196 protein-coding genes and 1 tRNA gene (2 of these 197 running past the window's edge) are annotated in these 230,686 nt (G+C 40.3%); 85 read left to right on the top strand and 112 right to left on the bottom strand.

Annotation, left to right across the window (positions count from 1 at the left end):
* The 3 genes in view from recJ to ACO6S2_RS00610 are tightly spaced (at most 59 nt apart) and all read left to right on the top strand, a layout consistent with a single transcriptional unit that may run on beyond the window.
* On the top strand, positions 1–1,405 hold the 3' portion of the coding sequence (recJ, locus tag ACO6S2_RS00600) for a single-stranded-DNA-specific exonuclease RecJ (RefSeq protein WP_422360573.1). Its footprint begins 284 nt before the window's first position; only the last 1,405 of its 1,689 coding nucleotides appear in the window; the start codon falls outside the window, past its left edge; it ends in the stop codon at positions 1,403–1,405.
* Between the two features lie 59 nt (positions 1,406–1,464).
* Positions 1,465–2,196: an LPS export ABC transporter ATP-binding protein gene (gene lptB / locus ACO6S2_RS00605; protein WP_422360574.1), complete on the top strand. Its 732-nt coding sequence runs from the start codon at positions 1,465–1,467 to the stop codon at positions 2,194–2,196.
* A 39-nt stretch (positions 2,197–2,235) separates the two neighbouring features.
* Positions 2,236–3,720, top strand: a complete 1,485-nt coding sequence (locus ACO6S2_RS00610; RefSeq protein WP_422360575.1) for a GH3 auxin-responsive promoter family protein — start codon at positions 2,236–2,238, stop codon at positions 3,718–3,720.
* Here the strand turns inward: ACO6S2_RS00610 and ACO6S2_RS00615 are convergent.
* The 16 genes from ACO6S2_RS00615 to ACO6S2_RS00690 all read right to left on the bottom strand — a co-directional run bounded on the left by ACO6S2_RS00615 (position 3,717) and on the right by ACO6S2_RS00690 (position 15,625).
* Positions 3,717–4,370: a hypothetical protein gene (locus ACO6S2_RS00615; RefSeq protein ID WP_422360576.1), complete on the bottom strand. Its 654-nt coding sequence runs from the start codon at positions 4,368–4,370 to the stop codon at positions 3,717–3,719. The two genes, ACO6S2_RS00610 and ACO6S2_RS00615, sit on opposite strands and share 4 nt — an antisense overlap.
* 10 nt (positions 4,371–4,380) lie before the next feature.
* Complete coding sequence (locus ACO6S2_RS00620; RefSeq protein ID WP_422360577.1) at positions 4,381–4,875, bottom strand: hypothetical protein; 495 nt, start codon at positions 4,873–4,875, stop codon at positions 4,381–4,383.
* A 48-nt stretch (positions 4,876–4,923) separates the two neighbouring features.
* Positions 4,924–6,075, bottom strand: coding sequence for a hypothetical protein (locus tag ACO6S2_RS00625; protein ID WP_422360578.1), 1,152 nt, complete (start codon positions 6,073–6,075; stop codon positions 4,924–4,926).
* Positions 6,072–6,584: a hypothetical protein gene (locus tag ACO6S2_RS00630; RefSeq protein ID WP_422360579.1), complete on the bottom strand. Its 513-nt coding sequence runs from the start codon at positions 6,582–6,584 to the stop codon at positions 6,072–6,074. The genes ACO6S2_RS00625 and ACO6S2_RS00630 overlap by 4 nt, the downstream gene beginning before the upstream one ends.
* Positions 6,571–7,167: an RNA polymerase sigma factor gene (locus tag ACO6S2_RS00635; protein ID WP_422360580.1), complete on the bottom strand. Its 597-nt coding sequence runs from the start codon at positions 7,165–7,167 to the stop codon at positions 6,571–6,573. The genes ACO6S2_RS00630 and ACO6S2_RS00635 overlap by 14 nt, the downstream gene beginning before the upstream one ends.
* Positions 7,168–7,190: 23 nt before the next feature.
* On the bottom strand, positions 7,191–7,820 hold the full coding sequence (locus tag ACO6S2_RS00640) for a methyltransferase (RefSeq protein ID WP_422360581.1): 630 nt from the start codon (positions 7,818–7,820) through the stop codon (positions 7,191–7,193).
* Positions 7,817–8,617, bottom strand: a complete 801-nt coding sequence (locus ACO6S2_RS00645) for a hypothetical protein (RefSeq protein ID WP_422360582.1) — start codon at positions 8,615–8,617, stop codon at positions 7,817–7,819. The genes ACO6S2_RS00640 and ACO6S2_RS00645 overlap by 4 nt, the downstream gene beginning before the upstream one ends.
* Positions 8,618–8,717: 100 nt before the next feature.
* Positions 8,718–9,617, bottom strand: a complete 900-nt coding sequence (gene atpG / locus ACO6S2_RS00650) for an ATP synthase F1 subunit gamma (protein WP_422360583.1) — start codon at positions 9,615–9,617, stop codon at positions 8,718–8,720.
* Between the two features lie 9 nt (positions 9,618–9,626).
* Complete coding sequence (gene atpA, locus ACO6S2_RS00655; RefSeq protein ID WP_422360584.1) at positions 9,627–11,207, bottom strand: F0F1 ATP synthase subunit alpha; 1,581 nt, start codon at positions 11,205–11,207, stop codon at positions 9,627–9,629.
* A 56-nt stretch (positions 11,208–11,263) separates the two neighbouring features.
* A complete protein-coding gene (atpH, locus tag ACO6S2_RS00660) occupies positions 11,264–11,821 on the bottom strand; it encodes an ATP synthase F1 subunit delta (protein ID WP_422360585.1) in 558 nt (185 codons plus the stop codon).
* A gap of 1 nt (position 11,822) precedes the next feature.
* Positions 11,823–12,317: a F0F1 ATP synthase subunit B gene (gene atpF / locus ACO6S2_RS00665; protein WP_422360586.1), complete on the bottom strand. Its 495-nt coding sequence runs from the start codon at positions 12,315–12,317 to the stop codon at positions 11,823–11,825.
* 67 nt (positions 12,318–12,384) lie between these two features.
* On the bottom strand, positions 12,385–12,591 hold the full coding sequence (gene atpE, locus ACO6S2_RS00670) for an ATP synthase F0 subunit C (RefSeq protein ID WP_084373165.1): 207 nt from the start codon (positions 12,589–12,591) through the stop codon (positions 12,385–12,387).
* A gap of 36 nt (positions 12,592–12,627) precedes the next feature.
* Positions 12,628–13,713: a F0F1 ATP synthase subunit A gene (gene atpB, locus ACO6S2_RS00675; protein WP_422360587.1), complete on the bottom strand. Its 1,086-nt coding sequence runs from the start codon at positions 13,711–13,713 to the stop codon at positions 12,628–12,630.
* Between the two features lie 407 nt (positions 13,714–14,120).
* Positions 14,121–14,366 carry an AtpZ/AtpI family protein gene (locus ACO6S2_RS00680; RefSeq protein WP_422360588.1) on the bottom strand — a complete coding sequence of 82 codons (246 nt, stop codon included), beginning with the start codon at positions 14,364–14,366 and terminating at the stop codon, positions 14,121–14,123.
* Positions 14,320–14,742, bottom strand: a complete 423-nt coding sequence (locus ACO6S2_RS00685) for a bactofilin family protein (protein WP_422360589.1) — start codon at positions 14,740–14,742, stop codon at positions 14,320–14,322. The genes ACO6S2_RS00680 and ACO6S2_RS00685 overlap by 47 nt, the downstream gene beginning before the upstream one ends.
* Positions 14,743–14,758: 16 nt before the next feature.
* Positions 14,759–15,625 (bottom strand): M23 family metallopeptidase, encoded by an 867-nt coding sequence (locus tag ACO6S2_RS00690; RefSeq protein WP_422360590.1) that lies wholly within the window; start codon positions 15,623–15,625, stop codon positions 14,759–14,761.
* A 183-nt stretch (positions 15,626–15,808) separates the two neighbouring features.
* Between ACO6S2_RS00690 and ACO6S2_RS00695 the strand changes: the two genes are divergently transcribed.
* From ACO6S2_RS00695 to uvrC, 3 genes are read left to right on the top strand one after another with little or no spacing between them, the layout of a single operon-like run.
* Positions 15,809–18,319 (top strand): tetratricopeptide repeat protein, encoded by a 2,511-nt coding sequence (locus tag ACO6S2_RS00695; RefSeq protein WP_422360591.1) that lies wholly within the window; start codon positions 15,809–15,811, stop codon positions 18,317–18,319.
* The gene (locus ACO6S2_RS00700) at positions 18,316–20,598 is read left to right on the top strand and encodes a transglycosylase domain-containing protein (protein ID WP_422360592.1); all 2,283 of its coding nucleotides are present in this window, start codon (positions 18,316–18,318) and stop codon (positions 20,596–20,598) included. The genes ACO6S2_RS00695 and ACO6S2_RS00700 overlap by 4 nt, the downstream gene beginning before the upstream one ends.
* A complete protein-coding gene (gene uvrC / locus ACO6S2_RS00705; RefSeq protein WP_422360593.1) occupies positions 20,595–22,394 on the top strand; it encodes an excinuclease ABC subunit UvrC in 1,800 nt (599 codons plus the stop codon). Before ACO6S2_RS00700 ends, uvrC begins: the two co-directional genes overlap by 4 nt.
* 33 nt (positions 22,395–22,427) lie before the next feature.
* Here uvrC and gldN read toward each other — a convergent pair whose 3' ends face one another.
* The 9 genes from gldN to ACO6S2_RS00750 all read right to left on the bottom strand — a co-directional run bounded on the left by gldN (position 22,428) and on the right by ACO6S2_RS00750 (position 32,712).
* Complete coding sequence (gene gldN, locus ACO6S2_RS00710) at positions 22,428–23,294, bottom strand: gliding motility protein GldN (RefSeq protein WP_422360594.1); 867 nt, start codon at positions 23,292–23,294, stop codon at positions 22,428–22,430.
* A 10-nt stretch (positions 23,295–23,304) separates the two neighbouring features.
* Positions 23,305–24,888 (bottom strand): gliding motility protein GldM, encoded by a 1,584-nt coding sequence (gldM, locus tag ACO6S2_RS00715; RefSeq protein WP_422360595.1) that lies wholly within the window; start codon positions 24,886–24,888, stop codon positions 23,305–23,307.
* 35 nt (positions 24,889–24,923) lie between these two features.
* Positions 24,924–25,757 carry a gliding motility protein GldL gene (gene gldL, locus ACO6S2_RS00720; protein WP_318170068.1) on the bottom strand — a complete coding sequence of 278 codons (834 nt, stop codon included), beginning with the start codon at positions 25,755–25,757 and terminating at the stop codon, positions 24,924–24,926.
* A gap of 40 nt (positions 25,758–25,797) precedes the next feature.
* Entirely contained in the window at positions 25,798–26,856 is a 1,059-nt protein-coding gene (locus ACO6S2_RS00725; RefSeq protein ID WP_422360596.1) for an SUMF1/EgtB/PvdO family nonheme iron enzyme, read from the bottom strand.
* 186 nt (positions 26,857–27,042) lie between these two features.
* Positions 27,043–28,011, bottom strand: a complete 969-nt coding sequence (locus tag ACO6S2_RS00730) for a type IX secretion system membrane protein PorP/SprF (RefSeq protein WP_422360597.1) — start codon at positions 28,009–28,011, stop codon at positions 27,043–27,045.
* 100 nt (positions 28,012–28,111) lie between these two features.
* Positions 28,112–28,897: a uroporphyrinogen-III synthase gene (locus ACO6S2_RS00735; RefSeq protein ID WP_422360598.1), complete on the bottom strand. Its 786-nt coding sequence runs from the start codon at positions 28,895–28,897 to the stop codon at positions 28,112–28,114.
* A gap of 32 nt (positions 28,898–28,929) precedes the next feature.
* On the bottom strand, positions 28,930–30,051 hold the full coding sequence (locus ACO6S2_RS00740) for a DUF4271 domain-containing protein (protein WP_422360599.1): 1,122 nt from the start codon (positions 30,049–30,051) through the stop codon (positions 28,930–28,932).
* Positions 30,044–31,066: an MraY family glycosyltransferase gene (locus ACO6S2_RS00745; protein WP_422360600.1), complete on the bottom strand. Its 1,023-nt coding sequence runs from the start codon at positions 31,064–31,066 to the stop codon at positions 30,044–30,046. Before ACO6S2_RS00745 ends, ACO6S2_RS00740 begins: the two co-directional genes overlap by 8 nt.
* 47 nt (positions 31,067–31,113) lie before the next feature.
* On the bottom strand, positions 31,114–32,712 hold the full coding sequence (locus ACO6S2_RS00750) for a BamA/TamA family outer membrane protein (RefSeq protein WP_422360601.1): 1,599 nt from the start codon (positions 32,710–32,712) through the stop codon (positions 31,114–31,116).
* Between the two features lie 119 nt (positions 32,713–32,831).
* Here ACO6S2_RS00750 and hemW point away from each other — a divergent pair, with 119 nt between their 5' ends.
* Together hemW and ACO6S2_RS00760 are read left to right on the top strand one after the other, a co-directional pair.
* Positions 32,832–33,956, top strand: a complete 1,125-nt coding sequence (gene hemW / locus ACO6S2_RS00755; RefSeq protein ID WP_422360602.1) for a radical SAM family heme chaperone HemW — start codon at positions 32,832–32,834, stop codon at positions 33,954–33,956.
* 136 nt (positions 33,957–34,092) lie between these two features.
* Positions 34,093–34,434 carry a hypothetical protein gene (locus ACO6S2_RS00760; protein WP_318170060.1) on the top strand — a complete coding sequence of 114 codons (342 nt, stop codon included), beginning with the start codon at positions 34,093–34,095 and terminating at the stop codon, positions 34,432–34,434.
* On the opposite strand, the gene ACO6S2_RS00765 is transcribed toward ACO6S2_RS00760, so the two are convergent.
* The 8 genes from ACO6S2_RS00765 to ACO6S2_RS00800 all read right to left on the bottom strand — a co-directional run bounded on the left by ACO6S2_RS00765 (position 34,431) and on the right by ACO6S2_RS00800 (position 43,876).
* The gene (locus ACO6S2_RS00765) at positions 34,431–35,153 is read right to left on the bottom strand and encodes a LytR/AlgR family response regulator transcription factor (protein WP_422360603.1); all 723 of its coding nucleotides are present in this window, start codon (positions 35,151–35,153) and stop codon (positions 34,431–34,433) included. The two genes, ACO6S2_RS00760 and ACO6S2_RS00765, sit on opposite strands and share 4 nt — an antisense overlap.
* 2 nt (positions 35,154–35,155) lie before the next feature.
* Positions 35,156–36,193 carry a sensor histidine kinase gene (locus ACO6S2_RS00770; protein ID WP_422360604.1) on the bottom strand — a complete coding sequence of 346 codons (1,038 nt, stop codon included), beginning with the start codon at positions 36,191–36,193 and terminating at the stop codon, positions 35,156–35,158.
* Positions 36,194–36,336: 143 nt separating this feature from the next.
* The gene (locus ACO6S2_RS00775) at positions 36,337–37,680 is read right to left on the bottom strand and encodes an NAD(P)/FAD-dependent oxidoreductase (RefSeq protein WP_422360605.1); all 1,344 of its coding nucleotides are present in this window, start codon (positions 37,678–37,680) and stop codon (positions 36,337–36,339) included.
* A 104-nt stretch (positions 37,681–37,784) separates the two neighbouring features.
* Complete coding sequence (locus ACO6S2_RS00780) at positions 37,785–38,501, bottom strand: hypothetical protein (RefSeq protein ID WP_422360606.1); 717 nt, start codon at positions 38,499–38,501, stop codon at positions 37,785–37,787.
* Complete coding sequence (locus ACO6S2_RS00785) at positions 38,494–39,222, bottom strand: hypothetical protein (protein ID WP_422360607.1); 729 nt, start codon at positions 39,220–39,222, stop codon at positions 38,494–38,496. Before ACO6S2_RS00785 ends, ACO6S2_RS00780 begins: the two co-directional genes overlap by 8 nt.
* A gap of 36 nt (positions 39,223–39,258) precedes the next feature.
* Entirely contained in the window at positions 39,259–42,132 is a 2,874-nt protein-coding gene (gene uvrA / locus ACO6S2_RS00790) for an excinuclease ABC subunit UvrA (RefSeq protein ID WP_422360608.1), read from the bottom strand.
* Between the two features lie 31 nt (positions 42,133–42,163).
* The gene (locus tag ACO6S2_RS00795; protein WP_422360609.1) at positions 42,164–42,889 is read right to left on the bottom strand and encodes a TIGR00730 family Rossman fold protein; all 726 of its coding nucleotides are present in this window, start codon (positions 42,887–42,889) and stop codon (positions 42,164–42,166) included.
* A gap of 78 nt (positions 42,890–42,967) precedes the next feature.
* Complete coding sequence (locus ACO6S2_RS00800) at positions 42,968–43,876, bottom strand: TIGR01777 family oxidoreductase (RefSeq protein ID WP_422360610.1); 909 nt, start codon at positions 43,874–43,876, stop codon at positions 42,968–42,970.
* A gap of 93 nt (positions 43,877–43,969) precedes the next feature.
* On the opposite strand from ACO6S2_RS00800, the gene ACO6S2_RS00805 reads away from it, so the two are divergent.
* Positions 43,970–45,901 (top strand): cation:proton antiporter, encoded by a 1,932-nt coding sequence (locus ACO6S2_RS00805; RefSeq protein ID WP_422360611.1) that lies wholly within the window; start codon positions 43,970–43,972, stop codon positions 45,899–45,901.
* 6 nt (positions 45,902–45,907) lie between these two features.
* Here the strand turns inward: ACO6S2_RS00805 and cysS are convergent, their stop codons facing one another.
* Positions 45,908–47,398: a cysteine--tRNA ligase gene (gene cysS / locus ACO6S2_RS00810; protein WP_422360612.1), complete on the bottom strand. Its 1,491-nt coding sequence runs from the start codon at positions 47,396–47,398 to the stop codon at positions 45,908–45,910.
* Positions 47,399–47,457: 59 nt separating this feature from the next.
* Entirely contained in the window at positions 47,458–47,865 is a 408-nt protein-coding gene (locus tag ACO6S2_RS00815) for an OsmC family protein (protein ID WP_422360613.1), read from the bottom strand.
* Positions 47,866–47,996: 131 nt separating this feature from the next.
* Between ACO6S2_RS00815 and ACO6S2_RS00820 the strand changes: the two genes are divergently transcribed.
* A complete protein-coding gene (locus ACO6S2_RS00820; RefSeq protein ID WP_422360614.1) occupies positions 47,997–48,737 on the top strand; it encodes a hypothetical protein in 741 nt (246 codons plus the stop codon).
* Between the two features lie 89 nt (positions 48,738–48,826).
* Positions 48,827–49,714 carry a lipoyl synthase gene (lipA, locus tag ACO6S2_RS00825; protein WP_422360615.1) on the top strand — a complete coding sequence of 296 codons (888 nt, stop codon included), beginning with the start codon at positions 48,827–48,829 and terminating at the stop codon, positions 49,712–49,714.
* A 70-nt stretch (positions 49,715–49,784) separates the two neighbouring features.
* Here lipA and ACO6S2_RS00830 read toward each other — a convergent pair whose 3' ends face one another.
* Complete coding sequence (locus ACO6S2_RS00830; protein ID WP_422360616.1) at positions 49,785–50,513, bottom strand: DUF6503 family protein; 729 nt, start codon at positions 50,511–50,513, stop codon at positions 49,785–49,787.
* Between the two features lie 146 nt (positions 50,514–50,659).
* Here ACO6S2_RS00830 and ACO6S2_RS00835 point away from each other — a divergent pair, with 146 nt between their 5' ends.
* A complete protein-coding gene (locus tag ACO6S2_RS00835; RefSeq protein ID WP_422360617.1) occupies positions 50,660–51,025 on the top strand; it encodes a VOC family protein in 366 nt (121 codons plus the stop codon).
* A gap of 3 nt (positions 51,026–51,028) precedes the next feature.
* Here the strand turns inward: ACO6S2_RS00835 and ACO6S2_RS00840 are convergent, their stop codons facing one another.
* Complete coding sequence (locus ACO6S2_RS00840) at positions 51,029–51,580, bottom strand: hypothetical protein (RefSeq protein ID WP_422360618.1); 552 nt, start codon at positions 51,578–51,580, stop codon at positions 51,029–51,031.
* 128 nt (positions 51,581–51,708) lie between these two features.
* On the opposite strand from ACO6S2_RS00840, the gene ACO6S2_RS00845 reads away from it, so the two are divergent.
* Positions 51,709–52,374 carry a VOC family protein gene (locus ACO6S2_RS00845; protein WP_422360619.1) on the top strand — a complete coding sequence of 222 codons (666 nt, stop codon included), beginning with the start codon at positions 51,709–51,711 and terminating at the stop codon, positions 52,372–52,374.
* Between the two features lie 10 nt (positions 52,375–52,384).
* Positions 52,385–52,843, top strand: a complete 459-nt coding sequence (locus ACO6S2_RS00850) for a nuclear transport factor 2 family protein (protein ID WP_422360620.1) — start codon at positions 52,385–52,387, stop codon at positions 52,841–52,843.
* 2 nt (positions 52,844–52,845) lie between these two features.
* Here the strand turns inward: ACO6S2_RS00850 and ACO6S2_RS00855 are convergent, their stop codons facing one another.
* From ACO6S2_RS00855 to ACO6S2_RS00910, 12 genes are all read right to left on the bottom strand, one after another.
* On the bottom strand, positions 52,846–55,053 hold the full coding sequence (locus ACO6S2_RS00855; RefSeq protein WP_422360621.1) for a GH92 family glycosyl hydrolase: 2,208 nt from the start codon (positions 55,051–55,053) through the stop codon (positions 52,846–52,848).
* Between the two features lie 4 nt (positions 55,054–55,057).
* A complete protein-coding gene (locus ACO6S2_RS00860; protein WP_422360622.1) occupies positions 55,058–56,248 on the bottom strand; it encodes a PNGase F N-terminal domain-containing protein in 1,191 nt (396 codons plus the stop codon).
* 12 nt (positions 56,249–56,260) lie between these two features.
* Complete coding sequence (locus tag ACO6S2_RS00865; RefSeq protein ID WP_422360623.1) at positions 56,261–58,582, bottom strand: GH92 family glycosyl hydrolase; 2,322 nt, start codon at positions 58,580–58,582, stop codon at positions 56,261–56,263.
* Between the two features lie 4 nt (positions 58,583–58,586).
* On the bottom strand, positions 58,587–59,936 hold the full coding sequence (locus tag ACO6S2_RS00870; protein ID WP_422360624.1) for an alpha-L-fucosidase: 1,350 nt from the start codon (positions 59,934–59,936) through the stop codon (positions 58,587–58,589).
* 6 nt (positions 59,937–59,942) lie between these two features.
* Positions 59,943–62,255: a family 20 glycosylhydrolase gene (locus tag ACO6S2_RS00875; RefSeq protein ID WP_422360625.1), complete on the bottom strand. Its 2,313-nt coding sequence runs from the start codon at positions 62,253–62,255 to the stop codon at positions 59,943–59,945.
* Positions 62,256–62,272: 17 nt separating this feature from the next.
* Complete coding sequence (locus tag ACO6S2_RS00880; protein ID WP_422360626.1) at positions 62,273–64,063, bottom strand: sodium:solute symporter family protein; 1,791 nt, start codon at positions 64,061–64,063, stop codon at positions 62,273–62,275.
* Positions 64,060–66,618: a beta-mannosidase gene (locus ACO6S2_RS00885; RefSeq protein ID WP_422360627.1), complete on the bottom strand. Its 2,559-nt coding sequence runs from the start codon at positions 66,616–66,618 to the stop codon at positions 64,060–64,062. Before ACO6S2_RS00885 ends, ACO6S2_RS00880 begins: the two co-directional genes overlap by 4 nt.
* 6 nt (positions 66,619–66,624) lie before the next feature.
* Entirely contained in the window at positions 66,625–67,629 is a 1,005-nt protein-coding gene (locus ACO6S2_RS00890; RefSeq protein ID WP_422360628.1) for an isoaspartyl peptidase/L-asparaginase family protein, read from the bottom strand.
* A gap of 9 nt (positions 67,630–67,638) precedes the next feature.
* Positions 67,639–69,873: a GH92 family glycosyl hydrolase gene (locus ACO6S2_RS00895; protein ID WP_422360629.1), complete on the bottom strand. Its 2,235-nt coding sequence runs from the start codon at positions 69,871–69,873 to the stop codon at positions 67,639–67,641.
* The gene (locus ACO6S2_RS00900; RefSeq protein ID WP_422360630.1) at positions 69,873–71,327 is read right to left on the bottom strand and encodes a sugar MFS transporter; all 1,455 of its coding nucleotides are present in this window, start codon (positions 71,325–71,327) and stop codon (positions 69,873–69,875) included. Before ACO6S2_RS00900 ends, ACO6S2_RS00895 begins: the two co-directional genes overlap by 1 nt.
* A 105-nt stretch (positions 71,328–71,432) precedes the next feature.
* On the bottom strand, positions 71,433–73,118 hold the full coding sequence (locus ACO6S2_RS00905) for a SusD/RagB family nutrient-binding outer membrane lipoprotein (RefSeq protein ID WP_422360631.1): 1,686 nt from the start codon (positions 73,116–73,118) through the stop codon (positions 71,433–71,435).
* Positions 73,119–73,143: 25 nt separating this feature from the next.
* Positions 73,144–76,224 carry a SusC/RagA family TonB-linked outer membrane protein gene (locus ACO6S2_RS00910; RefSeq protein ID WP_422360632.1) on the bottom strand — a complete coding sequence of 1,027 codons (3,081 nt, stop codon included), beginning with the start codon at positions 76,222–76,224 and terminating at the stop codon, positions 73,144–73,146.
* A gap of 300 nt (positions 76,225–76,524) precedes the next feature.
* On the opposite strand from ACO6S2_RS00910, the gene ACO6S2_RS00915 reads away from it, so the two are divergent.
* From ACO6S2_RS00915 to ACO6S2_RS00945, 7 genes are all read left to right on the top strand, one after another.
* Positions 76,525–77,274 (top strand): DeoR/GlpR family DNA-binding transcription regulator, encoded by a 750-nt coding sequence (locus ACO6S2_RS00915; RefSeq protein ID WP_422360633.1) that lies wholly within the window; start codon positions 76,525–76,527, stop codon positions 77,272–77,274.
* Positions 77,274–79,535 (top strand): GH92 family glycosyl hydrolase, encoded by a 2,262-nt coding sequence (locus tag ACO6S2_RS00920; RefSeq protein WP_422360634.1) that lies wholly within the window; start codon positions 77,274–77,276, stop codon positions 79,533–79,535. Before ACO6S2_RS00915 ends, ACO6S2_RS00920 begins: the two co-directional genes overlap by 1 nt.
* Positions 79,536–79,550: 15 nt before the next feature.
* Entirely contained in the window at positions 79,551–80,627 is a 1,077-nt protein-coding gene (locus ACO6S2_RS00925) for a carbohydrate-binding family 9-like protein (protein WP_422360635.1), read from the top strand.
* Complete coding sequence (locus ACO6S2_RS00930; RefSeq protein WP_422360636.1) at positions 80,627–81,466, top strand: endonuclease/exonuclease/phosphatase family protein; 840 nt, start codon at positions 80,627–80,629, stop codon at positions 81,464–81,466. Before ACO6S2_RS00925 ends, ACO6S2_RS00930 begins: the two co-directional genes overlap by 1 nt.
* Before the next feature lie 22 nt (positions 81,467–81,488).
* Positions 81,489–82,646 carry a family 10 glycosylhydrolase gene (locus ACO6S2_RS00935; RefSeq protein WP_422360637.1) on the top strand — a complete coding sequence of 386 codons (1,158 nt, stop codon included), beginning with the start codon at positions 81,489–81,491 and terminating at the stop codon, positions 82,644–82,646.
* A gap of 6 nt (positions 82,647–82,652) precedes the next feature.
* Complete coding sequence (locus ACO6S2_RS00940) at positions 82,653–84,296, top strand: hypothetical protein (protein ID WP_422360638.1); 1,644 nt, start codon at positions 82,653–82,655, stop codon at positions 84,294–84,296.
* A gap of 71 nt (positions 84,297–84,367) precedes the next feature.
* The gene (locus tag ACO6S2_RS00945) at positions 84,368–85,387 is read left to right on the top strand and encodes a glycosyltransferase family 2 protein (RefSeq protein WP_422360639.1); all 1,020 of its coding nucleotides are present in this window, start codon (positions 84,368–84,370) and stop codon (positions 85,385–85,387) included.
* A gap of 6 nt (positions 85,388–85,393) precedes the next feature.
* Here the strand turns inward: ACO6S2_RS00945 and ACO6S2_RS00950 are convergent, their stop codons facing one another.
* The 8 genes from ACO6S2_RS00950 to ACO6S2_RS00985 form a co-directional block, all read right to left on the bottom strand.
* Positions 85,394–86,251: a bestrophin family protein gene (locus ACO6S2_RS00950; RefSeq protein ID WP_422360640.1), complete on the bottom strand. Its 858-nt coding sequence runs from the start codon at positions 86,249–86,251 to the stop codon at positions 85,394–85,396.
* A gap of 83 nt (positions 86,252–86,334) precedes the next feature.
* Positions 86,335–86,922 carry a DinB family protein gene (locus ACO6S2_RS00955; protein WP_422360641.1) on the bottom strand — a complete coding sequence of 196 codons (588 nt, stop codon included), beginning with the start codon at positions 86,920–86,922 and terminating at the stop codon, positions 86,335–86,337.
* A 122-nt stretch (positions 86,923–87,044) separates the two neighbouring features.
* A complete protein-coding gene (locus ACO6S2_RS00960) occupies positions 87,045–87,527 on the bottom strand; it encodes a hypothetical protein (protein ID WP_422360642.1) in 483 nt (160 codons plus the stop codon).
* Positions 87,528–87,636: 109 nt separating this feature from the next.
* A tRNA-Pro gene (locus ACO6S2_RS00965) sits at positions 87,637–87,713 on the bottom strand.
* Between the two features lie 135 nt (positions 87,714–87,848).
* Positions 87,849–90,440 carry a TonB-dependent receptor gene (locus tag ACO6S2_RS00970; RefSeq protein WP_422360643.1) on the bottom strand — a complete coding sequence of 864 codons (2,592 nt, stop codon included), beginning with the start codon at positions 90,438–90,440 and terminating at the stop codon, positions 87,849–87,851.
* 30 nt (positions 90,441–90,470) lie between these two features.
* Positions 90,471–91,451, bottom strand: a complete 981-nt coding sequence (locus tag ACO6S2_RS00975; RefSeq protein WP_422360644.1) for a FecR family protein — start codon at positions 91,449–91,451, stop codon at positions 90,471–90,473.
* 57 nt (positions 91,452–91,508) lie between these two features.
* Positions 91,509–92,090 carry an RNA polymerase sigma-70 factor gene (locus ACO6S2_RS00980; RefSeq protein WP_422360645.1) on the bottom strand — a complete coding sequence of 194 codons (582 nt, stop codon included), beginning with the start codon at positions 92,088–92,090 and terminating at the stop codon, positions 91,509–91,511.
* A gap of 8 nt (positions 92,091–92,098) precedes the next feature.
* Complete coding sequence (locus ACO6S2_RS00985; RefSeq protein ID WP_422360646.1) at positions 92,099–92,959, bottom strand: UbiA family prenyltransferase; 861 nt, start codon at positions 92,957–92,959, stop codon at positions 92,099–92,101.
* A 111-nt stretch (positions 92,960–93,070) separates the two neighbouring features.
* On the opposite strand from ACO6S2_RS00985, the gene ACO6S2_RS00990 reads away from it, so the two are divergent.
* Positions 93,071–94,168 (top strand): type III polyketide synthase, encoded by a 1,098-nt coding sequence (locus tag ACO6S2_RS00990; protein ID WP_422360647.1) that lies wholly within the window; start codon positions 93,071–93,073, stop codon positions 94,166–94,168.
* 4 nt (positions 94,169–94,172) lie between these two features.
* Entirely contained in the window at positions 94,173–94,880 is a 708-nt protein-coding gene (locus ACO6S2_RS00995) for a methyltransferase domain-containing protein (RefSeq protein WP_422360648.1), read from the top strand.
* Here ACO6S2_RS00995 and ACO6S2_RS01000 read toward each other — a convergent pair whose 3' ends face one another.
* The 7 genes from ACO6S2_RS01000 to ACO6S2_RS01030 form a co-directional block, all read right to left on the bottom strand.
* A complete protein-coding gene (locus tag ACO6S2_RS01000) occupies positions 94,881–95,462 on the bottom strand; it encodes a nitroreductase family protein (RefSeq protein ID WP_422360649.1) in 582 nt (193 codons plus the stop codon).
* A gap of 10 nt (positions 95,463–95,472) precedes the next feature.
* Entirely contained in the window at positions 95,473–96,783 is a 1,311-nt protein-coding gene (locus ACO6S2_RS01005; RefSeq protein WP_422360650.1) for a peptidoglycan DD-metalloendopeptidase family protein, read from the bottom strand.
* 7 nt (positions 96,784–96,790) lie between these two features.
* Entirely contained in the window at positions 96,791–98,788 is a 1,998-nt protein-coding gene (locus ACO6S2_RS01010; RefSeq protein ID WP_422360651.1) for a thioredoxin family protein, read from the bottom strand.
* Positions 98,789–98,848: 60 nt separating this feature from the next.
* Positions 98,849–100,102: a methionine adenosyltransferase gene (metK, locus tag ACO6S2_RS01015; RefSeq protein ID WP_422360652.1), complete on the bottom strand. Its 1,254-nt coding sequence runs from the start codon at positions 100,100–100,102 to the stop codon at positions 98,849–98,851.
* Positions 100,103–100,177: 75 nt separating this feature from the next.
* Positions 100,178–100,882 carry an SAM-dependent methyltransferase gene (locus ACO6S2_RS01020; RefSeq protein ID WP_422360653.1) on the bottom strand — a complete coding sequence of 235 codons (705 nt, stop codon included), beginning with the start codon at positions 100,880–100,882 and terminating at the stop codon, positions 100,178–100,180.
* Positions 100,879–101,640 carry an alpha/beta fold hydrolase gene (locus tag ACO6S2_RS01025; RefSeq protein WP_422360654.1) on the bottom strand — a complete coding sequence of 254 codons (762 nt, stop codon included), beginning with the start codon at positions 101,638–101,640 and terminating at the stop codon, positions 100,879–100,881. The genes ACO6S2_RS01020 and ACO6S2_RS01025 overlap by 4 nt, the downstream gene beginning before the upstream one ends.
* Positions 101,641–102,354 (bottom strand): pyridoxine 5'-phosphate synthase, encoded by a 714-nt coding sequence (locus tag ACO6S2_RS01030; RefSeq protein WP_422360655.1) that lies wholly within the window; start codon positions 102,352–102,354, stop codon positions 101,641–101,643. It abuts the gene before it with no gap.
* A gap of 108 nt (positions 102,355–102,462) precedes the next feature.
* On the opposite strand from ACO6S2_RS01030, the gene ACO6S2_RS01035 reads away from it, so the two are divergent.
* The 11 genes from ACO6S2_RS01035 (at position 102,463) to ACO6S2_RS01085 (ending at position 112,396) form a co-directional block, all read left to right on the top strand.
* Positions 102,463–102,912 carry a GatB/YqeY domain-containing protein gene (locus ACO6S2_RS01035; RefSeq protein WP_422360656.1) on the top strand — a complete coding sequence of 150 codons (450 nt, stop codon included), beginning with the start codon at positions 102,463–102,465 and terminating at the stop codon, positions 102,910–102,912.
* A 2-nt stretch (positions 102,913–102,914) separates the two neighbouring features.
* Positions 102,915–103,454 (top strand): CvpA family protein, encoded by a 540-nt coding sequence (locus ACO6S2_RS01040; RefSeq protein WP_422360657.1) that lies wholly within the window; start codon positions 102,915–102,917, stop codon positions 103,452–103,454.
* A gap of 54 nt (positions 103,455–103,508) precedes the next feature.
* Positions 103,509–104,279 (top strand): alpha/beta fold hydrolase, encoded by a 771-nt coding sequence (locus tag ACO6S2_RS01045; RefSeq protein ID WP_422360658.1) that lies wholly within the window; start codon positions 103,509–103,511, stop codon positions 104,277–104,279.
* Complete coding sequence (locus ACO6S2_RS01050; protein WP_422360659.1) at positions 104,276–104,941, top strand: CBS domain-containing protein; 666 nt, start codon at positions 104,276–104,278, stop codon at positions 104,939–104,941. Before ACO6S2_RS01045 ends, ACO6S2_RS01050 begins: the two co-directional genes overlap by 4 nt.
* A gap of 12 nt (positions 104,942–104,953) precedes the next feature.
* Entirely contained in the window at positions 104,954–105,832 is an 879-nt protein-coding gene (locus ACO6S2_RS01055) for an NAD kinase (RefSeq protein ID WP_422360660.1), read from the top strand.
* Positions 105,833–105,916: 84 nt separating this feature from the next.
* A complete protein-coding gene (locus tag ACO6S2_RS01060) occupies positions 105,917–106,990 on the top strand; it encodes a hypothetical protein (RefSeq protein ID WP_422360661.1) in 1,074 nt (357 codons plus the stop codon).
* A 44-nt stretch (positions 106,991–107,034) separates the two neighbouring features.
* On the top strand, positions 107,035–107,721 hold the full coding sequence (locus ACO6S2_RS01065; protein ID WP_422360662.1) for a DUF6089 family protein: 687 nt from the start codon (positions 107,035–107,037) through the stop codon (positions 107,719–107,721).
* A gap of 82 nt (positions 107,722–107,803) precedes the next feature.
* The gene (locus tag ACO6S2_RS01070; protein WP_422360663.1) at positions 107,804–108,544 is read left to right on the top strand and encodes an isoprenyl transferase; all 741 of its coding nucleotides are present in this window, start codon (positions 107,804–107,806) and stop codon (positions 108,542–108,544) included.
* A gap of 30 nt (positions 108,545–108,574) precedes the next feature.
* Positions 108,575–111,229: a BamA/OMP85 family outer membrane protein gene (locus ACO6S2_RS01075; RefSeq protein ID WP_422360664.1), complete on the top strand. Its 2,655-nt coding sequence runs from the start codon at positions 108,575–108,577 to the stop codon at positions 111,227–111,229.
* A gap of 59 nt (positions 111,230–111,288) precedes the next feature.
* Positions 111,289–111,840 carry an OmpH family outer membrane protein gene (locus ACO6S2_RS01080; RefSeq protein WP_422360665.1) on the top strand — a complete coding sequence of 184 codons (552 nt, stop codon included), beginning with the start codon at positions 111,289–111,291 and terminating at the stop codon, positions 111,838–111,840.
* A 13-nt stretch (positions 111,841–111,853) separates the two neighbouring features.
* Positions 111,854–112,396 carry an OmpH family outer membrane protein gene (locus ACO6S2_RS01085; protein WP_422360666.1) on the top strand — a complete coding sequence of 181 codons (543 nt, stop codon included), beginning with the start codon at positions 111,854–111,856 and terminating at the stop codon, positions 112,394–112,396.
* 30 nt (positions 112,397–112,426) lie between these two features.
* On the opposite strand, the gene ACO6S2_RS01090 is transcribed toward ACO6S2_RS01085, so the two are convergent.
* The 8 genes from ACO6S2_RS01090 to ACO6S2_RS01125 all read right to left on the bottom strand — a co-directional run bounded on the left by ACO6S2_RS01090 (position 112,427) and on the right by ACO6S2_RS01125 (position 119,338).
* Entirely contained in the window at positions 112,427–112,810 is a 384-nt protein-coding gene (locus tag ACO6S2_RS01090) for a DUF7079 family protein (protein ID WP_422360667.1), read from the bottom strand.
* Positions 112,807–113,982: a chromate efflux transporter gene (gene chrA, locus ACO6S2_RS01095; RefSeq protein ID WP_422360668.1), complete on the bottom strand. Its 1,176-nt coding sequence runs from the start codon at positions 113,980–113,982 to the stop codon at positions 112,807–112,809. The genes ACO6S2_RS01090 and chrA overlap by 4 nt, the downstream gene beginning before the upstream one ends.
* On the bottom strand, positions 113,982–114,953 hold the full coding sequence (locus tag ACO6S2_RS01100) for an isopenicillin N synthase family dioxygenase (protein WP_422360669.1): 972 nt from the start codon (positions 114,951–114,953) through the stop codon (positions 113,982–113,984). Before ACO6S2_RS01100 ends, chrA begins: the two co-directional genes overlap by 1 nt.
* 30 nt (positions 114,954–114,983) lie before the next feature.
* A complete protein-coding gene (locus ACO6S2_RS01105) occupies positions 114,984–115,442 on the bottom strand; it encodes a DUF4399 domain-containing protein (RefSeq protein WP_422360670.1) in 459 nt (152 codons plus the stop codon).
* A gap of 63 nt (positions 115,443–115,505) precedes the next feature.
* On the bottom strand, positions 115,506–116,198 hold the full coding sequence (gene recO / locus ACO6S2_RS01110) for a DNA repair protein RecO (protein ID WP_422360671.1): 693 nt from the start codon (positions 116,196–116,198) through the stop codon (positions 115,506–115,508).
* The gene (locus ACO6S2_RS01115; RefSeq protein WP_422360672.1) at positions 116,198–118,438 is read right to left on the bottom strand and encodes a hypothetical protein; all 2,241 of its coding nucleotides are present in this window, start codon (positions 118,436–118,438) and stop codon (positions 116,198–116,200) included. The genes recO and ACO6S2_RS01115 overlap by 1 nt, the downstream gene beginning before the upstream one ends.
* Positions 118,407–119,009 carry a thymidine kinase gene (locus ACO6S2_RS01120; protein ID WP_422360673.1) on the bottom strand — a complete coding sequence of 201 codons (603 nt, stop codon included), beginning with the start codon at positions 119,007–119,009 and terminating at the stop codon, positions 118,407–118,409. Before ACO6S2_RS01120 ends, ACO6S2_RS01115 begins: the two co-directional genes overlap by 32 nt.
* Before the next feature lie 5 nt (positions 119,010–119,014).
* Positions 119,015–119,338 carry a 2Fe-2S iron-sulfur cluster-binding protein gene (locus tag ACO6S2_RS01125; RefSeq protein WP_422360674.1) on the bottom strand — a complete coding sequence of 108 codons (324 nt, stop codon included), beginning with the start codon at positions 119,336–119,338 and terminating at the stop codon, positions 119,015–119,017.
* 31 nt (positions 119,339–119,369) lie between these two features.
* Between ACO6S2_RS01125 and ACO6S2_RS01130 the strand changes: the two genes are divergently transcribed.
* Entirely contained in the window at positions 119,370–120,458 is a 1,089-nt protein-coding gene (locus ACO6S2_RS01130; RefSeq protein WP_422360675.1) for a hypothetical protein, read from the top strand.
* Positions 120,459–120,515: 57 nt separating this feature from the next.
* Entirely contained in the window at positions 120,516–121,118 is a 603-nt protein-coding gene (locus tag ACO6S2_RS01135) for a hypothetical protein (RefSeq protein WP_422360676.1), read from the top strand.
* Here the strand turns inward: ACO6S2_RS01135 and rodA are convergent, their stop codons facing one another.
* From rodA to ACO6S2_RS01180, 9 genes are all read right to left on the bottom strand, one after another.
* Complete coding sequence (rodA, locus tag ACO6S2_RS01140) at positions 121,119–122,384, bottom strand: rod shape-determining protein RodA (RefSeq protein WP_422360677.1); 1,266 nt, start codon at positions 122,382–122,384, stop codon at positions 121,119–121,121. It abuts the gene before it with no gap.
* The gene (locus tag ACO6S2_RS01145; RefSeq protein WP_422360678.1) at positions 122,381–124,270 is read right to left on the bottom strand and encodes a peptidoglycan D,D-transpeptidase FtsI family protein; all 1,890 of its coding nucleotides are present in this window, start codon (positions 124,268–124,270) and stop codon (positions 122,381–122,383) included. Before ACO6S2_RS01145 ends, rodA begins: the two co-directional genes overlap by 4 nt.
* Before the next feature lies 1 nt (position 124,271).
* Positions 124,272–124,787, bottom strand: coding sequence for a Rod shape-determining protein MreD (locus ACO6S2_RS01150; protein WP_422360679.1), 516 nt, complete (start codon positions 124,785–124,787; stop codon positions 124,272–124,274).
* A complete protein-coding gene (gene mreC / locus ACO6S2_RS01155; RefSeq protein WP_422360680.1) occupies positions 124,780–125,595 on the bottom strand; it encodes a rod shape-determining protein MreC in 816 nt (271 codons plus the stop codon). The genes ACO6S2_RS01150 and mreC overlap by 8 nt, the downstream gene beginning before the upstream one ends.
* A gap of 5 nt (positions 125,596–125,600) precedes the next feature.
* Positions 125,601–126,629: a rod shape-determining protein gene (locus ACO6S2_RS01160; RefSeq protein ID WP_422360681.1), complete on the bottom strand. Its 1,029-nt coding sequence runs from the start codon at positions 126,627–126,629 to the stop codon at positions 125,601–125,603.
* Positions 126,630–126,735: 106 nt separating this feature from the next.
* On the bottom strand, positions 126,736–128,262 hold the full coding sequence (purH, locus tag ACO6S2_RS01165; protein WP_422360682.1) for a bifunctional phosphoribosylaminoimidazolecarboxamide formyltransferase/IMP cyclohydrolase: 1,527 nt from the start codon (positions 128,260–128,262) through the stop codon (positions 126,736–126,738).
* An 85-nt stretch (positions 128,263–128,347) separates the two neighbouring features.
* Entirely contained in the window at positions 128,348–128,920 is a 573-nt protein-coding gene (gene purN, locus ACO6S2_RS01170) for a phosphoribosylglycinamide formyltransferase (protein WP_422360683.1), read from the bottom strand.
* Positions 128,921–128,926: 6 nt separating this feature from the next.
* Positions 128,927–129,799 (bottom strand): geranylgeranylglycerol-phosphate geranylgeranyltransferase, encoded by an 873-nt coding sequence (locus ACO6S2_RS01175; protein ID WP_422360684.1) that lies wholly within the window; start codon positions 129,797–129,799, stop codon positions 128,927–128,929.
* 9 nt (positions 129,800–129,808) lie between these two features.
* Positions 129,809–130,510 carry a hypothetical protein gene (locus tag ACO6S2_RS01180; RefSeq protein ID WP_422360685.1) on the bottom strand — a complete coding sequence of 234 codons (702 nt, stop codon included), beginning with the start codon at positions 130,508–130,510 and terminating at the stop codon, positions 129,809–129,811.
* A 233-nt stretch (positions 130,511–130,743) separates the two neighbouring features.
* On the opposite strand from ACO6S2_RS01180, the gene ACO6S2_RS01185 reads away from it, so the two are divergent.
* Positions 130,744–131,325, top strand: a complete 582-nt coding sequence (locus tag ACO6S2_RS01185) for an FISUMP domain-containing protein (protein WP_422360686.1) — start codon at positions 130,744–130,746, stop codon at positions 131,323–131,325.
* Here the strand turns inward: ACO6S2_RS01185 and hflX are convergent.
* Positions 131,322–132,491 carry a GTPase HflX gene (hflX, locus tag ACO6S2_RS01190; RefSeq protein ID WP_422360687.1) on the bottom strand — a complete coding sequence of 390 codons (1,170 nt, stop codon included), beginning with the start codon at positions 132,489–132,491 and terminating at the stop codon, positions 131,322–131,324. The genes ACO6S2_RS01185 and hflX overlap by 4 nt on opposite strands.
* Positions 132,492–132,631: 140 nt before the next feature.
* Here hflX and ACO6S2_RS01195 point away from each other — a divergent pair, with 140 nt between their 5' ends.
* The 5 genes from ACO6S2_RS01195 to ACO6S2_RS01215 all read left to right on the top strand — a co-directional run bounded on the left by ACO6S2_RS01195 (position 132,632) and on the right by ACO6S2_RS01215 (position 138,482).
* Positions 132,632–133,753, top strand: coding sequence for a glycosyltransferase family 4 protein (locus ACO6S2_RS01195; protein WP_422360688.1), 1,122 nt, complete (start codon positions 132,632–132,634; stop codon positions 133,751–133,753).
* Between the two features lie 135 nt (positions 133,754–133,888).
* Positions 133,889–134,584: a polysaccharide biosynthesis/export family protein gene (locus ACO6S2_RS01200; RefSeq protein WP_422360689.1), complete on the top strand. Its 696-nt coding sequence runs from the start codon at positions 133,889–133,891 to the stop codon at positions 134,582–134,584.
* A gap of 3 nt (positions 134,585–134,587) precedes the next feature.
* Entirely contained in the window at positions 134,588–136,918 is a 2,331-nt protein-coding gene (locus ACO6S2_RS01205; RefSeq protein WP_422360690.1) for a polysaccharide biosynthesis tyrosine autokinase, read from the top strand.
* Positions 136,919–136,929: 11 nt separating this feature from the next.
* A complete protein-coding gene (locus ACO6S2_RS01210; RefSeq protein ID WP_422360691.1) occupies positions 136,930–137,646 on the top strand; it encodes a tyrosine-protein phosphatase in 717 nt (238 codons plus the stop codon).
* Positions 137,647–137,753: 107 nt separating this feature from the next.
* Entirely contained in the window at positions 137,754–138,482 is a 729-nt protein-coding gene (locus ACO6S2_RS01215) for an outer membrane beta-barrel protein (protein ID WP_422360692.1), read from the top strand.
* Here ACO6S2_RS01215 and ACO6S2_RS01220 read toward each other — a convergent pair.
* On the bottom strand, positions 138,479–138,853 hold the full coding sequence (locus ACO6S2_RS01220) for a PA-phosphatase (RefSeq protein ID WP_422360693.1): 375 nt from the start codon (positions 138,851–138,853) through the stop codon (positions 138,479–138,481). The two genes, ACO6S2_RS01215 and ACO6S2_RS01220, sit on opposite strands and share 4 nt — an antisense overlap.
* Here ACO6S2_RS01220 and ACO6S2_RS01225 point away from each other — a divergent pair.
* Entirely contained in the window at positions 138,852–139,049 is a 198-nt protein-coding gene (locus ACO6S2_RS01225; RefSeq protein ID WP_422360694.1) for a hypothetical protein, read from the top strand. The two genes, ACO6S2_RS01220 and ACO6S2_RS01225, sit on opposite strands and share 2 nt — an antisense overlap.
* Positions 139,050–139,086: 37 nt before the next feature.
* Here the strand turns inward: ACO6S2_RS01225 and rpoN are convergent, their stop codons facing one another.
* On the bottom strand, positions 139,087–140,514 hold the full coding sequence (rpoN, locus tag ACO6S2_RS01230; protein WP_422360695.1) for an RNA polymerase factor sigma-54: 1,428 nt from the start codon (positions 140,512–140,514) through the stop codon (positions 139,087–139,089).
* A gap of 138 nt (positions 140,515–140,652) precedes the next feature.
* Here rpoN and ACO6S2_RS01235 point away from each other — a divergent pair, with 138 nt between their 5' ends.
* The 3 genes from ACO6S2_RS01235 to ACO6S2_RS01245 all read left to right on the top strand — a co-directional run bounded on the left by ACO6S2_RS01235 (position 140,653) and on the right by ACO6S2_RS01245 (position 144,504).
* Positions 140,653–141,381, top strand: coding sequence for a DUF547 domain-containing protein (locus ACO6S2_RS01235; protein ID WP_422360696.1), 729 nt, complete (start codon positions 140,653–140,655; stop codon positions 141,379–141,381).
* 9 nt (positions 141,382–141,390) lie between these two features.
* Positions 141,391–142,017: a hypothetical protein gene (locus tag ACO6S2_RS01240; protein ID WP_422360697.1), complete on the top strand. Its 627-nt coding sequence runs from the start codon at positions 141,391–141,393 to the stop codon at positions 142,015–142,017.
* A gap of 99 nt (positions 142,018–142,116) precedes the next feature.
* Positions 142,117–144,504, top strand: coding sequence for an ABC transporter permease (locus ACO6S2_RS01245; RefSeq protein ID WP_422360698.1), 2,388 nt, complete (start codon positions 142,117–142,119; stop codon positions 144,502–144,504).
* A gap of 22 nt (positions 144,505–144,526) precedes the next feature.
* On the opposite strand, the gene ACO6S2_RS01250 is transcribed toward ACO6S2_RS01245, so the two are convergent.
* Entirely contained in the window at positions 144,527–145,435 is a 909-nt protein-coding gene (locus tag ACO6S2_RS01250; RefSeq protein WP_422360699.1) for an SDR family oxidoreductase, read from the bottom strand.
* 123 nt (positions 145,436–145,558) lie between these two features.
* Between ACO6S2_RS01250 and ACO6S2_RS01255 the strand changes: the two genes are divergently transcribed.
* Complete coding sequence (locus tag ACO6S2_RS01255) at positions 145,559–146,293, top strand: ion transporter (RefSeq protein WP_422360700.1); 735 nt, start codon at positions 145,559–145,561, stop codon at positions 146,291–146,293.
* A 12-nt stretch (positions 146,294–146,305) separates the two neighbouring features.
* Complete coding sequence (locus tag ACO6S2_RS01260) at positions 146,306–147,100, top strand: arylamine N-acetyltransferase family protein (RefSeq protein ID WP_422360701.1); 795 nt, start codon at positions 146,306–146,308, stop codon at positions 147,098–147,100.
* A gap of 11 nt (positions 147,101–147,111) precedes the next feature.
* Here ACO6S2_RS01260 and ACO6S2_RS01265 read toward each other — a convergent pair whose 3' ends face one another.
* Complete coding sequence (locus tag ACO6S2_RS01265) at positions 147,112–150,033, bottom strand: FAD-binding and (Fe-S)-binding domain-containing protein (protein ID WP_422360702.1); 2,922 nt, start codon at positions 150,031–150,033, stop codon at positions 147,112–147,114.
* Positions 150,034–150,271: 238 nt separating this feature from the next.
* On the opposite strand from ACO6S2_RS01265, the gene ACO6S2_RS01270 reads away from it, so the two are divergent.
* The gene (locus ACO6S2_RS01270; RefSeq protein WP_422360703.1) at positions 150,272–151,108 is read left to right on the top strand and encodes an ion transporter; all 837 of its coding nucleotides are present in this window, start codon (positions 150,272–150,274) and stop codon (positions 151,106–151,108) included.
* Positions 151,109–151,113: 5 nt separating this feature from the next.
* Here ACO6S2_RS01270 and ACO6S2_RS01275 read toward each other — a convergent pair whose 3' ends face one another.
* The 3 genes from ACO6S2_RS01275 to ACO6S2_RS01285 are packed head-to-tail and all read right to left on the bottom strand — an operon-like array spanning position 151,114 to position 156,057.
* A complete protein-coding gene (locus ACO6S2_RS01275) occupies positions 151,114–153,222 on the bottom strand; it encodes a PDC sensor domain-containing protein (RefSeq protein WP_422360704.1) in 2,109 nt (702 codons plus the stop codon).
* Positions 153,223–153,225: 3 nt separating this feature from the next.
* Positions 153,226–155,334: a PDC sensor domain-containing protein gene (locus ACO6S2_RS01280; protein WP_422360705.1), complete on the bottom strand. Its 2,109-nt coding sequence runs from the start codon at positions 155,332–155,334 to the stop codon at positions 153,226–153,228.
* A 30-nt stretch (positions 155,335–155,364) separates the two neighbouring features.
* Positions 155,365–156,057 (bottom strand): hypothetical protein, encoded by a 693-nt coding sequence (locus tag ACO6S2_RS01285; protein ID WP_422360706.1) that lies wholly within the window; start codon positions 156,055–156,057, stop codon positions 155,365–155,367.
* A 195-nt stretch (positions 156,058–156,252) separates the two neighbouring features.
* Between ACO6S2_RS01285 and ACO6S2_RS01290 the strand changes: the two genes are divergently transcribed.
* From ACO6S2_RS01290 to ACO6S2_RS01300, 3 genes are all read left to right on the top strand, one after another.
* Positions 156,253–157,911, top strand: a complete 1,659-nt coding sequence (locus tag ACO6S2_RS01290; protein ID WP_422360707.1) for a S41 family peptidase — start codon at positions 156,253–156,255, stop codon at positions 157,909–157,911.
* Between the two features lie 46 nt (positions 157,912–157,957).
* Complete coding sequence (locus tag ACO6S2_RS01295; RefSeq protein WP_422360708.1) at positions 157,958–158,872, top strand: bile acid:sodium symporter family protein; 915 nt, start codon at positions 157,958–157,960, stop codon at positions 158,870–158,872.
* Positions 158,873–158,957: 85 nt separating this feature from the next.
* Entirely contained in the window at positions 158,958–159,176 is a 219-nt protein-coding gene (locus tag ACO6S2_RS01300; RefSeq protein WP_422360709.1) for a hypothetical protein, read from the top strand.
* A 323-nt stretch (positions 159,177–159,499) separates the two neighbouring features.
* Here ACO6S2_RS01300 and hemB read toward each other — a convergent pair whose 3' ends face one another.
* Positions 159,500–160,471 (bottom strand): porphobilinogen synthase, encoded by a 972-nt coding sequence (gene hemB / locus ACO6S2_RS01305; RefSeq protein ID WP_422360710.1) that lies wholly within the window; start codon positions 160,469–160,471, stop codon positions 159,500–159,502.
* A gap of 281 nt (positions 160,472–160,752) precedes the next feature.
* Between hemB and ACO6S2_RS01310 the strand changes: the two genes are divergently transcribed.
* The 6 genes from ACO6S2_RS01310 to ACO6S2_RS01335 all read left to right on the top strand — a co-directional run bounded on the left by ACO6S2_RS01310 (position 160,753) and on the right by ACO6S2_RS01335 (position 168,957).
* Positions 160,753–161,904: an aspartyl protease family protein gene (locus ACO6S2_RS01310; RefSeq protein ID WP_422360711.1), complete on the top strand. Its 1,152-nt coding sequence runs from the start codon at positions 160,753–160,755 to the stop codon at positions 161,902–161,904.
* Between the two features lie 176 nt (positions 161,905–162,080).
* A complete protein-coding gene (locus ACO6S2_RS01315; protein ID WP_422360712.1) occupies positions 162,081–165,449 on the top strand; it encodes a methylmalonyl-CoA mutase family protein in 3,369 nt (1,122 codons plus the stop codon).
* A 22-nt stretch (positions 165,450–165,471) separates the two neighbouring features.
* Positions 165,472–166,299 carry a helix-turn-helix domain-containing protein gene (locus tag ACO6S2_RS01320; protein WP_422360713.1) on the top strand — a complete coding sequence of 276 codons (828 nt, stop codon included), beginning with the start codon at positions 165,472–165,474 and terminating at the stop codon, positions 166,297–166,299.
* A 122-nt stretch (positions 166,300–166,421) separates the two neighbouring features.
* Positions 166,422–167,123: a hypothetical protein gene (locus tag ACO6S2_RS01325; RefSeq protein WP_422360714.1), complete on the top strand. Its 702-nt coding sequence runs from the start codon at positions 166,422–166,424 to the stop codon at positions 167,121–167,123.
* A 133-nt stretch (positions 167,124–167,256) separates the two neighbouring features.
* The gene (locus ACO6S2_RS01330) at positions 167,257–167,829 is read left to right on the top strand and encodes a hypothetical protein (protein WP_422360715.1); all 573 of its coding nucleotides are present in this window, start codon (positions 167,257–167,259) and stop codon (positions 167,827–167,829) included.
* Between the two features lie 60 nt (positions 167,830–167,889).
* Positions 167,890–168,957, top strand: a complete 1,068-nt coding sequence (locus ACO6S2_RS01335; protein ID WP_422360716.1) for a DUF2652 domain-containing protein — start codon at positions 167,890–167,892, stop codon at positions 168,955–168,957.
* A 59-nt stretch (positions 168,958–169,016) separates the two neighbouring features.
* On the opposite strand, the gene ACO6S2_RS01340 is transcribed toward ACO6S2_RS01335, so the two are convergent.
* Both ACO6S2_RS01340 and ACO6S2_RS01345 read right to left on the bottom strand, forming a co-directional pair.
* Complete coding sequence (locus ACO6S2_RS01340) at positions 169,017–169,925, bottom strand: DMT family transporter (RefSeq protein ID WP_422360717.1); 909 nt, start codon at positions 169,923–169,925, stop codon at positions 169,017–169,019.
* A gap of 87 nt (positions 169,926–170,012) precedes the next feature.
* Entirely contained in the window at positions 170,013–170,186 is a 174-nt protein-coding gene (locus ACO6S2_RS01345; protein WP_422360718.1) for a hypothetical protein, read from the bottom strand.
* 150 nt (positions 170,187–170,336) lie between these two features.
* On the opposite strand from ACO6S2_RS01345, the gene ACO6S2_RS01350 reads away from it, so the two are divergent.
* Both ACO6S2_RS01350 and ACO6S2_RS01355 read left to right on the top strand, forming a co-directional pair.
* Positions 170,337–171,248: a LysR family transcriptional regulator gene (locus ACO6S2_RS01350; protein ID WP_422360719.1), complete on the top strand. Its 912-nt coding sequence runs from the start codon at positions 170,337–170,339 to the stop codon at positions 171,246–171,248.
* A gap of 172 nt (positions 171,249–171,420) precedes the next feature.
* Complete coding sequence (locus ACO6S2_RS01355) at positions 171,421–172,335, top strand: M43 family zinc metalloprotease (RefSeq protein ID WP_422360720.1); 915 nt, start codon at positions 171,421–171,423, stop codon at positions 172,333–172,335.
* A 22-nt stretch (positions 172,336–172,357) separates the two neighbouring features.
* Here ACO6S2_RS01355 and ACO6S2_RS01360 read toward each other — a convergent pair whose 3' ends face one another.
* Positions 172,358–172,729 carry a histidine triad nucleotide-binding protein gene (locus ACO6S2_RS01360; protein WP_422362430.1) on the bottom strand — a complete coding sequence of 124 codons (372 nt, stop codon included), beginning with the start codon at positions 172,727–172,729 and terminating at the stop codon, positions 172,358–172,360.
* 194 nt (positions 172,730–172,923) lie between these two features.
* On the opposite strand from ACO6S2_RS01360, the gene ACO6S2_RS01365 reads away from it, so the two are divergent.
* Complete coding sequence (locus ACO6S2_RS01365; RefSeq protein WP_422360721.1) at positions 172,924–175,089, top strand: S9 family peptidase; 2,166 nt, start codon at positions 172,924–172,926, stop codon at positions 175,087–175,089.
* Between the two features lie 53 nt (positions 175,090–175,142).
* On the opposite strand, the gene ACO6S2_RS01370 is transcribed toward ACO6S2_RS01365, so the two are convergent.
* Together ACO6S2_RS01370 and ACO6S2_RS01375 are read right to left on the bottom strand one after the other, a co-directional pair.
* A complete protein-coding gene (locus ACO6S2_RS01370; RefSeq protein WP_422360722.1) occupies positions 175,143–177,473 on the bottom strand; it encodes a T9SS type A sorting domain-containing protein in 2,331 nt (776 codons plus the stop codon).
* A gap of 181 nt (positions 177,474–177,654) precedes the next feature.
* On the bottom strand, positions 177,655–179,076 hold the full coding sequence (locus ACO6S2_RS01375; protein WP_422360723.1) for a helix-turn-helix domain-containing protein: 1,422 nt from the start codon (positions 179,074–179,076) through the stop codon (positions 177,655–177,657).
* Between the two features lie 218 nt (positions 179,077–179,294).
* Here ACO6S2_RS01375 and ACO6S2_RS01380 point away from each other — a divergent pair, with 218 nt between their 5' ends.
* A complete protein-coding gene (locus tag ACO6S2_RS01380; protein ID WP_422360724.1) occupies positions 179,295–179,714 on the top strand; it encodes a secondary thiamine-phosphate synthase enzyme YjbQ in 420 nt (139 codons plus the stop codon).
* A 4-nt stretch (positions 179,715–179,718) separates the two neighbouring features.
* Here ACO6S2_RS01380 and polA read toward each other — a convergent pair whose 3' ends face one another.
* Positions 179,719–182,529, bottom strand: coding sequence for a DNA polymerase I (polA, locus tag ACO6S2_RS01385; protein WP_422360725.1), 2,811 nt, complete (start codon positions 182,527–182,529; stop codon positions 179,719–179,721).
* Between the two features lie 50 nt (positions 182,530–182,579).
* Positions 182,580–183,044: a hypothetical protein gene (locus tag ACO6S2_RS01390; protein WP_422360726.1), complete on the bottom strand. Its 465-nt coding sequence runs from the start codon at positions 183,042–183,044 to the stop codon at positions 182,580–182,582.
* Between the two features lie 90 nt (positions 183,045–183,134).
* Between ACO6S2_RS01390 and ACO6S2_RS01395 the strand changes: the two genes are divergently transcribed.
* From ACO6S2_RS01395 to ACO6S2_RS01435, 9 genes are all read left to right on the top strand, one after another.
* Positions 183,135–184,058, top strand: a complete 924-nt coding sequence (locus ACO6S2_RS01395; protein WP_422360727.1) for a M20/M25/M40 family metallo-hydrolase — start codon at positions 183,135–183,137, stop codon at positions 184,056–184,058.
* Complete coding sequence (hpt, locus tag ACO6S2_RS01400; protein ID WP_422360728.1) at positions 184,055–184,585, top strand: hypoxanthine phosphoribosyltransferase; 531 nt, start codon at positions 184,055–184,057, stop codon at positions 184,583–184,585. Before ACO6S2_RS01395 ends, hpt begins: the two co-directional genes overlap by 4 nt.
* Positions 184,586–184,658: 73 nt before the next feature.
* Positions 184,659–185,231 carry an adenylate kinase gene (locus ACO6S2_RS01405; protein ID WP_422360729.1) on the top strand — a complete coding sequence of 191 codons (573 nt, stop codon included), beginning with the start codon at positions 184,659–184,661 and terminating at the stop codon, positions 185,229–185,231.
* Between the two features lie 203 nt (positions 185,232–185,434).
* Complete coding sequence (obgE, locus tag ACO6S2_RS01410) at positions 185,435–186,427, top strand: GTPase ObgE (RefSeq protein ID WP_422360730.1); 993 nt, start codon at positions 185,435–185,437, stop codon at positions 186,425–186,427.
* A gap of 105 nt (positions 186,428–186,532) precedes the next feature.
* Positions 186,533–187,111, top strand: coding sequence for a nucleotide exchange factor GrpE (locus tag ACO6S2_RS01415; RefSeq protein ID WP_422360731.1), 579 nt, complete (start codon positions 186,533–186,535; stop codon positions 187,109–187,111).
* Positions 187,112–187,113: 2 nt separating this feature from the next.
* A complete protein-coding gene (gene dnaJ, locus ACO6S2_RS01420) occupies positions 187,114–188,241 on the top strand; it encodes a molecular chaperone DnaJ (protein WP_422360732.1) in 1,128 nt (375 codons plus the stop codon).
* Between the two features lie 179 nt (positions 188,242–188,420).
* Positions 188,421–189,311: a hypothetical protein gene (locus tag ACO6S2_RS01425; RefSeq protein WP_422360733.1), complete on the top strand. Its 891-nt coding sequence runs from the start codon at positions 188,421–188,423 to the stop codon at positions 189,309–189,311.
* A gap of 65 nt (positions 189,312–189,376) precedes the next feature.
* Entirely contained in the window at positions 189,377–190,291 is a 915-nt protein-coding gene (locus tag ACO6S2_RS01430) for an ABC transporter ATP-binding protein (RefSeq protein WP_422360734.1), read from the top strand.
* Complete coding sequence (locus ACO6S2_RS01435; protein WP_422360735.1) at positions 190,284–191,591, top strand: ABC transporter permease; 1,308 nt, start codon at positions 190,284–190,286, stop codon at positions 191,589–191,591. The genes ACO6S2_RS01430 and ACO6S2_RS01435 overlap by 8 nt, the downstream gene beginning before the upstream one ends.
* A 20-nt stretch (positions 191,592–191,611) precedes the next feature.
* Here ACO6S2_RS01435 and ACO6S2_RS01440 read toward each other — a convergent pair whose 3' ends face one another.
* Positions 191,612–193,345, bottom strand: coding sequence for an OmpL47-type beta-barrel domain-containing protein (locus ACO6S2_RS01440; RefSeq protein ID WP_422360736.1), 1,734 nt, complete (start codon positions 193,343–193,345; stop codon positions 191,612–191,614).
* Positions 193,346–193,468: 123 nt separating this feature from the next.
* Between ACO6S2_RS01440 and ACO6S2_RS01445 the strand changes: the two genes are divergently transcribed.
* A complete protein-coding gene (locus tag ACO6S2_RS01445) occupies positions 193,469–196,624 on the top strand; it encodes a CHAT domain-containing protein (RefSeq protein WP_422360737.1) in 3,156 nt (1,051 codons plus the stop codon).
* Between the two features lies 1 nt (position 196,625).
* Here the strand turns inward: ACO6S2_RS01445 and ACO6S2_RS01450 are convergent, their stop codons facing one another.
* The gene (locus tag ACO6S2_RS01450; RefSeq protein WP_422360738.1) at positions 196,626–197,123 is read right to left on the bottom strand and encodes an NUMOD4 domain-containing protein; all 498 of its coding nucleotides are present in this window, start codon (positions 197,121–197,123) and stop codon (positions 196,626–196,628) included.
* A gap of 166 nt (positions 197,124–197,289) precedes the next feature.
* Between ACO6S2_RS01450 and ACO6S2_RS01455 the strand changes: the two genes are divergently transcribed.
* Both ACO6S2_RS01455 and ACO6S2_RS01460 read left to right on the top strand, forming a co-directional pair.
* Positions 197,290–198,960 (top strand): formate--tetrahydrofolate ligase, encoded by a 1,671-nt coding sequence (locus ACO6S2_RS01455; RefSeq protein ID WP_422360739.1) that lies wholly within the window; start codon positions 197,290–197,292, stop codon positions 198,958–198,960.
* Positions 198,961–199,031: 71 nt separating this feature from the next.
* Positions 199,032–199,337 carry a DUF4286 family protein gene (locus ACO6S2_RS01460; protein WP_422360740.1) on the top strand — a complete coding sequence of 102 codons (306 nt, stop codon included), beginning with the start codon at positions 199,032–199,034 and terminating at the stop codon, positions 199,335–199,337.
* On the opposite strand, the gene ACO6S2_RS01465 is transcribed toward ACO6S2_RS01460, so the two are convergent.
* Both ACO6S2_RS01465 and serS read right to left on the bottom strand, forming a co-directional pair.
* Complete coding sequence (locus ACO6S2_RS01465) at positions 199,334–199,780, bottom strand: GNAT family N-acetyltransferase (protein WP_422360741.1); 447 nt, start codon at positions 199,778–199,780, stop codon at positions 199,334–199,336. The genes ACO6S2_RS01460 and ACO6S2_RS01465 overlap by 4 nt on opposite strands.
* Positions 199,781–199,798: 18 nt before the next feature.
* Positions 199,799–201,073, bottom strand: a complete 1,275-nt coding sequence (gene serS / locus ACO6S2_RS01470) for a serine--tRNA ligase (RefSeq protein WP_422360742.1) — start codon at positions 201,071–201,073, stop codon at positions 199,799–199,801.
* A gap of 300 nt (positions 201,074–201,373) precedes the next feature.
* Here serS and rho point away from each other — a divergent pair, with 300 nt between their 5' ends.
* A complete protein-coding gene (gene rho, locus ACO6S2_RS01475) occupies positions 201,374–202,993 on the top strand; it encodes a transcription termination factor Rho (RefSeq protein WP_422360743.1) in 1,620 nt (539 codons plus the stop codon).
* 276 nt (positions 202,994–203,269) lie between these two features.
* Positions 203,270–204,007 (top strand): hypothetical protein, encoded by a 738-nt coding sequence (locus ACO6S2_RS01480; protein WP_422360744.1) that lies wholly within the window; start codon positions 203,270–203,272, stop codon positions 204,005–204,007.
* Positions 204,008–204,063: 56 nt separating this feature from the next.
* On the opposite strand, the gene recG is transcribed toward ACO6S2_RS01480, so the two are convergent.
* From recG to mutY, 5 genes are read right to left on the bottom strand one after another with little or no spacing between them, the layout of a single operon-like run.
* The gene (recG, locus tag ACO6S2_RS01485) at positions 204,064–206,160 is read right to left on the bottom strand and encodes an ATP-dependent DNA helicase RecG (protein ID WP_422360745.1); all 2,097 of its coding nucleotides are present in this window, start codon (positions 206,158–206,160) and stop codon (positions 204,064–204,066) included.
* A gap of 9 nt (positions 206,161–206,169) precedes the next feature.
* Positions 206,170–206,745: a gliding motility lipoprotein GldD gene (gene gldD / locus ACO6S2_RS01490; RefSeq protein WP_422360746.1), complete on the bottom strand. Its 576-nt coding sequence runs from the start codon at positions 206,743–206,745 to the stop codon at positions 206,170–206,172.
* Positions 206,742–208,064, bottom strand: coding sequence for a gliding motility-associated protein GldE (gldE, locus tag ACO6S2_RS01495; RefSeq protein WP_422360747.1), 1,323 nt, complete (start codon positions 208,062–208,064; stop codon positions 206,742–206,744). The genes gldD and gldE overlap by 4 nt, the downstream gene beginning before the upstream one ends.
* 22 nt (positions 208,065–208,086) lie before the next feature.
* The gene (locus ACO6S2_RS01500) at positions 208,087–208,533 is read right to left on the bottom strand and encodes a single-stranded DNA-binding protein (protein WP_422360748.1); all 447 of its coding nucleotides are present in this window, start codon (positions 208,531–208,533) and stop codon (positions 208,087–208,089) included.
* Between the two features lie 36 nt (positions 208,534–208,569).
* Positions 208,570–209,652, bottom strand: a complete 1,083-nt coding sequence (gene mutY, locus ACO6S2_RS01505) for an A/G-specific adenine glycosylase (RefSeq protein ID WP_422360749.1) — start codon at positions 209,650–209,652, stop codon at positions 208,570–208,572.
* 105 nt (positions 209,653–209,757) lie between these two features.
* On the opposite strand from mutY, the gene ACO6S2_RS01510 reads away from it, so the two are divergent.
* A complete protein-coding gene (locus tag ACO6S2_RS01510) occupies positions 209,758–210,048 on the top strand; it encodes an HU family DNA-binding protein (RefSeq protein ID WP_348180714.1) in 291 nt (96 codons plus the stop codon).
* Between the two features lie 448 nt (positions 210,049–210,496).
* The gene (locus tag ACO6S2_RS01515; protein ID WP_422360750.1) at positions 210,497–212,047 is read left to right on the top strand and encodes an Rne/Rng family ribonuclease; all 1,551 of its coding nucleotides are present in this window, start codon (positions 210,497–210,499) and stop codon (positions 212,045–212,047) included.
* A gap of 17 nt (positions 212,048–212,064) precedes the next feature.
* Here the strand turns inward: ACO6S2_RS01515 and ACO6S2_RS01520 are convergent, their stop codons facing one another.
* On the bottom strand, positions 212,065–212,697 hold the full coding sequence (locus tag ACO6S2_RS01520) for a porin family protein (protein WP_422360751.1): 633 nt from the start codon (positions 212,695–212,697) through the stop codon (positions 212,065–212,067).
* 89 nt (positions 212,698–212,786) lie between these two features.
* Between ACO6S2_RS01520 and ACO6S2_RS01525 the strand changes: the two genes are divergently transcribed.
* Positions 212,787–213,815 carry a gliding motility lipoprotein GldB gene (locus tag ACO6S2_RS01525; RefSeq protein WP_422360752.1) on the top strand — a complete coding sequence of 343 codons (1,029 nt, stop codon included), beginning with the start codon at positions 212,787–212,789 and terminating at the stop codon, positions 213,813–213,815.
* Here the strand turns inward: ACO6S2_RS01525 and ACO6S2_RS01530 are convergent.
* A complete protein-coding gene (locus ACO6S2_RS01530) occupies positions 213,808–214,980 on the bottom strand; it encodes a glycosyltransferase family 4 protein (protein ID WP_422360753.1) in 1,173 nt (390 codons plus the stop codon). The two genes, ACO6S2_RS01525 and ACO6S2_RS01530, sit on opposite strands and share 8 nt — an antisense overlap.
* An 80-nt stretch (positions 214,981–215,060) precedes the next feature.
* Here ACO6S2_RS01530 and ACO6S2_RS01535 point away from each other — a divergent pair, with 80 nt between their 5' ends.
* From ACO6S2_RS01535 to ACO6S2_RS01550, 4 genes are all read left to right on the top strand, one after another.
* Positions 215,061–215,417, top strand: coding sequence for a hypothetical protein (locus ACO6S2_RS01535; RefSeq protein ID WP_422360754.1), 357 nt, complete (start codon positions 215,061–215,063; stop codon positions 215,415–215,417).
* A 100-nt stretch (positions 215,418–215,517) separates the two neighbouring features.
* A complete protein-coding gene (locus tag ACO6S2_RS01540; RefSeq protein ID WP_422360755.1) occupies positions 215,518–219,471 on the top strand; it encodes a tetratricopeptide repeat protein in 3,954 nt (1,317 codons plus the stop codon).
* Between the two features lie 56 nt (positions 219,472–219,527).
* On the top strand, positions 219,528–221,576 hold the full coding sequence (locus tag ACO6S2_RS01545; RefSeq protein WP_422360756.1) for an OmpA family protein: 2,049 nt from the start codon (positions 219,528–219,530) through the stop codon (positions 221,574–221,576).
* A gap of 7 nt (positions 221,577–221,583) precedes the next feature.
* Positions 221,584–223,812 (top strand): hypothetical protein, encoded by a 2,229-nt coding sequence (locus ACO6S2_RS01550; protein WP_422360757.1) that lies wholly within the window; start codon positions 221,584–221,586, stop codon positions 223,810–223,812.
* A gap of 5 nt (positions 223,813–223,817) precedes the next feature.
* Here ACO6S2_RS01550 and ACO6S2_RS01555 read toward each other — a convergent pair whose 3' ends face one another.
* Both ACO6S2_RS01555 and ACO6S2_RS01560 read right to left on the bottom strand, forming a co-directional pair.
* On the bottom strand, positions 223,818–224,225 hold the full coding sequence (locus ACO6S2_RS01555; RefSeq protein WP_422360758.1) for an OsmC family protein: 408 nt from the start codon (positions 224,223–224,225) through the stop codon (positions 223,818–223,820).
* Between the two features lie 89 nt (positions 224,226–224,314).
* A complete protein-coding gene (locus tag ACO6S2_RS01560) occupies positions 224,315–225,307 on the bottom strand; it encodes an adenosine kinase (RefSeq protein WP_422360759.1) in 993 nt (330 codons plus the stop codon).
* A gap of 144 nt (positions 225,308–225,451) precedes the next feature.
* On the opposite strand from ACO6S2_RS01560, the gene asnS reads away from it, so the two are divergent.
* Positions 225,452–226,903 (top strand): asparagine--tRNA ligase, encoded by a 1,452-nt coding sequence (gene asnS, locus ACO6S2_RS01565; protein ID WP_422360760.1) that lies wholly within the window; start codon positions 225,452–225,454, stop codon positions 226,901–226,903.
* 84 nt (positions 226,904–226,987) lie between these two features.
* A complete protein-coding gene (sdaAA, locus tag ACO6S2_RS01570) occupies positions 226,988–227,884 on the top strand; it encodes an L-serine ammonia-lyase, iron-sulfur-dependent, subunit alpha (RefSeq protein WP_422360761.1) in 897 nt (298 codons plus the stop codon).
* Between the two features lie 76 nt (positions 227,885–227,960).
* On the opposite strand, the gene ACO6S2_RS01575 is transcribed toward sdaAA, so the two are convergent.
* Together ACO6S2_RS01575 and ACO6S2_RS01580 are read right to left on the bottom strand one after the other, a co-directional pair.
* Entirely contained in the window at positions 227,961–229,337 is a 1,377-nt protein-coding gene (locus tag ACO6S2_RS01575; protein WP_422360762.1) for a RagB/SusD family nutrient uptake outer membrane protein, read from the bottom strand.
* Between the two features lie 15 nt (positions 229,338–229,352).
* Positions 229,353–230,686, bottom strand: the 3' portion of a protein-coding gene (locus ACO6S2_RS01580; RefSeq protein WP_422360763.1) for a SusC/RagA family TonB-linked outer membrane protein. It continues 1,636 nt past the right edge of the window; 1,334 of the gene's 2,970 nt are visible here — the last part of the coding sequence; its start codon lies off the right edge, out of view; it ends in the stop codon at positions 229,353–229,355.

Raw genomic sequence — 230,686 nt, forward strand, 5'->3', positions numbered from 1 at the left:
CTTGGCTTATAATTTCTTAAAAGAATTGTCTCCCAATATCTTCACCTATATACCCGACAGATACACGGAGGGATATGGGGTTTCCCGAAAGGGAGTACAATGGGCCATCGATCACGATATCAATTTGCTCATTACACTGGACTGCGGGATTCGTGCAACAGAAAACATTCAAATAGCCAAAGACCATGCGATAGATGTGATGGTCTGTGATCATCACCTGCCCGGCGAAGAGCTGCCTGCTGCGGTGGCCATTTTAGATCCTAAGCAATCTGACTGTACCTATCCCTATGATGAACTGTCAGGATGCGGTATTGGATATAAACTATTGGAAGCGTTCTCCATCCAAAATGGAATTGAAAATCATAAGTTATTGGACTTGCTAGACCTGGTGGCAGTTAGCATCGCTTCTGACATTGTTCCAATAACCGGAGAGAATAGGTTGCTCGCCTGGTTCGGATTAAAGAAGTTAAATAATTCTCCACTCCCAGGATTTGCAGCCTTAATAGACAAAGCGGCCATGCGAACTCCATTAAGTATTTCTGATGTGGTGTTTGGAATTGGCCCAAGGATAAATGCAGCGGGAAGAATCGGCCATGCTAAAACCGCACTTGACCTGTTGACTCAGGAAGTAAAAGAAGATGCTTATGTCTTTGCTGAAAAACTCAATCTGGAAAATCAGGAAAGAAGAAACTATGATGAAAGTATAACAGCCACCGCTTTGGACATGATTCAATCGGATGGTCAAGCAGAAAAAAACACAACTGTTTTATATAAGAAGGATTGGCACAAAGGTGTAATTGGCATTGTAGCTTCTAGATGTATCGAACATTACTATAAGCCTACTATTATCATGACAGAATCGAATGGGAAGATTACTGGGTCAGCGAGATCTGTCAATGGTTTTGATATATACAGCGCCCTGGAAAATTGCAGTGAACACTTGATTCAATTCGGTGGCCATAAATATGCAGCCGGCCTCACTATGGAGCCAGATCAGTTGGACAATTTCAAAAATGCTTTTGAAATTTCTGTCTCTTCTCTTATTGAAGAGAATCAAAAGACGCCTATCATAGATATAGATTTGGAAATCGATTTGGAGGACATTGATTTTAAAATGTTTGGTATCTTGAAACAGATGGGGCCCTTTGGTCCTCAAAATATGCAGCCAGTTTTTTGCAGCCGAAACGTCTTTTTGAAAAAAGAGGCACGAGTATTGAAAGAGAAGCATCTCAAGCTATTCATATCTCAAGCTGGCACCACTAACAATTTTGATGTCATAGGGTTTGGGTTAGGTCATTTTCATAACAAGCTAGACACTCCTTTTGATATCGTGTATACCATAGAGGAAAATCACTATATGGGACAGACCACATTGCAGCTGATGCTGAAGGATATAAGAGTATGAGACTGATTAAATTGAATTATTATCATTAAAATTGCTGAACGCAAGAGTACGTACATCATATGCAACTGAGGGCAGAAAATTTAGTTAAGAAATATAAAAGCAGAACGGTCGTAAAAGGCATATCCGTAAAGGTAGATCAAGGAGAAATCGTAGGTCTTCTTGGACCCAACGGTGCTGGTAAAACCACAAGCTTCTATATGACAGTAGGATTGATTAAACCAAATAGTGGTCATATCTATTTGGATGATCAGGACATTACTGACCTGCCTATGTACAAAAGGTCAAAACTTGGTATTGGTTATCTGGCACAGGAAGCCTCGGTTTTCAGAAAACTGACAGTAGAAGAAAATATTCTGGCTGTTCTTGAAATGAAAAATTTCACCAAAAAGGAACAGAAAGAAAAAGCTGAGGCCCTGATGGAGGAGTTCAGTTTGACTCATGTCCGAAACAATTTCGGCATTGCTCTATCAGGTGGAGAACGAAGAAGAACCGAAATAGCCAGAGCATTAGCGATCGATCCAAATTTCGTGCTATTGGACGAACCATTCGCAGGAGTTGATCCCATCGCAGTGGAAGAAATACAGACTGTAGTCGCTCAATTAAAAAACAAAAATATTGGCATTCTGATTACAGATCACAATGTACAGGAAACGCTCTCCATTACTGACCGTGCCTATCTGATGTTTGAAGGTCAGTTGCTGAAGTCTGGAACTGCTGAAGAACTAGCCGCAGATGAGCAAGTGCGCCGCGTATATCTTGGAAGACATTTTGAATTGAAAAGAAAAATCTAGTTTAGCGTGCCTCTTTTTAATTCCATCCTGACATGGGTCATGAGAAAACGCATCCACCAGATGGAGCTTTTCATGAAGTACCCTCACGAAGTTCAAAAGGAAGTTTTAACTCGTCTGTTGCATACTGCGAAGGATACTGAATTCGGTAAAAAGTATGATTTCAAGAACATAAAGACTTATGAACAATACAAAGAAATCGTGCCTGTACAGGCTTATGAGGCTTTGTACCCTTATATAGAACGAAGGATGAAAGGGGAGCAAAAATTGCTTTGGTCTTCTGACATCAAATGGTTCGCCAAATCGTCTGGCACCACCAATGCTCGAAGCAAGTTTATACCGGTTTCCCCTGAAGCTTTAGAAGATTGCCATTTCAAAGGAGGAAAGGACTTGATTTCCATCTATGTCAATAACAATCCAAACACTCATATGTTTACTGGCAAAGGCTTGGCCATAGGAGGCAGTCACCAGCTCAACGAATTTGACCCCAACCACGACTCTCACTATGGTGATGTATCTGCAGTGATCATGCAGAACTTGCCTATCTGGGCTCAGTTCATTCGAACCCCATCGTTGGATGTGGCACTGATGGATAAGTGGGAGGAAAAAATAGAAAAGATGGCTGAATCCACGGCCAATGAAAATGTAACCAACATATCTGGTGTGCCTACCTGGACGATTCCTTTGATACAACGAATCAAAGAAATGAAAGGAACCGACAACATCTTAGACGTATGGCCCAATCTTGAGGTGTTTTTTCACGGTGCGGTAGCTTTTGGCCCGTATCGCTCGTTATTCAAAGAGTTGATTCCAACGGATCAGATGAATTATGTGGAGACTTATACGGCTTCCGAAGGATTTTTCGGTATTCAGGATCGATCAGATTCTGATGAATTGCTGCTAATGCTAGACTATGGAATCTTTTATGAATTCATCCCTTATGATGAAATTCAAAAAGAACACCCAAAAACTATCGGCTTGAGCGAAGTAAAGATTGGTGAAATCTATGCCATGGTCATCTCAACTAATGCCGGGCTATGGAGATATAGTATTGGCGATACTATCAAATTCACCTCGACCGATCCCTACAGGATAAAAATAGCTGGGCGCACCAAGCACTTCATCAATGCTTTTGGAGAGGAACTAGTTGTTGAAAATGCTGAAAGTGCTATAACCCACGCATGCCAAATGACCGGATCTGTAATTGAAAATTTCACTGCTGCTCCTATTCATTTCACTGATAAAACCAGTGGTGGTCATGAGTGGATCATTGAATTTCAAAAATGCCCAGACAGTATTGAGCGTTTTACCAGTATATTGGATGAAAAACTCCGTGAAGTAAATTCTGATTATGATGCCAAGCGCTACAAGGACATTGCACTCAAAATGCCAATACTTCATTCAGCCAAACCTGGTACATTTTATGAATGGATGAAGCGAAGAGGAAAACTTGGTGGACAAAACAAAGTCCCAAGATTGGCCAACAACCGCGAATACCTTGATGATATTCTTGCTATGCTAGATTAAAACTTTCCTAGCTGAATTGAAACCACACCTGAAAACCCAGACAAATCTTCATCATCTAAATTCTCTAGGGATGACCCTTTGATCAATCTATAGCCTGCGCCAAAGCCTAATCTAAAATGATGTGAAATATTAAGCTCAATTAAAGCAGACGGTTCAAAAACAAAAAACGACGAAGACTCTAATACGAAGTCATTATCGCCATTTGCCAAATCAAAATAATTATCGTCCGAAACATCGAATTGACCTGCGCCTATAATCATTGGCACACTTAAGTGAATAATCTCTCTTGAGGCCACTTTAAAGCCCATCAGCATACCGGCATATCCACCGTAAAGATTCAATTCTCTTGCGGCAGATGTTTCCGGATTGAATCCTTCAAACTGTGATTCTGTGGTAAGACCATACCCTGCCACACCAAGCATGAAGTATTTGTTGATTAATACACCTCCATAAGCGCCAACGGTCAGAGCTTGTTGATCCACTACTTCACCCACCCTAAAATCTATATTTCCAAACCCTGTGATTTCCTTATCTCTTCCAATAATAGATTTCACTTCATTGTTTCTTTTCTTATCCGTATACTGTTGCGCAGAACTGAAAAAAGTTAGAAGGCAACCAATTATTACAAGAAGAAGTTTTACTTGATTCATATGGAGGAAATTAAAATACATACTTGATAGCAATGGAGGCATCCCAAAAGTCGGCTTTCACTTTTCTCATATCTATATAATTGAGATAAGGCTTTAGATCTAAACTCAGTGTAATGGGGACGCTCAGCATGCGATACTCAATACCGATCATTCCGTCAATTCCCATAGTCAGATAGTTCTTTTCTTTGTATTCAAATTCAGTAGGGTCCGCATTCGACAGCACCTTATCGATACCATCATGCTTTTCTGAACCAATGTGTCCTCCCACTCCATAGTAGAAGTAAAAATTTTCATTGAAAGAAACATGCATGGGTTGGTGTATCAAGTGTAGAACAGTCAGTTGAATACCGTTTCTGCGATTGCTAATAATCGCTTCAATCGATTGCTCATCAACTATGAATTTTTTGAAGGTTAGTCCCGAACTTCCTCCCAACCTAATACCCGCAGATCGATCGTATTGCTGCGCTTGGGATTGCCAGAAACTAAAGATTAGTAGTATGTACAAACACACTATTTTCATTAAACACAATTGTTTCATTGAGATAGACCTTGATTAGTTCTTATTAGTAATGCCGCCGGTTTCTTCCAGGTAAACAGTCACTTCACCTGATTCTCCTGCTATAGTTACTTGGCTTTGTTTTGATTTTATCATACCCACCACCCCAGTCAGGGTAATGACTTTGTCGTTATCGGTACTTCTAGTTTTATTCATTCCCATAAAATTTGAGGTCAAAAACATGCGATCTTCTCGGCCAGTGAGCGTGGCAGAGAAGTAGGAGCCCATATCAAAACTTATGTTGACGTCCGCTGTCTTGCTTTTCAAATTGACCAGATTAAAGTTGCTATTGATGCTATGCACTAATAAATCTCCATAGTTTAACTCCATGTCTATTCTGTCCAGCATACTGTCTATGAGTATATTAGAAAAACTGGAATAGCCTCTTACTGCCGTTGCCTTTTCCAAGTGGATTTTATCATTTCTTGAATCCAATTTCAAACTTTGGACCGAATTGACGTCAAAAGTAGAAGAGCTACTAGTAAGCACGATATCTCCTCCTTCCCTCAAATCCAGCTCTGCGCCTTTCAACTCTACAAAGGCTTTACCCAATCTCTTAATTCTTGCTTTACAAAAACTCAGATTCAATTTGCTAGTGCCTATCAATTCGTCTACTTTAAAATCTCCATGAGCCACACTAATGTTTGATTCTTGGTTTAAACTTTCCAAATACACGTCACCATATTTATTGTCTAGTTTCAAAGAAGCATTTTGAGGGATGGTCAATTCATAATCAATGCTAATTTTATTTTTACTAATCAAGGTCTTTGAGTAATCACCTAGACTGTTGATCACCTCCTTAAACACACTTGAATTACGGTCCAAAATTGTTTCGATCGTCAACACATCTCCAAAATTGGTAAAGTCAACATCCACCCGTTCCATATTCTTGGACAATGCCTCATCATTTTTACCGTAAGCTGTGATTTTTACACTTACAACCACTGAATCCTTTTCCCAAGTTTGTAAGATCACCTGCCCATATTTGTTGGTCAAATCCACGGTAGACTTATCATCAACTTTAAATGATTGAGAAATATTTTTCACCAAAGACCTTGACTGAGCCTGAGTAACATAGGCAGCCACCATCAATCCTATCAAAATCAGGAGAACCTTTCTCCACATACGATATGTCTCTGGCTGCTTCATAGCTCCTTTCGTTCCTCCAATTGGGTAATGATTTGTTCTAAAATCTGCAGTTTAATTTTGTAATTATCTATCATGGCGTGAATGACTTCCTCATTATCTGCGTTGTCCTTTAAATCTGACTTCAATTCATTGAATGCTTGATCCAACGCCTCCATGTTTCGAAATACTTCCTGTTCCGCATTTTGATCCAATTGCTGAATATGAGCCACTTTAGTTGCAATCAGCTCTCCATAATAATATTCTGCCTCTTGCAGCTCAGCACTCATCATAATCTCCTGTGATTGACTCTTCCAATTGACCCAACTCATGTAGAAAACTGCTCCGATCATAATGAGAAAAACAGCCGCAGCTCTCCAAACATATTTCAGTGGAATTACCACACTTTTAGCTTTCTTCTCCACAACATCCAGCTTCTCAGAGATGGTCTGCCAGTCGTCTTGAGGATAATCGTAAATCTCAAAAGATTCGCGATTCACATCTATAAAGTTCTTTAAGTCATTTGTTTCCATAGCCGTGGAATTTTTTGGTTTTCAGCAAGTCTCGAATTTTTTTCTTTGCCTTGCTATATTGAGATTTCGACGCCGATTCTGAAATGCCCATAATTTGACTAATCTCCTTATGATCGTACCCTTCAAATAAATACAAATTGAATACCGTACGACAACCGTCGGAAATTTGCTCTAATGCTTTCATAATCGATTGTGCCTCATGACCAATGATATCTCGATCGATCGATTCATCTTCATCTGCGGGATCTACATTCTCGTCAATCGAAATTGCAAATATCCGCTTCTTCTTGATGGCATTGATGCACTTGTTAACCGTGATTCTTTTCATCCAAGCACTAAACGTGCTCAATTCTTTGAGGCTATGCATTTTCATAAAAGCCTCAACAAACGCATCCTGCAATAAATCACGAGCTTCATCCTCATCATTCACCATTCGTCTGCAAATATTGAACATCGCTCCAGCATACAGTTTGTACAATTCATTCTGTGCCACGCGATCGCCCGCTTTGCACTGAAGAATAAGTTTGTTGTGTATGTCGTACTGAATGTTTTTCACTTCTGCATTTGAATACTCTATAGACATCTCAATTTTAGAAGGGTTTCCAATTACAAGACTTCTTTTTGATATATCGCACTAAAAATAAATCGAGAAAAGAAATGTGCTTCTTCTGTTTTGTGAAACCCTGAGTTGATGACTGCTCCATTGATATCTTTCAATCCGTTACTTTCGAGTCTGGTGGTGACCTTGAAAAATTTATGCATGATTAAGGATAACACTCTTTTCCAGCCTGAGTCTTTGCCGATTTCAAAATCTGAGACTAGCAATTTTGATTGTACATTCATCAGTTTCTTAATACGGTCTATGTGTATTTGCAATGACTTCTTTTCGAACAAATCCAGAAAGAAAAAGCAGCATATCCAATCATATTCTTTTAGGGATTTAAAAGATTCAAATTTTCTCTGATGAAAATTCACGCTCAAATTTGATGATTCTGGAGTCCATTTCCTTGCTTTTTCGATCATTTGCATAGAGGGTTCGATAAAATCTACAGTAAGAGGAATATTTAACTGGTCTATTGACTTAAGTATTTCACCAGAGCCACCACCAATTATAATTATACGTTCGTTGGCATTCAGATGAGAAAGGAAGTGACATTGTGATTTAAGAACATTTCCCCGGAATACCCATTTAGCAAGAGAATCATAAATCCATGCGATGTGATCGTAGTGATTCAAAACAAAAAGATCAACCCTGGCAGTAGAAAAATCAAATCACCCACCCATCTGAAACGTTCGTGAAGTTTGAACCACTGCGGGGCAAAATATATTGCAGCTAAAATCAATGACATACTAGTGAAGACCACTTGAAGTATAAACTCACCTGATGATAGACCCACAAAAAAGGAAGTTCCAATGGACAAACCCAATAACACAAGCAAAACAAGAAGATGGTTCAAAGTTTTGACCACTCCAAAATGCGTGGCCCAGGATTGATGTCCATCTTGTGTATCCTGTGCAACTTCATAAAATGAAAACAGAAGCAAATTGATAGATGCCATAAATACTGTTTGAATAAAAAATAGGAGAATCACCAAATCCATGTTTTGACTGAGTGAAAAAGTCCCAAGAAAAATTCCACAAGCATAAAGCACAGCGATGAAAATTTCCTTTGCAAAATAGATTTTAAATAGCCAAATGGATAGAAAATAGAGTCCTACCAGTCCTAGTAAGACACAACCATATATCAGTGTTTCATAAGGCAAAAAAAACAACACACGCAGGCCAAAACACGCCACCAAGACAAACACGATAAAAATGGGCTTTCGGTAATTTTTATGGAAGGCATGCCGTTCCATAGTTGGAACTCGGTCTTGACTATTCCCGTCGATCAAATGATCCAAAGTATAAATTAACCAAATGCAACAACCCAATGCAGCTGGAATACTCCAATGCAAATCAACTTTGGCCACATACCCAATCGCCAGAGTAAAAATGACCCCGCCCATTACTACATCTAGAGACAGCCAGCGCATTATTGATAAAAAGGACTTCAAAAGGCTCATCATACAATCTAAAACAAAAAAGGCTGAACTTAAATAAGCTCAGCCTTTCCTTTGTACTTTTTAATATGGCTTATCCGTCGCTAGCCAATGCTTCTGCACCACCTACGATTTCAAGTATTTCCTTAGTAATAGCGGCCTGACGCGTTCTGTTGTAAGTCAATTTCAATGCTTTCAACATTTCACCTGCATTGTCAGTAGCCTGATCCATCGCAGTCATTCTAGCACCATGCTCAGAAGCATTCGATTCTAAAATTGCCTTGTAGAACTGCACCTTCAATGACTTAGGAATCAATTCCTCAACCACATATTGCATGGACGGTTGATAAATGTACTCCTGATTGGTGAAGCTTGACTCAGTTTCTTCTTCTGAGGCCTCTACTTGCTCTACAGGCAAGAATTGCTCTACTTGAAGAATTTGAGTGGCCACGTTTTTGAACTCATTGTAAATCAACTCTACTTTGTCGTAGCCTCCATCTACAAAAGACTTCATCACGTACTCGGCAGCCACCTTCGCCTGATCAAAAGAAAGATCACCGAAAATACCGTAATAGTCATCAACCACATTGTAGTTTCTCTTAGAGAAAAACTCAAATGACTTTTTGCCTAATGGCAAAATATAAACGCCATCATGTTTCTGTTCGTAAGAGTATTTCTCATTGATCAAATTGACAGCTGCTTTGAACACGTTGTTGTTGAACGCACCACAAAGCCCTCTGTCAGAAGATATCACAACTAAAAGTACGTTGTTTACTTCACGATCTTGACCGTAGATATTATCAGAACTATCTTCCATCCCTGCCGACACATTTTGCAACAAGCCCGTAAGCTTTTGCGAATAAGGTCTCATTTGAGTGATCTTATCCTGTGCTCTTTTCAGCTTGGCCGCCGCTACCATTTTCATGGCACTGGTGATCTGCTGAGTCGAGGTTACAGAAGATATTCTGTTTTTTACTTCTTTTAAATTAGCCATTGCAGCTTATTAGTTTTCAAATCTTGTAGCTACTTCTTTCGCTACTTCGCCCAATTTACTTGTAGTACCTTCATCAAACTTACCAGCAGCTAGTGCAGACAAGATGTCGGCGTGCTGAGTTTTCATTACGGTAACAAATTCTGTTTGGTAAGCTCTTGCTTTTTCTACAGGCACATTATCCATAAATCCTTTTGTAGAAGCATAAATCGTAGCCACCTGCTCACCTACTGGGATCGGAGAATACTGTGCTTGCTTCAAGATTTCCTGGTTTTTCTGACCTCTGGAAATTACCAATCGAGTGGCGTTATCCAAATCTGATCCAAATTTAGCGAAAGCTTCAAGCTCTCTAAACTGTGCCTGATCTAGTTTCAAAGTACCAGCTACTTTCTTCATCGACTTGATCTGAGCAGATCCACCTACCCTAGATACCGAGATACCTACGTTAATCGCCGGTCTGATACCAGAGTTGAATAAGTTCGTTTCCAAGAAGATCTGACCGTCTGTAATCGAGATTACGTTCGTCGGGATATAAGCAGAAACGTCACCCGCTTGTGTTTCGATAATTGGAAGTGCCGTCAAAGACCCACCACCTTTTACTTTATCTTTCAATGACTCAGGTAAGTCATTCATGTCTTTTGCGATATCGTCATTTTCGTTGACCTTAGCCGCTCTCTCCAATAATCTTGAGTGAAGATAGAATACATCACCTGGATATGCCTCACGTCCTGGAGGTCTTCTCAATAGTAGAGAAACTTCACGGTAAGCTACAGCTTGCTTAGACAAATCATCATAAACAACCAATGCAGGACGACCAGTATCTCTGAAATACTCACCCACAGCTGCACCCGTAAATGGAGCAAAGAACTGCATCGGTGCAGGATCAGAAGCTGAAGCCGAAACGATAACTGTGTAATCCATCGCACCCGCTTTGTCCAAAGCAGCGTAGATGCCAGCAACAGTAGACGCCTTTTGACCTACAGCGACGTAGATACAAAATACAGGCTCTCCCTTGTCATAAAATTCTTTTTGGTTGATAATCGTATCGATCGCCACAGCAGTCTTACCTGTCTGACGGTCACCAATGATCAACTCTCTTTGGCCTCTTCCAATCGGAATCATAGAATCGATAGAAGTAATACCAGTTTGTAATGGCTCATCCACTGGCTGTCTGTAGATTACACCAGGTGCTTTACGCTCCAATGGCATTTCGTAAAGGTCGCCAGAAATAGCACCTTTACCATCGATAGGATTACCCAAGGTGTCGATTACTCTACCACACAAGCCGTCACCAGCCTTGATCGAAGCAATTTGCTTGGTTCTTTTTACGGTATCACCTTCTTTTACGTCAGAAGATTCACCTAGTAATACAGCTCCTACGTTGTCTTCTTCCAAGTTCAAAACCATAGCTTTCAAGCCATTTTCGAACTCCAAAAGCTCACCTGACTGTGCTTCAGTCAAACCGTAGATTCTGGCTACACCATCACCTACTTGTAGTACTGTACCTATTTCCTCTAATTCAGCCTCTGTTCTGAAGTTTGAGAGTTGTTCTCTCAATATCGATGAAACTTCATCTGGTCTTACATCTGCCATTACTGTAGTTAATTTTAGATCTTATTATTTCTTATTGACAAATCACCGCCTGGTGATTACATTTTACTTTGATACGCTTTGTCCACAAACTGAAGTCTCAATTCCTTCAACTTACCGCTAACGCTATCATCTATTTGTTTATCACCAATTTTTAAAACGAAACCTCCAATCAAATCAGGATTGGTTTTTTCGGTAAGTACCACATCGCTATTTGTGATCTTTTTCACGATGGCACTGATTTCTTTTCTTACTGCATCAGAGATAGGATGAACCGTAGTTATGGTGCTTTCCACAATGCCTTTGAAGGAATGGTACTGCGCTTTAAAAGCCTCAGCCACTTCTGGCAAATACATTTCTCTATTCTTCTTGGCAAGGATTTCAAAAATTGACATCGTCAAATCATTGACTTTGCCTTTGAAAATTTCCTTAAGGATAGCTAGCTTCTTGTAGTGGCTAATGACTGGGTTTTTCAATAATAAAACCAAGTCATGGTTGCTTTTGCAGACTTCTGTGAATTGCTCCATATCTGCTACTACCTTGTCTAGACACTTTTTTTCTTCAGCCAGCTCAAGAAGAGATTTTGCGTATCTCGATGCTATCCTAAATTCTGACATCTTAGTTTACTTTTATGTCTTTGACCAATTCCTTCACCAAAGTCTCCTGAGCCTTTTTGTCGGCCAAGCTACCTTTCAAGACTTTTTCAGCAATATCCAATGACAACTCAGCTACCAAGTTTTTCACGTCAGCTAGGGCTGCGTTCTTCTCAGTGTTGATTACTGACTTAGCATCTTCTATCATTTTGGCTGTGATCTTAGATGTATCTTCTTTAGCGTCTTCCTTGATTTTGTTAGCAATCTCGGTCGCATCCTTGATCATTTTGTCTCTTTCTATGCGAGCTTCTTCGAGCAAATACTCATTGTCTTGCTTAAGCTCTTCAATTTTCTTTTTGGCATTTTCTGCCGCGTCCAATGAGTCTTGAATAAATGACTCTCTTGTTCTCAACGCATCTGTGATAGGTCTCCAAACAAATGCAGCCAATATGCCGAATACCGCTAAGAATACGACGGTCTGCCAAATGATAAGTCCAATACCGGGGGTAACTAATTCCATTATATTTTTTTAATTGAAATAAGACCTGGCCCTGATGCCTAATGCAAACAGAGCCAAGTCAGAAAAATTAATTTCCTGCGTTTACAGACATAAAGCCAATTACTGCAGCAAACAAGGCAACACCTTCAATCAAGGCTGCTGCGATAATCATTGCTGTTTGAACTTTACCAGCTGCTTCAGGTTGTCTAGCGATACTTTCAGTTGCTCCTTTACCGATCATTCCGATACCAAGACCTGCTCCTAGTACTGCTAATCCTGCTCCTATTGCTCCCATTACAGTTAATTTATATGGTTAAAAAAAATAATTTTCTTAATGATGTTCTTCTACTGCCTGACCGAAATACATCGAAGTCAGTAGAGTAAATACATAAGCCTGAAGTAGCGCTACAAATAGCTCCAACATATTCATCACTGTAGCAAATGCGGTAGATGCAACACCTACTGCTAAGCTCTGTGTGATAAAAGTCAAACTTATAATACTCAATATAATAATGTGCCCCGCTGTGATGTTCGCAAACAAACGAATCATCAATGAGAAAGGCTTAATAAAGATTCCAAGGATTTCAATTGGCCACAAGATCAAATACAATGGAAACTTAGCCAACCAAGGCATGCTGTTTCCTAATGGGTCCAAAATGTGCAGCCAATAAGTTTTTCTTCCAGAGACCAATGTAATGATCAAAGTAAGACCGGCTAGCGCCATACATACAGCGATATTTCCAGTAAGGTTAGCAGCCGCTGGCAATAGGCCTAACAGGTTTCCAAACCAGATGAAGAAAAACAAGCTCAATAAATAAGGCAAATACCTTTCGTACTTGGGCCCTACGTTTGGCTTTACGATTTCGTCTCTTACATATATAATGATAGGCTCGAAAAATGACTGTACGCCTCTAGGTGCACGCTTCGCGTTTTTCTTGTAGCCTCTAGCCACTGACATAAATATCAAAATCATCAATGTAGCATTAATAAGCAGCATCGCTACATTCTTCGTGATAGAAAGATCTAATGGATGAGCGTTGGTGATTACACCAGCCTCATCGTATTCCAAAGTACCATTGGCATCTGTCTTATAAATATGCTCGTGCGCATTGAAGTAATAGTTGCCATTACTCTCTACCGCATCCTGTCCATGATGAAACGCTGAAGACATGAATACATGCAGACCGCCATCCCATAATATGACCGGCAAAGGAATACTCACCGGGTGCTCTACTCCAGCTTCATCTTTGAGATCAAAAAGATGCCAATCATGGGCATCCATTATATGGTGATTGATCAAAGCACTCGGATCAAATTTATCTCCTTCTGTCTTTTCCCCCGCAAAACTTGCTTGTGATACGAATAAACCAAAAACGGCTAGTAAAATGCTGATTTTCAGTTGCTTAATTGATGTCATAATTCGACCGTTAATCATGTATTTTGATCTTGACTTGAATTTCGTCGCAAGTTAGACAATAAGGCTGTGATTTCAAACACTACGTAGATTAAATAGACAACCATAAAATTGATAACAAACAAAGCGGAGTTTTCGGGGAACTTAATCAGGTAAAACATCACCGTAAAAAGCGACACCAAAAATCTCAAACCTAAACCAACAAGCGGCAAAATGGCACTCTCAATATTCGGATTTTTAGCCACTAACAAATAGGTGATATGTATACTTGTGTACAGAAACCACAGAAACCCTAAGATTTGATAGATAGCAGGGTGCACAAAAGAAAATTTGAACACCTCTAAAAGACAGTAGCTTATTAAAATTAAAATCCCTGTAAAAACAGAGATTTTAGACAATTCTTTCATGAATTAATTTTTAGGCAATTTTCGAAATAAATTGAGAAGTGCACCTGCTATCCCCATCATAATTCCGACAAGCGTCAGAATCGAATTGAGTTCAAAATACTTATCTAATTCGCTTCCAATCCAATAGCCTAGGATAACATAGGCAAGCATTTCAAAAGCTATTCCCGAAAACTTAAGATACGAAAAGGGCTGCTCCTCTTCTTTATTCGGCTTTGAGGAGTTTTGATTTTCCTTCTGGTGTTTCTCCAATTTGAATTTCTTTGATAGTCACACCCATTTTACATCCTCCATTGAAGGTTGCTCCTGACTCCACTATAAGCTTGTTAGTAATAATGTCTCCATTGATAATAGCAGACGGTTTGAGGATTAAAAGTTCAGACACTTCCACTTTTCCAGTCACATGACCAGCAATCTCTGCATTCTGCGCGATCAAGTTGCCTTCAATGTGAGAAGAATGCCCGCAAGCTGCTTTGGACTTGGTTTTCATATTCCCTACGATCTTTCCTTCAATTCGAATATTGCCGTAAGTTTCAATGTCACCATTCAGAAGGGTTCCCTTGCCAATGATGTTACTAGAGTTGCTCAGTTCTTCCACTTCTTTTATTTCTTGCTTATTATTAAACATTAGTACAGGTGTTTGTTTAAAATCTAATCAATTCCTCTGGGTTAATGGGATTACCATTGTACCACAGTTCAAAATGCAAATGCGGGCCTGAAGTGAGCTCTCCAGTGTTGCCAATGATAGACACCACTTCTCCCGCGGTGACAAAATTACCTACGTTTTTCAACAAATCCGAATTGTGCTTGTACATAGAGATCAAATTACCCCTATGCTGGATCGCTAAAACGTATCCGCTATCCTGGGTCCAGGAAGCAAAAATTACTGTGCCATCTGCCACAGATTTAACTGGTTCATCTTGCTTAGCCACTATATCAATGGCCAAATGATCTATTTGTGGATCAAAATGTTCTGATACAATTCCGTCCACTGGTTTGAATAGAAAAAAGTCTTTTAATTCTTCGGAAAGCCTATTGTCGGTCAACTGAAATTCCAGCCCTCCCTTCTCAAACTCCTCCCGAAACTGCGAATCAATTGCGTTCACACCCTGTGATTCAACTATTTCAGTAATTTCGCTGCTTTCAATACTTCCTGTATTTTCTACATCTGTATATTGAGAATCTTCGCCTGACATAATGGTCCGTATGTTCGCAATGAAATCATCTTTCTTTTTTACTTCATGTTGAAGCGAATCGACCCTTGACGCCAGTTCCATTACTTCTTTAGTCGCTTTTAACTCGGCGAACCTGGGATCAAACCAAGCCTCAAGCAAGGATGTTGACAAGTAAAAGCTAAGCCCAAAAAAGGCAAAAAAGGAAAGCATCAAAACCAAGATTATTTTGGAGTACGTAAAACTATAGGTAGATTTCTCTGCAAAATTTTCCTCATTTCTTACGATGAGCAAATATTTGGTAGTCAGCCGATTTGATAAGGTTCTTTTTTGTTCCAAGGAAATAGCTTCTGATTTGCGGTAAAAATATATATTAATAGATATTTACTAAGCCAATATTGTATTAATTGCATTTGAATTGGCGTTTATTCGAAAACATTGAATTTGATCCATCGAAGTCTAATACTATTGCTCGGCCTTGCCGTTCTATTGAGTTCCTGTGCTCCGGAAAAAAATAACGTGATGAGTAACTCTTATCACAATATGACGGCTCACTATAATGCATATTTCATTGCCTTGGAGCATATAAAAGCCATTGAACAAACGATAGAGGATCAATACGAATGGAATTACAATCTTATACTTCCCATTTTTCCACAATTCGACTCTACTGCTGCCGCTTCATTTTCTGATCAAATCGAAGATTGTATAGAAAAGGCGTCTCTCGCCATCCAACGACACAAAGGGTCTAAGTGGGAAGACGACTCTTATGTTTTAGTAGGAAAGGCTCGATTTTATAGCCTAGATTATCAAAATGCAGTCGAGACATTTAAATATGTAAACACCAAAGGAAAAGACGACAATGCCAAACATGAGGCTCTAGTTGCGCTCATGAGAACATTTGTAGAATATAAGGAAAGTAATAATGCTATTGCTGTTTCCGACTACTTGAAAAAAGAAAAGCTCAATAAGAAAAACCTCAAAAACCTTTATCTCACTAGAGGTTACCTATACCAAAAGAGCGGGGATTATAACAACATGGTTCAGAACCTGATTCAAGCCGAAGATCTCATTACCAATTTCAAAGAAAGAGCGCGAATCAATTTCATCATTGGACAAGTGTATCAGTCTTTAGGCTTCGATGGCGAAGCCTATAAGTACTATAAGCAAACATTGAAGAACAATCCTCCATATGAATTGTCATTTTATACAAAACTGAACATGGCTCAGGTGACACAATTAGCCAAAACTAATGATGCCAAAAAAGTAAGAAAGTACTTTAGAAAACTGCTTAGAGACCGAAAGAATGAAGAATTCAAAGACAAGATCTACTATGAAATGGCCAAATTTGAAGTTCGACATGGCAATTTGGATCAAGGCATTGCTTACTACAACTCATCTATTCGATCCAGCGTCAACAACAACAGACAAAAAGCGCATAGCTATTTAAGTCTTGGAAAGATCTATTATGATAGTCTAGCGGAGTACAAACTAGCTAAGTTATACTACGACAGTACATTAAGTGTACTCCCAAAGGATGAAGCTGAATATGCGGAAATTGAAGCTCGTCAGAAAATTTTGGAAAATTTTGTTGAACAGTACACCATCATTCAAGTTAATGATAGCTTGCTTAACCTGACCAATTTGCCTCCTGATTCCTTGGACCGATTTCTGGACGCCTACATCGCTCAGGAAGAAGCTGCTGAAATGCAGCGTCGTGAAGAGGAGAAAAAACGAAAAAGGAATGCTGCCAGGCTTGCTGCCAACAGCTCAAGTGCCTTTTCACAGAATACTGGAGGCATTGGAGCCAACAACTATGAAGGCACTACATGGTATTTCTATAACACTACGGCTGTATCTAGGGGTAAATCGGAATTTAAAAGGATCTGGGGTGACCGCAAACTGGAAGATAACTGGCGAAGGTCGAACAGTACGGCAAGCATATCCGGTAGTGATGAGGAAGGTGGCCTCGGACCCGATGGCGAAAAACCACCTAATGAAGATTCGGAAGAAGATGAAGATGAATTTAAAATTGACAAGTCTGAGTTGATAGCCACTTTGCCTCAAACCAAAGAAGACAAACAGAAGCTATTGGACGAAATAGAAGAAGCCACATATCAACTAGGAAAAATTTACAACTTTGACTTAAATGAAAAACACAACTCATCTCAAACCTATGAAAGTCTTTTTACTCGTTTCCCAGATTCCGAGTATAGACATGAAGTTATGTATTTGCTCTACATCATTTTTAAAGAACTAGAAAATATTCCTAAATCAGAGCGATACAAAAACCTTTTACTCAAGGAAGCACCAGAAAGTATCTATGCGAAGATCGTAATCAACCCTAACTATAGAGCAGAGTCACAAGCGGCAAGTGAAAAGCTTAAACAAATCTATGCACAGGCTTACAGCAGCTACCAAGGGGGCGATTACCAAGAAGCCATGGCCTTGATCAATGATGGTCTCAGAGAATATCCCGACAATGACTTTGTAGACAATATGGCACTATTGAAAATATTGGTTCAAGGAAAATCCGAGTCCATATATAAGTACCAGTATGAATTAAACAATTTTATAACCACTTATACCGAAAGTGAATTATTACCTTATGCCGATTCGTTGGTAACAGCTTCAGAACAATATCAAATTAATCTGGTCAATAGTACAAGAGCTAAGTTTATCCCGAAACTTGACAAACCTCATTTTTTCATATTTGCCTATCAAACGGATCAGGAACTTTCAGATGCACTTCCTCAATATTTCAAGACCCTAATTACAGAGGATAGTCCTTTGAACATTGGAAATCTCATTCTGGATGAGGAGTACTCAATGATTCTAATATCAGAGTTCTCGGACAAGGAAACGGCCATAAACTTCAACAAAGAAGTAGAGACTGAAAAGCCAGCTGAAAAAATTAATAAGACTGGCAAATTCTATAATTTCGTAATCACAAAAGACAACTTCAATATACTTTACCAAACAAAGGAATTGGACACGTATCTTAAGTTCTACAGGAAAAATTACCAGCAATGAATAAATACAAGAGGCTAATCGCATTAGTTTGGATTTTACTTGCCACTGGAGTTCTGGCTATCTTCTTCATGTTTTATTCAATCAAGATTGATGCCTTCGGACTATTCGGTGGGCTGCCAAGTACTAAATCTTTAGAAAAACCTGATCCTGACCTCTCGTCTGAATTGTTTTCTGCTGATGGTGTTTCGCTGGGTAAATACTTCCGTCATAACAGAACTGAAGTCTCATACAATGAGCTTTCACAAGAGTTGATTGATGCACTACTGGTTACAGAGGACATAAGATTTACACAACACTCTGGGATTGACCTGAGAGGACTCGGCCGTGTGCTCTTTCAGACTATCCTTATGGGAAATAGAAATGCTGGTGGAGGAAGTACTCTCACACAACAGGTAGCTAAAAACCTTTTCAAAACCCGCGACTTGGGAGGCAAACTAAGTGATGTACCTGGCTTAGGTATTTTCATTATCAAAATGAAAGAGTGGATAGTTTCAGTCCAACTGGAGGCTTCCTATACCAAAGAGGAAATTCTGGCCATGTATCTCAATACCATTGAATATGGAAATAATACCTATGGCATTAAAGTAGCTGCCCAGACTTATTTCAACAAACTTCCAAGTGAATTGAACTATAAGGAATCCGCAATCTTGGTTGGGTTAATAAATAAGCCCACTAAATTCAATCCAATTAGAAATCCTGAGTTCGCCCTGGACAAGCGAACAGAAATTTTCTACAACCTACTCAAATATGGAAAAATCAATAGAGAGGCCTATGACTCGTTGAAGATATCAGATTTCGGACTCCAATACAAAGTTCAAAATCAAAACGAAGGACTAGCCACCTACTTCAGAACTGTGATGCGGAATTTCTTGATGAGTTGGTCTAAAAAGAATGGATATGACCTATTTGCCGATGGATTGAAGGTCTATACTACCATAGATAGTCGCATGCAGCTATATGCAGAGCAAGCGATGGCAGAAGAAATGGATACACTCCAAGGTGTATTTATCAATCACTTACAAGGTGATGCTCCCTGGATAGATGAAGACGGTAATGAAATTTTAGACTTTGTTGATAAAGCCATCAAGCGTACGCCTAATTACCGATCTCTAGCCAAAAAATATGGAGAAGATTCTGACTCCCTAGATTATTGGCTAAATTATCCGAGAGACATGACTGTGTTCAGCTGGGGCGGAGAAATTGATACCACATTCAGTTTGATAGATTCGTTGAAATACTACAAGCATTTTCTTCAATCAGGCTTTATGGCCATGGACCCTCAAACAGGTCACATAAAAGCATGGGTAGGTGGTATCAATCACAAATACTTCAAATTTGACCATGTAAAGCAAAGTAAACGTCAACCAGGCTCGACCTTTAAACCTTTTGTTTATACTGCCGCCATTGACCTGGGTTATTCACCCTGCTACACTGCTGTAGATGCGCCAGTTACCTGGATGATGGACGATCCTGAAAAACCAACTTGGACGCCGCAGAACGCTAATGGAAAATTCACCGGGGAAACCATGACAATTAGACGTGCCATGGCAGCATCTGTCAATTCAGTAACCGCCCGAATTATGCAAAAAATCACTCCTCGGGCCGCCGTAGATATGGCTCACACTTGCGGTATTGAAAGTCCTTTACCTGCTGTTCCTGCTCTTTGTTTGGGCATAGGTGAGGTTTCCTTATATGAACTGGTAGGTGCTTATTCAACTTTTGCTAATCAAGGAGTGTGGACACAGCCTTTTTTTATTACAAGAATTGAAGACAAGAATGGAGTAGTCATTCAAGACTTCATACCCAAAAGGCGAGAAGCTCTGAGCGAAAAGACGGCCTATTTAATGCTCCATATGCTTAAAGGTGCCATGGAAGAGCGAGGGGGGTCCGCCCATGCTCTGGATTACCGTTTAAAACAGAACAACGAGATTGGTGCTAAGACAGGAACCACGCAAAACGCCTCAGATGGTTGGTACATGGGTGTGACCCACGACCTGGTGGCTGGTGCATGGGTTGGAGGTGATGACCGAAGTATTCACTTCAAACACTGGGCTTTGGGTCAGGGTGGAAAAACCGCTCGTCCTATCTGGGAAAATTTTATGCTCAAAGTATATAACGACCCTAGAACAGGAGTGGAAAAAGGCTATTTCAAAAAACCTAGTACGCCACTCGGCGTAGAATTAGACTGTGACCTATATGAAGGAGGTAGTATCAAGGAAGATTCTGTTTTTCACGAAATAGATCAACTTGAAGATGAATTTAATTTTTTTAATAATTGACCCAAGAAAAATCCCCTATTGACCTAAAAACATTACCAAACTCCCCTGGGGTTTACAAGTATTTTAATCAAGAAGTATTAATCTATGTAGGCAAAGCTAAAAACATTAAGAAACGAGTATCAAGCTACTTCAATAAGCAAAAGGGCAATAGTCTAAAAACTCGAAAACTCGTCAAAGAAATAGATCATATCGAGTATGTGATAGTAGATTCCGAGTACGACGCGCTTTTACTCGAAAATAACCTCATTAAAGAAAACCAGCCTAAGTACAATATCCTATTGAAGGATGATAAGAGTTTTCCTTTTATCTGCATTTCAAATGAACGATTTCCCAAAATATTCTCCACAAGAAGAGATGAGCTAAATGAAGGAGAGTACTTTGGTCCTTACACCAGTGTGAAAGCCCTCAACAATGTACTCGAGTTAATCCGCAGTTTGTATAAAGTTCGTACATGTAACTACATACTCTCAGAAAAAAATGTAGCTGATAAAAAGTTTAAAGTCTGCCTGGAATATCATATTGGTAATTGTCTGGGTCCTTGTGAGGGCTTACAAACTGAGGAGTCGTACCTCAAAGAAATTGATCAGGCACGTCATATCATTAAAGGCCACCTGAAGATCGTAAAAGATCACTTCTTGACTTCTATGAAAACGGCAGCTGAAGAATTAGAGTTTGAAACCGCCCAAGAATACAAATCAAAAATCGACTTTCTTGATAAATTTCAGTCTCGCACCGTAGTTGTCAATAAAAAATTGAAAGGACTAGATGTTATCGCTATCACATCTTTAGATAAAAAGGCATTTGTGAATTACATGAGGGTAGATAATGGTATCATCAATATTTCCGATTCACTTACTATTTCAAAGCGACTAGATGAAACTGACGAACAAATACTCGAGTCTTTAATTCTACAATTGAGAGAAAGATTCGGCAGTACTTCCAACACTATCTTAACCAACAAAATTTTTGAGTATTGGAATGAGTCTGTAGAAATCATAGTACCCCAAATTGGTGATAAAAAGAAGCTTGTTGAACTTTCTTTGAAAAATGCACTTTACCATAAAAAAGAAGCGCTATCTCAAGCAGAAAAGTCAAAGCAAAAGGAAAATCGCGTCACTCAACAACTCATGGAAGACTTAAAATTGAAGTCTATTCCCAATCATATCGAATGTTTTGACAACTCAAATATCCAAGGAACTAATCCTGTGGCATCAATGGTATGTTTCAAAAACGGAAAACCATCAAAGAAGGACTATCGACACTTTAAAATAAAAACGGTTGTAGGCCCTGATGACTTTGGCTCAATGAAGGAAATTGTTTTCCGAAGGTACAAGAGACTACAGGAAGAAAATGCTCCCTTTCCAAATCTAATCGTGATTGACGGGGGCAAAGGTCAGCTGCACGCAGCATGCGATGCACTCAAAGAACTAGATATCTACACGGAGATACCGATTATAGGTATAGCCAAAAGATTGGAAGAAATTTACTATCCTGAAGATAGTATTCCGTTACACATTAGTAAAAAATCTGAATCTCTGAAACTCATACAACAACTCCGAGATGAGGCACATCGATTTGCTATCACCTTTCACAGATCATTGAGGAGTAAATCACAAGTAGTCTCAGAGCTCGATCAAGTGGTTGGCATTGGTGATAAAACCAAACAAAAACTACTCACTAAATTCAAATCCTATAAAAAAATCCGTCAAGCCTCACCTGAGGAGTTAATCAAAGAAATAGGAAAAGCCAAGGCCAAAATACTTTTGGAGCATATACAAAAAAAGGGATCAAATTGATCCCTTTAAATATTATAAGTGCGTGGTTAAATATTAGAACTCCCAAAGTTCGTTCTCAAATTCAACCATATCGTATTCCAATTGTTTAGATGCTAATATTGCATCCCTTCTCGACTTCGTATAAATATCGACGATCCTATCATCTCTAGGATTTGCAATCTTAGTCAAGTTTGATCCGAACAATCTCAGATTAAATGCATCTGCCATATTTCTATGCTCTGCCATATTTTGAGCATTGTACCATATTGCTTCGTCCGGCATACTTCTCCAAAGCGCTACCAAATCTTTATACTTAAAGGACGCTAGTGGTTTTTCGAATAATGCTGGATTTTTATCTGCAGGAAGGAATAAAGTAATGGATTGAATATCGTAGAAAATTCTTGATCTCATTCTATCAAAATAAACCTCCTCTTTCAATTCTGCAATAGAGAAATCTCTAGTAGCAAATTCGTTCGTATCCATGATTTCCTCTTCTGGTTCTTCACCTTCATCACCTCCTCCACCGAAGAAGTCATCATCAGACTCAGCTCCAAAACCCATGTCAATTTCCTCTTGAGTAAGGCCACCACCTTCCTCTTCAAATTTCATGTTTTCCAAAAATGTCTCCTTTGACATCCTTGTATTCACGGAATCATTTGTATAAGGAAATAACAATCCAGCTTTCACTGCATCAATCAAAATCGTAGATAATTCACCATTTCTAGAAAAGAATGGAGCATTTTGTTTTTCCTCCAAATCAATTCTTCTCCAAACGGTTTTTTTGAACATTTTATATGCCTCATTGACAGGATAAACGGAATCTTTATTATAGCCATCCGCTTTCTCCTGAGCTACGCTCAATTCAACATTGAGCAACGTAAAACATACAAAAAGGCCAATTACATAACAAAATTTCTTCATAACCTATTGTTTAGTTTATTCTTATCGTAATGATCTTAGGACCAAAGTTAGGGAAGTTTTCAATTTCACCTTTGAAATTCCTTCTTTGAACCTTTTTAACTTCAATTACCAAAGCATCACCTGCTCTAGCCTGACCCGCTAGTGAAGATAAGTTCAAGTCTGGACCTTTAGGTCTTACACTTCCAACTGATCTACCTCCTCTTACCAAGTTAACCTCAGATTGAGCTACTCTAAACTTCGCATCTTTTGGCAAGAATTGTGCAAAAGACTCATCTGCTTGAGCAGTCAGTTTCAAAGATCTTGGTGGGCCTTTAACTCCTCTTTTCAAGTTGACCGGTCCTCCTTTGCCATAAACCACAATTTCCGGCTTAGGTATTCTCTTCACTTTAAAGTCTTGAGAACCAATTAAGTTCCCATTACTAGAAACACTTAACGTTACTTTAGCAGACTTTGGTATAATTACTACCTCTCCTTTATTGGCTCCCTTAATATTGGTTCCCCCTTTAGTGGTAAAAGACGGGTTATACGCTGTACCCATTGCAGGCACCTGTACGTCCAATTCGTTTCCACAATTCAAGTACAATGCCTGAACAGAAGCTGATTGAATTTGCATAACCGGCTTAGAAACAATGTATTCGATCGTATCAACAAAAGTAGTATCTCTTCCACCTGGCATCTTAACGCTAATCGCACCGATGAAAGATTTGCTTGCATTACCAGATTTATCGTAGTTACCAGGAGTAGCGGTAAAAGATACCTTACCCATTCCTCCAACAACTTCTATTTCTTTACCATCTACAGTCATTGTAGGTGACACTGAAGAAGATGAAGCCGCAATGAAAAGATCTGCCTCATATTTAGTGCCTGCGGCTACTACCTTAGAATGAGGTTTAACCATCGGTACAATCTGATCAAATTTCAAATCTTCTGCACCTACTTGTCGTGCCAAATCTTCTAGTGCTTTTGTTTCTTCCGAAATAACATCTGACTGAAACTGACTTAAAGAAGCGAGTGCTCCTACCATTGGAGTATTATGGCCAAAATTTAAATCGGCAAAACCCTTTTTGTTTTGGTTCGGATCTTTGGCGAATACTGGAATGTCCTTAGCATCTTTAGCAAGATCCCCTATATCTTCATCTCCAGTAATATTTCTAAGAAATTTTGAATAACCATTTAGTTTCTCCTTTAGTTTGTCGCCCTCCTTTTCATTTACAAAAAGGGCAGAAGGAGCATCAATATCCTTTTGTCCAACATAAACACCATCCTGAATGCCACCTGTTCTGGTAATAAGCTCTTCTTTATAGACCTCCAACATTTTAAGGATTTGAGTTGTTTCCGCTCTCACCTCCTGAGCTTTAGTCATAACAGCCACATCCTTTTCCCTGTTACCAGCATCGGAAACCGCATTTTGGATACTCTCTAATTTTTTAGCATTATTAGTGACTTTTTCTTCATTAGTAAGCTCAAAAGCCTGATTAATGAAAATAAACTTCTCTAAAACACTATTACTTACTTGCAGAGCCAATAGGGCAGTCAGTACCAGGTACATCATGCCAATCATCTTGTCTCTTGCGGATTGTTTACCTCCAGCCATAATTTTCGCTTTTTAAGGTTAAAAAATTATTTAACTTATTTAGCTGATGAAGTATCTCCCCCACCTCTCATAGCTGCCAACATACTTCCATAAATTTTGTTCAATGAAGTGATATTGGTATTTAAACTTGTCATTCCTGATCTGAATTTCTCAGTATCCTTAGCCGCTTCAGCCATACCTTCCATTGCAGAAGTTACATTTGAGTAGAACTTGTTCATTGCCTTAACATGACTGTTCGCATCCTGAAGCTCCATTTCATATACTGCATTAAGTGCTCCCAAATTCTTGGTAACGTTTTTCACCTGTGAGTGGTACTCAGAAGCGTCTTTAGAAGCATTTGCCATGTCCGACATTGAAGTAGCAGTAGTGGCGTAAGATTTATTCATTTCGATGAGCGACTTAGATGCCGTTTTCACGTTAGTCGCATACTCGTTTGTAGCAACTGCGGCATCACTTAAGTTGGACATTTTCTTAGCAGATTCGGCCATGTTCCTCATGCCGTCGCCTAAGCTCTTAATCAGCTCGGGGCCTACTTTTGCTTCTGCGAGCATTTTATCCATTTGCTGTGAAGCACCTCCTGTAGCAGCTGGTACAGCTGCTCTTGGCTGAGCCTTAGGTCCATCATAGTCATCCGCTAGTTCTGGATATACTTTAGACCAATCAGTTTCAGCATGTTTTGGCTCAAATGCACTTAAGAAGAAAATAGCCGCCTCAGTACTCAAACCGATAACTAGCATTTCTCCAGCACCTTGCCAGTGCATAATTTTAAACATGGCTCCAACAATTACTACAGCAGCTCCAATGCCATATACCTTAGGCATTATTGTTGAAAACAAAAGCTCTTTAAATCCACCTTTTTTCGCACTCATATTATTTAATATTTTAGGTTATTTAATACAGTTTTAATAATTAAAATTCATTCCCGCCAGATCGACCCAAATGAGTCATTGCACATCTAAAACCAATAGATGCTCTGGTAGAATCCTTAAATTCGTAAGTTTTAGTTCCGGTCTCAAGGTAGTAAGCTATATCCTTCCAAGAGCCTCCTCTGATCACCTTCTTAGGTTCGTCATCATCAAAGTAAGTCGGATTCAAATCCCAAACCAACGGCATAGCCGAAGGGTTAAATGCATCTTCTACCCACTCCGCAACATTTCCAGACATTTCATACAGTCCGTAATCATTAGCAAAGAAGGTTCCTACTGGTGAAGTATAAGCAAAGCCATCATCAAAGTAGTTACCTCTTCCCGGCTTGAAGTTGGCAAGAAGACATCCCTTCTTATTTCTAATGTAAGGGCTACCCCAAGGGTACTTGTTCATGTCTCTTCCTCCTCTTGCAGCATATTCCCACTCTGCCTCAGATGGCAATCTGAAGTTTGGCATAGGAAATAAACCACGATCTGCTCTAAAGTTATTCAAATGATCTGTTCTCCATTTACAGAAGTACTTAGCAGCCTCCCAATCTACGCCAACAACAGGATAGTTATCGAAAGCTGGATGCGACCAATAATAGACCATCATTGGATCTCCCATGTGGTGCGTAAAGTCTCTAACCCAAACAGAAGAATCCGGGACTAAGTCCTCAACAACAAACCCTTCTGGCAGATCAGTTTCTGATCCCTCAGTAATATCTTCAATAAACTGTCGATATTCATTATTTGTAATTTCTGTATCGTCCATATAAAATGGTCCGATTGTTACCTGCTTATTGTAATTGATTTGAGTAGCAGCAACATCCTCATCCGCCTGTCCCATATGGAATGTTCCCGGAGGAATAGCAACCATACCGAAGGGCCGAGTCATTTCCCAACCTTCTCGTCCTTGAGCTCCTATCAATTCTCCATTGCTATCTATAGCTTGTCCTTTACCTCCTCCAAAAATATTTAAGAGGCTACAGCTTTGGGTACCAACAAGAATTATGGATAAGAAAAGAAACGAAAAAATTTGGCTCACACTAAATTTATTCATAACACAATTTTTATAACATTCATACTTTAACATAACAAGTATACACAAAATATATTGCACGGATTAAACCATAAATATAATCTTTACAATTCAAGATACATTAATTCTTGAACAAAATTTATTTCACTCCGCTAAAATAAGAAAAGCACCTGCTTTACAACTATTTCTAACTAACTAATTACCTATCTAATACCTGAACCTAGGCGTGCGTATAATCTTTTTGGCACCAGTAGAAATGGATGGCAGATCATATCGTATGAAAATTTCATGAGAGGTTGGCTGTTTGGCTGATTGATCCTTAATGATATAATCGAACGAATAACCGGCCTTGAGTTGGTTGTTATCCAAAAAAGAATAACCCATTAATAAGGCCATTGCTTCATTGTTTCGATAACTTAATCCTCCCCATATTTTTTTATTGTAAGTAGCTATGACGCTCAAGTCTATGGAGTACGTGTTTAAGTCACTAGCGACCAACAAAGAAGGTGTCAAGTCTATATTATAGGTAAGTCTATAACTATACTCACCATACAGATTATAGATCATGCTTGCCTTGTTGCTAACATTGCCTGAGGCATCTAGACCGTAATTCAACTCAGGCCTCAACAAATGATTAACTCCAGCTGCGAGCAAATAATTTTCGGTGGAATAGCTCATACCAAAAGCCAAATCAAAAACAGCTTGAGACTCCTTGGTTTGAACATTTTTCGGATCCGAAGGATCAACAAATCGAAGCTTCGAAAAATCAAGTGTACGATTTACGAATGCGGGTCTAATTCCAAAACTAAGCGTACCTCTATTCAAGGCTTTGTGATAGGCTAATGATACTTGCGCTTCCATGTTGTTTAGTACACCAAGCTTGTCGTAAATCACATTTACCCCTAATCCTAAAGGCATTTCTTTAAAAGAGATGGGAGTTGAGAAATTCAGAAATTGAGTGGAAGGGGCCCCTCCATCTTCTTCAAATGTTGGTTCATAGCCAATCCACTGTGCTCTGCTTAAAACACTTACACTTCCTTTTCCATCATGGGCTGTTAGTGCTGGGCTCCAATAAGACTTATTGAACATGTACTGTGTAAAATGAGGATCTTGTTGAGCCATCGATGTAAAACCGCTGGTCAACAAAACAATCAACATAAATATAGATTTCCTCATAAGGGCTTTGAATTACAATGACGTTTAGCAACAACGTATTATGTAATAATAATCAAAAATTGAAAATACCCTTATCTCGATCAGCACAAATTAGCTGAACTTAAATATTGTTCGCCTTTTTGATGTAGTATTCTAAAGCTCCCGTCATTGAAGGGGCATTTGGCAATGGGGCCTGAATGTCTAAAATCAAATCTGCATCCCTTACAGCTTTGGCTGTTGTAGGTCCGAAAGCTGCTATTCTTGTCTTCTTCTGTTCGAAATCAGGGAAATTAACCATTAATGAGTTTATCCCTGAAGGACTGAAGAAGGCAATGATATCATAATTAACATCTGCCAAATCCGACAAATCGCTAGCTACGGTTTTATAAATGATTGCCTCTGTACAATCGAACCCATTTTCATTAAGAAAATCAGGAATGTCATTTTTTCTGATATTAGAACAAGGGAAAATGTATTTTTCATTTTTGTGTTTTTTCAACACTTCAATCAATTCACTTGCCGTTCTCGATCCAGTAAATATCTTTCTTTTTCTAATAACAATATACTTCTGAAGATAGTTAGCTGTCTGCTCTGAAATACAGAAATATTTCATGTCAGATGGAATCTCCACTTTACTTTCTGCTGCTAATCTGAAAAAGTGATCTACTGCATTTCTACTTGTAAAAATCACAGCAGAATGCTTCAAAATATCAATTTTCTGAGCCCTAAACTCCTTTATATCGACTGGATCGATTTGAATAAAAGGCCTAAAGTCAATTTTTATATTGTACTTTTCTGCAAGGTCAAAATAAGGTGACTTGTCACCTGTTGGCTTTGGTTGAGATACTAAAATGCTGGATACTTTCTTTAGCCTAGCCTTGTCTTCAATCAATAATTCTTCGCTCATTCCGATGTACCTATTTGAAAACTATTATGTAACTATTTTAAGAAAATCTTAAAGAATAGTAATAGTGGGATCAATTCTGAACTGCAAAGGTAAGAAAATAAATGAAGTTTTCGAAAGGTATAAATCTTATTTAAAACAAAATAGATTAGTACAAGGCGCCCTGACCAGAATAAAACAATAATCAGCTGAATCCAATTCCACCATTCATTGACCAATAATCCACCAAAAATCCCATTGATTATACTAAATGAAAAGCTGATTAAAGCTAAAATTAGGGAGAGACGAAAATAGGTAAAATAATGAACTAACCTCACTTTTTTCAACTTAAACAGCTCGGATCCTGCAGTAATCAGCAACAACTTAGCTATAATGAATGTAAAACAATAAGCCGAAACCTTTAAGCCCAAGTAAACGCTATTCTCATGTTTTATTGAAAATGGAAAGACCAGACTAGAGTCGGGAACGAATAAATCACATGTCATTGCAGCGCTACCGATCAAAATTGAGTAGAATATAATAAAGCCAATATTTGGCCAAGCCAACGGTGCATGGGCAATAGCCAATTCAAAATTTTGACGTAACTGTAACGATTTCCCAATGGATAAATATTCATGAAATAGTCTAGAATAAAATGCTCTAAATACAGCTATCAAAGACATCGTGGCAATGGATATAATAATAAAGAGATCCTGCCTTTCATTACTCTTTCTTTCCAGATAAGTCGTTTTTTCAAGCGCTGAAATCCCTTCATCTTCCTTATTGATAATCACTGAAGCAATATTATTACCATCTAGCTCCTCACTATAAACCGACACATAAAAATTACCGACTTGATAAATATGATATAGACTATCCAGTGCAAAGTATTTAGTCTCTGGAGATGAGGTTGCAAATACCAATTTTTCCTGAATCCAAACATAGTGCTTCTCCGGCAAGGTGAGTTTAAGGTGTGAGTTTCGGTACTTGTTCAGGTCTACCTTGAATCGAATGGCATCAGTGGTTGGTTGTTTAAAGTACGGAATATAGTGCTGAGCCTTCTGATCAAACACCTCCCAACCCCATCGCAAATTTTTTAGTTCTATATCAGAAGCGCTCGCTCCAGAGGCAAGGGTCAAACTGCCCAAATAGACCCAAATGCAGATCTGCTTAGTCATCTGTCCGCAGTTTCTTCCGATTTAAAAATTCTAAGATAATGCTACTAATCACAGCAAATAGACCGACAACAATGAGCAATACAGAATTCCCTAAATCAGAAAAGGCAATAGTAAAAGTGATAACCGAGAGATTGACAATAACAAGTACCAAGACAACCTGTAAATGAGAGAGCCCTAAATCACAGAGATAATGATGGACATGGTTTCGGTCTGGCATAAAAGGAGAAACGCCTCTATATACTCGAATGATAAAAACCCTAATGGTGTCAAAAATGGGAATAAAGAGAATACCGATTGCTAAAGCCGGAGCCGAAGCGACTTTGTCCATCTCAATGAAATGAATAGCTAGTATTGATATAATAAATCCACTTACCAAGGCACCAGTGTCCCCCATAAAAACCCTTGCATTGAGTAAATTATATCTTAGAAATCCAACCATAGCTCCTGTCAGTGCAAAACATACATAAGCATAGCTAGGTTCTCCTTGAAGGTAAAAGTAAGTTCCAAAAGCCATACAAATTACTATGACTATAGAGCCGGCTAAACCATCAACTCCATCAATAAGGTTCACCGCATTGGTAATACATAGTATAACCAGAAAACTAAATGCATAACTCATACCAACCTCAAGATCATATATACCCATGAAGCCCTGGAAGCTTGAAATTCTGATATCCGCATAAAAGAGCACAATACCGGCAGCCAACACCTGAACAAAAAACTTCTTGAAAACAGAAACACCATTTATATCATCCTTCACCCCTACGAAGAAAATAATCAAACTGCCTGCAAGGAGCTGCTGTATACCGAGAGACATCTGTCCAAAGATGGCTACTCCAGTCATGAAGCCAGCAAAGATGGCTAACCCGCCCAAACGTGGTGTATTGATATCATGAAATTTTCTAAAGTCCGGTTCATCCAGTATGCGCTTGCTGTGCGCCACGCTAATAATGGTGGGGATAGAGAACATTGAAATAAGAAGCGCCCAGAAAAATATCAGTATGGATTCGATCATGTGCTAGTTCGAGTTTGGCTCAAAGTAAGTCAAAAGTCAATACCTTTTCAAAAAATGGCGGTATAACCAAAATGGATTTTGGAATTAGCAAATGAAAACGACTCTCCGTCTCTTTTTCCCAATCCATATAGAATCTTAAAATTTCCACGTTCTGTCATGAATTGCATACCTGCGCCAAGTCCAGCAGGGTTGTCTGAGTAGTCCCCACCCAAAATTTCATAAGCAAGGAATGACTGATCATAAAAAGCTACCAGATAAGAATTTGCATCCAAATAATACCTCCACTCTAAATTCACCAAAGCATATTTAGAGGCAAAAAATTCCAACTCGTTGAAACCTCGTACGGTTTGCAAACCTCCCAATCTGAACAAATCATTCAAGTAGAGGTAGTCATTAAATATTAATCCATTTTGTGAGGCCAAATAAATCACTGATCTGGGTGAAATCCTTTTGTATGCCTCAAGCGTAAACTGCAATCTATACTGGGTGGATTCAGGAATAGGGGCGTTCGAATTGATGACTGATTTTCTACCAATATTTCCATTCCAATCAATCTTAAAGCCCTCCTTAGGATTATAGAGCTGATCCAATTGATACCAAGTCACAGCCAATCCATAATAATCGATATCAAAATCGCCACTCGCTCCAGACTGATTATCTAATTCGTTGCCCAATAAACTTTCGTAACTGATGCGCATGCTCACCTGTCTAGTCGGACGATAATCAAAAGCCAACTTTAATGAACGATTGGAATAAATGGTATCTTGACGGATTTGATCCAAAGCAAAATAAAGATCCAGCGGTGAGCCCAACAAAATGGGGTGCAGGTAGGAAGCGTGAAGCTGTTGAGAACCTGGCTCCAGTTTTGTCCAGTTGATATCAATTTTTTTGCCGGACTGAAACAAATTGTTAATGCTCAAATCAAGCTCGCCTGTAACTTCAACTCCCTCCCCATCTCTGCCTGGCACCAACCCTAATATTCCATCAAAGTAATTGACCTTACGAGGCTCCAACTCTAACGTCACTTTGGCTTTTTTTAGCTGAAAGGAGGTGTGCATATCGACCAAGGACAAAAAAGGAAGATGTTGAATCCTGGCTTTAACCTCTTCAAGATCTCTTTCATCATAGTTTTTTCCATAGTCTAGTCTCAGGTATTTACTCAAAAAACTCGGCTTAACTAGTCCTGATGGGCTTACCTGCAAACTATCATAAATGATCCTTGAGCCCAAATCCATTTGAAGATATACATGAAGTTGGTTTCCTAAAAGATGAGTTGAATCCACAGTAAAGCTGGCAAATGGATAACCACTAGCATCTAAGTAATCGAGAAGTTCTTCAATTTCTGCCTCTATTTGATCAGGAGAAGAAATTTGATGTGATTTGATTTTTGGAAATCGAGAAAGGCTATTCAGTCCACTTTTATTATCTGTAATAGAGACCTCGATAACATCAAATGATTTGCCCTGGTAGCCAAATATGGTTAACGTATCCTCCGAGTATCTTACAGAATCTAGGCTAGCCAACCAAAAACCATCTCTACGCATGTCAGTGATCACTGTCTTTTTCATCCATTCAATTTCTATTGAATCAGCCTTTGAAACTTTCGGTAAGTACTTCTGATCAATTCCTTCAAAAACAACAATCATAGAGATAGAATCTGAAGTTTGAGCATCGACGCTATTGACTATCCCGAGAGCGAGACAAAAAGAAGCAATATGTTTTAGAAAATGTCTATACATTAGCGGCTCACTATCATTCTTACGCCTTGGCTGGAATCTACATTCATATTCCTTATTGCAAACAAGCCTGCCATTACTGTGATTTTCATTTTTCTACCAATCTAAACACCAAATCAGATTTAATCGAAGCAATTCTGAAGGAAATTGAATTACAAAAAGATTATCTTCTTGGAGAAACCATAGAAACCATCTATTTCGGCGGTGGCACTCCCTCCATTCTTAGCATTCAAGAATTGTCTGATGTCTTACACAAGATTTACGAAAATTTTCAGATTAGTGAAAATTCAGAGATTACTTTGGAAGCAAATCCTGATGACCTGGGCCGACCGAAGCTTGAAGAATTAAAAGTTGCTGGAATCAATCGGCTGAGCATAGGAATACAATCTTTTGACGACCAAATTTTATCTTATTTCAATCGTGCTCATAATTCTAAAATGGCACTTGATGCAGTAAAGTACGCTCGTGAAATCGGGTTTGAGAATATATCGATTGATTTGATATTTGGCGTCCCCAACCAAACTTTGGAGGCTCTCAAAAATGACCTTGAGCAAGCGCTTGAACTCAACACACCTCATGTTTCGATTTATGGACTAACCATAGAAGAAGACACCGTGTTTGGCAAGTGGGAAAAGCAAAACAAATTAACTCCTTTAGACGAAGACCTTGCTGCTGAACACTTGGTACTGATCATGGACACGCTTGCAGCTGTAGGCTATGAGCAATACGAAATTTCCAACTTTTGCCTTCAGGGCTTTGAATCCAAACACAACTCGTCATACTGGCACGGCAAGAAATACCTGGGATTAGGTCCTGCTGCTCACTCCTATAACGGAGTAGAAAGACAATTCAATTACGCTCATAATATTAAATACATCAAAAGCATTCAATCTGACAAGCTGCCTTTTACAATCGAAAAATTGAGTGCCGAGGACCAAGTCAATGAAGCGATTCTTACTCAACTCCGGCTAAAAGACGGGATCAATCATGCTGACCTTAAACAAATCCATGATTTCGATTTGATCAAAGAAAGAAGAGTTCTAATCAATGAGTTTATTCAGAAGAATATGCTGGAATTAAACGGTAATTTCTTAAGCCTGACATCAAATGGGAAATTACTTGCGGATTTCATTACGGAAAAACTTATAATCTGATTATATTCATCATTTATTAATGACAATTGTAAGCTTATCCTAGATAAGTAAGCTGGTAGAAATTTTCCAGCACCCAAACAAGCAGAACAAAACAGAGTAGGCTTTTAGAATGACCAGACAAGAAAAAAGAGCATTAATGTTACTCAAATCACTGATATTCCACTATCACGGTTTGGATGAAGACGAAAAAGCCCTGCTTGATGAAAGCGCCAATCAGTATGATGCTCATCGGGAGTTGGACTGGGCCAATGCTTTCATTGCTGAAGATTTTATTTCTGCCTTTGAGCGAGCTCGAGAGTTCTTAAATAAAGTGATTGGTGTATTGCCCAAAGAGAAGAAACTGGATCACTTAATTGCCGTCTGGCAGGACAATCATAAGAAGGGATACATGACGGAAATGGAAGCAACCGCTATGATAAATCTCGCTAAGGATTGGGATATTCAAGCCGAATTGATGGAACGGGTACGAGAAGGTTAGAGACTCATTCGCTCCTTAAATTTTGAAGCCTGCCTTCTACTCACCTCTACTTTATCTCCTCCTTTGAGTTGCACCATTAAGCCTCCATTAAACCACGGCTCAATCGATTCAACCCACCCTAAATTGATAATGTGCTTTCTACTGGCTCTGAAAAATGATTTATCATCGAGCTTCTCATCAAGGGCATTTAAAGACTTGTGAATCATAGGACGAAAGCCATCAAAAAACACCTTGATGTAATTGCCGTCGGATTCAAATAGCCGGATGTTCTCCAACTTTACAAACCAGCATTTCTCTCCATCTTTAACAAACACCTGATCTGATGCTTTCAATTTTTCAGAAGACTCGGTCACAACGGGTGCTGGTTTAGCTGACTGATCCAAAACCTTCTTTACTACATTGGCCAGCCTGTCCGTATCAATAGGTTTAAGCAAATAGTCCAAGGCATTGAACTCAAAAGCCTTAATAGCAAACTGATCATAGGCCGTAGTGAAAACCACCAAAGGTGTTTTTTCTAACATTTCCAATAGTTCAAACCCAGTCTTGTCAGGCATCTGAATGTCGAGGAAGATCAAGTCGGGATCATGTTTCTGTATTTTTTCTACAGCATCATCTGCATTGACGGCCTCATCTACAATCTCTATCTCTGGAAACTCAGCCAACAAAGAGGTTAGTTCTTTCCTTGCGAGTCTTTCGTCGTCTATAATTATTGCCTTCATATCTAGTATCCTTTGGGTAAAACCAATTCGGTCAGTACCGTGTTTTCTGATTCATTTTTGATGGTAAATCGGGCCAACCCTCCATAGATCAGCTCAATCCTCTTTCTTGTATTGCTCAAACCATATCCACTTTTTTTGGCAGGCTTGTTATTTAAATATACACCTGAATTTCTAATTTGAACGACCAAAAAGTCGCCTTCAATTCTTGCCATTACACTTATGGTTCCTCCAGATTTCAATTTAGATATTCCATGTTTGATTCCGTTTTCTACCAAAGTCTGAATCATCATCGGAGGGATCTTAATTTTATGCGTACGCTTGCTCACTTCCCATTCTACATTCAACCTTTCTTCGTATCTAATGGACTCCAAACTCAGATAGTCTTCTACTGTGGCCATCTCGTCTTGTAGCAACACTAACTTCTTTTTATCTACCTGAAGGGAGTTCCTAAGAATATTAGACAATTGTGTAATGGCCGATTTAGATTTTTTTGGATCTTCATCTACTAAGGCTCTGATACTGTTCAGTGCGTTAAAAATAAAGTGAGGATTCAGCTGTGCACGGAGGTTATTGAGTTCTGTGTCTCGAATAACTGTCTCATACTGCAAGGATTTGTTGTACTCTTCGAAATAATGATAAGTAAAATACACGAGAGACCACAAAAAATACATAGCTGTCGGCCCTAAAATTCCGAAAATCATGTGAGTTGGTTTCATCTCCACCGACCACATCAAAGTACCCATCAGATACGACACCAGAATCAAAGAGAAGTAATTGAATAGACCAAGCACAACGTTCGAAACCAGAATCCTTGGAATCAGACGGATCGATGAGTAAGTAGACCATTGCTTCTTTTTGATCAATGATCTTAAAAAGTGAGAAGAACCTATATAAAAAGCTACTTGAAAAACAGCACCAAAGAAATCAGTAAAGGTGACTTTGTTGCTTTGCATCACCAACACAGCGAAGTTGAGTAGTCCCCAGGTGGACCACCCTATGATTTGGCACAACCAATAGGCACGTTGCTTAGTCATTTGCATACATGCCAAATTTATAGAAACCCTTGGATTGCGCCACCATCATTTTATTAGTGGTGAAATGACTGGTCGATTGGATAGACGAATTCAATAAGGCTATCATTTCCAAAGTTGTCGAACTTTGGAAATGTTCCTCAGTCCAATGATCAAGCCACTAAAGCCCCTTCTCCCTCCTTTGGTTTCTCTTTTTTCTTGGCTTTGTGCTTCACAAATGGGCGAATGATCAACCGTGTGCCTCTATCATAAGTAAAATAGTTCCAGAGCCAATTGCCGAAAATTACAATCTTGTTCCTAAATTCTACAATAAGAATCAAGTGCACAAACATCCAAGTCAGCCACGCCATAAATCCGCCAAACTTGAATTTTCCGAGCAGTTCGGTTACTGCCTTGTTTCGGCCTACAGTGGCCATTGTTCCTTTATCTGTATAGGTAAACGCCTTCCATGGCTTGCCTTTTTTCAATCCATTCAGATTCTTAGCCAGAAGTTCTCCTTGCTGAATAGCTACGGGTGCCAGCATAGGATGCCCTTTAGGGAATTTTTCTGTTGACATGCTCGCCACATCACCAATGGCATAGATATTCTCAAAGCCAGATACTCTACTGTATTCATCCACTTTGAAACGCTTGTCAGGTGTAATATCCAGCGTAAGCCCAGCAATGGCGTTGCCTTTTACACCAGCGGCCCAAACTAACGTTTCCGTAGGAATTTGCATGCCGTCATTCAAGGTTACCGTTTCGCCATCAAAGGCCTTTACGATTTTGCCTACATAGATATTGACATCAAATTTCTTGAGATAGTCAAAGGCTTTTTTTCCCGAATAGTCGGACATGGCCCCTAGCAAACGCTCTTGACCCTCCACCAAATAGATTTGCATCTTATTTAGGTTCAGTTCGGGAAAATCTTTCGGCAGCACATGCTTCTTCAACTCTCCTAAAGCACCAGCCACTTCTACCCCAGTAGGTCCTCCTCCAACGATCACATAATTCATCAATCGCTGCATTTCATTCTCATCCGTTTTGAGTACAGCTTTTTCAAAATTCTGAAGAATTTGACTACGCAAGTTCAATGCGTGAGGGACTTGTTTTAGCGGGAAGCTCTTATGCTCAAACTCATCATTACCAAAGAAATTGGTCAAAGAACCACAAGCCAATACCAAGCGGTCATATTTTAGTTTCCCGATGTTGGTCTCTACTTGCTGATTCTTTTCATCTATGCGATTCACACTAGCCATCCTGAAATAGAAATTCTTCCTATTTTGGAAGCTTTTCCGCAAGGGACCAGCGATGGAATCCGGCTCCAGACCTGCTGTAGCTACCTGATACAAAAGGGGTTGAAAAGTGTGATAGTTGTATCGATCGAGTAGAACAATTTGAAACTTGTTGGAATCCAATTTTTTTAGGAATCTGAGGCCACCAAAGCCTCCTCCAACTACTACTACTCGGGGTAATTCAGATTGAGGGATTTTGATCTCCTCATTTTCGCTTACCATGATTTTTTTACGGTTTGAGTACGGTAAATCTTTACGATTTTATAGCTGCGAAGTTGAGAATTTTAGAAGTATTTGTTTGGGTACAAATCACAGAATATTAGGTACTAATTCGCAACTAATATTCCCTTGCGCTTCAATATCAGGCATGTGAAAAAACCTCCTGTAACAGCAATGGTATGAATAAATGAAATATGAATATCAATACCAATTACTGTTAAATTGAATATTTCAAAACAAGCTACACAAAGCGGTAAAATCCATTGCTTTCTGCTTAAATAGGATAGTGCTCCAAAAAAAGCATAAAAACCTACTGAACCACCCATCCAATTCCTTGCAAAAGCAAAAGAGAAAAAATGGCTGTCTGGCCAAATAGAAAGGCCTAGATTAAAAAATGACCCGAAAAATATGCCAATAATAATATACGACACAAAGAAAATAATAAACGTGGGTCTAGTGCCGTATTGTACCTCGAATGACTGTACAGGCATCATTATCCCAAATATTGAAACAAACAAAATATGATCAATTCCATTATGGAAAAATGGAGTGGTAAACCAACTCAAAACATAATCAACTGGGTCGGTCAACATTTTCCCTAACCATATTGCTCGGTCACATGCAAATATCTTTTGCCATGTATCGCAATCCCAGGTAGAAGCAAATCCAAGTATTGATACAATACTCCAGATTACAATTAAATAAATAATTGAAAATTTCCTAGAATTCAACCATCCAAGAAAGCTCATTTTATCACCGAATTGATCAGTCCAAAACCATTGAAATGGAATCAACTGTTCTTTTGTTGGTTTCTTGTTATTCATTTATCAAAAATTTGCGCAATAGCCTCGATGTTAGCATACCGCTCATACAAGAAACAATATGGATAAAAGAGATATGAACAGAAATACCAATTACAACTAAATTGAGAATTTCAAAACTGACCAATGATATTAACAATACCCAAGGTTTTTTGGCGAGATATATCAGCGCTCCAATAATAGCATAAAATCCAACAGAGCCTCCCATCCAATTTCTTTCAAATCCTGAAGAAAAAAAATCTACATCCGGCCAGTAATAAATCCCTACATTAAAAAAAACACCGAAAAATACACCTACTGTAACGTAGGCCAAAAAGAAAATTATTACCGTAAACTTTGTTCCATTTTGAACCTCGAATGATTGTACCGGCATCAAGAAACCAAAAATGGCCACAAACAATATATGATCAATTCCATTATGAAAGAATGGTGCTGTAAACCAACTCAATACATAGTTGAAGGGCTCAGTTACCATTTTAATCATCCAAATTGCTCGATCACAAGCGAACACCTCTTGCCAAGTATCGCAATGTCTTGTATTTGCTTCTCCAAGAAAACCGAATAGAAAAAAAACAACAAATAAATAAAAAATTGTAAAAGGCCGAGATTTTACCCACTCCAAAAACCCCATGCGCTCCCCATAGACATTAGTCCAAAACCACTGATATGGAATGAGTTGTTCGTTGGTGTGTTTCTTTCTTGATGCTTGTTTACTTTCTCCCATGGGTGCTTTTCAAGCCGCCAAAATAGGTCAAATATTTCAAGAAGCTAATTCCTCGGCTAGAAACTTAGCAGTATAACCAGCATTTTTAGCCACTACCTGTTCGGGTGTTCCTTCTGCTATGATTTGTCCGCCGCCATTTCCACCTTCAGGGCCTAAGTCAATTATATGATCTGCTATTTTGATAACGTCCAAATTGTGTTCAATGATCATTACAGTATTCCCTTTCTCTACAAGAATATTCAAGACATTGAGCAAATGCTGAATGTCTTGAAAGTGAAGACCAGTAGTAGGTTCGTCTAACACATAAAATGTTTTTCCGGTGTCTTTCTTAGAAAGCTCTGTAGCTAATTTCACTCGCTGTGCTTCGCCACCAGAAAGCGTGGTTGCATGCTGTCCAAGTGTGATGTAGCCCAATCCTACATCGCTCAATGTTTTGATCTTGCGAACGATCTTAGGCTGGTGTTCGAAAAACTCCACCGCTTGCTCCACGGTCATGTTCAGCACATCCGCAATCGATTTCCCCTTGAACCTCACTTCGAGCGTTTCTCTGTTGTATCGTTTGTCTTTACAAGTCTCACAAGGCACATATACATCTGGCAGAAAGTCCATTTCTACCAGTTTCATCCCAGCACCTTCGCAAGTTTCACAACGCCCACCTTTTACATTAAATGAAAAACGACCAGGTTTATAGCCTCTAATTTTAGCCTCGGGCAATTGAGAAAAGAGTGCACGAATGTCCGTGAACACTCCGGTATACGTGGCGGGGTTTGACCTTGGCGTCCGCCCAATAGGAGACTGATCTACCTCTATAATTTTATCTACATTGTCCACTCCATCTATGCTTTTGTACTGCAGTGGTTCTTTTCGAGATCGATAAAATTTCTTATTAAGGATAGGGACAAAAGTCTCATGAATCAATGAGGACTTCCCGCTCCCAGAAACTCCTGTTACACAGATCATTTTGCCCAGAGGCAAGGTCAAGTTGACATTTTTCAGGTTGTGGCCAGTTGCACCTTTTAATACAATTTTCTCTCCGTTTCCAGCCCTTCTCTCAGCAGGTACATCGATATTCAGTTTGCCATTCAGATAACCTGAAGTAGTCGTAGGGTTTTTTATGAATTCCGAAGGAGAACCTTCAGCAACAATCTGACCGCCATGTCTTCCCGCACCGGGACCAATGTCTATTATATAATCAGAGTCAAGCATCATATCCTTGTCATGCTCGACTACGATGACCGTATTGCCTAGATCTCTTAGGTCCTTCAGTGCTTTGATTAACTTTACATTGTCTCTTTGATGGAGGCCAATACTAGGCTCATCTAGAATATAGAGTACACCTACGAGCTGGGTGCCAATCTGAGTGGCCAATCTGATGCGTTGTGCCTCACCACCAGACAACGTACGCAACGGTCTATTGAGCTCCAGATAATCTAGCCCTACATCTAACAAGAACCCTAATCGCTTTCTGATTTCCTTCAGTATTTCTGTGGCAATTACATTTTGCCTATCAGTCAGTCTACTTTCTACATCCTTAAACCATTCGGTCAGGTCATAGATATTGAGTCTGGCGAGTTCGGAGATATTTTTATCAGCAATCTTGAAGTGCAGGGATTCCTTTCTCAATCGTGCCCCTTCACATTCAGGACAAGTAGAGATCGTCGTAAAGTCCTTGATCCACTTCTGAATTTTTTCTGTACCGCTGTCTTTCTGCTTTTCCAGAAAAGTCGCAATGCCCTCAAATTTCGTATTCCAGTCCGTTCCAGGATATTTTTTCGAACTTACGGCAACTGGTTCATCATCGCCATACAACAAGACATCCAAAACTGCAGGTTTAATATCCTTGACCGGAGTAGATAAACTGTACTTATGCTTTTTTAGGATGGCTTCAATTTTCTTAAAAATCCAGATGTCTCTGAATTCGCCTAATGGCAAAATCGCTCCTCGGCTGATACCGAGTGTATCGTCTGGAATAATGTTCTCTTTTTCAATCTTTTCGATTACTCCCAATCCATTGCAAGTCTGGCATGCTCCGTAAGGAGAGTTGAACGAAAAGTTGTTGGGTGCTGGGTCGTCGTAGGCTAAGCCCGATTTAGCATCCATCAGATGTTTGGAGAAGTGATGTATCTCACCCTGCTCATCCAAAATCATCATCACTCCCTTGCCTTGCTGAATGGCAGTTTTCAAAGACGCATTGATTCTAATCTTATCCTTCTCACGCACCTGCACGCGATCGATGACTATCTCAATGTCGTGGGTCTTGTATCGATCCACCTGCATCTTCGGCACTAAGTCTTGCAACTCGCCATCAATGCGCACTTTGGTATAACCCATCTTCGCAATCTGAACGAAAAGTTCGCGATAGTGCCCTTTCCGGCCTTTTACCACTGGAGCAAGAATCGAAATTTTTTGATTGTCGAAGAAAGATAGCACATGAAAGAAAATTTGCTCTTCCGTCTGCTTTTCCATTTTCTCGCCTGTCACATAAGAATAGGCGATACCTGCTCTGGCAAAGAGCAAACGCATAAAATCATACACCTCGGTAACCGTTCCAACTGTGGATCTGGGATTGCGACTGGTTGTTTTTTGTTCAATAGAAATAACCGGAGAAAGTCCATTGATTTTATCAACATCGGGCCGCTCCATATCACCCATGAAGCTTCTCGCATACGCAGAGAAACTTTCCATGTAGCGGCGCTGCCCCTCTGCGTAAATGGTATCGAAGGCCAGAGAAGACTTGCCACTACCACTAATTCCAGTAATGACAACAAGCTGATTCCGCTTGAACTTCACATCTATATCCTTGAGATTGTGCTCTCGGGCACCATACACTTCGATGTAATCTGTATGTTCTCCTTCCAGTGAATCTAGAATGGTTGGTTCCAGTTCCTCTGTTTCCGCTTCTCTTGCCATTATTCTCTTGCAGGTATTATGTGTTCAATTATTAGAAATTTGGAGATAGTTTGTATTGGTTGTAGAAGTTATCAATTACCGCGACTGCCTCTTCTTCCGTTTCCACTAAATGAAAAAGGTCCATGTCTTCTGCATTGATATTTTTCTCCTTGAGCAGTACTTCTTTCATCCAATCTACCAGACCTCCCCAATAAGCTTTACTAACCAATACGATAGGAAATTTTTCAATTTTTAGTGTTTGGATCAATGTCAATGCCTCAAACATTTCATCCAAGGTTCCAAAACCTCCAGGCATCACAATAAAACCCTGAGAGTATCTCACAAACATGACTTTTCTTACAAAGAAATAGTCGAAGTTGATCAGCTTATCCTGGTCGATATAGATATTATTATTTTGCTCAAAAGGAAGATCGATATTCAAACCAACGGATTTTCCTTTTTCACTATGTGCTCCCTTGTTGCCGGCTTCCATAATACCCGGCCCACCTCCAGTTATCACTCCATATCCATGGCGTACCAACTTGGCAGAAATCTCCTCGGCCATTTTGTAGTATTGGTGATCCGGTTGTGTCCGTGCCGAACCAAAGATGGATACACAAGGTCCAATTTTGGCCAACTTTTCGAATCCTTCTACAAACTCCGACATGACCTTAAAAATCACCCAAGAGTCTGTACTTTTTATTTCATTCCAGTTTCTGTCTTTGAAAGCCTTCTTTATCTTCTCAACATGTGCTTTTTTCTTACTTCCGTCTCCCATGGTATATGATATAGGTTGTTAAATTTTTTGACTAAAAAAATGCCAAGCCGGCAAAGTTAGAGATTATTGGCCAAAGCCTCAATCCTGACCTAACAATTCGAAAAGGGCTTGCTCTGCTTCCAGATACTCAAACTCATATCCTGTAGCTTCTAGCTTTTTGCTAGACACCTTGTGCCCTTGCAATACGATGGAAGACATCTCTCCAAGGGCCAGCTTCAGGGCAAACGCAGGTACATTAGGCAACCATAGCGGCTTTCGAATAATCCTTGCTATCAAACGAGTTAGTGCTGCATTTGTTATAGGCTCTGGAGCCACCAAATTAAAAGCACCAGATAGACTTTCACGCTCAATCAAATGACCTACCGCTCCGCACCAATCCTTCCAATGAATCCAAGGAACTACCTGACTACCCTCACCTAGTGGTGCACCAACAAAATATCTTATGGGTTGAACCATTTTTTCAAGCGCTCCACCCGATTCGTCAAACACCACTCCGGTCCTTAGCTTCACCACTCTTAATCCCAAATCTTTAAATCGATCGGCTTCTACTTCCCATCGCTTACACACCTCAGCCAAAAAATCATCTCCAGGATTTTCCTCTTCTGAGGACTCATGTGCAAACTCCTTCAAACCATAATAGCCTGTAGCTGAAGCACAAATCAAGGCCTTCGGTTTGTTATCCAATTTTGCCACAGTCTCGTAAATTAATTTGGTTGACTCAACTCGGCTATCCATGATTTGCTTTTTTCGTTTATCAGTCCATCTTCCTTCGGCCACGCCAGCCCCTGCCAAATGGATTATCACATCTACCCCCTCAAAGGCTTGACCATCTATTTCTCCTTGTGCCAAACTCCATTGATAAGACGGAACCCTGGCTTTTAAAAAGTTTCTTCGACTCAGTAGTCTAAGAGACATACCCCTATTCAATAAAAAACTTATAAGGCGCTTACCTATCAGACCTGTCCCACCGGTTATCAGGATGTTCATATAAAAATTTTAACGTTTAAAAGAAAGCTTCATGTTGAAGCCTTTTAAAGATATTGACTATTTTAGAATTTAATCCAAATTATGCGCTTGTAGATGGATCTCAATTTTGATAGTATAAAACTCACAATTATTCTGATTGCCGGTTTCGGGGTAGTATCCATTGCTGCAAATAAAATTGCGTCCATTTTTCAGCGGGCTAACCTGCCCATCATTACTGGTTTTTTAATGACGGGTATATTGTGTGGTCCGTTCGTTTTGAATCTAATACCCTCCGAGTCCATTGGAGAACTCAACTTTATTAATGAGCTGGCATTGGCCTTTATTGCTTTTGCCGCTGGCGCTGAATTATATTTTAGAGAACTCATCTCCAAAATCAACAGCATCAAATGGAATACGCTGGGACAGTTGTTCTTTTCCTTTGGTATAGGGAGCATTACTGTTTTCTTTTTGGCTGACCATATCTCTTTTATGGAAAGTATGAATTTCAGCACAAGGCTGGCAGTAGCTCTGCTGGCTGGCACGGTATTCGTTGCAAGATCACCTGCTTCTGCTATTGCTGTTATCAACGAACTAAGAGCCAAAGGTCCTTTCACACAAACGGTAATGGGTGTAACGGTACTCAAGGACTTCCTGGTAATTATTTTGTTTGCCATGTGCTTCGCCATGAGCATATCATTGGTCAGTGGAAATGAATTCAAGTACATCAGTGTACTATTGCCTGTTTTGGAAATGTTGATTTCTGCGGGAATCGGCTATTTATTGGGCCGATTGCTTGACGCCTTTCTAGGACTTGGATTCAAGTCTGACTCAAAGGCCGTAGTTATTGTTTTGTTGGGCTGGGGCGTTTATTTTATCAATCACCTACTTGGAACACTAGATGTCATACCCGGTCATCACATCCGCCTGGAGCCTTTAATTACTTGCATCATTGCTAGTTTGTACATAACGAATTACTCAAAGTACAAACCTGAATTTTTGTCAATTTTGGCAAAAACCGGTCCCATGATCTATGCGGCATTTTTCACGCTGACAGGGGCCTCTTTAGATATTCATATTCTTTTCAGCATCTGGCCTATTGCCTTGTTCTTTTTTGGTATTCGTTTATTGACGATCATAGGTGGATCTTATGCTGGTGGGTTTATAGCCAAAGACCCTGCACGGTTTGTACATGTTGGTTGGATGCCGTATGTCACTCAGGCTGGTGTTGCACTTGGTTTAACTGCACTTGTTTCCAATCAATTTCCGGAATGGGGTCCTGAATTCGCTACCATCATGATTGGTATTATTGTACTCAATCAAATTGTAGGTCCTCCTTTGTTTAAATATGCTTTAAGAAAAGTGGGTGAGGACAAAACACGAGCAAAATTTCAGACCGACGGAATTAGAGACGCCATTATTTTTGGTTTTGAAAGTCAGTCTGTGGCATTGGCCAAACAACTCATGACCAACAACTGGAAAGTTCAGATCGTAACGCTGATGAAAAAGGGTAGCATTGACGAGCCAGAAGGCATCACCATTCATTACATGGATAAAATCAATTTGCCTCAAATCAAGGAAATGGGTGCGGCGAAAACAGAGGCTATTGTTTGTATGCTCGCCGACCGCGAGAATCTCGAAGTCTGTGAGCTGGCTTATCATCACTTTGGCACACCGGATATCATCGTTCGTCTGACGGATCGACTGTATTATGACAAATTCTTAAACCTTGGTGTAAGAATAGTTGACCCATCTATGGCCATGGTGAGTTTGATGGATCATTATGTAAGATCACCTCAGGCCACTTCACTCTTACTGGGTATGGAACCTGGGCAGGATTCAAGAGACTTGGAAGTGATGAACCCGGACTTACATGGCGTTCCTCTTCGCGACTTGCGCCTTCCTGCCGACGTGATTATACTGTCTATCAAACGTGCTGGCCAGATGATTATTTCTCATGGTTACACTCGTCTTCGCTTAAAAGATTTGGTGACTTTTGTGGGGTCGAAAAAGAGCCTGGATGATTTGACTCGGAGGTTTGATTATTAAGCCAAATTACTCCTCATACGCCCAATCCACGCCTGTCTTCATGTCTTTGAGTACAACACCCTGAGATTTGAGACTATTTCTGATTTGGTCTACTTTATCGTAATTTTTAGCCTCTTTGGCTTCTTTGTACACATTTATTAATACGTCTATCAAACCATCGAAGTCCACATTGCTTTCTTCTTTTAAGCCAAGTATATCCAATACAAACGACTCAAATGTAGTTTTCATTCTTTTAAAGGTTTCAGCACCTATCTCAGCAATAGAAAGTACGCCTGTATGAATCGAGTTGATTTTCTTCAAAAGGTTAAACAAATGTCCAATAGCTAAGGCTGTATTGAAATCATCATTCATCGCTCGGTAGCAATTGTCACACAAGCTGTTGATTTGTTTGATTGCTTTTTCGTTTGGCTCGCTGTCTACTATTCCTTCGACTGACAATCCTCGCAGGGTTTTCAATCCATTCATCAGCTTACGATAGCCTTTTTGTGCTGCGCTCAAGGCTTCGTTAGAAAAATCTAATGTGCTCGCATAATGTGATTGCAGCATGAAGAATTTGGTAGTCATTGGACTATATGCCTTATCAAGCAATTCGTGATCACCAGCAAAGAGTTCTCTAGGCAAAAAAGAATTACCTAATGACTTACTCATCTTTTGGCCATTGACTGTCAGCATGTTAGTGTGAACCCAATACTTAACAGGGTCTGTGCCATGGGCACCAACCGATTGAGCCAATTCACATTCATGGTGAGGAAACTTCAAATCCATTCCACCGCCGTGGATATCAAATGTCTGCCCCAAATATTTTTTACCCATCACGGTGCACTCCAAGTGCCAACCCGGGAAACCAGCACCCCATGGAGAATTCCAACGCATGATGTGTTCCGGAGAAGCATTTTTCCAAAGGGCAAAATCTACGGAATTTCTCTTTTCATCCTGACCATCCAAATCCCTGGTATTGGACAAAAGCTCTTCTATCTTTCTGCCAGACAATTTTCCATAATCATGGTCTTTTTGGTAGGCATTGACGTCGAAATAAACCGATCCCTCCACTTCATAAGCCAATCCCTTTTCAATCAACAACTCAATCATCTCGATCTGCTCTAGGATATGACCAGTAGCGGATGGTTCTATACTCGGAGGCAAAGTATTGAACATGGCCATGACCTGATGAAAATCCTGAGTGTAACGCTGGACCACTTCCATCGGTTCTAGATTTTCTAGCTTAGCTTTCTTACCAATTTTATCTTCACCTTCGTCACCGTCGTTGACCAAATGACCAACATCTGTAATGTTTCTTACATAGCGCACCTTATACCCCAAGTGCATCAAATACCGGAAGATCACATCAAAACTCAAGAAGGTACGAACATTGCCCAAATGTACATCACTGTACACGGTAGGCCCACAAACATACATGCCGACATGCGGGGCATGGATGGGTTCAAACAGTTCCTTCTTTCCGGTTAGTGAGTTATTGATGCGAAGATCTTTGAGCATTGATGATAGGTTTATCTCTTTGAAAAAAGGTTTATACGGGCTAAGCCTAAAAAAGTCAGTTAATTCAGGTTAAAAGTTACTTCTAATTTGATATCCGGATGAATACTTAAAGCAACGGGGCAAGTTTTGGCTGCATTGATCAGCATCGTCTTTTGTTTTTCAGTCAAGTCTAATTTGGGCCAATTGAAATTAATATGAATTTCTGACACCTTTCTTGGGCTAGCGGACATCACTTTGGTGATATCCGTGGTCACACCTTCCATAGCAATTTTTTCACGATCAGCCACTTGGCCCATAATCGTCATCATACACGCACTTAGTGAAAACGACATCAGGTCAGTAGGGGAAAAAGCCTCTCCCTTGCCCATATTGTCTACCGGAGCATCAGTTATGATCTTATTTCCTGACGGGATATGTAGGCCTTCGGTACGAAGGTTTCCCAGATATTGATTTTTTAAGGTGCCCATTAAACTTTAAATTTTGAAAAAACGTTATTTTGCAAAGCTTAAGTACCTACACTTCAAATCAAAAGTTATCAGAATTTTATTTTGTCTGGGTAATGTAATAAGTGGTTGAAGTTGTTAGATTTATTAAGAATATGCGGAGAAAGCTCATACTGATATCATGCCTTGCCATTTTGGCGACCAGTGCAGTCGCACAATCATCTGGTCATTATGATTATACCAAAGAATTTATTTGGGGAATCAATAAAAATACGAATGGTGGTTTGATTGGTGGTTTCGTAATGAAATTTTCCAGTGCTCTCAGCGAAACTCAGTTTAGAACCATTGGGTTCGAATTGATGAATGTGAAACACCCCAAAGAGCACAGAAGAAACTCAGCAGCTGGTAATCCATTCATTTACGGTAAGTCCAATTATTTGTATGCTATACGGGCACAGTACGGAAGGGACTTTATTCTATTCAAAAAAGCACCACAACAAGGAGTACAGATCAATGCTTCGATTGCAGCAGGACCTACCCTTGGCATTGTTGCACCCTATTACGTCAAGGTTGGCGATAGTCGCACCGCCGTCCCGTTTGGGTATGACCCAAAAACAGTAGGCCCTGGTAAAACGCCCGTATTATATTCTTATCAATCTATTACCGGCACTGGCCACTTGTTTCAAGGACTTGGAGAATCAAAAATTAAACCTGGCTTAAATCTGAAGGCTTCTTTGACTTTTGAGATGGGTGCCTTCAAAAGTAATGTGACCGGATTTGAAATTGGATCTTTGATAGAAGCCTATGCCGGCGAAGTGGAGTTGATGCCTGTGGAGGACAACAAATCCGTTTATTTGTCAGCTTTTATTACGCTATTCTACGGTCATAGAAAATAAGTACGCTGACCCTCATCTTTTCAAAAAACCACTCGTAAACCCTTCAAGTTAGTACACTTGTTTGTTTCTTTGCACAAATTTCAAGTTTCATGATAGAATTACCAGTAGTCGACGGAAAGCAAGCCAGAAAGCGCACGAAGCCAGATTGGTTGAGAGTGAAGTTGCCAGTAGGCCAGAGCTATGCTAATGTGAGAAAGATTGTAGATGAAAATAAACTTCATACAATCTGTGAGAGTGGCAATTGCCCGAATATGGGTGAGTGTTGGGGCGCTGGTACTGCCACTTTTATGATTCTAGGCAATGTCTGTACTCGAAGCTGCACCTTCTGTGCAGTGGCTACAGGTAGGCCACCAGAGTATGATACTGAAGAACCTAAACGTGTTGCAGATGCTATCAAAACCATGGGTGTCAAGCACGCTGTCATCACCTCAGTGAATCGTGACGAACTCAAGGACAGAGGTGCTGAAATATGGTATCAAACAGTAGTTGAAACGAAAAAAGCTTCACCCGAAACCACCATTGAAATCTTGATTCCTGATGTGAAAGGCAAATGGGAGGCACTTTATCGTATGATTGATGGTGGGCAAGAAGTGGTTTCACACAACATGGAAACTGTAGAGGGTCTTTACAGAAGAGTACGACCTCAAGCCAAATATGCTCGAAGTTTAGAGCAAATCAAATTGACCAAAGAATATGGACAGCGAACCAAGTCTGGCATTATGTTGGGGCTGGGTGAAACTGTAGACGAAGTGCACAAAGCGATGGATGATTTGGTCGAGAATGGTTTGGATATCCTGACCTTGGGTCAATACCTACAACCTACTAAAATGCACATCGAAGTAGCTGAGTTTATTCACCCTGATCAATTCGAAAAGTACAAAGAAGAAGGATTGAAACGTGGGTTGAAGTATGTGGAATCAGGTCCTTTGGTAAGATCATCTTATCATGCCGAACGCCATGTGAATGTGCCTATATAAATATGAGCGAATAAAATAATGAGTTAATCATACATTGATTCAGCAACTCATTATTTCATTCAATCATCAATTACTTCACTTCAATATTTTCATTTTCAATCTGCGATAGTTCAATCAAAGACGCTTCTATAAAAGCTTGATCCAGGGATTCAACAGGAGCGTTTTTGTCCGCTGGCTTAAAGTTGATGTAATCTTGAAAGACCATGTCTTTGATCACTCTACGATTCACTGCCTGGCGAAACCTTACTCCTCCACCGTCAGTTAAATAGGAATACCCAAGAAAGTCTAATGTATTTGTTTCTGCATTGATCCAGTAAACAAAAACGTCCTCGAAATCCTTTCCGCCATTTTCTTGTTTGAAAGTCACTTGAATTTTCTCATAAAGTTGTTTATTAATCACTTTCTGACCCAAATATTTTTTAACCACTGCTTGATCATTCAAGCCATAAGGCAGTTGAAAAAAGTACAATACTGAATTTACCGAATTGGCGTATTTGAACTTCCATTCCTCACTAATATCCAAGAGCGTATCATTCACATAGCGCTCCAACTCGGTGCTATTGGTCAAAACATCTTTCACCTGCCCCAGGCTATCATCATCGAACGAACGAATGTAAGTGTACCCTTCTGGCTTTCGTTGCACCAAATAGTGCTTATCTCGAAAATCGAACGTAACCGTCCTTCCTTCAAAAAGCTGCCCTCCATGAGCAGCGATTGCCTTATCAATAATTTTTTGTGGGTCTTTGCTCGGTGTACAGGCTACCAGCAGAAAAAGAAGTATAAAGTAAAAATTTCTCATCAATGTATCATCCATAGTGTGGCATACGGTACGACTAGATTAGGGTTTGTATAATTCACAAAACAAAGACCAATATTACTAAGAATCGTTTCTTCAAAAGGGAAAAATAAGGTTACATTTGAAAAGCACATTAAAGAAATATTCACATGGCCATTCTAGGATTACGAACAGCAATTTATAAAGTGGGAAACATCAAAGAAGCTACTGAATGGTACACCAAAGCTTTTGAAGTCTCTCCGTATTTCGAAGAAGACGGATATGTTGGCTTCAATGTGGCTGGTTACGAATTAGGCCTACAACCCGAATCGAAGCCTACAACAGAAAAAGTTGAAAGTGTGATCAATTACTGGGGTGTAGAAGATATTCGAGGTAGGTATCAGCATTTTTTAGACTTGGGTGCTACCGAGCACGAACCTCCAACTAATGTAGGTGGAGCTTTAGAAGTAGCAACGGTGAAAGACCCTTGGGGAAATATTCTAGGATTAATCTACAACCCTGATTTTAAACTCTAAGTCTTAGTCCCAGGTAATAGTGGTTTCAAATGCGTTATCGCCTTTAGCCATAGATTTGGTGATATCCACTTTCAGGTTTTTGCACCCGCATATTTCTAGTGCCATCTCCATCCATCCTGCTATACGATATTCTATCAATTCATTTTTGATTGGCAGTTTGGTAAACTGAATGACCATAGAAGTATCAGAACTGTCAATCACTTTCAGATCCGTTGGCTCATAGAAAGTAGCAATTACACGAGAAGCTCTTTTCAGCATAAAAGAGGGAGAACTGATCAAAACAAATACCTTATAGATTCCGGTCAAACCCATCTTAGCACTATACCTTCCAGACTCCCAGGCACCCTTTTTTTTATCAGCATAAAACATTTTACAAAGCACCTCAGTGGGTACAATAACGCCTGGCTCTACTGGATACCAATTGGATGTGGATACCGAAGAAAGCAACAAATTCGATGCAGCAGACAATCCCTTTTTCCATTCCTCATATTTACTACCATGAGTATCTGCAACGAAACTATCTATACTCTTTATAACTGACCCTCTGACTTGCATACTTGATTGATATTGAGTTGGTGAATTTCAAATATAAGAATTATCACCAAATCGACTAAAATTATTAGGCTAAACTAACTTTCTGAAAATCAGTTTATATATTTCAGATAAAACCTTACTCACTAGTAATGAAAATTAAAAAGCTAAAATTAGGATCGAAAAATCTTCAAAAACAGAAAGAGTTTTATGCTGATATTTTGGGCTTTGAGGTAAAGAAAATTATCAACAATGAGATCACCGTGAAAGCAGGTTTTACTGAACTTGTTTTTAGCGAAGAGTTAGAATCGCCAAAATTGTACCACTATGCTTTTCTCATACCCACAGGTAGCCTTGAGGATTCTATCCAATATGTAGAGTCAAGAGCAATTGACCTTCTCCCTCTTGAAGGAAACAAGATTATCCATTTTGATACGGGCCGCTCCATTTATTTTTTTGATGCTGAGGGGAATATTGCCGAGTTCATCGAACGACCGTCGCTTAATTATCCTTCTAAACAAACCTTTGGTATTGACGATGTTATCTGTGTAAATGAAATAGGTCTTCCTGTCTCGAACACTCTGGAAATAAGTCATGAACTTATGACCAGTCACAACATCCTACCTATTAACCCAAAAGCCTGGAATGAAAACTTCTGCTGGGTAGGTGACCACGAAGGTGCTGTAATTGTGGTAAAAGAAGGAAGGCATTGGATGCCAACAGAAATACCCGCTGTGATTAATGATTTTGAACTAGGGTATGAAGAAAATAATACCTCCATGACTATCAATTGCAAATCTGGTAAACTACTCACATAACCCAACATCCATGAAAAAAATTGCATACCTAATTTATCTTTTCAGCCTTTTATCTTGTACGGTGGAAGTTTCTACTGAATCAGACATTGAATCGTTAAATCAAGCTATCAACGATTTCAACCTTGCCTTTGAAAAGGTGGACATTGCCAAACTCAACCTATTGACTACGGATCAATACGCTCATGTGAATGGGAGCAATCCGGTCATTACTAAAGAGGCCTGGATGGCTTATTTGAAAAAAAGAAAAGGTCAGCTAGGGAGCGGAACACTTGAGGTTACCAAATATCAATTCAAAGACAAACAATTGGTTCAATATGATCAATCTGCTTATGTGACTGGCATCATCGAAATGGATGGTAACTTAAATGGTGAAGAATTTTCAAGAAGAATTAGAGTTTCTCATTTCTGGGTCCAGGAAGATGGGCAATGGAAGAGAGCAGGTTTTCATGACGTGAGAATAGGAGAGTAAATTTACCTCCCCATTTCAAACATAAGTGTACCCCCTGCAGCAACTTCCTCATGCGTGATATAGTTTCTATTTAGTGGCTGTCCATTCAGAGTGACTGATTTTACATAGACATTCTCACTTGATTGTTTGTTGGCCACGATTCGGAAAGATTTTCCTTTGGGTAATTGGATAACTGCTTCCACTACAGCAGGAGAGCCCAGGATATAACGGCCGTCTGCAGGGTTGACTGGGTAAAAACCCATGGCACCAAAAATATACCAGGCAGACATTTGGCCACAGTCTTCATTCCCACACAATCCATCTGGTTCAGTAGTATAAAGTTCATCCATAATCTGTCGAATGCGCTGTTGTCCTTTTTGAGGATGATCAGTCCACTGATATAGATACGGCACATGATGTGAAGGTTCGTTGCCATGAACATACTGTCCAATGTTTCCTGATATCCAAACTGGTGTTTCGCCAGATTCCTCACTAGATTCAAAAAGTGCATCTAGCTTCTCTTCAAAATTGGTTTTACCTCCCGTAAGATTTATCAAGCCTTCTACATCCTGAGGTACAAACCAATAATACTGCCAGGCATTGGCTTCCGCAAAATCCTCAGGATGATAAGCTTTAGGGTCAAATGGCTCCCTAAAACTTCCTTGTGCATTTTTGGCTCGAAAAAAAACAGAGACTGAGTCAAAATGATTTTTGTAGTTTTTTGAACGATTCATGAAATATCTGTAATCCTCTTCATACCCAAGATCTTGAGCTACTTGCGCCACACACCAATCGTCGAAAGCATACTCCATAGTCAACGATACATTCCAGTTCATGGAATCGTAAGGGACATAGCCCATTTTTTTGTAATTCTTAACTCCAAATTCATTCTGCATAGCCGAGGTTTTCATCGCTTGATATACCTGTTTCGCATCCAAACCGAGTTGTCCCTTGAAATAGGCGTCCGCCAATACAGGTAATGAATGATAACCGAGCATCATATCGGTTTCATTGCCATGCATATTCCACACGGGCAACTTCTCATATTCCTGGTAGTGTCCCATCAGAGAGGCCACCATATCTGGCACACGATCGGTATGCAACAAGGTAGCCAATGGATGCCATGCCCTAAACGTGTCCCAAAGTGAAAAAATGGAATATCGAGTGCTGCCAGTTTTATGAATTTGCCCATCAGGCCCCTTATACTCTCCATTTACATCTGAGTAAGTAATGGGCGCCAACATGCTGTGATACATGGCGGTATAAAATTGTACTTTATCATCTTTGGACGTTTTTATTTGGATCTTATTCAATTGCGCTTCCCATTGTTCATCCGCATGACTTCGGATCCTTCCAAAATCAAACCCTACTTGTTCAGCTTCAAGGTTCTCCTTGGCATTCGCGACGCTCACAGAACTGATGGCTGTCTTGACCATGATTTCATTGCCTTGACTTTCATCAAAATAGAACTTACCCAATACATCTTGTCCCTTAATATCCGTCAACTTTTCAGCTATAGTTTGATTATCACTTAGCTCAAAGGATTTAAAAGGCTTTGAAAATACCGTGTAGAAATATACGCGCTGATCTTTGGCCCAACCAGATGATTTTCTATATCCAGATATCGTTGAATCGTTGAGCACTTTCAACTGGCTGTCTGTTACCCAATCCCAATTTCGGGCATACCCAAGATGCAGTCTCACCGCCATCGAATCATTATGCTCGAAAGTATATCGTTGCAAGCCAGTGCGAGTAGTTGCGGTCAACTCCACATTCACCTGATAGTCCTCTAGATATACTTGATAGTAACCCGGACTGGCTTTTTCATTCTCATGACTAAATGAAGTGTAGATAGTCTCCTTTTTACTAATCGTATCCAGCCTAGAAGTTTTTTCTTTTCCAGATACGGGTAAAAAAGAAATATCACACAAATCTCCTGCTCCTGTACCACTCAGGTGTAAATGGCTGAAGCCAGCAATTACCGTATCAGGGTAAAAATATCCTGAAATCCAATCCCAGCCATTTCGGCCGTTGTCTGGGCTTAGCTGTACCATCCCAAAAGGCACTGTGGCTCCGGGGTAAGTCTTTCCCTTGCCTGCTGTTCCTATCAATGGATTGACGTAGTTGGTAAGTTTAGTCTCGTCATCCTTAACGGTACCTGAAGTACAAGCAGAGATAAGAACGAAAATGATCGAAAGGTAGAAAAGCGTACTTGCTTGAATATGTTTCATGGTACTACTTATCATAAACCAAATAGGCCGAAATCAACCAGTGATTGAGCTCATCATCTTTAATAGGTTGTGCTGGAATAGAAATGGTCAATTGATGTGATCCGGCTTTTAGGTCACCCAATTCGACCGTAAATGGTTCCACCTTTGAACCAGGGCACCAATTGGAGCGCGACAGGTCCGAAGAAGCCTGGCGTTCTTCGATCCACTTTATCTTGTATTGCTTGACTTCCCAATCGATGTAGGTGGCAGAATCCTCTATCAACCAAACACCAGAAGATGGGTTGAACCTTCTAAATGAAGCACAGTCTTTTCGCCAGGGAATGGTGTCCAGTACTACCTGTTCATCAAGTATTAAGATATTTTTGGTCTCTACGAACTCGTCGCCGCCCGAGTGACCACCATGCCCGGTAGTGATATATTTGAGCTGGGCATTTTTCAAGGTTTTTTCAATTTGAAAATCTATTTTAAAATCCCCTTCAGCAAAGAAGCCCGGAATACTTTGGTCTTTACTGTAATAGATCGTGTTGGCTAAAGATTTTATTCCCTTTGGCGAATTGAAACGTTCCTTGACAGTAATTTCTACACTTACTTCATAGCCCTCTTTCGTCCAGGAATCTATCCAGATACCAACGTAGGCTTCTTCCTTTAGCGTTGCATAAAAGTCACTAATGTCTGTTTCCCAAACTACTTCTTTTTCCCACTGTGGCACATACACTGGTTTGCGATGATCATCCTCTCGATCTTCACTATAAAACCCTACACCAAAGGGTGTCATAAACCGCAATAATTCTACTACGGGAGTGAAGTTCTCAGTCACTTTTACGCCACCAAATTTTTCTCCTACTCGAGATCCTTCGGGATATTTGAACTCCTCCAGTTGAGACTGAAGCAAATTGACCTGAGTGGTATCTGTGATCAAAAAGCATGAGCCAGATTTATCCCACCTATCCCCAGCAGACCGAACTGTCACAGTCATAAAAACATCAGCCCCAGCTTTGAAACTTGGGAGCTGTACTTTTTTCAGTGCAAGACGTCCATTCTCCAAACGAATCACTCCATCATCTTGAGAGGAGTCTCCCTGAAAATTGATCGGTACTTTTTCAAACACTTTTGTAGCATACTCACCAGTAGGCACATAGGTTTGTGTACAAGAAAGCACCACAATGGAAAGGACGAATGGAATAAACGATTTCATGAATTTGATTATTTATTTTTTTCTCAATGACATTGAAAATGGTACGGCCTCCTTAGACACGCCCCATTGTTGGTTTGGCCGGGAGCCCATGTCAAAGACTAATTTTCCTCCAGCCTGAATATCATGATGATTGAGCCAGGTTTTGTCGTAAGGCTTCTCGTTCATATTCACAGATTGGATGTAAATGTTGTCTTCGTTGTTGCCTTTTGTCTCAACTATAAATTGTTTTCCATCCTCCATCGTCATGGTTACTTTGTCAAAGAGTGGACTACCTATCACATACTGAGGGGTGCCTGGCGTAACCGGGTAGAAACCAAGTGAACTAAATATATACCAGGCAGAAGTCTGACCATTATCTTCATCACCACAGTACCCATCAGGGGTGGGTGCATATAATTTTTTCAATACCTCTCGGACGTGCTGCTGTGCTTTCCAAGGCTGGCCCGCGTGATTGTAGAGATAGATCATGTGCTGAATGGGCTGATTGCCGTGAGCATAGTTGCCCATATTTACGATCTGCATTTCTCGGATTTCGTGAATCGTGAAGCCATAATACGAGTTGTCAAACTTGGGGGGCATAGTAAAAACCTCATCTAATTTATTGGCGAAAGCCTCCTGGCCACCCATCAGTTCGATTAACCCATTCACATCCTGAAAAACGGACCAGGTGTAGTGTAAACTATTGCCCTCAGTGAAGGCGTCTCCCCATTTGAGTGGATTGAATGGAGACTGGAAGGTACCGTCTTCATTTTTTCCACGCATCCATTTGGTTTCCGGATCAAAAAGCAATTTGTAATTCATTGCCTTCTCGGCGAATTTTTCAGCGTCCTCAGGTTTATCCATTATTTGAGCCATTTCTGAAATATTGAAATCGGCAAAGGCGTATTCAAGTGTTCTTGCCGCATTTTCATTGATACCCACATCATAGGGCACATAACCGAGTTTGTTGTAGTAATTCACTCCTTCACGACCCACAGAACTTACTGGACGACCTTCATTGACTGTGGCATTTTTCATAACTGCTTCGTACAGAGTTTCCGTATCGAAATTTCTAATGCCCTTCACATAGGCATCAGCAATATTCACAGCAGAATTGGATCCTACCATCACACCGCGATGACCAGGACTAGCCCACTCAGGTAACCAACCAGATTCCTTGTATGTATTGGCCAACCCATCCATGATTTGGGCATCCAGTGTTGGGTACATCAGCGTAAAAAAGGGAAATACTGCCCGGAAGGTATCCCAAAACCCATTATCGGTAAACATATATCCGGGCAGTATTTCGCCATTGTAAGGGCTATAATGCACGACCTCATCATCGGCATTGATTTCATAAAATTTTCTTGGAAAAAGAAGCAATCGATAAAGACAGGAGTAGAAAGTTTTCACGTTCTCCATATTCTTATCCTCCACTTTTATTCTGTCGAATTCTTTTTTCCATGTAGCGTGTGCTTTCGCTTTTGTAGTCTCAAAACCGTCCGCCCCAATCTCTCGGTCCAAATTCAATTGTGCTTGCTCAGGACTTATGAAAGATGACGCCACTTTTACATGAACCTTTTCACCCGTTTTGGTTTTAAAGCCAATTACTGCGCCTACATGACCTCCTTCGCTATCAGTGCTATTTTCCATCAATTGCCAGCCGTCTGTCCAAGTGTGATTGACTTCAAAATCTTTGTCAAATTCAGCTACAAAGTAATTGTGAAAATTCTCTGGTACTCCTCCATGGTTATTTCTTACAAGGCCAATAATCTTTCGTTCTTCTGGGATGATTTTCACCATAGAACCTTGATTGAATCCATCTAATAAGACATAGGAGTTTTTAGATTCTGGAAAAGTAAACTGGAAATGAGCAGCACGTTCGGTAGGCACTACTTCCATCGTGGCATCATAGTCAGCGAGATACACGCTATAGTGATGTGGCAGTGCCACTTCAGCCTTATGAGAGAACCAAGATGCTCGCTCGTCCTCCTGAATCTTTAGCTCACCAGTAACAGCCATGAAAGAAAAGGCTGCATAATCATTCAACCATGGGCTAGGTTGATGTGTTTGCTTAATTCCTCTGATTTTGTTTTCGTCGTATTTATAAGTCCAACCATCTCCCATTTTGCTGGTCATGGCCGTCCAAAAATTCATACCCCAAGGCACAGCCGTGGCGGGATAGGTATTGCCGTTAGACAGGCTATATTCCGAATCCGTACCCATTCGTGTATTGGCTAAGGAAACATAATCCATGTTTTTTTTACTCAAGGGAGGCTGACCAATGTCCTGACATGAAAGGGTGACAACAACAAGTACACAAACAAATGATTTAACAAAAACAGATTTCAACATAGTATTAGTCGTTTAGTTCTACAGCATTACCGTGGCCTCTATATAAATTGAGGCTCCCTTCTAGAGAGACTTCTAACACGGTGACATACTCATCCAAATACTCCTTTTTGGGCACCTCTATTCTCAATATACCTGGAATATTGTTCCAGGCGGCACCACCGTTTCGCTCAAAAGTTAGGGTTTGATCAGTTCCTACCACCTTGATACCCATCACCTTGTTCTGAATACCTTTGAGGTTGATGTAGTTATTGGGCTGGCCGTAAAGACAGAGGTATACTTTGCTATTGTCCTTGCTCAACAATGTTGGGCCAAAAAAGTGTCCCTGAGGCAATCCTGCCTTTGTTTCAAACACAGCTTCATTATGCTTATTTATCCAATCGCCTAAAGCCAATAACCTTTCCTCCTGCTCAGGTGCAATAGTGCCATCAGGCTTTGGACCAATATTCAACAACAGATTGCCGCCTTCGGCAATCACTTCCACGAATGTCCGGATAATTTGTGCCTTGGGTTTATAGTTAGTATCAGATGGGTAGTAACCCCAGTTATCATTCATGGTCATGCAAAATTCCCAAGGACCCTCAGGCCGAACTACTGGCACGCCCTGCTCAGGGGTTTTATAATCTCCCTCTTCTTTCAATCTGGAGTTGACAATGACACCTGGTGACCAGGCAAGCAACGAGTCCTTTAATCCTTTGGCTCTCCACTGTTCACTAGACTTTTCCCAATCGCCATCAAACCAATATAAATGTGGTTGGTATCGCCGACTCAATTCTTTGAGCTGCCCCTGGTAAAATCGCACAAAGCGCTCCCAAGGATAGAGATTCTTTTGTCCTCTTTGTGGATAGTCTTTTCGCGTATTGGGTCTTGGGAAAACCACCTCGTAATCCGGGTGCGACCAATCGCAGAGCGAGTAATATAAACCTACCTTCAATCCTTCTGACCTCAGTGCCTCGACATAAGGTGCCACCAAATCACGACGGGCGGGTGTTTTTTCTTTGACATTCAAATGGCTGTATTGGGTATCCCAAAGCGAAACTCCATCATGGTGCTTAGTCGTCATGACGGCATAGCGAGCCCCTACTTTTTTGAAGAGCTTGGCCCAGGCTTGAGGGTCGTAATTGGCCGCTGTAAACCCAGCACCCTGCGCCATGTAGTCCTGATAAGAAATACGCTTGTGGTACATGGACCAAGACTCGCCAATACCATTGACTCCGTAATATCCCCAGTGAATAAAGATGCCCAATTTGGCGTCTTTAAACCAGGTCAGTCGATCTTCGTCTAAACGTTCCTGAGCACTGACTAGCTGAGCCATGACCAGACTCAATGTGATTGCAAGTACAATTATTCTTTTCATTTGTTCTTATTCTACTACCAATTCATCTACAAAAATCCACGGCATTTTCCCCACCCCAGCATGCCATTCAGGAATAGGGTTATGATTGATCGCCCGTACTCTGACATATCTTCCTTGAGCCGTCAAATCTGCAGCCGTAGGTCTGATCACCTTTTGAATGACACTTTCCTTCCTACTATCTGAAAATGTTTCATCAAAAACTATCTGAAAATGTTTCCCATCATCAGACACCTCGAAAATCACTTGATCCGGCTGGAAAATCCATTGTCTTTGATCTGAAAGAAATCCAGCACTGATAGAATTAATGGTTGTGATTTCTTCGAGGTCCACCGTAGCCTCCATGATGGGGGTAACGAACCCCTGCCACGCAAATGAGATGCTTTCTTCAAACCCAAATCGGCCATCTACCAACCCAAAATCACCTCCTCCATCGTACTTCTCGCTGAAGTCGTTTTCATATTCGACGCGCTTACCCGTAGCCTTGTGAGACAAATAATCTACTGAAGATATTTCGCTCATCAAGCGACCTTCTACGAAAGAGGCAGCTTTGATAGTGCTGGTTTTCGTACATGCAAACGGCTCGCTATACACTGATGCACCAGAACTTGGTGCCGTACCATCTGTAGTATATCTGATCTCTAGTCCAGGCAATTCAGTAGATAAGCTCACTTGTTGTTGACTCTTTTTCAGTTGCATGGTTATCCCTACTTGAAAAGGATCTTTTCCGTAATTGACATCCATTTCGTCCAGTCGCTCAAGTTGATAAGGTAGTCGCTGACGGAAATCTTCGAAATCTTTACGGTCAGCCGAGGTCCAGGCTATTTCCGACAAGGATAGCAAACGCGGAAAAAGTAAAGACTCCACATGTTCCCATTTAGGGATGTACTCCGTCCATATATTGGCTTGCACTCCAATCACGTACTTGGCCTCCTCCGCTGACAACTCTTCAGGAACGGGTTCATAATTGTAAACCGTAGTGATCGTGTTGTTGGTGCTGCTATGACCGGGGGAATTTTTAAGATCAATAGGTCTGTGATTGAAATACAGTGGAAAACCAGGAGTCATCACTGCTTCGTGATGGGCTTGGGCAGCAGCTATTCCACCAGCCACTCCTCTCCACGACATTACAGCAGCATTCGGTGCCAGACCTCCTTCAAGGATTTCGTCCCAACCAATTAGTTTTCGTCCCTTTGCATTCAGGTATTTTTCCATTCGGGTAATGAAATAGCTCTGTAACTCATGCTCGTCTGCTAGCTGTTCTGTTTTGATTCTTTTCTGGCAAAGACTGCATTCCTCCCAATGGTCTTTGGGGGCTTCATCTCCGCCTACATGAATGTACTCTGATGGGAAAAGTGTCAATACTTCGTCCATTACGTTTTGTAAAAATTCGAATGTTTCTTCTTTGCCTGCACAAAATACATTTCTGGATAGTGTCCCTTCTCTCACTATATTCTCCAAATCCAAACCTTCACAAGCCAGCTCTGGGTAGGCTTTGAGTACGGCGGATGTATGGGCTGGCATCTCTATTTCGGGCACAATAGTCACCTGTCTATCTTGTGCATACTTTATGATCTCTTTGACTTCCTCTTGGGTATAAAAACCACCATACGGCTTACCATCATCCTCATCCAGCCCTTTGGCCTGATTGCTTGGAAAGCCAACGGACGCTCTCCAAGATGCCTTCTCTGTAAGCAAAGGATATTTTTTGATCTCAATTCGCCACCCCTGGTCATCTGTCAAGTGCCAATGAAACGTATTGAGCTTATACATCGAGAGGTAATCAATGTATTTTTTGATTTTGTCCACTCCAAAAAAATGGCGACTCACATCTAAGTGCATGCCACGCCATGCAAAACGTGGTTCGTCTTCTATTTCCACTCCTGGTAGGAAAAACTGATCACCCGATGATTGTACGAGCTGAAGCAATGATTGCACGGCATAAAAAGCACCCGCTGGCGTAGAAGCAGAAAGTGTAGCCTTCGTATTGTTAACGGCAAGCGAATAACCCTCCTTAGTATTCGTAGAATCAAGGGTTAGAAATACTGTACCTGCTCCAGTGGTCGTTCCGTCCTCAACCACAATATTCTTTTTTGTGCGTGCACCCAATTGATCTGCAAGATAGTTTGCGGCAAAGGCCAATGATTCATCCAAGTAGACCACCTGTATTTCATCATTGATTCTTAGCAAATCTTTATTTTCAATCAGACGATCAGGTCTGGGGATAATTGATATTTTTTTCCGAACAATGGGTTCGGAACAAGACACTAAGAGCATCCATAAAGTCAGGGCAAGAAGTACACTTGTCTTTCTATTATTCATTTGCTGATTGTTTGCGGCTAGTCTTTGAGTTTATCTAACCAGTTCTTTTTCAAAATCCACGAAGTGATGAGAAATACGCCAATACCTACAGACATAGGGATAAACTCTCTAATCACCAGATAGATAGGTATGACCACAAGGGTCAGTTGCCAGACAATGCCTACGGCTATATTGGTCATATCTCTGCCAAAATCATTGTTGGGGATGAACGAAGGGTCAGACTGCTGTACTTTTTCTCGAATAGGTTTCCAAAAGCCCCATGGTCTGACATTTTTGTAAAATGCAATAAGCACTTGATCAGGCTCTGCCGGGGTCAGTAAGGTCCCCAACAAACAACCCATTAAAGAAAATATTAGCAGATAAGGAAACCCATACAAGGGTTGAAGGTCAGGCATAAGAATCGGCAATACTAGTGAGGCTATTAAGCCTGCCATCATACCCCAAAAATAGCCGTGGCCATTGAATCGCCACCAATGCCACTTGAGCAAATTGGCTGCAGAGTAACCTCCAAACAAGGCACCAAATATCCACTGCGTAATCTCATTGATCGACTCCACTAAAAAACCAAACCCAACACCTATAATCACCAGCACTACGGAAGCCCAATAGCTCATCCTGACATACAAGGTTTTGCTACCCTCTGGATTGATATATTTCTTATAAATATCGTTGACAAAGTAAGCCGGAGCAGCGTTGACTGTAGCCGCATAGGTAGACATAAATGCTGCTAAGAGTCCTGCAATTAATAGTCCTGTGAGGCCTACCGGAATAAAATTTTGAATAGCGTAAGGCAGAATCAACTCGAAATCGAAAACCTCCTGACTCGATTGGATTTTTGGTCCTAGAAAGACCAAGGCAAGTATGCTCAGCCCGGCGACCATCATATACCTTGGAACGAACATGACTAAAGATACTATGCCGCTCATCTTTGCTGCTTCACTTGGAGATTTTGCGGCAAGGATGCGTTGCATATCATAGTTGGGCACAGGGCCAGCCATACTGGACATTACACCCTTAAAAACCATCATGAGAAAGAAGAAGGTAAAAAGAGAAAAGCCATCTTCCTGAATTTTGACATTGACAGAATCAATAAGTCCCGTCCAGTCGAGATCCAATGTCCATCCAAAAAATAGTTCTTTCCAGCCTGCTGGAATAACAGCATTTAATTCTTCCGGACTCACATACATCATAGCTATGATACCCACAGACAATGAGGCAATCGTCATAATGATGAATTGAACCAGCTCTGTAAACACCACACTATACATCCCTCCTTTGATCACGTACAAAGTGGTTACTGCCAATATGATCAGCGCGTAAGTATCAGGAGCCAACTCCCATGGGAAGAAGGTAGAAGCAAACTTCCCGATCCCCTTGAAGGCATAGGCTATGAATCCAACAGCACTTACAATAGCAAAAATGACCACAATCAAATGAGAAAGTTGTGCACCCTTGCCTTCTCCAAATCTGGTTTTCAACCATTCGGCGCCAGTCATCACGTTGGACCGGCGAAGCCAAACGGAGAGGTATACCATCAAAAATATCTGATTGAAAGTAGGCCAAATCCAGGGTAGCCAAGCACTTTTGAGTCCATAGACAAAACACATAGAAACCAACCACATGGTTCCTGTAATGTCAAACATTCCCGAGGCGTTAGAAACACCCAAAATCCACCAGGGTATGGTTTTACCGCCCAGGAAATAAGAGTCTAAATCAGTCGATGCCTTTTTTGAAATGTAGAAACCAATCAACAGGGTAAAGCCTAAGTACCCCGCGATAATGGCAATATCTATTGCTGCTAGATTCATGAGGACAAAGAAGCATCATTTACAGTGAGGATCTTCACCTCATGGGCGGTGATATCAAAAGTCTCAGAAACAGGAATGGTCACCATCTTTGATTCTCCCGGAAGAAGATCAAAGAAGTTATCTGAAAAACTCCCTTCTAATCCATCCAGACTGATATATAAATTTTTGACCAAAGTATTGGTGTTCAAAGTCACTTGCAACTGAGCATCCTTTTCAACCATTTGGAAAGTAATTTCAGGCCTTTCCAATCTTAAGTTTTTAGGGGAATCGAAATAGTAGAGTGTACTGCTCAATACTTCATTGCCTTGCCGGAAGGTCGCCTTCAGTACCCGATTGGTTTTTCCTTTTCCATCAAGCAAAGTTTCCAGTTGATCCTTGAAATAAATTTGACTTGTATTTGCTTCAACCTTGATATTTAGGTGCTTCTCGTATTGTTTTTCCCCTGTAAAGTCCATGACAGTAACTTCCAGACTCCCCTCAATATCAGCCATGAAGTCAGAAACAATGTATGCCTGGAGTTCGGTCTCGGATTGGTCAAAGGAGATCAACAGATTATTGAATCCATGACGAGCCGCATAGTGCAACGCTTTCCATTTGCCATAGTAGTCGATACTTGACCATGATGCCACTGGCCAGCAGTCATTCAGTTGCCAGTAGAGAGACCCCATACAAAACGGCATGTTTCTTCTATGAGCTTCGAAGGCCACAGTCATACCTTGCGCTTGAAGCACCTGACTCAAGTATAAGAAGCTTTCAAAGTCCTTAGGCTCAGAATAATCCCTAAGCATATATTCTTTGATGAGTTGATTGCCACGAGGGTGCTTCTGATGCACATTCATGGCTGGGGATTCAATACTCAAATCTTCAGACTTTACATACTTCTTTACAGACTCTAACACAGGAAAGGCCTGAAAGCCGAACTCACTCATAAAGCGGGGTACAAATTTTTTGAAGTTTTCGAAGGGCTCTTCACCATGCCATACGCCCCAATAGTGCTGGTCGCCATAACTAAACTTTTCAAGTGAGTCCCAATTGCTAATGGGTGAGGATGGAAAGTAAAATCGACCAGCATCGTATTCCTTAACCAACTTAGGCAACAGCTCATGAAACAGCTTTTCATAGCCCTTGTACATTCGCTTTTGATCTTTGTCAGAATAGTTGAAAGTCTTGTCCCAGCCCCAGTTATCCCAACCCATCTGAACTTCATTGTTGCCACACCAAAGTCCAAGACAAGCATGATTCCTCAATCTGCGAATATTACTGACAGCTTCCTTTTCGATGTTTTCCAGAAAGTCATTGTCCCAAGGATACATCGTACAGGCAAACATAAAATCCTGCCAAATAACAATACCATATTCATCAGCCAGGTCATAAAAAATGTCATTTTCATAAATACCTCCGCCCCATACACGCAGCATATTCATGTTGGCGTCAACCGAATCTTTGAATATCTGCTCATGCTTCTCAGGCGTCACTCGATCGAGGAAACTATCGGAAGGAATGTAATTGGCTCCTTTGGCAAAAAAGGGCCTCCCATTTACCTTGAAATAAAAAGATTGGCCATGCTCATCAGACTTGTTGACTACTTCAAAAGTACGAACGCCAATACGTTTGGATTGAAAATCTGTGGTTTTTAGCCCTACTACTTCGAAGGCTATCTCGTACAAATGCTGTTTACCCATTCCCGCTGGCCACCAAAGTTTTGGCTCCAGGATGTCAAAGGGTAGTACACTGTCATTGATCCCTTCGGTCAAGTCAATTTCTAAGTTTCCTACTTTTTGGCCATTGATCTTAGCTTCTAATGTACACGATTGACTGATGTTTGATTCTATAGCTATGGCTGCTGTAAAAGCGGCTTTATCAGGAGTGATACTCTCCTGGTGAATTTGCACATTTCGTATGATCAAATCCTTGATGAATCGCAACGAAACTGGTCGCCATACTCCGCAGGTCACAAACTTTGGTCCCCAATCCCAACCATAATGATAAGGTGCCTTTCTTGTAAAAACGCTAAGATGATTTTCTGTTTTGTCGTTTTCTGCCGGAAAGATCAGCCCGGTCTTATTAAAACTTGGCTCTGCTTTTTTTAATGGAGAGTGGAAGAATATGCGGATATGATTTGAACCTACAACCAACTGATTCTTACATGACACATGCCATTTGAGAAACATGTTGTCTGCCTGTAGAACCAATTGTTCGTTGATATATACGTCGGCGTAAGTATCTAACCCATCAAACACCAATTCAATTTTATCATTGATCAGATCTTTTTGAGTTATTTCGAAGGACATTTGATACTCCCAATCTTCCTTTTCAATCCACTGCAAGCGATCTTCATTTTCCCCATAAAATGGGTCTTCAATCTTTTCGGCTTGTAATAGGGCCGTAAAATTGGTTCCAGGTACCTGAGCATCTACCCATTCGTTAGTCCCTGCCTGCTTCATTTGCCATCCGGCATTCATATTTCTGGTCTGTACAGACCTTGCCTCTGCCTGAGTCTGGCTTTGGACTTCTTCAAATTCACCTCCGTAATGTCCCCTCTCTATTCTCGGCATTCTTTGTTAATTCTTAGCCAACATATTTTTCGCATCCTCCATTCTATTATTTCCATTTTCATTGCAAATGGCATAGTTAAATCCTGGGTGCACGCTGTAACCACCATAGTTTCCAGCTTTGTCTAAGGCTATGAAACCTACCTGAAGGTCTTTGACATCTTTGTGCTTTTCGTAAATTCTCTCCACCACGCGCTTGCAAGCCTCGGTCGGATTTAGACCCATGCGCATCATTTCAACAACCATGGCACTCCCAGCCACACGTACTACAGCCTCGCCTAGCCCTGTGGCGCACGCGGCGCCTACTTCATTATCCAAAAACAGCCCTGCGCCTATAATTGGTGAATCGCCCACTCTGCCATGAAGTTTCCAGGCTGCGCCACTCGTGGTACACCCTCCTGACAAATTTCCATCAGCATCGAGCGCCAACAAACCAATAGTATCGTGATTTTCAATGTTGATTTTGGGTCGGTATTCAGAAGTCTTTAACCAATCCTGCCAGTCTTTTTTGGCTGCGTCGGTTAGTAAGTTGGTTCGCTCAAAACCCTGTTCCAAGGCAAACTCTAGGGCTCCATTTCCAACCATCATGATATGAGGAGTTTCTTCCATTACTTTTCTAGCTACGGAAATTGGATTTTCAATTTCTTGTAGAAATGCCACCGATCCGCAATTGCTATCAGGTGCCATAATGCATGCATCCAAAGTAACCTTTCCTTCTCTATCGGGGTATCCTCCTTTCCCTACCGTTCTAACCTCAGGATCGGATTCTACCACTCGGGCTCCCATTTCTATCGCATCCAGTGAAGATCCGCCAGCTTTGAGTATCTCCCAAGCTGCAGCATTGGCCGGAATACCATGGTTCCATGTGGATATAACCACTGGTTTTCCTTTCGCTCGTTTGACAGTTTCCGACAACTTAGTTTCATCTGCACATGCAGCGAGCCCTAAGCCTCCACTAATGGCACCTACTCCTAGTGCTGATAATTTTAAAAAGTCTCTTCTATCCTTGCTCATCTCTTTTCCTTAATTTTTTAATGCCGTCAAATCATTTGTCATTTCAAATATCAAATGTCCTCCTTTCATAATATCCTCATGGGTAATTTGGTAATTGTATACTGCCTTTCCATTTAGGGTTATGCGCTTTACATATTTGTTGGCTGCCGAAACATTTTTTGCCTCTATCACAAATGTTTTGCCTTCTCCTACGCTAATAGTCGCCCGATCAAAAAGTGGACTCCCTAAATCATAAACACCACTGGCGGGATTGACAGGATACAAACCCATGGCTGAAAAGACATACCAAGCTGACATTTGGCCACAATCTTCATTGCCACTCAAACCGTCTGGCTGATCATCATACATAGTGTCCATGATTTGTCTGACCATGTTTTGCGTTTTCCAAGGTTTGCCAGCATAGTTGTACAAATAAGCAATATGATGACTTGGCTCGTTGCCATGGGCGTATTGACCAATCAAACCTGAAATATCCGCTGAAACATTATCCCCAGTAATATTTGAATCTTCATTAAATAGAGAATCCAAATGAGTGACAAAGGCTTCATCTCCACCCATCAACTCGATAAGTCCAGGTACGTCATGAGGCACAAACCAACTGTGCTGCCAGGCGTTGCCTTCGGTATATTCGGCCCCTACTCTGTGTACAGAATACTTAGGATCGAATGGCATTTTCCAAGTCCCATCGGCTAGCTTCCCACGCATAAATTTGGTTTTCGGGTCGTACAATTCTTGATAGCTCATGGCTCGTTTAGAAAAGTACACGTAGTCTTCCATCTTACCCAATTTTTTCGCTGTTTGGGCAATACACCAATCATCAAATGCATATTCTAGGTTTTTTGTAACCGATTCGTTTTCCAAATCTGCTGGGATATAACCAAACTCTTTAAGGAAATTAACTCCACGAATATCCTGCATTCCACTGGTTCTGATTGCCTCATAGGCCTTCTCTACATCAAAGCCTTCAATACCCTTGAAAATAGCATCGACAATAACTGGAACCGCATGATAACCAGTCATGGTATTCGTTTCATTGCCAGCCAATTCCCAAACAGGTAAAAGGCCAGATTCATCGTAATGCGCCAGCATAGAATTGATGAAGTCGCTCACTTGATCTTCGTTCGTAATGGTATACAGTGGGTGTGCCGCCCTGAAGGTATCCCAAAGTGAAAAAATGGTATGTTTCGTATATCCATCACTTGAGTGAATCTTGCCATCGACTCCTTTGTATTGCCCTTGGACATCCTCGAATGTCATAGGAGCTAATTGGGTATGATAAAGTGCTGTGTAGAAAATTCTTTTCCTCTTTTCGTCTGAGGATTCTACCACGATTTTGGACAGCTGATTATTCCATTTTGTTTGAGCGCTTTCTTTTACTTGAGTAAAGCTCCAGGTATCAATTTCGCCTAGTGCGTCTAGCGCCCCCTGCCGACTCGCAGAAGATAGTGCGACCTTCAACTTCAAGGTCTTATCGGAATCACTACCAAATTCAAACACTCCTTTGGAAGCGGAGCCGGCAATAGAGGAACTATTCACTAAACTGTCTTTTTCTGCTAATACGTATCCTTGTATCGGTTCGGAAAAACGTACTGCAAAGTGTAATCGTTGATCATTCGCCCACCCTTTTGAATGACGGAGACCAACCACCGTGCTGTCGTTTATTATTGATATCTCTGTTTTGACTGGTTTGTCCCAATTGATGGCATGTGCCAAATCCAATACCACTTGTCTCTTTCCCTTTGTATCAAAATCATACTTGTGCATGGCACATCTCAAAGAAGAAGTAAGTGATACCTTCACTTTGTTGTCAGGCAGATAGACAGAATAAAATCCTGGGGTTGCCTGCTCAGAACTATGACTGAATGACGATTTGTAATCATAATCATTTCGATCCTTTGGAGAGTTAGTCAAATCGATATCATTCATAGTTGGCATGATCAGCACATCCGCCAGATCTCCAATACCCGTACCACTTAAATGAGTTTGAGAGAATCCTACAATGACACTATCAGAATAATGATACCCTGAGCACCAATCCCATCCACTGGTACCATTATTCGGGCTGGGCTGAACCATACCAAAAGGCAAAGAAGCTCCTGGAAAAGTATGACCATGACCACCCGTTCCTATAAATGGGTCTACATAACTAGTCAGATTAGCCTTTGGCTTTGAAGAGTCAGTATGCTCACATGCAAAACCAATACTCACAACAATCAGGATATAGAAATTTATGAACTTTTGCATTAATTCTCTTTAATAGATTTATCAGAAATTCTGTGTCCCTTCCATCCAAAAAAGAATAGATACAGATAACTCAATATAGGCAAGGCAAATGAATATTGAATACCTATCAGGTCTGCCAATGCTCCCTGCAAAGGTGGAAATATGGCACCTCCCACAATCATCATCACCAGTAAAGACGACCCCTGAGAAGTGTGCTCTTTCAGATCTTTGATGGCTAAAGTGAAAATATTAGACCACATGATTGAATTGAAAAGGCCAATGGCAATCGCTGCCCAAAAGGCTAGTTCACCATCGAAAAAGATCATTACTATTAACAATCCCGCTACGGCCAATGAAAAGAGCTGCAATATTTTGGATGGGTTTGATTTGCCTAGCACAAAACAGGCAAAGTTTAATATCAGGAAGAGGACGAATAGGGACACTTCTTCAAATGACAAAAAGTTCATAAAAAACGAACCGTTTTCATTTCGGATGGCTGTCATGATATAAACAAATCCGAATACTCCTACAGCGGTAGCCGCCATCCAAAGATATTTTGTAGTTGATCGCTTCATGTCACTCATAGAGATAGCTCCCAGAAAACGACCGATCATAGCACCTCCCCAATAATAAGAAAGGTAAATGCCTGCCTCTGCTTCCTCCATTCCCATGATGGAATCGAGCGCAAAAAAATTGATCAAAAAGCTACCAATGGAGACCTCCGCACCCACATAGGCGAAAATGGCGACCATCCCAAAGATTAAATGACGATGTTTGAGTGCTCCTGCACCCTTTAGTATTTTTTCTTTGTTTACGAAAGTTGGTAAATGGACAGATTTGATTAAAAGGGCTAATAGTAAAAATATACCTCCATAAATCAAGTATGGGGTTTTAATAGAGTCAACGGATATCTCACCGTTGCTAAACACTTTGTAAATCAATAATGCTCCAACAAAAGGAGCCAACGTAGTTCCAAGAGAATTGAACCCCTGGGCAAGATTCAGCCGGCTGGAAGCGGTTTCGGGTTTGCCCAAAATAGCGGCATAAGGATTGGCGGCTATTTGCAGGATGGTAACACCCGAAGCGAGCACAAATAAGGCGGATAAGAAGAATCCATATTTTTCATATTGTGCGGCAGGGTAAAACAGTGCACAACCCAAACCACACAAGATCAGGCCGAGGATGATTCCATTTTTATAACCTAATCTGGATATGATATCTCCTTTGACTACAGAGACCAAAAAATAAAGCAAGGAAATAATAAAAAAGGCCCCAAAAAAAGCGAATTGCACTAAGGCAGCCTGGAAATAAGAAAGTTCAAAAGCAGACCTAAGATGCGGAATCAGGACATCATTCATCACGGTGATGAAGCCCCACATAAAGAACAAAAATATTATCGTGCTAAAGGGTTTGGTATAGTTGGTATTTTCATTGGTATGGGTAGAATGACTCTCCGAAGTAGTGATTTGTGGCATGTATAATTTACAGTAGATGAGTTAGAAAGATAATAGAAGAGGCTGAGCAAGCTCAAACGCTCTTCTATTAATAATGCTAAAATCTAAACATTAAGTCTAGAGTCTTTATTTCGCCCACCAGAGCTTGGTGCCTTGGAGATCCTCTCCCTGGCGTGCTATGGCTGCGTCTAAATTGGTTCCGTTTGTATTTCTGATGCTGTTGCCATATCTCATTCTCTGAGGATAAGCCCCATTCAAACTACCTGATTCATAAATATCCGAATCGGTAATTCCATCAGCCAGTACGCTTGGATAACCTGATTTTCTAACATTGGCCCATGCTTCAAACCCATCAGTATATTGAGCCACCCACTTCTGCGTATAGATTTGTTCCAGCATGTCGTCTGTAGTACCGCTAAGTGTTGCTTCGGCTTCACCTGTCAAGTATGTAGTAATATCCGCATCGCCAACACCCCACATCATCATAGACTGACGGATGCCCTCTTGGAAAAGTGCGTTGGCATCTCCACTGCTCAATCCTAGCACCGCAGCCTCAGCTTGAAGAAAAAACGACTCAGCAGCACTGAAGGCCACTTCATTGAAAATCTCTCCTGCATTTTTTTCTTGTACAATATTTTCCGCTGGTTCAGAGAAAAAATTAGCATGTGCAAAGCTGTATGCAAACCCATTCAAACGAACTGGCTGTCCAACATAGGCAGAACCCTCAGGCATCGTAATCTTCTTCTGATCAATATCATCTACAGTGACATCTTCCTCTGTATAGACTACACCTGCATCAGTTAAGTTCTGTAACATCAAATCATAGGCCTTTTGCTCTACTGCATCTTCCGGTACTGGAAGCAACAATTCACCACCTACGGCTGGTTTGGCATATACAGATAACCTTGGGTCATTGTTGTTTCTGAGATAATCAATCAAAGGCTTACCTACACGCCACTTGGAGCCTAGTCCACCGAAATTATGCCACACATCTCCATAAGCTGCGGCATTCCACTGTGATATTTCATTATCCTTCTCTATCAATGCATCATCACCTTCTCCCAGTAAATCAGAAGCCAATGCCTCTGTAATCTCGGTAGCTGCAAAACTAGCGCCATCAGCACCGTAAGCTCGCATCGCCATTCTTAATTTAAGCGTATTTGCAAGTTTTTTCCATTTCTGAAGGTCTCCACTATAAAAGAGATCATTGGCTCCAATATCTTGTACACCATCCCCGGTAATCGTAGCATCCCCAATGATACTCATAGCAGTTTCCAACTCAGCAATTATACCCTGGTAAATAGTTGATTGCGTATCAAAGGCAGGAAGCACATCTGGGTTTCCTGCATCTGTGTAAGGAATCTCTCCAAAAGTATCAGTATACATTTGAAAATAAATTCCTTTCAAGATTAAACCCATGGCATACATATACTCGTTTTCAAGTTCTCCCTCTGTACCTGTAAGGTCAAGAAAAAGTCCAATATCACCATAAGCTCCATTCAGCCAATCAAAAGCAGCATCTGTATAACCAGAATTGTAAGTATATCCTAGTCCATCTGTCCACCAACTACCATTGAACCCAAAGGTAAAATGGCCTGCAAATCGATCAGCATGGATCAACTGTGCTCTCCAGTAGGGATATCTATCTGGAGCAAATAGTTTGTACTGTGGCTTCGTAAAGAAGTACGCCGCAGTAGCCTGTTCTGCTTCTATTCGGGTCGGATTTGTATTTATCTCATCAAAATCCGAAGTACATGCGCCTGCAATTCCAATTAGAAAGAAGGCCACGATTATTTTTTGAAATTTTTTCATTTTATTCTCTTTTAAGATTCAAAAATTATAGCCCAATGTTTACTGTGAATCCAATGCTGCGAGCTGTAGGCATGTTATAGAACATTACACCCTGAGCAAATGACGTAGTACTGTAGCTCGATTCAGGATCAAAATTGTCCATCTTCTTGTATAAGAAGAACAAGTTTCTACCAACCAGTCCGATAGATGCCGAACGTAAAGGGGTTTTGGACAAAATCGACTGTGGCAGTCTATATACCAAAGAAGCCTCCCTAAGGCGAATGTTCGTTTGATCATAAATGTAATTTGAAACTTCTCCGGACAGGTTGTTGAAGTATTGCTGGCCTGTCATAGAATGTGTATTCGCTACATAATTAGGGTTTTCATCTGTTCCGATGTTTTCTACAGCGTCAAGTACTATTCCATCTTCACGGTAGTCTAAACTTCTAGTCGAAACACCGGTAGCATCTAAATCGGCATCTGTGCCTGAATAGACTTCTCCTCCGATACGGGCATCAATTAAGAAGTTTAGCGTAAAATCCTTGTATTGCAATGAATTGTTCAACCCACCAGTCCAATCTGGCTGATAATTACCTAATACAGTTTGATCTGAGCTTACAATGGGGACACCAGCGTCATTTACTACTACATTGCCATCAGGATCTCTCAGATACGAAGTACCATAGATATCTCCAAAGCCACCTCCTACTTGTGCTCTAACACTCACTCGGTTTCCGTTAGTCGTAGAAAATGTATAGTAGTCGACATCATCGATCAATTCAACTAAGGTGTTCTCGTTGTGAGCGAAATTCAAAGATACATCCCATGTTAAGTCTGAAGTAGCGACCGGGGTACCTCCTATCAATAATTCAATCCCTTTATTATTAAGCTCTCCTACATTGATATTCTTCTTGGTAAAACCCATGAATCCATCAGTATCAATTTTCCATATCAAATTTTTGGAAGTGATATCGTAGTATGTGAAATCTCCATAAAGTCTATTATTAAACATCTTCCATTCCAAACCAAATTCGATGGTAGAAATTTCTTCTGGAACCAAATTCACGTCATACTCAGTTGGGTCTCTTTTGGCAATAGTTAATCCGTTATAACTATCAGATGTTCCTTCAACTTCAAAGGTGTTTGCTAGTTGATATGGATCAGTGTCATTACCTACTTGAGCCCAGCTACCTCTAACTTTCAACATGTTGAAAAATTTTTGATTCGGATCTATGAGTTCATTAGCAAGAAATGATAAGCTTACTGAAGGGTAGAAATAAGACCTGTTAGCTGATGGCAATGTAGACGACCAGTCATTTCTTCCTGTGACATCCAAGAAAACTATATCAGCATAGGAAAATTGAGCTGAGCCATAAAATGAATTTACTCTCTTCTCTTGCACTGGGTCATAAATAGGTGTTACGTTCGTTAAACTAGATACTTGTGCAAAAGTCGGAACCTTAAACTGATCTCCTCTAATCAACCAGCGGCTCTTTTGCAGGTTTCGCATGTTTCCGCCAGCATTTAATGTAAGACCGAAGTTTTCAAACCTCTTATTATAAGTAACTAAGAAGTCAGCGTTGATCTCTTGAGATTTTTCTTCCGAGAAAGTCAAACGACCTCCTCCGTAAAACCAATGACCATATTGATTAACGTCCTCTAGCTTGAAAGTAGTAAAGTCACCACCTATTCTAGCAAAAGCTGAAAGGTTATCATTGAACTTATAATTGGCCTTAAAAAAACCGAGCAATCTTGTTCTCTGGTCTTCTTTTCTATCATGATTGACTACCCAATATGGGTTACCTGCTCCCTCTCTATAAGAACGTGCAGTCAAATCATCATTTTGATAGTCCTCCAAATCAGCAAGTGTAATATTTCGAGGCATAGTATAAAGATTGGCCAAAACCCCTTCTGTACCCAGTGTGGGGCGGTTCTTACCTTCAGTTACCACATATGAAACTTTACTGTCAAAAGAAAGTTTTTCAGTCATGTTGGTAAAACCACGTAAGCTGAAGCTATTTTTTCTGACGCCAGAATTTGGAAGCATAGCATTGGCGTCCAGATTTGTATATGAAAATCTTAGATTGGACTTTTCGTTTCCACCTTCCAAAGACAATGTATTAATGAATGTTGTTCCAGTTTCAAAGAAGTCTTTAACGTTATCTGGCTCTGCATTATATGGTCGATTACCCGTGAAGTATGGCTGAGTGCTTCCATCTAACCTTGCCCCCCAGGAATTTCCAGTTGTAAGTTCCACATTTCCATTAGAGCCTTGGCCGTACTCATTTTGGAACTCTGGCAAAAGCAGTGGATTGTCAAACATAGTACTATTACTATAGCTTACTCCAATGCCCTTTCGATCTGTCCCTTTTTTTGTAGTAATCAAAATTACTCCGTTTGCTGCTCGTGAACCGTACAATGCCGCAGCGTTAGGTCCTTTCAGCACAGATATGGATTCGACATCGTCAGGATTAATATCACCTGGTCCATTACCGTAATCTGTTCTAGAAAACTCACCAGTATCTGGATCGCCCGTTGACGGGTTCGAGTTACCGTACCCTGCATTATCCATTGGAATACCATCTACCACATACAAGGGTTGATTTTGGCCTGTCAATGAATTGTTCCCTCTTAAGATCACTCTGGTACTACTACCTGGTCCAAAACTATTCGGTGAAACTACCAAACCAGCTACTTTACCAGCCAGTGAGTTAACCACATTAGTAGATTTAACCGTTGACACCTGACTCCCATCGACCTGCGTCTGAGCATATCCAAGTGCCTTCTTTTCTCTTTCTACTCCAAAAGCCGTCACCACTACCTCTCCTAGCTGGGTAGCGTCTGATTGCATGGCTACATCAACAATAGATCGGCCTCCAATCGGAGTCTCAACTGCAGAATAACCAATAAAGCTGATAACTAGAGTAGCGTCATCTGCAACAGTAATTTTATAATTACCTTCAATATCTGTCACTACGCCATTCGTAGTGCCCTTCTCCAGGATACTGGCCCCCGGCAGAGGCGCTCCATCATCTGCATCAGATATCCTGCCTGACACTTGTACCTGTGCCACTGAAAGGAATACCACCGCGCAGGATAATAAGCCTGTAAGTAATAATTTTTTCATAATTAATTTTTAGTTAAACATCTTATACCATTCAATAGAATTACGCACAAACAAACACAATCATTCAATAACCTGCAACTTATTGCATGTATTTTTGCATGATATTGCGTATATTTGGCAAATAATGAGAAGAGCTTGAAGATTTTATGCGGGTTTTTACACTTAAGTGGAGTTTAAAGCGAGTTATCAAATAAAAAATGCGATAATTTGCATGAATAGAGAAATTAGCAGTAGAAAGTGGCAGCAAAAAAGGCATAACTGATATATTTGATATTGATCTCACAAGACTGACCAAACAAAATGTTAAAAGAAGAACGTCAAAATATCATTCTGGAGGAAATTGCTAACAACAATAAGGTTCACTCCAACACACTTAGCAAGAAGCTAAATGTCTCTGAGGACACGATAAGAAGAGACCTAAAGGAGTTGTCTGAAATCGGACATATCAAGAAGGTTCATGGTGGAGCTATGGCCAACCCAACCGTCCCTGAGGCCATTGCAAGCCAGAAAATATCCGATCAAGGAGAACATCTGATTATCGCTCAGAAAGCTTGCTCTATCCTTGAAAATCATAAGGTTATTGTAATGGAAGGAGATGAAAGCAATTTGATATTAGCCGGTATTTTACCTCCAGATTTTAGTGCTACTATATTTACCAACTCCCTAAAGGTGGCCACTCGCTTATTTGAATATCCAAATATCGAAACTTTTATGCTTGGCGGGAAGATTTCACGCCGGTCTCCAGTGACATCAGGCCTGGAGGTTATGGATGCTCTTGCCGACATTCATGCCGATATCTGCCTGCTTGAGGCATCCAGCTTACATCATGACATAGGTATGACAGATGGAGATAGAGAAAGAGCTCAAATCAAAAAGAAAATCATCAGCCACTCATCCGATGTAATTACCATGTGTCTTTCGAGGCGCGTAGGTAGCATAAAGCCCTTTAAGGTTGATGGACTAGAAAGAATAACAACACTCATTACCGAACTCGATGAAGAGGATGCTCAGTTGGGCACATTCGTTAACAAGGGAATTAAAATTGTATAATGACTAAAACAGTATCCATTCTTTTTTTACTTCTATTTACAGCATTTGGATCGTTTCAGGTTCAAGGGCAAGATTATACTCAGTTCGTGAATCCATTTATTGGTACATCGAACTTTGGAGCCACTCATCCTGGCGCTGTCCGCCCCATGGGCATGGCTTCGGTCAGCCCGTTCAATGTTGCCTTTAAAAAAGGAGAGGGTAATAAATTTGAAAAAGACAGTGAGTGGCATTCAAGGCCTTATGTTTTTGAGAACAATTATCTCACTGGGTTTTCTCACGTCAACCTCAGTGGTGTAGGTTGTCCAGATCTAGGCAGTTTACTACTAATGCCTACCACAGGAGATTTAGAGTTTGATGCAGAAAACTACGGCACCACCTACACAAACGAGACTGCCTCACCAGGATATTATCAAACCCACCTCAGTAAATATGGGATCAAAGCCGAAATGACCTCGACACTTCGTGCGGGTTTTAGCCGATATACCTTTCCCAAAGGCAAAAGCAACATTTTGCTCAACCTTGGACTAGGCTTGACCAACGAAACGGGTGCAGCGTTAAAAATTGTTTCAAACACAGAAATAGAAGGTTATAAATTGATTGGCACATTTTGCTACAACCCTGAGGATGTAAGACCAGTATACTTTGTGGCACGGTTCAGCAAGCCAGCTAGCAACTTTGGTACCTTCAAAAAAATGCCAAAGATGGGAGAAGCCGAAGCAGCTTGGGCCAAATACGATGACACCTACAAGCCCTACCCGGGCTACCAACAAGAAATGGCAGGAGACAATATTGGTGCCTATATGCAATTCGAAACCGAGGAAGGTGAAATCATAGAGGTACAGGTTGGAGTATCCTATGTTAGTATAGCTAACGCCAGAGAAAACCTCAACGCAGAACTCCCGGATTTCAATTTTGATCAAGTAGTATCAGAATCAAAATCAGCTTGGAACAAGATGCTTAATAGAATAGAAGTAAAAAGTGATAATCAAGAACACAAAATCATATTCTATTCTGCTCTTTATCACCTGCTTTTACACCCTAATATACTCCAAGATGTCAATGGCCAATATCCTCTAATGGGTAAAGCAGGCATAGGTCACACTACAGAAAACAGATACACCGTGTTTTCATTGTGGGACACTTATCGCAACGTCCATCCATTCTTATCACTGGTATATCCAGAAATACAAGAAGAAATGGTGAGGTCCATGCTCGACATGTACAAAGAAAGTAGTTGGCTGCCCAAGTGGGAATTGTTGGGTATGGAAACTCAGGTGATGGTGGGAGACCCCGCCACGCCTGTCATAGCCGACACCTACCTCAGAGGCATTAGAAACTTCGACGTTGAGTCTGCGTACGAAGCCATTAACAAATCTGCTACAACACTAAACAACAACCCCATCAGACCCGAACTAAAATATTATGATTCGCTAGGATACATACCCGAGGACCCGTCCAACAGCATTTGGGGAGGCACCGTATCTACAAGTCTTGAGTATTACATCTCGGATTGGAATATTGCGCAATTGGCGACGGCACTCGGTCATGATGAAGATGCGGCGTTCTTTTCGACACGAGCCCAAGGCTATCACAACTATTTTGACGAATCTACTGGCATGCTGCGCCCAAGAATGATGGATGGGTCTTGGTGGAGTCCCTTTGACCCAAAGGCTGGAGCCAATTTCGAACCTGTCATCGGCTATGTGGAAGGGAATGCCTGGCAATATAGATTTTACGTTCCCCACAACATTCCTGGCATGATCAAATTAGTTGGCGGAGAGGAAAACTTCATCAATCAATTACAACTATGCTTCGATGACAAAAACTTTGATATGGCCAATGAACCCGACATCACCTATCCGTTCTTATTCAATTTTGTGAAAGGACAAGAATGGCGAGCTCAAAAAACCGTACAAGAACTTGTTTCTAAGCATTACTTCAACAAGCCTGCTGGTATCCCAGGCAATGATGACACAGGTACTTTGTCCACCTGGCTTTTATTCAGTATGATGGGCATTTACCCTCACTGTCCAGGAGATATGACGTATGCGATTACGAGTCCAATGTTTGATGAGGTGACTATTAAGTTAAACCCTAAATACTATGCTGGTGAACAACTGCGAATCAAAACATCTGGAAGAAAGAACTCAAAAATCAGTTACATCAAATCAATTAATGTAAATAAAAAAGAATATTCAAACTACTTCATAGATCATAAAACCCTAACCAATGGAGCCACGCTCAATATCAAATTCAAATAACTATTGATAAAAAATATGACAAAGCTTTCTTCTTTTTATAAGACATTACTCCTTGGCATCATGATACCTTTTGGCGTCAAATCACAAATACCAACACCTGAGCAATACGTTTGTTTGACTTCTAAAAGTGAGATAAAGATAGATGGTATCTTGGCAGAGGAAGAATGGGGTGATGCGGAATGGACCAGTGATTTTGTAGACATAGAAGGGAACAAAAAACCAAAACCAACTTATCGTACCCGAGCTAAAATGCTTTGGGACGATAAGTATTTTTATGTTGCCGCTGAAATTGAAGAGCCACACCTTTGGGCTACCTATGACCAAAGAGATGCTATCATTTACCATGAAAATGATTTTGAGGTTTTTATTGACCCAGACGGGGATACGCATCAATATTACGAGCTTGAGATAAATGCTCTTGGCACGGTGTGGGATTTGCTACTCATTAAACCTTATAGAGATGGCGCACCAGCCATAGATGCTTGGGATATTACAGGATTGAAAAAAGGTATTAAGCTTAATGGCACGCTGAATAATCCAAGCGATCGTGACAAGGGCTGGACCGTAGAGCTGGCCATGCCGTGGAACATTCTGAATGAGGCGGCTCCAAATGGCAAAAAACCTGAAGCGGGAGACACCTGGCGTGTAAACTTCTCAAGAGTCAACTGGCAAACTGAAGGAACTGATAATGGATACCAAAAGAAAATTAATCCAGCGACAAATCAGTCCTATCCAGAATTCAATTGGGTGTGGTCTCCTCAGGGAGTCATTGCTATGCACCAGCCCGAAACCTGGGGATATGTCACGTTTGCAAACAACTCCACGAAAGAGGCAACCGAACCATTAGGAATAAAAGAACAATATGTACTTCGCGAAGTATATCATTTGCAGCAGGCTTACTTTAAAAACAATCAAGCGTATACGAGCCAAGTCGACCTTTCAGAAATCAAAAAGGATTGGAAAGGAGATATTAAAATCTATTGTACTCCCTCCATGTTTGAGGCCACTATTGCTAACGGCTTCACAACTTGGCACATAAATCACGAAGGAAGAGTCTGGAAAACTGTGTCCAATTCCAATAATCAACTTTAATGAAGAGAGTCCTACCATTTACTGTATTCGCATTTTGCTTATTGGCCTTTTCCTCTTTTGGCCAGACGCTCAACATTATGTCGCTTAATGTTAGGTATGACAATCCTAATGATGGGGAAAACACATGGCAAAATAGAAAGAGTGAATTAGTTGGGTTAATCGACTATTATCATCCTGATTTTGTAGGAACACAAGAGGGACTGAATCACCAAATCAAATACATAAATGTTCATTTGAAGGATTATACCTCAATAGGAGTAGGGCGAGAAGATGGCAATACGCAAGGAGAATACACCTCCATTTTTTATGATTCTACCAAATTTCAATTGATGCGTCAAAACACTTTTTGGCTATCAGAAAAACCAGATCAAGTTTCGATAGGGTGGGATGCTGCTCTCGAAAGAATATGCACCTATGGCCTTTTCAAAGAAAAATTATCTGAGAGCCTTATTTATGTTTTCAATGCCCACTTTGATCATGTTGGAGAGGTAGCAAGAAAGATGTCAGCCAAGCTGATCCTGGAAAAAATTGATCAGCTCACCGACGAAAATTCGACCGTAATTTTAATGGGTGATCTCAATTGCCATCCAGACAGCGAGCCAATAGTACACTTTCGCTCCACACTTTCGGACGGGATGAGAATTTCTAAATCTTCTTTCTATGGTCCCGAAGGAACTTTCAACGCCTTTGACCCGAATCACGAATTGACAGAGAGGATCGATTACATATTCACCCAAAACCTTCGCGTACTTAGCTATCGTCATATAGATGATAGAAGAAAAGACAGAGGTTTCATTTCTGACCACCTCCCTGTTTTATTAAAGGCAAAACTTAAATAGCACCAGTGCAAATCAAATGACTATGGACAAAAGAAAATTTATCAAACAACTGACAAAAGGCTCATTAGCTCTAGCCAGTTCTTCATGGCTTTTAGAAGCTTGTTCTTCAAGTTCTCAAAGCGACCAATCATCGTCTTCATCAGGCATGGATCAAAAACTTTGGTCATGGGCTAGACCCAACAAAAACTGGACACTCGATGACTGGAAAAGGAAATTGGCTCAAGCCAAAGAGTCGGGCATAGATGCTATCTTATTGGAGGTATACAATGGTAAGAATGCCTTCTTCGACACCGACAGGTTGGATGTAAAAGAAGATCTTTTGGGACAAATCGTGCCAATTTGCAAAGAGTTAGGACTGGAGTTTCACGCCTGGATGTGGACCATGCTATGCCCCAATCCCAAAATAGTAAAACAGCACCCTGACTGGTACGCAGTAAACGGACTCGGCCAGCCAGCTACCACTCATCCAGCCTACGTAGAATACTATAAATTTTTGGATGCCTACCACCCTGAAGTGCAGGAATATGTTCGACAAAATGTCAATTCACTTGCGCAAATCAGTGAGATCGATGGAGTGCATTTGGACTACGTGAGATTGCCCGATGTAATTATCGCTGAAGCACTACAGCCTAAATACAACATAGTGCAGGATCGAGAGTATCCTGAATATGATTATAGCTATTCAGAAATTTGCCGCAAGCTGTTCAAAGAAAAAACCGGAATAGACCCGTTGACAGACCTAGAAGACCCCTCAGCCAATGAGGAATGGAGGCAATTCAGATACGACGGCATAACAAACCTGGTCAATGGCAAGCTCGCTCCTGAAGCTAAAAAATTTGATAAAATGATTACGGCCGCTGTTTTTCCAAACTGGGAAAGTGTAAGGCAAGAATGGCACACTTGGGATTTAGATGCCTTTCTCCCTATGCTTTATCATAATTTTTATAATCGTGGGCTAGATTTTATAAAAGAGCATACCGAAGCAGCGATTAGCCGTATGAAGGTGAAAAAGCCCATATATTCTGGGGTATATCTCCCTTCACTCACACCAGATCAGCTCGTAGAAGCCAATAACATGGCCATAGCCGGTGGGGCACAGGGAATGTCCACATTTGCTTTTAATGGACTGACAGATGAGTATATGGCTGCCCTGAAAAAGATTAAACAGCACAAGATTTAAAAAAAGATGATCAACAAAAAACCCTATATAGAAGTAAATGATGCTGCCAACAGTTGCTGGGAAGGATGGGATACGATCATACCTGAGCTCAACCGAAAGATAGCTTCCTTAGACCAAAAGAAAGTCGTGATCAGTGTAGACTGCTATCAGGGAACTTATGCCGATTTTAATCTTAAAAAATTGAAAAATGGCTTGTCCCCTAATGTTACTTGTAGAGCCAAAGACATCTACAAGGATGAAGTTGATATTAAAGCAATGGCTGCCACTGAGATGCACTCCAATGCACCAAGAAAGTTGTCTAACCACTCTATCACGGACTATTTTGATGAAGGCAAATTAGAAGCACTCAAAAACAACATTGACTTTATCGAAGAGGGCGTAATACTTATACATGGCATCGGTTCTCATTTGATCTGGCCTGCGGATATCATTATTTATTCTGATATGTCGCGATACGAAATTCTACAAAGATTCAGACGAAACGACGTCTCTAATCTGGGACTTTCAAATGAAAATGATGATTTCCATATTCAGCATCAGCAAAGCTATTTCGTCGATTGGCGTGTTTGTGACAAGCTCAAGAAACAGTTGCTTCCGGCCTGCCACTATTTTCTGGAAACCAATAACTGGCATAAACCGAAACTCGCTGATGGCAACGTCGTTCGGAATGGCCTAAAACAAGCGACCAAGCAGCCCTTTTTTATGGCTAAATTTTTTGATCCCGAACTATGGGATCTCCCCACTAATCACAGCAATGAAGAAGATTTTCTGTGGGGATTTGATTGTGACTTTGAACAGAGTAATATTCTTCTAAAACTTGATGAGTATCTATTCGAAACACCAGCCATCAACATCCTATACTATCAGCCTAGTGAACTTTTAGGTGAGCAGGTGTACAGAAGTTTTGGCACTGAAATGCCCATCCGTTTCAATTTCTTGGATAGCATGGAGGACACCAGCCCAAAGTTCTCTATTTATCCAGGAACGGATTTTTTAAGGGACTATTTCGGATTCCACCTCTATCAAAATGACAATTATTATATCATGCAGAGTGGTGACAAGTCGAGCGTCATGTTGGGCTTAAAAGATGAAGTCAATGAGGCTGACTTTCGGGTCGAGTTATCAAAAAACACAAAAGGTATTGCTAACAAACTCAACAAGATAAAAGTAAAAAAGCACGACCACCTTTTCATACCTCCTAACACCATTCACAGTCAGGGACAAGATGCAATTATTTTACATATTCATGTTGCTCCGGATATCTTTGAGTTGAACCTTTTGGATTCGGCCCATTCAAGTCAGCTATTTGATCAACTGCCACTTTGTGCAGAAAAAATTGGACAAGAAGACATCAATCAAATCACTAAGAAAAATGGATTCGATTTGCTTGCTTCAGAAGACAATCAAATGATAGAACTACAGCGCATTGGCTTTGATGATATTACACCTATACAAACCAATGATGTTATTAATGTTTTTTGTTTGACTGAAGGAAAAGAAGTAATTATCGAATCTACCGAAAGCTCTTTTGACCCTTTTACAGTTCATTACGGAGAGGCGTTTGTCATCTCAAGTGGAGTTGCCAAGTTCAATATCAAACCAGTGGACGGCGATCAATTTGTAATCCTCAAAGCCCACATCAAAAGATAGTATTGGCCTTATCCTACTATTATTTCTTTTTTTGAATAAGAAATCAACCCAAGATTTATGAGGTTTGCCCTATGAATAAAGAGTCTCAACCACAGGTATCTATCATTATGGCCACAAAGGACACCGAGCCTTATCTGCCTGCTTGTTTGGATTCCATTCTGGCTCAAACTTACGCAAATTGGGAGCTGATAGCAGTGAATGACCATTCAACAGATAGGACTCCAGAAATATTAGAGAGTTACGCTCAAAAAGACTCTCGTGTCCGGGTATTTCATAGCACAAGACCCAAACTCATTCCAGCACTGCAAGAGGGCTACAGACACGTGAAAGGAACTCTAATCAACCGCATGGACTCAGACGACAAAATGCCTGCTGACAAGCTGGAAGTCCTAGTTGAAGAATGGCAAAAACATGGCCAAGGGACGGTTATTGCGGGAGGCACTGAACACTTTGTAGATGAAGGTGAAGTAGGAGATGGATTCCTTCGGTATGAAAGATGGCTCAACGATGTGGCCAAAAAAAGTGCACACTACGAAGAGATTTATAAAGAATGTGTTATCCCATCACATAGCTGGTTAGCGCATAAAGATGATTTTGATTCCGTTGGCGCTTTTGACTCAGAAATATACCCCGAGGATTACGATCTGACTTTCAGGTTCTATAAGCACGGTCTGAAGATTGCCGGAATAGACAAAGTGCTCCATCACTGGAGAGATCGATCCAATCGAATCTCACGGACTTGGGAAGAATACAAGGATAACAGGTACTTCGACCTGAAGATCAAAAATTTCTATGAACTAGATCGAGATGTATCCAGACCATTGGTTCTCTGGGGAGCAGGTAGAAATGGCAAGGATATGGCCAAATTAATCCTTCAGCATGAAAAAGAATTTCACTGGGTCTGTGACAATACAAACAAAATAGGCAAAAACGTCTATGGGATTAAGCTGGCACACTACGAAGAAATTCAAAACTTAAACCAACCCCAGGTAATGATTGTAGTTGCCTCCCCAGATGGGCAAGTAGAAATTAGGCAACAACTAAAAAAATGGGGCAAAAAACCAGTTTCAGACTTCTGGTTTTTTGCCTAATGAACCTTAGTCCATAATTTCTTTTACGTTTTTCTCAATTTTACCTGCCAAGATATCTGTAGGCAAATCATTGATGTCCGAGCCAAACGGATCCTCTATCTCCTCCGCCAACAATTCAATACTCATCAAAATATATAGAATCAACACCACGATGAGAATCGTCCAATAATGATAAACGGTAACAAAAGCGAACGGTAGCGTGGCTATAAAAGTGAAGATAAACTTCTTCATAAACATGCTGTATGAGTAAGGAATTGGTGTATTTCTGATACGCTCACACTTACCCATAATATCTGTCAGTGCTACCAATTGTCCATCAAGCACTCTGTATTGTTCTTCGTCTATGGTCTTGTCTTTCTTTAGTAGGTTGGTAATCCCAATCAATCTCTTGGCAATGGCATTTGGTATATGGTCAAGATTCTCCATCTTCAACTTTTCCACCATTTCTTTCCCCATTTCAACTGGCACGCCCTCTCTCAGGTGTTCCTTTAGCGCCTTTGGATAGGCCGCAATACATTCGGTTATATACTGTCTCTCGGCATGACTGGTTGGCACCATCACCGAAAATTTGATGGCCAAATTTCGTGTGTTGTTTACCAATTCACCCCATACTTTGCGTCCTTCCCACCATCGATCGTAGGCACCATTGGTTCTAAAAACCAAAAAGAAACCCAGCACAATACCTAAGATACTGTGGACCGAGGTAGTGCTGACAAAGTCAATTTTTAACTCATAAAAAACATAGGTGATAAAAGACGTATAGACAGTCACGTACATCAATGCAGGCAACAAACGTCTGAAGACATATCGGCTATAGCTATGAAAAAGTAAGTTTAGCCAACTCTTGGGGTTATATTCTACCATAGACCAAAACTATGAAAAAATGGTTAACTACCATCCACCTAACCATGTATCCAGGCAAAATCCGTATTTTTACTGAGTCAAGACTAATCTTTCAATCTACCTCTAAGCACGCTCACATTTGAGTTGAACGGATTACCAGATGATCTTCGCATAGATACTACTTGCCCCACATGCCAAATGGCATCCGCTAAAGGCCCATTGAGTTGATTCCAAAATGGATACTCTGACTGCCCTCTCGAACTGATAAAAATAATCTTATAACTCTCCAGATCTTCGGCAGTACTCTGTTTCAATATTTCACTAGCTTCTTTGACATTTTGCAATGTCTTCGCTCTTTTTTCTTCGAAAGTCATTTCCTTCTCTTCCACTTTAGTGAAGTCTGTGGGAATTTTCCTGGTTGAGTTTACCAAAATATTGGTCAGGCCATAAATATGGTCGATAGTCTCAGCAGCAGTTCTAGCCTCTGGCGAAGGTTTATAATCCAAGTCTTCAGACCTCAAACCCACAGTGCCCCAATAATATCTAAATCCTAACCCATCGACTACTCGTGCCGCCACGGTTCCGGCATTATAATTATCCGGGTACTCAGGTATTTTATAGTAATAGTCCGTTGAATCTTGGGCAATTGCCGAAAAACTAATCAGGCTGAAAAAGAAAAGTAAAAATTTCATAGCATTGATAATTGGTGAAAACCTGTCAAACGAATGAACCCTTTTAATGTTCTTGTATTTACATGAATGGCCCCAAACAAAAAAACAGACCCGAAGCTGCCTTTGGATTTTGTATCTTTTGGTTAAAATTTCATGGCTAATCCTAAACCATTAGAATTAAAATTCAATCTAAAATCTACCGCCACTTTTTTGTAGCCGTTGTTATAAAACTTCATGGCTTTATCCGCATTTTTTTCAAATCCTTTTTTGAATGGTATAGACAACAGAGCACAACCTGCGCCAATATAAGCAAGTGTCCAATTGGGATCATCGTTCCCTGCTATTTGCTCACCTATTGGCCAAAAAATTAACACACTAGTAGCAGCGGTCAGCAACGCATCTCCCAAATAATTAATGGCCAAAGGCTTCACAAACTCACTCATATTTGGATCATCTCCAACAAGCTTGAAAAACTGAGCATTGGTCATTGTTATTCCACATTTTTTATAGGCCGTCTTGTTTTTAAATAAGCCCGTTTTTGTTTTTTCAATAGCATTATCTGTTTGAGCAAATCCTGTAGCACTTATCAAGCCAGCAACAAAAAACGTTAGCAATATTTTTCCCATGATCATGTAAGTCAGATTAAATTTTACATCTAAAATAACTCAATAAGTATTAATGACCCAAAGAGCAGCAAAACCAAAAAGGCAGCCATTACTGACTGCCTTCATCTCTTGGTCGGAATGACAGGATTTGAACCTGCGACCCCCACGTCCCTAACGTGGTGCGCTACCGGACTGCGCCACATCCCGAACTAACGATAAAACAGGGTATCGAAATGGTGCGTTACCGGACTGTGCCGGGCGACGTTCGCCACATCCCGTTTTATTTGGGGTGGCAAATTTAAATAAATTTTGAAGTGATTATCAAAAAGGGAATCAAATTGTCTAAAATTCTATTCGGTAGCTGAGTACAGGAATTAAGCCGATTTGATCTTCCTGAACAACTTGCTTCAGACCATCATCATAGTATTGCTCACCATAGTTCATTCGACCGCTTACATTTTGCAAATCCAACCGCCATTCTGAAGTAGACTTCGCTCTATTTCTTCTATAGCTGACCTGCAAATCAAATCGAAAGTAATCGGGTGCTCTTTCTTGAAAAGCTCTATCAAAATCATATACCTCACGTCCCTGATCGATAGATTCTTCGAGATTGATCGGAATCAGACGCTTATTCCCAGCATAAGAAATTTTTGCGCTTACACCAAGGATATTATTTTTCCCATTTTTACCTACTTTCCATTCTTTTCCTCCTAAGCCATGATAGGTGAAATTGCCATTGAACCTAGAGTCTCTTTCTATTCCATCGCCTCCTTCGTATTTTGATTCGAAAACGGAACCATTGATCATAAAGTAATAGTTGCGAGAAAAACGCTTATCTAATGTCATCTCGACACCATAGTTCTCACCGGTGCCGTCATTGACCAGCGGGATGGTAGAGTAACCATCAGAAGAGTTGATGGATGAATACCAGCCAAAAGTTGGATCATTGGAGATTGGAATATTGTAGAGATACTGATAGTATATTTCTGTCTTGAAATACAAGCTCGAACCCAACACACGATCATATCCCAGCACAAAATGATTGGCTTTGGACATGCCCAAATTAGGATTATTATCCACCGTGGTACCATCACTATTGATATGATTTCCTAGGTAATATTCTAAAGACTCCAGCCTGCTGTGCATGCCAAATCCAGCCGTGATCGATTGATTCTCTTTGAATTGCCATTTGAGACTAGAACGTGGTTCCCAAGAATCCTCTCCGGTAAAACTGAATCTGAAATAATGAAGACCATTGACCAAACTAAGTTGCTCAGAGATTCTAAATTTCCAGGATACAAAAGCCTGCTGCGTGCCAGAAGCTCCTTCGTCATTAAATCGAATCAAGTCGACAAATGGGTCTTCATTGTTGATATTGTGCTCTGTTTCACTAAAGTCATAATCCAGTCTGCTGATAACAGTTCCCAATTCAACTATATTCCTTGAGTTAAACTTTTTATTCAAAATGACGGATCCTCTCGTATAGCTTTTTTTGAAAGACTCAAGATTATTAAAATCTACATTAATGGTGTCTTGTTGATATTTAACAAATTCATCATTTCCTACTTCAGTTCCTGATACGGAAATGTTGGTTTTTAAGAACGTGCTACTATTCAGAATCAGGTCATTAGAAACACCGATGACGCCCATGTTATACTTTTCAATATCCTCACGAAAACCCTCGCCTGTCCGTGCATACTTGCTCAATCCTCCCATTCCAAAAACGGAAAATGTGCCAAACTTTTCCGTCGGAAAATTCAACTTGAATGCTAAATCCTGAAAAGTATTTTTTTCATTCTCGTCAATCTCTATCACTCCCAAATCGCTTAGAATTGAAAGCGTAGAGTATCGATAATTGAAGAGATAAGAACTACCAGAAGATTTGCTCATAGGACCTTCCGAAGAAAGGTCTAGCCCTAACAACCCAGCCTGAATCGTATGTTCATATTGCTCGTTATTGCCCTTTCTCAAATTAATATCAAATACACCAGAAAGTACATTACCATAGATAGGGGCAAATGCTCCTGTGTAAAAATCAGACCTTGAGATCACCTGCGTGCTAAACATGCTGATACCACCAGAAGAGGCACCTTCACTTGAAAAGTGATTGGGGTTAGGAATTTCTACTCCTTCCATTTTCCAAAGAATACCTCGCGGACTATTCCCTCTAATCACAATTTCGTTAGAGTCATCGTCGGTTCCCATAACCCCGGCAAAAGAAGATGCCAGACGCATCGGATCTCCAATACTGATCGGATATCTTTTAGTTTCTTCCACTGTGAATGATCGACCACTAATCATTCCCATTTCGTTGAGCGGTTGTGACCCAATGCCAGTAGCGCTTACTACCAGCTCTTCCATTTTGATCACAGATTCTACAAGTTCCACATCTAGAATTAGTTCTTTGCCTGAGCCTAAGAGTACATTAGGAATGGCTCCTTCCTCATAGCCCAAATAAGCATAGTGCAGGGTCATTCTGCCAACCGGCACATTGCCCAAACGGTAGCTACCATTCATATCGGTAGTAGCGCCGATCAAAGGGTCGGAACCTACCACAAATACAGTAGCTCCAAAGATCGGTTGCTTGGTATCCTTATCGAGAATAGTTCCTCTAATCGTCTGCGTCAGCTCATTGTACTTCAAAACGATATTCTGGTTAACCACTTCATAAGTAACAGGCAAGTACTTTAGTGACTCATCGAGCGCGGCCCAAAGCGAAATGTTTTGCTCTTTGAGTGTTACTTTTTCATCCATTGGTATAGCGCTGGAGCTATAGGAAAAAGTGTAATCCGACTGTTCTTCAAAATAGGTTAAGACCTTATCGAGTGGAAGCTCATGAAAGAAAGTATTAATTCTGATATCTGGTTTTTCCTGAGCCAATATATTACCTACAGAAAGCAGATAGAATAAGGCCAAAAAATAATATTTGTTCATGGTTTTAATCTTTGAGTTTTGAGTAATTGACTATTGTGCTGGAGAACAACCCTCCCCATGGATGGTATAGCTATTGTTGTTTTCTGTGTGAGTGATTCCGGTAGAAATTGCTATTACCTTGAGAATCTCTTTTAGGTTAGGTTTTTTGAATTCGCCTGTAAATCGACAGTTTTTTATTTTGTCATTTTTAATGAGTATTTCAACATTGAAATAATTCTGAAGGTCTGCGAACACCTGATCAAGGGGAGTATCTTTAAATACCAGTGAGTTTAAATGCCATGCCAAGGCATTGACTTGATCATCTTCAAGTGCCAGTAGGTCGTTCGATTTATTAAAATTTGCGGCCATTCCCTTGGTGAGAATGAGCTCAGCATCTTTGGCTGCAAAGGAAACTTTTCCGCTGACCACATAAATTTCAATATTATCTTCCTCTTCGATTGCTCGAATGTTGAAAGAAGTCCCCAACACTTGAGCTCTGGCTTCATCAGTTTGAATGATAAATGGTCTCGACTCGTCTCTTGAGATTTCAAAAAAGGCCTCTCCTTTTAATGAAACATTTCTTTCTTCATCATTAAAATCAGAAGCCACAGTAAGCAGTGTAGATTCATTTAGTTTGATTCGGCTACTATCCGGTAGTACCACCCATTTGGTTTCGCCTTCGAAAGTAGCATAATGGTATGGCTCAGTTTTCCCAAACTCGCGAATCAAGAACCCCAGACCGACGGTAAGGAGTATCATTGCAGCTAAACGAGTAGCGAAATGAATCCAGCGTACTGTGGTAGGCTGATGATCAGATTTCAGTTCGGAAAACTTTTCCCAAGCCAGCTGAGGATTGGCTTCATATTTAAGTTTAAGCTTTCCACTCGCTTCCCATTGCCTCTCAAATTCCTGATAGGCTTCTTTCCACTCCGGATTTTTTTCCAAATCATTATGAAAAGTTGATTCCTCGTCGGAAGAAAGAGCTCCAGTTAGTTTCTGAGCACAGCGGTCGAAAAATTTCTGATCTTTCATGTTTTTGCCTTTGGGTTTCGGTACTAAGACTGCCCAAGTTTTAAAACACGTAAGAATCTATAAAAATAATTCTGGAGCTTTGTCGAACCATTGACTTGCAATCAAAAGACTCCAACCTAAAAATTCAATAAAATAGTGTCTTAGGTCTGTTCTGAAGCTTTTTAGGGCATTAGAAATTTGAGTTTCTACCGTTCGAATAGACACATCTAAGTGTTCGGCTATCTCCGGATTTGTTAAACCCTCAAACCGACTTAATGAAAAAACCAATCTGCATTTCGGGCTCAGTTCTGATACGGCCTGTTCAATAGCCTTTCGCATACCTTCCTGCTCAGTTTGGGTATCGACCAAACCTTCTTCAAATTCCAAAGGGATAAACTCTTCTCCGAGGTGATCTCCTTTTTTAACAACATCCAGTGCTCCGTTCCTAGACATCTGCATAATGTAAGCCTTCGGATTATTAAGCTGATCCAGTTGTTCTCGTTTGTCCCAAAGTTTAAGAAACACATTCTGAACAACGTCTTCTGCAGCATCCTGTCGCTTCAGCACATACATAGCCGTTCGCAGAGCAGCCTCATAAAACTCAAAATATAAGTCTTTGAAGTTTTGGTCCAGATTGTTTTGATCGAGTATGGCAGACATTGCGTCTATTAAAGATTCAAGGCAAAAATCAAGAAAAACAGATTTAACATCAAAGCAGACACCAAGTTTAATCGCATGGTATGTCTGAAATCCGCCATACTAGTATCTCTTCGTACTTTCAAAAACCAATAAAAAAAGTATCCCACTACTGGCGTCATCAAAATGATAAATAATAGACCAATCTGAATCGAATAGGTTTCTTTGAAGTAATAAATAAAACCTAAAGTAGATACAAAAAAGAAAGCACCAGTAAAATAAAATGTACTCAAAATTCCCAGCTTAAGGCTCAAGGTGAAATCTCCTCTCTTTTCATCCTCTCTATGTTGGTAAATTTGAGTCATAGGGTAACTTCCAAGTAGTAACAATGTACTCAATAGGGCAGGAAGTTGCCATTGCCAATCAAATATGTTGAAAGAATTAGAAGAAATTCCGTAAACGGTCATCAACAAGGTGAAATAACCCTGAAAAAAACCAACGGCCAACCAACCTATTATTGGTCGTTTCTTCAATCTTACTGAAGGGTGACTATAGGCTTTGGATGCCAACCCATAAACCAAAAGCATCAGGCTAAACTTCCAATCAATCAGTAACCCGAGTCCAAGCGCCAGCAGGTCCAAGACCAAAGACCAGTGATACAAATTTTTAGTGGCTTCAGGTGGGTGTTCCAATCCACCTATGCTTCCTTCATCCTGGTCAAAATAAGAATTGTAACCGTTACTAGCTGGATATAGCAGAAAGTGGAGAATAAAGAAGACCAAAGAGACCCTAATCCAACCTTCAGGCTGAGCCACAGCTACACCAAAAAGAAATACTGGCAGAAGAAAAAAAGAAAAAGGAAAACGTAAATGTAGAAATGTAGATTTGGTCATTGTAATGCCTTTTCACAACAATTTATTAAATGCTTGTCTAATCTGTTTCTCATTCTACCATTTTAATCTTACGTTCGAATCCCAATTTTTCGCTATTTTCCTGTTTAGAAAATGGGCGCTTACATCACAGCTATAGGAACAGCCAATCCGGCCAATCGCTACTCTCAGGAGGATCTTGCGCAGTTTATGTGCGATCATCTCATCACAGATCCTGCCGAACAAAAAAAAGTCAAGGTACTTTATCGCGCTACTGGAATACAACATAGATATTCCGTGTTAGATGATTACAAAAAAAGTCTGGGGACTTTCAGCTTTTATCCCAATGATAAAACTTTCAACTCATTTCCAAGCACACAAAAGCGAATGAATGTCTATCGGCAAGAAGCGCTACCCTTAGCCATATCTGCTGTCACAGACTGTTTGGGGAATAATCATCCATTCTCTGAATTCACTCACCTGATCACTGTGAGCTGCACAGGCATGTATGCTCCTGGTCTGGATGTCGATCTAATCAAAGCGCTCAATCTGTCTTCGGATATCAGAAGAAACAGTCTCAACTTTATGGGCTGCTATGCCGCAATGAACGCCATCAGTATGTCCAAGGAAATCTGCGACAATAACCCAAACGCAAAAGTTCTTGTGGTTAGCGTGGAGCTGTGCAGTTTGCATTTACAGAGAGAGCAAACGGAAGATAATCTACTTGCCCATTCATTATTTGCTGACGGCGCTGCAGCTATTGTTGTGTCAGGTCAGCATCAGCAGAATGAACAGGCTCTTGAAGTCTTAAATTCAGCCAGTCAACTATTTATAAGTGGCCAAAATGATATGGCCTGGCAGATTGGAAATTTTGGGTTTGAAATGGCATTGACTTCGTACGTACCTAAAATAATAGAAGGCGGAATTAATCAGTTGACAACAGAACTTCTGGCTAAGAATAATTTATCTCTTAGCGACATAGACAGCTATGCTATCCACCCTGGAGGCAAGAAGATTCTGGAAGCGATTGAAAATCAATTAACTATCACCAAAGCACAAAATCACGCTGCTTATGAAGTCCTAAAAAATCACGGCAATATGTCTTCACCAACCGTACTGTTTGTGCTCAAACAAGTTTGGTCCCAACTAAAAGATCAACCCAACAAAAAAATACTGTCCTTTGCTTTTGGACCGGGCCTCACACTTGAAAGCCTATTATTTAAAACCATCTAGGGGTATGTTAGATTTTCTCAAGCGCCGTTCAGACAAAGAAGAAATCATGGATGATTTTCTCTGTCAGGGAGAAGTCGTTGATCAAACGTTGAAAGAGCTTAACCAAATCAACACCTATTTAGGAGGAGATCAGCTTTCGCTGAACGGTGTGAAAAAATTGATTCAAAAATCACCTCAGCAGGCATTCGAAATTGTTGATCTCGGCTGCGGGGGAGGAGATACGTTAAAGTTGTTCTCCAAATGGGGCAAAAAACAAAATCAAGACTTGAAACTGAGAGGCATTGATGCCAATGAATACATTGTCGAATACGCCAAAAGAAACTGTGAAAAATTTCCTAATGTTTCGTTTAATTCAGAAGACATTCTCGGGGATAAATTTAAAGGATTCGAATTTGACATAGCTCATGCCAGTCTATTTCTGCATCATTTTCAAGAAGACGAAATTGTCTCAATGCTTAGACAGCTCACATCTCAAGTACGAGTAGGCATTGTGATCAACGACTTGCACCGTCATTGGGTATCATATCTGTTCACCAAGTACCTCATCACCAGCTGGTCTAAATCTGAAATGGTAAAATACGACTCAGTGTTGTCCGTAGAACGTTCGTTCAAACGAGAAGAACTAGAAAGGTATTTGAAAATGGCAGGTATAAAAAACTATACCCTCCGCTGGCGGTGGGCTTATCGCTGGGAGCTTATTATTTGGAAGTAGTTATTTCTTCACCCACTTCACCTTTTTGTCAATAGACTTTCTTTTGCCTTTTGGCCACTTGGCTTTTTTCGGCATACCGATGTATAAAAATCCCATTAACAAATCCTTTTCACCTAAGTCGAAAAAGGAGTTGGCATCCTTATCATAGGTCACGCCTCCCGTGCTCCAGTAGCAACCCACACCGTGTGCAGTGGCAGTCAAATGCATGTTTTGTACAGCAGCAGCCACTGCCGCTATTTCCTCCATTTTCGGTATGGACTTGTTTCTCTTCATACCAATGGAAATGATATGCGAGCACATCAACGGTTTGGACTTCAGTTTTTTGATTTTATCCTTGTCTGGCTTCTTTCCCGCTGACTTGAGATACAATTCAGCCTGAAAATTGGCAAAAGCCTCAATGCCCTCCTCGCAGAAAACAGTAAACCTCCACGGTTCCGTCATTTTATGGGTGGGTGCCCAATTGGCATTTTCTAACATTTCTGCTATTACCTCATCAGAAACTCTTTCTCCTGAATAATTTTTAGGGAAAATTGATCGGCGATTCCTTATCAGATCCGAAACTTGAGATATATCGTACGACATGGGCAAATTATTAAGGGGCTACGCTGGCATATACTACGCTATCAGCAACTTGCTCTGGAACTGGTAGATACATTTGATCCAACCGCTGTTGCCATACTAGCCTTACTGAGTCAAAGGTAGCCATATTTTTAGGCAATATCGGCTCTGATGGTGGCAAGTCCACTTTGAGTGCATCCACCTGCACTCCATTTTTCCAGAATCTGTAGCAAAGATGAGGTCCACTTGCCAGCCCGGTAGATCCTACAAACCCAATGGTTTGACCTCGTTTCACTTTTTTACCATTTCTGATGCCGCTGGCAATCTTTGACATGTGTAGATATTGTGTGGCGATATTTCCGTTGTGCTGGATTTTCACAAAGTTACCATTGAAGCGATTGTACTTGGCGGCAATGATTTTGCCATCAGCTACTGCTCTAATTGGTGTACCAACAGGTGCGGCATAATCCGTGCCCAGGTGGGCTTTATATCGCTTTTGTACAGGGTGGTACCTTCTTCCAGTATATCTGGAACTGATTCTTGTGAAGCTCAATGGAGCTTTTAAAAACTCTCTTCTTAGACTTTGACCATTCTCATCAAAGTAGTCTATCCCTATGCTGTCTTGTTCGAATTGAAAACCGTAATAGGCATCTCCAATATGCTCGAAGTACGCCGCTTTGATATCTCCAATACCAACCAACTCTTCATCTACATACTGCTCTTCATAGATCAATTTATAATTGTCCCCTTTTTGAATACCAAAGAAATCTACTTGCCAGGCAAAAACATCTACTAGCTTGTTGACCAAATCTGCATTTCCTCCTGACTCTAGCATATCAACATATAAGGAGGTATTTATTTCTCCTACCATTTCCGTTTCTTTCAGTTCAATCTGTTTGCTCGCCTGATACATCTGCACCGAGTCCTGAAAATCAATGACTACATAATCTACTGGGTTGGGTCTATAAATAAAGTGTGTGGCCTCTTTTATGCTATCCCCTTTATACAGCATAGAATAAGGCTTGCCAGATACAAATTTTCTGACGTCGAAAACCTTCTTGGAGTCTTTGGCCACCTTATGAATTTTTTCATAAGGCACGTTATAGGGTTTGAGAATATCTGCCAAATTTTGGTTTCGCCTGATTTTTCCCTCCTCTACTTGAAGAGAATCAACCACTATACCGAAATACTTTTTAGGAATATAAGCCTGCACCGTATCCTCAACTGGTACTTCAACTAATTCAACCTCAGGAATGGGCTGATATAAAAAGGCGAAATAAATAGTAGCGGGTACAATCCCCGCCAGCAACAACACACTCCAACCCCACTTCTTCAAAAATTGCATATTATTCTTACTGTCTTTTCTCAAATTCGGCTTTGGCTTCATCCAAAAACGCCACAAAATTAGCAATTTCTAAGTCATAAGCCTTAATTGGAGGAATTAGCTCTCCATTGGTATCAAGGATCACGTAGTAAGGTTGTGCATTATTATTGAATTGGGTAATCTGAAAATCAGCGTTTTGCTTACCAATAGATTTTTTGATTTTGCCGTCGTATGTGGATTTGTACCAAGCAGATTCTGGTAGTTCAGTTTTGTCATCTACGTACAGGGCTACAACCACAAAATCTTCTTTCAATCTTTTCAACACCTGAGGATCTGACCATACACGAGCTTCCATTTCTCGACAGTTCACACAGCCGTGACCCGTAAAATCTATGAACAGCGGCTTGTTTTGTTCTTTGGCACAAGCCAATGCCTGGTCGTAGTCAAAATATCCCTGAATACCATGTGGCAAATGCAAGAAGTCCGCATACTTGGAAGCTTCACAAATAGTGCTTTCTTCAGTCCCAGAAGCATTACTAGACATGGTCAAATCAAAATCCAATGTAGTTTGTGGTGGCAAATAACCTGAAAGCGCTTTCAGTGGTGCCCCAAACATTCCTGGAATCAGATACACGACAAACGAAAAAGTGATGATGGCTAGCATCAAACCACCCACCGAAGTTTTTTCAGTCTTGCTATCATTGGGCAGTTCGATTTTACCTAAAAGGTAAAAACCCATCAACGTGAAAATCACAATCCAAATGGCCAGATAAATTTCTCTATCAAGGATATTCCAGTGATATGCCTGATCGGCAATGCTTAAAAATTTAAAGGCAAAAGCCAATTCCAAAAAGCCAAGTACCACCTTTACACTGTTGAGCCAGCCACCAGATTTTGGCATATTGTTCATCAAGCTAGGGAACAATGCAAATACTGTGAAGGGCAAAGCAAAAGCCATCGAAAAGGCAAACATGCCGAGGATCGGCTTCAAGATAAGGCCTCCAGCAGACTCCACGAGAATGGTCCCGACGAGTGGTCCGGTGCAAGAAAATGAAACTAACACTAGAGTAAAAGCCATAAAGAAGACTCCAATCCAACCACCTTTGTCAGCTTGCTTGTCCACGTTGTTCACAAACTTGCTAGGTAGCGTGATTTCAAACAGTCCCAAAAAGGAAAGTGCGAAAATGACGAATACGGCAAAGAAAATGACATTAGGCACCCAGTTGGTCGCCAGTTCGTTGGCTGTCTCTGGGCCCATGAATGGTGCTAACAATGAACCAATCAATGTATAAATAATGATGATAGACAAACCATACAACACGCCCAATCCTTTTTTCTTTCCAGTGAAAAAGCTCACCGTCATAGGTATCATTGGAAACACACAGGGTGTAAATATGGCAGCCACACCCGCCAGAAATGCCGCAATCATAAATGCCCATAGGCTATAAGGATCGCTCACATCTCGCTGATCCAATACATCCTCTTTTTTTACTTCTACCTGAGAGGATTGACTTGACTCTTTAAGCTCTGGTTTTTCATTAGATTCAGAATTATTCGCATTTGGTCCAATCAATTCTCCGAAACTAAAATCATCTTCAAATGGAATGCATTTGCCATCCACATCGGTACATACTTGATAGGCGTATGAACCTTTGATTTCTGGGGTTTCTTCGAGAAGTTTTACGCTCAGCATGAATTTAGCAGTGTGGCGAAAATAGGTGTACTCACCTTCCCACAATTCATCGTACTTTTTCTTTGCACCTATCGGTGCCAACGAATCTACAATTTCATAACTCGAATGAGGTATAAATTCGAACTCAGTGACCATAGGACCAAGGTCGGGGTCAAAGTCTGTAGAATACAGGTACCAGTCATCGTCGATCTTAACATTGAAGATCAAATCTACTTGGTCACCTACTTGTGCAGCAGGGTTAGAAACTTCGATCGACCAAGTAGCTGGTTTTAAGATTTGTGCCCAGGACTGGACACTCAGGAGTATAAAAAAAATTGCGATTACCTTTTTCATTCTTATCAATTATAAGTCAAATGTAGTAATCGCAATTTATAGCAAAAAAGTTCGGAAAAATTATAATCCGAATGACTGCTTCACTTGATCGACATAGTCTAATTTTTCCCAAGTGAAGGTTTCAACTTCTTGTGTCACGTCTTCAGCCGCTGGGCTAGAGAATGTCACTTTTTTGATTTCCGGCGTACGTCCCATGTGACCATAGGCAGCCGTTTCCGAATAGATTGGATTCATCAACTTCAGTCGCTTGATCAAAGCAGCTGGTCGCATATCAAAAATCTCAGAGATTTTGTTGGCGATCTCACCGTCGTTCAAATCGACCTTAGCAGATCCATAAGTATTTACGAAAATACCCATTGGCTCAGCTACCCCGATCGCATAAGAAACTTGTACAAGAATTTCATCAGCCACACCAGCAGCTACCAAGTTCTTCGCGATGTGTCTGGTAGCATAGGCAGCTGATCTATCTACTTTCGAAGGATCCTTACCAGAAAACGCTCCACCACCGTGAGCTCCTTTTCCACCGTAAGTATCTACGATAATTTTTCTTCCTGTCAATCCTGTATCGCCATGTGGTCCTCCGATCACAAATTTTCCAGTAGGATTGATGTGGTATTTGATTTGGTCGTTAAAAAGTGCCTGAATTTCTGGCTTTAGTTTCGCCACCACTCTTGGTACCAAAATCTTTACGATATCTTCTTTGATTTTAGTCAGCATTGCAGACTCTTCATCGAAGTCATCGTGTTGAGTTGATACTACAATCGCATCTATTCTAACCGGCTTATTGTTGTCATCATACTCAATAGTCACCTGAGACTTGGCATCCGGTCTCAAATATTTGATAGCGTCATCTTCTCTTCTCAAAGCTGCCAATTCGATCAACAGCATGTGAGACAGCTGCAAAGCCAAAGGCATGTAGTTTTCCGTTTCGTTAGTTGCATAACCAAACATCATTCCCTGATCACCTGCACCCTGCTCCTCTTCGCTCGCTCTTTCTACGCCCTGGTTGATGTCTGGAGACTGCTCATGAATCGCAGAGATCACACCACAAGAATTGCCATCGAATTGATATTCGCCTTTAGTGTAACCAATTCTATTGATCACCTGTCGGGCTACAGTTTGAACATCAATATAAGATTCAGTTTTCACCTCACCACTCAATACAGTCAAACCCGTAGTCACCAAGGTCTCACAGGCCACTTTAGACTGATTGTCGAATGCAAGAAAATGGTCTAAAAGAGCATCTGAAATTTGATCTGCTACTTTATCTGGGTGTCCTTCGGAAACGGATTCCGATGTAAATAAATATGGCATATTCTATATGGTTTCTAATTTTAAGTCGGCAAATTTAGGTTAAATGATTTGTTTCTAAAAACAAGTCCAATTTCTTCATGCATAGAGCGAAAAAATAGTTGGTGTTTTGTGGAGATTAATTTTTTCTCTTTTCCAGTCACCAATAGATTTGGTTGCAATATATTCTTCATCTCCAGTAATGCCTTTCGCAACAGAAAGCAGTGTATTCGAGTGACAAGTTTTGAGGAGATGTTCGAATAATTTTTGATTGCGATAAGGTGTGTCCATGAAAATTTGCGTCTGCCTCAATCGAACAGCAGTGTCTTCCATGTTCTTAATCTTCTTCTCTCTATCCTTTTTGTCAATAGGCACATAGCCATGAAAAACGAAAGACTGCCCGTTAAAACCAGAGCCCATTAGCGCCATAAAAATTGACGACGGGCCACTAAGCGGGACCACTTTGAGTCCTTTCCTATGTGCCACTGAAGCAGCCACTCCTCCAGGATCAGCAATGCCTGGACATCCGGATTCAGAGAGTACACCTATATTTTTTTCACCAGCTTTCGCAAAATATGCTTCCACTTGCTCGGATTTCGTTTTGCGGTCGAGCACATCAAATTCTAATTCCTCAATAGTCAATCCCAAACGCAGTTTGCTGATGTACCTACGAGCAGTCCTTACATTTTCTACTAGAAAATAATCCAGTGATTTGATGACATGTTTTACCTGATCACTGATCACATTCCGCTCAGTGTCGTCAGCAATCACCATAGGGATCATATAGATTTTTCTTTCACTCATGCCAGAAAGTTAGTCACAAGTTCATAGAATTTATCTGGGTCTTCTGCATGAAGCCAATGACCTGTGTTATAGATAGTCTCCAGCTTTGCATTTGGGAAAATTTCTTCGATCTTCTCCCAATCCTCATCACTAATATAATCTGAACTTCCACCTCGTAAGAATAAGGTTTTCGTTTCTATAGGAAGGTGATAATTAAGTTCTTTTCCCACCCCTGATATTTTATCACAAAGAATCGGCAAGTTCATTTTCCAATCGAAACCGTCCGACGTTCTTTTGAGGTTTTTCAAAAGGAAAACTCTGGTGCTTTCGACGTCCACATATTTAGATAGCACATCATCAGCCTCCTGACGAGACTCCAATTTATTAACCGGTATAGCTTTAAGTCCCTCTAAAATTCTATCATGATGTACTGGGTAGCTCTTTGGACCAATATCAGCAACAATCAACTTGCCGATCTTTTGTGGGTGAAAAGCAGCATATTGCATGACTGTTTTTCCACCCATCGAGTGGCCAAGCAGAATCGGATTATCTAACTCAAGCTCTTCGATCAGGTTTTCCAAATCTGCCACCATCTCCTCGTACCCAAACTCATCAGAGTGAAAAGACTTTCCATGATTTCTTTGATCGACTAAGATCACATCATAATGTTCTGAGAATCTTTTGCCCAGGGTTAGCCAATTGTCCAGCGAACCTAAAAAACCATGAAGAATAATTAAAGGTTGGCCTTGCCCAAACCTCTTATAGTTCAATAATTCCATTTATTCCAATTCCCTTCTGTATAGTTCAATTGTATTCTCTAACCCATAGTACAAAGCATCACAAACCAGCGCATGACCAATAGATACTTCATCCATAAAAGGGATTTGCTCTTTAAGAAACTTAAGATTCACCAAATCCAAATCATGTCCAGCATTAACACCAAGCCCCAAATCTTTGGCCAATCGCGCGGTATTGGCATATGGTCTAACGGCCATCTCCCTATCTTTCAAGTAACCTGTAGCAAGGGATTCTGTATAAAGCTCGATTCTATCTGTACCTACCTTGGCTGCTCCTTCAATTCGCTCAGCGATAGGGTCAATAAAGATAGAAGTTCGAACACCGGCAGCTTTGATTCTTTGTATCACATCTTCCAAAAACTCTGCATGTGAGATCGTATCCCAGCCAGCATTAGAAGTTAATACATCAGGAGGGTCAGGCACTAATGTGGCTTGAGCTGGCTTAACTTCTTCAATTATTTTCAAAAACCGTTCATCAGGGTATCCCTCAATATTGAACTCAGAGGTGACAACCTCACTCAATTGATAAACATCTTCTGTAGTAATGTGCCTTTGGTCAGGTCTTGGATGAATGGTGATCCCCTGTGCTCCAAATTTTTCGCAGTCTTTGGCCACTTTCACCAAATCAGGATTGTTACCACCACGTGCATTTCTGATGGTGGCAAATTTATTTACGTTTACACTCAGTTTTGTCATACTAGATATACGAGCCTTTTGTATCTTAGGCGACGAATTGGGTTAGAATTCTTTCTGATTAAATTTGCCGCAAAAATAATCAAATCATCGATTAAGAAAACCAGAGTTATGAGCTTGAAAGATCAAATAAACGCAGATATAAAAGCTGCCATGTTGGCTAAAGAAAAGGAAAAATTAACCGCTTTACGGGCCATAAAATCTATGATTTTATTGGCTGAAACAGAAAAAGGAGCTAGTGAAGATATATCTGAAGATGCAGAAATGAAGCTGCTCATGAAAGCTGCCAAACAGCGAAAAGATTCTGTTGATCTATTCAGAGAGCAAGGCAGAGATGATCTGGCAGACAAAGAACAGGGAGAATTAGACATCATTAGCCAATATCTCCCGAAGCAACTGAACGAAGATGAATTGAAGGCTGAATTACAAAAAGTAATCGATCAAGTAGGCGCATCCGGGCCACAGGACATGGGCAAAGTGATGGGCATGGCTACCAAAGCCTTAGCTGGTAGAGCAGATGGAAAAACAATCTCTACGATGGTCAAAACACTGCTGACATAAGTGTGAATACGATAGACATTGTCATCTTGATTTTTCTCTTGATTGGTGCCTACACCGGCTTCCGTAGAGGAATGTTGATGGAAATCATTTCGCTAGTTGCATTTTTTGCCGCTATCCTTGCTGGAATCAAGCTATTGGACTGGGGTATTTCCATCCTTTCAGAGTATATCGAAGGGTATGATTCTTTGCTCCCCATCATCGCTTTTACTGTCATCTTCATTGGTATTATTGTATTGCTGAATGTGATTGGAAAAACTGTCAAGAAGATTCTCGATATGACACTGCTCGGGAGCTTGGATGACATTGTAGGTAGTCTTATGGGCATTGTAAAATGGGCTTTATTTATCAGCATATTCATTTGGATATTTGAGTCTTTCGGAGGAAAAATCAGCGGACCTACTAGTGAAGGAAGTATGCTCTATGGGCCAGTGGCCTCTTTTGCCCCTGCAATGTTCAATCTGTTCTCAGGACTATTTCCGTACTTCATGGACTTTTTCGAACAATCGAAAGAATTGGTAAATCAGCAGGAACTTAACGTTTGATTCATTAGAAATTAATATATTATACCTATTATTAGCAATAACTATAATCACAGAATGCTAGAAGTACCCAATATCATAGAAGAAGGAAAATTTAAATACATCGAGGAGGGAGAAGGAAAAGTCATGCTCTTATTACATGGCTTGTTCGGTGCACTCAGCAATTGGGAAGCTGTAGTCAATAAATTTTCCGGACAATTTAAGGTAGTGATTCCAATGCTTCCTATCTACGATATGCCGGTTCGCGAAACTGGCTTAACTAAGTTGACCGAATTTGTGGAATCTTTTATTGACCATAAAGGTTATAACAACTTCGATGTAATGGGGAACTCATTGGGTGGGCATGTAGCACTGATGTATATTCTAAAACACCCCGAAAAAGTAGATAGAATGATATTGACTGGGAGCTCAGGACTTTTTGAAAATTCTATGGGCGGTTCGTATCCAAAAAGGGGCAACTATTCGTATATAGAGGAACGAGTGAGGTATACATTTTATGATCCCAATACCGCCACTAAGGAATACATTGATGAAATTTTTGAAACAACAAATGATATTCCAAAGTGCATGAGGATCATTCAAATGGCAAAATCAGCTCAACGAAACAACTTGGCAGACGAATTGCACAAAATAGAAAATGAAACCCTACTTATTTGGGGGCTTAACGATACAATTACTCCTCCAAGTGTAGGTCATGACTTTAACCGCCTTATAAAAAACTCCACCTTACGTTTCATTGATGAATGCTGCCATGCACCTATGATGGAGCAGCCAGAAAAATACAATGAAATTTTGGATGAATTTTTAAATCAAACGGTACCAGCATGAGAGCAAAAGATCTAATTAATTACACTATCCCACCTCTTAAGCCCTCTGACAACATAGATAAGGCACAATCATGGATGAGTGAGTTTCATGTACACGAACTTCCAATAGTGGATAACCGTAATTTTTTAGGCTTTTTTAATGAAAACCTTCTATTCGATCATTTTACCGGAGCAGAAAAAATAGAAGATTATCAATTCATGGGTACAGGGCTTTTTGTAGATCAGAATGAGCACTATTACGAGTTGTTGAAAAAAGCATATGAAGCTAGCTCGAATTTGGTGGCTGTGCTTGATGAAAACAAGAAATACCTAGGAACAGTAACCATTCAAGATGTGGTAGAGGCTTTTTCTAAAATGTCTTCTATCAACAGCCCGGGGACGATCATTGTAATTTCAATGGTTCAGACTGACTATTCAATGACCGAGTTAAGTAGAATCATTGAATCTGAAGGTGGAAAAATATTAAGCAGTTTTATTGAAAACAATGAGCAACAACCTGGTAAAATCAGAGTCACTATCAAATTGAACCTTGAAAATGCTTCGACTATTATATCTTCACTAGAAAGATTCGGGTATACAATAAGTTCCATCTTTGGAAAAGGAGATGAGGAATTGATCGAAAAAGAACGATTGGATACCCTTCTCCGATACCTCAAAGTCTAAATTCATTAACACATGAGAATCGCGCTGCATGGAAGAAAGTTCTCCAAAGAATCCTTCCCGTATGTTAAAACCATTGCAAAAAAGTTAATAGACAATGGGCACGAGATATTTATCACGGATGTTTGTGCTAAAGAAAACAAATCAGAAGCCAAGGCTTATTTAGAATCCTACCCACAAATTAATATTCTTGAAAACCTAGAGCCAATAGATTTCTTTTTCAGCCTTGGAGGAGATGGAACCTTACTAGAAACTGTCTCTTTGGTAGGTGCACTACAGATTCCAATACTAGGAATAAACTTAGGAACCATGGGCTTTTTAGCGACCACTGCAAAAAGTGAAATTGAATCTGCCTTGAATCTATTTTTTGATGGACAATATGAGCTTGAAGACAGAACCCTATTACACCTCAACAGTAATACCGAGCTGTTTGAAGGACAGAAATTTGCATTAAATGAGGTAGCCATATTAAAAAGAGATACCTCATCAATGATCATAGTGAGGTGTTTCATAGACGGCGAGTTTGTCAATACCTACTGGGCGGATGGGCTTATGGTTTCTACGCCAACTGGGTCTACAGGTTATTCTTTGAGCTGCGGAGGCCCTTTGGTGCTTTCCCAATCCGAAAGCTTTATTATTACCCCAGTAAGCCCACATAATTTAAATGTCCGACCACTAGTTGTTTCAGACAAAAGCGAGATATCATTTGAAATTGAAGGAAAAGGCCGCTCCTTTCTCATCTCATTAGATTCGAGGTCTTACACGGTAAATAGCACTGTTAAGATCTCAATGACAAAGGCAGCTTTTACAGCAAAACTCATTAAAATTTCAGGCTCCAATTTCTTTGATACCCTAAGGAATAAGTTAAATTGGGGACAGGACGTTAGGAATTAGAAGTTAAAAACAATAATTTTAGCGTTTATAATAAGTTGCGCCTAATTATATAATAAAAGATTTTTGGTCGTTTGATTATTGGAAATGCGTAAAAATTTACTAATCTCATTCACATTGCTGCTCTTAGCAATTTGCGTCACTGATTCATTTGGTCAGAAGAGACGTTACGGCTATAGCAAAAGCAGAAACAAAAAATACTCAAACTATAGCGGGGGTAGAACCAGCTATCGTGGTGTAGGAAATACAAACTACTGGACAGTAGGCGCAAGCATCAACGTCCTTAATTATTATGGGGATCTATCCCCAGAAGTGAAACGATTCAGCACAAACTATGGAGAAACCAAATTCGGATTTGGGATCACAGGTTCAAGAATGATATATCCTGGCATATTCCTTCGTGCTGGATATAATTTTGGAACTATCGAAGGAGATGATTTCGCCAATGGAGATGAGAGTTCAGAAGACGCAAGCAAATACGGGCGCTATCTCCGAAATTTACATTTCAAAAACAATATACATGAATTGTCTGTTGGTTTTGAAGCAGATATGATACCAAATAATGGCGGGGTTCGAGGAAGATTTCCAATCAATCCTTACATGTTTGTCGGAGTGGCTGTAATTGCACATAATCCAAAAGCAAAGGCTCCTGAATTTGATCAAGCAGGCAATCCAGTGGCTGAAGCTGGTGAATGGGTTGACTTGAGGGATTTAGGAACTGAGGGGCAAAACATAGATAGTATAGGCGCAGATCCATACGGTAAATTTGCCTTTGTTATTCCCGTTGGACTAGGAGTAAAAGTTAAACTTCACCACAACTTTGATCTGAACTTTGAAATTGGATTTAGAAAAACATTTACCGATTACTTGGATGACGTAAGTAGTGGTTATGTGGATTTAGCAACCTTTGGGGACGACAATTTGGCTCGTGCAATGTCCGAAAGAGGCGCTGAAACAACACATGTGCTCTCTGGCGCTACTCGTCCTTTAAACCCTGAGGACATAGGAACTACAGGTCCATACACACATGGCTCTGGCTATGACACAAGAACTGATCATTCAAGAGGGGGTCCAGGCCAAGACGACTTCTACATTACGACTCAAATACGCCTTGTATACATCTTTGATCAAAAAGGAGCAACGAGAGGCAAATTCAGATAAGTACATATTTGTTAGAAAAATATTTTCATACTACCCTTAAAACATTGCCGATTTTATCGGCTTTTCTTTTGCTGCAAACTTTATGCTTTGCCCAAAGAACTGAATTCGGAGTAGCTCTTGGAGGTGTTAGTTATGCCGGAGACCTTTATCGCGGTTATGAAATCGTAAATCAAAATATTGGAATACAGGGTATTTATCGAATAAATTTCGAAAAGGATGTCACCTTTAAGGCGGGTCTGCTATACGGTAAGGTTTCGGGTGATGATAGTCATCCCTTCGATGCACTTGGACAAATTAGAAATGCATCCTTCAACCGTTCCTTCGTTGAGGCATCGGCCAATTTTGAGTTTCATTTTTTAGATTACAAAAACAAAAATTCTACGATCAAATGGACTCCCTATTTTTTTGCTGGCTTTGGACTAACCAAGTTCTTAAATTTAGATGAAGAAGACAATTTCAGTAGTATACAACCAGTATTGCCATTTGGGGGAGGGATCAAACATCTAATAGGAAAACAATTCAGTCTTGCCGTGGAGTTCGGTGCGAGAAAGACCTTTTTTGATCAATTAGATGGTATTTCAGAAGGAGATGTATTTGATAAAACTAACACTCAGTTTGGCAACCCAAATGATAAGGATTGGTATCATTTTTTTAATGTATCAATCTCATACCTGATTTTTAAAATTCCATGCCTATACAAGGATGTACCGAACAAATCCCTGTATAAATAATAAAATCTACCTTAAGTTCATTTTAACTAAAAAAAAGCACAAATTTGCGGTTTGGTTTTGACCAATGGTCAACAAAGAGGGCATGAAAGAGAAGATTGATCCAGCAAAAATTCCAGCACATATAGCCGTTATAATGGACGGTAATGGACGGTGGGCTAAGAAGCGGGGAGCAGCTAGACTGTTCGGCCATAGAAATGCTATTAAAGCCGTAAGAGATGTGACCGAGGGATGTGCAGAGTTAGGAGTTGAACACCTCACACTTTATGCTTTTTCGACTGAAAATTGGAACAGACCCAAAATAGAGGTGGAAGGACTTATGTCACTTCTTATTTCGACCATAAAAAAAGAAATTCCTACGCTGGTAAAAAACAACATCCGCTTACAACCAATTGGTGATATTGAGCATTTACCAGTAGACGCTCAGAAAAACCTGGCTCTAGGCATGAAAGAAACCGAATCCAATACCGGAATGGTTTTATCACTAGCACTAAACTATGGAGGCAAGTGGGAAATTAGTCATGTGGTCAAAAAGCTAATTGATAAGATAAAGGAAAATCCAAATGAAGTTGATACAATAAGTGTTGACTTCATTAATCAATATATAGATGAGCATACTGCTCCGGAAGTTGAGTTAATGATCCGAACGAGCGGTGAACATCGAATTAGTAATTTTTTATTGTGGCAGGCTGCGTATGCCGAGCTGCATTTTACAGAAACGCTTTGGCCAGACTTTAGAAAGGAACATTTATATGATGCCATATTAGACTTTCAAAATAGAGAAAGACGCCTGGGAATGACAAGTGAACAACTGGTTAAAAAATAAATCAAAGCAACAGATAGGTCAGATTTAAAGATGAAATTCAAAATATTTTTACTTTTTCTTTGCATTTCAACAGCAGCTGTTGGTCAGATCAGGTATGGCAATCAAGGTAGAACCAACTCCAATAACGTAAATATTAGCTATTCTAACCCGCAAGAATTTACCATTGCGGATATTGAAGTGGTAGGCGCTGAGTATCTTGATAAAATCGCTTTGATTTCAATTTCTGGTCTCAAAGTAGGAGATAAAATCAAAATTCCAGGTGATGGGATTACTGCTGCTATCAAAAAGCTTTGGAAACAAGGGTTGATCGGTGATATTCAAATTTATGCATCTAAAGTCGTAGGAGAAGATGTTTATTTGACCATTTCACTGGCAGAGAGACCACGGTTAAGTCGGTTTGAATTCAAAGGATTGACCAAAAGTCAAGAGTCAGATATTAGAGAAAAGGTCAATCTTATTAGAGGTCGGGTAATGACTGATGCCATTCGAAAGAACGCTGAGCTCGCAATAAAAAAATACTTCTATGAGAAAGGATATCTTAATACTGAAGTAGACATTCGTTACAAAACTGATAGTACATTACACAATAGTGTACTTCTGGATGTTCATGTCAACAAGAATAGAAAAGTAAAAATCCGAGACGTCAACTTTGTAGGTAACGAGCACTTCACAGATGCAAAGCTTAAAAGTAAAATGAAAAATTCTGGTGAGCGGGCCAGATTCAAATTAATCAGTGCACTTTTGGCTTCTAGCCTAGACCTATTCAAACCCAAAGAGGAAAGATTTGAATTCGTTGATGATAGTGTAGAACATAATGTATCTAACACTTTGCTTGAGATCATTCATGAAAATGTAAAATTGAATGTGTTTAAGTCTTCCAAATTTGTAAAAGAAAAATATGAAGAGGACAAAGCAGCTCTCATTGCATTTTATAATTCCAAAGGACATCGAGATGCCGAAATTGTTGAAGACACTATTGTATTCGCAGACCGAAAATCAGTAGACATCAATATTAGAGTAAATCCAGGTCAGCAATATTATTTCAGGGATGTCAATTGGGTCGGCAATTTCATCCATGATGACAGAACATTGGATCAAATTTTAGCAATTGAAAAAGGAGATATCTACAACCTAGAGCTTGTAGATAAAAAACTAAACTTTAATCCGAACGGCCCTGACATTAGTTCCTTATATATGGATAATGGTTATCTATTTTTTAGCGTTACACCGGTAGAAACTAAAATAGATGGTGACTCTGTTGATATTGAAATGAGAGTATATGAAGGTGCTCAAGCTACCATTCGAAAGGTTTTCGTCACTGGGAACGACCGAACCAACGACCATGTAATCATGAGGGAATTGCGCACCATGCCTGGTCAAAAATTTAGCCGTGCAGAACTAATCAGAACACAAAGAGAGTTATCGCAATTAGGTTATTTCGATCCAGAGCAAGTAAACCCAAAACCTATTCCTAATCCGGTAGATGAAACAGTTGATATAGAGTGGGAGCTAGTAGAAAGACCTAGTGATCAAGTAGAACTTTCCGGTGGATGGGGCGGTACTTTTGGCTTTGTTGGAACACTGGGGCTTACCTTCAACAACTTCTCTTTACGAAACATTCCACACTTCGATAAGTGGAGACCTTTACCTGTGGGAGATGGACAAAAACTGTCTTTGAGACTTCAGGCTAATGGAAAGAGATACCAGAGTTATTCTGTAAGCTTCTCCGAACCATGGCTAGGTGGCAAAAAACCGCACTCTTTTGGTGTTAGTTTCAACTACTCCGTACAAAGAAGTATTGATTTCTTCACTGACAAGACTATTGGCTCATTACAAGTATTTGGAACGACCGTTAGCTTAGGCAGAAGAGTGAAATGGCCTGATGATTACTTCACGCTTAGCAACTCTCTCTCTTATCTAAGATATAACCTATTTAACTATGGCAATTCTCTTGGCTTTAGTACTGGTGCGGCAAACAACTTTACGTTCAATACGACACTAGCTAGAAATAGTGTCGATAACCCAATGTACCCAAGGTCTGGATCTTCCATCTCTTTGAGTTTGGCACTAACTCCTCCTTGGTCATTATGGAATGATATTGACTACGAAACTGCCGAAAACAGTGAGAAATACAAGTTTGTAGAATACCACAAATGGATGTTTGATGCTAAGTATTATATGCAGTTAGCAGGAGACTTAGTACTGGCGGCAAGAGCTCATATGGGATTCATGGGGTACTACCAAGAGAAAGTAGGCGTCGGCCCATTTGAAAGATTTCAGTTAGGTGGTGATGGCTTGACTGGTACGAACTTCCTACTAGGAAATGATGTGATCGGACTGAGAGGTTATGACAATAACTCCATTACTCCTTATGATCCCGTCACCAACATAACTGGAGGAAATATTTACAATAAATTCGTGATGGAATTGAGATACCCTGTATCCCTAAACCCATCGGCAACCATCTATTTACTAGCTTTCTCTGAGGCAGGCAATAACTGGAATGGTTTTGAAAACTTCAATCCGAACAAACTGTATAAGTCATCTGGTTTTGGTGTAAGAATTTTCATGCCGGCGTTTGGATTGTTGGGTATAGACTGGGGTTATGGATACGATGCTTTACCTGGTCAAAGTTCAAATCCTGGTGGACAAATACACTTCTCAATTGGCCAGCAATTGAGGTAATTTCAAAGAATGCTTGAGTTTATTAGATAAAATAATGTGCAAAGTCTAATTTTAGTGGTATGAAAATTGCAACCCGACTTACATCACTGATTTTAGTGCTTTTAGTTTTCATTTTAAATGATACATTTGCACAGAAATTTGGCTATGTGGATACAGATTACATCCTAAGTCAAATGCCCGAATACAGCGAAGCGAAAGGTGAAATTGAAAAAATTTCTAAAGCGTGGGAACAAGAGATTCGGGAGATGTATAAAGACATCGAAGAAATGGAGACCTCTCTGCAAGCAGAAGAAGTACTCTTGACAAAAGAAATGAAAGACGATCGGTTAAAAGAAATCGATCTTAAATGGGACGAAGTCAAAGCCTATCAAAAAAAGGTGTTTGGATTTGAAGGCCTATTTTTCCTGAAGAAAAAAGAATTGATCAAACCTGTACAGGATCAAGTATTTGATGCTGTTGAGAAGGTAGCCAAAAATCATCGCTTGCAAATTGTGTTTGACAAGAGTGGAGATTTGGTGATGATTTATACAGATCCTGTTCATGACTATACGGACTACGTGCTGGAGGAACTTGGACTTGGTGATAAAAATGATGTAATAAGTAACAACTAATTAGAACTGAATTATGAAAGTTAAATCGATAATTTTTGCAGTTGTATTGTCTGCATTTAGCCTGACTGCAAGTGCGCAGGGTGTAGTGATGAAAATAGGCTATACTAATGTAGAGTACATTCTCAGCCAAATGCCTGAAGCAAAACAAGTAGATTCTGAATTCAAAGCTTATGAAGCCCAACTTCAAAATCAATTGCAATCAAAAGGTACAGAGCTTCAAACTAAATTGCAGGAATATCAGCAAGGAGCTGCTACAATGACTGACTTAGTAAGAGCTGACAAAGAAGCTGAATTACAATCTTTAAATCAGAGATTTGAAGCTTTCCAAAGAGAAGCCCAGACTTCATTGCAAAAGAAACAAGGTGAGTTGTATGCTCCTCTTTTTGAAAAAATTGGAAATGCTGTTAAGGCTGTTAGAACTGAAAATGGTTTTGACATGATTTTTAGTACTGGCGTACCTGGCGTAGATATCCTTTTGGATGCAGACGAGAAATATGACGTTTCTGATTTGGTATTCAAGAAAATGGGAATCACTCCTCCGGCGAAGTTGAACTAACAGCTAATTCAAAGGAATTGAAAGTCTCAGTTACTTTGTAGCTGAGACTTTTTTTATGGCTTGAGTCAGGTGTTTCCAGTTTTCCCTTCTGATCCCTTTTATCAACAGCTGAAGAAAGTGACATTTTAGCATGAAGACCCAGCTGCCTTTCGACTTCATATTTTTCTGACAGCGCTCGTTCAACCAGCTCGTTTCAAAAGCCGTCCAAACACCTGCTGTGCTCAGCAAATTAAGCCCCACAGCGGGCGCCACTTCGTAATAGTCAATTGATTGTGCCTCTTTTAGCCCACAACTTGCCTGATTTAATTTGGTTGCTATATAGTCATAGCCACGCTCTGTAAGCTCAGTGTCTAGGTACATTTCTGAGAGCACTTTCCATATCACTGGCCGATCCATCAGACTTGAAGCCGTCACAACACAACACCTAATATCAGTCCGGCCAAAATTAAAAACGGAGTTGGGATTTTTTTGGTGAACATAATCGCAAAAGTACCTATCATGATGACATAATTTAGATAATCGTCCATCAGTGGTTGAGAAAGCAGCACAACAGCCGCGAGTATCATCCCAGAACTTGCTGCATTCACTCCATCGAGTGAAGCTTTAACAATTCTAAACTTCTTCAGTTCCTCCCAAAAGCGAATCACAAAGAAGATCAAAAAGGTGCCAGGTAAAAAAATTCCGAGAGCAGCCATAAAGCCACCCATCACTTGCCCAAACATGCCATATTCCTTCATAGAAATTGACCCTACATAAGAGGCAAATGAAAACACCGGACCTGGAACAGCCTGCACTAACGCAAAGCCAGAAAGGAATTCTTCAGAAGTTAGGTATTCCTTAAATTCTACAAATTCTGTATACATAAATGGCACCAACACCTGGCCCCCACCGAAAATCAAACTACCAATACGATAAAAATTTTCAAAAATTCGTATACCCAGCCAATCCACCGATGCTCCTATCAAAGCCGCCCCAACTAGAACACCTGCCCATAAAATAAAGTTGGACCACTGGATTTGAATGCCTTCCTTCTCTTCTTTTTCGTGGCGCTTATAGTTGAAAGCAGTAATGCTTCCTCCTACCAAAAGGATAACTGGAAATATATAAGGTGTGCGTACTAGAAAACTCGCCACGGCCGCGACCAACATAAGCACTACAGCAAGTTTTGTCGTCACTACTTTCTTGATGATAACATAGGCTGAATAGGCAACTATCCCAACCGCCATTGGTTTGATAAAGCGAGCAAACTCCATTGAAATATTATACTGCTCTAATGTGGATATGAAAATGCCTGCCAATGTCATAATTAGAAAAGCCGGCGTTATCCAAATGAGCAACGTTAAGTAGGCCAGATTGGGGCCTCCTACTTTAAAACCTATAGCCGTCAAAGTTTGTGTGGAGGTAGGTCCAGGCAAAAACTGGCAAAGTGCAGTAAGCTCGATCAGATCCTTTTCATCAAGATAACCTCTTTTATTTACCAGCAAATCCAGCATCATGGCAAAATGAGCTTGCGGCCCGCCAAAAGCAGAAATGGTCAGTAAAAAAACATCCTTAAGAAAAATGTAGTATCGAACCTTCTTGATCATTACTTCTTCAAGCCAATTTCAGCCAGTCTTTGTTGCAAAAATTCACCAGCTGTAATGTCTTCAAATTGTTTTGGATGGCTCTCGTCAATACAGTTTTCTAAACAAGTCAAATCCATGTCTGACCTTGGGTGCATGAAAAATGGAATTGAAAACCTAGAGGTTTTCATCAGCTCTTTCGGAGGATTGACGACCCTATGAATTGTCGACTTTAATTTATCATTAGTATGACGAGCAAGCATATCCCCCACGTTAACTACGATTTGTTCAGGCAATGCCGTAATCGGAATCCATTCTCCATCTCTACGAAGCACCTGCAAACCATCAGCACTAGCTCCCATCAATAGTGTAATCAAATTGATATCGCCATGCTCAGCTGCTCTGACTGCATCATCTGGTACTTCCTCTGGGTTTTCGATAGGGAAGTAATGAATGGGCCTCAAGATACTGTTACCATTGTGCACACGACTTTCAAAATAATTTTCTTCTAAGTCTAAATAAAGTGCAATAGCCTTCAACATTTGTCTGCCCGCTTTTTCTAACGTCTGGTAAGCTTTTAAGGCAATTTTGTCAAAATTTTCAATCTCTTTAGGCCAAATATTATCAGGGTATTCTTTTTTGATCGGATCTCCATCAGTCACTTCCTGGCCTACATGATAAAATTCTTTTAAATCTCCTGTTGCTCGACCTTTGGCATGCTCTTTACCTTTTCCAATGTATCCTCTTTGACCAAACAGCTCCGGCACTTCATATTGCTGCTTCACATCATCTGGCAATGCAAAGAAATCTTGTACAGCTTGGTAAAGCTGTGTGCAAAGCTCATCTGATAAACCATGATTTTTGACGGCCACGAATCCAATACTATGATAGGCAGCACCTAGATCGGCAACAAACTTTTGCTTTCTTGCCTCATCACCAGAATTGAAATCAGCCAAATCCAGAGATGGAATTTCGTTATAAAGCTTTTCGCTCATGAGGAGTTTTGTTTGGGTTAGACAACGGGATTATTCAACAGTTACGGTAATTGAGGCAGCCATCTTTTCACCATAAGAAGCATGCACACCATTAGCAAACTGCAAGGATATAGTATACTCTCCTGGTTCTAATTCTAATGTAGTGTCTGTTTGTCCTTTACCATAGTGAATCGTTGAGTCTGACATAGGGATCACTTCGCCTTCTGGCCAGCTCGCTTGGTTTATTAAGATATGGTGGTGACCAAATCCTTCCTTGACGGCTCCAGCCGGCTCAACCTGCATACCCGACACTCCCATCTCTATATACACTGGACTTGGCACTGTGGCACCCTCTGCTGGATGTTTGAAAAACACATAGGCCGAGTCAGCCATAGGCTTCTCTGCAATCACAGTTTTGTCTTCCATAGGTGCGGATTGTTCAACGGATTTATTAGGAGATGAGCAACTATAGATTAATACAGTCAAGAAGGCTACAGATAGATATTTCATAATTGTTTTTCTAGAAAATGTTTAAGATAAATTTATAGATTCTTTTTGGGAACGAATGAGTGCCTAACGAAATATTTGAGTCAGTACATCCAAAGATTTTAGTTCCTTGAACCCTTCAACGTGCAACTTGTAGTATTCGATCATATAATTTAGCATATCTTTTCTTAGAGAATTTCTAATTCCAAATTTATCAGAAAGACTGCCTTTGTTAAGCAGTAACACGGCCTCATATATTTCGTCATAGCTCGTTGATAACTCGTGGAGCAAGCCATCATTTTCCAATTCTTTTTTATTGTGAATACCGAAGCCAATGTAATGCGTGAGTTGAACCATCAGATAAAGATGTAAACTTCCATACCCTTCATTTCTTTCATCCAGAACCAGAATGAATTGATACAGGAATTCAAACACTTGGCCCTGATCGTCTTCTTCTTTTAGAACTTTCGTAAGCAATTCAGTAACGAATAAAGCTATGGCCGACTTTTTTACATCGAAGGGAATAGACGTGAAATTATGCGCTGGTTTGTACTCTGATATTCGCTGTAAACCGTCTGATTTTTGGTTTTTAAAATAAACCACCATGTCAAGAACTGTGAGTGGCTGCAACAAGGCCAACCCTTTTTTGGACTTTTTACTTCTAACGCTATTGATAATATAGGATTGGATACCAAAACTTTCAGTGTAAATCCTGGCAATAATTGAGGTCTCTCTATATTTGATATAATTTAATACTATGCCTCGTGTCTTATGAAGCATCAGTCTATCACGGCTATTTTACCAACGAACGTCTCACTGCCATCTTCACTCGCACTGAAAAGTAAATATACACCTGTAGCCACTCTACGGCCCGAGTAATCTCGTACATCCCATGAAGCCCCGCCTCCGGATGCATTGACCTCTCTGACCAACTGACCTGAAACAGTGGTGATTTTTATATTGACATCATTGGCTAGACCAGACAAACCAACCCAACCCTCAAAATTTGGCAAAACAGGATTTGGATAAATTTTAACTTGTTGGTGGGCATCTTGCCCTTCAGTAGCGTTGGTTCGATATGAAACAATACCTTGATCAGTGGCCACAAAAAGCTCACCTGTTTCAGGATGAATACTCAGGTCAATTACAGTATTAGAAGGTAGCGGGCTGTTTCCTGAAGTAAAATGCTCAACTAAACTTGATATTCCCTCCTCAAATAGCCACAACCCATCCTGTGTTCCAATCCATATTCTATTGCCTCCTTCGATGGCCAATGAAAGTACCTCCTTGTCTTCAAATAAGATCTGGTCCTCAAACACAGGAAGCGTAACATCGATCGTTTGATCTTCGATAATCCCAAATGAAAAGGGAAAATAAGCCAACCCTTTGTCTGTGGCTAACCAAATCTCATCGTCTTTGCCAAAAGCTATATCATTTACCTGGTTGGAAGGCAGACTTGTAGCTGTTGATGTAATATAACGGCTTACCTGAGCATCAATGTCATAAGCCAAGACTCCTTGACCATTTTGCAACCCTAAACTCATCCATACTTGATTATTTTCATTGATTGCGATAGACGTTGGTTGAGCCGAAGACGATGTGCCAAAATCAAATGGTTGCCAGTCATCCATACCATCCCATTGATACAATGAATAAGCATCAAAGTTGGCTACCCAAATTTTATCTGATTGATCGACAGCCAATCCAGAAACCAGTGTATTTCCTGTGCCTAACTCCGTTTCCGGAAGTGGGCTATTAGTGTAATCGTTTACTTTGTCGACATTTTTAATTCCCTTTCCAAAAGAAGAAATCAGCTCGCTTTCATTTAACACTAAAACATCAGAAATGTTTGTAAAACCGGCGTTATCGCCAGGAGTCCTAGTCGTCCAATTACCTGATTCAAATACAGAATATCCCATTCCATTGGTAGCTGGTACCGTATAGTCAATAGCTTGCGCTGGCAATGCATAAATATTCCCAGCTTGCTCCTTAAGCCTCACAATGCCGTTCAATGATCCGGCCAATACGATATGTTCGGCACTTCCATTTTCCAATTTGGACAATCCTTTTGAATCATCTGCATACCATAATATAGCCGTGGTTTCCTGAATGATATCATTAACCACAGCTCCCGCAGGAGTGACCAGGGTCGAAATGACTTCAGAGTTAGTCATTGTCATGACTCGCTGATTGGTTATAATCAAAAGGTTTTCCAAGCCCTCTTTCATATTTGTTATCTCTTCTCCAGTGTTCAGGGTTACTGGTACATCTGACCAAGTGCTACCTGATAGCTTGTATATCGCGGAATTTGAGGTGGCATAAACAACTTGATTAGTAGCAGCCACAGATACTATGTCCAATTGATACACCGCACTACCAGCATACCTCATCCAGTTGTTGAAATCTTGTAAATTATCACCATTAGTTAATGAACCCGCAAGAACACCATCCTCGGTAGCCAAATACATGACATCGTCAATCACCACTGAATTTTTCACCTTTATGACCTCTCCATTTTCTCCTAAATTCTGGTAAGCTTCTTTCACTTGATTCTCCGTAGTGAGGACTAACAAACCAAAGTCGGTCGATAAGTTCATATTTCCGGCATAAAAGGAAACATGGTTGATTGTCTTGTTTCCAGTCACGTTGCTATTGAGCAGGACTGGTAAGTTTTGAATCCCCTCAGGGGTAATTACGTCTACGTTTCCGCTTTGATAACCGATGGTCAAATACTCAGAATCGGAATTATACGACAACGCACTAATTCCAACATCACTCAGACCATCGACTTTGGACAGTTTGCTAATACTGCCATCCTCCAAATCATAATACATGAGACCGTGTGAGGCTGCAGCAAATATTTTGGAAGTAGTCTTTTCTACCAGTATTGTTTGTTCATAATTGAAATGAGAGCGCCACGCTCCCATAGGAATCAGTTCTTGTGCTTTCACCGAAAAAGCCTCTAACAAGAGAATCAGCAGAAATAGATTAAGCCTCCCCCTCATTGTCTGGATTTTCATAAAAACAATTTCTGCATCTGGCCTCATAAGCATCCTGTTCTCCAAGCAGTACCTTCTGGTCTGATTTAGTAAGTCTATAGGAATAAGAAGCCACGCCTCCACATTTCATACAAATGGCATGCACCTTAGTGACGAACTCGGCAATTCCCATCAAACCTGGCATCGGTCCAAAGGGCTCTCCCTTAAAGTCCATGTCAAGACCGGCCAAGATGACGCGCTTTCCTTTATTGGCTAGTGTCCTTGCCACCTTGATCAATTCCATATCAAAAAACTGAGCCTCATCAATGCCTACCACATCACTATCACCAACAAGCAGCAAAATATCATCAGCAAACTGAACCGGGGTAGATCGGATAGAAGAATCGTTGTGAGAAACCACGCTCGTCTCATGATATCTGGTATCTACAGCTGGCTTATAAATCTCAATTTTTTGTTTAGCAATCTTTGCACGATTGAGTCGGCGAATCAGTTCTTCTGTTTTTCCTGAAAACATAGATCCGCAAATCACCTCAATCCAACCAGCTCCTCTGGAGTCCGCCTTAAAACTATCAATTCTTGGTTCGACAAACATGCGCTTTAATCAGAGTACTGAATATGATTGAATTTGTTTTCTGGAGCCACCTTGACCACAACATCACCGTTAATCTGACATTGGCAAGACAATCTTTCGTTAGAGGCTAACCGATTCATTCTTCTATATTTCAGCTCTGCTTGACTTTCTTCTGAGAAATTCTGGAGGCCTTCGAGCACCTGAACTTTGCAGGTAGTACATCTACCCTTTCCTCCACAAGCATGCATCCAGTCGATATAATTTTCATGTATTATATCTAAAAGATTTTTATTTTCGTTGTTGATGAAAATCTCCTTGTTGTGAAGGTTTTGTATAACGATTTTCGGCATATTCTTTAACTTAGCAAAAGAAGCAAATATTATGCACGGTAGCAAATTAAATCAAGAAGCCACAAACACTTACAGTCAGTCCTACGCAGCCAAAATAGCCGAAGAATTTTTTAGCCAAAACGACTCCATTTCAGGCCAGCAAATTATTGCAGTCACACCTGTAAAGCAGGTTAACTTTTTCGTGCTCAAAGTCCTGTTTGACGAATGGCAGAGTGAAATTAAGAAATTCAAAAGCCCATATTTTGACTACAAAAGCGAGGATGTCAACCAATCATTGAAGGCTTTCATTAACACGCTATCAAAAAACATCCGAATAGAAAAAGAACATTTTCAACCACTGTTGGAAAAAGCCGTAGTTTCTACGCTCGTGTTACTCTATGAACCTGCCAAATATTATAGCCAAGAACTTTCAAAAAGTAACAGTGCTGATAAAAGCAGAGAACTTAAAGCCAATAGTAAGTACATCAAGTTGCATAAGCCTTTATTCGATTTTATTTTTCAGAATCTGAGTGAAGGAAATGATCTCAATTCCGCCATTCATACTGCTATGGCATCGTACAAAGATGGGAATCAGGAAATTGAGCAAACAGCAAGTTTGCTAGAAAAAACCTTGCCTCTAAATGTAGTTGAGGAACAAGAAACAGTCGAAGAACTACCAATGCCAGAGCCCTTAGAAGAGCTCGAAGAAATAGAGATATCGGCGCCTGAAGAATCGGCTTCACAGGAAGAAATCAACAATGAATTTGAACCTATAGAAGAAGAGGAAGTTGAGTCCGTATCAGACAATATAAACCAACAATATAAAGGCGACATCAAAACCCTTAATCAACAGTATGAGGAAAAAGAAAAGTCTAAAACTGTAGCGGCAGCACTTGAAACTAAATCGCTTTCAAACCTCAAAAACAATATCAACATCAACCAGCGCTACATGTTTGTGAATGACCTTTTTGAAGGAAATGACAAAGACTATGAGGTTGCCATGGATGAGGTCGAAGAGTGCGATTCTTTTGACTCATCAGTTGAATTACTCGTACAAAACTATGCCAAGAAATATGCTTGGGATATGAATGCTGATGAGGTGAAAGAATTGCTCAAAGTTATCTTCAAAAGGTTTCGTTGATTCTGTTCAGAAAGGGGTTTGTACTGTTTAGTTGTTCTTGAATGAAACATTACAACTATGTCAAACCTGAAGTACCTATTTCTAGTCCTGGTGATTGGATGCTCATCTACTCAACAAAATCAGCTCTACTCCATTAGTTCAAAAGCAAGATGCAAAGGACCAAACCGCGAGTATCACACCACACTACATGCTACAAAAGATGGCTACTTTCGTTTTCATCAAAGCTATTTCGACGGAAATCCAGATTATGACGCTGTAGCTTACAGTGACTCCCTAGGATTTACCTTAGCTGCAGATAGCCAAAGTACTCTCATAGAGGCAGCTGAAATATCTGTGGGTAAGGGTCATTCTTTCCACATGATAGCCTATCAACCACAAGTGGTATTCAACCACTCAGATGAAAAGTACTTTGACGCGATTGATAATGAGGTCAAAGTGAAATTTGAGCCAGAATCCAATAGAGTTGAAAGTTTTCAAATCACTAATCCTTTTAATAGCATAGAAAAAATTGACATCTATTATTCGAAATGGGAAGACGTTCAGGGTTTTATGTTTCCTATGCACGTACAAATCATACAAGGCGGAAAGGATGAATACTTTTTTGAATTTTACGAAGTGAAAGTCAATGATCCTTCGTTTTCAAAAATTCCGATTCCCTAATTACCTCATCAGTATCTGCATGCGGTGAGAGTCGAGCTTTATTAAAATAAAGAGTAAGGTGGTAAACGACCAAAGAGATGATCCTCCATAGCTGAACAAGGGAAGTGGAATACCAATCACTGGAAAGAAGCCAATAGTCATAGCGATATTCACAGTAAAGTGAAAAAAGAAAACGCTCAGTACACCATAACCATAAATTCTAGCAAACTTCGACTTTTGCCTTTCGGCAATCGCTGAAATTCGAAAGAGCAGTGCAACAAACAAACCGATCAAAATTATGCTTCCTAGCCAGCCTTGCTCCTCGCCAATCGTACAAAAAATAAAATCCGTACTTTGGGCGGGTACAAAATCAAACTTGGTTTGGGTGCCTTGAAGAAAGCCTTTCCCAAAAAAACCTCCTGATCCGATGGCAATTTTTGATTGGGTCACATTCCAGCCGGCACCAAGTGGATCGGCATTAGGGTTCACCAAAGAAATCACTCGACTACGTTGATGGGGTTTCAGTACGTTAGTCATAAGAAAATCTACACTGACCACAGTAGCAAAAACCATTGCACCAAGTACCACAGTAGCAATAATGCGCTTAGGCTGCTTAAATGATACACCTATCATAATTACACAAATCACTATTGTGGCAATAAAGAGAATTGTCTTGCTCACCAAAAGAGTGAGTATAAACAATGCAATGAAAGCAAAACCGAGTATGAAGTAGATTGGCGATATGCCTTCTCTAAATAGTACAATCAAAAAAGACCCAAAAACCATTGCAGAACCAGCATCTCCCTGAAGCAAAATCAATAGCATAGGTGCTACGAACAAAGCCAGTGCGATGAGCTGTGTTTTTAAATCTTCAAACTTAACATGCACATTACCAAGATATTTGGCCAAAGCAAGTGCTGTGGCGAATTTGGCAAATTCCGATGGCTGCAAACGAAAACTTCCTATCTGAAACCAGGATTTAGATCCTGCAACTACTGTACCTGTCGTCAATACAGCGATGAGCAATACAATTACAACCCCGTAAATAACATACGCCGAGTAGTCATAAAATTTAAAATCCAGACTCATTACTCCTATGATAATAATCAGTGAAGTACCTATCCAGATTAACTGTTTTCCTGGATTGTATGCTAGGGAAATAAGATCTGCGGCATTCTCCTCATCGTATACTGCTGCATAAATACTTGCCCAACCTAAAAGAACCATAGCAAAATATAAGCTAATGGTTGTCCAATCTACCCGATCTAATATACTCTCTGCTCTCATTCTATCTCTTCTTCGGTTTCGAGTACTTGATTATTTTCTGTACCTACAGAGTCTACTAAAACTGGAGCTGCAGGAGCCTTTCTTTTCCGATCCCTAAAATCTCCCACCAATACATAATCCTCGAGCCACTGCCTGGTGTGCTCTCCTTTCAGGTAGGTCTCAATCATAAGACTTGCAGTAGATGCAGCCGCTCTTCCTCCCCAACCAGCATTTTCTACATACACTGAGATGGCAATCTTAGGGTCGTCCTTCGGGGCAAATGCCATGAACACTGAATGGTCTTCTCCGTGAGGGTTCTCGACCGTTCCTGTTTTACCACAAACAGTGATATCAGGCACAATCGCTCTTGGCGCTGTCCCACTCAGTGCATCAGCCATGCCTTGAATAATAACAGGAAAGTGTTCAGCACTAATCCCCGTTTCAATTCTCTCCTTATATTCTGGAGGTAAGTAGCCTGATTCTCCTATGGACTTGACTATATGCGGTTTGTAGTAAAACCCCCTGTTAGCCATAATAGCCGCTAAATTCGCCATCTGAATAGGGTTCATAAGAATTTCTCCCTGACCAATACTTAATGAAGTAAGGTTTGATACTTTCCATCTTCCCGTACCATAGACTCTATTATAGTAATCTGGTCCAGGCATAAATCCAGACTTCTCATTTGGAAGGTCCACACCCAATGGTCTTCCTAAACCAAACCTGCCTACTTGTTCTTTCCAATTCGCCAACCCAAGAGGAGCTTGCTCAAACTGGCTCATTTCAGGATACTGATTGATAACCAAACGAAAAACTCTTGCGAAGTAATTGTTGGATGATAACATTATACCTCGGCGCATGTCATAAATACCTTGTGGTGCGTGATCACCAATCAGAGAATGGTCACAATAGATCTTATCGTAAGCCCCAATAACTCCTTCTTCCAATGCAATTAGACCTTGTACAATTTTGAAAATTGAGCCTGGTGGATACATGGCCATGAGCGGTCTATTAAAAAGTGGCTTAAGACTATCGGTACTCAAATCCCTAAAATTCTCACTAAAGTTGCGACCAGCCAGTTCTGCTGGATTGTAGCTGGGTGCTGAAACAAAGGTTAAAATTTCTCCGGTTGATGGCTCTATGGCTACTACGCTTCCTATTTTTCCTTTCATCAACTTCTCTGCATAAGACTGCAATTCAATGTCGATGCTTAGCGTCAGGTTTTCTCCTGGAACAGAGAGTGTATCCAGCTCACCATCTTTGAAGGAACCCATCTCTACGCGACGCACATTTACCATTTTATACTTTACCCCCCGCTTTCCTCTCAGATACTTTTCATAGGAGGACTCTAGCCCAGTGATACCCATATAGTCACCACTTTTATAATAGTTGGTAGTATCACGATTCAATTGGCGCTTGCTTACCTCTCCTATGTACCCAAATACATTGGCCAAGCCGTCATATTCGTATCCTCGTATGGTCCGAGCCTTTGGATATAAGCCGTCATAGTTAACCAGCTGATCTTGCACTTGAGCAAATACTTGATTGGGAACCTGCTTTACAATGGTGGTCGGCTGAATAGAAGAATACCGCTTGGCTTTTTGTAAGTTTGAGAGCAAGTCTTCGTAGTCAATCCCGAGCATGCTACTCAGCATAACCGTATCTTTGATTTGCAACTCCCTAGGCACTGCGTCCAAGTCAAATATTGGCTCATTGTGAACAAGCAATTGGCCATTTCTGTCAAAGATCAATCCACGATAGGGGTATTCGGTTACCGTATGAATGATGTTGCTCTCAGCCTTTGCTTTGTAATCATCATCCAAAACCTGAATCGAAAATAGCTTGACCAGGAAGCTCGTCGCCACCAACACGATCGCAATCCTTACAATGTATTTTCTATTCTCATTCATCCTATTTCATTTTTTTATAGAACAAATACTGAATGATCAAAATAATGATCGTTGTAAAAACAGAGCTATAAAAAACCTTTGTCAGTGTCTGCCAAAACAAACCAAATCCTGATGCTTCTATAAAAAATAATAGCAAAACATGAACAAATACCAAGGGATAAGTGTAGGTTAAAAACCATCCCAACCCTTGTGTTCGAACATTTATTTTTGGCCCTGAATCATATCCTCCACTTGGAGTCATTACTTTAGACCAGTAAATTCTTATATAAACCAGGAATACACTTGCTGCTGCATGAATACCTAATGTATTATAAAAAGTATCAATAATTATTCCCACGACAAACCCAACCAATAGTTGCACAATTGGGTTGGTATCCATAGGTAGCATCATGAATATCAAGACATAGGCAAAACAAAAAGCACTATCAAACAGCACAAGATTCTTGAACAAGATGACCTGCGCAAGAATGAGCAATATCGCTCTAAACAAACCGCCAAAAACACTAAACCTATTCATTTTCGAGATTTACGTTTAACGAATCAATTTCTTCTTGTCCAGTCAAATAGAGCAGGTACACATGTGTAAGTGAATAAAAATTGGTGGCCAACTTAATCTTCACATCATAAAAAGTGGCATCATCTTCCAAATGCACTTCAGTCACTACGCCAATCAATTCATCCTCAGGAAAAATGGAATTGTATCCAGAGGTACTTATTAAATCTCCCGGAGCTATAGAAATATGTCTAGGTAAGTATTCTAAATTGGCATAAAGAGGATCTTCTCCCTTCCAAACCACAGAGCACAATGTACCTGTAGGCATGTGATTGGCTGATACCATGGATTTGCCGTGCAGAACGGAAGTGATAGTAGCATAATTTTCTGTCGTGTTCAATACCTGACCTACTATACCATCGGGGCCTACAACACCCATTCCAGGCTCTACTCCATGAACAGACCCTTTGTTGATTGTCAAATAATTATTCCGGAAGAAAAGGGAATTATCAATAACCTTGGCCTTGACACCCAAATGACTGGAATCCAACAACAGCTCAGCCATGAAAACGGAATCTGTAATATCCAACAAACGCTGACGGAGACGCGCATTTTCTTCGGCTAGTCTTTTGTTTTGGTCTGCCAGGTTAAAATAATCCCCTATTTGATCAGAAGTGGAGGCCATCGAAGCGACCAAACGATTGGATGAAGTGAAATATTTGGCTCCTTGGTAATTGTTGGATTTGACAATAATCCAAAAACAGATTCCTTCCAGCACTAGCAACAGGATGAAAGTTCTATACTTATATAGAAACTGGAGGAGCCTTTCCATTTAGCTTACTGCATTAAAACGGCACGATAACGCTCCAATTCCTTGAGAGCTTTTCCTGTACCTCGTACTACTGCCTTCAACGGATCTTCAGCAATATGAATAGGCAATTTGGTTTTCATCCCTAATCTCTTGTCAAGACCTCTAAGTAGCGCACCTCCACCAGTAAGGTAAATACCATTGTCATAAATATCTGCTGATAATTCAGGCGGGGCAATTTCTAGTGCTTTTAGCACGGCCTCTTCGATTTTGGAAACAGACTTGTCTATGGCAAAAGCTACTTCAGAATAAGACAACTTGATTACTTTTGGAATACCAGTCATCAAATCTCTACCTCTTATATCAAAATCTTCCGGCCCTTCATCTAGTTCTGTCAGTGCTGAACCTACTTGTATTTTTACTTTCTCAGCGGTTCGCTCTCCGATTAGCAAATTATGCTGTCTTCTCATATAGTCCAGAATGTCCTTATTGAAGGCATCTCCTGCTACACGTATTGACTGATCACAAACAATACCAGATAGCGCAATCACAGCAATCTCGGTGGTACCTCCTCCGATGTCTACAATCATACTCCCATCGGGTCTTTCAATATCGATTCCTATACCAACCGCGGCTGCTATCGGCTCATGAATCATAAAAACTTCTTTAGCTCCCGCATGCTCTGCTGAATCTCGAACGGCTCTTTTCTCCACCTCAGTAATCCCAGAAGGAATACAAATGATCATGCGATGAGAAGCAGGGAAGAGTCGCTTTTTGTCTTTGTCGATCATCTTAATCATACCACGAATCATTGATTCAGCAGCCTGAAAATCAGCAATCACACCATCTTTGAGTGGACGGATGGTTTTGATGCTTTCGTGCGTTTTTTCATGCATTTGCATGGCTTCCGCCCCGATTGCCAGCACCTTGTTTTTAGATTTATCGATTGCAATAATTGAAGGTTCATCTACCACAACCTCTCCCTTGCTTATGATCAAGGTATTGGCAGTTCCCAAATCGATCGCAATATCACTCGAGAAAAAATCAAATATTCCCATAACTCCGTTGACTCAAATATTTTTGGTGATCAAAAGATCACAAATTACGCACAAATAATTACGTAATCAATACTAACTATCGATTGATAATTAATTTAATGATTACTTAGTGTTTGAAATGACGAGTACCAGTCATGACCATAGCCATATCCACCTCGTCGCAATAATCTATTGACAGCTGATCCTTAATCGAACCTCCTGGTTGAATAACCGCTGCAATTCCTGCCTTATTAGCAATTTCCACACAATCAGGAAATGGGAAAAATGCATCCGAAGCCATTACAGCACCATTCAGGTCCATACCAAAGCTGCCTGCTTTTTCTATTGCCTGGTTCAGTGCATCTACTCTGCTAGTTTGACCCGTTCCACTAGATAGCATCATGTCATTGTTTGTGAATACAATAGTATTCGATTTGGTATGCTTACAAATTTTTGAGGCAAACAGCATCGCATCAACTTGCTCAGCTGTAGGTTCTTTCTTTGTGACAGTTTTCAGGTCTTCCTTCACGTCAGTTTTCAAATCTGCGTCCTGAACAATTACTCCATTCAGCAAAGATTTGAACTGTACCGGGTTTGGTGCCATTTCTTTGATTTTTAAAATGACTCTGTTCTTCTTTGATTTGAGCAACTTCAGTGCTTCTTCGTCATAATCAGGGGCGATCAAAACCTCACAAAAAAGTTTGTTGATTTCTTCAGCTGCTGCTAAATCTACTTTACTATTGGTGATGAGAACTCCTCCAAATGCCGAAACATTATCAGAAGACAATGCTCTCAAGTATGCTTCCTCTACATCTTTACCAAGTGCGACCCCACAAGCATTGTTGTGCTTGATGATCGCAAATGCTGTCTCACCTTCAAATTCACGGATCAAAGAAACTGCTGCATCTACGTCTACAAGGTTGTTGTAAGAAAGTTCCTTACCATTCAGCTGTTCGAATAGCTCAGAAAGGTCACCGTAGAAACTACCGCTTTGATGAGGATTCTCACCATACCTTAAAGTCTTCGCTTCTCTCACACTTTGTTTGAACGACGGCTCACCTTGCTCTTTATTAAAGTAGTTGAAAATGGCCGAATCGTAATGAGAAGAGATATCGAAAGCCTTACAGGCAAATGTTTTTCTTTGCTCAAGGGAGGTCTCGCAGTTTTGCGAATCCAGCATTCCCAAAACCTCCTCATATTGTTCCATCGATGACACGATCAATACATCGTTGAAATTTTTGGCCGCTCCTCTAATTAAAGAAATACCGCCAATGTCTATTTTTTCTATAATGTCAGCTTCACTAGCTCCGGAAGCAACAGTAGCTTCGAATGGATACAAATCCACAATCACCAAGTCAATATCCGGAATATTATGTGCCGTTTTTTCTTCCTGATCGCTGGTATTGTCTCTTCTATTTAGAATACCACCAAAAATTGCAGGATGTAGAGTTTTCACTCGTCCTGAGAAAATAGAAGGATAAGATGTCAGGTCCTCCACCGGAGTAACTGCAATATCTAAGTCTTCAATAAATTTTTGTGTCCCACCAGTAGAATAGATGGTTACATCATTGGCTGCAAGTACTTTGACGATATTGTCTAGGTTGTCTTTGTGAAAGACAGAAATAAGTGCTGATTTGATTTTTTTTGATCCCATTTTCCCCTTTTAAAAATAAGGGGCAAAAGTACTTATTTATTTAGCAGAAGTGGAGAAATACGTTAAAGTTTTACCCACTAAAGCGCTAAATTCTGGAAAGGTGCTCTTCGATGGTTTTAGGAAAGTACTGATATTCCAATTCATGGATTTTTCCAGCTACCTGACCTGGTGTATCTGTAGCCAATACTTCACACTTTTCCTGCCGTAAAATGGCACCATTATCATATATTTCATCGACCAGATGTATTGTAATTCCAGTCTCCTTTTCCTTATTGGCAACCACAGCTTTGTGTACATGCTCACCATACATGCCCTTACCACCGTATTTTGGGAGTAGAGCAGGATGAATGTTAACTATTTTATTTGGAAAAGCGGCAATCAAATTTTTTGGAACTAACCATAAGAATCCTGCCAATACAACCAAATCAATGTTCCTTGACTTTAGTAGATCAACGATTTCATCAGACTTGTAAAAAGTACTCCGGTCAAAAACCTTCGATTCTACTCCTAGTTTTTTTGCTCGTTCAAGGACATAGGCTTTTGGTTTGTTCGTTAATATCAATTCGACAGAAACCTCACCTTCCTTATTATGAAAATAGTTGGTGATTTGCTCGGCGTTGGAGCCGCTACCAGAAGCGAAAATCGCAAGTCTCTTCATTACTTGTCAAAATTTTAGAATGGCCATACTCAAAATGCCTGCAATTATAAGCCATTTGCAGTAGCCGCTCAGATATGAGAAATTTTTTTTGGCATCGGCAGAACTCAGCTTATATAGAAAGTGTATGAATGGAATAGTGAGTATGCCGAAATAATATAAGAGAAACTCATTTTGTACCCTTAGTAAAAACACCACAAGACTAGAAAAAAACGGAATGATGATGACAAATAAAATGATTTTGGTTTTTCTCAAACCCAGTACCACGGGCAATGTCAAACCATCATAATTCGCATCCCCTTCCATATCTTCAATATCCTTTATGATCTCGCGAATCAATGTAATGCCAAACGCAAAGAGCGCATAAACCATAGTCAGCAGATCCAAAGACCGATAATAAACCAATAGGACAAGAAGTGTTGACCCAGTCAGAAGAGCCACCACAAAATTTCCAATGAAAGGAAGCCGTTTGAGTTGATTAGAGTACCACCAAAGAAGAAAAGCACATGTTAAATTGATTACCCCAATCCAAAGAGAGACTATAGCTCCCAATAGAATACCCAGTGCATTCAAAGTAGTATGAGCAATCATAACAGGCCTTCGTTTAATTGTGTTTCCTACAATTACGCGTTCTGGTTTGTTGATCAGGTCAATTTTAATATCATAATAGTCATTGATATAATAACCTGCTGCTGCAATGATGACGGTACTGAGTACCAAAACAAAAAACTTAACATCTCCAACAACAAACCAAACAGGTTGATCCGAATTCAGCAGGAATATGGCTCCCGCATATTGGGTAATAAAAATGATAACAAGATTATTAAATCGGCTCAGTCTAAGGGCGTCTATGAGCAACTGAATGTGAGACCTTCTCTGCATGTCACAAAACTACATATCCTCCCACTTTTTTCTAAGTGTGCCTAATGTAAGTGGCTTGTCTTGGAGAGCAGTAGTGTCTGTACCTATTTCTACTGAGTGCGCCTTCCATGCGTCATGATACTTAGACAAAGTCATACTTTGAAGTTTAACACCATTTTTTATCAACTGATAGGCTATTAGAATCAAATCCTTCTGCTTGACTGAGTCCCCATAAAAAATAGCATTGGAAGTATAATCATCAAAATCATCCTCTGCGGGGCGCTCATGAATATAAAACCCCAAATTTCTTAGTTTATAAACCCGATCACCATCTTTGTCCTTTTTATAGTATCTAATTACAATATCTGTTCTGGACCGAGCACTTAGTTTTTGCCCACCTTGTCCTACTTCTTTTTCAAGTAGGTTTGTAAAGAATTCTTCATCGCTAATCTTTTCAGGCTTAGTTGGCTCAATTTTGGTCTCAGCTATTGATGTTTTCGAAGTTTGCACAAGTGTATCAACTTTCTTTGCCACTTCTTTTTTTATTTTAGTATCAGGCCTTTTCCTCTTTTTCTTACCTTTTTGCTTCTTATTGGCTAAGTCGATTGCTTTTATTTCTTCTTGATGACGGCGTTTGCTTATCTCCTCACTAACATGAATGATAGAAATACAGAAGACAACTAGGCTGATATAAAATATGGGTAAGTAAGAAGAAAGATTCCTCTGCATCATTTCAAGTAGGATTTATTCCGAAAGGTAGATTCTTTAGTTTTAAAACATTTATAACTTCCTCATTAGCAGATAATTCCATTTAGCATGGATATTTGTTAAATTTAATACAATGTTTAAGATTTGCAAAATGAGGCCGAGTCATAGAATTTTTATATTTTTGGTCGGATATAGCCAATTTTGTATTATTTTCAGAATAATTAACGAATCCTCGATTAAACCTTAATAGATCGAACATGAAAAGAATCTTTACTCTACTTACCATTTTTTCACTTTCCTTTGGAGCATTTGCTCAAGAGATGGGTTCTCTGACTGACCCTAGAGATGGAAAAACTTATAAAACCGCCGTGATGAGAATTGAGCTGGAAGGTGGCATTTTCATTGAAAGAGAATGGATGGCAGAAAATTTAAATTATGAAACTGAGGGTTCGGTGTGTTATAAGAATTACCCTGCATACTGTGGAAAATTCGGTAGACTTTATAATTGGGTCGATGCGAAATTAGCTTGTCCGGAAGGCTGGCATCTATCTACACAACTTGAGTGGCAAGAACTTATGTTGAATTATGGAGGATATAAATCAGCTGGTAAAGAATTGAAAGAGGGTGGAAAAAGTAACCTCAACATTCTAATGGCAGGTTTTTCTAACGTAGAAGGACAATTCAGTGACATTGGAAAAACAGCTCACCTATGGGACGCTGAAATAGGCAACAAACGTACTGCTGGTCTGATCTCGCTTTATGCAGACTACGACGAAATCGCACATGATGTGATCAGTGCCAGAAATATGAACAGCTGTCGCTGTGTGAAGGACTACTAGTAGTACTCTGGCGCCAAGTAATTTGGATAAATTTTCATATGGTGATTTTTGACTTTTTCGAAAATCACCTTTTTTAATTCTGAGGTGTTAGTCTTCTTCACCGCAGAAATAAATATGTTCGTCTTGTTTTTTGCCGTAGTATCAATTCCAGCTACAAAATCAAAGTTATCTTCTTCTCCGGGAGTGGTGAGCTGATCTATCTTGTTATAAACCACAATAGTCTCTTTATCAGCTGCTCCCAATTCTTGTAAAGTGTCATTTACTACCTGCATGTGCTCTTCGAACGAAGGGTGAGAAATATCTACCACATGTAGTAATACATCAGCTTCTCTTACCTCATCCAAAGTCGATTTAAAGGACTCAATTAGATTATGTGGGAGTTTTCTTATAAACCCTACAGTATCTGACAATAGAAAAGGAATGGTATTGATCACCACCTTTCTTACTGTGGAATCAACAGTAGCAAAGAGCTCGTTTTTGGCATAAATATCTCCCTTAGAGAGCATGTTCATAATGGTAGACTTACCTACGTTGGTATATCCAACTAAAGCCACTCTAACCACGTTAGACCTCGACTTACGTCTGGTTTCTCCCTGCTTATCAATCTTGGCCAGCTTCTTTTTCAAAACAGAGATCTGATCGCGAATCATACGTCTATCCGTCTCTATCTCTTTCTCTCCAGCTCCGCCACGAGTTCCTGTTCCTCCACGCTGACGCTCAAGGTGAGTCCACATCCGAGTCAATCTCGGCATGAGATATTGATATCTGGCCAATTCTACCTGAGTTTTTGCTTGGGAAGTTTGTGCCCTTTTTAGAAAAATATCGAGAATAAGTAAACTTCGATCATAAATTTTGACCTCCAATTCTTTTTCTAAGTTTCTTAGCTGCGATGGAGAAAGGTCATCGTCGAAAATTACGATGTCAACCTTCTGATCCTTAACGTAAGTAATTATTTCTTCTAGTTTGCCCTTTCCTACGAAGCTTCTAATGTCTGGCTTATCCAATTTTTGGACGAAAGATTTTTTGGTTTTAATACCCAGGGTCTTTGCCAAAAACTCCAATTCATCCAAGTATTCTTCCGTCTTTTCAACAGACTGCCTACCCGGTGATAGTGCAACCAAAACCGCTTTCTCCACTTCCTTTTTAGTTTCGTAATAATCTCCCATTCCTTCCGTTTTTTGCAAAATTGTTCAATAATTAGGATTTCCATCAATTAAAATAGAATATTCGTCGATCTAGTCATAGGCATCTACTTATCACTAAATATATTTGACGAAGCATAACTCCTGTCATTGGTATCTATCAAATGAGAATCGCAATAACGATTAATACTTCTTGGAATATTTACAACTTTCGTTTGGGGCTGATTCGCGCCTTTATAAATCAAGGTCACGACGTAGTGGCGATAGCTCCATACGACGAGTACTCAAACAAACTAGAGGAAGTAGGCTGCGAATATGTGCCAATCACTATGGATAATACCGGTTCTAATCCATTCAAGGATTTTGCCTTGCTCAGACAGTTAAAAAAGGTGTATCAGCACGTAATGCCAGATGTAATTTTGCATTATACGGTAAAGCCAAATATCTATGGCACTTTAGCTGCCCACTCGCTCAATATCCCTGTGATCAATAATGTAAGCGGTTTGGGCACAGTGTTTCTTTCAAAAAGTGTTGCCTCATTCGCTGCCAAAAAACTATACAAAAGAGCGTTTAAAAATGCTCAGGTGGTTTTTTTCCAAAATTCAGACGATCGTGAAGTATTTATATCTGAGATAGATCTCCCAAATCTCAGTTCTGACCTACTCCCTGGATCTGGCATTAATTTAAGCCAATTTCAACCTAACCCAATACCAAGTCAAGAGCATAAAACCTTCCTAATGATCTCCAGAGTGATTATTGACAAGGGAGTGATTGAATTCATTGAAGCTGCGAAATTGGTCAAAAAAAAATACCCTCACACAAGCTTCCAGTTGCTGGGAAAACTTGATACCAACCATGTACGAGGAATTCCTTATGAAACCATTTCCGACGCGGCTGATAGCGCCGTACTCGAATATCTTGGGGAGACAGATGACGTTAGGCCGTTTATACAAAACGCACATTGTGTAGTTCTTCCGTCGTATAGAGAGGGAACTCCTCGAACACTTTTGGAAGCCGCTGCCTTGGGTAAGCCAATTGTAACCACAGACGTCCCTGGATGCCGCGAGGTAGTTGAAAATGGTGAAAACGGGTATTTATGTGAGGTTAAAAGCTCTTCAGATTTATCAAAAAAAATGATCACTATTTGTGAAAAGTCTGATAACGATCTACAAATAATGGGTGATAAAAGTAGAATGCTCGCCGAAAGCAAGTTTGACGAGCAAATTGTGATCAGTCAGTATTTAAAACATCTATCAAATATTATGAATCAAATACCTAATGAATAAATTTGTTCTGTTTTATATTACCGTTTGAATGGAACTTTCCCCAAACTACTCATATTGAAAAGGTTTAACTCACTTATTTTTTCTATAACAATTATTGTTTCTCTTATTAGCTGCAAGGCCTATAAGCAGGATATCATGTTCAAATTAGACGAGAATTTTACGGAACAAGATCTGTCTTCTGCAATAAACCAAGCGGAAAGAAATTATGTCATCCAGATAGATGACATGCTATCCTTGGAGGTATTTACAAACGATGGAGAGAGAATAGTTGACCCGAATAATGAACTTCAGCAAAACATGCAAGGTCTACAAAATAAACCAACCTTCGACTATTTGGTGAAGACAGATGGAACAGTAAAATTTCCGATAGTTGGTCAGGTCAAAGTAGATAGTCTTACACTGGATCAGGCTGAACTAATGCTTCAAAAAAGGTACGATGAATTCTACAAGCAGTCTTTTGTCAAGCTCACATTTAACAACAAGCGCGTAGTTGTGCTTGGAGCCACTGCTAACAGCGGTCAAATTATCCCATTAGCTAACGAAAATGTTTCTCTTGTTGAAGTACTCGCGATGGCCGGTGGACTGGAAATGGGATCCAAGTCACAAAATATTAAAGTAATTCGAGGCAAACTCTCTAACCCTGAAGTGTATCAGATTAATTTGTCAACTGTATCTGGAATGAAACAGTCCATGCTAGATATTGAGCCAGGAGACATCATATATATAGAACCTTGGAGAAGGCCGCTCATTGAAGCAACTAAGGATTTAGCTCCAATTTTAAGTCTTCTGAGCAGCACTTTAGCGCTTGTTTTAGTTTTACAGAATCTTTAGTCTTTGAATCCAAGAAACGTACACATACCACAAGATATACAAGGTCATCAAAATCAGGTTGAAGATGGACCGTTTGATAATTTTGATTTTGAAAAGCTGAGGCAAGTTTTTGTTTCTGTTTGGCCCTGGGTTCTAGGGATACTGATTACCACAATGACCCTTGCCTTTTTATATATTAGGTACACCAAACCTATCTATAGCGCGGAGTCCATTTTAAAACTTGATATAAAAAATGACGCCAACCTACTAGGCCTTCAAAACCCACTGGAACAAGACATCAAGGGTTTAGCCAGCGAAATAGAAATTCTTCGATCAAGACTCTTCTTTAGCAAGGTGGTTGATGCGGTTGGCATGGATATTTCCTATTATCACCCAGGGAGAAGTCACCTTGTAGATGAAAGATATGGCAACTCTCCATTTGAGGTAAAATATGAATTAAAGAATCAAACTATTAAAGACAAACGATTTGATATAGAAATAATCAATGATACAGACTTCTACCTATCATGTACTGCACTAGGTGGTCAAATTGGAGAAATACAAAAATTTGGAAAAGAAATCATCACTAAGGACTTTAGTTTTCTAATTGAAAAAAGCCGCTTCTTCGAAGAGCAAAAGGACTTAGTAGATTTCTATTTTGTGATTAATAGCAAGGGCTCTCTGGTCAATTATTTGGTGTCTCATGTCACTGTAGAACCTATCAACTTCAATGCTAATACCATTAAAATCTCTCTGTCTGATTTTAATCAGACGAAAGCCAGAAATTTACTAGAAGCCATTGACACCATTTATTTGGAGTTTACCAAGGATGCCAAAAATAGGGCAGTAGAACAAAAAATCAAGTTTCTCGAAACTCAAATGGAAAAAACTTCAAAGGAGCTTGTAGAATATGAAGACTATTTTGAAAAATTTACCATTCAAAACAGAACAACCGATCTATCCAGTGACTTGACAAAAACCATAGTGCTGCTCAATGAGCTTGATTCTCAACGTTACAATATGCGAGAACATCTGGCTGAAGTCGATGTTGTTGGAGAAAATTTCAGAAATGATCGACCCGTTAGTGTATTTCGAATGCCTGCAAGAATAGCTGAGTTAATTAACAACTATAATGATTTGGTAAATGAGAGAAACCTCAAACTCAATGCATATAATGAAAATACACAGGTGATTAAACGAATAGACCAACAGATCGAAATTGCTAAAAGTTCAGCAAATGACAGACTACTCGCGTACAAAAACAATTTGGCAGAAGATCTGAAGGAACTTAATGAAAAACGTTCCATTCTTGAGAGTAATTTTGTTGAGCTGCCTTCCATGGGCACCTCATACAATAAAAACAGACGTCTATATACACTTCAGGAAGAATTTTATTTCTCTCTCATTCAAAGTAAAATAGAATTAGAGATAGCTCGAGCAGGGACCGTTACGAACTTCGTCATTCTATCTCCAGCCGCAGTGTCAAGCATTCCTATTCACCCACAAAAGCTCCTAATTTATGGATTAGGCTTTGTTGTCGGAATAATTCTCAGCATCTTTTTTGTGGCTATTCAGTTCTTGCTTCATGACAAAATCACCAGTCAGAAGGAACTTGAAAAAATCATGCATGCTCCCATCTTGGGGTTAATTCCCAATTACAAACAAGAGAAGTTAGCCAACTCAAAGCTTATTGTTACCAATAATCCAAAATCCTCCATCAGTGAGTCCTTACGTTCCATAAGAACAAACATGGAGTTCATGGCTACAACCGGAAAGAATCAGCTGATATCTGTAACTTCTACGGTAAGTGGGGAAGGCAAAACCTTTATTGCAGTTAATCTAGGTGCTGTATTTGCCTATGCCGGACAAAAAGTAGTGATTGTAGATCTGGATATGCGAAAGCCAAAGGTGCACATTGCCTTTGAATCTGAAAAAGTACAAAAAGGAATGAGTACCATCCTTATCGGCAAAGAAAAAGTGGAAGATTGCATTCAAGAATCCGAACTTGAAAATTTACATTTTATTTCAGCAGGTCCGATGCCTCCAAATCCATCAGAGTTGCTACTTAGTCCAAGATTTGATGAATTTTTAGAGAAGTTGAAAAAGACCTATGATGTCATATTCCTTGATTCTCCTCCAGTAGGATTGGTAACAGACGGCATCCTGGTAATGAAAAAAGCCGACTTGCCAATCTATGTCGTTCGCGCAGACTACTCAAAACGATCGTACCTCAAATCAGTGCACAACCTGATTTCAAACAATAAATTTGAACATCTATCAGTGATACTCAATGGCGTGAAATCCGGGAAAGGATCCTACGGGTACGGGTACGGCTATGGCTACTATGAGGACTAAAAAAATGTGTTTTGTTTAGTTGGTTAAAATCTCCTTCTAATTTTCTTGAGGTGGATCTTCACTCTCACCTTATTCCGGGCATCGACGATGGTGTAGACTCTTGGGATGAATCATTAAATCTTCTCAGCCAGCTCAGCGAGTTAGGCTACAAAAAAATTATTACGACACCACACATTATCCAAAACTACTACCCAAACACGTCTGATCAAATTCGTGAAGGTGTAACTGAGTTAAATCGACTATTGGCAGAAAGTGATATTAGTATTCAAGTTGAAGCAGGTGCTGAATATTATTTAGATGACCACTTTGCCAAACAGGTAGAAACAAAGGAGAATCTTTTATCATTTGGAAATGGGTACATACTCATCGAAACACCATTTATGAACAAGCCTTTATTCTTAGAGGAAACGGTATTCAATCTTCAGGCCAATGGTCTTAAGCCTATTCTTGCCCACCCTGAAAGATATACTTACTTGCAAAACAATATGGAGTTAGTTCAAAACTTGACTTCTCTCGGTGTATTTATGCAAGTCAATATCAGTTCGTTGACTGGTTACTATTCGAAAGAGGCAAAGCAATTAGCAAAGCACCTCATCGACACAAACCAGATTCACTTTTTAGCTTCAGATATCCACAATCAGAAACATTTGAACGAAGTAAAAAGCGCCACTAAGTCAAAATTATTCCAACGATGCAGGCAACTTCGGCTGCTTAATTCTACATTATGACAATAATGGCAAAACAGACCTTCGAGATTATTTTTGCTCGGAGACGTTAATTTGAAAATTAATCTATCTTTGCCAGTCCAAAATTTAGAATGCCCTACGGCAGATACATGATGAAGAAAATTATTTTTCCCCTTTTTACAGTTTTATTGTTGACATTCGGTCACGTGGTCAAGGCTCAATTAACCGAAGAAGTAAAAAAGAAAACACCTGAACTACCTGGCCAAATCATGGTGGATTTTGGGTTCAATTCTACTACTGATGCGCCTTCAACCCTGCCCTATCATTGGTGGAGATCAAAATCTATTGGTATCTATTTTGTGAAATCATTTGAGTTTTCAAAAAAACTTGAACTGCGCCCGGGAATTGGTGTTAGTTTAGAAAAATTCGGGCACAATAAGAACATGGAGGTTTTTACATACGGCGAGGATGCTCTTGGAGCAGATACCATAGGGTTTACCACTGTACTTGGGTCAGGGGTGAAAAAAAATCAGTTAGCAGTCAACTATATTGATTTACCTGTTGAGGTTAGATTTAACTTTAGCGGCAATGATAAAAAAGATGGGCTTTTCTTAGCCATAGGTGGTTCAGCTGCTTATCGTTTTGAGTCTCATACCAAAATCAAATACACCGACGAGTATGGGAACAAGATGAAAGACAAGAAGAAGAATGATTTTGGCTTGAACAAAATCAGATTGGGAGCCTACGGGCGCTTAGGGTATAGAAGTTTTAGTGTTTTCTATAAAACTTACTTCACCAATGTCTTCAACTCAAGTGGTCCTACAGGTACCGCGGACATGCTATACTCGACTATTGGAATTTCTTTGACAGGTCTTTAAACAAGCCAATACAACGAATTAAAGCAGATACCCAAACCGGCCAACGTGCCGGCCAATATTTCTTTGGGTGAATGAGCGTTTAACTGAAGCCTAGCGCTCATTACCATTCCAGCTGAGACCAACAGTACCAGCAAAGGATACATGGCCTGACTGTCTGGGAACTTTAACCCAAACACCAGGAAGTAGCCAACCACTCCGCTGATTCCGGCAGCATGGATGCTTATTTTAACCCAAAAAGTAATCACAGTTAATACCAATATTAATATTGTGGTTGAGGCTAGTATAATGGCGATCGTTTCATTGACCTGAATCTTGAATACAAAAAGGTAGGTTGTCAACCCATAAAAGATTGACACAAAAGAAAATGGCATGATACGCTCTTGTCTATTTTCGAGTTTAAAACTTGATATAGAACCCGAAAACTTCAGCATTGAAATGCTAAGTAGAGGTATCAGAAATGTAGTGATGAACAAAAAGGGTAGGGTAACTAGGGTGAGTGGCTTGATCAATTCAGGCATGAGCCAATACAAAATCAAAAATGTCATCGACGGCATAAGCAGCGGATGAAAAATGTAGGAGATAATGGTATTCACTCTATAGGCCACTACAATTCTTTTCTCAATCTGGCTACAGGTAGATTGAGCTGCTCCCTATATTTGGCCACTGTTCTGCGGGCGATGTTGTAGCCATCTGCCTTCAATAATTTTTCTAGTTTATCATCAGATAGAGGTTTAGACTTATCCTCTTCTTCGATATGTTTTTTCAGCTTTTGCTTTACTTCACGGCTACTCACATCCTCACCCGAATCCGTAGCAATGCCTTCTGAAAAGAAGTATTTCAAAGGATAAATACCAAACTCTGTTTGAATGGACTTACTATTTGCCACACGAGAAACTGTAGATATATCCATACTGATTAATTCAGCAATATCTTTCAAAATCATTGGCTTCAACTTACTCTCATCCCCTTCTTGAAAGAAATCATATTGATATTTGATGATTGCATTCATCGTATTGAGTAAAGTATTCTGCCTCTGACGAATGGCATCAATAAACCACTTAGCAGAATCAAGCTTTTGTTTTACGAATGAAACCGTCTCCTTCAGCTTCTTGTCCTTTTTATCACTCTTGTGATAACTCTGAAACATATCGGCATACGAGCGACTAATTCTCAGCTCAGGGGCATTCCTTGCGTTTAATGTCAAGTCCAATTTACCATCAGTATTCGTGAGAATAAAGTCGGGCATCAAATACTGTGTTTTGACCAATCCATCAGTGACACCTCCTGGCTTAGGATTTAGTTTGGTGATCAGCTGCACAGCTTCTTTTAATTGCTCGTCATCAATACCTAGCTTTTTTTGAATCTTCTCGTAGTGTTTTTTGGTGAACTCATCAAAACAGCTAGAGATAATCTTATGTGCTAATTGATTTTCCTCAGCATGATCGTCACGCTTTTCTAGTTGGATTAAGAGACATTCTTTCAGGTTTCTGGCAGCAATCCCAGGAGGATCAAAAGTCTGAATTTTGTACAAAATCTCCTCAAGCTCCTCTTCTGTGGTTTCTATGTTTTGCGAAAAGGCCAAGTCATTCATGATGGCCTCTAAGTCTCTTCTTATATACCCATCAGCTTCAATGCTACCCAACAGCTGCAAACCAATCTGAGTCTGTCTTTCATCCAGTTTTTCAAATCCAAGCTGTACGATCAGCTGCTCTTGCAAGGATGATCCGGAAGATATGGGCATCTCTCGCTCCTCTTCTTGTCCATTGCCATCACCCTGCATTTTATAGCCTGCATAGTCATCTTCGTTAAGATAATCATCAATGTCCAGTTCTTCACTTACCTCCTCAGTCGATTCTTCTGCTTGTTCTTCAGTTGGCTCTTCCTTTCCTTCTTCCAGTGCGGGATTCACTTCCAACTCTTCTTTTATCCTGGCTTCCAATTCGGCAGTAGGTACCTGAAGCAGTTTGATAAACTGAATCTGCTGAGGCGACAGCTTCTGGCCTAAAGACTGAATTAAACTTAGATTTTGCATTGGCTACTCTTTTGCACTAGTTGTAGAAAGTCAAATTTATTCTTTTTAACAAAAAGATACGCTGTCTTATTATTAATTTGATCAACGGAATTTTATCTGAGCGTAACTTGTTACGTCAGTATCATCAAAATTTTTACTATGAAATACCTTCTTTCATTACTTATATTAATTGCACCCTTTCTCATTAAAGCTCAGCCCTCACATGACGCTTTTGATGTGCTACTCAAAAAACATGTAAACAATCAGGGAGGCGTCAATTACAAGGCCTTCAAAAACGACGAGCAAAAACTCAACAGCTACCTGGAAAATATGAAGCAAAATGCAGCTTCAGATTCCTGGAATGATAACGAAAAACTGACATATTGGATTAATGTATATAACGCATTGACTATACAGTTGATTCTGAAATATTACCCTGTAAAGAGCATCAAGGATATTGGCTCGACGATACAAATTCCTTTTGTCAATACACCTTGGGATGTTGAGTGTTTTGAGGTGAATGACAAGGAGCTTTCGCTCAATAATATCGAGCACGGCATCATTCGAAAAGAATTTGACGAACCACGCATTCATTTTGCCTTGGTGTGTGCCGCTGTCTCTTGTCCAAAGCTACTTAACGAAGCCTATGAAGCCAATCGCCTGGATGAACAGCTTACTACTCAGACCAAATCCTTCTTAGCCAACACCAGCAAAAATAAAATCAGCACAGACCGATTGGAACTCTCTAAAATTTTTAACTGGTACGGCGGAGACTTTCGCAAAAACGGAACACTGGTAGATTTCCTAAATCAATACACTTCAGTAGAAATTGATAAAAAGGCCAAGACTTCGTTTATGGACTATGATTGGGGATTGAATGAGCAATAATCTACTATCATGAATTTAGCTATTATAATGACCATATTGACATTGCTTGGGCCCTTTGAAAAAGGTCGTCTGAAAAAAATTAAACTTGAAGATTTATATGCAAGCGAATTAAAAGGATGTAAACAATTAGATCATTCTTTTCGCCAAGAACTAATTAATAATGATGAAATAAACGGTTGGAACGTCCATGAATCGCACAACATACATGGGGGAAATAAAAAAGCTCGCCGTAACCTTATAAATCGCTTTGAAAGAAATCATACATTCTACGAATTCACAGTGGATTCATTGAATTTCATATTGATTCGAGCTACATGGGAAGACGAGTATCTAAAAAACAATTTTGAAAAACTAGAATTGTGCTTCTTTAATGAAAACGATTTCAGTTCCACTCCAATACTTCATGCAAAAAAGGAAAGGTCATTTTCAATTACCGAGTTCAATGAAAGTGCAGAAGTAATATTCAGACAGGACACTATTGAGGTCAAAAGCTGGAGGTCAAGATACTCTGATATAATTATTGATGACAAGATTACTTACTATTCAGATACAACAATTTCTAAATTAAAGATTGTATCAAATACACAGTTAGTTGCCTTCAGCAATTCAATTTCTAAACACACTTGGGAGGAATAGGTTGAGTTCTATTTGGTGACCACCCATCACAAATTCATTGACCAGAAGCACAACTTTTTCTAGCTTGGCTACATCTCAAAATAGAAAAACTCAACACTCATGGTCAAAAACTATTTCAAACTCGCAATTCGCAATCTTTTCAAAAGCAAATCCACTGCCTTTATCAATATTGGCGGCCTTACGATAGGATTTCTTTGTGCGCTCCTCATTTTTACTTACATCAAAAAGGAGTTGTCTTACGACAGATTCCATTCCAACATAAACAACATCTACCGAGTCCTCACCATCGATGAGGCACTTGGAGTTACTAGCAATTTAGTAGGCATCACACTTCCTGCTTTGAGCGAAACGATGAAAAATGAGCTGACTAGCGTTGAAAATAGTGTTCGCATCAGCACCAATGGCCGCTCATTGGTAGAGTACAACAAAGTGCCGCTCTACACCGAAAACATGGTGTACGTGGAACCTAGCTTGTTTGAAGTCTTTGACCACGAACTTGTAGCAGGGCATCGGCCTACTGCCTTGCACGCCCCAAACACAGCCGTACTCACCGAAACTATGGCTAAGAAAATATTTTCCAAAGAAGACCCTATCGGCAAAACCATCAAGGTGGACAATTCTACTGATCTGGAAGTGGTGGGTGTCATGAAAGACCCATCAAAGTTTACGTCGATGGAGTTTGATTTGCTTGTTTCCATGGTGCCCAGCGAAAGTGATAGCAATACGATCAACTATCTCAATAGCTGGAACAGTATCTCTATGGTGGAGTATGTTTCATTGAGTCCAACCGCCAACATAGAAGAGGTGAAAAGTAAAATGGAGGAAATCATTCGCAAGTATGATGTGGGCGACAATTTTAAAGTAACACTCCAGCCTCTAAATGAGACCCATTTGAGTTCGTCAGGCATTTTGTTTGACGTTTTCAATGCTAACAAAGGAGACATCAATTACTTATACACCCTGGCCATCGTAGGGCTTTTCGTGGTCTTGATTGCTGCGTTCAACTTTATGAATCTCTCAACGGCCCGTTCGGCCAATCGAGCTAAAGAGGTAGGCATTCGTAAAGTAATGGGTGCCAGCAAGAGGCAACTCGCTTCACAGTTTTTATCTGAGTCCATTGTGATTTGTTTCTTCTCACTATTATTAGCCCTGGTTGCACTGTTCTTATCCAGTTCATTTTTGGATTTTGGCATTGAGCAAAACCTTCTTTTTTATCTGCTGAGTGACTACAATACAATTACTTGGGTCGTTGGTTCAGTGCTGGCGTTAGGTATTGTCTCGGGATTATATCCTGCTTTTTTGCTTTCAAGATTCTCCATCCTCAAAGTGTTGAAGGGCAATTTCAAAACTGGAACTTCGGGCGTTTGGTTGCGAAAGATATTGGTAGTGGTACAGTTTACAGCCTCTATTGCCATGATCATAGGAACGATCACGGTATACTATCAATTGGACTATTTGAAATCAGCAGACAAAGGATTTGAGGACGAACAAATCCTATCCATTAATCTGGGCGATCAAAGCCTGAGAGCCTCTGGGGAAAGACTGAAAAATAAACTTACTCAAATTCCTAACATCGAAATGATGGGACTGTCCGGATCTATGCCAGGTAGAGGTGTAGGGCGCAGGGGCATTTTGCCAGAAGGTGCCGCCGAAGATGATGTATGGATTGTAAGCAGCATGGGTATCAATGAAGAATATTTTGACTTAATGGGTATGGAAATAGTGGCTGGCCGCAATTACTCCAAAGAAATCAAATCAGACTCAGCTTCAGCTATTATTATGAATGAGGCTGCCGCGAAAGCAATCGGTTGGGAGGACCCGATCGGGAAGAAAATCAGTCAAGGACCGAACGAAAAAACGGTCATCGGTGTGGTGAAAAACTTTCACTTCGCCAATATGAGGCACCAGATTGAACCCATTATTTTGCCCTATCAGCCTACGGCCCTAAGCAATGGAGTTTTATCGCTGAAAATCCGACAAGAAAACTTAAAAAGTACGCTACAAAAGGTAGAAGAAATTTGGACTGCTGTCAATCCAAACTATCCATTCGAATATGCTTTCTTCAATGAAGAGTTTGGGCAGCAATATGAAAACGATGAAAACTTTGCTACGCTCATTGTAAGCTTTACCTGGCTGGCCATTTTTATCGCCTGTTTAGGTTTAATCGGATTATCTATGTTCACCGCAGAACAGCGCATTAAAGAAATTGGGATCCGAAAAGTGCTCGGTGCAAGCATCAAAACAATCACCTTGCTACTCTCCACCGAGTTTACCAAGCCAGTTTTGGTGGCCTGTTTGATTGCCATGCCCATAGCCTATTATTTTTTGAATGAGTGGCTTTCTGGATTTGCCTACCATGTAGATATGCCGTGGGTAGCTTTTGTTCTGGCCTCTGTGCTCGCTTTGGTCATCTCGCAACTCACCGTGAGCTTTCATGCCATCAAAGCCGCCACCTCTAATCCTGTGAATTCATTAAGAAATGAATAATTGTACAGTCTCAGTATACGGATTATTCCCCCATACTTTGCACTTGCTCATCTAGTATTTTAATGCCTTCTTCAAAAGTATGTGGTTGATAGCCAAGTACTTCTTTGGCCTTATCCAGGATGAAACCTGTTTTTGGCGGACGCTTTGCCGGCTGGGAGAAAGTACTTGCATCCACTTTAGTTACCAAAGAGAAATCGAGGTTGAAATAATCGGCCGTCTGCTTGGCCATATCAAATGGTGTGAGCATCTCTTCTCCGGAGATGTTAAATACACCTGTGGCTTTTTTCCTTACAGTCAAAAAACACCCCATTGCCAAGTCTTCAGCCAGAGTTGGTGTCCTCCATTGGTCATCCACTATTTTTAGTGGCTTACCATTTTCCAGATTTTCTTTTACCCAAAGGATAATATTCGAACGGCTCATACCTGGCGTAATGCCGTAAACCAGGACGGTCCGAAGTATAGCCCATTTGCATTTGGCCGACTTTACAATTTCCTCCGCGTCCAATTTACTTTGGCCATAGAAACTGATTGGATTGGCTAGGTCATCTTCTTTGTATGGCCCGTTTTCTCCATCGAAAATGAAATCGGTAGATAGATGAATGAGGTGAGCATCATATCTCTCACATGCTTTGACCAAGTACGTTACTGCATCCACATTTAGCTTTCTACAACCTGTCTGCTCCTGCTCGCACTGATCTACATTTGTCATGGCTGCAGTATGTATCACAGCATCTGGCTTATACTTTCCAATCACCTCATTGACTTGGTCCTGATTGGTAATGTCCAATTCACAATATTCAAACGGGACAGACAAATAGTCAATTCTATTCTTTCCTCGCGCCGTGGCCACGAGGTCAACCCCTTGATCCAATAGCAGCTTGACTAATTTTTGTCCTAAAAGTCCATTGGATCCTGTGATCAGTATTTTCATTGTGAGTGGGAAAAATATAACGTAGTGATAAGCAGGTACAAACATAGAAAAATTAAATATTTTTTATATTCGCCTGAGTACCTTAAGACTAACCATCATTTTACAAAATCATATTTTGATCTAATGGAAATTGAAGAGTACCAAAAATCACCGCGGTTTCAGTCTATCCTTCTCATCCTCTCTATATATGTGGTGATTGAGCTTTATGTGGGGACCATTGTTGACTATCCGTCAGAGCTAAAAGAAATCTTATCATGGATAGATTTTGCCATTTGTATGCTTTTTCTATATGACTTTTTCAATGGGTTCTTCAGATCAAGTGACAAATGGAAATACTTCAAAGGCAATTGGATTGATTTGATTTCTTCCATACCGACAGTAGAGGCCCTTCGTATGGGTAGAATCGTCAGGGTAGTTAGAATATTGCGAGTGCTGAGGTCGGCCAAGTATATTTTTAATGCCTTCAGCAGAAAGAACAGCTTCAATACTTTTAGAAATCTGATGCTGATTAGCGGTATGATCATTTTGTTTTTCACACTTAGCTTTTATCACCTCGAAAGACATGCCAACCCATATATTACCTCCATGTCGGACAGCCTGTGGTGGACTACAGTCACGACCATTACCGTAGGATTTTTACAGGACATCCCTCCTGTAACTGTAGAAGGGAAGTTCCTGAGTGTTGCTCTGATCTTATTGGGAATGATTATGTTTTCTACGTTGACCGGAACAATTACAGATTATTTCATTGAAGATGAGGACATCCAGGAGAACATTGACGAACTCAAAGAAAAAGTAGAGTCGCTAGAACAAAAAATTGACCTGATGACTAGTAAAATTGATCAACTCAATAAATAAAACACAAGAAGAATGGCTTCATTTGGTACATTAGGAAATCAGTCGAAATTACCTAAAATAGACGCTGATGAGTACCTTCAGCGCATTAATTGTCAACGAGAAAGAGTGCCCAACCTTCGGTATCTAAAGGCCCTGCACAGAAACCATGTAATTCAAGTCCCTTTCGAAAACTTGGACATTCATTTGGGCAACCAAATCATACTGGATATTAAAAAAATTTACGCCAAAGTAGTTTTAAATAAGCGAGGTGGTTTTTGTTTTGAGCTCAATGGTCTATTCTATCATTTACTTTCTCAACTTGGCTTTACCTGTCATCTCATATCTGCACAGGTTTACAAAGATGGTGCATGGGGCCTTCCATTTGAGCATGCAGCCATTCTCGTGCATTTTGAAGACAAGGTTTATTTGGTCGATGTGGGTTTTGGTGATCTTTTTTTACAACCTCAATTGTTGCAGCCAGGGCTAGTGCAGATGGACTACAATCGATATTTCAGAATCGACAAGACTATAGACGACGAGTACATTCTTCACCTTTCGGAAAATTCAATGGACTTCGAACCAAAGTATCTTTTTTCCGACAAGGAACGACAGCTAATTGAGTTTATTGATATGTGTGATTATCATCAAACCCATGAGAACTCACATTTCAGAAAGAAAAAAATGATCACCCGTGCCACCTCTAATGGTCGTATTACGCTGACTGACTCAAAATTGACAACAACAGTTGCAGGGAAAAAAGAGGAACAAGACATCTTGAACTTTGACGAATTTCGTGTGAAGCTCAAGGAGTACTTTGGTATACAATAAAACAGAACACCTTATACCAACGCATCCCAAAGTACCTCAACTGGATGCTTTGCAATTTTGCCTGTACCGTCTTTGATCTGATGGCGACAACTAGTGCCTGGTGCCGCAATGATAGTATCTGAAGGAGCTTTTCTTACCGTAGGAAACAGTACCAATTCACCTACTTTCATAGAAACCTCATAGTGATTTTTTTCATACCCAAAAGAACCAGCCATTCCGCAACAACCTGAAGGTATCACTTCCACTTTGTAGTTTTCTGGAATAGAAAGCGTGTCTTTCAACGTTTGAATAGAAGACAGCGCTTTTTGATGGCAGTGCCCATGGACTTTCAAGTTTCGTTGCTCTCTAGAGAACTTCTCCTTTTTTATGTTTCCTCTTCTCGTTTCGCGAGCCAAAAACTCCTCTATAGTCATGGAAGCATCAGCCAATACTTTGGCCTTTTCTCTCCATGGGTCATTGACCAAGTCTGGATATTCATCCCGGATAGTCAGAATCGTAGAAGGTTCTATTCCAATCAAAGGCACATCACTGGACACCAAGTCACTCAATAACTCTACATTTTGATCAGCAATGGTTTTGGCTTTTTTCACCATGCCTTTAGAAATCAATGCCCGACCAGATTCCTTATGCTCAGGAATGACGACATTATATCCTAATTTGTCCAAAAGTTTGATGGCCTTAATCCCAATTTCAGCATCCAAATAATTGGTAAACTCATCACAGAAGAAGTAGACTTTTTTATCCGATTGCCTGCTCAGCAACTTTCCTTTTTTCGAATTATACCAACTGCTCACTGTTTGGTCAGCTATTGGTGGCATGGAACGGTCTTGGTGCACGCCCATTACAGCCTTGGCTATTCCTCCAGTCAGCTTATTGCCAAACACAAAATTGTAAAGTGCAGGCACTTTAGAAGCCAGTTTCATATTGGTAGCAAACTCTCCCATCATTCTGGTCTGGATGGGTAGGCCATTCGCATCGTAATAATTCTGCTGAAACTCAGCCTTAAGGCGAGCCATGTCTACATTGGAAGGGCACTCAGATTTACAGCCTTTGCAAGACAGACACAGGTCCAACACCTCTTTTATTTCCTCATTGTCGAATTTATTGACCTTGTCAGAATGAGTAAGGATTTCTCTCAAAATATTGGCACGCGCCCTGGTTGTATCTTTTTCATTCTGAGTAGCCATATAACTCGGACACATGGTGCCTCCGCTTCCGGCGGACTTTCTACAGTCTCCAGAGCCATTACACAGCTCAGCGGAGCGTAGGACGCCCTGATTCTTATCCCAGTTGAAATAAGTTTTGATCTCATCATCCTTTTGATCAGCGGTGTATCGCAGGCAAGAATCCATAGGAGGCGTGTCGGTGATTTTTCCTGGGTTGAAAATGCCATTGGGGTCCCAAGTACTTTTTAAATCTTTGAGTAACTCATAGTTCTTTTCTCCAATCTGCTCTTTGATAAACTCACCTCTCAAGCGACCATCTCCATGTTCTCCACTCAATGATCCTTTGTATTTTTTTACCAGTTTAGAAATCTCCTCTGCGACTACTCTAAACATCCTATGGCCTTCTTCTGTCTTTAGATTTAGGATAGGTCTCAAGTGCAACTCCCCAGAACCTGCATGAGCGTAATGCACACAGCTCATGTCGTATTTATCCATTGTTTCGTTAAACTCTTTGATATAGGCAGGAAGGTCATGAACATCCACGGCTGTATCTTCGATTACCGGCTGGGCTTTGGCATCACCAGGGATATTGGCCAGTAGGCCCAGACCTGCTTTGCGCAAATTCCAAATTTTGCCAACATCACCTCCCTTAAGTACAGGAAAGTGGTAACCCAACTTTTCCCTCTTTAGGTCACCGATCAAGTCCAAAACCAAATTGTCCAAGTCCTCTTCATTGCCCGCTGCTAATTCAACCACCAAAATGGCTCCCGGGTCGCCTTCAATGAAAAATCTATTTTTTTGTTGCTCAATGTTCTCTTTGGTACATTCTAGAATGTAGTGATCAATCAACTCACAAGCATGTGGACCGTATTTGAGTGCTACCAGGTTAGCCAGCAACGATTCGTTCACATCCTTACAGTGAATACAAATCAAGGCTTTATCCTTTGGAGGAACAGGAATTGTACCTACTTTGATTTCGGTAATGAACATCAAAGTGCCCTCAGAACCTGCTACCAGTTTACAGAAATTGAATAGCTCTCCATCTTTTTTGAAAGGTTGATTGATGGCCAATAAGTCGATGGCATATCCTGTGTTTCTCCGTGGAATAGAGGGCTTGGGAAACTCTTTTTCTATTTCCGTTCGATGTGCTTCTGAGGACAGCATTTCCTGGACATTTCGATAGACTTCACCTTCAAGGGTCTGGAGCTTCAGCTTCTCTTCAAACTCATTAGCTGAAAGGCTGGAAAATGTAACTTCACTGCCATCTGATAAATAACCGGTAACTTCTATCAGGTGATCTCTTGTGCTACCGTAAACCACAGAATTTGAACCACAAGAATTATTACCCACCATACCGCCAATCATGGCTCTATTGGCGGTGGAAGTCTCTGGCCCAAAATACAGACCAAAAGGTTTCAGGTGTCTATTCAAGTCGTCACGAATCACACCTGGATGTACTTTTACCCAATTTTCTTTTTCATTGACCTCAAGAACTTTATTGAAGTGCTTGGAAACATCCACTACGATACCACTACCTACTACCTGTCCTGCTAAAGATGTCCCAGCAGTTCTTGGAATTAAGTTGGTTCCATTCTCATTGGCAAATGTTATGAGCGCTTGAATATCCTCTTTGGTTTTAGGAAGTGCCACAGCCAACGGCATCTCTCTATAGGCCGATGCATCAGTAGCATATAGCTTGCGCAGTGTCTCATCCCAGTATAGCTCTCCTTCGAGCCTCTTTGCCAATCCTTTTAGTGCACTTTCCATGGCGGCAAAATTATGGATTTAACAACATAATCATGTTTACCTTAGATGTACTTTTCGTTAGTGTCAGCTAATTTTGAATTATTATAAATTTCACGTTGAAATATTGAAAAATTTCAATCATACATTAATCGGATAATGAAAACCTTATCCACCGGCCTAGAGGTGATTGGGTTCAGGTGTTAAGTCTTGATATTAATTTCATTTTTCAAGTAGATTTACAAAAAAGCGCATCTTCATTATGGAGAGAGATTATTCAGATATGAAAAAATGGCAACAAAAGATTCATGAGGTCATCTTTGGTTATCACACCACAGCAGGCAGGGTGTTTGATTTGGCATTACTTGTTGCCATCGTTGCCAGTGTGTTGGTAGTGATGCTAGAAAGCGTCAATGACATTGAAGCACACTATGGTGAAGAGCTTAGAATGATTGAGTGGGGTTTTACCTTTCTATTTTCCATTGAATACCTGGCTAGAATATTATCATCTCCACGACCCTTAAAATACGTGACTAGTTTTATGGGAATTGTGGATTTGCTCTCATTGATCCCTACCTATCTCAGCTTCTTCTTTGTTGGGACACATTCACTGTCAGTTATTAGGTCGTTTAGATTGATTCGAGTATTCAGGATTTTAAAATTGACTCACTTTATGGGAGGTGCCCAGCAATTAGGAACTGCGCTATGGGGCAGCAGACACAAAATTGTTGTATTTATGGGTACGGTAGTATGTATTGTAGTAATTGCTGGCACCATGATGTATTTGATAGAAGGGGGCGAAAATGGGTTTACCAGCATTCCTAAAAGCATCTATTGGGCCATAGTAACCATCACAACAGTTGGATACGGCGACATCGCTCCACAAACTATTTTTGGTCAAACTGCCGCATCTATTTTAATGATTCTTGGTTATGCAATTATTGCTGTACCTACTGGTATCGTAACAAGCCAAATGATGGCAGATGCCAAAAAAATAGGGACCGTCACCTGCTCCAATTGTGGAGAAGAAGATTTGCCCAATCATTCTCGGTTTTGCTTGAACTGTGGTGCTGGATTCCGTCAAAAGACAGAGTCATGATAACTTTAGGTATAAAAGACTAACAGTGTTATTGCCATCCAGGTGAATAGCAAAACGGGCCAGTAGGAAATTTTAACCAACAGATTGTCTTGATAGTGTAAAAACCTCTTCTCGTTCTTACTCTTGATAAAGGCCACTACATTGATCGCAAGCAAAGCCATGATCACATACATGGTTAGATAAAAACTCTCTATATAAGTTAGAGATGGAGTATTCAAACGTCTTCTAAGGTCAATATGTGCTACCAGAAGTACAAAAAAGAATCCCGCACAGCTTTGTACAGCACCCATCATGCTCACTCCAGACTTGTCATCCTTATCCTTGGTATTACTATAAAAAATAAGAAAGATCATAGAGGCTACCACCAGGATGGGTATAATGTTCATCACCAGTACATTCAACAACCTGCGCTTTAGGTTGATGGAATACTTCATGATAGGAAACTCGTTTAGACCACTGAATTTCTGATGACCGAATCGGTCATGAAAATTCACCAAATCAAATGAAAATTGAGTGGACAATAACTCTGAGTCATTCAGATAAATATCCTGGTTTATACCAGGCGTACTGTAAGGCAAAATATCTGAGTAACCGTCTACATCAGGCACCAGCAATATTCCTGAATCAACATCCGGATACATGATTTCAATCTTCACATCCCTTACATCAAAGGGATATTTTGAATAATCAAAAGGCATTTTTAGCATCACCTTGACAGACCAGGTGTGTGTTATATAATTCTTGTCTTCCTTTTCTGAAATTTTTGTAATCAAAGTACGACCAGCCAAGGCTTCCTGCGGAAACCTTAAACCTGCGTCATAAAATCTAGCGAGCTGCTTAGGCCACTTCTGCCATACTTCCCCCCGAATAATGACATTGTAAGAATCTCTAAATTCAAATTCCTCCACAAAAATTCCCGTAGCCACGGGTATGAATTTTTGTAAACCCAACTTGACCACTTTTTGATTTTCGCTATTTAGAAATGCACCCAGACTAGTTCTGTTATCAATAAATACTTCAATATCGCTACCCTGCGCCTTGTCATAGTTGAGATTGAGGTACCACATCACCACAATATTCCCTACAATCACAACAGAGAGATAAACAGAAATGGACCATAGCTTTCTCCTTGCAGAGGTATTTCTTTTGATAAAAAGCAATAGCAATAGAAAAACAACACCTGATACACTCAAACATATCCGCACCAACTTAACATGAACCAGTCTTGCCCCTCCGAGCAGGTCTGAAGAGTTAAAAATCACGAGGGTTTTCCAAGTCACGTTCGGAATTTCTGCATAGAAGATATATGACTGTTTACCAGAATATCTGCTATAGCTCATATTTCCACTTTTGGTCAGTGATATAACATCAACAAACTCTTCGAACCCAAGCTCTGTGGCCATTGTGGGCAATGACAAATCAAGTATATATTCCGATATGGGATGGGCTACCAGATTTCCTGCTTCTGAAAACACCATGATCGTTCCTGTCTGACCAACGGCCAGAGAGTCCATCTTGGCTCCTAACTTTTTTAAATCCAACGTCAAGGATATTACACCAGAAGGTTCCGATTCATCATCCAAATAAAATGGCAAACCATAATCCGCTACCAACAGTTTTGCACCAGTGCCGAAATACGGATCTGTCCAATAAGGCTCATTTTCCTCTAATGGCCCCAAGTACCATTCGTTTGTTGTAATGGTATCAGAGGTGTAGTCATATTTTTCTTCCAGTTGAATAACCCTCCCTTGACGCTTATCATAGTATGGAGCAAAAAGTTCAACAGTATCATCAAGCACTTTTGGCTCATAAGCCACAGTGACCCCCTGTAGATAGTATAGGTCTCTACTGGCTTTTTCCACGAGCTGCTTTGTCTCTTCATGAGACAGGTTCTGGGATTCTACTATGTCTTTTACTTTTTCCCCTTCCACCATGATTTCATTGAGAATAGAGACAATCTCTTCTTGAACAAGGTCCAGAGACTCCTGGCCTAACCTTACACTCTCTTGATCGCGTCCATTCATATAACCCATGTAATCATAGATAAAATATGAGCTCAGCAAAGCGAGTACTATAGTAAGGAGAAAGTATGTCTTGCTTCTGATGTAGATCATTTTCTAACTATAAAATACTAAAAGTGTAATTACCATCCAGGTAAATAACAGGACTGGCCAATAAGAAATCTTTACAATCAGATTGTCCTCATAATGCAATAATCCAGATTGTACCTTACTCTTAGTAAACGCAACTACGTTGATCGCCAATAAGGCCAAAATAACATACATGGTGAGGTAAAAACTCTCAATATAGGTCAATGAAGGCGTACTCAACCGTCTTCTTAAACCAATGTGAGCGACAAGAAGGACAAAGAAAAATCCGGCCGAACTTTGCACTGCTCCCATCATGCTTACACCTGACTTGTCATCTTCATCTTTAGTAAGGCTATAAAAAATCAGAAAAATCATGGAAGCAACTACCGAAATTGGAATGATATTCATTACCATCACATTCAGTAGTCTTCTCTTGAGATTAATTGAATATTTCATGATGGGGAATTGATTCAACCCATTGAATCTTTTATTCCCAAATCGATCATGAAAATTCACCAAATTGAATGAAAATTGTGTGGACATCAGTTGCGAATCATTGAGATAGATATCCTTATTAATACCTGGAGAGCTATAAGGCAGAATATCAGAATAACCATCTACATCTGGCACAAGTAATATCCCTGATTCTACATCTGGATACATAATTTCGATCTTTACATCTCGGACGTCAAACGGGTACTTTGAATAGTCAAATGGCATTTTCAGCATTACCTTGACCGTCCAGGTATGAGTTACAAAATTCTTGTCTTCCTTTTCTGAAACCTTGGTGATTAATGTTCTCGCTGCTAAAGCCTCTTGAGGAAAACGAATACCTGCATCATAAAACCTTGCTAAGTGTTTAGGCCACTTTTGCCAGACTTCTCCTCTAATAATCACATTATAAGAGTCTCTAAACTCAAATTCTTCTACGAAAATACCAGTTGCTACAGGAATAAATTTTTGTAACCCCAACTGCGACACTTTTTGATTCTCACTATTGATAAAGGCAGCCAAGCTGGTTCGATTGTCAATGAAAACTTCATTACTTGAGCCTCGAGAACTATTAAAGTTGAGGTTTAGATACCACATCACCATAATGTTAACTACGATAATGATCGATAGACACACTGAAATGGACCAAAGCTTTCGGTTGATGCTTGCCTTAGGACTGATAACAAAAAGAAAAAGCATGAAAACTATACCAGATAAGCCATGACAAATTCTAATCAATTTGAAATGCAACTTTTCTGCTTGTCCCAGCAAATCTTCAGAATTGAATACAACAAGCGTTTTCCACTCGACGTGAGGAATCTCAGCATAAAAGGCATAAACCGTTCTTCCCAGGTATCTGGTATAGTCAGTATATCCCTCTTTAGTCAGTAGCATGATATCCACCACATCTGCCAAACCCAATTCTTCAGCTACAGATTGTAAATCCACATCTAGTATGTACTCGGAAATGGGGTGCGCCACAACATGGCCACTTTCAGAAAAAATCATGGCCGTTCCAGTCGAACCAATCGCCAGTGAGTCCATTTTTGCCCCCAGTTTTTTGAGGTCCATAATAAGAGATATCACTCCAGAGGGCTTATTTGATCCATCGAGATAAAATGGTAGTCCATAATCTGCTACCAAGACTTTAGCGGCAGTACCAAAGAATGGATCACTCCATTCTGGTGCTTCGTTTTGAAGAGGCCCATGGTACCAAATATTGGTCGCAACGGTATCTACAGTATAATCATACTTTTCCTCGAGTTGAATAACTCTACCTTGACGTTTGTCATAAAAAGGAGCAAAAAGCGTTCTCGTAGAGTCGAACTCATAAGGTTCATAAGCAATGGCCACAGCTTGTAGATAAAATAAATCTCTGCTACTTTTTTCTACTAATGTTCTTACCTCCTCTGTCGTCAGCTTCTGGTTTTCTACAATTTTTTTTAGCTTCGCTCCTTCATCAATTACACCATTCAGGATTTCCTCAACTTCGCTTTGCACTTGCCGCAAAGATTCATTCCCTACTTCAATGCTTTTTTCCTCTCTCTCATTCATATAACTCATCAAGTCATATATGAAAAAAGCACTTAGTGCTACTAGCACTAGTGTAATAACAACAAAAGTTTTGTTTCGAAAGTTAATCATGAAAGCCAGCCAGTCGTCCTTAGAAGTGAGTTAACCATCGTTTCTTGGCCCGTTGTATTTGAACCTTCTAGAAATACCTAAACCGAAAGTATAGTCATTTCCAGCATCCAATAAGTATCCGCCATTCAAATCTATCTGCGTTTCAGAATTGATTAGGTAAATAAAAGAAGTATGCAATTGCTTCCAGTCTTCATGATGCCAGTACTCGCCTGTAACTGTCACTTTATCTCCAATTCCATAGGCTAAGGTTAAATCACCAAAATAACCTCCTGATGTGTAACCAGTATTAAAATAACCAGTCAAATTATCAGCCAAACTCTTTTCAAATGAGGCTCGATACCCAACAAGGTTTAGCCCACCGTTTTCATTGCCCACGTCCATAGTAAATCCAACACCCAATTTGCCGTCTCTTGGTTGAACCATCATCCACTTCACCCCAGCTATCACCTCTCTGCTCTCCAGCGTAGGAACCAAAAACCTAATTTCTGCAGACCTGGAAATAGAGGCTCTAATGAAAGCATCATAGGCCCATTCGTTGCCTTTGATATCAGAATACTGTGCCCCTTGTTCCCATTGAAGACTATTCTCCGGCAACACCCAAGGACCAATAGAAAGGGTAGGTCTCTCTGTGGATATCGACTCTTGAGCCATTGTATGTTGAGTTACAAATAATAACCCCAATGAGAAAATGAGTAGATTAGTTCTGAATAAGGTAGTAGTCATGGTGTGAGCTTTTGTACGAAACCATTAATTTAAAAATTATCTCCTTCATTATTATTGATAATAGAAATATTTCAAATTCATGTTGAAAAAGCAGCTTACCTAATTAATTCTTATTTTTGGCTAGCTGAATCTCTGGTATTTCAGCCTGAAAAATACAATTGGCAACAAAATCTCATTTTCTCGTATAGTATAAATATGAAATTGAAGGGTAAGGTAAAAAATGTAATAGCGATAGGACTTGCAGTTCCAACACTACTATTTGGGATTTTTGCATTTTCCTCGGACGATAAGCATTTCGAAATGGCGAAGAATCTGGAGATTTTTGCCTCTTTATATTCCGAAGTGAATAAGTACTATGTCGACGATGTAAATCCTAATACACTAATTAAAACTAGCATAGATGCTATGCTTGAAAAGTTAGACCCATATACAGTCTATATTCCAGAAGATGATATAGAAGACTTCAGAACCAACGCCACGGGAGAATATGGTGGTCTAGGTATTCAATCCAATAAAATCAATGAAAAGCATATTGTATTGAACCTCTATGAGAATTCTCCTGCCATGAACGCTGGAATAAAAATCGGTGATGTGATTACAGAAGTAGACGGAGTACCATTGGCTAATTTGTCCGACGAGCAAGCAGGAAAGCTCATGAAAGGCCAATCTGGTTCCGACATCAAAGTAGACGTCTTGCGAAATAATACTGAAGAACTAAGCTTTCTTACCAAAAGAGAAAAAATTACCATTCCGAATATCAGCTACAGTACAGTGCTTGAAAACTCTACGGGTTATTTAAGACTCAGCGAGTTCACAAGGGATGCGGCCGAGGATGTAAAGAAAACTGTCATTGAACTAAAGGAAGAGGGTGCCACCAGCCTTATCATTGACTTAAGAGAAAACCCAGGGGGTTTGCTCAATGAAGCTGTAGACATTTGCAACTTGTTTGTGCCCAAGGGTTCCAAAATAGTTGACACAAAAGGAAAAATAGATGCGCAGAGCCATTCTTATGAGGCCAAGACTGAACCCTTGGATTTAAACATTCCAATTGCCGTTATAATCAACAATGGCAGTGCTTCAGCGTCGGAGATAGTTTCTGGAGTACTGCAGGACTACGACCGTGGAGTAATCATAGGACAAAAATCATATGGTAAAGGTTTGGTTCAGGTCTCAAGAAAACTGTCATTCAACTCTCAACTAAAGGTAACTACAGCCAAATATTATATCCCAAGTGGAAGGTGTATTCAAGCGCTCGACTATGCCAAAAAGAATGCTGACGGAAGTGCTACCAAAATGGCCGATTCGCTAAAAACTGAATTTAGAACAACCAACAATCGTGTGGTTTATGACGGCGATGGAATATATCCTGATATTTTTGTGGATGAGGTTACCCCCTCTTCATTCGCAAAAAACCTATCTGAAAGCGGACTAATCTTCGACTATGCAACCAAGTACTACTACGAACATGATAGTATAGAAAGCCCTCAGCGGTTTGCTCTTTCTAATGATGAGTATTTAGCATTTATGAAATGGATGGAACCCAAAACTTTCGACAATCCCTCTCAAGTAGAAAATACTCTGGAAGTGCTGAAGCAAGCCGCTACCGAAGATGATGTTTACAATAAGCTGATCACAGAAATAGAAGACATCACGGCCTCAGTTGAAAAAATAAAATCTAACGGGCTCACAGCGTTTGAGCCAGAGATAAAGTCCATGCTCGAAAAGCAAATCATATTGAGGTATTACTACACCTCTGGACAGGTGGAAGCAGCTCTCAACAAGGATGAAGAAATAAAGGAGGCACTCCGTGTACTGGCCGACTCCGAGGCCTACGCCGCTAAACTGGCCGGTTAGAATATTTCACCATGATCTAATATATTGCGGGCTTATTCCGATTATTATGTACGAAAATTTGGATCATGTTGTCCTCTCTTTCAACAGAGAGTCTTTGCTTTTGCTGAATGCATGTATTGCCTTGATAATGTTTGGAGTAGCTCTAGATTTAAAAATTGAGCATTTTAAATATCTATTAAAGTCGCCAAAAGCTATTTTCATTGGGTTAGCTTCACAACTCCTACTGCTACCATTACTTACATTTATTCTAGTGTACTTTTTAGAACCATCCCCTAGCATGGCATTGGGTATGATGCTGGTGGCAGCTTGTCCTGGTGGTAATGTCTCTAATTTTTACGCGAGTCTCTCTGATGGAAACGTAGCTTTATCAGTTAGTTTAACCGCCATTACTTCTTCCCTTGCATTTTTAGCTACGCCATTAAATTTTATGTTTTGGGCCAATCAATATGAACCAACTTCTGCCATTTTACAAGCTGTAGAACTTAACCTATTAGATGTGATCGTAACGGTTATTTTTATACTGGTTATTCCATTATCCTTAGGCATGTATGTCAGTAAAAAATTCCCAAAAACCACGTTAAGAATAGCTAAACCTATCAAGCGTCTTTCCATTATAATTTTTGCTGGATTCGTGGTTGGTGCACTATCGTCAAATTTTGACCACTTTGTCAATTACATCCTGAATTTTCTTTTTCTTGTTCTGATCCATAATGCGCTGGCCCTAACCACAGGCTTTTCATTATCTAAAATTTTTAACCTAGGGCAGGCCGATACACGGAGTATAACAATAGAAACAGGGATTCAAAATTCTGGCCTTGCTCTGGTTATCATTTTTGAATATTTCAATGGATTGGGAGGCATGGCCATAATAGCCGCCTGGTGGGGGGTCTGGCACTTGATTTCCGGGGCTCTAATTTCATGGCAATGGTCGTCACGACCTTCTCTTGCCATGCCTCAATAATTTTACTTTTATACCATTTTTTATAATTCCTCCTTTTTTGTATTTTTGGAATATTCCATTTACTAATTCTACTATCCCAACTAGAATGAAGACTGAGTTTATTTGGTACAATCCCGCTGAGAAAGAATATCAGTTCGGAGATAAAGAACAATACATAGACACTATTAGAAATAGTAACCAGTCTCACAATTTTGTCATTTTAGACCAATTCTCTAACCTGACGGTTGACTTCAGAAATAAGCTCATTTCTAGACTTAGATTTCTCAATTCAATGAGCAAATCTGGCGTCATGGAGTTTATTTAGACCTTTAGAATTTCTTGTCCCTCAAATACGCTCATTGATCGAAGCTCGCCTTCTTCTGATCGAATCAACGTTTTTTCATAGGCAGTGATCGAGCCTGATTACCTTTCGGTCGAATATAAAATTTAGCTAAGATTTTGCTTTATATACTTGTATCAAGAAAGCGCAGTTTATGAGAATCCAAGTTCGGGAATAGAACTTGGGTTTTCTTTTAAACTCAAGAAATTACCGCAAGGTCCGAATTAATTAGCTATTGGAAAGATTCGGGATAGGTCGTATGAATTGGAATTTTGAAACACTTTCTCAGATCTTGAGAAGGTGTTTTTTTATTTCATCAGCTGAGCAGCTTCCTTAGCAAAATAAGTCAAGATTACTTTAGCCCCAGCTCGCTTCATACTCAATAGGGCCTCCATCATCGTAGCATCATTATCCAACCAACCCTTTTGTGCTGCAGCTTTGATCATGGCATATTCACCCGAAACATTATATGCGGTAATAGGAAGGTCAAAATTATCTCTCAAAAGCTTTATCACATCCAAATAAGCCAAAGCAGGTTTGACCATAAGAAAATCTGCACCTTCTTCTTCGTCCAACTCTGCTTCTATAATAGCTTCGCGCAAATTGGCAGGGTTCATCTGATAGGTCTTTTTATCTCCAGACTTAGGAGCAGAATCTAAAGCATCTCGAAATGGCCCATAAAAAGCACTTGCATACTTTGCGGTGTAAGACATAATTGAAGTATCTTCATAACCGTTGTCGTCCAAAATATCTCTGATGTATTCAACTCTCCCATCCATCATGTCCGATGGGCCTATAATATCTATTCCTGTTTCTGCTTGAGCGAGAGCCATAGCCCCCAATATTTCCAGCGATTCATCATTGAGTATACTGCCATCTTCGTCCACGACCCCATCATGACCATCTGTACTATATGGATCCATCGCTACATCCGTCATTATGCATGCCTCTGGAAATTTATTTTTAATCTCTTCCAGGGCCTTCAAATAGAAAAAATCAGGGTTGTGGCTTTGAGTTGCTAGTTTATCCTTATGCTTTTCATCTACTACTGGAAAAATATCGAAGGATCTAATTCCGAGATTCAGACAAGCCTCTATTTCCTTCAACATTAAGTCAATCGACAGCCTATGAATACCGGGCATAGATTCCACCTCAATGGATTTGGACTTACCCTCCAACAAAAACATCGGATACATAAAATCCGAAGTAGAGAGCTTATTCTCCTCCACCATACTTCTAATTGCTGCAGTCTTTCTGTTTCTTCTCGGTCGTCTTAGCATAGGGCTTTTTTTGCAAATGTAAAAAGATGACAGGAAACCCGTAGCTTATTCATTTTCTATGCTGTAAGAATTTGACATTCATCCTAATTATCTGCCGCTTATATAGCTATTTGACGTTTTTTATTGTAAATTATTAGTTTCTGTAAGGGATTCTTCTGTCCCGAATTGTTAAATATTCAGACACCGAGGCGAGAGATATGAAACAATTGAGAACATACTGCATATTATTTTTCTTACTTTTTATAGCAAGGCTAGGTACGTCTCAACAGATCGGATTTGACATGCCACCAGATGTCCACAAGGTCATCATCCCTTTCGAGCGGTATAACAACCTCATGGTAATTCCGGTCACCATCAATCATTCTTTAACTCTTAAATTTATTTTAGACACAGGGGTTCAATATCCAATCCTCACCGAGAAAATGTTTGGGGATTATCTCAACCTAAACTACACTCGAAATATTACCATTCAGGGTCCGGGGTCAGCTGATTCAATAAAAGCCAAAGTGGCTCAGCAAATAACACTGAGTCTACCAGGAGGTATAGACTCAGGAATAAATCAAGCACTCCTCGTGCTTGAAGAAGATTATTTGAAACTTAGAAACAACTTAGGAACTGATGTATTCGGAGTGATTGGGTATGACATTTTCAGTCGATTCATTGTCGAGATCAATTACGACGAAAATTATTTGGTACTTCACGAACCGAAGAAATTTAGAGCTAAAAGATCTTATAAAAGAATTCCAATGAAAGTAGTCAACACAAAACCTTATGTTGAGTTGACAATCATGAAAAATGAAAACGAAGGACGCCGCATGCATTTGATGGTTGATTCAGGAGCAAGCCACGCGGTCTTACTCGACAATCCTGAAGATGATTCATTAATTCCAAAGCAAAACATTACCTCCGTAATTGGGCGAGGGCTTGGAGGTAATATCCAAGGCTATCTTGGACGAATGACCTCCATTAAAATGGGGAAGTTTGAGTTTGAAGAGCCTATAGCTTCGTTTCCTGTTAGTGGAGATTATGGAGAAGCCATTAAAAGAGGCAGTAGAAATGGCACAATCGGAGGAGAACTGCTCAGCAGGTTCAATGTAGCGTTCGATTATTTTGGAGGCTATCTCTATTTGAGAAAGAGCAAAATGTATCATCAGGGATTCGAGCATGACATGAGCGGTATGAATATAGCTGCCTATGGAGAACAATTAGATGAGCTAAAAGTCAATCACGTACGGGATGACTCCCCGGCTTACAGAGCAGGAATTCGTCCAGGTGATCAAATTGAATCAATCAATGGTTACTCTTTGGAAAGTCTAAAATTCTCAGATTTCTCCACTTTACTGAGAAATAAACCAGGTAAAAAAATTGTAATAAAGTATGTACGAGACGGCGAGGTTCAAAAAACTTCATTTAAGCTTGAAAGATACATCTAGATCTAATTGGCATTTTTAGCGAAAATTCTCGTTTCAGAATTTCGAATTTTTGATTAACAGACCAGATAATTGAGCCTATTCGATTATAGGGTGGCTTTTTGACAAAACTCCTTTCCCTAAATCAATCAGCGAAAATAATTTATTGGTTAGTTTTGCGGTCTTAAAAATTCACAGGTATGACCCAAGACAAAATCGCTCCATATCAACCCAAAAATCACATTCGTATCGTTACGGCAGCATCGCTATTTGACGGCCATGATGCTGCTATCAATATTATGCGAAGAATTATCCAATCTACTGGAGTAGAGGTGATTCACCTTGGGCACAACCGTTCAGTAAATGAAATTGTGAATTGTGCGATTCAAGAGGACGCACAAGCCATAGCCATTACTTCCTATCAAGGTGGGCATGTAGAGTATTTCAAATACATGTACGATCTGCTAAAAGAAAATGGAAGTGGTCACATCAAAATCTTTGGTGGTGGAGGTGGAACCATCCTGCCTACGGAAATTGATGAATTGCATCAATACGGGATTTCAAGAATCTATTCTCCAGATGATGGTCGTGCCATGGGACTACAGGGCATGATTAACGATATGGTCAAATCCAGCGACTTTGCTATTGGAGAAAACTTAAATGGTGAATTCAAACAAGTAAATGAACAAGATGCCAAATCAATAGCCCGAATCATTTCGGCAGCTGAAAACTTTCCTGAGCAATCCGCTGATTTACTAAAAGATATTGACCAAAAGTCTGAAACCTCGAAAACTCCAGTGTTAGGCATTACTGGTACAGGAGGCGCAGGAAAATCTTCTCTCGTTGATGAACTAGTAAGGAGATTCCTCATTGACTTCGAAGACAAAAAAATTGCCATCATTTCAGTAGATCCCTCAAAAAGAAAAACAGGAGGAGCTTTGCTTGGTGATCGTATTCGGATGAATGCTATCAACAATTCAAGAGTATATATGAGATCTCTTGCGACTAGACAGTCGAACCTTGCACTTTCAAAATATGTGCAGGAAGCTGTGAATGTCGTGAAAACAGCGGGTTATGATTTGGTGATTCTTGAAACCAGTGGAATTGGACAATCTGACACCGAGATCATCGAGCATTCCGATCTATCACTTTATGTGATGACCCCCGAATATGGAGCAGCCACTCAGCTGGAAAAAATCGATATGCTTGATTTTGCGGATATTATCGCGCTCAACAAATTCGACAAAAGAGGAGCTCTCGATGCCCTTCGCGATGTGAAAAAACAATACCAACGAAACCATCAGCTCTTCGATGCCAACGTGGATGACCTTCCAGTTTTCGGAACCATCGCCTCGCAGTTCAACGATCCGGGCATGAACAAACTCTACAGAGTGATCATGGATTCAATAGCTGAGAAAACGGGTGCCGATTTAAAATCTTCTTTTCAAGCATCTGAAGAAATGTCTGAGAAGGTATTCATCATTCCTCCTAAAAGAACACGATACTTATCAGAAATTTCAGACAGTATCCGTGAGTATGATCAGTGGGTAGAGAAGCAAAAAGAAATTGCCCAAAACCTGTATGGAATTGACAAAACCATGCGTTTGTCGCAGGATGAAGGACTCAATAAAAAGCTCAAGGAGCTATATAAAGAAACTGCATTAGATTTCGACCCGAGAAACCAGCAAATTCTTGATGAATGGCAAGCCAAGGTGGACAACTACAACTCTGATGAATTTGTCTATCAGGTCAGAGGCAAAGACATTAAGGTTCAAACCAAATCGGAGTCCCTTTCTCACACCAAAATCCCAAAGGTTTCATTACCGAAATATGAAGGCTGGGGTGATGTATTGAAGTGGAACTTGCAAGAAAATGTGCCTGGTGAATTTCCCTACACCGCAGGCGTATTCCCTTTCAAAAGACAAGGCGAAGATCCTACAAGAATGTTTGCAGGAGAAGGAGGGCCAGAGAGAACCAACCGAAGGTTCCATTATGTTTCTAAAGGACTTCCTGCAGCCAGACTTTCTACCGCCTTTGATTCAGTAACACTCTATGGTGAAGACCCAGATCACCGTCCAGATATTTATGGTAAAATCGGAAACTCTGGCGTAAACATTTGCTGTCTGGACGATGCCAAAAAGTTATACTCAGGCTTCAACCTTTCTGCGCCAACCACATCTGTGTCGATGACCATCAATGGCCCTGCGGCCACTATTGCTGCTTTCTTCATGAACGCGGCCATAGATCAACAGTGCGAGTTGTACATCAAAGAAAACGGACTTGAGAAGGAAATAGAAAAGAAAATTGCAGCCATCTATAAAGGCAGAGCTGATAAGCGACCAAGATATAATGGCGATTTGCCCGAAGGCAATGATGGCTTAGGTCTGATGCTTCTGGGTGTAACCGGTGATCAGGTCCTAGATGCTGATGTCTACAATAAAATCAAAGTAGAGACTCTGGCTAAGGTAAGAGGAACAGTCCAAGCGGACATCCTAAAAGAAGATCAAGCACAGAATACTTGTATTTTCTCTACCGAATTTTCGCTTCGTGTGATGGGTGATGTACAGCAGTACTTCATTGATCAAAACGTAAGAAACTTCTACTCGGTCTCCATTTCAGGCTACCACATTGCAGAAGCCGGCGCGAATCCTATTACACAGTTGGCTTTGACCCTTTCAAACGGTTTCACGTTCGTGGAATACTACGTGTCACGCGGCATGGATATCAACAAATTCGCTCCGAATTTATCCTTCTTCTTTTCTAACGGGATAGACCCTGAATATGCAGTGATCGGACGTGTGGCGAGAAGAATTTGGGCGAAAGCTATGAAACTGAAATATGGTGCCGATAGCCGCTCACAAATGTTGAAATATCACATCCAGACCAGTGGCAGGTCGCTTCATGCTCAGGAGATCGATTTTAATGATATCCGAACTACTTTACAAGCTCTTTATGCGATTTACGACAACTGTAATTCATTGCATACCAATGCTTACGATGAAGCCATTACTACTCCTACAGAGGAATCCGTTAGACGTGCCATGGCGATCCAGTTGATCATCAATAGAGAGCTCGGGTTGGCCAAAAATGAAAACCCAATTCAAGGTTCATTCATCATTGAAGAGTTGACCGATTTGGTGGAAGAAGCGGTATTGGCTGAATTCGACAGAATCACAGAAAGAGGTGGTGTCCTTGGCGCCATGGAAACCATGTATCAACGAAGCAAAATTCAAGAGGAGAGTCTTTATTATGAGACATTGAAGCATACCGGTGAATTCCCAATCATAGGGGTAAATACATTCTTATCATCTAAAGGCTCGCCAACCGTTATTCCTCAGGAGGTCATTCGAGCCACAACTGACGAGAAAGAGTATCAAATAGAAATGCTCCAGAGCTTGCATGAATTCAGTGAAAACTCTGCATCTGATGCGTTGAAAAAATTGCAAGAAACTGCAGTACACAACGAGAACATTTTTGAGGCTTTGATGGAGTGTGTGAAACATTGCTCGCTTGGGCAAATAACCAATGCGCTATTTGAAGTAGGCGGCCAGTATAGGAGAAATATGTGATTTTTTGCAAATTGCCTCCTGTATGAGAGACTTAACCAGCCAATTCCTCTATCAAGAGGCCGTACTACCCCCTGAAATGCAACCTTACATCAATAAGATGTGGTATTCATACGTGGGGGTGGAACAGTTGGAAGAGGTTTACTTACCTCGGCCGTTTCCATTTTTTGTAGTCTTACTGAAAGGCAAGGTACAAATAGAGCTTGTTGGCGAAGGTAAGATGGCTTCTCCACTCATTTCCATTAATGGGACGATGAAGGATTCTCGGGCTGTATTGCACTTTAGTGATCCAATTGAGTCAATAGGAATAGACCTGACGTCTAATGGGTTTTTGAGTTTGTTTGGAGAATCTCCCTACGGTTTTCGAGGAAAAACTCTCCCTATTAATAATTTTTTATCCGTCAATGAACAAGAAGTAGTAGGGGCCATCAATGTTGTAGAAGGAGTAGAGAATAAACTTTCACTTTTACTCGATTACCTAAGACCACATTTCAAATCAATTGATTTCGATCAACGAATCAGCCATGCTCGTCTAGCCTCTATTGTCCCTACTTGTAATTATCAAGTAAACGAATTGGCGGACAAGATGTGCGTTTCAGAGAAAACCCTCAACCGTTTGTGCAAGGAGTTTGTTGGCACGTCTCCAAAAAATTACATCAATATTGTACGAGTTAACCAAGCCTACGCATTATCTAAGGCCAATCCTCAAAAACCGGCGCATGAGATCGCACATGAGTTTGGTTTCTATGATGTTCAACACATGGCTAAAACGTTTAAGCATTATCTCGGACTAAATCTCTTTGATTTTAGAAACAATCGCTCATCCGAAGCCTCCTCGATTTGGGCCAACTAGTCTATCATTCTAAGAATGTCCGTTTTTTACCACAGGGAGGTTCAACTCGATGATTAGTTTTGCCAAAAGGCTTGAGAGAAAGGTGATTTACTTTTAAAATCATAATAGTTTAAAATTTAATCATGAAACAAACCTTTTTAATTTTCCTGTATTTGATATCCATTTTACCCTTCACAGGTTGTAGTGAAGATGAAGACGGAAGCGACAGCAACGTTACCATTGAAAACCCAATGGATCTCTTGGAGCCAACAATTCCTTCTTCTATGTCGTCTTCGAGCGACCCTTATGCACAGGCAGCCAACGCTATGGTGATTAGCGCGACTTCATTTGCAACGATAGGAGCTTCATTCTTTGCCGGAGTCGAGAATGCCACACCTACTACTTCTACACTTCCTGGTGGAGTTGGCTCATGCTCTTATTATGAGTACTCCGCAAATGAAGCTACAGTAGCCTATCAGGCCTGCGAAGATGACAACAACTACTACCTTGACGTCTACTACCAAGAAGGAGCAACACTTGAGCAAGTACTTAGTCTAGAGCAGAAAAAAGACGGCACCTCAGGGTCTATGGAATTGACATCGGGTATCTCGTATTTGGTCAGCTGGAACCTGGTCGGTGACGAACTAACCATGTCGATAAAGTCTGACAATGTACTGGTCTATGAGCTCACCAGCAATCAGAGTACCGGCAGCGGATCTGTCGTATATTATGATGAAACAGATTCAGGTGCAAAACAGGTTTTTGAATGGGATGCTAATGGCTCGGGTAGCTATACTTCCTACGACAGCTCAGGCACTGTTTTAGAGTCTGCTAGCTGGACATAGTACCAACTAGAATGTCAAAAGAGACCATTAAAGGCTGAGCGCAAGTTCAGCCTTTTGTTTTTCTGCCCATTGTATTCATCAATGAGATAGATAAAACTTTGCTATTTTTCAGTTCCAAATAGTCAAGCGAAGTATGAGCAACATAAAATGGACCAATCACCTGATCGAATTTTTTACCGTAGTGCTAGGGATTCTTCTGGCGTTTGGGTTAAATACCTATTACAATAATCGACTTGAACAGGAAAGGGTAAGCCATTATCTCGAAGGGGTAAAACTTGAAATAGAAGAGAATGCCAAAGAGGTATCTCAAAAATTAGAATACCATAATAAGATCAGATCAGAACTTGTAGAGACCCCTCTTAAAGTAAACTTACAACTGCGTGCTTCAAGAGTAAAAGATTTTGCCTGGCAAATAGCCCAAGAAAATGCAATCAGTCAGCACATATCCTATGACGTATACAAAAAACTGGCTGAAATCTACTCCATACAATCCACACTGAATCAAAATGCTAAAGAAGCGGGCAACATGATGTCTCATATGAATGTGTTAAGTCCTTTTTATGTAATTGGCGTGGACGTAAGTGAGGAAGAAGAAGAGAAATTTTTAAAGAGAATAAAACAAGGGTGGATACCTATCTTTGAGGACTTTATATACTATGAAAGTCAGCTTGACACGCTCTATATTGAAGCCATAAATAGTTTCTGAGTTCTTCATCCTAAAACTATTGACCGCACGATTCGTTGAAAATTCTTCATCCTGATAGACATGTCCAATCACTCTTTTTTCTTCATCCCCGATATCAGTGGATTTACCTCTTTTGTGAAAAAGGTAGAAGTGGAGCACAGTCAACATATAATTGCTGAATTGCTTGAACTGATTATCGACTCCAACCAAATAGGCCTTTCTCTTGCGGAGGTGGAAGGAGATGCCGTGTTTTTCTATCAAAATAAAGAGATCCCTACACTGGATCAAATTCTAAAACAAGTTGAAACTACATACCTCGCATTTCACAATCACTTGAAGCGTTATGAAACACAGCGAATTTGTCCGTGTGGTGCATGCTCTGCTGCGGTGGATTTGCAGCTTAAGTTTATTGCGGATACTGGAGCATCTCAGATGATTGAGGTCAAAGGAAATGAGAAACCTTTCGGTGAATCTGTGATTCGGGTTCATCGACTTCTGAAGAATAGTGTCCTGTCAAACGAATACCTTCTACTGACAGAACACCTACTAAAAGAATCACCTCCTACATCCAACGCAACGGAGATGATACAAGGAGAGGATAGCTATGAGGAATTAGGAGATATTCAATATCGAAGCCTTAACCTCGATTATTTGCAAAAAAGTGTCTCCGCACCACCACAAAAAACAACAGAAAAACTAATAGCCAAACCCGTCACCTATACAATCGACATCCGAGCCGATAAATTTTTGGTTTTTGAGTGGCTTACCAACATGGACCGTCGTGCACTATGGAATAAGGATGTGAATGAATTCAAATACAAAAAAGGAATAGTCAACCAAAAAGGCTATCAACATGTTTGTGTCATTGGCAACCAAACCATAGGTTTTGAAACCGTAACTCACGACTTTGGAGAAGGGAAACTAGTCTACGGAGAGAAGACCCAGGAAATTCCAATTTTCAGAGAAGCTACTTCTTATCTGATTTTAGAAGAAAGTGAAGGAGTCACTACGATTCAAGTAGAGTTTCATTATCAAGAAAAACCAATTCTAGGCTTTCTTTTTAAGCGATTCCTTATCCAGAAGTTGTTGTCGAATTTTGAGAAGAACCTCACTTTACTCAAAGAATTAATCGAATCAGAAAGTCAATAAAAAACAGCAGCCGACTCGTTAGTCGGCTGCCTATCTATACCAAACTAAGATAAACTTAATTAAGTCACTTTAATTGCTTTCCTACCTAAAGGAATGCTTATAGTCTTGTTGGCTACCATTATTCCAAAGAGAATGAGAGCAGCCCCAACTATAGCCTCGATAGCTAATATTTCATCCAAGAAAATCACACCTAAAGCCACGCCATAAATCGGCATCAGATAAGTGACCAGAGACAGATAGGATGCACTTGCGCTAGCCAATATTTTATAATAAATCACGAAAGCTAAAGCTGTCCCCAGGGTTCCCAATATGACCAAGGATCCAATAGATTCCCAGGAAAGTGTAGTCCAGGCTACGGGACCTTCAACCATCAAGGCAAAAGGAATCAAATAAATGGACGTGACTAGAAGTTGTGAACTTGGTGCATATAGTGGTTTTTCTTTCATCAGATGCAATCTTGAATAAACCAAGGCCACACCGTAGGATATGGCTGCCACTGCTACCGCCACGATGCCTAATACTGATGCGTCCACTCCAGATACTAGCTCTGGCGACACCAAAACCAACAAGCCAATAAAGCCCAGGGTAGTGCCAACAATACGCTCGACAGTCATACGTTCATCTGCAATAGCAAAATTGGCTATCAGCACTGTCGCCAAAGGCGTCAATCCGTTTAGAATAGACGCAATAGAACTATCAATATATTGCTCACCCCAATTGATTAAAGCAAAGGGTACCGCATGAGCAAAGAAACCGGCAATGGTCACATGTTTCCAAAATGTCCAGGATCTATTGAATTCATAGCCCTTAACCAGGAGCCAAACATTCAGCAGTAAAGCAGCCAATCCAATCCTTAAAGCAGCAAGGGTAATTGGTGAAATTTCGACCACAGCAATTTTGATAAACAAAAAGGAAGGTCCCCAAAGGGTAGCCAAAAACAATAGAGAGAGTAGATTTTTTAGTTTCATCAGTGTGTTGATTTGTTGGTTGTAAGAATGGCTATCGCCAACCGTACATGACCCCGTTGGCGATAGCACCAACGAGACTTTCGTTGGCTATTTGATGAAAGACATTAGTCCTATATGAGGAGTCTTTACTTCTTTGAGATAATCTACAAGGTCGAATTCACTGGTGGCAGTTCTTCTTTGTAGTTTATCCGGTTGTTCGATCTGAATGCACCCTTGTCCATTCAGCTTCGCAATTTTCAAATGTAGTGCTGGTGTTTCCATATCGATTATGTTTAAAGTTTGGTGGAATATTCTCCACCTTAAAAATTAAATGATGAGGAATGAAACGCCGACTCCAATTTTTCGTTCCATGAATTGGATGAATTGATTTAGTCAATTCCATGAATAAAACTAATACCTCAAAACAAACCAATGGAACTACGTCACCTCAAATTGGTACGGGAAGTTGCTGACAAAGGCAGCTTGACCAAAGCCATGGAAAACCTTTATCTATCTCAATCGGCCCTCAGCCATCAACTCAAAGAAATTGAAACACATCTAGGCGCTCAGCTTTTTCATCGTGTTAACAAGAAACTGATATTGACAGGTGCGGGCCAAATAGTCCTAGACTCTGCTAAAAAGATTCTAAGTGAAATTGACAAAACTGAAAACTCTGTAAAAAAATATGTCAATGGCGACAAGGGATTAGTTCGACTGGCGACTCAGTGTTATACCTGCTATCACTGGCTGCCTACTTTGATGATTGATTTCAATAAGGAATTTCCAAAAGTAGATATTGAAATATTCCCAGGAGTAACTGAGAATCCGGATAAACTCATTTTGGATGGAGAGTTAGATTTGGCTATCACCAGTGATCATAATGATCACCCTGCGTTGACTTATACGGAGCTCTTTAGGGATGAAATGATGGTGGTAGTACCAACTGGCCATGAATGGACCAAAAAACCTTATGTGGAAGCAGAAGATTTTCGTGAGCAGAATGTGTTCATACATTCTTACCCTATCGAGTCGGTAACTTTATTCAATCAGGTGTTAATGCCGGAAGGTGTAAAACCTAAAAAAGTAATGCCGATACAAGTCACCGATGCCGTATTGCAAATGATCAAGGCCGGTCTGGGAGTTCAAGTCATGGCCCGTTGGATGGTGGATCCTTATCTCTCTGACAACAACTTAGAGCTGGTTCCTGTAACTAAAAAAGGTCTATTTAGAACCTGGTATGCAGCACATCTCAATCAGCCAGAGGCACCGGCTTACATCAACAATTTTATTGAGCATTTAAAATGTAATGTTGGTGGTGTTTGTGAGTGTGAGGGAGAATGTTAAGAGTATGGGTAACAGCAACTTACTAACAACTTGAAAGCGGTCTGACATGTGAGTCCCTAACAATAAAAAATAAGCTGATACAGAAAGGGCATATTAGATATGCCCTTTTCCATTCTTTTTTTCCAACCATTCAAAATTCCTTGTGTCTTAGCACTAGGATAAACAAGCCTATATGAATTCAAAGCTTTCCTTCTTACCTATTATTTTAACTATGTTTTTCGTTTCCTGTTTAGAATCGGATGAAATTCAAGAACCCAACCCAACACCAATTTTGAAGGACTCAGTTCTTCACATTCCTGTTATCATACATGTGGTAAACTATTCTCCTCAGCCTTTTGAAATTAGTGACGAAAAAATTCGATCTCAATTCGAGGTTCTAAATGAAGACTTCAGAATGAAAAATGCAGACACGGTCAATATTCCATCAAATTTTAAGCACCTGGCTGCGGATCTAAAAATCGAATTTCATCTAGCTACTGTAGACCCCAACGGAGAACCCACCACAGGCATTGTTAGAAACACTAGCGAGATTAGTGGGTGGGACGGAAATAGCGACCTACCAAAAGAAGAGGCTCACCTGTATTTCTCTGAAAGAGGGGGGCAAGCAGCCTGGCCGAGAGATCGATATCTCAATATTTGGATTGCTAACCTTTCAGATCGAAAGGGTAGAATGGGCCTGGCAGGATTTGCCAATGGTCCGGAAGCGCCAGAATGGAAAGATGGTGTAGTCATCGACCCAAGGGTCTTTGGAACTTTACCCCCATTAGAGCATCCTCAAATCCACGGCAGAACTGCCACACATGAAATCGGACATTGGCTGGGTCTAATCCATATTTTTGGCAGAGATGAAAACTGTGAGGAAGGAGACGAGGTAGACGACACCCCAACCGCTTACGCACAATATAGAGGCAAGCCCACGCACCCACAGTCTTCATGCGGTAGCGATGACATGTTTATGAACTTTATGGATTACGTTGATGATGACATGATGTGCCTATTTACAAAGGGACAGAAAAATCGTGTTTATGAATTTTTTGAGGAAGAAGGAGCTAGACGCGATTTGTATCTTAATCTTGTCAAAAATTAGCCACTATGCTGATTTCGGTATTTTATTCTTTTCCACTCCTATAAGACTGATCCACCATAGGCCCAAGCTTCATTCCACCCAACAAGTGCATGTGCAAATGAAAGACACTCTGGCCAGCGTCCTCATTCGTATTGATGCTCAATCGATAACCAGTATCTGTTATGCCATTTTCTTCTGCAAGCTGCCTGGCTACCAGATGCATTTTACCCACTACATTAACATCCTCTTCTTCTAAATTATTGATTGTAGGAATTCTTTTTTTAGGCACAATCAGGTAGTGTACCGGTGCTTGAGGGCGAAGGGGAACAAATGCAATAATCTTGTCATCCTCATAGACGATCGTCGCAGGAAGCTCACGATTGATAATTTTGGTAAAGGGAGAGTCTTTGGACAGTTTCTCTACCTTCTTTTGGGTGTACTCATCAGTCTGCGCCAATAGCTGACCAGACAAACAGATCAAAACAATAGTTAAATAGAATTTCATAAAATAGAATTTGAGGTTAACACTAAAACTACCGATCATCGGCATTCCATTAGGCACATTGCCTCATTATTTTATATTTGTGATCAGTCAAATATCCAATAACTATGAAACTTCACTTCACGGTATTATTACTGCTCACGGCACTATGCTCATCGGCACAAAAGAAACTTACAGTTTCTGATATTTATGAAAAAGGACTTTTCAAAGAAGAAACGATGAAAAGCCTCAACTGGATGAATGACGGTCAGTACTATACCGCACTTGAGGAAAATCAGATTTTAAGATATGATGTGACTACAGGCCAATCAGATTCAGTAATTATCGATGGTAAAGCATTGAATCTAAAAATTGATGACTACGACTTTACTCCTGACGAATCAAAAGTACTGCTTCTCACAGACAAGCAGAAGGTTTTTAGAAGATCCTTCACCGCAGAATATTACATCTATACTTTTCAAGGAGAGGAGCTAAAAAGGCTTTCTCCCAATGGCAGACAATCGTATGCAACTATTTCTCCAGACAACAAAAATGTGGCCTTCGTGCGCGACAACAATTTGTTCTTTGTGAAACTGGTAAACATGAGTGAGCACCAGGTGACCAAAGATGGGGAAAAAGGAAGTATCATCAACGGCTCGACCGACTGGGTCTATGAAGAAGAACTGTACATGGCTAAAGCTTTCTTCTGGTCGCCCAATTCCGAAAATTTGGCCTTTTATCGGTTCGACGAAAGTGAAGTAAAGGAGTACAATCTGCAATATTGGGACAGCGGGGCGCTCTATCCACGAGACTACAGATACAAATACCCAAAGGCAGGAGAGAAAAACTCCACGGTGACCATCAAAATCTATAATCTCAAGGATAATACTACGCAGACTGTAGATCTAGGAGAAGAAACCGACATTTATATTCCAAATATCCAATGGACCAAAAACCCAGATATTTTGGCAATAAAACGACTCAATCGCCTGCAAAACAAGCAGGATATTTTTCACTACAGCACCAAGTTCAAATCCGCCACCAACATATTGACGGATAAAAGCAAAACTTACATTCACGCCACCTATACAAACGAGTGGATCTATTTGGACAATGGCACGCACTTTCTGATGTCCTCAGAACGAGAGGGGTACAAACACTTTTATATTCATCGAATGGATGGGCAGCTCGAATACAAAGCCACCTCTGGGGCTTTTAATGCTGAGAAACTTCTCGCCTTAGATCAGCGAACCAAAACACCGATACTGTACTATACCTCCACCGAAAATGGTTCGACAGAACGTCATGTCTATCGCGTAGACTTTAAGGGAAAAGGAAAAATTCAGCTCAGCACCAAACCTGGAGTAAACACAGCCGACATAAGCAAAGATTTCAAATATTACATCAGTTTTAATAGCTCCGCTGCAAGTCCCAAAGAGGTATCTCTATACATGACCAAAGGCAATAAGTTGGTCAAGGTGTTGAAGGACAATACCAAGCTCAAAGAAACCACTGCTCAATATGGGCTTACAGAAAAGATCATGTTCGAAATCGAAGCAGCAGACAAAAAACTTCTTAATGCCTACATGATTCAGCCTGCCAACATGGACAGCACCAAAAGATACCCGTTGCTGCTATATCAATACAGTGGCCCAGGCAAACAACGCATCAAAAATGATTGGTACGGAGACAAGCACTTCATGTGGCATCAACTACTCGCTCAGAAGGGTTATATCATAGTGGGTATAGACTGCCGCGGAACTGGAGGAAAGAGTGAGGAATTTAAAAAAATGACTTACATGAAAATGGGGAAGTTGGAGGCTGAAGATCAGGTTGCCGCTGCCAAATATTTGGGTTCACTGTCCTTTGTTGACAAGAGCCGAATCGGTATCTGGGGGTGGAGTTATGGTGGATATATTTCCACTTTGGCTTTAGAAACCGGACCAGACCTATTCAAAGCTGGCATCGCAGTTTCTCCATTTCTCTGGAAGTATTATGATACTATCTATTCAGAAAGATATTTGAGAAGACCTCAAGACAACCCTGAAGGATACAACGAGTATTCAATCGTTCGAAATGCTGGAAAATTAAGATCTGAATATCTTCTGATCCATGGTACGGGTGATGACAATGTGCATTTTCAAAATGCTGTAACCCTGCAAAACGAGCTCATCATGCAAGGCAAGCAATTTGACTCCTTCTACTATCCGGACAATAATCATTCGTTGATTGGAAAGAAAACCAAGGTGCATCTATATACGATGATGATGGATTTTTTACTCGAAAATTTATAAAAAAGGCTCCTTGGAAAAATCCAAGGAGCTTAACCTTTTGAAACGGTTTGATTCTAGTTTTTTACCAGAAACGGCTTGGTTTGAGTTACACGATCTCCGTAAGCAAATTTGTAGAGATAGTAGCCGGTACGTAAGGTTTGTAAATCCATTCGAATGGTATGATGGCCAGCAGATTTTTGAACTTCAATTTCTCTTTCTATTCGTCCCCATATATCTATCACCTGAATAGAAACAGTCCCATCTTCAGGTAAGTCCACCTCTAAGTTTGAAAAACCATGGACTACTGGATTAGGAAAAATTTCAGAAACATTAAACTCCAATTTATTCTCTAATTGATCTCCAAGTCCCAAGTCCCTTGTTCTAGCTGATGGCGCTGAATAAGCTACATATTCTCCTTGTTTTACATAGACCGCATAGCCACGAGCTGGAGCCTCCACCCAAGCTCTTCCGCTACCATACACCTGTGTGGTTTGACTATTGTCAAAAGCATTTACAAGAACGGTATTGCTCCAATTAGACCAGCCTGATGGCGTAATATCAACCCAAAGTCCCTTGGTGGAGTTGCTGTTATTGATCACTACAATCGCTCCATCTTTTGTGCCATTTCCGCCTCGTCTAGCTACGTAGACATCATGCGCGTCGCCGGATGGATATGGATTACCCACATCACTGAGTACCTCGAGTGTTCCTCCCAAATAAGTAGACCTTACAAACATCAACTTATTTATGTCTTCTTGTAAACTAGCTGGTGAGGTTACTGTATTGTTCGAATCATGATTATCAACAAGAGTCACATTGTAATAATGCGGGTAAAAAACACAAGGTCTTCCTTCATGAGTCAGTATATAAGCATAACCCATTTTCCAATCTTTAGTCACCCACTTGTCATGCTCTTTACCTGTATCATGATTGTCTAACCAGGTAACAACAGAGGTCCCTGGCAAAGCGTGTCCGTTACCATTTCTAACCATTCCAGCAGTGTTTAACCAACGCATGTCAAAGCCGCTATTACCATTACACATATCAGTCAACGAAGACTTTAATGGAAAGTCAAATCCATCAGCATCAGCACCATCTGCGGCCAGATCATTCACCCAGTCATTAATTCTAGAATCAGACCCCCAATATTCACCTACAATGAACCTTTGGTTCCCATTGAGTAGCGGTAAGCTATTGATCCAATCTGCAGCATAGTCTGCCTGAAACCCTCGAACAAAATCCAATCGATAACCATCAAACCCAATTTCGTCCGACAACCATTCCCCCCAATCCTGAAAACGATCTTTTACTACTGTACTGTAAGTGTTAAAGTCATTGCCGAAGCCTTTTGTATTCGGAATGATTTCATCTCCACCCCAGTCACCTAACCAGTCGTTTCCATCTACAGGATGAAAGTGTGAATAGTTCCAGCTATAATTGACTTCGCCAGTCCCGGTATGATTTACATAACTGATACCCGTATTGGTACGAGCTTCCAGCGTAGTGCTCGCCAGGTTAGTGCCATTGTACCATACTTCTGAAGGGTACAAACCATGATTCTGATCACCCCAATTCCAGCCATTCGAATTATCAATAGCCTTCAGCTTAATAACAATGTCATGAGCGCTAGTCAGAGTCACTTCATATTCATCAATGTCAGAAGATGAACCAATAAACCCTCTCATGATTTGGCCTGATCCTGGGAAGGCATCAAAAGATCCACCTCCACCATTAGGCTCGCTTTCCCATGAGTAAGTCGTATTATCTCCTGAACCTGTCCAATCAATAGTCACTTCGTAACCACGTTTGTCATAATCACCCCAGTCCATTTCAAAGCCTTTTATCTTGATGTAGTAGTCCCCTGCACTCGCATTAGGAATTACCCATTTGATCTCGTTTGATGGATAAGGCACATGCTGTGATCCATTGGTAAAGGCCTCGGCAAAGGTATAAGCCTTTACAGCAGGGTTGACCTCTTCATCTTCCTCATTAGAATAGACATGGTTGAGTACAATGTCCGCATAAACTTCTATTTTAGGCTGACCTCCACTCGTATCATGCATGTCTGCAATCATAGCTTCGAGCTCAGCCCGACTACCAAACCGAGTCTCTATAGAGCCTTTTTGGTTGTAATTTCCTAAATCATAGTGATCGTAAATACCATAACCCATATCTACAATCCCCCAGTTACCTTTAGCCGGAGAGGGTAACCATAAACCTGTGAACCCAGCGTTTTTGAGATAAGTGGATTTGTCGGCGAGATTATCCCACCAGTCTCCATCCAGATTAGCCTCATCCACAGGAAGGTCCCAGTAAAAGGCTTGCATCATTACATCTTCCTGCGCCCTACTGGCCACGGCAAACAGAAATGTGCAACAAATCATTAATGTAATTTTTTTGATCATGTCGATTAGATTTTTGAACGTAACAGCAACACTGAATTGCCGCCTGATTAACTATTAATCAAGTCTTCAAATGTGTTCTTCATGGCTTTGAAAAACGTCCTATTTTCTAAAATCGTCCAAGAACGTAAAAAACGACCGACGGAGAATTGATCATAAACCATTGATGGATAATGCCTTACATTTAGCAAGATTTAAAATACTCTCTGGGACTCTTATTGGTGTTTTTTTTGAATGCCAGGTTGAAAGTAGACTTAGAATTAAATCCTACCTCATGTGCCAAGCCCAGGTAAGTTAGTTTCTCAAGTTTGCCAACCTGTGCTTGGTCAATAAATTCTTGAACCCTATAGCTATTCACATAATCTCTGAAATTTTGCTCGAAATGCTCATTCAAAAGTTTGGACAAAATATGTGGTTTTGTATCCATCAACTCCGCCAGACGATTCACATTGAGTTCAGCCTCATGATATACTTTGTCCTTCTCCATTATCCTCTTGAGCTTAGAGAGCAACTCGTCTGCCCTATCAATATGAAAGACTTGTGATTTTTCTTTAAAAAACTGAGGGTCCTTCCATAGTGCAATAATTTCAACCCAAACTGGAAAAGAAAACAAAACGAAAAACCATTTGTATTCCTCTGGCTCGTGGGTAAATACTTCAAAGGCATCAAAATATAATGTAATAAAAACCAAACACAGACAGACGACATGAGTCAAAAAGATCGTCCTTAAAAACCAATGCAATCTTCCCTTGACTTTCCATTCAATATCGAAAATTGCTTTCAACAAAAAAATGCAAGTCATTACACAACCGAATCCGACTACCAGCAATTTCCCCCAAGTCAACAGACCTATTACATAATTTGAGAAAAAGGACAGAATATCGAGGTTCATCAACCTCAACCCTGCAATCAAAACAACAAAAAAAGTGGGCGCAAAGTATAACCACTTCACAGGCAAACTCTCATTTTTTGCAAGTGTTCTGATCAACAAATAGGCCATAGGCCCCCATATAAAAATGAGAATTTGTCCCAGGATATTCAGGTGAGTCTGCCAAATTGGATTGACAACATAATAAGCAACTGCGCCTAAATAAAGTAAAGCCAACAGCCCATGCATACTAGCAAATATCCTTTGTCGGGAAATTTCTTTTTTGAATATCCTAAAGGAGAGTACAAACAGAATAAGCGACAAAACAGCAATGCCAAAATAGTAAAAGGCTAAATATTCGAAGTTTCTGGCACCACCTAGGTCTTGCCAGTTTTGAATTTGAATGTAAACCGCTTGAGTAGACCCATCATTTATTAGCGTTCTATTAGGGATGTACTGATTATCGGCACCAGTTTCTACCTTAAGCCAATTGCCCCTGGTAAACTTGTATTCAATCACTGGCTCTGAAAAGTTGAGAATTACAGCCAATTGGCCATTGGGCTGCTTACGCAACAAACATTTTGGATCAGTAGTATTCCAATTGTTAAAAGTGCCAGTTATAAAAATTGAATCTTGGGCAGGGGTGGCTTCGGGCAAAGATTCAACGACAAATTGAACCTGACCTGTGGCAGGGTAAGCCAAGCAAAGCATTATCAAAAGCCCGTAGTAGTTTTTCACTATCGTTTAATTTCAAATTGATTCAGACAATCCAACAAAACAACATCATAGCAGGTGAAACGCTTGAAAATCACCGTCGACTAAATGCTGCTATAGTAATAAAACGTGCTTTTTGAAGCTTCAATTTACGTAGATTTTGGAATATGTGTTTTCATTTACCTTCAATAATTATTTAAGCCTCCATTTTGATAAATCATCGGAAACACAGAATTTCGGATATGCCAAACTTTCAAAAGGAAATATCTCTAAACCCCTGCTCCCGAGGCTTTCATCTAATTACCAATGAAATTTTGGATGCCATTCCAGAAATAGGTGAAATTTCCATTGGCATTTTACAGGTGTTTATCAAGCACACTTCTGCCAGCTTGACGATCAATGAAAATGCTGACCCCACGGTAAGACAAGATTTTGAAAGTCACTTCAACGAATTTGTACCTGAAAATGCGCCTTATTATCGGCATACCTATGAAGGCCCTGACGACATGCCAGCACATATCAAATCTTCGTTGCTTGGCTCTTCAGTTTCCATTCCGATCACTAACGGCCGGTTAAATCTAGGTACATGGCAAGGCATTTACCTATGCGAGCATAGAGATTATGGAGGATCGAGGAAGGTGGTAGTTACTGTTCTAGGCTAAGGATTTAATGAGCCTCCAACCAATTATCACCTGTACCCATACCTACTTCCATGGGTACATCAATCGGCAACGCATTCTTCATTAATTCTTCCACTTTCTTCTGAAGCATTGGAAGTTCATCCTTATGTGCGTCGAAAACCAATTCATCGTGTACTTGCATAATCATCTTAGATTGAAGCTTTTCCTTTTTCATCCAATCATGGATATTAATCATAGCTACTTTGATGATGTCAGCAGCACTGCCTTGGATGGGAGCATTCACTGCGTTTCTTTCAGCAAAGCCTCGCACCGTAGCGTTTCTAGAGTTGATGTCTCTGAGGTATCTACGTCGACCCAAAATAGTTTCAACATATTCGTGTTCTTTGGCAAAATTCACCTGATCATCCATGTACCGCTTGATGTTCGGAAACTGAGTGAAGTAAGAATCTATAATCTCCGCAGCTTCTGTTCTGGAGATACCAATATTTTGCGACAAGCCAAAAGCTGAAATACCATAGATCAAACCAAAATTGACCTCCTTAGCTTTTCGTCTAATATCCGGAGTCATCTCTTCCATGGGCACATTGAAGACCTTTGATGCAGTAGTAGAATGAATATCCTGGCCTTTCTTGAAGGCCTCAATCATGTGTTCATCTTTGGCAAAAGCAGCTATGATCCTCAACTCTATTTGAGAGTAATCAGCCGCGAAGATTGTATAATCCTTGCTTCTAGGAACAAAAGCCTTTCTGATTTCTCGCCCTTTGGCCGTTCTAATCGGTATATTCTGAAGATTCGGGTTATTAGAACTCAACCTACCTGTAGCTGCTACCGCTTGCCTATAATCGGTATGGATCAGGCCATCCTTTTTACTAATTAAAAGAGGTAATGCATCTACATAAGTGGACTTCAATTTTTGGTATTCACGAAACTCGAGAATTCTTTCTGCTATTTCATGTTCTCCTGCTAGTTTGGATAAAATTTCTTCTCCAGTCGCATATTGTCCAGTCTTGGTCTTTTTTGGTTTGTCCACCAATTTCATTTGGTCAAACAAAATCTCACCCATTTGCTTAGGCGAATTAATGTTGAATTCCTGACCAGCCAATTCATAAATTTTATCCTGAGCAGTCACGCTCAGCTCATTGAGGTCCTTGGACATTTCACCCAGGACTTCCGTATCAATTTTCACTCCAGCATACTCCACATCGGCTAGCACTACACTCAAAGGTTCTTCTACTTCGTGAAGTAATTTTTCAAGATCTCTTTCTTTGATTTCTTCTTCCAGTTTGAGTTTGAGCTGTAGTGTAATATCCGCATCCTCCGCAGCATAGTCGACCACATCAGCCACGGGAATATCACGCATATTCTTTTGAGACTTCCCTTTTCCAATCAAGTCTTCAATTGGAATAGCGGTGTAATTCAGATAGTTTTCAGCCAGTACGTCCATCTTATGTCTGGACTCAGGGTCAATCAGATAGTGAGCCAGCATGGTATCAAACATTTTGCCTTTTACTTCTACCCCATAATTTTTCATCACCTGAATATCATACTTGAGGTTTTGACCTACTTTCTGAATACTCTCATCCTCCAAAACAGATCTAAACTCTTCTACGATGGCCTGAGCTTCCTTCTGATCAGCCGGCACTGGCACATAATATGCCTCTCCGGGCACATAAGCGAATGCTATACCTACCAATTCTGCCTCTTCTGGGTTGACACTGGTCGTCTCTGTATCAAAACAGTATTCGTCCTGAAGAGATAAATACTTCACCAATGACTTCCTCAATTCAGGCGTATCTATACAGTGATACGCATGTTTATGATTTTTTGAATTCTTCTTTTCTTGAACGGTAGTTTGTGTTTGCACTTCCACAGCAGCATCACCGAACAATCCCAATTGTGAAGGGGCAGGAGCTTTCTTCTTGGCTGCTGGTTTTGTGGCTATAGTTGGTGCATCGTCAATATCAAAAATTCTTTTGAGCATAGTTCTAAATTCCAGCTCTTCAAAAATCTCTTTGACTTTCGCTTCGTTTGGTTCACAATGTTCGAGATCACCAGCATTAAATTCAATAGGCACATCAATTTTGATAGTTGCCAATTCCTTGGAAAGAATTCCTTGCTGACCAAACTCCTCCACTTTCTCCTTCATCTTGCCTTTCAGATCGGCCGTATTTTCAAGCAGACCCTCCACTGTTCCATAGGCCTTTAAAAACTTGATTGCCGTTTTCTTACCAACACCGGGAATACCAGGAATATTATCCGCGGCGTCACCTTCCAGACCTAAAATGTCTCGGACTTGATCTACTTTTTCAATATCAAACTTGGCCAATATTTCAGGTATACCAAGCACATCTACGCCATTGCCCATATAAGCTGGCTTGTATAGATAAATATGTTCTTCCACCAGTTGAGCATAGTCCTTATCCGGTGTCATCATGAACACTTCAAAATCATCGCGGGCAGCAGCCTTCGCCAAAGTTCCAATGACATCATCTGCTTCAAATCCATCCAACTGAAGAATAGGAATATTGAATGCCTTTAAAATGTCCTTAATGATTGGTGTAGCGGTTCGGATATCTTCTGGTGTCTCTTCTCTATGAGCTTTATATTCAGGAAACTGTTCGTGGCGAAAAGTTGGAGCACTTGTGTCAAATGCCACACCAATGTGCGTAGGCTTTTCCTTTTTAAGAATTTCTAAAAGAGAATTCATAAACCCAAATACAGCACTGGTATTCATGCCTTTTGAATTAATTCTTGGGTTTTTACTAAAAGCGAAATGCGCGCGATAAATCAGTGCAAATGCATCTAGCAGGAACAGTTTCTTTTCAGGTTTACTCATGTGAGTAAAGGTAAGAAAATGATTAAAAGATTGGTTGAGTCAGAGAAAAATTACTGTCCTCCCAAATTAAGAAATGGAATCATGTGCCCAGCAAACTTAACGGCCCAAGTCATTGGATAGCCCCAAAAGATACTACTAGCCCACATATATTTGATGATATCTTTTTTGCGTCCTCCGAAGGCATTTACCAGAATAGCTCCACCTAAGGGAGAAAGAAGCACAGGAGTCAGAAATGACATACCAGCCACTCCATACTTCAACCACAGCTCTACATATTTTCTGTTTTTCTTGGTAAATATCTTTTTGTCTTTTGATCGAAAAACACGCTGCGTAAAATGTCGGATATAGGTGCCAAAATAGGTGAATATGTACACGGTTGTCATCATCCCCAAAATAGTCAGCGTACCGGTGAAGAAAACACTATAACCGAAAGAAGCACCGAATACTGGCCCAAACACGAATTTGATGCCGCTGGAACTATAGATTAGGAGATACTTGAGGATTTCTTCGATCATAAAAAATTGAATTCAACGGTAAAATTACTCGCACCTGTTTGATTTAGGTCAAAAACAATGATTTTTGTGCTTCGATTTTCAAAACAATACATGCAGGCATCTGATATTACTTTATTAAAAACACTTTGTAGCACCTTCGCCCCTTCAGGTAATGAATCTGCAATGACCAAATTTCTCATTGACTATGTCAACACGAATAAAGAAAACTGGAAGGTGCAACCCGAATTGGTTTATGGAGAGGAATTTCAGGATTGTTTGATTTTGAAATTTGGCAAGCCCAAAACTGCCATTTTTGCTCATATAGATTCAATTGGCTTCACTGTTCGTTATGAAAATCAACTCCTGCCTGTTGGCGGTCCAGAAACTGAAACGGGCTATTCGCTGGTAGGCCACGATGCCATGGGGCCAATCGAATGCAAGCTAAAAGTTGAAGAAGGAGATCTATTCTATGACTTCGGGAGAGGAATAGAGTCGGGTACAGATCTTGTTTTTAAGTCTGACTTTAGAAATACAGATGACTATGTTCAATCTTGCTATCTGGACAATCGCCTAGGAGTATTTAGTGCTTTGAAGGTAGCCGAGACACTCGAAGATGGGCTAATCGTATTTTCTTGCTGGGAAGAACATGGAGGAGGTACAGTACCATTTCTGTGCAAATGGATGTATGAAAATTATCAAATCAAGCAAGCACTCGTGTCTGATATTACATGGGTAACCGAAGGAGTAACTCACGGCAATGGAGTAGCCATATCACTCAGGGATATGAGTATTCCACGCAAAGAATACGTTGATAAAATAGTGGCGTTGGCAGAGGTGTCTGGAGTCAACTATCAGATTGAAGTGGAAAGAAGCGGAGGTAGCGACGGACGCGAAATTCAGCAATCACCCTACCCAATCGACTGGTGTTTTGTAGGAGCTCCCGAAGATCACGTACATTCGCCTGACGAAAAAGTACATAAAGACGACATCGACGCCATGATCAATCTTTACAAATATTTGATGAAACACTTATGATCCAAATTGGAGACAAACAATTCGAAGAATACTTGACCCCGGATCAAATTCAATCTTATGTTCAATCTTTAGCAGCGCAGATTGATAGAGATTATGCAGGAAAAGATTTGCTCATTTTGGGCATCCTTAACGGCTCATTTTTGTTTGTTGCTGACCTAGCCAAATATATGACTTCAGATCCGGAAATTAGTTTTTTGAAGTTTGCATCCTATGATGGTACATCGTCAACAGGAAATGTAAAAGACCTAATTGGAATCAATGAAGACCTCGCTGATAAGCATATTTTAATTGTTGAGGATATTGTAGATAGCGGAACCACTTTAGCGCATATTATGGGTCTGTTGGAAAGTAAAGGCGCAGCGTCCATTCAGACGGCAACCTTATTTTTCAAACCAGAGGCCTACAAACAAGACATTGAACTTCGGTACATCGGGAAAGAAATCCCTAACCTCTTTGTGGTCGGATATGGAATGGACTATCTAAGTAAGGGTCGAAATCTCACAGGTTTGTATCAATTGAAGCCCTGATTTCACCCCAATTAATTTATTATATTTGCCCCTTTTTTGAAGAACACTAATAATACTCACTAATATATAAATCATGCTAAACATCGTATTATTCGGCCCTCCCGGTGCTGGCAAAGGCACGCAGAGTGAAAAAATAATAGATCAGTACAAATTGGTTCACCTTTCCACAGGTGATTTATTTAGAAAGCACTTGGGCGAAGGAACTGAACTAGGGAAGCTAGCTCAGAAATACATGGATGAAGGGAACCTAGTTCCAGATGAAGTGGTCATCGGAATGGTAAAAGATAAAATTGCTACTACCATTGATCCTCAAGGGTTCATATTTGATGGATTTCCAAGAACCGTAGCTCAAGCTGTGGCGCTAGAAGATATGCTTAACGATTTCGATACTTCGATCAGTGGCATGATAGCATTGGACGTGCCGGACGAAGAGCTAAAAAAGAGGTTGCTCGAGCGAGGCAAAACTTCAGGTAGAGTAGACGATCAGGATGAGACAAAAATTGACAACCGAATCCAGGTATACAAAAACGAAACGCTACCCGTAGCTGAGTTTTATGAGAAGCAGGGCAAATACAACAAAATCCATGGTGTAGGAGCCATAGAAGAAATTTACTTGGCCATTCGCCGAGTGATGGACGGTCTTTAAGCACAAGAAACATCAAATTTCAAATGACAAAATTCAAAACCATGTGTTTTGGGTTTTGTCATTTTTTTATGCAGCCGCATAATAACCAGTGAATCAACCTCTCTTCAAATAAACAAATTACTTTTGCATTTCGACTAAAGGAGACGTCTAACAAAATCGAGAAGATATCTCCTCCATCGATATGACAAATAAAAAATAGGCAAGTGGCATCTTCAAACTTCATTGATCACGTAAGGTTTTGTTCCCGTTCGGGAAATGGCGGACCCGGTTCAGTACATTTTCGCAGAGAAAAGCACGTTCCCAAGGGCGGCCCGGATGGCGGCAATGGTGGTCGTGGGGGGCATATCATTCTGCGAGGCAATCGCCAACTCTGGACATTGCTCCACTTGAGATATAAAAAACACGCCATCGCCGAAAATGGTAAACCTGGCGAAGGAGGAAACAGAAGTGGGTCTGAGGGACAAGACATCGTTCTAGAAGTGCCACTAGGAACGATTGCCAAAGATGCTGAAACAGGTGAAAAGAGAGTAGAAATCCTCGAAGATGGCCAGGAGATCATCCTTACACCAGGTGGACGAGGGGGACTGGGCAACGACAACTTCAAGAACGCTACCAATCAAACCCCTCACTATGCACAGCCTGGCGAGCAAGGCATCGAAGAGTGGATCGTATTGGAGCTGAAAGTACTGGCCGACGTCGGTCTGGTGGGTTTTCCAAATGCCGGTAAGTCAACGCTACTTTCCGTCCTTTCGGAAGCTAAACCAGAGATTGCCAATTATCCATTTACCACATTGGTGCCTAACCTAGGTGTGGTGGCATACCGAGATCACAAGTCTTTCGTGATGGCCGATATTCCTGGAATTATCGAAGGCGCAGCCGAAGGAAAAGGTCTTGGTATTCGATTCTTACGTCATATTGAAAGAAACTCTATCCTGCTTTTTATGGTGCCAGCAGATGCTGATGATATCAAAAAAGAATATGAGATCTTGCTCAAAGAACTGACCAAATACAATCCAGAACTTTTGGACAAGCAGCGAATGCTTGCCATCACGAAATCCGACATGCTAGATGATGAGTTGATGGAGGAAATGAAAAAAGAAGTACCAACCGAATTACCAACCATTTTTATATCCAGTGTAGCTCAAAAAAACCTTGACCCACTGAAGGATATGATCTGGCAAGCCATCAACGCCTAACCTGACAAGAATTTATCGAAACAAACAATTTTAGGACATTCTGTCACAGAATGTCCATTGGCAAAGTAATTGCCAAACCAATAGCGCATTTAATTGTGAATACTAATGGCAAAAAATAATAAAAAAGCTGACAAGAAGTCGGAGGAGACAGTAGTGGAAGAACCACAGGTAAAGAACGAAGAAACTGTGGAAGAACAAGAGGAGCAGAAAGAAGAACCAAAGGAGGAATTAAGTGCTGAAGAAAAACTTCAAGCCGAGGTAGCAGAGTCCAAAGACAAATACCTCAGATTGTACTCTGAATTTGAGAACTTCAGAAGAAGGACTTCTAAAGAAAAATTAGAACTGACCAGTACTGCCAATGCGAACTTGATTAAAGATTTGCTTGCAGTGCTCGATGATTTCGAAAGAGCAGAAAAGTCGATGACCGAAGAGGCAGATATCAAATCTGTAAAAGAAGGAGTCGATCTGATTTATAATAAATTCAAGGGCGTCCTTGAGCAAAAAGGATTGAAAAAAATCGAAGCCGACAAAGGTTCTGAGTTTGATGTTGAGTATCACGAAGCCATTACACAAATCCCTGCTCCAGAAGAGGAGTTAAAGGGCAAAGTTGTGGATGTGGTAGAGAAGGGCTATCAGCTCAATGACAAGGTGATCAGATTTGCGAAAGTGGTAACCGGAGCATAATTATGGCGAAAAGAGATTATTACGAAGTACTGGGTGTGTCTAAATCTGCTTCAGCAGATGAGATCAAAAAGGCCTATCGAAAACTGGCGATCAAGTATCACCCAGACAAAAACCCTGACGATAAAAAAGCGGAAGAAAACTTCAAAGAGGCAGCAGAAGCCTATGAAGTCCTGAGTGACGCGCAGAAAAAACAACGCTACGACCAATTCGGCCATGCCGGAATGGGTGGAGCTGCTGGTGGCGGATTCGGCGGTGGAGGTATGTCTATGGACGATATCTTCTCACAGTTCGGCGACATCTTTGGTGGCGGTGGCGGTAGCCCATTCGATAGCTTCTTCGGAGGTGGCGGTGGCGGTCGAGGTAGAGCGCGCAAGGGCACTAACCTTCGCATCAAGCTCAAGCTGACACTGGAAGACATTGCTCACGGGGTAGAAAAGAAAATCAAAGTCAATCGATTAGTAGTTGCCGATGGTGTGACTTTCAAAACCTGCCAATCATGTAATGGTAGCGGTCAGGTAAAGAAAGTGGTAAATACCATGCTTGGCCAAATGGTCTCAGCGTCTACTTGTCCGACTTGTAATGGAGCCGGTCAAAGTATCGACAAAAAACCTAATGGCGTTGACAATTCAGGATTGACCTACAAAGACGAAGTCATTCCAGTGAAAATACCTGCTGGTGTGGTGGATGGCATGCAACTATCCATGTCTGGCAAAGGAAACGAAGCCCCTGGAGGTGGAGTACCAGGTGATTTATTGATCGTAATCGAAGAACAAGAAGGTGATGAGCTGAAGCGAGAAGGAAACAATATCGTTTATGACTTGTACTTGAATTTTGTAGACGCGGTATTGGGAACTTCTGTTGAAGTACCGACCATAGATGGCAAAGTCAAAATCAAGATCGATCAAGGCACGCAAAGTGGTAAAATCTTGAGACTCCGTGGCAAAGGTATCAAAGACATCAACGGCTATGGTAAAGGAGACCAGCTGATCCATGTGAATATCTGGACACCCAAGACATTGTCCAAAGACGAAAAAGAAAAACTTGAGAGTATGAGAAATTCTGATAACTTCACCCCAAATCCGGGCAAAGGAGAAAAAGGATTTTTCGAGAAAATCAAGGAATTCTTTTAGGATCATTGATAGATATATACAAAAGGCCTCTTACAATCATCGAATAGTAAGAGGCCTTTTTTTGGTACATAACGGTCTAAATTTTTGATTTAGGCAGATTCATTCTATTTTCGACGTTTGAATCTCGACAATCGTCGAACGAATCGAACCAGAATGAGAAAAATTCCGTACGTAGGGACATGCTAAGGGTTTATATTGTTGTAATAGCAACATTGGTTTGTGGGTTAAAGGGGCATTGCCAGTTAAAAAAGTTCTATACTGTAAAGGACGAGGCCTCTTTCGATACGGTCGCTTTTTCATTAAAGGCCACCTCAGGCACTTGTTTTATTAACCCTTCTGACAACAACGACCCTGTCACCATCTATGGGAATCCTTCCTTTTCTGAAGTCAACCCCACCTTTCACACCGAAATACTCAACAACCGCAATGCGGTTAACCTTTTCCTTGAGGACTATAACCAGAAAGGATTAAGTCAAGCTATCTCTTATAGCATGTTTGGTAATGAAAAATCTGAGAAAAATTTCTGGAAGGTATTCTTAGCAGATCAGAAAGTGTATGACCTTGACCTTAAATATGGTGTAGGCGATGCTTTTGTGAATTTATCCGATTTGCCTGTTTCCAAATTCAAAATTGAGTCTGGCAGTGCCAATGTGAAAATCATGTACAACGACGACGCCGTGAATAAATGTGCCATGGATACCTTCTATGTCAATGTGGATGTAGGGAACATCATGACCAAAAATGTGAATAAGTCAAATGCCAAGGTAGTGATTGCCGATGTTGGCTTTGGGACTGCAGTACTCGACTTTAGCAAAGGAGTAGAAAAAGCTTGCAAAGTCAATGTGAGTGTGGGTGCAGGCAAGCTCAAAATTATTGTTCCGGAAAATGACTACCCAGCAATCGTACATTTCAAAAGCTCACCGCTCTGTAATATTTCTCTCAGCCAGGCCTTCGAAGAAGTTTCAGAAAATGTCTATGTAAATCGTAGCTACTCTGCCAGCGCCGACAATTTGATGGAATTCAACGTAGACGTCGCTTTGGGCAACATCATATTCGAATACGTGAAGTAATTTTCACGCAAGTGTAATATTTTCCTACCTTTAGCTACTCATGTAGCAAATCAAAATCAATCGACTTGAACTTAGTAAAAATTAATGGAGTCTCTAAAACCTATGGAGATCATCAAGCATTAGATAATATAGAATTTGGCATTCCAGAAAACAGCGTTTTCGGACTTTTAGGGCCAAACGGTGCTGGTAAAACCACACTCATCAGAATTATCACTCAGATCATAATGCCCGACAGCGGACAAGTACTTTTCAAAGATGTACCCATGCTGGCAGATGATGTCAGAAAAATTGGGTACTTGCCTGAAGAAAGAGGGCTGTACAAAAAAATGAAGGTCTCCGATCAACTCATATTCTTAGCCCGCTTAAAAGGTATGACCCGATCAGATGCTGTGGCCTCCATCAAGCGCTGGATGGAGAAACTGGACATCATGGCTTGGCACAATAAGAATGTGGAAGATTTGTCTAAGGGAATGCAACAAAAGATTCAGTTCATTGCTACAGTAGTTCATAACCCCTCACTTATCATTCTTGATGAACCATTTTCCGGATTTGACCCCGTGAATGCCAATCTGATTAAAGATGAAATTCTGGAATTAAAAGAGAAAGGGGCTACAATTATTTTCTCAACGCACAGGATGGAATCAGTGGAGGAGCTTTGCGATCAAATTACCTTAATCCATCACTCCAAGATTTTAATTCATGGAGCCAAAAAAGATATTAAAAATCAATATCGAAACAATACCTTCATTACAGAGTACATTGGTGACATTCCGATAGCTGACAATGGTTTTGAGGTGCTCCATACCAAATCATTAGATGATGATATCGTTCGTTCTGAAGTGAAAATTGCTGACAGCCATTCGGTGAATGACCTGGTAAGGTTTATCACATCCAAAACTAAAATCGTCTCTATCAACGAGAAAATTCCTTCTATCAATGACATCTTTATTTCCACTGTAAAACCCACCAACCATGAATAAGATCGGACTCATCATCGCACGCGAGTATATCGCAAGAGTAAAAAAGAAATCATTCATCATTATGACAATCTTAGGCCCCATTCTTTTTGCAGGAATGATGGGTATTGTGTTTTGGTCAGCTACCAGAGAAGGAGATCAAAAACTCATACAAGTCATCGACGATTCGGGACTTTTTGAAAACAAAATTGAAAATACAGAAACCATCACCTATCAATTCATCCAGGCAGATGTAGAAGAAACCAAAGAGTCGTTGTTAAGCAGTGATGCCATTTTTGGTTTACTACATATTCCTAAAATAGATCTGGATAACCCCGAAGGAATAAAATTCTATTCCACGCAGAGCCCAGGAATAGCCGTAGAGGGGGGGATTGAAAAAAGAGTCCGTGGGATTATTGAAGATGAGAAATTGGCCAATTCCGGACTTGATCAAGAGTTGATTGATAACCTAAGATCCCATATAGACATCCAAACTATCAACTTGTCAGAATCTGGAGGAGAAAGTGAAAGTAATTCAGGCATTGCGTTTGGTGTTGGATACGTTTCGTCTTTTCTGCTTTACATGTTCATATTTATCTATGGCATGCAAATTATGAGAGGTGTAACTCAGGAGAAAACCAGCCGAATCATAGAAGTAATGATTGCCTCTGTTCGGCCGTTTCAATTGATGATGGGTAAGATTTTGGGTATCGCAGCTGTAGGACTCACCCAGTTCGTCCTCTGGGCGGTTATGACTACTGCGCTTACTTCAGCTACTTCTTCCATCATTTTAGATCAACCAACAGCTACAGAACAATTCGCCAATGAAGCTGGAATGGATACTGAAGGCATGAGCGCTCAGGACAAAGCTTTTGACATGAAGAAAGTACTCGACAAAATTGATGTACCAACCATTCTAGCTAGTTTTTTGATCTACTTTTTGGGAGGCTACTTATTATATGGTGCATTGCTTGCGGCTATAGGCTCTGCGGTAGATAGTGAAGCAGACTCGCAACAATTTATGTTACCTGTGACCCTCCCGCTCATATTTTCCATGATGATGATATCCATTGTTATTCAAGAGCCACATGGCACCATGGCTTTTTGGCTTTCCATGATTCCATTCACCTCACCAGTTATCATGATGATGCGTTTGCCATTTGACGTCCCCATGTGGGAATTGGCCTTGTCTATTTCGTTGCTAATAGCAGGCTTCTGTGGAACTACCTGGATGGCTGGCAGAATCTATCGCATCGGTATTTTTATGCACGGCACTAAGGTCAATTATAAGACACTGGCCAAGTGGTTTGTGATGAAGATATAATATGAGAGAAACTATATAATCTACTTCACAAAGATTTCTATTTCCTCTGTGGATGTCGAGTTGCCCAACTTATCAGTTGCTCGCACCTTGTAGGTTACGAGTCCAGGAGTGTCAATTTTAACTGGACGGGTATACTCTAGCTCTTTTCCACCATTCAGCGAATAGAATACTTTGTCAGTGTCAACGACATTGTCGGTAGCACCTAGAAATAGCTTCACTCCTTTTGAATAAACACTAATTGGTTCGCCACCTTTTTCGTCCAACATGATGTTGCCAACAGGCTCCATACTGAGTATGTGCTCCACTTTTGGCCCAGTATTATCTACTACAAAGAAAAAAGATTTGGTGTTTCTATTATTCACTTGATCAGTACCATAGAAATCGATAGAGTAAAAACCTTCTTCTTCCAATTTGATTGGTCCAGTGTATTGCTGGCCAGTCCCACCATTGATTTTATACCCCAAATCCTTTACACCACTTTCGCCATCTAAAGCAGCAAGTGCAATTTCGGAATTGCTTGTTACAAAAGCTGTGTCTCGCGAATGATACTGACTTCCAGCAAATTCATAGGAAATCTCTGGTGCTTTCATATCGATATCTAACGAAGAACGGCTCAAATTTGACTCCTCGAGCTTACCATCGAAACGGTTATTTACCTTGTCAACTGCATAATACGTGATGACATGGTTTCCACCTGTCTTATCCAAGATAAAAGGCTCATAATACGTTTCGGCATCTGCTCCATCTATCGAATACTTAATGGTCTTCACACCGGCCTTGTTGTCTTCAGCTGTAAGCTTCACTTTTGTCCTTGTAGAAACAAACACCCTACCTCTATTCTGATACTGATCACCTACAATGGTTGCCTCAACTACAGGAACGGTTTTATCCATATAGAATTCAATTGTCTTGTCTTCTTCTTTGTTTTTTACATTATCATATGCATAATACTTGATGGTATGATTGCCATCAGTTAGGTTGGTCAAGTTGATCTTATCGGAGAATATTTTTTCCGGACCATCATCTATTTTATAGCCGATACGATTGAGGCCAGAAGAAGCATCTCCAGACTGCAATACAATATAAGTCCGTGGTGAAAAAACCATTCCACTACGATCATTACGTACCGTATAATTTGACACAGGACTGGTAAGATCAACTCTGAATTGGTACATCTGGATGGGTTCTACATTTCCTGTATTATCAGCCGAATATACTTTGACATCATACTCTTTATCCTGATTCAATTCCTGATCATTTGTGAATGTGAGAAAATTGTTGTTATCAATAGAATAAAATGTTTTCTGCACTCCAGATTGTTTATCTACCGCTTTACTCTTGAACTTTAAGCCTTGGCCATAAAACTGATTGCCTTCAGCATCCTTATACCTGGGAGATTCCTCAAAAGTCACTGTAGTCTTTGGCGCTTCACTATCTCGATAGACTTCAAAAAGCAATTCGAACCGAGGCTGAAGCTGCTTTAGCATAGAGTCTGCCGCCCAATTGGAACGGATGTAATTAATTCCCTCAGTATCCAAATACATGGGGTTTGTGTACTCGTCATGTACTTCACTTTCCATTCTATGCAAGTTTTTTCCATCGGGAGTTTCAGAAATAAAAAGGTAAACAGGTTTTTTACCATGCCAGTAGAGCTTACCATCTTCGTTGATATAGTATTGCTCCTGTACATTAGGTTTTTGTTGGGATAAGGCAGCAAATGGGATTAGGAATAACAGAAAAAGCGCCTTTCTCATAGTAGCAGGTATTTAAGAAATTTTGTAAATAACTAATTCAATTAAATGTATTGAGGGTGCAATATCAAATAAATTCTATTAAAATAGCATTAAGAACAGCTAATTCATCGAAATATACAAAAAATGAAATTTTATATTGTAATCGTTCTAACCTTGCTTTTGGGATCATTAAGTCAACCTCTTTTAGCCCAGAAAGAATTAGCAGATTTTCATTTTCATCAAGGGGACACCTTTTTGCTATTCAATCGCCATGATAGTTCCATCATGCATTTTGAAAAGGCCAAAGAACTTTACCTGCAGTCACAGTATTGGAGAGGAGTAGTGGCCAGTGATAACAAGATAGCTGAAAATCTCTGTGGCACTTTTGAGTTGAAGAAGGCAATGACCATAGCAGAAGAGGCCTATAACATGGCAGATGAAAAGCTCGGTGAATGGGACATTGAAAAAGCCAACGCCATGAATAACATTGGCAACATACACTATCTCACTGGCCAGCATGAGCTTGCTCTAGAAGAATATGAGAAAGCATTGGAGCTAGCCAATCATGAGATCCATGAAGAAGTTCTATTCTCAGCCCCAACCAGCTTGGGTATAGGTAATGTTTATTTTGGAAAACACCAATATGAAGAAGCGTTCAAGCATTTTAAGACAGCGTTGGAGGCCAATAAAAAGATATTAGGAGAAAACCATCCTTATGTAGCCAACTCCTATTTAAGCCTAGGCAACTTGTACAGAAATAAAGGCTCCTATAATTTGGCTACTGAGTATTATGAAAAGGCCTTAGCAATAAATATTGAAGTCTTTGGTGAAAATCATCCTGATGTAGCTACTACGTATGTAGGTATCGGAGATATTTACAAAAACAGAAGTGCATACGATCTGGCCATGCAGTATTACCGGCAGGCGTTAGTCATATATCAAAAATTTCTGCATAGAAAGAATCCTAAGTTTGGAAACATTTATTTAGGGTTTGCGGATGTTTATAAGAATCAAGGCAATTACACCAAAGCGCTAGAATACTACCAAAAGTCCTTGGATCTCTTTGAACAAACCATTGGTTTGGAACATCAGAATAGTGTGAGAAGTTATCTGGGTATAGGCAATACCTACATGTATCAGGAGAAATTTAGGGATGCTCTAGACTACTACAATAAAGTAATGGATATCAACTTTAATCTGGTAGGTGAAAATCATGTGAACTCTTCCGCAGCCAACAACAACCTTGGCAGCATCTATTACTTTTTCGGTGATTTTGATTTAGCGATTAGATATTTCAAGAAAGCCTTGGCAATAGACATTAATATCCATGGCGACGAGCACCCCAACGTAGCCAATGCCTACTACAATCTCTCTCGTGTATATGGAGAAAGAGGTGAAATTCGAACCGCACTGGAATATTGTCAGTCAGCCATCAATGCTAGTATCATCGACTTTGATGACACAAATGTGTTCATGAACCCAGTACTGGTTAACTTTTTCGACAACAAAGACCTGCTATGGTATCTGCAATTTAAAGGACAATTGTTGGAGGAGGGCTTTAGAAGGAGCGAAAACGTAAAAGGGCTCGACATCTCTCTGCATAGTTTTGTGCTGAGCGACAGTTTAGTAGAACAAATTAGACAGTCCTATACCGATAGGAGGGATCAAATCGAGCTTAGTAAAATGTCGGGTAAAATCTACGAGTCCTCTGTAAACGCGGCCTACTCCTTGATCAATCTCATTAATGAAGAAAACGTAAAATACCTTGGACAGAATGCCACTTACCAAGGTAAAAAAAGAGAATACGAAGATCGTTTTTTCTTCTTTACAGAAAAAAATAAAGGCGCCATACTCTTCTCTTCTCTGGCCGAATCCAATGCCATTTCCTTTGGTGGTATTCCAGATACGCTACTCAATCAAGAAAAGGAATTGAAAACGTTGATCAATAGCTACACACAAGAACTCGCTGCCAACCCAGATCCAGATATGATCGAGTTTTATCAGCGCGAACTTTTCAAAGCCAATCGGAAATATGAAGGTCTGATTGAGCAATTTGAATCAGAATACCCAAAATATTACGATTTGAAATATGACGTGGAGATAACCAAGCTGGACGACATTCAGGGATTTCTGAATGATTCTACTATGATGCTTTCATACTTTCTGACTTCAGATAGCATCTATGTGACACAAATAGACAAGTCAGGCATGAAAATCGACAAGGTATACAAAAAAAGAGAATACGAGAAAGCAGTAAAGGCCGTACGCAAGGGAGTACTGTATAAAAGTGATAAGATTTATACGTCCTATGCAAGAATGCTCTACAAACAACTCTTTCCTATGGACATTCCAGAGCATATCAAAAACATCATAGTGGTGCAGGATGGTATTATGGCAACTATTCCATTTGAAGTACTTCTAACAAAAGATGTGGATGACAACAATGTTGACTATGGTACCCTCCCGTATCTGGTCAGAGACTACAATATTTCTTATACCTTCTCTGCCAATCTCATTTATAAAACATTCATGAATGAAAAGATAGTGCAACCAAAAGCACCAAAAGACGGAATGGTCATTGCTCCGGTAGACTTCGATCATTCGCTGCAAGCCTTAAAAGAAGCTAAAAGGCAATCTTATGACAAAGCAGATAAAGCCAAAAACCTTAGAAAGGGAATCTCTATTTCAGCTAATGAACTAAAGTCACTACCTGGGACCGAAGTGGAAATAGAAGAAATTGATACGCTTTTTGCGAAAAACAAAAAGAAGGCAGACAAATACATACACTACGATGCACAAGAAGAAATTGCAAAGTCTGGGACCATGGATGAATATCAATACATACACATTGCCTCGCATGGATTTGTCAATCAGGAAGAGCCAGAGTTTTCCGGAATTTTCATGACCAGGGACACACTGACCAAAGCACAAGATGGCATCCTGTTTTCCGGAGAGGTTTACAACATCAACCTGAATGCAGAACTGGTCTCATTGTCCGCCTGCGAAACCGGACTAGGAAAAATCTCGAATGGAGAAGGTATCATCGGATTGACTCGGGCATTGATCTATGCCGGAGCAAAGAATATCACCGTATCCCTTTGGAAAGTCTCTGATGAGTCAACTAAGCAGCTAATGATCGACTATTATGACAATTTTTTGCCATACGATGTCCCCAAAAATTTACACGAGAGTTTGAGCTATGCTTATGCCTTGAAAAAAGCCAAACTCAATATGATCGAGCAGGGCGGACAGTTTGCACATCCGTATTATTGGTCTCCTTTTGTATTAATTGGGAAGTGATTTAGGCTAAGGCCTTTCTAGGTCTGCCTTTGAAAATGGTATCAGCCTTAAATCCATTTTTGTACTTCTCCTTACGCGTACGCCAAACTTTAAAGTTGTTTTTATTTCCAACTTCAAATTGAAAAGCCATATGCTCTGACGGCGATACCCATTCCAGGTTCGAACTGTCATTGTTTTTTGGATCATTGTCCAAGTGAACAATCATTGTATACTCTTCAGGCAATATGTTGATACAGAAGGCAGAAGCGACTTCCCGATGAGGGTATACGGTCTTTCTTTTTCCTTCGTCATTGAGCAAATCCATGAAGTAACATTTGCACGTCTTGTTCCACCGCTGCTTCATTACTTTTTCCTTCAAAAAGATATCCTTATTTGAACCAGCATGAAAAGTCTTTCGTGCTTTACGACGTACTCTTCCCACGTTAGAAATTTCATAATTTGAAAACCCCTCGATGGTTTTCCATACTTCTGTCATTCGTTCGATCTTGTGCGCTTCCATGATATGGTGGATTTAGATTACAGGATTAAAACTAAAAAGCGCAAATACCAATTGTAAAAAACTTCGATGAACCTCTGGAAAAAATTGATAACTTGGTTTCTAAACAAGACAAAGGGTTTTTAGAAATGATGAAAACTCTTGACTGACATTAACAACATTACTACCCATGAATTCTGATTTAGAAATCTCTAAAAGGGCTTCCCTATTGCCTATTGGCCAAATTGGTGATAAACTAAACATTAAAAGCGAAGACCTAATTCCTTACGGAAAAAGCAAAGCCAAAATTCCCCTCACCTATATTGATAAAAAGAAGTACGGCAACAACAATTTGATCTTAGTATCTGCCATATCCCCAACCCCTGCGGGAGAAGGGAAAACAACTATGTCAATCGGGTTGACAGAAGCACTCAATAAAATTGGGAAAAAAACCACGGTTGTACTTAGAGAACCATCATTGGGACCCGTATTTGGGATTAAAGGAGGTGCCACCGGCGGGGGGTATTCGCAGGTGTTGCCGATGGAAGATATCAACCTTCACTTTACAGGTGACTTTTCGGCTATTGAAAAATCCAACAACTTGCTGGCAGCTCTTATCGACAACAACATTCAAAATAAAAAGAACTCTTTAGGTATAGACCCTAGAACCGTCACTTGGAAACGAGTCATGGATATGAATGACCGATCATTAAGAAATCTGATCGTAGGTCTGGGTGGCACCACTTCCGGGGTACCAAGAGAAACTGGATTTGATATCACGGCAGCATCAGAAATTATGGCGATTCTATGTTTGGCTGAAAATTTCTCTGACCTTAAGAAGCGGCTGGGAAACATCTTTGTCGGATTCACCTATGACAAAGAACCAATCTATGCCCGGGATTTGAAAGCTCACGGCGCCATGGCAGCATTACTCAAAGATGCCATCATGCCCAACCTGGTTCAAACCATGGAAGGAAACCCAGCCATCATCCATGGTGGCCCATTCGCCAACATTGCACAGGGTACCAATTCAATCATCGCTACCAAAACAGGTTTATCATTGTCGGATTATGTAGTGACCGAAGCAGGCTTTGGCTTTGACCTGGGAGCAGAAAAATTCTTTGATATCAAGTGTGTATCTGGTGGACTTTCGCCAAAGGCTGTGGTGTTGGTAGCAACGGTTCGAGCACTCAAATATCATGGTGGAGTACCAGTGAAGGATTTGCAAAAAGAAAATCTCGAAGCCCTTGACAAAGGACTAGCCAATCTGGAAAAGCATGTGGAAAATATTGGATTGTTCAATATCCTACCGGTAGTGGCCATCAATAAATTCACCTCCGATACAGATGTCGAAATTGAACATATTCGTACGCGCTGTCAGGAACTAGGTGTAAAAGTTGAAGTGGCCGATGTCTGGGCTAAAGGAGGAGATGGCGCTATTGAATTAGCTAAAGATGTGGCGGCCACCGTGGAAGCCAACAATGTAAAATTTACACCCATGTATGACTGGTCACTACCCGTGGAAGAAAAGATTGACATTATCGCTAAAAAAATCTACGGTGCCAAAGCCATAGACTATACGTCAAAAGCCAAAGCCAATCTCAGAAAAATTGAGCGGCTGGGTTTGTCCAACTTGCCCGTCTGCATTGCCAAGACCCAAAAGTCTCTATCAGATAATCCTGCGCTACTGGGAAGGCCAAAAGATTTTGTAGTGACCGTACGAGAGATTGAAATCGCAGCTGGTGCAGGATTTCTTGTACCGATTACAGGTGACATTATGCGCATGCCTGGGCTACCTGCATTCCCGGCCTCAGAGAAAATAGACATCACCGATGACGGTACTATCGAAGGGTTGTTTTAATGTTTTCAACTCATCCAAAGTTTGGAACTTTGGATGAGTTCGATCCTTACATTTCTTCCTAACTTTGCCCCATGATTTTATACAACGTAACAGTAAGCCTAGACGAAAATATAGAAGCTGATTGGCTGGCTTGGATGAAAGATGATCACGTCCCAAAAGTGATGGACACAGGGATGTTTGTCGACCGAAAGATCTTCAAGTTACTTTCGCATGAGCAGGAAGGTGCGATCACTTATGCCATCCAGTATTTTGCGGATAGTATCGATCATATCAATGAATACCAAGAAAAATTTGCCGAAGCTCTACAAGCCGAGCATAATGAGAAGTTCAAAGATAAATTCGTGGCCTTCCGTACGATGCTTGAGCACGTGGATTAATCGAAATCAATGTGGCAGTTGAGCCACTCCTCATCGAATAACGTATTATATTTTTTGTAGAAATTGATGGCAGGTTCGTTCCAATCCAGTACCTGCCACATCATACCGCTAGCTCCCTCAGACTTCCCGAAATCCAGCATTTTATCGAAGAGTAGTTTTCCTGCTCCTTGACCTCTGACGGCTTCAGTCACGATCAAATCTTCGAGATACAGCCGTTTGCCCTTCCAGGTAGAATAGCGCCAGTAGTATACAGCAGCACCTACTATCACGCCTTCCCGCTCAATTACAAAAAATCCAAAAACAGCAGAAGGGCCAAAGCCCTCCTTCTTCATTCTTTCGATGGTATTGGATACCTGACCTTCAGCATTTTCATATATCGCTAATTCACGAATTAGCTCAAGCAGTCTTGGAAGATCTTCTTCAGTTCCCTTTCTTAGATTCATGCCTATTGTTCGTATCTGCTACGAAATAGTTTCAAAGCCAGCGTACTGGTGCAAAGCAGCTGGTATTTTAATCCCCTCTGCCGTTTGGCCATTCTCAAGTATGGCAGCAATGATTCTTGGAAGTGCTAAGGCACTACCATTTAAAGTATGAAGCAAGTGCTTCTTGTTTTCTGCGTCACGGTATCTCAACTTCAAACGATTCGCTTGATAGGCCTTGAAATTGCTCACAGAACTTACTTCCAACCATCGCTTCTGGGCTGCAGAATATACTTCAAAATCATAGGTGATATTTGAAGTAAAGCCTAAATCACCCGCACACAATTTTAATATTCTATAAGGCAACTCTAACCTTTTTAAAAGCCCCTCCACATGATCTCTCATTTCGATCAAGGTGTCAAATGACTTATCTGGGTGTTGGACCTGCACAATCTCAACTTTATCAAACTGATGCAACCTGTTCAGTCCTCTTACATGCGCACCCCAAGAACCCGCTTCTCTTCTGAAGCAAGGTGTGAACCCTACATTCTTAATCGGTAAGTCTTTTTCATCTACAATCACATCCCTGTAAAGATTGGTGATAGGCACCTCAGCAGTAGGTATCAGATACAAGTCAGAATCTGTGATATGATACATCTGACCCTCTTTATCAGGCAACTGCCCAGTACCACGACCAGAAGCTTCATTGATAACTACAGGTGGCTGCACTTCATCATATCCATGGTGATCAGCTTCGTCCAGAAAAAAATTGACCAAAGCACGCTGAAGTCTTGCCCCTTTTCCTTTATAAACTGGAAATCCTGCACCAGTGATTTTTACACCCAGGTCAAAATCTATGATGTCATAGTTTTTGATCAATTCCCAATGTGGTAGTGCATCATCACCCAGCTCTGGCAATTTATCTACTGTATAAAGCACCTCATTATCATCCTCTGAGTTTCCAGCAGGTACCTCTTCATTCGGGATGTTTGGAATATGATATAATTTTTCATCCAGTGTCTGTCTGGTTTCTTCTAAAACCTGACCTAATTCCTTAGTCCTTGCCTTCAGCTCAGAAGTTTTTGTTTTGGCTTCATTAGCCTCTTCCTGCTTTCCTTCTTTCATTAGCAGACCAATCGACTTAGAGATTTTATTAGACTCAGCCAACAGCTCATCAAGCTCAGCTTGTGTGCTTTTTCTTTTTTCGTCTAACGCCAAAACTTCATCAAGCATAGCCTCAGCGTCCGCCAAGCCTCTTTTTTGTAATCCTGCGATGAATTCAGGCTTGTTTTCTCTAATGTCTGAAACAATTAACATAAGGTTCTCAATTTTTTGAATGGCAAATTTATATGATCAGATGAGACGCACCTCATAGAATCTCAAAGAAAACAAGAGCAAAACCATAGAATTTGTTGATTTAAAGCCATTACAAATATTTTTGAGTAAATTTGTGTTATAATATTTGTTGTCATATAATTGTGGCACTTATATGCATTTGGGCTTAGATAGCCATCCAGCTAATCACAATAGGCCAATCTTCATTACTATAATATTTCAAAAAATATTTCATTTCAAGACGCTTATATCATTAAGCACAATTTCTACTAATTAATTATCATGTATAAAATTGAAGAATTGAATGACAGACTGCTATCTGAGCTTAAAGAAATTGCAGAAAGTCTGGGCATCAAAAACTACAAGAAAGCTGCGAAGAAGGATCTGATATACAAAATTCTAGACGAGCAGGCTATCAACCCTAAGCCTGCAGCAGATAGAAAGGCTGAAGAAAAGAAGAAGGAACAGCCTGCTGAAAAAGCAGAAAGCAAAAAAGAATCAAAACCAGAAAAAAAGAATTCGAAGTCATCTGATGATCTATTGGGAGATTTCAATCTGGAAGCAGAGTCTGGTTCTAAGAAACCACAGGCAAAAGCTAAGTCGGACAAATCTGATAAGCCTAAAGGCGAAAAGAAAGAGGAGAATAATGCCGAATCAAAGGATCGCGCTCCTCGAGAAAAGGAAGAAAGAAAAGACCGAGGAGATCGCAACGACAGAGGCGAGAGAAAAGACAGAAGACCGGACCAAAAGTCTAAGAGAGCCGAATACAACGAAAAAGTAAAGGAATTTGACGGTGTAATCGAAAACGGTGGAGTACTCGAAATCATGCAAGATGGTTATGGTTTCTTAAGATCGGGAGATTACAATTACCTGGCTAGCCCTGATGATATTTATGTTTCTCCTTCCCAAATCAAATTATTCGGCTTGAAAACTGGTGACTCTGTACTGGGTCAAATCAGACCTCCTAAAGATGGAGAAAAATATTTCGCGCTACTTAGAGTAAGTTCGGTAAACGGAAAGACTACTGAAGAAATCAGAGATCGAGTTCCTTTCGAATACTTGACTCCTCTTTTTCCTGAGGAAAAACTCAACTTGAGCTACAAGCCTAGCGATTATTCTACAAGAGTAATGGACATGTTCTCTCCTATTGGAAAAGGGCAAAGAGGTATGATTGTAGCGCAGCCTAAAACGGGTAAAACTGTTTTGCTTAAAAATGTAGCTAACGCCATTGCTGAAAATCACCCAGAAGTTTATCTGATGATCTTGTTGATCGATGAAAGACCTGAGGAAGTAACTGACATGGCAAGAAGCGTAAAAGCCGAAGTAATTGCTTCTACCTTTGATGAGCAAGCGGAAAGACATGTAAAAGTGGCAAACATCGTTCTTGAAAAAGCAAAGAGAATGGTAGAATGTGGTCACGATGTAGTTATCCTTTTGGATTCTATTACTCGTCTGGCAAGAGCACACAACACGGTAGTACCATCAAGTGGAAAGATCTTATCAGGTGGTGTGGATGCTAATGCACTTCACAAGCCAAAGAGATTCTTCGGAGCGGCAAGAAATGTAGAAAACGGCGGATCGTTGACTATTCTGGCTACAGCACTAATCGAAACAGGATCTAAGATGGATGAAGTAATCTTTGAAGAATTCAAAGGTACTGGTAACATGGAGCTTCAATTGGACAGAAAACTATCTAACAAGCGAGTGTACCCTGCCATCGATATCCCTGCTTCTGGTACTCGAAGAGAAGATCTATTGATCGACAAAGAAGAATTAGCTAGAATCTGGATTTTGAGAAAATTCATGGACGACATGAACTCAAACGAAGCTATGGAATTCTTACTTGGCAAGATGAAAGGCACAAGAAACAACCAAGAATTTTTGGTTTCTATGAACGGCTAAAACCGTTAGATAAAATACATGAAAAAGCCATTCCGAATTGTCGGAATGGCTTTTTGCATTTTATTCAGTCCAAATTAGAATATTCTAACACAGGCATCTCATTATTATTCGTTTGAACTGATTGTTTTTTTTTATAAATTTAATTCGGCTTATCTCATACAGAAGTTCAATTTATCTATATTTGGAAATAAGCTGCGCCAACTGATGACTAGATTCATTTGTTGAAATTTTAAGGCAAATTTTTATTAGAATCCACTTTACTTAAAGCTTAACGCTATGAATAAAATTGATCAAGGCTTACTGGATACCTGGAATATGTATGGCAGCTATGCGTCATACGCTATTGCAGCTGTCGGTTTGTTGATCCTAATCGGTCATCTATTCAAACTAATGATCACCAAAGACCACAAAGAAAAATACGATTACATCAATATGTATGAAATCAATTTACTTTGGTACAGTGCTTTATTGATCATCATTGCACTGGCAGTTTATGCCAATACGCTAGTTGCAGAATCTGGTATGATGTGGTTCTTTGTTCGACTTTTTGTGAGCACCATGTTTGCCATCATTGCAGGAGTTATTGTTCAGAATATTCTAAAATTTTACTACCCGTTTTACATTGAAAAAAGATTAAAGCTTCTAAGATTTTCTCCTCGTATTTCTCCTGACGGCAGACAAATGAAACTATTAAGTGAAGAGGAAGAAGATGTATATCTAGATGAAGGTATGCAGGCCGAAGAGGATGCATTTTCCGTGGATTATGACGTATGGATAGACGAAGAATCTGGCTATACAAAAATCGAAAAATATAACGGCAGACTACATGCGCTCAAGTGCAACGAGTGTAACTACCAAACTTTGAAAGTCGATCGTGAAGAAGTCGTATCGACTGCTACGTTAGAAACTGATGGAGAATTGGTTAAATACTTTACCTGTGGATACTGTGGGCATAAGGAGAAAAAATCATTCACAATTGCAAAGTTGAAAGCTCCTACTGAAGCTGAATCCTAAGAATGGTTTCAAATGAAATTCAAACCATCTCGAATCTTCGGATGGTTTTTTTGTGCCTATGAAATAGCACTCCATTTGAGTGTCGCTATTTGATTCTTATTGAGATGCCGAGCTATTCTTTCATGAATTGACGACTTCAGTTCTGGATCTTCTGAAATAATACCTTCGGCTAATGCTCGAGCTCTTTTGAGTAATTCACCATCTGTAGTTAAGTCGGCAACCTTTAGATCCAGCAGTCCACTTTGTTGAGTGCCCATTAGATCACCTGGACCTCGCAGTTCTAGATCCTTTTCCGCAATTTCAAATCCATCAGTGGTGGCCACCATACAACCAATTCTTTCCCTAGCTTCTTTGGAAATTTTGCTTCCTGTCATCAGGATACAATAAGACTGATCTGCTCCACGGCCTACTCTTCCTCGGAGCTGGTGCAACTGTGAAAGACCAAATCGCTCTGAGTTTTCAATCACCATGACAGACGCGTTGGGCACATTTACTCCTACCTCAATCACGGTCGTAGCAACCATGATCTTCGTTTCCCCGCGAACAAAACGATCCATTTCAAAATCTTTATCCTTTGCTTTCATTCTTCCATGTAGAATACTCAAAGGAATTCTAGGAAACGCTCGAGATATACTCTCATAACCATCCATCAAATCTTTATAATCCAATGTGCTTGACTCTTCGATCAAAGGATACACTACATAAATCTGACGACCTAAGTCAATTTCTTTTTGAATGAAACCAAACAATTTCAATCGCGAAGAGTCATACAGGTGAGAAGTTTTAATTGGCTTCCTACCCTTGGGCAACTCGCGAATGGTAGAAACTTCCAAATCACCGTAAAGCGTCATAGCTAGCGTTCTTGGAATTGGTGTGGCCGTCATCACAAGCACATGAGGATAAACATGCTTGTTTTTTTGCCAAAGCTTGGCGCGCTGAGCCACCCCAAATCGATGTTGTTCATCAATGACCGCCAATCCAAGTCGGTCGAATTGAACGTCATTTTCAATGAGCGCATGAGTGCCCACCAAGATTTTCATCTCACCTGAAGCTAGATCCTCAAGGTATTTTTTTCGCAAACTCTTCTTGGTCGAACCAGTGATCAAACCAATCTTGAGTCCAAGCTTATCGCAAAACTCCTCCAGCCCTTGAAAATGCTGAATCGCCAAAATTTCGGTTGGCGCCATGATGGTAGTTTGGAATCCACTACCTATCGCAATCAGCATACAAACAAATGCAGTAATGGTTTTTCCACTCCCTACATCTCCTTGAAGCAATCGGTTCATTTGATAACCGGATTGCAAATCGGTATAAATTTCCTTGATCACCTGCTTCTGAGATTCCGTCAACTCAAAGGGAATATGCTTTTCATAAAACTCACGAACCAAATGGCTCTTCTGAAAAATGATCCCCTTGTGAATTTCTTTCTGGTCTGACTTTTCTCTAAATATTTTTAGCTGAATGAAAAACAATTCGTCGAACTTGAGTCGTTCTAGTGCGCTGTTTCTAGACGATAAGTTTCGAGGAAAGTGTATGTCTCTAAGTGCCGTATTTAAATCTAACAACCCCATTTGAGACCGAATGACTTCATCAACCGTCTCTGGCACTCCGAACCCTTTGGTTTTGATTAGCTCCATTTGCAGCTTGGCAATAGCTTTGCTATCAACGAACTTTCTTTTGAGCTTTTCGGTAGTTGGGTAAACGGGCAACATGGTCTTTTTACCAGCCTCGTTTGCTGGCGTCATCACTTCAATCTCCGGATGACTAATTGAAAACTTAGTTTGAAAGAGAGATGGCTTGCCATAAACGATGTAAGGTATTCCTGGCTTCAGCTTAGTTTTCATCCACTTCGCACCCTTGAACCAAATCAGTTCAATTTGCCCAGTCGCATCTCTAAAAACAGCAGTCAATCGCTGTTTCCTTGCAGCACCTACCACCTCTACTCGGTCTATTACACCTTTTATCTGGACGTTTTCACTATCTGGCTGAATTTGACTAATCGTTTGAAACTGCGAACGATCCTCATACCTAAAAGGGAAATGATGAATAAGATCATGAAAAGTCTGAATACCGAGCTCTTCATTCAGAAGTTTGGCTTTAGCAGGACCAACTCCCTTAAGAAACTCAACTTTGGTATCCATGAAGCTCGACATGCTAACGGATTATTGATCCCAAGTAAGTGTGTTGAGCATGTGAAGCATGTCCATTTTTACATAGTTGATCACTGGACGAAGTGAGTCATTTTGAGTGGCTGTGCTGAAATACAATGCACATCTTAAAAAATGCTCCGTCGAATCAGTCACATGAAACTGAAATTGAGTGGGTACTTCGCCGGACAACTCCATAACCGTGGCTTTAACTCCATTTTTCAGAGTAATAACAGTCTCGTCAATGGCGTACGCCTTCACCTTGTGCTCAGAAGTCAGCTTATACGAATCCATCAGATACTCTTCCAATGTTTTTCTGTCATTATTTACTGGTTTATAAGTCACCTGAATATTCGCCCCAAGTTTTTCGTAATGTAGGTCAAACCAAAATCGCTCGGCTATCCAGGAACTATCTTTCAAGATTTTTGCTTGAGTAGAGTACTCCAACTGAAACGGAAATGAGTCTGCAAGCATCTGATACTTCGCTGGCTCCAGATCAATTCTATTGTAACCCTTTGGCTTGGGGTTGAAATTATTACTTCCACAGCCGACAGTTATCACCAACAATACCCAAACCCACCTTATCATCATCTTGTAATATGTACTCTTACTTTTTTAATTCGTTTGTCGTTTACCGCCACAGTTGTGAAGAGAAAGTTTTCAAATACTATTTTCTCACCTGCATTAGGAAGCATAGAATTAATCTCCAATAGCAAACCACCAAGCGACTCACTTTCCCCCTTAACTTGATCAAAAGCTTTGTGATCAACTCCAGCAAGTTTACAGAAATCCATCAAGGATGTTTTACCTTCAAAAATAAAAGTGTTGTTATCCACCCTACTATACGCCACGTCCGAATCTTCATCAAATTCGTCATTGATTTCACCAACTATTTCTTCAATCACATCTTCCATGGTAATCAAACCAGAAGTTCCCCCATACTCGTCCACTACTATCGCGATATGAATTCTCTTTTCTTGAAAATCTTTGAAAAGTGTATCAATTTTTTTAGTCTCAGGCACAAAGAAGCCCGGTCTCAACAATTCCTGCCATTTAAAACTCTCCTCCTCGGTCACGTAAGGCAGTAGATCCTTGATATACAGAATCCCTTCAATCTTATCAATTGTTTCCTTGAAGACTGGAATTCTTGAATAGCCAGTTTTATTGATCTGGTTCATTAATTCATGAAAATCCGTTTCCAGATCTATGGCGGTAATATCCATTCTGGACTTCATAATCTGTTTCACAGACAGGGTACCAAAGTTCACGATACCCTTGAGGATGCCTTTTTCTTCTTCGGTGGTTTCATCTTCTGCTGCCAGATCCAGCGCCTGGTTCAAATCGTCTACAGAAACCCGATAACCTTTTCTTTCAATTCGCCGCTCTATGACGTTACTCACTTTAATCAAGAGCCAAGCCAAGGGTTGGAAAACTTTGAATGATATAGCGAGTAAAGTAGCTGTCCGCTTGGCAAATGCCATATTATTTTGATTGGCATAGACCTTGGGCACAATCTCACCCAAAAAGACCATGAGAAAAGTAATAACTACGGTAAGAGCGGCAATGATAGCTCCTCCTGACAATACATCTCCTAACAATGCGGCCGTCACATAGGTAGACAACATAACTATAGAGATATTGATAAAATTGTTCAATATCAAAATGGTCGCCAAAAGTTGTTTCGGGTGATCCAACAATCTGGCAATCTTTTTTCGGCCTTTGGATTGCTCTTGTTCTGTATCAGACAGCTGATCGTGGCTCAGCGAAAAATACGCTACCTCTGATCCAGAAACGAGTGCAGAGCCAAGAAACAAAAGACCAATAGCAATGAGACTAAAAACTAGCAAATAAAGCTGTCCGCTAGTAAGTAAGGCTGTCAATATAAAATTTCCCGGGAGTGGGTCGTCCATTAGAGTATATTACAGTTTTTGATTAGAACGGTAGATCATCAATTTCGTTCGATTCTTCTACGGGTGACGCAGCATTGGAAGTTCCACTGCTGGCACTACTATCGGCACTAGCAGCTGGGGCTCCTCCTTCAGGCCTAGATGGCCCACCTAGCAGTGTCATTTCACGACCTACTACTTCGGTAATGTATTTGGTCACGCCTTCTTTATCTTCATATGAACGAGAAGTCAGCTTGCCCTCTATATACACTTGATTTCCTTTATTTAAATATTTCTCGGCGATTTCCGCCAAAGGAGTCCATAGTACCACATTGTGCCACTCGGTATTAGTCACTTTTTCACCCTGCTTATTTTTATAGGTTTCGCTCGTTGCGATAGAAAAATTCGCCACGGCACGACCGTTTTCTAAGTGTCTTACTTCTGGATCTTTGCCCAAATTTCCTAAAAGGATTACTTTATTTACTCCTGCCATTTTTTATTGTTATTAAGGTTGATTCTAATGTTTAATTTACTGACAAAACTCATTATTAAAAAACAATTCAATTGGTTTTGGGACCGCATAATCTCCAATCTCACCAACCAAAATTTCTTTCATTTGTTTCTCTTCCTTCAGTTTTTGCCAGGCTTCATTCGATTCTAGTTCAAAAACTTGAAATTGTATGTGCAACTTCTGGTGTGTCAATTGATGAACAATTTCTCCTGAACTCTGCCGAAGTTTTGCTTCAACAAAGTTACTTCTTTTTAGACTCTTTTCAGTCTCTTGCAAATCGAATTCAAAAAGGCCCGTCCATATATCTCCAGGCTTCCGCTGACGCATGAGCACCCTATCATCATATGTAAAAACCCGATAATTAAAATATCTATGTTTGATTTTCACAGTCTTAGACTTGACTGGAAGTACATCAATCATTCTATGCTGTTTCGCAAAGCAATGCTTGGCAAACATACAATCTCCACACTTTGGTGATTTTGGTATACACATAGTTGCACCAAATTCCATTAAGGCTTGATTGAAATCACCAGGCTCATTGATGGGCATCAGGCTTTTCGCCTTTTCGAAATATACCTTGAAACTACTTCCCTTCGCAATGTCCTCTGTCATTCCAAAAAGTCTTGATAACACCCTAAAAACATTGCCGTCGACAGAGGGAACCCGTTCGTTAAAACAAATGGAAGCTATGGCCGCTGCAGTGTATTTGCCAACCCCTTTTAACTTTTGCAATTCAAGATAATTCGAAGGGAAAAGGCCTGAATAGTCTTCAACTACCATGATTGCACACTTGTGCATGTTTCTAGCCCGAGAATAATACCCCAACCCTTGCCAAAGTTTTAATATCACATCCAAATCTGCACTGGCAAATTCTTTGACCGAATTAAATGAATTCGTGAATTTTTGATAGTATGGCAACCCTTGATTTACTCGTGTTTGCTGTAGAATGATCTCCGACAACCATACCTTGAAAGGATCCTTCGTCTCCCTCCAGGGTAAGTCCCGTTTGTTGATATCATACCATGCTAGTAGTTGAGTAGAAAACCAATCTTCTTTTATATGTTGCTGATCTTCCTTTAAAGGCTTATTAATATTTCTCAATAATTGATTTTTTGTGTTTATTTGCCCTCTGAAATCGCTGAATTTCAGGCAACTAAATTACTTTGTAATTTATTTATCTTATTATTTATACCTAAAAAATTAGAGGTGACAAAGGCAGATGTGATCAACGAGATAGCAGAAAAGACAGGAATTGACCGATTGGACGTTCAGGCATCAGTAGAAGCTTTTTTTTCTGTAGTTAAAAATTCAATGGCGGATGGAGAGAATATCTACGTTCGTGGATTTGGTAGTTTTATTAACAAAAAACGCGCTAAGAAAATAGCTCGAAACATCTCTAAGAATACTGCCATCATCATTGATGAGCACTATATCCCGAGTTTCAAACCCTCCAAGGTATTTATTGAGAAAATAAAAAGCAGCAAGAAGATTGGTTAATCAGCTGCCATTTCACCCGCTGAACAATTCAGATAAGATAGAATTTTAGACCTGTCACCCTTGTAATTGGTGATTTAAAATTATTTCTTTTTAAGATTAAAAAAAGTGCTATCTTTGCGGACTGTTTGGGGAGGCATTGTCTTTGATCAACAAAGCTTATGACCTCCAGTACCAATGGAAAGAATTTAAAAATTGCCCGACATGTTGTACTTGTGGCAATTTGAAAATATAAAGAGTGTGGAGATAAATTTTTATCGAAGCGAAGAAATTAAACGAATTTAGAACATTTAACGAATTTAGATTATGCCTTGCGGTAAGAAAAGAAAGAGACATAAGATATCTACTCACAAGAGAAAGAAGAGGCTAAGAAAGAACAGACACAAGAAAAAATAATTGTGCTTTCTTGGGTTGTTTGAATTAATATTTGAACCTATAAAACATTTCAATTTTGAGTAACGAATTAATAATCAATTCAACTCAGAACGGATGTCGAATAGCCCTATTAAAAGATAAAAAATTAGCCGAGTTCCATCAGGACAATGATGGGCATCAGTTCAATGTAGGCGACATATACCTGGGAGCGGTAAAAAAAGTAGTTCCCGGGCTTAATGCCGCTTTTGTAGACATTGGATACGAAAAGGATGCCTTCCTTCATTATTTAGATCTCGGCCCCCAATTGCAATCATTAATGAAATGCACCAAGCAGGTGATTTCCGGTAAAATATCCGGCAAGAACCTGAATGGATTCAAAAGATTGCCCGATATCAACAAGTTGGGGAAAATGAACCAGGTTTTAACAAAAAACCAACGTGTTCTCGTACAGGTTGTAAAAGAACCTATATCAACAAAAGGGCCTAGACTATCCAGTGAGTTATCGATAGCAGGAAGATATTTGGTACTTGTACCATTTTCAGATGCTGTGAGCGTTTCCAAAAAAATTGGAGACAGTAATGAAAGGAAGCGTTTGCTTCGACTAATCACCTCTATTAAACCGGAGAATTTCGGTGTCATTATTAGAACGGTTGCTGCCGGAAAAGACGTAGCTGAACTAGACAGAGACCTAAGCGGATTGGTTGAGAAATGGTCTTCAGGGATGCAAAAACTGAAGAAAGTCAAACCAAACGAAAAAGTTATTGGCGAAATGAACCGCGCCAATTCTATCCTAAGAGACGTATTAAATGAATCTTTCGACAGCATAGTTGTAGATGATAAAGCGCTTTATAAAGATGTAAAGAGCTTTATTCACGACATAGCCCCTGATAAAGAAAAGATCGTTAAACTCTATACTGGCAGAGTCAAGATGTTTGAGTCTTACGGTATAGAAAAACAGCTTAAAGGATTATTTGGTCAATCAGTAAGTATAGATGGCGGTGGTTATTTAATTATTGAGCACACCGAAGCACTTCATGTCATTGACGTAAATAGTGGCAACAAGTCCAATGCCGAGGACAATCAGGAGAATACAGCCCTGAAAGTGAACCTTGATGCAGCAAAAGAAATTGCTCGTCAGCTGCGCTTGCGAGACATGGGTGGCATTATCGTAGTCGACTTTATCGATATGAGAAAAGCAGAAAACAAAAAGTTGCTTTTCCAAAAGATGAAGGAGGAAATGAAAACGGATCGTTCGAAATTCACCGTGCTTCCGTTATCCAAATTCGGTTTGATGCAAATCACACGTCAACGTGTGAGACCAGAGGTGGATATCAAGACACGTGAAGTTTGCCCTACATGTGATGGTACAGGAAAGATTACTGCATCCATTTTAGTAACTGACCAGGTTGAAAAAGATTTGGAGCATTTGCTTACTAAGCAAAATGAGAAGAAGTTAACGATTTCCATACATCCTTATTTGTATGCCTTCTTTACAAAAGGCCTTATCTCAAGGCAGTGGAAATGGTACTTTAAATATAAAAGATGGATAACCTTAGTAGAAGACTCGTCTGTGCCTATAACACAGTACAATTTTCTCAATGGGTTAGGAGAAGAGATCGAACTTTAAGTTCGATCTTTTTTTGTTTAAAACTTAAGGCCAACTCTGAGATCGAGCATATCCATCTTAGTTGTAAGGTCATTTGTTGCTTCGGTAGACTTCACAATATTTACCAAACCTCTGTCGTAGAAGATGCCTCCATAAATCAAGGTATTTACTCCTGCGCCATATTCAACACCAACACCGCCCGTAAACGAACAATCAAAAAATCTAAATTCATCAATAAGTGTGTAGTCTTCTTCAAACGGCTCACTGAAAAGCTTAATCTCTCCCTTGAAGCCTATTTGAAAGAATGCCTTCAAATCTGGCTGCAATTCACTTGTAAATAGTTTTAGTGTCACTGGCAGCTGGAGGTAATGTACTTTATAATCTTCTGTGTATGCAGCACCAGCTGCAGGCTGCACGGTGTACCCAGCTCGCTTCGGCGCAAAGATCAAACCGGTGCTAAATGCATAAGTCTCTGACATCATGAAGTCGGCCTCCAGACCAAATTTAACTTTCACAGCAGATCCATCTTTAACAATATCACCAAAAGAGTCATCTACATATTTTACACGATTCATTGAAATACCAGTCCCAACCACAAGACCTAATTTCGGCTGAGCATAGGTAAAGAATGATACCACGATTAACAGAGAGGCAAGAATAATTTTCTTCATGAGAAATTAAAATAAATAAATAGTTTTGTCATTCTTTAAATAGAACCTCATCAGAGGTCTTATTCATTACAAATCTAAAGTCCACAGACTTGAAGCAGCGAACAATTTATCAATTTATTCTAATATTATTTATCGCCACATTAGGAATCATGGGCCTTGAATCCTGTGAAAGTAGTGATTGCGACCAAAACGGCAACTACAAAGAAGTAGCGGTGAACTTAAAAGTAGAGCGTCTGGAAGACGAGTTGAAGAATTTAGAAAATGTAGATAAAACACTAGCCTTCTTTCAGGAAAACAGGATCATGACTGATTTCTTTTTAGATGCCAACCAATATCCCAACGACACCATTCTGGCCAGACGACTTTATAGGTTATTGCAACAACCCTCCATTGATACGCTAATATCAGATTCGAGAGCCTACTTTTCAGATTTCGATAAAAATATTGCAGAGTTGACGAGCGCTTACCAGTTTATAAAGCATCACTACCCAGACGCAAAAATACCAAGGATTCAGACCATTGTTACAGGATTCTACAATGACATGTACATTTCTGATTCCCTTATCGTTCTAGGCCTTGACTATTTCGCTGGCGAAAATGGCAGGTACTTTCCAAACGACATTCCCAGGTATATTGTGAAAAGATACATGAAAGAAAGTCTATCTCCGATTCTGCTAAGCTTTGTGTCCAATGAATTTAATCTTGCAGATCAGTCCCATGGCACCCTACTAGCCGACATGGTAAATCTGGGTAAGTCCTACTACTTTGTGGAGCAGGCGTTGCCATGCAAAGCAGATTCTCTGATCATTGGCTATACAACTGAAGAGTTAAACGCCGTAAAAACCAATCAAGAAATCATTTGGGCAAACATCATCGAGAATGAAATGCTCTATGAAACCAGTCACTTCTTAAAGAATAAATTTATAGGAGAGCGCCCCAACATTGCAGAAATAAGTGAAAACTGCCCTGGGCGAGTTGGTGCCTGGATCGGCTGGCAGATCGTAAGAAAATATATGGATCAAAATCCAGAAGTTTCATTTACGGAGTTGATGGTTGAAACTGATGCACATAAGGTTTTTCAGCAATCGAATTACAAACCGAGAAACGAGACTAACTAAATAATTGCTTAATAAATTCTTGCTGCCTTCCAGACTGAATTTTTAGGTCAAACCTTTCTTCAGCCAAACGTCTGGCATTGGCTTGAAAGGTTTGTAACAAGTCTGGCTTTTCTACAAAAGGTTTGACCTTTCGTAGAAACGATTGGGATGAATTGGCTGAAAAGCCACAATTTTCTGCTTCGATAAGCGCCCCTATCCAACCGTTAAAATTCGTAATGACCAGTTTACCAGCGGCCAGTGCATCAAAAAATTTGTTTGGGCTTCCTGTGTGCAAAGATTCATAGGCAGCAAACGAAACCATCATGGCGTCAGAAATATTGATCACTTCAAGAATTTGTGACTTATTCATGGATTCATAGAATTGCATGTTTGACAATTCATAATCATGCGCCAGCTTTTCGATCTTGCCTTTCTCTGCACCGTCACCCACCATTAAGAACCTGATGGGCAAACCCTCAACCTCCTTTGCAAAATCAAGCCACTGACTCAAATCATTGGCTAACCCAAAGGTGCCCGTATAACTAATTACGAATTGACCTTTTACACCATATTTATCAACCCAATCTTTCCTTTTTGGTGTACGCATGAAGTGGCTACAATCAGCAATATTGAAAACCGTTTGAGCGGCGGCCTTTGGGGCCGTTTGCTGTAAATGTTTGGTGATCGAATCAGACAACCCTATCAATCCTTTAGCATTTCTATAAAACACACCTTCCAGCCAACCAAGTATTTTTTGCTTCCACTTGGCCTTTAGCAACCCCATCTCAATCGGCACCCTCGGCCACAGGTCACCCACCTCAAATAGGTAAAGCCTACCCATCACAAACTTGTTGAATAGAGCAACTACTCCCGTCGACAGTGGCGTGGTCATCACATAACAGAAATCTACCTTCCGTTGACTAATGGATGCTTTGATTGCCAACAGCATGAACTTAATGAAGGCCCTAGTGCGTCGTTCAAATTTCATCTCATTGCTATAAGCCACTGGCAAATAGATTACATCAATGCCGTCGACTAGCTTCCTGGAACGATGCTTCTCATTATGTGCAGTAATCATGGTTACAGAAAAGCCATTATCCACCAATTCCTTCGCCAGATAATAGGATCGCAAACTCCCTCCCTCTTCAGGCCTCCTAAAGTACTGATGAATATATAATACCCTCAATGAATGTTTATTTCCTTAAAGAATTTATTAAATTAGTCGCTACTGCTTGAATGTATTCAACAAACTAAATTACTTCGTGTATGAGCGAAAAGCTAACTGTCAGATTAAAAACCCTACATTGTTTCCAAAACGATGAAGAAAAGTTTGACGATATTTTCCTGAAGTTTAATGGGAAGAAAGTTTGGCCAAAGGACAAAAAGCACGAAGATGTCAGAATCAACACCAAGCATGCATTAGAGGTTGAACTCACAGGTCTGACACCAAATGAAGAGGTCGCTATTGAAGTTTGGGATCATGATGTGATTTCTCCAAACGACCTTTTGGGAACAGCATTCTTTGTTCCTGACAAACCCGGTGGACCATATACAGTAGATATGCGTCCCATAAATGATAAAGAAACAGCACGATACAGCATAGATTGGGAAATTCTCTATTAGAGAATCGCAGCAGCCCACGGATTGGATTTAAACTTTTAAAGAAAGCGCTTTGAAATTATTTTGCTTTTTAACAATTCTTTGTGGTTCTATAACTATGTCCATGGCCCAAGAGGACTGGCATAGCCTGTACAACCAAAGCATAGAGGATTACAACAACTATAATATATCAGGAGCAAAAGAAAAGTGCTTACAATCGTTGGATCTGCTCGTACAAGCTGAATCAGCTGATCACCCTAATGTGGCTTCTGTACTCAGACAGCTAGCACTTATTTGTTACGATGAAGGCACCTACGACGAGGGTCTTGGCTATGCACAGCGGGAAAAAGACCTCTTAATGAAACTTCAAAAATCAGGAGATGAAAATTATGCCACTACACTTTACAATATGGGACTGCTCTATTCTGCAAATGGAGAATTCGAGATGGCTCAAAAATCGCTAAATGAAGCTAAGGCTCTACTCCTACAATTTCATACTCGGGAAGACTTGGAAATAGCTGAAGTCGATGGCAATCTGGCCATTACCCACTATTATCTCATGGAGTGGGAGGAATGTGATCCACTCTTCAAATCTGCACTAGCAATTATGGAGAGGTCCGAAGAGCAATCACCAGAGTATGCCAATATTCTATATACCTATGGCGACTACTGCCTCGTGAGCGGACAGTCAAAGGAAGCCATCGAAGCACTCCTTCCTCTGGACGAAGCATACAAAGAACAAGGAGTATCCGAACAGCTGGGTAGCATAGAAGTTAAGATAGCATCAGCCTATGAAGAAAATGATGACCTTCAAAATGCGGTTAAGTATTATGAGTCTGCTATCGGCATATTCGAAAATATAAGTGCTACAAGTCATGAGGATTATCTCATTGGGCTAAACAACCTATCGCTTTTGTATCAACGAGCCGGACAGCTCAGTCAAGCTGAAAAGCTAATGTCTGAAGTAGTCGCAAGGAACACTGACACACAAGATCCTGCATACCTCATAGCCATGGCGAATTTGGGAAACATATACTACATCAACGAAAACTTAGTGCAAGCACAATCGACCTACGACCAAATCATTGAATCCGCGGACCTTACCATAGCTAGTTCGTTGAAACCATATTTAGTCGCTATAACGGGCTCGGCCCTAATTCAAATAGATAAAGGTTTGTACTCAGAAGCCCTTAAAATTAGTGAGAAGGCCATTAGTCAGGCTGGAACCAATTCGCCACAAATGGTATCGCTATTAAAGTCCAAAGCCTCCGCTCAAATTGCATTGGGACAATACACTGAAGCAGAAACTACATTAAATCAGATTTTGCCTTTAACCCAGCATCATCACAGCGCGACCAACGATGTAAAGGCTCGATTGGCTTCCCTATATACCCAAATGAATCATTTGGATAAGGCAGAGGAAATTTACAATGACATTCGACCCTTTTATGAGTCGCAGGCACAAACAGCCGAAATGGAGTATGTAAACTTTCTAGGAAACTACGCTGCATTTTTACAGGCCAATAGTGATTTCGCGCTAGCCGAACATATGTTGGGACAAGCCATAGACACCAAAGCGCGTCTATTTGGGGTTGAAAACCCAACATACCTTTCTTCTTTAGAAAACCTGGGCGTACTCTATCTCACTTTAGGTAAATATTCTAAATCAAAAGAAATTTTGGAAAGTGTAAACACAACTAAATCTACCTCTTCAGATTTTGATGAGTCCTCTAAAGCCTACACCCTAAATAATTTAGGGGTAATCAATAGAGCCATGGGAGATTTTGGGATCGCCGAGGAGTACTTTTTAAAATCACTCGCTTTCTATGAAAACAGTCTAGGCAAAAACCATATCTACTATGCCAACACATCCAATGAGCTTGGCCTGCTTTATATGAAAATGGGTAATACCAAGGCGGCCAGAACCTCTCTTCAAACTGCGAGCACTATTTTCGAAGAGGCTTATGGCAGAAACCACATAGACTACGTCTCCGCTTTGGAAAACCTAGCTTCCCTGAATTATATGGAAGGAGACGTGGAGACGAGTAAGCAACAACTCGAAGAGACATTGGCGATCGACAAGGTGATTCTAGGAATTGAGCACCCGCTTTATTCCAAAACATTACACAACTTAGCCTCCATATTGGAGGAATTGGGCAATTATGAAAGAGCCGCCGAGCTGTATAAAGAATCGTTGACCATCGCAGAAAAGAACTTCGGAAAGAATCACCCTTCTTATGCCAATACCCTCTACAATCTGGCAGTCCTAAAACAGGAGCAAGAACAATATGTAGAGGCTCAGGGTTTGTTCCAAGAAGTGGTGGATTTGCGCTCCTCGCTTCTAAATGCCAACCATCCAGATATCGCATATTCTTACTACGGACTTGCCGCTATCAAACAAAAGACAGAAGATTATGATGGTGCTCAAAGTGATTATCGAATGGCTATTCAGGCCTATCTCGAGAGCATCAACAATTATTTCCCTTCGTTGAGTGAAGAAGAAAAAAGTGCTTTTTATGCCAAAATCAAACCTGTTTTTGAAGCCTATCAGGATTTTGCAGTAGAGTTTGTATATCACCAACGAGGTGATCAGGCGGTCATGAATCAAATGTTGGCTGATTTGTATGATTTGCAGTTGCAAACCAAAGCATTGCTACTGAATGCGAGTAACAAGATCAGAAACACCATCTTGAACAGTGGTGATGCTGCACTTATCACAAAGTTCAATGAATGGCAGGCATCAAAAGAGGAGTTGGTGAAAAGCTTGAATCTTTCTAATGACGAATTAGAAAAAAACAGCATCGATATCGGCTCACTCCAAGCCAATACAAACTCTCTTGAAAAAGAGATATCAAAAATGTCAACTGCCTTTGCCGGCGAATATGACCAGAAAAAAATTCAGTGGACAGATGTTCAAGCCAATATTGGTGAAAAAGAAAAAGCCATCGAAATTCTTCGAATTAAGAAGAACACAAAAAATGATTCCATTTACTATGCAGCACTCATTTTGTCGGGAATACCTGGTAGCTTCCCGCAACTAGTTGTAGTTGAAGACGGTGTTAATATGGAAGCCAAGTTTTTCAAGCAATACAAAAACATGATCGTGTATAAATTAGAAAATCCGCGATCATTTGGACAGTTCTGGAAGTTGATCGATGAGCAACTTTCAGGAACCAAAAGAATATACCTATCATCCGATGGTGTGTACAACAAAATAAATATCAACACCCTTTATGATCCGAATAAAAAGGAATATGTCTTTGACAAATATGCCATCGACCTACTAAGTAACACCAAGGAATTGACAGAAACCAATAGCTCTAGCCAAGCCCCCCAAGCAAGTCGGGCATCTATCTTTGGATTTCCAGATTATGAGCTAGGCGCAAGTGAAGTAGTGGCAAGCACGGCATCTACAGAACGAGGTTTTGAATCTGGCATTTCAGCACTGCCTGGTACACTAGAAGAAATAAATAACATCGTTAAAACTCTGGATCAAAACTTCTGGAAATACGAAAAATTTGAGGCAGCTGAAGCCAATGAGGTCAACGTGAAAAAGGTGAATAATCCTAAACTATTGCATATTGCCACTCATGGTTTTTTCATGTCTGATATGAGAATTAAGGCAGATGCCAATGAAGGTATTCAAACCCAAGAAGCCAGGTATAATCCACTGCTACGTTCAGGGCTTTTATTAGCTGGGGCTTCTAAAACCTTTCAAGGTCTGCCACTTCCTTATGATGAAGATGGAATTCTCACGGCCTACGAAGCCATGAATTTGAATTTGGACGAAACCGAACTGGTGGTGATGTCGGCTTGTGAAACCGGACTGGGCGAAGTCAAAAATGGCGAAGGAGTTTATGGCTTGCAACGGGCTTTTATCGTGGCAGGTGCGGACAACCTTATCATGAGCCTTTGGAAAGTAAACGACGAAACAACCCAAAAATTGATGTCAAGATTTTATAGCAATTGGCTAGGGGGCGACTCCAAAAAAGATGCCTTTAGACATGCTATTAAGTCATTGAAAAAAGAATACAAACAGCCTTACTATTGGGGCGCATTTGTGATACTAGGGAACTAAGTGCTATGAGAATTTTATTTACCCTGTGCTGGGTTTCATTGTTGTGTGGAACAACAATGAATATAAGCTATGCACAGGAAGCAACTGCCACAACCGCTTTCGACTCACTCGAATACTATAAGAGTACAAGTAAAATTGTGGAAAACATCAATACCGAAGCGACAGAGTACGCACCATCAATTTCGGCAGATGGCAAGGTGATGATCTTTGAATCGAATCAATCAGGTTCATACAAACTCTACGAAACACTCCTAGATGAGGAAAGGCACTGGGGAAGCCCCATGCCGGTAGACAGTGTGAACAACTACGGCAGCGACAATGACTTAATTGGCGGCCCAAACATAAGCTTTGATGGAAATACCATGTACTTCTTCAGCTCATTTTCAGGAGGCGTAGGAGCTGACGACATCTACTATTCCACCAGAGAAGAATTTGGGTGGTCAAGCCCTATCAATATTGGAGAACCAATCAATACACCAGGGTTTGATGGCTTTCCCTCTATTTCGTCCAATGGTAAAACGCTATATTTTGTAAGAGTAAATGATCAAGGGCCGGAAGACGAAGAGCTGAGAGAACTGACCGAAGGGCAAACCTGTTATTCTATCTACAAATCAGAGAAAAACAAGGACGGAGAGTGGTCAAAGCCATCCAAGCTTCCTTACCCCATCAACAAAGACTGTGAGAAAGCCCCTAGAATCATGGCGGATAATCGCACCCTCATTTTCTCCTCAAATAGACTGGGAGGATTCGGTAAGTATGATCTCTATCAATCATTTTTGGACGACGCGGGAGATTGGACTACCCCAGTGCCTTTGGGTTATGTAAACTCTGCAGAAAATGACCAGTTTCCATGTATCGCGGCACAGGGCGACAAGATGTATTACATCAACACCAATGACATTTATGAAGTAGATATTCCACCTAGCTTTCAACAATTTCGAAATAACGTGATTCAGGGGTATGTAAAAAATGGGGAGACCAATGAAGGATTAGCTACGGAAATTATCGTACGGGATGCATTTACCTCAGAGGAGTTAATGTTTTTGCATAGCAATGCCAAAGACGGAAGGTTCAGCCTTGTACTGGCAGTTGGTGGTAGTTACAACGTTGAATTTAGAAGAGAAGGATTTACTACTTACGCCACCCAATACGATTTAACAGATATAGATGAGTACCGTGAAATCGAGTACAATGTAACGCTCTATGAGAGCGCAAAACTCAACCTAAATATCTATGACATAGAAATATTCGAACCGATTCCTGCTTCGGTAAAAGTAAAAATAGAAGGAGAGCGAAGCATGCTTCTCGATTTAGAAAGTGATCCTCTTTCTGGTCAGTTGGAATTAGACCTTCCCTTAGGAAATGTTTATGAAGTCATGATTGATAAGGAGAATTTCCAAAGCGAGTACTTCGTATTCGACGCCTCTGGACTCATGATGTATCCTTCCTTCGAAAAAGACATTGAGCTCATTCCTAAGAAAAAAGAAATTGCTATCAACGTGGCTGACCTCACCAACAATTCTAAAGTCAGATCGAGGGTCAGAATTCGGAATCGTAATAGAGATGAGACCATTATCGTAGAAGGAAATGAAACCGTTGGCCTACGGGTAGGTGATCGTTATGAAATAGAGGCCACCAGTGATCAGGGCTATGCCTATAGCACAACGGTACTGGATGTCACGGAAGACGGTATCGTGAATACTGAAGGCGAAGGCGAAACCACGGCAGCGGTTGACATGAAACTTCAACCACTTTTGGTAGGAGCTAATCTCACTCTTAAGGACATTCTGTTCGAGTCCAACTCGGATCAACTCACTGAAAACTCGTACGACGAACTGCTGCGTGTGGTAGGCTTGATGTACGCCAATCCTACCCTGGCAGTAGAAATCTCCGCACATACCGATGATGTAGGCTCAGCACGATACAACAAACTGCTTTCTGAAAGGAGAGCAGAGAGTGTAGTAGAATTCCTTCAAGAAAATGAAATAGAAGGCGCCCGTTTTACACCTGTAGGATATGGTGAGGCTCAACCGTTAGTAGCCAATGACACAGATGAAGGAAGAGCGAAGAATAGAAGAGTTATTTTGAAAATTTTGAAAATATAAGTAGATCATGAGAAGAATAATATTATCTGCTTTAGCAATAGGTCTATTGGCACTTGCTCATTCGTTGGAAGCTCAAAAAAGAGTGAAATATGAAGATCTACTTCCTGGTATCCTCAATAGTGAACCAGGAGTAGGGGTGGCCAATCTCGAAAATTTAGTAAAAAACGATCCAGAGAACGCCAGTATGTACCTACAACTAGGCTTGATCTACTACAAGCGCTTTAAGGAAAGTGATCCAATCACCGGCTACAAGAAGGCCATGGCGAATATCAAATTAGCCAAGGAGGCATTTGATAACTGTGAAAGGTATATCAACGAAAAAGAAGTTAAGAAAAACAAAGAGGAATACATCAATTTTGCGATGTATGATGAACGTGGAAAGTATACCGTTTCGCTTGATTCCATACAAAAGGAAATATTAGCCTCCAGGCAAAACATGGATGCTTTTGAAATCAATATGCCAGGCATTTACGATGACTTCACTCGAAGTTATAGACATTACTCAAACGCCAACAGAAGCTTTACACGCCTCATCAGCAACCACCGCTCGATAAAGGATTTGTATCTGCTCTATGACGAACAGATGGCTCAAAATTTTGATGACATCAAATCCAACTATTTGGAAAGCCTAAAGTACTTTAAGGCATACAAAGAAAAAACCAACGGATACGATATTGGGTACAACCAGAAAATCAAAATTGACTCTATCAGTATATACAAGTTAGATGGATTGGCTGTGGAAATTAATTTCCTGGAGCAGCAAGAGATACCACTTTGGGATTACGCCAAATGGGTAGATGATACCAAAGCCTACATCGATGAGCACATATCGGCGCTAAGACTTATGATGATAGAGAATGAGAAAATTGCTTCAACAAAGATCAATCAGGTACCAGAAGATGTGGCCAATGGCCATCTCGAACCACTTCATATCGATAAAGAGTTTTTATTTACGCTGCGCAAGTATGATTTAAATTCAGTTATAGAGCCGCTATTTCTATACAATGAAAAAAAGCATGAGCTGCTCATTCAGGAAGAACTCAATAAATTCACAACTGAAACAATGAAGGTAGCCCCAGAGCGACAAATCAGTCATTATGGATATCTACTCAGTTCGATCAGAAAATCAGACACGCTCCTTCAACATGTCGAAAAACGCAACACCGATTTTTCATACCAAAAGTACAAGACCTTTTTAGACGACTATTATTCAGGCATGTCGGGACTCAATCTGATGATTGATCGTGAAAAATCAACAAGTCAAGAGCAGTTCGATGATTATTTGACTAGTGTTAGAGTGTTGTTGGAAGAAAAGTATAGTCCAGATTCTATTCAAAATTCAGTCAAATACCGCAGAGTCTCAATTCCCAATTATGTCAGTGTTCCAATTTTGGATTCGCTAGAAGAGTCTACTCGTGTCAGCATGCAAAAGACTGTCAATCTCGATGGGTCAGCCTATTTAGGGGGGGTGTATAAAAATACCAAGTCTAATCTGATCACAGCCTATGTTTGTCGCGTGGAGGCCAACAATACGATACGCTGGTACAAGGATTTTACCTTACAAATGGACAGTGTAAAGGCCGACTCTCACACTGTCCTAGCCGCTATGGTAGGCGGACAGGCCGGATGTACCTTTGTACTCAACGGCACGCACCACGAGACTGGCGCGAAGATGAATACGCTTTTCAGCTATAGCGAAGAAGGCGAGCAACTTATGGTCAGAAATTTGCTCGAAGATAATTTTCCTAGAATTATCGAATTCGAAGAACAGACCAATACCTTTTTGATCGGTTTTAACGGACGGGAATTAGCCAAGGAAAGAACGCAAACCAGTCAGGTAGTACTGGCCAATTACAATGTGATTGGAGACCTGCTCTGGAAATATTCCAGAGAGGTAGTTGGCGATCTGATCGGAGTGGTAGCTCTGGAAGATGGCTACCTCATCAATGGAAACTATTCAAGAATTCAAGATAGCACAGGTAAATTTTTCCGAGTGGAAGACGGTTTCGCTTCCTACCTAATCAAAGTGAACAACTCAGGCCAGTGGTCAGATGAGCGTATACTGTCTACCCCTTTCCCTTATAATACTACCCATTTTATGAAAGCTGGAGAACACTCCATTCATGTGCTGGGAAGTAAAAAAATAGGTCAAGACCAATACGAAAGAGAACCTGATCATTTGGTTCACTTTATAGTAAATAGGGATTTGGATATTGTGAGTAGCCCTAAGCCCTAGAGATGTTATCTCACAATCTCAAAACTATGCGTCAACTCAATAGCTGGATCTAGTGAAGAGGCCACGCTACAATAATTATTCACCGCCAAGCCAATTACTTTATCTGCTTCCTTTTCTGTCAAGTCAGGAGAAGTAATGATATACTTGATGTGAATCTTGGTGAATTTTTTTGGATGAGATTCAGCTCTTTCGCCTGTCGTTTCAGCTTTCAAATCCACAAACGTTCTACGCTTCTTTTTGATCATTGACACGATATCTACTGCGGCACAACCAGCCACAGCTGATAACATCAAATCCATTGGAGACTGATCCTTTTTTTCGTCTTGAGGATACATATCCATAGCCACAGTATTGCCTGCTTGATTGGTAGCCTCAAATTCGTTGTCTGCTTTATATTTAAGTGAAGAAGTCATAGTGATCTGTTTTTTTACAAATGTATTTAGAAACAAAAAAGGTTCCATTGGAACCCTTTTTAAATATCTCTATTTATGATGATAATCAGTTATCCCAAAAGATGATTCAGTACATCTTTAGCCTGTTTGGTTTCCAGTCTTGGACCAAATTGAGAAACGACTTTTGAAGATGCCAAACTAGCTAATTTTCCCGCTTCAGCATAAGAGTGTCCATTAGTGATGCCAAACAAGAAGGCTCCGGCAAACATATCTCCTGCGCCGTTGGTATCGATAGCATCAACCTGATAAGGCTCAATATCGATGTAAGTGTCTCCATCAAATATTGTAGCTCCGTTCTTACCCAGTGTGATAGCAAACCGTTTCGCTACTTTTTTTAATAACTCACGAGCATCTAACAAATTATCTGTATCCGTATACAACATGGCCTCTTCTTCGTTGCAGAATAACAAGTCAACTCCTTCGCCTACGACCTCCACCATTTCATTTTTAAAGAACTTCACCATACTCGGATCAGAAAATGAAAGTGCAACTTTCACACCATTGGCTCTTGCTATTTCCATCCCCTTTAGCATGGCTTCACGCCCAGACGGAGACGGCACTAAATATCCTTCTGAATAAATATATTGAGATTGCTTGATTGCCTCCTCATCGATTTCAGCTACAGAAAAATCAGACGTTATTCCTAAGAAGGTGTTCATTGTACGTTCTGCATCAGGCGTAGTCATAACCAAACACTTTCCTGTAATACCGTCAGGGGCAGTATCTTTAGTTAGCTTGGTGTCTACTGTATTGGCTGCCAGGTCTTTCAAGAAAAACTGTCCAAATTCATCATTAGACACTTTGCACGAGTAGTAGCACTTACCTCCAAATTGGCTAGCAGCTACCACAGTATTTGCTGCAGAGCCTCCACCTTTCATCATATTTTCATTAATGTCGATGGCTCCGATTAACTCGTTTTGGCGATCTTCTTCTACCAAGGTCATCAAGCCTTTTTCTACACTATGATCCAGTAGAAACTTCTCATCTACTTCAAACACTAAATCAACCAAGGCATTTCCTATGCCATAAACATCATATTTCATCTTAATCGAATTTCTAATTAAAGGGTGGAATTTGCTTGGCGCAAAGAGAATCAAAATTCAATTAATTGCACAGGAACTTAAAATACTTTTTTTTTGCGCTCTGCCTTCATTATCAGGCAATTATTGAATTAAAAATCAGAAAACGTGAGTACGGAAAGACGAACCAAGGTATTAGAGGTTTTAAAATCGGCAGAAGTAGGAACCAGCCTACTTGTGAAAGGATGGGTAAGAACCAAACGACAAAACAAGAATGTGGCATTCATTGCACTAAATGACGGTTCGACAATCAATAATTTGCAATTGGTAGCAGATCCGAATGAAATTTCTGAGGACCTTCTTAAGCTGGTGACTACAGGGGCATGTGTGGCAGCAAGGGGAGAAATTGTAGCTTCTCAGGGCTCTGGACAATCTGTTGAAATGCACGTAAAGGAATTGGAAGTACTAGGTGAAGCGGACCCTGAAAAATATCCACTCCAACCAAAGAAGCACTCTTTAGAATTTTTGAGAGAGATTGCCTACTTACGTCCAAGAACTAACACTTTCGGCGCGGTGTATAGAATTCGTCATGCCATGATTTTCGCTGTGCACAAGTTTTTTAATGATAAAGGCTTCTTAAATATCCATACACCGATCATCACTGCTTCAGATGCTGAAGGTGCTGGCGAGACGTTTAGAGTAACTTCTTTGAATATGGATAATCTTCCAAAAACTGAGGAAGGGACTATTGATTACAAACAGGATTTTTTCGATAAGGAAACTAACCTGACCGTATCTGGGCAGCTGGAAGGCGAATTAGCTGCCATGGCCCTGGGTCAGATTTATACGTTTGGCCCCACCTTCAGAGCAGAAAACTCAAACACAACTCGTCACTTAGCTGAGTTTTGGATGATCGAACCAGAGATGGCATTTTTCGATGCGGATGACAACGCTGATCTGGCCGAAGAAATGTTACAGTACCTTGTTCAGTATGCCTTGGACAACTGCGAGGATGATTTGAAATTCTTGCACGACCGTGAAGTGGAGGAAAACAAAAACAAGAAGGAAATCGAACGTCCTGATTTGTATTTGATGGATCGGTTGAAGTTTGTAGTTGACAACAAATTCGAGAGAGTCACTTATACTGAAGCGATTGATATCCTAAGAAATTCGAAGCCAAACAAAAAGAAAAAATTCAAGTATTTGATTGATTCATGGGGTGCAGACCTACAGTCTGAGCATGAAAGATATTTGGTGGAGAAGCATTTTAAAAAGCCTGTGATTCTCACAGACTACCCTAAGGATATCAAAGCCTTCTACATGCGTCAAAACGATGATGGTAAAACCGTAGCGGCTATGGACATCTTGTTTCCCGGTATCGGAGAGATCATCGGCGGCTCTCAGCGAGAAGAGCGTCTGGATAAGTTGGAACAACGAATGGACGAAATGGGTGTGCCGAAAGAGGAACTTTGGTGGTATCTTGATACGCGAAAATTCGGTTCTGCACCACATAGTGGATACGGCCTTGGTTTCGAAAGAATGATCCTGTTTGTAACTGGTATGACAAATATTAGAGACGTCATTCCTTTCCCAAGAACTCCAGGGAACGCGGAATTTTAAGATTAGAAAGCAATTCTTGGCTGCTCCCAACAACAAGCAGCCAGGAATCTTACTAACTTTAACCTACATTAAACCCAAAATATCATGTCATTTCTATTTGAAGATTTCAAAGGCTGGAAAGCCCTTTGTGAAAAAGAGGGCATTCCCTTGTATGAGCCTGTACTGAAATATGAAATCGACCAAAAAGGTGCTCAAGAAGATGAGATTTGGTCTGGATTGGCCCAGGCCTATCAGGTGATGAAAGAAGCCGTGGAAACCGGCCTGACCGAAGACATGTCTTCTCATTCGGGAATGATCAAAAACGGTGCAAAAAAGGTAGCACAAAACAAAACGGTGGTCCTTTCTAAAGAATTTCAGACTTTGATTTCAAGTGCATTATCTGCCAAGGAGGTAAACTCTTGTATGGGTCGTGTAGTTGCAGCACCTACCGCAGGTGCGTCTGGCATTCTGCCTGGAGTGCTTACCACCATGCAAAAAATTCATGACACTGAAGATCAAAAGATCTATGAAGCACTGCTGATAAGTGCAGGAATTGCGCTGATTCTTGAGCAAAAAGCATCTCTTGCCGGTGCCGTGGGCGGCTGTCAGGCAGAGACTGGAAGTGCAGCGGCAATGGCCTCAGGCAGTATAGTTTATTGCCTAGGAGGAAACATTGATCAAGTGTTCAATGCTGTAGCTGTCACCCTACAATGCATGCTCGGATTGGTGTGCGACCCAGTAGCAGGTTTGGTAGAAGTGCCCTGTGTAGTTAGAAATGCAAGTGCTGCAGCTATTGCTAACTCGTCCGCTCAAATTGCCCTATCAGATGTAGACAGCGTAATTCCAGTCGACGAATGTGCCGATGCCATGGGAGAAGTGGGACAAAGTATGGAAACTCGCTATAAAGAAACTGCCCTTGGAGGGCTGGCGGCTACAAAGACCGGGCAAGCCATTTCTAAAAGAGTTTTGATTCAGGATATAGACATGCTCGATGAAGAATAATTTCAGTTTATAAAAAGCATAAAAAAACGCCATCCCTTTGAATGGCGTTTTTTTATTATCAATAGGTATTCGGCTTTTAGCCCCCTAATACTTCATTTTCATTAACTGGTGTTGGGAACGCATCGATCACATTATCACCAGCACGATCCAATGGAATTTCATCCATTCTACCGAATCTTCTCAAATCTACCCATCTATGACCTTCTCCAAAAAGAGAGTACCTTCTCTGAACCAGAAGCTCATTTTCCAGGTCAGCATCTGTCGTACCGCCAGCATAATCAGCTAATCCAGCAGCATTTCTAATGACATTCAGAGCTACCACTGCCTCTGCGTTATCTGTCCCAATATTAGCTTCTGCATAAAGTAGGACTAACTCCTCATTTCTAATGATTGATATAGGCGCAGTCAAACTTGAATACAACCTTACCTGATAATCTGCTGAAAGCCCATCAAAAGTTTGAGTTTGAGCCTCCCAAACATCTTTTTCAACTTCTACCATAAACAGACCTACTTTGGATAATCTATTATCGTCCACATCAGCATCAGCTACCCATGAATCATGTGCCATAAATTCATTAGCACTCTGATTTGGTATGTAGAACTGCTGATTAGTAAGGTCATTTCCTCCTTGACCAAAAATGTGCCAAACACCACGATTTAAGCTTGCAGTCATATCCATAAATGAATCCCCCAATAGCGTCATTGCAGCTGTTTTGTCTCCTTGGTAAATGGCGGTTCTAGCAGCGATTGCTCTATTAAATTTAGCAAACTCTGCCGTAAGAAAGAATGAGTCGCCAGCCAATATGTCCTCATCATTCGCATTACCAAAACCTGTACTGATAGGAAAGGCAAAGCTCTCACTAGCCGCTGTTAGGTCACCGTGAGCCTCGTCTAATAGCTCCATTATTCCTGTTAACGCAGCATCATAACTTACAATCGGGCCTAAGTTATCCTTATCTTCTACGTCAAGTCTAATACCATTGGTGTACTGTCTACTCGATAACATAAGTAATGAATATGCCTTCATTGTTTTGGCGTAGCCCAAATAGCTATTCAATTCTGCATCAGTCAAGGCTGTTACAGAGTTATTTGTAGCTAGCTCTAATAAATTGGCAGACTGTACAATTTTATACCAAGCGGCATAAGAACGAGTGGTGATAAACCCATTATTATCGAGAGGCCCTTTTAAGATCTCCTGAGTAAACCTTGGGTCAATTCCGGTGAGATCATAATAATCTCTAGCCAGGATACTTGTGGTCTGATAGTGGAAATGTAAATCATTTCTCATTACTGCTTCCAAACCAACTGCTAGTGCATCTAGATCTGTCTTACTTGCCCCATCGGTGAAATCTCCTACAGACGCAGCATTAGGATTTGGCACGTCATCGAGATTACAAGAGACTGACCAGATCAATGCACTCAATATGAATACTTTATTAAATATATTTTTCATGATACTTTAGTCTTTTTAGAATGTAACATTCAAGTGGAAATTGTAGAACCTTGATGCCGGATATGGAGTAACCTCCACATTATTAGCCAACACATTGTTACCAAAGTTAGATGACTCAGGGTCGTAACTGTTGTAATCAAATATGTTAATCAAGTTTCGTCCTGAAAACCCTACTTTAATTTTGTTCACCTGAGGAACCAAATTTTTAGGTAATGTATAAAATAAACCTACCTCTCTGAGTCTGAAATAACCCGCATCCTCAACTACAGGATCAGCATTGGCAAAAGCCTGACTTGATCTATAGTCTCCATTATTTAGTACTCCCTCAGGATCCATGTCAGTATCTTCATAATCCCAAGTTGTACCCGCTAAGTCATATAGCAAAGTAGTCAAATTGATAGCGTCGCCTCCTTTTTTCCAGTGCAATAAGAAAGTGAAGTCAAAATTCTTCCAGCTAATTTGATTATACAATGAGGTTTGAAAATCAGCTTCAGCATCTCCATACACTCTAAATCCATCTCCATCAGGGTCGAATTCTGCAATTTCATCTGCAGTAAAATCACCAGCAATGTAGGTACCAACTATCTGAGTAGCCGACTTTCCTTCTTCAATTCTCATTTGCCCTAGTGCTGCTGCAAATCCACCTACATTGAAAGCCGGCACATCTAATCTGGTGATTTTCGAACGATTTCTCCACCATTTTACGCTGGCATTCCATTTAATATCGCCTGTCTGTATAATAGAAGCATCAAGTCCTAACTCTATACCCTTGTTTTCTAATTCAGCAGCGTTTTGTACCTTCTGAGTAAATCCAGAAGAAGTTGGCCTATTAATTCTCAAAAGCACATCTTCCATCTTCTTATTATAGAATGATACATCAACACCTATTCTATTATCCAGAAACCCTAAATCTATACCATATTCCAATTCTATTTGACGCTCAGGGCCTACGTCAGGATTTCCTTCTAAATTACCTGGACTTAATCCTGAAACCCCTCCAATCAGTTGTGCATTCATGACCGTAAAACGATCATTGAAATTGGCAAATCTACCAGATTGTCCATAAGCTACTCTTGGCTTAATATTGCTTATCGCATCCACTGACCAGAAGTCAAACTCATGCAGATTTAATGCTAAACTTGCCTTTGGATAGTAATACATCTTATTGGCATCACCATTATTTGTAGACTTGTCCCCTCTAATGCCGACAGTACCAATAATTTTATCATCGAAATTGATTTCCTCCTGGACGAAAAAGCCTTTGTCTTGTTGCGGCCTTATAGTCTGTTGTGTACCTACATTTGTAGATTGACCCAAATTAGTTTGAGACCCTATCAAGGAGGTTGCAG

The organism is Reichenbachiella sp. (genome assembly GCF_965233835.1).
In the GTDB taxonomy this organism is placed as follows: domain Bacteria; phylum Bacteroidota; class Bacteroidia; order Cytophagales; family Cyclobacteriaceae; genus Reichenbachiella.

What these genes read in the sequence shown, in the direction of transcription:
- lptB (WP_422360574.1), top strand. Translation starts at nt 1,465, where the DNA reads ATGCAACTGAGGGCAGAAAATTTAGTTAAGAAATATAAAAGCAGAACG.
- ACO6S2_RS00610 (WP_422360575.1), top strand. Translation starts at nt 2,236, where the DNA reads ATGAGAAAACGCATCCACCAGATGGAGCTTTTCATGAAGTACCCTCAC.
- ACO6S2_RS00615 (WP_422360576.1), bottom strand. Translation starts at nt 4,370, where the DNA reads ATGAATCAAGTAAAACTTCTTCTTGTAATAATTGGTTGCCTTCTAACT.
- ACO6S2_RS00625 (WP_422360578.1), bottom strand. Translation starts at nt 6,075, where the DNA reads ATGAAGCAGCCAGAGACATATCGTATGTGGAGAAAGGTTCTCCTGATT.
- ACO6S2_RS00630 (WP_422360579.1), bottom strand. Translation starts at nt 6,584, where the DNA reads ATGGAAACAAATGACTTAAAGAACTTTATAGATGTGAATCGCGAATCT.
- ACO6S2_RS00635 (WP_422360580.1), bottom strand. Translation starts at nt 7,167, where the DNA reads ATGTCTATAGAGTATTCAAATGCAGAAGTGAAAAACATTCAGTACGAC.
- ACO6S2_RS00645 (WP_422360582.1), bottom strand. Translation starts at nt 8,617, where the DNA reads ATGCGCTGGCTGTCTCTAGATGTAGTAATGGGCGGGGTCATTTTTACT.
- atpG (WP_422360583.1), bottom strand. Translation starts at nt 9,617, where the DNA reads ATGGCTAATTTAAAAGAAGTAAAAAACAGAATATCTTCTGTAACCTCG.
- atpA (WP_422360584.1), bottom strand. Translation starts at nt 11,207, where the DNA reads ATGGCAGATGTAAGACCAGATGAAGTTTCATCGATATTGAGAGAACAA.
- atpH (WP_422360585.1), bottom strand. Translation starts at nt 11,821, where the DNA reads ATGTCAGAATTTAGGATAGCATCGAGATACGCAAAATCTCTTCTTGAG.
- atpF (WP_422360586.1), bottom strand. Translation starts at nt 12,317, where the DNA reads ATGGAATTAGTTACCCCCGGTATTGGACTTATCATTTGGCAGACCGTC.
- atpE (WP_084373165.1), bottom strand. Translation starts at nt 12,591, where the DNA reads ATGGGAGCAATAGGAGCAGGATTAGCAGTACTAGGAGCAGGTCTTGGT.
- atpB (WP_422360587.1), bottom strand. Translation starts at nt 13,713, where the DNA reads ATGACATCAATTAAGCAACTGAAAATCAGCATTTTACTAGCCGTTTTT.
- ACO6S2_RS00685 (WP_422360589.1), bottom strand. Translation starts at nt 14,742, where the DNA reads ATGTTTAATAATAAGCAAGAAATAAAAGAAGTGGAAGAACTGAGCAAC.
- ACO6S2_RS00695 (WP_422360591.1), top strand. Translation starts at nt 15,809, where the DNA reads ATGAGTAACTCTTATCACAATATGACGGCTCACTATAATGCATATTTC.
- ACO6S2_RS00700 (WP_422360592.1), top strand. Translation starts at nt 18,316, where the DNA reads ATGAATAAATACAAGAGGCTAATCGCATTAGTTTGGATTTTACTTGCC.
- gldN (WP_422360594.1), bottom strand. Translation starts at nt 23,294, where the DNA reads ATGAAGAAATTTTGTTATGTAATTGGCCTTTTTGTATGTTTTACGTTG.
- gldM (WP_422360595.1), bottom strand. Translation starts at nt 24,888, where the DNA reads ATGGCTGGAGGTAAACAATCCGCAAGAGACAAGATGATTGGCATGATG.
- gldL (WP_318170068.1), bottom strand. Translation starts at nt 25,757, where the DNA reads ATGAGTGCGAAAAAAGGTGGATTTAAAGAGCTTTTGTTTTCAACAATA.
- ACO6S2_RS00725 (WP_422360596.1), bottom strand. Translation starts at nt 26,856, where the DNA reads ATGAATAAATTTAGTGTGAGCCAAATTTTTTCGTTTCTTTTCTTATCC.
- ACO6S2_RS00730 (WP_422360597.1), bottom strand. Translation starts at nt 28,011, where the DNA reads ATGAGGAAATCTATATTTATGTTGATTGTTTTGTTGACCAGCGGTTTT.
- ACO6S2_RS00735 (WP_422360598.1), bottom strand. Translation starts at nt 28,897, where the DNA reads ATGAGCGAAGAATTATTGATTGAAGACAAGGCTAGGCTAAAGAAAGTA.
- ACO6S2_RS00740 (WP_422360599.1), bottom strand. Translation starts at nt 30,051, where the DNA reads ATGACTAAGCAGATCTGCATTTGGGTCTATTTGGGCAGTTTGACCCTT.
- ACO6S2_RS00745 (WP_422360600.1), bottom strand. Translation starts at nt 31,066, where the DNA reads ATGATCGAATCCATACTGATATTTTTCTGGGCGCTTCTTATTTCAATG.
- ACO6S2_RS00750 (WP_422360601.1), bottom strand. Translation starts at nt 32,712, where the DNA reads ATGATTGTTGTTTTTGAAGGAATTGATCAGAAGTACTTACCGAAAGTT.
- ACO6S2_RS00760 (WP_318170060.1), top strand. Translation starts at nt 34,093, where the DNA reads ATGTTACTCAAATCACTGATATTCCACTATCACGGTTTGGATGAAGAC.
- ACO6S2_RS00765 (WP_422360603.1), bottom strand. Translation starts at nt 35,153, where the DNA reads ATGAAGGCAATAATTATAGACGACGAAAGACTCGCAAGGAAAGAACTA.
- ACO6S2_RS00770 (WP_422360604.1), bottom strand. Translation starts at nt 36,193, where the DNA reads ATGCAAATGACTAAGCAACGTGCCTATTGGTTGTGCCAAATCATAGGG.
- ACO6S2_RS00775 (WP_422360605.1), bottom strand. Translation starts at nt 37,680, where the DNA reads ATGGTAAGCGAAAATGAGGAGATCAAAATCCCTCAATCTGAATTACCC.
- ACO6S2_RS00780 (WP_422360606.1), bottom strand. Translation starts at nt 38,501, where the DNA reads ATGAATAACAAGAAACCAACAAAAGAACAGTTGATTCCATTTCAATGG.
- ACO6S2_RS00785 (WP_422360607.1), bottom strand. Translation starts at nt 39,222, where the DNA reads ATGGGAGAAAGTAAACAAGCATCAAGAAAGAAACACACCAACGAACAA.
- uvrA (WP_422360608.1), bottom strand. Translation starts at nt 42,132, where the DNA reads ATGGCAAGAGAAGCGGAAACAGAGGAACTGGAACCAACCATTCTAGAT.
- ACO6S2_RS00795 (WP_422360609.1), bottom strand. Translation starts at nt 42,889, where the DNA reads ATGGGAGACGGAAGTAAGAAAAAAGCACATGTTGAGAAGATAAAGAAG.
- ACO6S2_RS00800 (WP_422360610.1), bottom strand. Translation starts at nt 43,876, where the DNA reads ATGAACATCCTGATAACCGGTGGGACAGGTCTGATAGGTAAGCGCCTT.
- ACO6S2_RS00805 (WP_422360611.1), top strand. Translation starts at nt 43,970, where the DNA reads ATGGATCTCAATTTTGATAGTATAAAACTCACAATTATTCTGATTGCC.
- cysS (WP_422360612.1), bottom strand. Translation starts at nt 47,398, where the DNA reads ATGCTCAAAGATCTTCGCATCAATAACTCACTAACCGGAAAGAAGGAA.
- ACO6S2_RS00815 (WP_422360613.1), bottom strand. Translation starts at nt 47,865, where the DNA reads ATGGGCACCTTAAAAAATCAATATCTGGGAAACCTTCGTACCGAAGGC.
- ACO6S2_RS00820 (WP_422360614.1), top strand. Translation starts at nt 47,997, where the DNA reads ATGCGGAGAAAGCTCATACTGATATCATGCCTTGCCATTTTGGCGACC.
- lipA (WP_422360615.1), top strand. Translation starts at nt 48,827, where the DNA reads ATGATAGAATTACCAGTAGTCGACGGAAAGCAAGCCAGAAAGCGCACG.
- ACO6S2_RS00830 (WP_422360616.1), bottom strand. Translation starts at nt 50,513, where the DNA reads ATGAGAAATTTTTACTTTATACTTCTTTTTCTGCTGGTAGCCTGTACA.
- ACO6S2_RS00835 (WP_422360617.1), top strand. Translation starts at nt 50,660, where the DNA reads ATGGCCATTCTAGGATTACGAACAGCAATTTATAAAGTGGGAAACATC.
- ACO6S2_RS00840 (WP_422360618.1), bottom strand. Translation starts at nt 51,580, where the DNA reads ATGCAAGTCAGAGGGTCAGTTATAAAGAGTATAGATAGTTTCGTTGCA.
- ACO6S2_RS00845 (WP_422360619.1), top strand. Translation starts at nt 51,709, where the DNA reads ATGAAAATTAAAAAGCTAAAATTAGGATCGAAAAATCTTCAAAAACAG.
- ACO6S2_RS00850 (WP_422360620.1), top strand. Translation starts at nt 52,385, where the DNA reads ATGAAAAAAATTGCATACCTAATTTATCTTTTCAGCCTTTTATCTTGT.
- ACO6S2_RS00855 (WP_422360621.1), bottom strand. Translation starts at nt 55,053, where the DNA reads ATGAAACATATTCAAGCAAGTACGCTTTTCTACCTTTCGATCATTTTC.
- ACO6S2_RS00860 (WP_422360622.1), bottom strand. Translation starts at nt 56,248, where the DNA reads ATGAAATCGTTTATTCCATTCGTCCTTTCCATTGTGGTGCTTTCTTGT.
- ACO6S2_RS00865 (WP_422360623.1), bottom strand. Translation starts at nt 58,582, where the DNA reads ATGTTGAAATCTGTTTTTGTTAAATCATTTGTTTGTGTACTTGTTGTT.
- ACO6S2_RS00870 (WP_422360624.1), bottom strand. Translation starts at nt 59,936, where the DNA reads ATGAAAAGAATAATTGTACTTGCAATCACATTGAGTCTGGTCATGGCT.
- ACO6S2_RS00875 (WP_422360625.1), bottom strand. Translation starts at nt 62,255, where the DNA reads ATGAATAATAGAAAGACAAGTGTACTTCTTGCCCTGACTTTATGGATG.
- ACO6S2_RS00880 (WP_422360626.1), bottom strand. Translation starts at nt 64,063, where the DNA reads ATGAATCTAGCAGCAATAGATATTGCCATTATCGCGGGGTACTTAGGC.
- ACO6S2_RS00885 (WP_422360627.1), bottom strand. Translation starts at nt 66,618, where the DNA reads ATGCCGAGAATAGAGAGGGGACATTACGGAGGTGAATTTGAAGAAGTC.
- ACO6S2_RS00890 (WP_422360628.1), bottom strand. Translation starts at nt 67,629, where the DNA reads ATGAGCAAGGATAGAAGAGACTTTTTAAAATTATCAGCACTAGGAGTA.
- ACO6S2_RS00895 (WP_422360629.1), bottom strand. Translation starts at nt 69,873, where the DNA reads ATGCAAAAGTTCATAAATTTCTATATCCTGATTGTTGTGAGTATTGGT.
- ACO6S2_RS00900 (WP_422360630.1), bottom strand. Translation starts at nt 71,327, where the DNA reads ATGCCACAAATCACTACTTCGGAGAGTCATTCTACCCATACCAATGAA.
- ACO6S2_RS00905 (WP_422360631.1), bottom strand. Translation starts at nt 73,118, where the DNA reads ATGAAAAAATTTCAAAAAATAATCGTGGCCTTCTTTCTAATTGGAATT.
- ACO6S2_RS00910 (WP_422360632.1), bottom strand. Translation starts at nt 76,224, where the DNA reads ATGAAAAAATTATTACTTACAGGCTTATTATCCTGCGCGGTGGTATTC.
- ACO6S2_RS00915 (WP_422360633.1), top strand. Translation starts at nt 76,525, where the DNA reads ATGTTAAAAGAAGAACGTCAAAATATCATTCTGGAGGAAATTGCTAAC.
- ACO6S2_RS00920 (WP_422360634.1), top strand. Translation starts at nt 77,274, where the DNA reads ATGACTAAAACAGTATCCATTCTTTTTTTACTTCTATTTACAGCATTT.
- ACO6S2_RS00925 (WP_422360635.1), top strand. Translation starts at nt 79,551, where the DNA reads ATGACAAAGCTTTCTTCTTTTTATAAGACATTACTCCTTGGCATCATG.
- ACO6S2_RS00930 (WP_422360636.1), top strand. Translation starts at nt 80,627, where the DNA reads ATGAAGAGAGTCCTACCATTTACTGTATTCGCATTTTGCTTATTGGCC.
- ACO6S2_RS00935 (WP_422360637.1), top strand. Translation starts at nt 81,489, where the DNA reads ATGGACAAAAGAAAATTTATCAAACAACTGACAAAAGGCTCATTAGCT.
- ACO6S2_RS00940 (WP_422360638.1), top strand. Translation starts at nt 82,653, where the DNA reads ATGATCAACAAAAAACCCTATATAGAAGTAAATGATGCTGCCAACAGT.
- ACO6S2_RS00945 (WP_422360639.1), top strand. Translation starts at nt 84,368, where the DNA reads ATGAATAAAGAGTCTCAACCACAGGTATCTATCATTATGGCCACAAAG.
- ACO6S2_RS00950 (WP_422360640.1), bottom strand. Translation starts at nt 86,251, where the DNA reads ATGGTAGAATATAACCCCAAGAGTTGGCTAAACTTACTTTTTCATAGC.
- ACO6S2_RS00955 (WP_422360641.1), bottom strand. Translation starts at nt 86,922, where the DNA reads ATGAAATTTTTACTTTTCTTTTTCAGCCTGATTAGTTTTTCGGCAATT.
- ACO6S2_RS00960 (WP_422360642.1), bottom strand. Translation starts at nt 87,527, where the DNA reads ATGGGAAAAATATTGCTAACGTTTTTTGTTGCTGGCTTGATAAGTGCT.
- ACO6S2_RS00970 (WP_422360643.1), bottom strand. Translation starts at nt 90,440, where the DNA reads ATGAACAAATATTATTTTTTGGCCTTATTCTATCTGCTTTCTGTAGGT.
- ACO6S2_RS00975 (WP_422360644.1), bottom strand. Translation starts at nt 91,451, where the DNA reads ATGAAAGATCAGAAATTTTTCGACCGCTGTGCTCAGAAACTAACTGGA.
- ACO6S2_RS00980 (WP_422360645.1), bottom strand. Translation starts at nt 92,090, where the DNA reads ATGTCTGCCATACTCGATCAAAACAATCTGGACCAAAACTTCAAAGAC.
- ACO6S2_RS00985 (WP_422360646.1), bottom strand. Translation starts at nt 92,959, where the DNA reads ATGACCAAATCTACATTTCTACATTTACGTTTTCCTTTTTCTTTTTTT.
- ACO6S2_RS00990 (WP_422360647.1), top strand. Translation starts at nt 93,071, where the DNA reads ATGGGCGCTTACATCACAGCTATAGGAACAGCCAATCCGGCCAATCGC.
- ACO6S2_RS00995 (WP_422360648.1), top strand. Translation starts at nt 94,173, where the DNA reads ATGTTAGATTTTCTCAAGCGCCGTTCAGACAAAGAAGAAATCATGGAT.
- ACO6S2_RS01000 (WP_422360649.1), bottom strand. Translation starts at nt 95,462, where the DNA reads ATGTCGTACGATATATCTCAAGTTTCGGATCTGATAAGGAATCGCCGA.
- ACO6S2_RS01005 (WP_422360650.1), bottom strand. Translation starts at nt 96,783, where the DNA reads ATGCAATTTTTGAAGAAGTGGGGTTGGAGTGTGTTGTTGCTGGCGGGG.
- ACO6S2_RS01010 (WP_422360651.1), bottom strand. Translation starts at nt 98,788, where the DNA reads ATGAAAAAGGTAATCGCAATTTTTTTTATACTCCTGAGTGTCCAGTCC.
- metK (WP_422360652.1), bottom strand. Translation starts at nt 100,102, where the DNA reads ATGCCATATTTATTTACATCGGAATCCGTTTCCGAAGGACACCCAGAT.
- ACO6S2_RS01020 (WP_422360653.1), bottom strand. Translation starts at nt 100,882, where the DNA reads ATGAGTGAAAGAAAAATCTATATGATCCCTATGGTGATTGCTGACGAC.
- ACO6S2_RS01025 (WP_422360654.1), bottom strand. Translation starts at nt 101,640, where the DNA reads ATGGAATTATTGAACTATAAGAGGTTTGGGCAAGGCCAACCTTTAATT.
- ACO6S2_RS01030 (WP_422360655.1), bottom strand. Translation starts at nt 102,354, where the DNA reads ATGACAAAACTGAGTGTAAACGTAAATAAATTTGCCACCATCAGAAAT.
- ACO6S2_RS01035 (WP_422360656.1), top strand. Translation starts at nt 102,463, where the DNA reads ATGAGCTTGAAAGATCAAATAAACGCAGATATAAAAGCTGCCATGTTG.
- ACO6S2_RS01045 (WP_422360658.1), top strand. Translation starts at nt 103,509, where the DNA reads ATGCTAGAAGTACCCAATATCATAGAAGAAGGAAAATTTAAATACATC.
- ACO6S2_RS01050 (WP_422360659.1), top strand. Translation starts at nt 104,276, where the DNA reads ATGAGAGCAAAAGATCTAATTAATTACACTATCCCACCTCTTAAGCCC.
- ACO6S2_RS01055 (WP_422360660.1), top strand. Translation starts at nt 104,954, where the DNA reads ATGAGAATCGCGCTGCATGGAAGAAAGTTCTCCAAAGAATCCTTCCCG.
- ACO6S2_RS01060 (WP_422360661.1), top strand. Translation starts at nt 105,917, where the DNA reads ATGCGTAAAAATTTACTAATCTCATTCACATTGCTGCTCTTAGCAATT.
- ACO6S2_RS01070 (WP_422360663.1), top strand. Translation starts at nt 107,804, where the DNA reads ATGAAAGAGAAGATTGATCCAGCAAAAATTCCAGCACATATAGCCGTT.
- ACO6S2_RS01075 (WP_422360664.1), top strand. Translation starts at nt 108,575, where the DNA reads ATGAAATTCAAAATATTTTTACTTTTTCTTTGCATTTCAACAGCAGCT.
- ACO6S2_RS01080 (WP_422360665.1), top strand. Translation starts at nt 111,289, where the DNA reads ATGAAAATTGCAACCCGACTTACATCACTGATTTTAGTGCTTTTAGTT.
- ACO6S2_RS01085 (WP_422360666.1), top strand. Translation starts at nt 111,854, where the DNA reads ATGAAAGTTAAATCGATAATTTTTGCAGTTGTATTGTCTGCATTTAGC.
- chrA (WP_422360668.1), bottom strand. Translation starts at nt 113,982, where the DNA reads ATGATCAAGAAGGTTCGATACTACATTTTTCTTAAGGATGTTTTTTTA.
- ACO6S2_RS01100 (WP_422360669.1), bottom strand. Translation starts at nt 114,953, where the DNA reads ATGAGCGAAAAGCTTTATAACGAAATTCCATCTCTGGATTTGGCTGAT.
- ACO6S2_RS01105 (WP_422360670.1), bottom strand. Translation starts at nt 115,442, where the DNA reads ATGAAATATCTATCTGTAGCCTTCTTGACTGTATTAATCTATAGTTGC.
- recO (WP_422360671.1), bottom strand. Translation starts at nt 116,198, where the DNA reads ATGCTTCATAAGACACGAGGCATAGTATTAAATTATATCAAATATAGA.
- ACO6S2_RS01115 (WP_422360672.1), bottom strand. Translation starts at nt 118,438, where the DNA reads ATGAAAATCCAGACAATGAGGGGGAGGCTTAATCTATTTCTGCTGATT.
- ACO6S2_RS01120 (WP_422360673.1), bottom strand. Translation starts at nt 119,009, where the DNA reads ATGTTTGTCGAACCAAGAATTGATAGTTTTAAGGCGGACTCCAGAGGA.
- ACO6S2_RS01125 (WP_422360674.1), bottom strand. Translation starts at nt 119,338, where the DNA reads ATGCCGAAAATCGTTATACAAAACCTTCACAACAAGGAGATTTTCATC.
- ACO6S2_RS01130 (WP_422360675.1), top strand. Translation starts at nt 119,370, where the DNA reads ATGCACGGTAGCAAATTAAATCAAGAAGCCACAAACACTTACAGTCAG.
- ACO6S2_RS01135 (WP_422360676.1), top strand. Translation starts at nt 120,516, where the DNA reads ATGTCAAACCTGAAGTACCTATTTCTAGTCCTGGTGATTGGATGCTCA.
- rodA (WP_422360677.1), bottom strand. Translation starts at nt 122,384, where the DNA reads ATGAGAGCAGAGAGTATATTAGATCGGGTAGATTGGACAACCATTAGC.
- ACO6S2_RS01145 (WP_422360678.1), bottom strand. Translation starts at nt 124,270, where the DNA reads ATGAATGAGAATAGAAAATACATTGTAAGGATTGCGATCGTGTTGGTG.
- ACO6S2_RS01150 (WP_422360679.1), bottom strand. Translation starts at nt 124,787, where the DNA reads ATGAATAGGTTTAGTGTTTTTGGCGGTTTGTTTAGAGCGATATTGCTC.
- mreC (WP_422360680.1), bottom strand. Translation starts at nt 125,595, where the DNA reads ATGGAAAGGCTCCTCCAGTTTCTATATAAGTATAGAACTTTCATCCTG.
- ACO6S2_RS01160 (WP_422360681.1), bottom strand. Translation starts at nt 126,629, where the DNA reads ATGGGAATATTTGATTTTTTCTCGAGTGATATTGCGATCGATTTGGGA.
- purH (WP_422360682.1), bottom strand. Translation starts at nt 128,262, where the DNA reads ATGGGATCAAAAAAAATCAAATCAGCACTTATTTCTGTCTTTCACAAA.
- purN (WP_422360683.1), bottom strand. Translation starts at nt 128,920, where the DNA reads ATGAAGAGACTTGCGATTTTCGCTTCTGGTAGCGGCTCCAACGCCGAG.
- ACO6S2_RS01175 (WP_422360684.1), bottom strand. Translation starts at nt 129,799, where the DNA reads ATGCAGAGAAGGTCTCACATTCAGTTGCTCATAGACGCCCTTAGACTG.
- ACO6S2_RS01180 (WP_422360685.1), bottom strand. Translation starts at nt 130,510, where the DNA reads ATGATGCAGAGGAATCTTTCTTCTTACTTACCCATATTTTATATCAGC.
- ACO6S2_RS01185 (WP_422360686.1), top strand. Translation starts at nt 130,744, where the DNA reads ATGAAAAGAATCTTTACTCTACTTACCATTTTTTCACTTTCCTTTGGA.
- hflX (WP_422360687.1), bottom strand. Translation starts at nt 132,491, where the DNA reads ATGGGAGATTATTACGAAACTAAAAAGGAAGTGGAGAAAGCGGTTTTG.
- ACO6S2_RS01195 (WP_422360688.1), top strand. Translation starts at nt 132,632, where the DNA reads ATGAGAATCGCAATAACGATTAATACTTCTTGGAATATTTACAACTTT.
- ACO6S2_RS01200 (WP_422360689.1), top strand. Translation starts at nt 133,889, where the DNA reads ATGTTCAAATTAGACGAGAATTTTACGGAACAAGATCTGTCTTCTGCA.
- ACO6S2_RS01215 (WP_422360692.1), top strand. Translation starts at nt 137,754, where the DNA reads ATGATGAAGAAAATTATTTTTCCCCTTTTTACAGTTTTATTGTTGACA.
- ACO6S2_RS01225 (WP_422360694.1), top strand. Translation starts at nt 138,852, where the DNA reads ATGATACGCTCTTGTCTATTTTCGAGTTTAAAACTTGATATAGAACCC.
- ACO6S2_RS01220 (WP_422360693.1), bottom strand. Translation starts at nt 138,853, where the DNA reads ATGCCATTTTCTTTTGTGTCAATCTTTTATGGGTTGACAACCTACCTT.
- rpoN (WP_422360695.1), bottom strand. Translation starts at nt 140,514, where the DNA reads ATGCAAAATCTAAGTTTAATTCAGTCTTTAGGCCAGAAGCTGTCGCCT.
- ACO6S2_RS01235 (WP_422360696.1), top strand. Translation starts at nt 140,653, where the DNA reads ATGAAATACCTTCTTTCATTACTTATATTAATTGCACCCTTTCTCATT.
- ACO6S2_RS01240 (WP_422360697.1), top strand. Translation starts at nt 141,391, where the DNA reads ATGAATTTAGCTATTATAATGACCATATTGACATTGCTTGGGCCCTTT.
- ACO6S2_RS01245 (WP_422360698.1), top strand. Translation starts at nt 142,117, where the DNA reads ATGGTCAAAAACTATTTCAAACTCGCAATTCGCAATCTTTTCAAAAGC.
- ACO6S2_RS01250 (WP_422360699.1), bottom strand. Translation starts at nt 145,435, where the DNA reads ATGAAAATACTGATCACAGGATCCAATGGACTTTTAGGACAAAAATTA.
- ACO6S2_RS01255 (WP_422360700.1), top strand. Translation starts at nt 145,559, where the DNA reads ATGGAAATTGAAGAGTACCAAAAATCACCGCGGTTTCAGTCTATCCTT.
- ACO6S2_RS01260 (WP_422360701.1), top strand. Translation starts at nt 146,306, where the DNA reads ATGGCTTCATTTGGTACATTAGGAAATCAGTCGAAATTACCTAAAATA.
- ACO6S2_RS01265 (WP_422360702.1), bottom strand. Translation starts at nt 150,033, where the DNA reads ATGGAAAGTGCACTAAAAGGATTGGCAAAGAGGCTCGAAGGAGAGCTA.
- ACO6S2_RS01270 (WP_422360703.1), top strand. Translation starts at nt 150,272, where the DNA reads ATGGAGAGAGATTATTCAGATATGAAAAAATGGCAACAAAAGATTCAT.
- ACO6S2_RS01275 (WP_422360704.1), bottom strand. Translation starts at nt 153,222, where the DNA reads ATGATCTACATCAGAAGCAAGACATACTTTCTCCTTACTATAGTACTC.
- ACO6S2_RS01280 (WP_422360705.1), bottom strand. Translation starts at nt 155,334, where the DNA reads ATGATTAACTTTCGAAACAAAACTTTTGTTGTTATTACACTAGTGCTA.
- ACO6S2_RS01285 (WP_422360706.1), bottom strand. Translation starts at nt 156,057, where the DNA reads ATGACTACTACCTTATTCAGAACTAATCTACTCATTTTCTCATTGGGG.
- ACO6S2_RS01290 (WP_422360707.1), top strand. Translation starts at nt 156,253, where the DNA reads ATGAAATTGAAGGGTAAGGTAAAAAATGTAATAGCGATAGGACTTGCA.
- ACO6S2_RS01295 (WP_422360708.1), top strand. Translation starts at nt 157,958, where the DNA reads ATGTACGAAAATTTGGATCATGTTGTCCTCTCTTTCAACAGAGAGTCT.
- ACO6S2_RS01300 (WP_422360709.1), top strand. Translation starts at nt 158,958, where the DNA reads ATGAAGACTGAGTTTATTTGGTACAATCCCGCTGAGAAAGAATATCAG.
- hemB (WP_422360710.1), bottom strand. Translation starts at nt 160,471, where the DNA reads ATGCTAAGACGACCGAGAAGAAACAGAAAGACTGCAGCAATTAGAAGT.
- ACO6S2_RS01310 (WP_422360711.1), top strand. Translation starts at nt 160,753, where the DNA reads ATGCCACCAGATGTCCACAAGGTCATCATCCCTTTCGAGCGGTATAAC.
- ACO6S2_RS01315 (WP_422360712.1), top strand. Translation starts at nt 162,081, where the DNA reads ATGACCCAAGACAAAATCGCTCCATATCAACCCAAAAATCACATTCGT.
- ACO6S2_RS01320 (WP_422360713.1), top strand. Translation starts at nt 165,472, where the DNA reads ATGAGAGACTTAACCAGCCAATTCCTCTATCAAGAGGCCGTACTACCC.
- ACO6S2_RS01325 (WP_422360714.1), top strand. Translation starts at nt 166,422, where the DNA reads ATGAAACAAACCTTTTTAATTTTCCTGTATTTGATATCCATTTTACCC.
- ACO6S2_RS01330 (WP_422360715.1), top strand. Translation starts at nt 167,257, where the DNA reads ATGAGCAACATAAAATGGACCAATCACCTGATCGAATTTTTTACCGTA.
- ACO6S2_RS01335 (WP_422360716.1), top strand. Translation starts at nt 167,890, where the DNA reads ATGTCCAATCACTCTTTTTTCTTCATCCCCGATATCAGTGGATTTACC.
- ACO6S2_RS01340 (WP_422360717.1), bottom strand. Translation starts at nt 169,925, where the DNA reads ATGAAACTAAAAAATCTACTCTCTCTATTGTTTTTGGCTACCCTTTGG.
- ACO6S2_RS01345 (WP_422360718.1), bottom strand. Translation starts at nt 170,186, where the DNA reads ATGGAAACACCAGCACTACATTTGAAAATTGCGAAGCTGAATGGACAA.
- ACO6S2_RS01350 (WP_422360719.1), top strand. Translation starts at nt 170,337, where the DNA reads ATGGAACTACGTCACCTCAAATTGGTACGGGAAGTTGCTGACAAAGGC.
- ACO6S2_RS01355 (WP_422360720.1), top strand. Translation starts at nt 171,421, where the DNA reads ATGAATTCAAAGCTTTCCTTCTTACCTATTATTTTAACTATGTTTTTC.
- ACO6S2_RS01365 (WP_422360721.1), top strand. Translation starts at nt 172,924, where the DNA reads ATGAAACTTCACTTCACGGTATTATTACTGCTCACGGCACTATGCTCA.
- ACO6S2_RS01370 (WP_422360722.1), bottom strand. Translation starts at nt 177,473, where the DNA reads ATGATCAAAAAAATTACATTAATGATTTGTTGCACATTTCTGTTTGCC.
- ACO6S2_RS01380 (WP_422360724.1), top strand. Translation starts at nt 179,295, where the DNA reads ATGCCAAACTTTCAAAAGGAAATATCTCTAAACCCCTGCTCCCGAGGC.
- polA (WP_422360725.1), bottom strand. Translation starts at nt 182,529, where the DNA reads ATGAGTAAACCTGAAAAGAAACTGTTCCTGCTAGATGCATTTGCACTG.
- ACO6S2_RS01390 (WP_422360726.1), bottom strand. Translation starts at nt 183,044, where the DNA reads ATGATCGAAGAAATCCTCAAGTATCTCCTAATCTATAGTTCCAGCGGC.
- ACO6S2_RS01395 (WP_422360727.1), top strand. Translation starts at nt 183,135, where the DNA reads ATGCAGGCATCTGATATTACTTTATTAAAAACACTTTGTAGCACCTTC.
- hpt (WP_422360728.1), top strand. Translation starts at nt 184,055, where the DNA reads ATGATCCAAATTGGAGACAAACAATTCGAAGAATACTTGACCCCGGAT.
- ACO6S2_RS01405 (WP_422360729.1), top strand. Translation starts at nt 184,659, where the DNA reads ATGCTAAACATCGTATTATTCGGCCCTCCCGGTGCTGGCAAAGGCACG.
- ACO6S2_RS01415 (WP_422360731.1), top strand. Translation starts at nt 186,533, where the DNA reads ATGGCAAAAAATAATAAAAAAGCTGACAAGAAGTCGGAGGAGACAGTA.
- dnaJ (WP_422360732.1), top strand. Translation starts at nt 187,114, where the DNA reads ATGGCGAAAAGAGATTATTACGAAGTACTGGGTGTGTCTAAATCTGCT.
- ACO6S2_RS01425 (WP_422360733.1), top strand. Translation starts at nt 188,421, where the DNA reads ATGCTAAGGGTTTATATTGTTGTAATAGCAACATTGGTTTGTGGGTTA.
- ACO6S2_RS01435 (WP_422360735.1), top strand. Translation starts at nt 190,284, where the DNA reads ATGAATAAGATCGGACTCATCATCGCACGCGAGTATATCGCAAGAGTA.
- ACO6S2_RS01440 (WP_422360736.1), bottom strand. Translation starts at nt 193,345, where the DNA reads ATGAGAAAGGCGCTTTTTCTGTTATTCCTAATCCCATTTGCTGCCTTA.
- ACO6S2_RS01445 (WP_422360737.1), top strand. Translation starts at nt 193,469, where the DNA reads ATGAAATTTTATATTGTAATCGTTCTAACCTTGCTTTTGGGATCATTA.
- ACO6S2_RS01450 (WP_422360738.1), bottom strand. Translation starts at nt 197,123, where the DNA reads ATGGAAGCGCACAAGATCGAACGAATGACAGAAGTATGGAAAACCATC.
- ACO6S2_RS01455 (WP_422360739.1), top strand. Translation starts at nt 197,290, where the DNA reads ATGAATTCTGATTTAGAAATCTCTAAAAGGGCTTCCCTATTGCCTATT.
- ACO6S2_RS01460 (WP_422360740.1), top strand. Translation starts at nt 199,032, where the DNA reads ATGATTTTATACAACGTAACAGTAAGCCTAGACGAAAATATAGAAGCT.
- ACO6S2_RS01465 (WP_422360741.1), bottom strand. Translation starts at nt 199,780, where the DNA reads ATGAATCTAAGAAAGGGAACTGAAGAAGATCTTCCAAGACTGCTTGAG.
- serS (WP_422360742.1), bottom strand. Translation starts at nt 201,073, where the DNA reads ATGTTAATTGTTTCAGACATTAGAGAAAACAAGCCTGAATTCATCGCA.
- rho (WP_422360743.1), top strand. Translation starts at nt 201,374, where the DNA reads ATGTATAAAATTGAAGAATTGAATGACAGACTGCTATCTGAGCTTAAA.
- ACO6S2_RS01480 (WP_422360744.1), top strand. Translation starts at nt 203,270, where the DNA reads ATGAATAAAATTGATCAAGGCTTACTGGATACCTGGAATATGTATGGC.
- recG (WP_422360745.1), bottom strand. Translation starts at nt 206,160, where the DNA reads ATGTCGAGCTTCATGGATACCAAAGTTGAGTTTCTTAAGGGAGTTGGT.
- gldD (WP_422360746.1), bottom strand. Translation starts at nt 206,745, where the DNA reads ATGATGATAAGGTGGGTTTGGGTATTGTTGGTGATAACTGTCGGCTGT.
- gldE (WP_422360747.1), bottom strand. Translation starts at nt 208,064, where the DNA reads ATGGACGACCCACTCCCGGGAAATTTTATATTGACAGCCTTACTTACT.
- ACO6S2_RS01500 (WP_422360748.1), bottom strand. Translation starts at nt 208,533, where the DNA reads ATGGCAGGAGTAAATAAAGTAATCCTTTTAGGAAATTTGGGCAAAGAT.
- ACO6S2_RS01520 (WP_422360751.1), bottom strand. Translation starts at nt 212,697, where the DNA reads ATGAAGAAAATTATTCTTGCCTCTCTGTTAATCGTGGTATCATTCTTT.
- ACO6S2_RS01535 (WP_422360754.1), top strand. Translation starts at nt 215,061, where the DNA reads ATGAGCGAAAAGCTAACTGTCAGATTAAAAACCCTACATTGTTTCCAA.
- ACO6S2_RS01540 (WP_422360755.1), top strand. Translation starts at nt 215,518, where the DNA reads ATGGCCCAAGAGGACTGGCATAGCCTGTACAACCAAAGCATAGAGGAT.
- ACO6S2_RS01545 (WP_422360756.1), top strand. Translation starts at nt 219,528, where the DNA reads ATGAATATAAGCTATGCACAGGAAGCAACTGCCACAACCGCTTTCGAC.
- ACO6S2_RS01550 (WP_422360757.1), top strand. Translation starts at nt 221,584, where the DNA reads ATGAGAAGAATAATATTATCTGCTTTAGCAATAGGTCTATTGGCACTT.
- ACO6S2_RS01555 (WP_422360758.1), bottom strand. Translation starts at nt 224,225, where the DNA reads ATGACTTCTTCACTTAAATATAAAGCAGACAACGAATTTGAGGCTACC.
- ACO6S2_RS01560 (WP_422360759.1), bottom strand. Translation starts at nt 225,307, where the DNA reads ATGAAATATGATGTTTATGGCATAGGAAATGCCTTGGTTGATTTAGTG.
- sdaAA (WP_422360761.1), top strand. Translation starts at nt 226,988, where the DNA reads ATGTCATTTCTATTTGAAGATTTCAAAGGCTGGAAAGCCCTTTGTGAA.
- ACO6S2_RS01575 (WP_422360762.1), bottom strand. Translation starts at nt 229,337, where the DNA reads ATGAAAAATATATTTAATAAAGTATTCATATTGAGTGCATTGATCTGG.